This window comes from Streptomyces sp. NBC_01384 (assembly GCF_045040035.1).
In the GTDB taxonomy this organism is placed as follows: Bacteria; Actinomycetota; Actinomycetes; order Streptomycetales; family Streptomycetaceae; genus Streptomyces.
Genome location: NZ_CP109559.1, coordinates 8,244,751 through 8,475,436, shown reverse-complemented (window position 1 = coordinate 8,475,436; position 230,686 = coordinate 8,244,751). Strand labels below are relative to the sequence as shown.

General features: G+C 70.3%; 200 protein-coding genes, 1 tRNA gene and 16 pseudogenes (1 of these 217 cut by a window edge). 88 read left to right on the top strand and 129 right to left on the bottom strand.

Annotation, left to right across the window (positions count from 1 at the left end):
- From OG747_RS38990 to OG747_RS38975, 4 genes are all read right to left on the bottom strand, one after another.
- A protein-coding gene (locus OG747_RS38990) for a helix-turn-helix transcriptional regulator (RefSeq protein WP_405884056.1) crosses the window boundary here: on the bottom strand, positions 1-92 show its 5' portion. It extends 1,057 nt beyond the left edge of the window; only the first 92 of its 1,149 coding nucleotides appear in the window; its start codon is at positions 90-92; its stop codon lies beyond the left edge, outside the window.
- A gap of 41 nt (positions 93-133) precedes the next feature.
- The gene (locus OG747_RS38985; protein ID WP_405884055.1) at positions 134-1,045 is read right to left on the bottom strand and encodes an alpha/beta hydrolase; all 912 of its coding nucleotides are present in this window, start codon (positions 1,043-1,045) and stop codon (positions 134-136) included.
- Positions 1,046-1,120: 75 nt separating this feature from the next.
- Positions 1,121-1,582 carry a cupin domain-containing protein gene (locus tag OG747_RS38980; RefSeq protein ID WP_405885933.1) on the bottom strand — a complete coding sequence of 154 codons (462 nt, stop codon included), beginning with the start codon at positions 1,580-1,582 and terminating at the stop codon, positions 1,121-1,123.
- Between the two features lie 413 nt (positions 1,583-1,995).
- A complete protein-coding gene (locus OG747_RS38975; protein WP_405884054.1) occupies positions 1,996-2,892 on the bottom strand; it encodes a DUF1963 domain-containing protein in 897 nt (298 codons plus the stop codon).
- Between the two features lie 613 nt (positions 2,893-3,505).
- Between OG747_RS38975 and OG747_RS38970 the strand changes: the two genes are divergently transcribed.
- The gene (locus OG747_RS38970) at positions 3,506-4,057 is read left to right on the top strand and encodes a hypothetical protein (protein WP_405884052.1); all 552 of its coding nucleotides are present in this window, start codon (positions 3,506-3,508) and stop codon (positions 4,055-4,057) included.
- Positions 4,058-4,085: 28 nt separating this feature from the next.
- Entirely contained in the window at positions 4,086-4,574 is a 489-nt protein-coding gene (locus tag OG747_RS38965; RefSeq protein WP_405884051.1) for a hypothetical protein, read from the top strand.
- On the opposite strand, the gene OG747_RS38960 is transcribed toward OG747_RS38965, so the two are convergent.
- The 3 genes from OG747_RS38960 to OG747_RS38950 form a co-directional block, all read right to left on the bottom strand.
- Positions 4,487-5,089, bottom strand: a complete 603-nt coding sequence (locus tag OG747_RS38960; protein ID WP_405884050.1) for a transposase — start codon at positions 5,087-5,089, stop codon at positions 4,487-4,489. The genes OG747_RS38965 and OG747_RS38960 overlap by 88 nt on opposite strands.
- A 314-nt stretch (positions 5,090-5,403) precedes the next feature.
- Positions 5,404-6,042: a hypothetical protein gene (locus OG747_RS38955; protein ID WP_405884049.1), complete on the bottom strand. Its 639-nt coding sequence runs from the start codon at positions 6,040-6,042 to the stop codon at positions 5,404-5,406.
- A 20-nt stretch (positions 6,043-6,062) separates the two neighbouring features.
- A complete protein-coding gene (locus tag OG747_RS38950; RefSeq protein WP_405884048.1) occupies positions 6,063-10,982 on the bottom strand; it encodes a polymorphic toxin-type HINT domain-containing protein in 4,920 nt (1,639 codons plus the stop codon).
- A 1,177-nt stretch (positions 10,983-12,159) separates the two neighbouring features.
- On the opposite strand from OG747_RS38950, the pseudogene OG747_RS38945 reads away from it, so the two are divergent.
- Positions 12,160-12,861 (top strand): annotated as a pseudogene (locus OG747_RS38945) (NAD(P)/FAD-dependent oxidoreductase); the annotation flags it as partial.
- 100 nt (positions 12,862-12,961) lie between these two features.
- Here the strand turns inward: OG747_RS38945 and OG747_RS38940 are convergent.
- Together OG747_RS38940 and OG747_RS38935 are read right to left on the bottom strand one after the other, a co-directional pair.
- Positions 12,962-13,684, bottom strand: a complete 723-nt coding sequence (locus tag OG747_RS38940; protein WP_405884046.1) for a hypothetical protein — start codon at positions 13,682-13,684, stop codon at positions 12,962-12,964.
- Complete coding sequence (locus tag OG747_RS38935; protein WP_405884045.1) at positions 13,681-14,103, bottom strand: metallophosphoesterase family protein; 423 nt, start codon at positions 14,101-14,103, stop codon at positions 13,681-13,683. The genes OG747_RS38940 and OG747_RS38935 overlap by 4 nt, the downstream gene beginning before the upstream one ends.
- 369 nt (positions 14,104-14,472) lie before the next feature.
- Between OG747_RS38935 and OG747_RS38930 the strand changes: the two genes are divergently transcribed.
- The gene (locus OG747_RS38930; RefSeq protein ID WP_405884044.1) at positions 14,473-15,681 is read left to right on the top strand and encodes an Ig-like domain-containing protein; all 1,209 of its coding nucleotides are present in this window, start codon (positions 14,473-14,475) and stop codon (positions 15,679-15,681) included.
- 327 nt (positions 15,682-16,008) lie between these two features.
- Here the strand turns inward: OG747_RS38930 and OG747_RS38925 are convergent, their stop codons facing one another.
- Both OG747_RS38925 and OG747_RS38920 read right to left on the bottom strand, forming a co-directional pair.
- Entirely contained in the window at positions 16,009-16,158 is a 150-nt protein-coding gene (locus OG747_RS38925) for an integrase (RefSeq protein WP_405884043.1), read from the bottom strand.
- A gap of 171 nt (positions 16,159-16,329) precedes the next feature.
- A complete protein-coding gene (locus tag OG747_RS38920; protein WP_405884042.1) occupies positions 16,330-16,734 on the bottom strand; it encodes a hypothetical protein in 405 nt (134 codons plus the stop codon).
- A 147-nt stretch (positions 16,735-16,881) separates the two neighbouring features.
- Here OG747_RS38920 and OG747_RS38915 point away from each other — a divergent pair, with 147 nt between their 5' ends.
- Entirely contained in the window at positions 16,882-17,262 is a 381-nt protein-coding gene (locus tag OG747_RS38915; protein WP_405884041.1) for a recombinase family protein, read from the top strand.
- Positions 17,263-17,322: 60 nt separating this feature from the next.
- Here OG747_RS38915 and OG747_RS38910 read toward each other — a convergent pair whose 3' ends face one another.
- The 5 genes from OG747_RS38910 to OG747_RS38890 form a co-directional block, all read right to left on the bottom strand.
- Entirely contained in the window at positions 17,323-17,685 is a 363-nt protein-coding gene (locus tag OG747_RS38910; RefSeq protein ID WP_405884040.1) for a hypothetical protein, read from the bottom strand.
- A 391-nt stretch (positions 17,686-18,076) separates the two neighbouring features.
- Positions 18,077-18,985, bottom strand: coding sequence for a class I SAM-dependent methyltransferase (locus OG747_RS38905; RefSeq protein WP_405884039.1), 909 nt, complete (start codon positions 18,983-18,985; stop codon positions 18,077-18,079).
- Positions 18,986-19,273: 288 nt separating this feature from the next.
- Positions 19,274-20,377 (bottom strand): NAD(P)-dependent alcohol dehydrogenase, encoded by a 1,104-nt coding sequence (locus OG747_RS38900; RefSeq protein ID WP_405884038.1) that lies wholly within the window; start codon positions 20,375-20,377, stop codon positions 19,274-19,276.
- 2 nt (positions 20,378-20,379) lie between these two features.
- The gene (locus OG747_RS38895; RefSeq protein WP_405884037.1) at positions 20,380-21,759 is read right to left on the bottom strand and encodes an aldehyde dehydrogenase family protein; all 1,380 of its coding nucleotides are present in this window, start codon (positions 21,757-21,759) and stop codon (positions 20,380-20,382) included.
- A 31-nt stretch (positions 21,760-21,790) separates the two neighbouring features.
- The gene (locus OG747_RS38890) at positions 21,791-22,546 is read right to left on the bottom strand and encodes a (5-formylfuran-3-yl)methyl phosphate synthase (protein ID WP_405884036.1); all 756 of its coding nucleotides are present in this window, start codon (positions 22,544-22,546) and stop codon (positions 21,791-21,793) included.
- A gap of 207 nt (positions 22,547-22,753) precedes the next feature.
- On the opposite strand from OG747_RS38890, the gene OG747_RS38885 reads away from it, so the two are divergent.
- Both OG747_RS38885 and OG747_RS38880 read left to right on the top strand, forming a co-directional pair.
- Positions 22,754-22,924: a hypothetical protein gene (locus tag OG747_RS38885; RefSeq protein WP_405884035.1), complete on the top strand. Its 171-nt coding sequence runs from the start codon at positions 22,754-22,756 to the stop codon at positions 22,922-22,924.
- Positions 22,925-23,145: 221 nt separating this feature from the next.
- Positions 23,146-23,679, top strand: coding sequence for an EF-hand domain-containing protein (locus OG747_RS38880; protein WP_405884034.1), 534 nt, complete (start codon positions 23,146-23,148; stop codon positions 23,677-23,679).
- 571 nt (positions 23,680-24,250) lie between these two features.
- On the opposite strand, the gene OG747_RS38875 is transcribed toward OG747_RS38880, so the two are convergent.
- The 16 genes and pseudogenes from OG747_RS38875 to OG747_RS38800 all read right to left on the bottom strand — a co-directional run bounded on the left by OG747_RS38875 (position 24,251) and on the right by OG747_RS38800 (position 38,288).
- Positions 24,251-24,760 carry an inclusion body family protein gene (locus OG747_RS38875; protein WP_405884033.1) on the bottom strand — a complete coding sequence of 170 codons (510 nt, stop codon included), beginning with the start codon at positions 24,758-24,760 and terminating at the stop codon, positions 24,251-24,253.
- 76 nt (positions 24,761-24,836) lie between these two features.
- Positions 24,837-25,580 (bottom strand): annotated as a pseudogene (locus OG747_RS38870) (thiamine pyrophosphate-dependent enzyme); the annotation flags it as partial.
- Positions 25,493-26,128 (bottom strand): annotated as a pseudogene (locus tag OG747_RS38865) (PLP-dependent transferase); the annotation flags it as partial. The pseudogenes OG747_RS38870 and OG747_RS38865, both read right to left, overlap by 88 nt.
- Positions 26,125-27,060 carry a hypothetical protein gene (locus OG747_RS38860; RefSeq protein ID WP_405884032.1) on the bottom strand — a complete coding sequence of 312 codons (936 nt, stop codon included), beginning with the start codon at positions 27,058-27,060 and terminating at the stop codon, positions 26,125-26,127. The pseudogene OG747_RS38865 and the gene OG747_RS38860, both read right to left, overlap by 4 nt.
- Entirely contained in the window at positions 27,057-28,160 is a 1,104-nt protein-coding gene (locus OG747_RS38855; protein WP_405884031.1) for an SDR family oxidoreductase, read from the bottom strand. The genes OG747_RS38860 and OG747_RS38855 overlap by 4 nt, the downstream gene beginning before the upstream one ends.
- Positions 28,157-28,603 carry a type II toxin-antitoxin system RatA family toxin gene (locus tag OG747_RS38850; protein WP_405884030.1) on the bottom strand — a complete coding sequence of 149 codons (447 nt, stop codon included), beginning with the start codon at positions 28,601-28,603 and terminating at the stop codon, positions 28,157-28,159. The genes OG747_RS38855 and OG747_RS38850 overlap by 4 nt, the downstream gene beginning before the upstream one ends.
- Positions 28,604-28,664: 61 nt before the next feature.
- Positions 28,665-29,873 (bottom strand): aspartate aminotransferase family protein, encoded by a 1,209-nt coding sequence (locus OG747_RS38845; RefSeq protein ID WP_405884029.1) that lies wholly within the window; start codon positions 29,871-29,873, stop codon positions 28,665-28,667.
- 70 nt (positions 29,874-29,943) lie between these two features.
- Positions 29,944-30,474 (bottom strand): DUF6031 family protein, encoded by a 531-nt coding sequence (locus OG747_RS38840; RefSeq protein WP_405884028.1) that lies wholly within the window; start codon positions 30,472-30,474, stop codon positions 29,944-29,946.
- A gap of 41 nt (positions 30,475-30,515) precedes the next feature.
- Positions 30,516-31,541, bottom strand: coding sequence for a DUF6001 family protein (locus OG747_RS38835; protein WP_405884027.1), 1,026 nt, complete (start codon positions 31,539-31,541; stop codon positions 30,516-30,518).
- 95 nt (positions 31,542-31,636) lie between these two features.
- Positions 31,637-32,599, bottom strand: a complete 963-nt coding sequence (locus OG747_RS38830; RefSeq protein ID WP_405884026.1) for a fatty acid desaturase family protein — start codon at positions 32,597-32,599, stop codon at positions 31,637-31,639.
- A gap of 1 nt (position 32,600) precedes the next feature.
- Entirely contained in the window at positions 32,601-33,143 is a 543-nt protein-coding gene (locus tag OG747_RS38825; protein WP_405884025.1) for a dCTP deaminase domain-containing protein, read from the bottom strand.
- On the bottom strand, positions 33,140-33,691 hold the full coding sequence (locus OG747_RS38820) for a hypothetical protein (protein ID WP_405884024.1): 552 nt from the start codon (positions 33,689-33,691) through the stop codon (positions 33,140-33,142). The genes OG747_RS38825 and OG747_RS38820 overlap by 4 nt, the downstream gene beginning before the upstream one ends.
- The gene (locus OG747_RS38815; RefSeq protein WP_405884023.1) at positions 33,688-34,743 is read right to left on the bottom strand and encodes a hypothetical protein; all 1,056 of its coding nucleotides are present in this window, start codon (positions 34,741-34,743) and stop codon (positions 33,688-33,690) included. Before OG747_RS38815 ends, OG747_RS38820 begins: the two co-directional genes overlap by 4 nt.
- On the bottom strand, positions 34,728-36,416 hold the full coding sequence (locus OG747_RS38810) for an alkaline phosphatase family protein (protein ID WP_405884022.1): 1,689 nt from the start codon (positions 36,414-36,416) through the stop codon (positions 34,728-34,730). The genes OG747_RS38815 and OG747_RS38810 overlap by 16 nt, the downstream gene beginning before the upstream one ends.
- Positions 36,413-37,612 (bottom strand): hypothetical protein, encoded by a 1,200-nt coding sequence (locus OG747_RS38805; protein ID WP_405884021.1) that lies wholly within the window; start codon positions 37,610-37,612, stop codon positions 36,413-36,415. The genes OG747_RS38810 and OG747_RS38805 overlap by 4 nt, the downstream gene beginning before the upstream one ends.
- Complete coding sequence (locus OG747_RS38800) at positions 37,602-38,288, bottom strand: PEP-utilizing enzyme (RefSeq protein ID WP_405884020.1); 687 nt, start codon at positions 38,286-38,288, stop codon at positions 37,602-37,604. Before OG747_RS38800 ends, OG747_RS38805 begins: the two co-directional genes overlap by 11 nt.
- Positions 38,289-38,293: 5 nt before the next feature.
- Here OG747_RS38800 and OG747_RS38795 point away from each other — a divergent pair.
- The 3 genes and pseudogenes from OG747_RS38795 to OG747_RS38785 all read left to right on the top strand — a co-directional run.
- Positions 38,294-39,844, top strand: a pseudogene (locus tag OG747_RS38795) (purine-cytosine permease family protein); the annotation flags it as partial.
- A gap of 157 nt (positions 39,845-40,001) precedes the next feature.
- Positions 40,002-40,388, top strand: a complete 387-nt coding sequence (locus OG747_RS38790) for a phospholipase D-like domain-containing protein (RefSeq protein WP_405884019.1) — start codon at positions 40,002-40,004, stop codon at positions 40,386-40,388.
- A 156-nt stretch (positions 40,389-40,544) separates the two neighbouring features.
- The gene (locus OG747_RS38785; protein WP_405884018.1) at positions 40,545-42,620 is read left to right on the top strand and encodes a SpoIIE family protein phosphatase; all 2,076 of its coding nucleotides are present in this window, start codon (positions 40,545-40,547) and stop codon (positions 42,618-42,620) included.
- Positions 42,621-43,095: 475 nt separating this feature from the next.
- Here the strand turns inward: OG747_RS38785 and OG747_RS38780 are convergent, their stop codons facing one another.
- Positions 43,096-43,764: a TetR/AcrR family transcriptional regulator gene (locus tag OG747_RS38780; RefSeq protein WP_405884017.1), complete on the bottom strand. Its 669-nt coding sequence runs from the start codon at positions 43,762-43,764 to the stop codon at positions 43,096-43,098.
- A gap of 159 nt (positions 43,765-43,923) precedes the next feature.
- On the opposite strand from OG747_RS38780, the gene OG747_RS38775 reads away from it, so the two are divergent.
- From OG747_RS38775 to OG747_RS38745, 7 genes are all read left to right on the top strand, one after another.
- Positions 43,924-44,877, top strand: coding sequence for a fumarylacetoacetate hydrolase family protein (locus tag OG747_RS38775; protein ID WP_405884016.1), 954 nt, complete (start codon positions 43,924-43,926; stop codon positions 44,875-44,877).
- Between the two features lie 92 nt (positions 44,878-44,969).
- Positions 44,970-46,892, top strand: a complete 1,923-nt coding sequence (locus OG747_RS38770; protein WP_405884015.1) for an acyl-CoA synthetase — start codon at positions 44,970-44,972, stop codon at positions 46,890-46,892.
- A 65-nt stretch (positions 46,893-46,957) separates the two neighbouring features.
- The gene (locus OG747_RS38765; protein WP_405884014.1) at positions 46,958-47,308 is read left to right on the top strand and encodes a DoxX family protein; all 351 of its coding nucleotides are present in this window, start codon (positions 46,958-46,960) and stop codon (positions 47,306-47,308) included.
- 129 nt (positions 47,309-47,437) lie between these two features.
- A complete protein-coding gene (locus OG747_RS38760) occupies positions 47,438-47,752 on the top strand; it encodes a hypothetical protein (RefSeq protein WP_405884013.1) in 315 nt (104 codons plus the stop codon).
- 104 nt (positions 47,753-47,856) lie between these two features.
- Positions 47,857-49,623 (top strand): FAD-dependent monooxygenase, encoded by a 1,767-nt coding sequence (locus OG747_RS38755; RefSeq protein WP_405884012.1) that lies wholly within the window; start codon positions 47,857-47,859, stop codon positions 49,621-49,623.
- Between the two features lie 118 nt (positions 49,624-49,741).
- Positions 49,742-50,908: a VOC family protein gene (locus tag OG747_RS38750; protein WP_405884011.1), complete on the top strand. Its 1,167-nt coding sequence runs from the start codon at positions 49,742-49,744 to the stop codon at positions 50,906-50,908.
- Positions 50,905-52,578, top strand: coding sequence for a bifunctional 3-(3-hydroxy-phenyl)propionate/3-hydroxycinnamic acid hydroxylase (locus OG747_RS38745; RefSeq protein WP_405884010.1), 1,674 nt, complete (start codon positions 50,905-50,907; stop codon positions 52,576-52,578). Before OG747_RS38750 ends, OG747_RS38745 begins: the two co-directional genes overlap by 4 nt.
- A gap of 82 nt (positions 52,579-52,660) precedes the next feature.
- Here the strand turns inward: OG747_RS38745 and OG747_RS38740 are convergent, their stop codons facing one another.
- Complete coding sequence (locus OG747_RS38740; protein ID WP_405884009.1) at positions 52,661-53,227, bottom strand: hypothetical protein; 567 nt, start codon at positions 53,225-53,227, stop codon at positions 52,661-52,663.
- A gap of 31 nt (positions 53,228-53,258) precedes the next feature.
- On the opposite strand from OG747_RS38740, the gene OG747_RS38735 reads away from it, so the two are divergent.
- Positions 53,259-53,825, top strand: a complete 567-nt coding sequence (locus OG747_RS38735; RefSeq protein ID WP_405884008.1) for a hypothetical protein — start codon at positions 53,259-53,261, stop codon at positions 53,823-53,825.
- Positions 53,826-53,868: 43 nt separating this feature from the next.
- Here OG747_RS38735 and OG747_RS38730 read toward each other — a convergent pair whose 3' ends face one another.
- Together OG747_RS38730 and OG747_RS38725 are read right to left on the bottom strand one after the other, a co-directional pair.
- Positions 53,869-56,484, bottom strand: coding sequence for a LamG-like jellyroll fold domain-containing protein (locus tag OG747_RS38730; protein ID WP_405884007.1), 2,616 nt, complete (start codon positions 56,482-56,484; stop codon positions 53,869-53,871).
- A 263-nt stretch (positions 56,485-56,747) separates the two neighbouring features.
- Positions 56,748-57,344 carry an SMI1/KNR4 family protein gene (locus tag OG747_RS38725; RefSeq protein ID WP_405884006.1) on the bottom strand — a complete coding sequence of 199 codons (597 nt, stop codon included), beginning with the start codon at positions 57,342-57,344 and terminating at the stop codon, positions 56,748-56,750.
- A gap of 410 nt (positions 57,345-57,754) precedes the next feature.
- Between OG747_RS38725 and OG747_RS38720 the strand changes: the two genes are divergently transcribed.
- Positions 57,755-58,462 (top strand): hypothetical protein, encoded by a 708-nt coding sequence (locus OG747_RS38720; protein ID WP_405884005.1) that lies wholly within the window; start codon positions 57,755-57,757, stop codon positions 58,460-58,462.
- A 415-nt stretch (positions 58,463-58,877) separates the two neighbouring features.
- Complete coding sequence (locus tag OG747_RS38715; RefSeq protein WP_405884004.1) at positions 58,878-60,320, top strand: multicopper oxidase family protein; 1,443 nt, start codon at positions 58,878-58,880, stop codon at positions 60,318-60,320.
- A gap of 21 nt (positions 60,321-60,341) precedes the next feature.
- On the opposite strand, the gene OG747_RS38710 is transcribed toward OG747_RS38715, so the two are convergent.
- The 3 genes from OG747_RS38710 to OG747_RS38700 form a co-directional block, all read right to left on the bottom strand.
- Positions 60,342-60,773 carry a hypothetical protein gene (locus tag OG747_RS38710; protein WP_405884003.1) on the bottom strand — a complete coding sequence of 144 codons (432 nt, stop codon included), beginning with the start codon at positions 60,771-60,773 and terminating at the stop codon, positions 60,342-60,344.
- 383 nt (positions 60,774-61,156) lie between these two features.
- Positions 61,157-61,241: transfer RNA gene (locus tag OG747_RS38705), tRNA-Leu, on the bottom strand.
- 314 nt (positions 61,242-61,555) lie between these two features.
- The gene (locus tag OG747_RS38700; RefSeq protein WP_405884002.1) at positions 61,556-62,035 is read right to left on the bottom strand and encodes a MarR family winged helix-turn-helix transcriptional regulator; all 480 of its coding nucleotides are present in this window, start codon (positions 62,033-62,035) and stop codon (positions 61,556-61,558) included.
- 60 nt (positions 62,036-62,095) lie between these two features.
- Between OG747_RS38700 and OG747_RS38695 the strand changes: the two genes are divergently transcribed.
- Complete coding sequence (locus OG747_RS38695) at positions 62,096-63,106, top strand: LLM class flavin-dependent oxidoreductase (protein WP_405884001.1); 1,011 nt, start codon at positions 62,096-62,098, stop codon at positions 63,104-63,106.
- Here the strand turns inward: OG747_RS38695 and OG747_RS38690 are convergent.
- Positions 63,042-63,722, bottom strand: a pseudogene (locus tag OG747_RS38690) (aldehyde dehydrogenase family protein); the annotation flags it as partial. The gene OG747_RS38695 and the pseudogene OG747_RS38690 overlap by 65 nt on opposite strands.
- Before the next feature lie 456 nt (positions 63,723-64,178).
- On the opposite strand from OG747_RS38690, the gene OG747_RS38685 reads away from it, so the two are divergent.
- A complete protein-coding gene (locus OG747_RS38685) occupies positions 64,179-65,348 on the top strand; it encodes a low temperature requirement protein A (protein ID WP_405884000.1) in 1,170 nt (389 codons plus the stop codon).
- Between the two features lie 45 nt (positions 65,349-65,393).
- On the opposite strand, the gene OG747_RS38680 is transcribed toward OG747_RS38685, so the two are convergent.
- From OG747_RS38680 to OG747_RS38665, 4 genes are all read right to left on the bottom strand, one after another.
- Positions 65,394-66,068, bottom strand: a complete 675-nt coding sequence (locus OG747_RS38680; RefSeq protein ID WP_405883999.1) for a GntR family transcriptional regulator — start codon at positions 66,066-66,068, stop codon at positions 65,394-65,396.
- Between the two features lie 157 nt (positions 66,069-66,225).
- Positions 66,226-67,173 carry a beta-ketoacyl-ACP synthase III gene (locus OG747_RS38675; protein ID WP_405883998.1) on the bottom strand — a complete coding sequence of 316 codons (948 nt, stop codon included), beginning with the start codon at positions 67,171-67,173 and terminating at the stop codon, positions 66,226-66,228.
- A gap of 158 nt (positions 67,174-67,331) precedes the next feature.
- A complete protein-coding gene (locus tag OG747_RS38670) occupies positions 67,332-67,469 on the bottom strand; it encodes a hypothetical protein (protein ID WP_405883997.1) in 138 nt (45 codons plus the stop codon).
- Positions 67,435-68,772: an OFA family MFS transporter gene (locus tag OG747_RS38665; RefSeq protein WP_405883996.1), complete on the bottom strand. Its 1,338-nt coding sequence runs from the start codon at positions 68,770-68,772 to the stop codon at positions 67,435-67,437. Before OG747_RS38665 ends, OG747_RS38670 begins: the two co-directional genes overlap by 35 nt.
- A 283-nt stretch (positions 68,773-69,055) precedes the next feature.
- On the opposite strand from OG747_RS38665, the pseudogene OG747_RS38660 reads away from it, so the two are divergent.
- Both OG747_RS38660 and fdhD read left to right on the top strand, forming a co-directional pair.
- Positions 69,056-69,400: pseudogene (locus tag OG747_RS38660) on the top strand (4Fe-4S binding protein); the annotation flags it as partial.
- Between the two features lie 7 nt (positions 69,401-69,407).
- A complete protein-coding gene (gene fdhD / locus OG747_RS38655; protein ID WP_405883995.1) occupies positions 69,408-70,268 on the top strand; it encodes a formate dehydrogenase accessory sulfurtransferase FdhD in 861 nt (286 codons plus the stop codon).
- 121 nt (positions 70,269-70,389) lie between these two features.
- On the opposite strand, the pseudogene OG747_RS38650 reads toward fdhD, so the two are convergent.
- Positions 70,390-71,263, bottom strand: a pseudogene (locus OG747_RS38650) (LysR family transcriptional regulator).
- A gap of 139 nt (positions 71,264-71,402) precedes the next feature.
- Between OG747_RS38650 and OG747_RS38645 the strand changes: the two are divergent.
- Positions 71,403-72,122 carry an SDR family oxidoreductase gene (locus OG747_RS38645; RefSeq protein ID WP_405883994.1) on the top strand — a complete coding sequence of 240 codons (720 nt, stop codon included), beginning with the start codon at positions 71,403-71,405 and terminating at the stop codon, positions 72,120-72,122.
- Between the two features lie 30 nt (positions 72,123-72,152).
- Here OG747_RS38645 and OG747_RS38640 read toward each other — a convergent pair whose 3' ends face one another.
- Entirely contained in the window at positions 72,153-72,695 is a 543-nt protein-coding gene (locus OG747_RS38640; protein ID WP_405883993.1) for an isochorismatase family protein, read from the bottom strand.
- 220 nt (positions 72,696-72,915) lie between these two features.
- On the opposite strand from OG747_RS38640, the gene OG747_RS38635 reads away from it, so the two are divergent.
- On the top strand, positions 72,916-74,166 hold the full coding sequence (locus OG747_RS38635) for a hypothetical protein (protein WP_405885931.1): 1,251 nt from the start codon (positions 72,916-72,918) through the stop codon (positions 74,164-74,166).
- Here OG747_RS38635 and OG747_RS38630 read toward each other — a convergent pair.
- Positions 74,099-75,166, bottom strand: coding sequence for a bile acid:sodium symporter family protein (locus OG747_RS38630; protein WP_405885929.1), 1,068 nt, complete (start codon positions 75,164-75,166; stop codon positions 74,099-74,101). The two genes, OG747_RS38635 and OG747_RS38630, sit on opposite strands and share 68 nt — an antisense overlap.
- 163 nt (positions 75,167-75,329) lie before the next feature.
- On the opposite strand from OG747_RS38630, the gene OG747_RS38625 reads away from it, so the two are divergent.
- Together OG747_RS38625 and OG747_RS38620 are read left to right on the top strand one after the other, a co-directional pair.
- Positions 75,330-76,211, top strand: a complete 882-nt coding sequence (locus OG747_RS38625) for a LysR substrate-binding domain-containing protein (RefSeq protein WP_405883992.1) — start codon at positions 75,330-75,332, stop codon at positions 76,209-76,211.
- A gap of 34 nt (positions 76,212-76,245) precedes the next feature.
- Positions 76,246-76,779 carry a GNAT family N-acetyltransferase gene (locus OG747_RS38620; RefSeq protein ID WP_405883990.1) on the top strand — a complete coding sequence of 178 codons (534 nt, stop codon included), beginning with the start codon at positions 76,246-76,248 and terminating at the stop codon, positions 76,777-76,779.
- Here OG747_RS38620 and OG747_RS38615 read toward each other — a convergent pair.
- On the bottom strand, positions 76,776-76,994 hold the full coding sequence (locus OG747_RS38615) for a hypothetical protein (RefSeq protein ID WP_405883989.1): 219 nt from the start codon (positions 76,992-76,994) through the stop codon (positions 76,776-76,778). The genes OG747_RS38620 and OG747_RS38615 overlap by 4 nt on opposite strands.
- 566 nt (positions 76,995-77,560) lie before the next feature.
- On the opposite strand from OG747_RS38615, the gene OG747_RS38610 reads away from it, so the two are divergent.
- Positions 77,561-79,387: an AMP-dependent synthetase/ligase gene (locus OG747_RS38610; protein ID WP_405883988.1), complete on the top strand. Its 1,827-nt coding sequence runs from the start codon at positions 77,561-77,563 to the stop codon at positions 79,385-79,387.
- A 24-nt stretch (positions 79,388-79,411) separates the two neighbouring features.
- Here the strand turns inward: OG747_RS38610 and OG747_RS38605 are convergent, their stop codons facing one another.
- From OG747_RS38605 to OG747_RS38575, 7 genes are read right to left on the bottom strand one after another with little or no spacing between them, the layout of a single operon-like run.
- Complete coding sequence (locus OG747_RS38605) at positions 79,412-81,439, bottom strand: PQQ-dependent sugar dehydrogenase (RefSeq protein WP_405883987.1); 2,028 nt, start codon at positions 81,437-81,439, stop codon at positions 79,412-79,414.
- A 12-nt stretch (positions 81,440-81,451) separates the two neighbouring features.
- A complete protein-coding gene (locus tag OG747_RS38600) occupies positions 81,452-86,950 on the bottom strand; it encodes a glycosyl hydrolase family 28 protein (RefSeq protein WP_405883986.1) in 5,499 nt (1,832 codons plus the stop codon).
- A 7-nt stretch (positions 86,951-86,957) separates the two neighbouring features.
- A complete protein-coding gene (locus tag OG747_RS38595) occupies positions 86,958-88,160 on the bottom strand; it encodes a glycoside hydrolase family 105 protein (RefSeq protein WP_405885927.1) in 1,203 nt (400 codons plus the stop codon).
- Entirely contained in the window at positions 88,154-89,239 is a 1,086-nt protein-coding gene (gene pqqE, locus OG747_RS38590; RefSeq protein WP_405883985.1) for a pyrroloquinoline quinone biosynthesis protein PqqE, read from the bottom strand. Before pqqE ends, OG747_RS38595 begins: the two co-directional genes overlap by 7 nt.
- On the bottom strand, positions 89,236-89,490 hold the full coding sequence (pqqD, locus tag OG747_RS38585) for a pyrroloquinoline quinone biosynthesis peptide chaperone PqqD (protein ID WP_405883984.1): 255 nt from the start codon (positions 89,488-89,490) through the stop codon (positions 89,236-89,238). Before pqqD ends, pqqE begins: the two co-directional genes overlap by 4 nt.
- Positions 89,487-90,248 carry a pyrroloquinoline-quinone synthase PqqC gene (gene pqqC, locus OG747_RS38580; protein WP_405883983.1) on the bottom strand — a complete coding sequence of 254 codons (762 nt, stop codon included), beginning with the start codon at positions 90,246-90,248 and terminating at the stop codon, positions 89,487-89,489. The genes pqqD and pqqC overlap by 4 nt, the downstream gene beginning before the upstream one ends.
- Positions 90,249-90,266: 18 nt before the next feature.
- Positions 90,267-90,407, bottom strand: a complete 141-nt coding sequence (locus OG747_RS38575; RefSeq protein WP_405883982.1) for a pyrroloquinoline quinone precursor peptide PqqA — start codon at positions 90,405-90,407, stop codon at positions 90,267-90,269.
- A gap of 324 nt (positions 90,408-90,731) precedes the next feature.
- Here OG747_RS38575 and OG747_RS38570 point away from each other — a divergent pair, with 324 nt between their 5' ends.
- Positions 90,732-91,523, top strand: coding sequence for an aldo/keto reductase (locus tag OG747_RS38570; RefSeq protein ID WP_405885925.1), 792 nt, complete (start codon positions 90,732-90,734; stop codon positions 91,521-91,523).
- Positions 91,524-91,735: 212 nt separating this feature from the next.
- Positions 91,736-92,431: a glycoside hydrolase family 75 protein gene (locus OG747_RS38565; protein ID WP_405883981.1), complete on the top strand. Its 696-nt coding sequence runs from the start codon at positions 91,736-91,738 to the stop codon at positions 92,429-92,431.
- 17 nt (positions 92,432-92,448) lie between these two features.
- On the opposite strand, the gene OG747_RS38560 is transcribed toward OG747_RS38565, so the two are convergent.
- The 11 genes from OG747_RS38560 to OG747_RS38510 form a co-directional block, all read right to left on the bottom strand.
- Positions 92,449-93,150 (bottom strand): SDR family oxidoreductase, encoded by a 702-nt coding sequence (locus tag OG747_RS38560; protein ID WP_405883980.1) that lies wholly within the window; start codon positions 93,148-93,150, stop codon positions 92,449-92,451.
- Between the two features lie 285 nt (positions 93,151-93,435).
- Positions 93,436-94,299, bottom strand: a complete 864-nt coding sequence (locus OG747_RS38555; RefSeq protein WP_405883979.1) for a class I SAM-dependent methyltransferase — start codon at positions 94,297-94,299, stop codon at positions 93,436-93,438.
- 239 nt (positions 94,300-94,538) lie between these two features.
- Positions 94,539-95,351, bottom strand: coding sequence for an enoyl-CoA hydratase/isomerase family protein (locus OG747_RS38550; RefSeq protein WP_405883978.1), 813 nt, complete (start codon positions 95,349-95,351; stop codon positions 94,539-94,541).
- A complete protein-coding gene (locus OG747_RS38545; protein WP_405885924.1) occupies positions 95,348-96,484 on the bottom strand; it encodes a cytochrome P450 in 1,137 nt (378 codons plus the stop codon). The genes OG747_RS38550 and OG747_RS38545 overlap by 4 nt, the downstream gene beginning before the upstream one ends.
- Positions 96,485-96,711: 227 nt before the next feature.
- Positions 96,712-98,019, bottom strand: coding sequence for a cytochrome P450 (locus tag OG747_RS38540; RefSeq protein WP_405885922.1), 1,308 nt, complete (start codon positions 98,017-98,019; stop codon positions 96,712-96,714).
- 115 nt (positions 98,020-98,134) lie between these two features.
- Complete coding sequence (locus tag OG747_RS38535; RefSeq protein ID WP_405883977.1) at positions 98,135-98,731, bottom strand: GTP-binding protein; 597 nt, start codon at positions 98,729-98,731, stop codon at positions 98,135-98,137.
- A complete protein-coding gene (locus OG747_RS38530) occupies positions 98,703-99,080 on the bottom strand; it encodes a DUF742 domain-containing protein (RefSeq protein ID WP_405883976.1) in 378 nt (125 codons plus the stop codon). The genes OG747_RS38535 and OG747_RS38530 overlap by 29 nt, the downstream gene beginning before the upstream one ends.
- Positions 99,077-99,478: a roadblock/LC7 domain-containing protein gene (locus tag OG747_RS38525; RefSeq protein WP_405883974.1), complete on the bottom strand. Its 402-nt coding sequence runs from the start codon at positions 99,476-99,478 to the stop codon at positions 99,077-99,079. The genes OG747_RS38530 and OG747_RS38525 overlap by 4 nt, the downstream gene beginning before the upstream one ends.
- Positions 99,475-100,707, bottom strand: a complete 1,233-nt coding sequence (locus OG747_RS38520) for an ATP-binding protein (protein WP_405883973.1) — start codon at positions 100,705-100,707, stop codon at positions 99,475-99,477. Before OG747_RS38520 ends, OG747_RS38525 begins: the two co-directional genes overlap by 4 nt.
- Positions 100,708-101,081: 374 nt before the next feature.
- Complete coding sequence (locus tag OG747_RS38515; RefSeq protein WP_405883972.1) at positions 101,082-102,800, bottom strand: glycoside hydrolase family 6 protein; 1,719 nt, start codon at positions 102,798-102,800, stop codon at positions 101,082-101,084.
- A gap of 54 nt (positions 102,801-102,854) precedes the next feature.
- Entirely contained in the window at positions 102,855-104,327 is a 1,473-nt protein-coding gene (locus tag OG747_RS38510; RefSeq protein ID WP_405883971.1) for a cellulase family glycosylhydrolase, read from the bottom strand.
- Between the two features lie 257 nt (positions 104,328-104,584).
- On the opposite strand from OG747_RS38510, the gene OG747_RS38505 reads away from it, so the two are divergent.
- The 3 genes from OG747_RS38505 to OG747_RS38495 all read left to right on the top strand — a co-directional run bounded on the left by OG747_RS38505 (position 104,585) and on the right by OG747_RS38495 (position 111,199).
- Complete coding sequence (locus tag OG747_RS38505; RefSeq protein ID WP_405883970.1) at positions 104,585-107,539, top strand: glycoside hydrolase family 48 protein; 2,955 nt, start codon at positions 104,585-104,587, stop codon at positions 107,537-107,539.
- A 237-nt stretch (positions 107,540-107,776) separates the two neighbouring features.
- Positions 107,777-110,437, top strand: coding sequence for a cellulose binding domain-containing protein (locus OG747_RS38500; RefSeq protein WP_405883969.1), 2,661 nt, complete (start codon positions 107,777-107,779; stop codon positions 110,435-110,437).
- A 192-nt stretch (positions 110,438-110,629) separates the two neighbouring features.
- Positions 110,630-111,199, top strand: a complete 570-nt coding sequence (locus OG747_RS38495) for a hypothetical protein (RefSeq protein ID WP_405883968.1) — start codon at positions 110,630-110,632, stop codon at positions 111,197-111,199.
- 67 nt (positions 111,200-111,266) lie between these two features.
- Here the strand turns inward: OG747_RS38495 and OG747_RS38490 are convergent.
- Positions 111,267-112,693 (bottom strand): annotated as a pseudogene (locus OG747_RS38490) (hypothetical protein).
- A gap of 98 nt (positions 112,694-112,791) precedes the next feature.
- Positions 112,792-113,736, bottom strand: coding sequence for a helix-turn-helix transcriptional regulator (locus tag OG747_RS38485; protein WP_405883967.1), 945 nt, complete (start codon positions 113,734-113,736; stop codon positions 112,792-112,794).
- Positions 113,737-113,776: 40 nt separating this feature from the next.
- Between OG747_RS38485 and OG747_RS38480 the strand changes: the two genes are divergently transcribed.
- Together OG747_RS38480 and OG747_RS38475 are read left to right on the top strand one after the other, a co-directional pair.
- Positions 113,777-114,274 (top strand): hypothetical protein, encoded by a 498-nt coding sequence (locus tag OG747_RS38480; RefSeq protein ID WP_405883966.1) that lies wholly within the window; start codon positions 113,777-113,779, stop codon positions 114,272-114,274.
- On the top strand, positions 114,271-114,741 hold the full coding sequence (locus tag OG747_RS38475; RefSeq protein ID WP_405883965.1) for a hypothetical protein: 471 nt from the start codon (positions 114,271-114,273) through the stop codon (positions 114,739-114,741). The genes OG747_RS38480 and OG747_RS38475 overlap by 4 nt, the downstream gene beginning before the upstream one ends.
- Here OG747_RS38475 and OG747_RS38470 read toward each other — a convergent pair.
- Both OG747_RS38470 and OG747_RS38465 read right to left on the bottom strand, forming a co-directional pair.
- Entirely contained in the window at positions 114,710-115,468 is a 759-nt protein-coding gene (locus OG747_RS38470; RefSeq protein ID WP_405883964.1) for a class I SAM-dependent methyltransferase, read from the bottom strand. The genes OG747_RS38475 and OG747_RS38470 overlap by 32 nt on opposite strands.
- Before the next feature lie 5 nt (positions 115,469-115,473).
- Positions 115,474-115,779 (bottom strand): 4a-hydroxytetrahydrobiopterin dehydratase, encoded by a 306-nt coding sequence (locus OG747_RS38465; protein WP_405883963.1) that lies wholly within the window; start codon positions 115,777-115,779, stop codon positions 115,474-115,476.
- A 155-nt stretch (positions 115,780-115,934) separates the two neighbouring features.
- Here OG747_RS38465 and OG747_RS38460 point away from each other — a divergent pair, with 155 nt between their 5' ends.
- Complete coding sequence (locus OG747_RS38460; protein ID WP_405883962.1) at positions 115,935-116,774, top strand: helix-turn-helix domain-containing protein; 840 nt, start codon at positions 115,935-115,937, stop codon at positions 116,772-116,774.
- 54 nt (positions 116,775-116,828) lie between these two features.
- Positions 116,829-117,695: a helix-turn-helix domain-containing protein gene (locus tag OG747_RS38455; RefSeq protein WP_405883961.1), complete on the top strand. Its 867-nt coding sequence runs from the start codon at positions 116,829-116,831 to the stop codon at positions 117,693-117,695.
- A 41-nt stretch (positions 117,696-117,736) separates the two neighbouring features.
- Here OG747_RS38455 and dnaK read toward each other — a convergent pair whose 3' ends face one another.
- From dnaK to OG747_RS38430, 5 genes and pseudogenes are all read right to left on the bottom strand, one after another.
- Positions 117,737-119,614: a molecular chaperone DnaK gene (gene dnaK, locus OG747_RS38450; protein ID WP_405883960.1), complete on the bottom strand. Its 1,878-nt coding sequence runs from the start codon at positions 119,612-119,614 to the stop codon at positions 117,737-117,739.
- A 200-nt stretch (positions 119,615-119,814) separates the two neighbouring features.
- Complete coding sequence (locus OG747_RS38445; protein WP_405883959.1) at positions 119,815-120,240, bottom strand: OsmC family protein; 426 nt, start codon at positions 120,238-120,240, stop codon at positions 119,815-119,817.
- A gap of 107 nt (positions 120,241-120,347) precedes the next feature.
- Positions 120,348-120,530 (bottom strand): annotated as a pseudogene (locus OG747_RS38440) (hypothetical protein); the annotation flags it as partial.
- Positions 120,531-120,766: 236 nt separating this feature from the next.
- Positions 120,767-122,917 (bottom strand): phage holin family protein, encoded by a 2,151-nt coding sequence (locus OG747_RS38435; RefSeq protein ID WP_405883958.1) that lies wholly within the window; start codon positions 122,915-122,917, stop codon positions 120,767-120,769.
- A gap of 140 nt (positions 122,918-123,057) precedes the next feature.
- Positions 123,058-123,531, bottom strand: coding sequence for a hypothetical protein (locus OG747_RS38430; protein WP_405883957.1), 474 nt, complete (start codon positions 123,529-123,531; stop codon positions 123,058-123,060).
- An 84-nt stretch (positions 123,532-123,615) separates the two neighbouring features.
- On the opposite strand from OG747_RS38430, the gene OG747_RS38425 reads away from it, so the two are divergent.
- Together OG747_RS38425 and OG747_RS38420 are read left to right on the top strand one after the other, a co-directional pair.
- Positions 123,616-124,389: an MBL fold metallo-hydrolase gene (locus OG747_RS38425; protein ID WP_405883956.1), complete on the top strand. Its 774-nt coding sequence runs from the start codon at positions 123,616-123,618 to the stop codon at positions 124,387-124,389.
- A 68-nt stretch (positions 124,390-124,457) separates the two neighbouring features.
- Positions 124,458-125,078 carry a DedA family protein gene (locus OG747_RS38420; protein ID WP_405885920.1) on the top strand — a complete coding sequence of 207 codons (621 nt, stop codon included), beginning with the start codon at positions 124,458-124,460 and terminating at the stop codon, positions 125,076-125,078.
- 447 nt (positions 125,079-125,525) lie between these two features.
- Here the strand turns inward: OG747_RS38420 and OG747_RS38415 are convergent, their stop codons facing one another.
- From OG747_RS38415 to OG747_RS38405, 3 genes are all read right to left on the bottom strand, one after another.
- On the bottom strand, positions 125,526-126,773 hold the full coding sequence (locus OG747_RS38415; protein ID WP_405883955.1) for an aminotransferase class I/II-fold pyridoxal phosphate-dependent enzyme: 1,248 nt from the start codon (positions 126,771-126,773) through the stop codon (positions 125,526-125,528).
- A gap of 94 nt (positions 126,774-126,867) precedes the next feature.
- On the bottom strand, positions 126,868-127,887 hold the full coding sequence (locus OG747_RS38410; RefSeq protein WP_405883954.1) for a hypothetical protein: 1,020 nt from the start codon (positions 127,885-127,887) through the stop codon (positions 126,868-126,870).
- Between the two features lie 156 nt (positions 127,888-128,043).
- The gene (locus tag OG747_RS38405; protein WP_405883953.1) at positions 128,044-128,739 is read right to left on the bottom strand and encodes an ANTAR domain-containing response regulator; all 696 of its coding nucleotides are present in this window, start codon (positions 128,737-128,739) and stop codon (positions 128,044-128,046) included.
- Between the two features lie 239 nt (positions 128,740-128,978).
- Here OG747_RS38405 and OG747_RS38400 point away from each other — a divergent pair, with 239 nt between their 5' ends.
- Positions 128,979-130,100, top strand: a complete 1,122-nt coding sequence (locus tag OG747_RS38400) for a PAS domain-containing protein (protein ID WP_405883952.1) — start codon at positions 128,979-128,981, stop codon at positions 130,098-130,100.
- A 102-nt stretch (positions 130,101-130,202) separates the two neighbouring features.
- On the opposite strand, the gene OG747_RS38395 is transcribed toward OG747_RS38400, so the two are convergent.
- Positions 130,203-130,997: an RNA polymerase sigma factor SigF gene (locus OG747_RS38395; protein ID WP_405883951.1), complete on the bottom strand. Its 795-nt coding sequence runs from the start codon at positions 130,995-130,997 to the stop codon at positions 130,203-130,205.
- Between the two features lie 462 nt (positions 130,998-131,459).
- On the opposite strand from OG747_RS38395, the gene OG747_RS38390 reads away from it, so the two are divergent.
- The 3 genes and pseudogenes from OG747_RS38390 to OG747_RS38380 all read left to right on the top strand — a co-directional run bounded on the left by OG747_RS38390 (position 131,460) and on the right by OG747_RS38380 (position 132,765).
- The gene (locus tag OG747_RS38390) at positions 131,460-131,843 is read left to right on the top strand and encodes a DUF2795 domain-containing protein (protein ID WP_405883950.1); all 384 of its coding nucleotides are present in this window, start codon (positions 131,460-131,462) and stop codon (positions 131,841-131,843) included.
- Between the two features lie 167 nt (positions 131,844-132,010).
- Positions 132,011-132,165, top strand: a pseudogene (locus OG747_RS38385) (CBS domain-containing protein); the annotation flags it as partial.
- Positions 132,166-132,222: 57 nt separating this feature from the next.
- Entirely contained in the window at positions 132,223-132,765 is a 543-nt protein-coding gene (locus OG747_RS38380; protein WP_405883949.1) for a type 1 glutamine amidotransferase domain-containing protein, read from the top strand.
- A gap of 149 nt (positions 132,766-132,914) precedes the next feature.
- On the opposite strand, the pseudogene OG747_RS38375 reads toward OG747_RS38380, so the two are convergent.
- Both OG747_RS38375 and OG747_RS38370 read right to left on the bottom strand, forming a co-directional pair.
- Positions 132,915-133,261: pseudogene (locus OG747_RS38375) on the bottom strand (DUF6158 family protein).
- Positions 133,262-133,359: 98 nt separating this feature from the next.
- Positions 133,360-134,979 carry an ATP-binding cassette domain-containing protein gene (locus OG747_RS38370; protein WP_405883948.1) on the bottom strand — a complete coding sequence of 540 codons (1,620 nt, stop codon included), beginning with the start codon at positions 134,977-134,979 and terminating at the stop codon, positions 133,360-133,362.
- 259 nt (positions 134,980-135,238) lie between these two features.
- Between OG747_RS38370 and OG747_RS38365 the strand changes: the two genes are divergently transcribed.
- Positions 135,239-136,060, top strand: coding sequence for a methyltransferase domain-containing protein (locus tag OG747_RS38365; RefSeq protein WP_405883947.1), 822 nt, complete (start codon positions 135,239-135,241; stop codon positions 136,058-136,060).
- A 209-nt stretch (positions 136,061-136,269) separates the two neighbouring features.
- On the opposite strand, the gene OG747_RS38360 is transcribed toward OG747_RS38365, so the two are convergent.
- Positions 136,270-138,153, bottom strand: coding sequence for a transketolase (locus tag OG747_RS38360; RefSeq protein WP_405885918.1), 1,884 nt, complete (start codon positions 138,151-138,153; stop codon positions 136,270-136,272).
- 405 nt (positions 138,154-138,558) lie between these two features.
- Here OG747_RS38360 and OG747_RS38355 point away from each other — a divergent pair, with 405 nt between their 5' ends.
- A complete protein-coding gene (locus tag OG747_RS38355; RefSeq protein ID WP_405883946.1) occupies positions 138,559-138,912 on the top strand; it encodes a VOC family protein in 354 nt (117 codons plus the stop codon).
- 106 nt (positions 138,913-139,018) lie between these two features.
- Here the strand turns inward: OG747_RS38355 and OG747_RS38350 are convergent, their stop codons facing one another.
- From OG747_RS38350 to OG747_RS38315, 8 genes are all read right to left on the bottom strand, one after another.
- A complete protein-coding gene (locus OG747_RS38350) occupies positions 139,019-140,992 on the bottom strand; it encodes a DUF5107 domain-containing protein (RefSeq protein WP_405883945.1) in 1,974 nt (657 codons plus the stop codon).
- A gap of 80 nt (positions 140,993-141,072) precedes the next feature.
- Entirely contained in the window at positions 141,073-141,624 is a 552-nt protein-coding gene (locus tag OG747_RS38345; RefSeq protein ID WP_405883944.1) for a GNAT family N-acetyltransferase, read from the bottom strand.
- Positions 141,625-141,939: 315 nt separating this feature from the next.
- Complete coding sequence (locus OG747_RS38340; protein WP_405883943.1) at positions 141,940-142,866, bottom strand: LD-carboxypeptidase; 927 nt, start codon at positions 142,864-142,866, stop codon at positions 141,940-141,942.
- Positions 142,863-144,899 (bottom strand): prolyl oligopeptidase family serine peptidase, encoded by a 2,037-nt coding sequence (locus tag OG747_RS38335; protein ID WP_405883942.1) that lies wholly within the window; start codon positions 144,897-144,899, stop codon positions 142,863-142,865. The genes OG747_RS38340 and OG747_RS38335 overlap by 4 nt, the downstream gene beginning before the upstream one ends.
- A 9-nt stretch (positions 144,900-144,908) precedes the next feature.
- A complete protein-coding gene (locus tag OG747_RS38330) occupies positions 144,909-146,264 on the bottom strand; it encodes a M20/M25/M40 family metallo-hydrolase (RefSeq protein ID WP_405883941.1) in 1,356 nt (451 codons plus the stop codon).
- Complete coding sequence (locus OG747_RS38325) at positions 146,257-147,093, bottom strand: M55 family metallopeptidase (protein WP_405883940.1); 837 nt, start codon at positions 147,091-147,093, stop codon at positions 146,257-146,259. The genes OG747_RS38330 and OG747_RS38325 overlap by 8 nt, the downstream gene beginning before the upstream one ends.
- Before the next feature lie 465 nt (positions 147,094-147,558).
- Positions 147,559-147,810: a hypothetical protein gene (locus OG747_RS38320; protein ID WP_405883939.1), complete on the bottom strand. Its 252-nt coding sequence runs from the start codon at positions 147,808-147,810 to the stop codon at positions 147,559-147,561.
- Positions 147,811-148,390: 580 nt separating this feature from the next.
- Positions 148,391-148,786, bottom strand: a complete 396-nt coding sequence (locus OG747_RS38315) for a helix-turn-helix domain-containing protein (protein WP_405883938.1) — start codon at positions 148,784-148,786, stop codon at positions 148,391-148,393.
- 230 nt (positions 148,787-149,016) lie between these two features.
- Here OG747_RS38315 and OG747_RS38310 point away from each other — a divergent pair, with 230 nt between their 5' ends.
- The 4 genes from OG747_RS38310 to OG747_RS38295 all read left to right on the top strand — a co-directional run bounded on the left by OG747_RS38310 (position 149,017) and on the right by OG747_RS38295 (position 152,339).
- Positions 149,017-149,232 carry a hypothetical protein gene (locus OG747_RS38310; RefSeq protein ID WP_405883937.1) on the top strand — a complete coding sequence of 72 codons (216 nt, stop codon included), beginning with the start codon at positions 149,017-149,019 and terminating at the stop codon, positions 149,230-149,232.
- Between the two features lie 133 nt (positions 149,233-149,365).
- Positions 149,366-149,584: a hypothetical protein gene (locus OG747_RS38305; RefSeq protein WP_405883936.1), complete on the top strand. Its 219-nt coding sequence runs from the start codon at positions 149,366-149,368 to the stop codon at positions 149,582-149,584.
- Positions 149,585-149,662: 78 nt separating this feature from the next.
- Entirely contained in the window at positions 149,663-151,576 is a 1,914-nt protein-coding gene (locus tag OG747_RS38300; protein ID WP_405883935.1) for a hypothetical protein, read from the top strand.
- Between the two features lie 64 nt (positions 151,577-151,640).
- On the top strand, positions 151,641-152,339 hold the full coding sequence (locus OG747_RS38295) for a hypothetical protein (protein WP_405883934.1): 699 nt from the start codon (positions 151,641-151,643) through the stop codon (positions 152,337-152,339).
- Between the two features lie 65 nt (positions 152,340-152,404).
- Here the strand turns inward: OG747_RS38295 and OG747_RS38290 are convergent, their stop codons facing one another.
- From OG747_RS38290 to OG747_RS38275, 4 genes are all read right to left on the bottom strand, one after another.
- Complete coding sequence (locus tag OG747_RS38290) at positions 152,405-153,133, bottom strand: class I SAM-dependent methyltransferase (RefSeq protein ID WP_405883933.1); 729 nt, start codon at positions 153,131-153,133, stop codon at positions 152,405-152,407.
- Positions 153,134-153,333: 200 nt separating this feature from the next.
- Positions 153,334-155,835 (bottom strand): SpoIIE family protein phosphatase, encoded by a 2,502-nt coding sequence (locus OG747_RS38285; protein WP_405883932.1) that lies wholly within the window; start codon positions 155,833-155,835, stop codon positions 153,334-153,336.
- Between the two features lie 158 nt (positions 155,836-155,993).
- The gene (locus OG747_RS38280) at positions 155,994-158,384 is read right to left on the bottom strand and encodes an MFS transporter (RefSeq protein ID WP_405883931.1); all 2,391 of its coding nucleotides are present in this window, start codon (positions 158,382-158,384) and stop codon (positions 155,994-155,996) included.
- A 184-nt stretch (positions 158,385-158,568) separates the two neighbouring features.
- Positions 158,569-159,012, bottom strand: a complete 444-nt coding sequence (locus tag OG747_RS38275) for an SRPBCC family protein (RefSeq protein ID WP_405883930.1) — start codon at positions 159,010-159,012, stop codon at positions 158,569-158,571.
- A gap of 206 nt (positions 159,013-159,218) precedes the next feature.
- Between OG747_RS38275 and OG747_RS38270 the strand changes: the two genes are divergently transcribed.
- The 4 genes from OG747_RS38270 (at position 159,219) to OG747_RS38255 (ending at position 163,064) form a co-directional block, all read left to right on the top strand.
- Positions 159,219-160,271, top strand: a complete 1,053-nt coding sequence (locus tag OG747_RS38270) for an Rv2578c family radical SAM protein (RefSeq protein ID WP_405883929.1) — start codon at positions 159,219-159,221, stop codon at positions 160,269-160,271.
- A 170-nt stretch (positions 160,272-160,441) separates the two neighbouring features.
- Complete coding sequence (locus OG747_RS38265; RefSeq protein WP_405883928.1) at positions 160,442-162,046, top strand: alpha/beta hydrolase; 1,605 nt, start codon at positions 160,442-160,444, stop codon at positions 162,044-162,046.
- 56 nt (positions 162,047-162,102) lie between these two features.
- A complete protein-coding gene (locus OG747_RS38260) occupies positions 162,103-162,501 on the top strand; it encodes a RidA family protein (protein WP_405883927.1) in 399 nt (132 codons plus the stop codon).
- A gap of 26 nt (positions 162,502-162,527) precedes the next feature.
- Positions 162,528-163,064 (top strand): GNAT family N-acetyltransferase, encoded by a 537-nt coding sequence (locus OG747_RS38255; protein ID WP_405885917.1) that lies wholly within the window; start codon positions 162,528-162,530, stop codon positions 163,062-163,064.
- 140 nt (positions 163,065-163,204) lie between these two features.
- Here OG747_RS38255 and OG747_RS38250 read toward each other — a convergent pair whose 3' ends face one another.
- On the bottom strand, positions 163,205-163,774 hold the full coding sequence (locus tag OG747_RS38250; protein WP_405883926.1) for an adenylosuccinate lyase: 570 nt from the start codon (positions 163,772-163,774) through the stop codon (positions 163,205-163,207).
- Positions 163,775-164,151: 377 nt separating this feature from the next.
- On the opposite strand from OG747_RS38250, the gene OG747_RS38245 reads away from it, so the two are divergent.
- The 9 genes from OG747_RS38245 to pssA all read left to right on the top strand — a co-directional run bounded on the left by OG747_RS38245 (position 164,152) and on the right by pssA (position 175,571).
- The gene (locus OG747_RS38245) at positions 164,152-165,957 is read left to right on the top strand and encodes a 3-hydroxyacyl-CoA dehydrogenase family protein (RefSeq protein ID WP_405883925.1); all 1,806 of its coding nucleotides are present in this window, start codon (positions 164,152-164,154) and stop codon (positions 165,955-165,957) included.
- Between the two features lie 136 nt (positions 165,958-166,093).
- Positions 166,094-166,906, top strand: a complete 813-nt coding sequence (locus OG747_RS38240; RefSeq protein WP_405883924.1) for a TetR family transcriptional regulator — start codon at positions 166,094-166,096, stop codon at positions 166,904-166,906.
- 869 nt (positions 166,907-167,775) lie between these two features.
- Positions 167,776-169,113, top strand: coding sequence for a crotonyl-CoA carboxylase/reductase (gene ccrA / locus OG747_RS38235; RefSeq protein WP_405883923.1), 1,338 nt, complete (start codon positions 167,776-167,778; stop codon positions 169,111-169,113).
- A 10-nt stretch (positions 169,114-169,123) separates the two neighbouring features.
- Positions 169,124-171,151, top strand: coding sequence for a protein meaA (locus OG747_RS38230; protein WP_405883922.1), 2,028 nt, complete (start codon positions 169,124-169,126; stop codon positions 171,149-171,151).
- Complete coding sequence (locus tag OG747_RS38225; protein WP_405883921.1) at positions 171,148-172,167, top strand: HpcH/HpaI aldolase/citrate lyase family protein; 1,020 nt, start codon at positions 171,148-171,150, stop codon at positions 172,165-172,167. Before OG747_RS38230 ends, OG747_RS38225 begins: the two co-directional genes overlap by 4 nt.
- A gap of 5 nt (positions 172,168-172,172) precedes the next feature.
- On the top strand, positions 172,173-172,685 hold the full coding sequence (locus OG747_RS38220) for a MaoC family dehydratase (protein WP_405883920.1): 513 nt from the start codon (positions 172,173-172,175) through the stop codon (positions 172,683-172,685).
- Positions 172,686-172,687: 2 nt separating this feature from the next.
- Positions 172,688-173,893 (top strand): acyl-CoA dehydrogenase family protein, encoded by a 1,206-nt coding sequence (locus tag OG747_RS38215; RefSeq protein WP_405883919.1) that lies wholly within the window; start codon positions 172,688-172,690, stop codon positions 173,891-173,893.
- A 180-nt stretch (positions 173,894-174,073) separates the two neighbouring features.
- Positions 174,074-174,730 carry a phosphatidylserine decarboxylase gene (locus tag OG747_RS38210; RefSeq protein ID WP_405883918.1) on the top strand — a complete coding sequence of 219 codons (657 nt, stop codon included), beginning with the start codon at positions 174,074-174,076 and terminating at the stop codon, positions 174,728-174,730.
- 22 nt (positions 174,731-174,752) lie between these two features.
- On the top strand, positions 174,753-175,571 hold the full coding sequence (gene pssA, locus OG747_RS38205) for a CDP-diacylglycerol--serine O-phosphatidyltransferase (protein ID WP_405885915.1): 819 nt from the start codon (positions 174,753-174,755) through the stop codon (positions 175,569-175,571).
- A gap of 97 nt (positions 175,572-175,668) precedes the next feature.
- On the opposite strand, the gene OG747_RS38200 is transcribed toward pssA, so the two are convergent.
- Entirely contained in the window at positions 175,669-176,787 is a 1,119-nt protein-coding gene (locus OG747_RS38200) for a glycerate kinase (protein ID WP_405885913.1), read from the bottom strand.
- 199 nt (positions 176,788-176,986) lie between these two features.
- Here OG747_RS38200 and OG747_RS38195 point away from each other — a divergent pair, with 199 nt between their 5' ends.
- Together OG747_RS38195 and OG747_RS38190 are read left to right on the top strand one after the other, a co-directional pair.
- On the top strand, positions 176,987-178,120 hold the full coding sequence (locus tag OG747_RS38195; RefSeq protein ID WP_405883917.1) for an ADP-ribosylglycohydrolase family protein: 1,134 nt from the start codon (positions 176,987-176,989) through the stop codon (positions 178,118-178,120).
- 177 nt (positions 178,121-178,297) lie between these two features.
- A pseudogene (locus tag OG747_RS38190) lies at positions 178,298-178,396 on the top strand (transcriptional regulator); the annotation flags it as partial.
- A 283-nt stretch (positions 178,397-178,679) separates the two neighbouring features.
- Here OG747_RS38190 and OG747_RS38185 read toward each other — a convergent pair.
- Entirely contained in the window at positions 178,680-178,889 is a 210-nt protein-coding gene (locus OG747_RS38185) for a DUF397 domain-containing protein (RefSeq protein WP_405883916.1), read from the bottom strand.
- 821 nt (positions 178,890-179,710) lie between these two features.
- On the opposite strand from OG747_RS38185, the gene OG747_RS38180 reads away from it, so the two are divergent.
- From OG747_RS38180 to OG747_RS38150, 7 genes and pseudogenes are all read left to right on the top strand, one after another.
- Positions 179,711-180,928 (top strand): helix-turn-helix transcriptional regulator, encoded by a 1,218-nt coding sequence (locus OG747_RS38180; protein ID WP_405883915.1) that lies wholly within the window; start codon positions 179,711-179,713, stop codon positions 180,926-180,928.
- Positions 180,929-180,947: 19 nt separating this feature from the next.
- Positions 180,948-181,076, top strand: a pseudogene (locus OG747_RS38175) (transposase domain-containing protein); the annotation flags it as partial.
- Between the two features lie 38 nt (positions 181,077-181,114).
- Positions 181,115-181,333: a hypothetical protein gene (locus OG747_RS38170; protein WP_405886116.1), complete on the top strand. Its 219-nt coding sequence runs from the start codon at positions 181,115-181,117 to the stop codon at positions 181,331-181,333.
- A 345-nt stretch (positions 181,334-181,678) separates the two neighbouring features.
- The gene (locus OG747_RS38165) at positions 181,679-182,032 is read left to right on the top strand and encodes a hypothetical protein (protein WP_405883914.1); all 354 of its coding nucleotides are present in this window, start codon (positions 181,679-181,681) and stop codon (positions 182,030-182,032) included.
- The gene (locus OG747_RS38160; protein WP_405883913.1) at positions 182,029-182,469 is read left to right on the top strand and encodes a hypothetical protein; all 441 of its coding nucleotides are present in this window, start codon (positions 182,029-182,031) and stop codon (positions 182,467-182,469) included. The genes OG747_RS38165 and OG747_RS38160 overlap by 4 nt, the downstream gene beginning before the upstream one ends.
- Complete coding sequence (locus tag OG747_RS38155; RefSeq protein ID WP_405885911.1) at positions 182,424-183,380, top strand: hypothetical protein; 957 nt, start codon at positions 182,424-182,426, stop codon at positions 183,378-183,380. Before OG747_RS38160 ends, OG747_RS38155 begins: the two co-directional genes overlap by 46 nt.
- A 16-nt stretch (positions 183,381-183,396) precedes the next feature.
- The gene (locus tag OG747_RS38150) at positions 183,397-184,113 is read left to right on the top strand and encodes a hypothetical protein (protein ID WP_405883912.1); all 717 of its coding nucleotides are present in this window, start codon (positions 183,397-183,399) and stop codon (positions 184,111-184,113) included.
- 117 nt (positions 184,114-184,230) lie between these two features.
- On the opposite strand, the gene OG747_RS38145 is transcribed toward OG747_RS38150, so the two are convergent.
- Positions 184,231-185,073 carry a transposase family protein gene (locus OG747_RS38145; RefSeq protein WP_405883911.1) on the bottom strand — a complete coding sequence of 281 codons (843 nt, stop codon included), beginning with the start codon at positions 185,071-185,073 and terminating at the stop codon, positions 184,231-184,233.
- A 55-nt stretch (positions 185,074-185,128) separates the two neighbouring features.
- A pseudogene (locus OG747_RS38140) lies at positions 185,129-185,649 on the bottom strand (MOSC domain-containing protein).
- A gap of 102 nt (positions 185,650-185,751) precedes the next feature.
- Between OG747_RS38140 and OG747_RS38135 the strand changes: the two are divergent.
- From OG747_RS38135 to OG747_RS38120, 4 genes are all read left to right on the top strand, one after another.
- On the top strand, positions 185,752-187,140 hold the full coding sequence (locus tag OG747_RS38135; RefSeq protein ID WP_331743605.1) for an IS1380 family transposase: 1,389 nt from the start codon (positions 185,752-185,754) through the stop codon (positions 187,138-187,140).
- A 334-nt stretch (positions 187,141-187,474) separates the two neighbouring features.
- Positions 187,475-187,966, top strand: a complete 492-nt coding sequence (locus OG747_RS38130; RefSeq protein WP_405883910.1) for an NUDIX domain-containing protein — start codon at positions 187,475-187,477, stop codon at positions 187,964-187,966.
- 410 nt (positions 187,967-188,376) lie between these two features.
- Positions 188,377-189,162, top strand: coding sequence for an RICIN domain-containing protein (locus OG747_RS38125; RefSeq protein ID WP_405883909.1), 786 nt, complete (start codon positions 188,377-188,379; stop codon positions 189,160-189,162).
- Between the two features lie 69 nt (positions 189,163-189,231).
- Positions 189,232-189,957 carry an SIR2 family NAD-dependent protein deacylase gene (locus OG747_RS38120; protein ID WP_405883908.1) on the top strand — a complete coding sequence of 242 codons (726 nt, stop codon included), beginning with the start codon at positions 189,232-189,234 and terminating at the stop codon, positions 189,955-189,957.
- 53 nt (positions 189,958-190,010) lie between these two features.
- On the opposite strand, the gene OG747_RS38115 is transcribed toward OG747_RS38120, so the two are convergent.
- The 3 genes from OG747_RS38115 to OG747_RS38105 are packed head-to-tail and all read right to left on the bottom strand — an operon-like array spanning position 190,011 to position 194,010.
- On the bottom strand, positions 190,011-190,493 hold the full coding sequence (locus OG747_RS38115; protein WP_405883907.1) for a methylated-DNA--[protein]-cysteine S-methyltransferase: 483 nt from the start codon (positions 190,491-190,493) through the stop codon (positions 190,011-190,013).
- 21 nt (positions 190,494-190,514) lie between these two features.
- A complete protein-coding gene (locus tag OG747_RS38110) occupies positions 190,515-191,996 on the bottom strand; it encodes a DNA-3-methyladenine glycosylase 2 family protein (protein ID WP_405883906.1) in 1,482 nt (493 codons plus the stop codon).
- 55 nt (positions 191,997-192,051) lie between these two features.
- Positions 192,052-194,010, bottom strand: coding sequence for a heavy metal translocating P-type ATPase (locus OG747_RS38105; protein ID WP_405883905.1), 1,959 nt, complete (start codon positions 194,008-194,010; stop codon positions 192,052-192,054).
- A gap of 64 nt (positions 194,011-194,074) precedes the next feature.
- Between OG747_RS38105 and OG747_RS38100 the strand changes: the two genes are divergently transcribed.
- Positions 194,075-194,452 (top strand): ArsR/SmtB family transcription factor, encoded by a 378-nt coding sequence (locus tag OG747_RS38100; protein ID WP_405883904.1) that lies wholly within the window; start codon positions 194,075-194,077, stop codon positions 194,450-194,452.
- A 304-nt stretch (positions 194,453-194,756) separates the two neighbouring features.
- Here OG747_RS38100 and OG747_RS38095 read toward each other — a convergent pair whose 3' ends face one another.
- Positions 194,757-195,698, bottom strand: coding sequence for a M56 family metallopeptidase (locus OG747_RS38095; RefSeq protein WP_405883903.1), 942 nt, complete (start codon positions 195,696-195,698; stop codon positions 194,757-194,759).
- Complete coding sequence (locus OG747_RS38090; protein ID WP_405883902.1) at positions 195,698-196,084, bottom strand: BlaI/MecI/CopY family transcriptional regulator; 387 nt, start codon at positions 196,082-196,084, stop codon at positions 195,698-195,700. The genes OG747_RS38095 and OG747_RS38090 overlap by 1 nt, the downstream gene beginning before the upstream one ends.
- A gap of 116 nt (positions 196,085-196,200) precedes the next feature.
- On the opposite strand from OG747_RS38090, the gene OG747_RS38085 reads away from it, so the two are divergent.
- From OG747_RS38085 to OG747_RS38070, 4 genes are read left to right on the top strand one after another with little or no spacing between them, the layout of a single operon-like run.
- Complete coding sequence (locus tag OG747_RS38085) at positions 196,201-196,926, top strand: DedA family protein (protein WP_405883901.1); 726 nt, start codon at positions 196,201-196,203, stop codon at positions 196,924-196,926.
- On the top strand, positions 196,923-197,528 hold the full coding sequence (locus tag OG747_RS38080; RefSeq protein WP_405883900.1) for a phosphatase PAP2 family protein: 606 nt from the start codon (positions 196,923-196,925) through the stop codon (positions 197,526-197,528). The genes OG747_RS38085 and OG747_RS38080 overlap by 4 nt, the downstream gene beginning before the upstream one ends.
- A 28-nt stretch (positions 197,529-197,556) precedes the next feature.
- Positions 197,557-198,219 (top strand): response regulator transcription factor, encoded by a 663-nt coding sequence (locus OG747_RS38075; RefSeq protein ID WP_405883899.1) that lies wholly within the window; start codon positions 197,557-197,559, stop codon positions 198,217-198,219.
- 24 nt (positions 198,220-198,243) lie between these two features.
- A complete protein-coding gene (locus tag OG747_RS38070) occupies positions 198,244-199,608 on the top strand; it encodes a sensor histidine kinase (RefSeq protein WP_405883898.1) in 1,365 nt (454 codons plus the stop codon).
- 11 nt (positions 199,609-199,619) lie between these two features.
- On the opposite strand, the gene OG747_RS38065 is transcribed toward OG747_RS38070, so the two are convergent.
- The 3 genes from OG747_RS38065 to OG747_RS38055 all read right to left on the bottom strand — a co-directional run bounded on the left by OG747_RS38065 (position 199,620) and on the right by OG747_RS38055 (position 203,049).
- A complete protein-coding gene (locus tag OG747_RS38065; protein ID WP_405883897.1) occupies positions 199,620-200,447 on the bottom strand; it encodes a hypothetical protein in 828 nt (275 codons plus the stop codon).
- 122 nt (positions 200,448-200,569) lie between these two features.
- Positions 200,570-201,514 (bottom strand): YbhN family protein, encoded by a 945-nt coding sequence (locus OG747_RS38060; RefSeq protein WP_405885909.1) that lies wholly within the window; start codon positions 201,512-201,514, stop codon positions 200,570-200,572.
- Positions 201,515-201,543: 29 nt separating this feature from the next.
- A complete protein-coding gene (locus tag OG747_RS38055) occupies positions 201,544-203,049 on the bottom strand; it encodes a hypothetical protein (RefSeq protein ID WP_405883896.1) in 1,506 nt (501 codons plus the stop codon).
- 247 nt (positions 203,050-203,296) lie between these two features.
- Between OG747_RS38055 and OG747_RS38050 the strand changes: the two genes are divergently transcribed.
- Positions 203,297-203,680, top strand: a complete 384-nt coding sequence (locus OG747_RS38050; RefSeq protein ID WP_405883895.1) for a BlaI/MecI/CopY family transcriptional regulator — start codon at positions 203,297-203,299, stop codon at positions 203,678-203,680.
- Entirely contained in the window at positions 203,677-204,573 is an 897-nt protein-coding gene (locus OG747_RS38045) for a M56 family metallopeptidase (protein WP_405883894.1), read from the top strand. The genes OG747_RS38050 and OG747_RS38045 overlap by 4 nt, the downstream gene beginning before the upstream one ends.
- 20 nt (positions 204,574-204,593) lie before the next feature.
- Here the strand turns inward: OG747_RS38045 and OG747_RS38040 are convergent, their stop codons facing one another.
- From OG747_RS38040 to OG747_RS38025, 4 genes and pseudogenes are all read right to left on the bottom strand, one after another.
- Entirely contained in the window at positions 204,594-205,445 is an 852-nt protein-coding gene (locus OG747_RS38040) for a hypothetical protein (RefSeq protein WP_405883893.1), read from the bottom strand.
- A gap of 587 nt (positions 205,446-206,032) precedes the next feature.
- Positions 206,033-206,638, bottom strand: a complete 606-nt coding sequence (locus tag OG747_RS38035; RefSeq protein ID WP_405883892.1) for a GPP34 family phosphoprotein — start codon at positions 206,636-206,638, stop codon at positions 206,033-206,035.
- A 166-nt stretch (positions 206,639-206,804) separates the two neighbouring features.
- Positions 206,805-207,104, bottom strand: a pseudogene (locus tag OG747_RS38030) (MFS transporter); the annotation flags it as partial.
- 47 nt (positions 207,105-207,151) lie between these two features.
- Complete coding sequence (locus OG747_RS38025; protein ID WP_405883891.1) at positions 207,152-207,454, bottom strand: muconolactone Delta-isomerase family protein; 303 nt, start codon at positions 207,452-207,454, stop codon at positions 207,152-207,154.
- A 279-nt stretch (positions 207,455-207,733) separates the two neighbouring features.
- Here OG747_RS38025 and OG747_RS38020 point away from each other — a divergent pair, with 279 nt between their 5' ends.
- The 3 genes from OG747_RS38020 (at position 207,734) to OG747_RS38010 (ending at position 210,172) form a co-directional block, all read left to right on the top strand.
- Positions 207,734-208,657, top strand: coding sequence for a LysR family transcriptional regulator (locus OG747_RS38020; protein WP_405883890.1), 924 nt, complete (start codon positions 207,734-207,736; stop codon positions 208,655-208,657).
- A 389-nt stretch (positions 208,658-209,046) separates the two neighbouring features.
- Positions 209,047-209,760, top strand: a complete 714-nt coding sequence (locus OG747_RS38015) for an SDR family NAD(P)-dependent oxidoreductase (protein WP_405883889.1) — start codon at positions 209,047-209,049, stop codon at positions 209,758-209,760.
- Positions 209,761-209,791: 31 nt separating this feature from the next.
- Positions 209,792-210,172 carry a hypothetical protein gene (locus OG747_RS38010; protein ID WP_405883888.1) on the top strand — a complete coding sequence of 127 codons (381 nt, stop codon included), beginning with the start codon at positions 209,792-209,794 and terminating at the stop codon, positions 210,170-210,172.
- Positions 210,173-210,284: 112 nt separating this feature from the next.
- On the opposite strand, the gene OG747_RS38005 is transcribed toward OG747_RS38010, so the two are convergent.
- The 3 genes from OG747_RS38005 to OG747_RS37995 all read right to left on the bottom strand — a co-directional run bounded on the left by OG747_RS38005 (position 210,285) and on the right by OG747_RS37995 (position 212,822).
- Positions 210,285-210,407 carry a hypothetical protein gene (locus tag OG747_RS38005; RefSeq protein ID WP_405883887.1) on the bottom strand — a complete coding sequence of 41 codons (123 nt, stop codon included), beginning with the start codon at positions 210,405-210,407 and terminating at the stop codon, positions 210,285-210,287.
- A 94-nt stretch (positions 210,408-210,501) separates the two neighbouring features.
- A complete protein-coding gene (locus OG747_RS38000) occupies positions 210,502-211,983 on the bottom strand; it encodes an NADH-ubiquinone oxidoreductase-F iron-sulfur binding region domain-containing protein (protein WP_405883886.1) in 1,482 nt (493 codons plus the stop codon).
- Complete coding sequence (locus OG747_RS37995; RefSeq protein ID WP_405883885.1) at positions 211,980-212,822, bottom strand: hypothetical protein; 843 nt, start codon at positions 212,820-212,822, stop codon at positions 211,980-211,982. Before OG747_RS37995 ends, OG747_RS38000 begins: the two co-directional genes overlap by 4 nt.
- A gap of 435 nt (positions 212,823-213,257) precedes the next feature.
- Here OG747_RS37995 and OG747_RS37990 point away from each other — a divergent pair.
- Both OG747_RS37990 and OG747_RS37985 read left to right on the top strand, forming a co-directional pair.
- A pseudogene (locus tag OG747_RS37990) lies at positions 213,258-213,437 on the top strand (GntR family transcriptional regulator); the annotation flags it as partial.
- Positions 213,438-213,627: 190 nt separating this feature from the next.
- Positions 213,628-214,065, top strand: a complete 438-nt coding sequence (locus OG747_RS37985) for a hypothetical protein (protein ID WP_405883884.1) — start codon at positions 213,628-213,630, stop codon at positions 214,063-214,065.
- A gap of 41 nt (positions 214,066-214,106) precedes the next feature.
- On the opposite strand, the gene OG747_RS37980 is transcribed toward OG747_RS37985, so the two are convergent.
- From OG747_RS37980 to OG747_RS37910, 15 genes are all read right to left on the bottom strand, one after another.
- Positions 214,107-214,745, bottom strand: coding sequence for a hypothetical protein (locus tag OG747_RS37980; RefSeq protein ID WP_405883883.1), 639 nt, complete (start codon positions 214,743-214,745; stop codon positions 214,107-214,109).
- Between the two features lie 154 nt (positions 214,746-214,899).
- Complete coding sequence (locus tag OG747_RS37975; RefSeq protein ID WP_405883882.1) at positions 214,900-215,109, bottom strand: ferredoxin; 210 nt, start codon at positions 215,107-215,109, stop codon at positions 214,900-214,902.
- Positions 215,110-215,114: 5 nt separating this feature from the next.
- Positions 215,115-216,470 carry an NADH-ubiquinone oxidoreductase-F iron-sulfur binding region domain-containing protein gene (locus tag OG747_RS37970; protein ID WP_405883881.1) on the bottom strand — a complete coding sequence of 452 codons (1,356 nt, stop codon included), beginning with the start codon at positions 216,468-216,470 and terminating at the stop codon, positions 215,115-215,117.
- The gene (locus OG747_RS37965) at positions 216,467-217,210 is read right to left on the bottom strand and encodes a ferric reductase-like transmembrane domain-containing protein (RefSeq protein ID WP_405883880.1); all 744 of its coding nucleotides are present in this window, start codon (positions 217,208-217,210) and stop codon (positions 216,467-216,469) included. Before OG747_RS37965 ends, OG747_RS37970 begins: the two co-directional genes overlap by 4 nt.
- Positions 217,207-218,154 carry an FAD:protein FMN transferase gene (locus OG747_RS37960; RefSeq protein ID WP_405883879.1) on the bottom strand — a complete coding sequence of 316 codons (948 nt, stop codon included), beginning with the start codon at positions 218,152-218,154 and terminating at the stop codon, positions 217,207-217,209. The genes OG747_RS37965 and OG747_RS37960 overlap by 4 nt, the downstream gene beginning before the upstream one ends.
- Positions 218,151-218,582: a hypothetical protein gene (locus tag OG747_RS37955; RefSeq protein ID WP_405883878.1), complete on the bottom strand. Its 432-nt coding sequence runs from the start codon at positions 218,580-218,582 to the stop codon at positions 218,151-218,153. Before OG747_RS37955 ends, OG747_RS37960 begins: the two co-directional genes overlap by 4 nt.
- Positions 218,583-218,808: 226 nt before the next feature.
- Complete coding sequence (locus OG747_RS37950; protein ID WP_405883877.1) at positions 218,809-220,206, bottom strand: sensor histidine kinase; 1,398 nt, start codon at positions 220,204-220,206, stop codon at positions 218,809-218,811.
- 6 nt (positions 220,207-220,212) lie between these two features.
- Positions 220,213-220,911 (bottom strand): response regulator transcription factor, encoded by a 699-nt coding sequence (locus tag OG747_RS37945; RefSeq protein ID WP_405883876.1) that lies wholly within the window; start codon positions 220,909-220,911, stop codon positions 220,213-220,215.
- 52 nt (positions 220,912-220,963) lie between these two features.
- Positions 220,964-222,160, bottom strand: a complete 1,197-nt coding sequence (locus OG747_RS37940; protein WP_405883875.1) for a HEAT repeat domain-containing protein — start codon at positions 222,158-222,160, stop codon at positions 220,964-220,966.
- A gap of 167 nt (positions 222,161-222,327) precedes the next feature.
- Entirely contained in the window at positions 222,328-222,837 is a 510-nt protein-coding gene (locus OG747_RS37935) for an O-acetyl-ADP-ribose deacetylase (RefSeq protein ID WP_405883874.1), read from the bottom strand.
- A gap of 76 nt (positions 222,838-222,913) precedes the next feature.
- The gene (locus tag OG747_RS37930; RefSeq protein WP_405883873.1) at positions 222,914-224,386 is read right to left on the bottom strand and encodes a beta-1,6-galactanase; all 1,473 of its coding nucleotides are present in this window, start codon (positions 224,384-224,386) and stop codon (positions 222,914-222,916) included.
- Between the two features lie 135 nt (positions 224,387-224,521).
- Positions 224,522-225,931, bottom strand: coding sequence for a phytoene desaturase family protein (locus OG747_RS37925; protein WP_405883872.1), 1,410 nt, complete (start codon positions 225,929-225,931; stop codon positions 224,522-224,524).
- Between the two features lie 437 nt (positions 225,932-226,368).
- On the bottom strand, positions 226,369-227,214 hold the full coding sequence (locus OG747_RS37920; protein ID WP_405883871.1) for an inositol monophosphatase family protein: 846 nt from the start codon (positions 227,212-227,214) through the stop codon (positions 226,369-226,371).
- Positions 227,215-227,339: 125 nt separating this feature from the next.
- On the bottom strand, positions 227,340-229,187 hold the full coding sequence (locus OG747_RS37915) for a gamma-glutamyltransferase family protein (protein ID WP_405883870.1): 1,848 nt from the start codon (positions 229,185-229,187) through the stop codon (positions 227,340-227,342).
- 179 nt (positions 229,188-229,366) lie between these two features.
- The gene (locus OG747_RS37910) at positions 229,367-230,305 is read right to left on the bottom strand and encodes an EamA family transporter (protein ID WP_405885907.1); all 939 of its coding nucleotides are present in this window, start codon (positions 230,303-230,305) and stop codon (positions 229,367-229,369) included.
- Positions 230,306-230,686 lie beyond the last annotated feature (381 nt).

The window sequence follows — 230,686 nt, the reverse complement described above, 5'->3', positions numbered from 1 at the left end:
TCGGGCACGGCGGCCAGGCCCGCCTCCGACGGCGACACCCGCTCGCGCCAGCCGCGTAACGCGATGCCGAAGCTATTGCCGGTACCTGTCATCGGTAGGAGATGCTACCGGCGGCGGGTACGGGCCGAACCCGTTACGGCAACGGAGCCGCCGACTCGGCCCACCGGGCCGTGGCGAAAGCGGCCGCGGAGTCGAGAGCCTCACTGGCGTCGGTGAGGAACGCCGCGAACGACTGGAAGACGTGCGGTACTTCGGGCCACACCTGAAGCTGGACGGCGACGTCGTGTGCGCCCGCGCGGGCGGCGAGCCGTACGGCGTCGTCCAGCAGGATCTCGTGCGAGCCGACCTGGATGAGCAGCGGGGCCAGACCGGTCAAGTCAGCGAAGACGGGACTGGCCAGCGGCGCGGCGGGATCGGCGGTGCCGAGGTAGTCGCGGGCCCGGGTGCGCAGGCCCTCCGCGGTCAGCGCGGGGTCGACGTCCGCTTTGCCGACCGCGCTGGCACCGGACACGGTCAGATCGGTCCACGGGGAGAACAGCACCGCCGAGGACGGCTGGGGCAGGCCGGCGTCCCGGGCCGCCAGCAGCGTCGCGACGGCCAGTCCGCCGCCCGCGGACTCCCCGACGACGGCGATCCTGGTGCTGGGAACGCCGTCCTTGAGCAGAGCGTGGTAGACAGCCAGGGTGTCGTCGACGGCCGCAGGGAACGGGTGCTCGGGGGCGAGGCGGTAGTCGACGCTCACGGCGCGGGCCCCGGTCCGTCGGGCGACGTCCGCGGCCAGACCCACCGAGTCGGACGCCGAGCCGATGGCGTAGGCGCCGCCGTGGATGTACAGGACGACCAGGGACGGATCGTGGTCCGGCGTACCGACGGTGACGACCGGCACACCGCCGAGTTCCCCCGGTATGAACGTGACGTCGGAGGCCACGGGCACCGCTGCGATCATCTCGTGGAACACGGCGCGCTGTTCGGCGACATCACCGCCGATGTCCAGCGGGGCGTGGCGGAGCAACTCGTCGAGGGCCTGGCGCTGCTCACGGGACATGGGTGATGCCTTTCATGTGTGTTGCCTGTCGCTTGCGTGGCGTCCGGGAACGCAGGGCGGGATGGCGCGGGGAGGTCAGCGCGGCGGTCCGACGATGACCTGGCCGTACCTGTCGGCGGCCTCGGCCATCACCTCACGTGAGATCTCGAAACCGTCAGGCCGTGGGGTGGACAGGTCACGCCCGGCCTGCCGGAACATCCCCTCGATGCCGGCCGGGGTACAGATCATCAGCAGGTCGGCGGTCTCGGAGGTGATGCGGTAGCCGTGGGGCACGTTCCTGGGCAGATAGACGATGCCGCCCTCGGACAGTTCCATCTCCTGGTCGCCGGACCACACCAGCGCAGTCCCCGAGATCAGCAGGAACACCTCGTCCTCTCGGGTGTGCAGGTGATACGGCGGTGCTTCGCCCTTGGCGACGCTGAACCGTCCGACGGTCAGCTGCCCGTCAGTGGCAGCGCTGTCGAGCAGGACGGAGAACACGCCGCCGTCGAGCCATTCGAGTTTCTGCTGCTGCGCGGGCTGCGCGAGATAAGCCATGCTCACCCGGCCAGCATCGCCGTGCCCGTACCGCCGTCGCCAGAGCCCCGGGTGGGAACAGCAGTACCACCCGGGGGCCCTCTCTTCCCGACGTACCCACACAGCCGGGGTGAGGACCTCGCGCCTGGTCTTGCCGAGGAAGCGTTCACGAGTACGGGTTCTGCTGCGTTTCCGCTGAGCCAGAGCTCGAGTACGGACAACAGTTGTTCGGCAGATCGGACAGTGCTCGGGCAGCCGCGTCTGCCGGCCTTTTCCGGGCCTGCCAGGCGTGCACCACGTGCAGCACTACGGCACTCGCGGTTCCCGACGCGCGTTCCCGGATGCCGGGTCCGTACAGTTCCGCGGCCTATGGACGGGCCACCGCCACCCGGTCGTGAGGGGCCTCGGGACCGGCGCGCCGGGAACTAATCGGCTCAGGGATTCCAGAAGAACGAAACGTGCGCGCGGTCGAAGCGGCGCTCGGCCAGGTCCTGCCGCGGGATCACCCAGTGCAGGGTGGATCCCTCCCGCCCGGTGAGACCGATGTCCCACTGAGCGAGCAGCGTCCACTCCTCGGGGGCGGGCAGTTCCACGGCGTCCACGGACTCGTTCGCCCCAGCGGCCCGGTGCCGTCGCGCCCGCTCCGCCTCCCGCGCGGCGTCTGTGACGGGGTCCGTCTCCGTGCACTCGTGGAAGGCGTACCCGCCGATGTGCAGCGGGCCGTCGACGATGATCCCGCCGCACGTGTCCGCCCACGCCTCGGCCAGTTCCCAGGCGCGGGGATGGCCGGGGAGCAAAGCGTCCTCCTGGCCGGGCTCCGGGGACGGGACCAGGAAGTGGTACGGCAGGGAGACGTCGGCCGACAGACGCAGTTCGTCCTGCGGGAACTCCTCGTAGATGCTCAGCATCTCGTCGCCCTCGAACTCGTGCCCCTCCTCGCCGTAGACGCAGGGGTACTTGGTCTTCCGCTCCTCGACGGGCGTCCCGGCAGGGACGTACACGACCTCACCAGTGCTGGCGCTGTAGTACGTCATCTCGGGGAAGCCGAAGAGCAGCAAGTGACCGTCGACCGGCAGCGGAAGGCCCGTCACCTCCTCGGGCAGGGCAGCGCAGTCGAGGGTGGCGAGCAGGGGGTACCAGGGGTCGGGGACATCGGCGGGCAGCATCAGGGGGCCGCCGAACCGGCCGACGACCAGTCCCTCGCCACGCGTGACGAGCGTCCCGGACGGACGGGCGGTGGCGATCCACCGCTCAACGTCCTGGAGTGGTATCCCGCGCCTCAGTGCTTCCTCACGGAACGGCGCGAGCCGACGGAACAGATCAGGAGCCATGGGCGAAAACATATGCCCGGGGTCTGACAGACAGCCGGACTGCGCGGGAACGGGCAGGCCAGGCGGTCCAGTGGGCGACGGGACCACCGACCCGGCATGAGGGCCCGGCCGCGAGCACATGTCAGAGTGCTGTCCGAAGTGCTGAAAACTACTGCCCCGAACCAGGTTCGGCCCCTCTACGGACGGGCGGCGCCGGACTGAACCGGGGCGAAGCGGGGCGAAGCGGGAACCGGCCGAAGCCGTGGGGATCTCGCCGGCCGGTGTGCTGCGGATCTGGCACACCTTCGGCCTGCAGCCGTGGCGGACCGAGACCTTCAAGATCCCCCCGGACCCGTACCTGAGATCGGGGCAGACAAGGCCGACCACCTGACCTGCCCCCTCTGCACGAGAGAGCGGCGATCATACGTAAACTCCGGCCCACCTCAGGGGAATTGTTAATTCCGCTCATGAAAACCCCTTCGTCGAACAATCATCCCATGCGTAACATGGGAACAGATGCCCGTTGGAACCTCGCGAGACATCCCTCTTCATTCCACTTCACTCCACATCCAGCAGATGAGAAGAAATGAGACGGGTCATCAAGACAGGACTGGCGTCAATAGCGGTAGGTGTCATGGGTGCAACGCTGCTCGGAACGGCTCCTGCGCAGGCGGCGACAACGACAGCAACTGGTGGCGGCGCTCACCGCGTCGTAACTCAGGCGATGACGGTCACCGGTTTCAACGTCAAGGTCGCGGCTGCTCACGGCTACGAGATCCGCACCACCCCGAGCGGTGTTCAGTACTCGGTGAAGAAGGGGACGCCTTCCACGGCAACGCCGTCGATCGCTCATCCCAATACCACCATCGGCGGCAACTGCGGCTCTTCGTACATCGACTACAACGCAGTCGGAAACCTCAGCGTCAAGGTCCAGACCGGCTTCAACGTCGACGAGCCGGCCACTTCCTACTGGTGGCTGGTCGTCATGAAGGACAATGGCGGCCAGAGCAGCCATACGTGGTCGGGCGGCCTGCTCCTTCGCACTTCCTGGGGAGTGACCCGCACGTTCGGCGGCATGACCGCCGGGGAGTCCGACGCATACGTCAGCACCGGTAGCTCCGCTATTCTGGTGGACGGTTCGGTATGTACTTCAGGCGGTCCCGAAGACTTCACCTGGATCTACTGAGTCGCGGACCTGAAGCGGAGACTACGCGATGGAATACAGCAACGAGCCGTCAGACGCCCGCTGGCAAAACAAAACGGTCGCGCAGGTGGCGCATTGGTTCAGTGCTCCAGTCGGACTGCTCGACGCACCTACGCTTCCCGGCCCGCGGTACACCGGACACTCCGAACACGAGGGACGCCCCTGTTCGGTCGATATCACCTATGGTCAACAGGGCTATGAGATCCTCGTCAGAACCATGAGGGACGCGCCGGAAGGTGCAAGGATCTACCCAGTTGCCGACCTCGGTGATCTGTTGTCGGACTTCATCCTTGCGACGCAGGACGCCGGTGAAAGCGAACCTGCCGCATCGACTGCCGCAATTCCGGCCGAGATCGTCCTCGACGAAAATACGCTGGAAGGCAGAACACTCGCCTTTGGGGGCTGCCGAGCCTACTCGGTCCATCGCGCACCGATCACGATCATGTGTGTCGCGCGTGAGGGGATTCCGGTCCCGGTACTCACCACGCTCACCGCGTGACACCCATTCGCCCGCCCGGCACAGCACACGCCGCCGGGCGGGCGAGTGACGGGCCCAAGGGCGCGGCCGCGGTCTGCGGGACGACATCGTGTGGGGCTCGTAAAGTCAACACCGTTGCGTTTGGGTTTTGAGTGGCAGGTCAAGCCCTGGTGAATGAAGCAACGGGACGTCCTGACGATGGCCGTCAGGACGTGCTGGATGTGGGTCTTTCCCTGTCCTCGGTGGCGGCAGCGTCGCATGCCATATCCGTGGGCGAACTCGTTGACCGTGCCCTCCACTCCGGAGCGGACCGCGTAGCGGGTCTTCCACTCGGGTGTCTGTTGCTCGGTGCGGACGCGAAGTTGCAGGTCGCGGAGTTCTCGTGGGGGAAAGCCCACGGTGCGGGTGCTTTCGCGGGAGGTGGTGCATTGGGTCCGCGCCGGGCAGGGCTGGCACTGGCTCTTGGTGAACCTGGCCACGATCAGCGAGACCCGGACGCCCGTCACGCGGGTACCAGTCGGCGAAGTCCTCGTCATGCCACAGCCCGTCCAGCCGGTCTCTCACCCATATCGCCGTCGTGCCGCCCGGGTTGCTCGCCCGCGCGACCTGCGCAGTCAGAGGCGGGACCTGCTCACCGGAACGTGGGCGGAGGGACAACGGGCACCTCGACAACTGCATCGGTCATCGGAACTACCCGAGCATGCCCGTTGACCATGCTGCCGCACCGAGAAACTCCAAGATCCCGGACAGCAACCCAGAGCGCTTCGTCGCTCGCCGTGGGGCTGGCAAATCGAAGGCTCCGTGCCGTCAATGACCTTGGAACCGATCTATTTGCGCGTCAGAGTCAAGCTCAGTCCACGCGGTGTTCGTAGCCTTGGACCAGGAGCTCTCCGTACTCGAATTGCTCGCCGAGAGTCACATACCGTTCGTACTGGCCGCGGGGGATGTCCGGACCGTAAGCGGCGAGTGCATGCAGGAAGAAACGGAACGCCAGGTCGGGATCGGCGCGCGCCGCGACCAGTTCCAGCGCGGGCACCACGCCGGGGATATACCTCCTGCGATAGCTCAGTGACTCGACGAGCATCGCGTCCGCGACCAGCCGGATCTCGTCCAGAACGGACCCGGTCAAGTGAAGGTAGGGGTTCGGCGGAGCAGTGACCGGGCTGTCCGGGGCCTTCGAAAGCAGGTGGTCCCGGTACAGCCCGATGACGAGCCGTAGCCAGTCGCGCCCCTCCCGGCCCTCGTCACGAAGGACGTGCTGCTCCTGGGTGCCCAACGTCCAGAGCGCCTCGATCGCCCAGGCGGGCACGTCGGAGTCGGCCAGCCGAAGCGCGTCGATGAGCACGGCCTCGACCTGGTACGTCGGCATGTCGACGGTGTAGGCCATCAGCACGTCGACGTCACTGCCCACCTCCTCCCGCCAGTAGCGATGAAAAGCCCTGGTCACACGGGGAAGCCCGAATTCCATGCCACCGAATCGTTCAGTCATGGATGATTCCTCGGCCGTTTCTATTGGAGTGGGAAGATCGACGTGACGAGCCACTTCCGCTTCCCGACGTGGGCGGAGTCCTTCACCACGCGGACTGTGACTCTGGTGCCGGCGTTGAGCACCCTCACCGTACCGTCGGCCTGCTTCGCGTAGACCTTGCCCAGCGAGGTGACCGGTTTCCCGTTGACGACCAGATTGTCGAGCTTCACCGTGAACTCGCCCGATCGTTCGGGTCCTTTCATGAACTTGGCCATCCATGAGTTCTGCTTCAGCATTGCCTGCCTCAGCGCCTCCTGAGCGGTATCAAGGTCGGTGAACACTCCGTTGACGCCCTTGGACAGGGCCATTGCCTCCGCCTCGGCCTCCGTGACGCCCATGAGGGCGCCGTTTTCACCGTAGGCCCCCTCGGCGACATGGTCACTGATGGTGTGCGCGTCCTCGTGGGCGAGCTCGTCCTTGAGCAGGTTCAGGCAGTTGTGGACGAGGACGTCGGCAGCGGTCGCACCGGTACGGACGTAGAAGGTGTGCGTGCCGTCGACCGTCAGGTCGTACACCGTCCGGGGCGTGCCGTCGGCCGTGCGGACGGCGGTGACGGCCTGCTCGGCTCCGTCGGGGTTCCGCAGCCGGTCGCCGATCCGCAGGTCGGACGCGAACACCCAGCCACGGCCCACCGCGTACACGTAGTGGTGCGGGGTGGTGGTGAGGTGGCCGCCGCCGGTGAGTGCGAGGTCCAGCAGCTGCCCGGTGGGGTGGGCGTAGGTGGCCGTGACCGGCTCCACCTGCGACCGCCCGGTGGTCGGGTCGGTCGTCAGCAGCAGGTCCCCGGTGCGCAGGGCGCCGATGGCCTTGTGCGTACCGTCGGCGAGGAGCACCTGGGTGCCGGCCGGGAAGCTGTTGTCTTCACAGGCCGCGAGGATGTCCTCGGCGAAGTCCACCTCTTCGTGGATGATGTCGACCGCGCCGCTGCCCAGCTTGAGGGCGTCGAGAGCCTTCCAGGCGTCGGCGATGCCGATGCCGGTGTGGAGGGCGATGTCGAGGGCCTTGACGGCCTTCACCACGTCGGCGATCGCGGAGTCGGGGACGAACCAGCTGGCGGCCCAGGCGCAGCCGCTGACGCTGCCGTGGGCGCAGTGGGCGAAGTCGGCGGTGAAGCCGTCCCAGAGCGCCTTGAGGAAGGCGCCGTCCGTCATCTGGAGGATGTCCCAGGTGCTGAGGTGCTTGGTGATCTCCTGGGTGACGCCGTGCTTGGTCCTGCTGTCGAGGAAGACGGTGTCGTCGGCGGGGCAGCCGGCGGCGGTGACGTCCTCGGGTGCGGCCTGGTCGTTGCACAGGTAGAAGTCGATGGTCAGGTCGAAGGTGAACAGGAAGGTCACGTCGCAGCTGGTGGTGCCGGTGCAGGGGGTCTCCGGCTTGGGATCGCCGATCGGGGTGATCTTCTGGGTGGTGAAGACCCGGGCGAGGCCGGTGGCGCCGCCACTGTCGACGGAGGCGGCGGCCTGTTCCTGCTCGGCCTTGGTGGCGGCCTGCTGGGCGGATTCGGCCTGCTTCTCGGCGTCCTTGGCAGCCGCTTCTGCCGCGTCGGCGTCCTTGTCGGCCTGGGCGGCGACCTCGCGGGCGGTGGCCGCGGCGGTCTGGGCGGCGTCGGCCGCGGACTGGGCCGCTGCCGCGTCCGACTCGGCCTGGTTTGCGGAGGCGCGGGCCGTGGTGGCGTCGGCGGCTGCCGCGTCGGCTGCGGCCTGGGCGGCTGCGGCATCGGCGGTGGCCTGGGCGTCGTAGGCGATGGTGCGTGCCTCACTCGCCTTGGCCTCGGCGGCGGCCTTCTCCGCCTTGGCGGCGGAGGCGATCGCCTGCTGGGCGGAGACCTGCGCCCTGGCCGCCTGGGCGGCGGCGTCGGCGGCGGCCACCGCGGCGTTCTTGGCGTCACCCGTGGCGGCATCCGCCAGGGCCTTAGCGTTGTCGGCAGCCTTCTGCGCCTGCTGGGCCTTGGCCTGCGCCAGCGCCTGCTGCTGCTCGGCGATGGTCTTGGAGGCCTGCGCGGTCAGCACGGCGAGACCGGCGGAGGAGTCGCTGTCCACATACGGCGCCCCCAGCTGGACGGCGTCGTTGGCGGGGGCGGCGACCTGCTGGGCGGCCTGGGAGGCGGCGGTGGCCGCCTGGGCGGTGGTGTAGGCGTAGCCGGCGGTGGTCGCCGCGTCGGCCTGGGCCTGCTGGGCGTCGGCGGCGGCCGCGATGGCGTTCTTCTGCCCGGTGGCGGCGTCGGCCTGGGCCTTGGCGGCGTCCTGCTTGGCGGCGGTGGCGTCGGAGGAGGCCTGCCCGGCGGCCTTGATCGCAGTGGCCACGGCGGCCTCGCTGGTAGCCACCGCGGCATCGGCGGTGGCCTTGGCGGCCTTGGCCTCGTTCGCCTGCGCCTGGGCGCGGGAGGCGGCTGCCTCGGCACGGGTGGCCGCTGCGTCGGCCGCCTGGGCTTCGCCAGTGGCCGCGTCGGCGGCGGCCGAGGCCTGGTCGGCGGCAGTGGTGGCGTTGGCCGCGTCCTGGTCCGCTGCGTCCGCTGCGGCGCGGGCGTCCTTGGCGTCGTCGTTGCTCTCCTCCGCGGCGGCGTGGGCGTCGGCGGCGTCGGCCTTGGCCTGGAGGGCGTTCTTGGCCTGCTCGGCGTCCCAGGCCTTCTGCCGGGCGTCGGAGGCCTTGTGGTCGGCGTCCTCGGCGGCCTGCCGCTTGGAGGCCGCGGTGGCCCCGGCGGACTGGGCTGCGGCCAAGGCGTCGGAGGCGGCCTGGCCGGCCTGCTCGGCCGCCGCCCGGTCCTGGGCGGCCTTGGCCTGGTGGGCCGCGGCCTCGTTCTTGGCCTGCGCGGCCTGGGCCTGCTGGGCCTCTGCCGCCAGCCGCTTGGCGTGGGCGACGTCGGCGGCCTGCTTGGCGGTGGCCTCCGCCTGCTGCGCGGTGGCCAGTGCCTTCTGCGCGATCTGGTTCTGCTGCTCGGCGTTCTTCGCCTGCAGCGCAGCGCCGTCAGCGGCAGCCTTGGCCTGCGCGTCCGCCTCCTGCGCCGCCGCCAGACGGAACGCCGCCTTCGAGGCCGCGGCCTCGGTCTGGGCCTGCGCCTGCAGCGTCTTGGAGTCGGCGGCCGAGGCGGTGCTCGCCTGGTAGGCGGTCTGCGTAGCCCCCACGATGGCCTTCAGCGCGGCGGCCGAGGCCATGGTGACCTGGGCTTCTTGCTGCGCGGCCAGCAGCCCCCGGCCACGCGGACTGCCCGCCGCATCGGCGATGGCGTAGGCCTGCTGCTCGGCCGTGGTGGTGTCGGTCGCGGCCTGCTGGCCGATCGCCGACTGCTGCTGCGCTGCCGTCAGCTGAGCCTTGGCGGCGGCCTGCGCCGCCGGAAGCGCCTTCTCCGCCTGGGTGAACTCCGCGGCCTTCGGGTAGTCCGGGCCCTTGTCACCCGTGCCCGTGCCGGAGTTGTCCTGCTGGGCCACGAACTGTTGCGCAACCGCGCCGTTGCACGATGACACCTGTGCGGCCTGGCCCTTGGTCATGGCGGGCATGTTCAGGCACAGCTTGGAGCCCACGTTGTACAGCCGGGTCACGCCCATCGTGGTCACGTACTGCCAGTGCTGGGAGGCCTTGCCATTGCACGTGTACAGCACGACTTTGGTGCCGTTCGTCGGGGTACCGTGCGCGCCGTCCACATCCAGACACTTGACGGTGCCCACGTTCACCCCGTCGGGGTAGTACCGCAGCGGCCCGTCCAGCTGAGTGCCGTCCAGCGGCCGCCACTGCTGTGTGGGGGTGCCGTTGCAGGTGTACGCCTGGATGGTGTTGCCGTCGGTGGTCTTGCCGCCTGCATCGTCCAGGCACAGCGTCGTGGCGCCCTTGAGCTTGAAGGTGATCGGTCCGTCACCGGCCGATCCCGGCCCCCCGGGCAGCCAGTACGCCTGCCACTGCGTGAGCTGGTCGGCCAGCCACGACTGCCCAAGCGCCTCGCCCAACGCCTCCGCGCCCTTGGTCAGCGCCGCGGTCGCCTTGGCGTTGGCCGCCAGGATGGCGTCCCGCTGCTTGGCCTGTGCGGTGATCTCCGCCTGCCACTCCGAGGAAGCGGTCTGGACCTCCTGCCCCAGCACGCTGTTGGGGTCCACCGGGTTGCGGTACTCGCAGGAAGCGAAGCGGGACTTCAGGTCCTCCACCGCCACCCGGTACTCCACCGTCCCCGGATCGGGCGCGGTGCGCGCGAAGCCGCCGTTCTCCAGGAACAGCCGGGTGTCGTCGGCGAACAGCCCGTGCATGAACGTCATGTCGCCCCAGGCGCGCCACTCGTTGTACGCCTGGTCGTAGGAATCGAATGTGGCGTTGGGATAGTCAGAGGGCTTCGTCGGCTCGGTGAACTTCCCATTGCCCAGCGCCGTCGCGGCCTTCGCCGACTCGTCCCCCGCCAGCGGGGTCGGGTCCTTGTAGAAGGTGTCCTGATCGGTCCACCACCGCTGCGCCAGCCACGGCGTCAGGCCCGCGGAATGGAAGAAGTCCGGATCGGGGGCCTGGCCGAAACCAGAGACGGTTGCCGGAGTGGTCAGCCCCGACAGCGGCGCCGCCCAGGTCTTGGCCCGGCCGTCCAGCGTCGCCGTGTAGGCGTCGATGGCGTCCCGGTCGGCCTGGAAGGCCTTCGACAGTGGAGTGTCGTTCCAGTAATCCGCCGCCGCGGCTGCATGCAACGCCGCCGCATCACCGGCCAGACCCGCCGCCGACACCTTCTTCATCCCTGGCCCGCCCAGCCGCAGCACCGTCGACAGCAGGCACTGGTCCTGCCGTAGCTGCTGCGCGGCCGCCGCATCGAAACCCGACGGCGAACCGCCGTCCACCGGACTGGCCGACGCTGCGAGCGCCGGCACCTGCCCGATCCCCAGCACTGCGGACAGCGTCAGCGCAGTCCCGGCCGTCAGTCTGCTTAAGAAGAGTCTCACGCCTGCTCAGTCATCCCCGTTCAGGGCGCAGGCCAACGGTATGACGCATTCGCCCCCGGCCCCCGCACACCAGTCCCATGACAACGGCTTCACATCTTTTTCACACCGAGCCAGTGTGTCAACAGCTTTCTCATCTTCCCCAACGCCGAGGGCCCCGCCCTCATCCGAGAAGGGTGCAGATCGAATGAGGGTGCTGTCGGGGAGTGTCATGAATCAGGCTCTGGCCCGTAATCGGTGGTAACGAAGGGTGACAGTCGTCGGGCGTCGACCGCCTCAGCGGCGTGGGCGCCGGCGACAACGGGCGCCCTGCCATCCGGCGTTACTGGAAGGCGGGACGCCAGTTGGCCAGGGTGAGCAGGCTCGGCTGGTGGTCACCAACTCGGTGCCGTCCCGCACCCATTGAGTGACTCTGACGCGCAAATAGATCGGTTCCAAGGTCATTGACGCCTCGGAGCCTTCGATTTGCCAGCCCCACGGCGAGCGACGAAGCGCTCTGGGTTGCTGTCGGGAATCTTGAGGATGGCAGGCCGTCCGTCTCTACATCCGCACCATGCGCGGCGGCACTGCCGCAGCCGAGCCTCCTCGTCCCATCCCCACACCGCGCAAGATCACCTCATGGATCATGAGGCCACGCGACGGACTCAGCCGTGAGGAACAAGACCAGCTCGACGAGGTGCGCATCGCCTGCCCGGACATCGCCACCGCCTGTGACCAGGCACGCGTCTTCACCGGCCTGGTCCGCGACCGCCGCGGACACCTTCTCGCCGACTGGGTCCGCGAGGCCGAGACCAACGGCCCCGGGCCCGTGCGGGGCTTCACCGGGTTCCTCCGCCAGGACTGGGACGCCGTCCTCGCCGGCATGACGCTCGACTACAGCTCCGGGGTCGTCGAAGGGCAGGTCAACCGTTTAAGACGATCAAGCGGCAGATGTACGGACGGGGGTCCTTCAGACTCCTCCGCACCCGCGTCCTGCTGCGATCGTGACCCTCACGAAATTCCGTCCAGACCCTTGAAAATCCCCGCCCCTGCTCTTCGCCCCAGTTGGTTGCGGGCTCAACCCAGGGGGCGGAACCGTCACCAAGTAGACCGTGTCGCGCATCACATCGACCTCATGTCACGGACGGGGCGGCATCTTCCATCTGGTGGTCGTCAACAGCGAGCGGAGGAAGGCGAAGCAATGAGCGCACAGCACGAAGCCGGCAGGGCGACCACCCACCGTGTTGTGATCCTGGGGGCGGGTTACGCGGGCATGTCCGCGGCTATCCAGCTCGCGGCTCGGGTCAAGCGGCGCGGGGACGTGCAGGTGACCCTGGTGAATGCGCAGGAGCGGTTCACCGAGCGGCTGCGGCTGCACATGACGGCGACCGGGCAGCAGCTCGCCGAGCTGAGTATCCCGGAGCTGCTGGAGGGCACGGGCGCGCGGTTCGTGCGCGGCTGGGTGACGGCGGTGGATGCGGATGCGAAGACGGTGCGGATCGACGACGACCGGGTCCTGCACTACGACACGCTGGTGTACGGGTTGGGCAGCGTGGCCGACACGGCGGCGGTGCCGGGTGTCGAGGACCACGCGTACACCCTGAACAGTGCCCAGGACGCCGGGGTGCTGGCCGAACGGCTGGCGCGGCTCGGCAGCGGCACGGTGGTGGTCGGCGGCAGCGGACTGACCGGCGTCGAGTCGGCGGCGGAGATCGCCGAGCAGCACCCGGAGCTGAACGTCGTGCTGCTGGGCCGGACCGAACCCGATGCGGCCATGAATGCGAAGGCCAAGGGGTATCTGCGGGCCGGGCTCGACCGGCTGGGCGTGGTGGTGCGCAGCGGGGTCGAGGTGGTGAAGGTGCTGCCCGATGCGGTCGAGCCCACCCAGCGCTCGGCGATCGCGTTCATCCGGGGCACGCCCGGAAGGATGGGCACCACCCGGGCGCCGATAGCGCTGAAGACCGCGTCGAAGCCCTCAGTGAAGTAGCCGGCGTTGTCGCGGATCAGGTACCGGATGCCGATGGTGCGCGTGTCGTCCAGGCCCGTGAGGGGTTTCGGGCGCACTGGGTGGCCCACGCGGCGGTGACGTGCCGGGTGACACCGGCGATGTGGACGCGACGGGTGCCGTGCTCGATGAAGAACAGGACGAACAGACGCCGCAGGAAAACCGTGTCCACGTGGAAGACGTCGACGGCGAGGATGCCCGTGGCCTGGGCCTTGAGGAACCGGGTCCAGGAGCGGCTGGTCCGCTGGGGCGCCGGGTCGACCCCGGCGTGCTGCAAGATCTCCCAAACGGTGGAGGCGGCGACCTCCCAGCCCAGGTTCAGCAGTTCGCCATGGATACGGCGATACCCCCATCCGTCGTTTTCGCGGGCCAGGCGCAGCACCAGAGCGCGGAGTGCCTCGGGCTTGGCCGGACGGCCCGGGCCGCGGTGCGGATAGGTCCACTTCTTCGCGACCAGCCTCGCATGCCAGCGCAGCACGGTACGCGGAGTGACCAGCAGCTTCAGCGCTGAACGGTGACGCTTGCTCAGGAGTCGGAGCAGGGCTGCGAACACGGCGCGGTCCCCGCGGGTGAAGGCGGGCTTGAGGCTGCTGCGCTGCAGGACGGCCAGCTGCTGCCGGAGTACAAGTATCTCGACATCCTTGGCCGCGGAGGAGCGGGCCAGCAGGCGCAGCCAGCCGAGCAGGAGGCAGCCGAATCGGTAGGCCAGACGGAACGTCACGATTCCCAAGCGTGCGCCGACGGGCTCACGAGCGCTTTCGATGTGATCACACCGTGACCCTCAAGTCGCAGCTCAGCGTGGGTGACAGGGTTGTCGGCACCCACAGGGTGGGAACGCTCGTAGTGGTGCTCGTGGCCGCACACCACGAGGTCCACGCCGAATCGGTCGAACAGCGGGAGCCACTCCTGCCGGATCGCCAGGTCGGCGCCGTTGAACTGGTCGGCGGTGCTGACGGCGACCTGGTGCACGCACACCACGATCCAGTCCATACCGCGGTCGGCGCGGGCACTGCGCAGCTCCTTCTCCAGCCATGCCTTCTGCGCGCCCTTGGAGTACCCGCGCACGTAACTGCTGCCGGCGTCCTGATGGCATATGTCGTCGCTGACAAGGAAGATGACCTTGACCGAGCCGGCCGTCATCGGCAGTGCCGAGAACGGCGGCGTGCATACCGTTCATGTAGGCGTTGCCGCTGCCCTCGACGGCGGCCTTCAGCTGTACGGGCCGTTGCCTGTGACCGGCACCACGCCCATCGCAGCGTCCCCGCCATGGCCCGCACTGAGCGGCGAAAGCAGATCCACTACGCGGCGATCCGGCCGCCGAGCGGAGCCGCGGCGAAGCTCTCGCGACGCGTGGAATTCGCCACATTCACTCCCTTCAGGACGGATGAATGCATAAAAGTGGTTGTTTAATGCCGGTTGCCAGTCCTCCGGTAACCAGCTCCAGGGATTCAACGACCAGTGGCATGGGAGAAGCGTTTGATCACACTAGGTAAGCGACACACCGGGCTGATGGCTACGGCCGGCGTACTCGGCGGCGTACTCGCACTCACGGCCCTCGGCGGTACCAGCAACGCTGCCACCAGCGGCGACGCCGCCGGGAATCAGCTGAAATCGCATGCGCAGGGAGATCAGGCGGGCACCCAGGACGCTTCCGACGCCCGGATAAAGATCACGCCCGGGCAAGGTGCCTACGGCGTCCGAATCAACAGCCCCGTCAAAGTCACGGTCAGCAACGGCGCGCTCACCAAGGTGACCATGACCGCCGTCGCGACCGGTGCCGAGATTCCGGGCACCCTGTCCGCGGACGGCACGTCCTGGAAGTCGAACGGCCGGCTGGAGCGGGCCGCCAGATACCAGGTCGCCGCAGAGGCCGAGGACGCCAAGGGCCGCTCCGTCACCGGGAACGCCACGATCACCACGGTCTCCCCGGCCAACGACTTCATCGGGCACCTCTCCCCCGAGGACGGCTCGACCGTCGGCGTGGGCATGCCGGTGACGGTCTCCTTCGACAAGGCGATCAGCGACAAGGCCGCCGTGGAGTCGGAGATCCAGGTCAGCTCCAGCAGCGGGCAGCGGATCGTCGGTCACTGGTTCAACGACGACCGCCTGGATTTCCGCCCCGAGAACTACTGGAAGCCCGGCTCCACCGTCACCGTCAAGCTCACCCGCCACGGCATCCAGAGGACGGTCGCGTTCAAGATCGGCCGAAGCCAGATCAGCACGGTCGACGCCAGGACGAAGCAGATGACCGTCGTACGGGACGGCAAGACGATCAGGACCATCCCGATCTCGTCCGGCAGCCCTGAGCACTCGACGTACAACGGTCGGATGGTCATCTCCGAGAAGTTCGGGCAGATCCATATGAACGGTGCGAGTGTCGGCCTCATGAAGAAGGACGGCAAGCCCGCGTACGACATTCAGGACGTACCGCACGCCATGCGTCTGACCGACTCGGGCACGTTCATCCACGGCAACTACTGGGGTGCCGACTCGATCTTCGGCAAGGTCAACACCAGCCACGGCTGCGTGGGCCTGAAGGACGTCAAGGGCGGCGGCGACGGTAGGCAGCCCGCCGCGTGGTTCTTCGACAACTCGATGACCGGTGACGTCGTGATCGTCAAGAACTCCGAGGACAAGACCACGTTGGCCCCGGACAACGGCCTCAGCGACTGGAACATGCCGTGGACCGAGTGGGTCTCGGGCAGCGCGGTCAGCTGACACCGCGTCACTCCACGCATATGAACCTGAATCCCTTCCGCCAGGCGGCGGCCGACCATGTCGGCCGCCGCCTGCGTCGTCAGGGCGCTGGTCGCGATCTGTGACCACCAGCAGACGAAGAATCTTCTGGTGTCGTACTCGCCGAAGAAGCTGGGCTTCTTCTGGGCGCACGAAAAAAGGCGCCTGACCTGGTCTTTCACCCGTCAGGCGCCTTTCCCTCAGCTTGCTCTCGGGCGAGAGCGGCTTGCGTGCTAACTCCCAGTTCCTCCCGCACCTGTACCGCTCCTGACCAGTACTTCCGGACCAGTCACGGACCAAACCCACGCTTCAGCCCTCGGTTGCTTCGCCTTGGCTGACACGCCCCCACTCCTGCATCGACTGCTCGATGAGGCGGTTCGCCTGTTCTCGAACGCCGTCGAGGAACTTGGCGTAGTGACGGAAGAGAACCTCGATGCTTTGGCCGGCGCGGCGGCGCATTGATGGTGCCCCGCTTCGTGGTGTAGCCGATCAAGGTTGAGGTGTGCGCGGGCTTGGTCGCGGGGCGTACCTCCATCGGGGGCTTGCGCTCCCTGCGCATGAGGCGGGCCACCGTGCAACTCTCCGTGGTAAACGGCCAGTTCAACCATGGAGGTGCGCGATGGCCCTGTCTCAGTCTGACCTGATACGCCTGCTGGAGTCACTACGCTCGTCCGACGGAATCGAGCTTGCCATCCATCGAGAAGCGTCGAAGCCGAGCTTCACGCCTGCCGGGTAGCACTCCAGCGTCAGAGCGCGGGCCGCGGTGAAGTGCTGCTTCTCGTCAACCTCCAGGATCTGCTGCTGCCCATTCTCGTAGGTCAGCAGGACGTCCAGGCTCCGCCGCTCACGAGAAGGGGCCTGCTCCGGCAGGACCAGCCCAGTGAGCGCGCCGTAGATCGCCGCGACCGTCTCCCACATGCCGGCGCACTCGATCTGCCCTGGCCGCCGCAACCAGGTCGGACAGCTCTCTGGTTCGATCTCCGCCTTGACCACGTCAGGCAGTAGGCGGGTTATGCCGTCCTGCAACTCCTTCACACCGACTCCCTCTCACCTGATAAATCATCCGAGTATCAGCGACGCGTCTGACACCGACTCACTCTCGTTGGCCCGGCCCCGGCCTTCCAGCGCGGCTGGGCAGCGCCGCCCGCATACGTCCTCCAACTTCCGTGCGAGCGTGGTCGAATGCCGATCGTGGGTCCAGCCCAGCCAGCGGGCTGGCGAGTCCTGCACGTCATCGAGCAGGGCGTCGACACCTCCACCATGGAAGGGCGGGCGATGTTGGGAATGTTGTCCGTGCTCGCCAGACCCCAGCGCGAGCTGATCGTGGCGAACACCAACGACGGGCTCGCCTCCGCGAGAGCCCGCGGCCGGTCCGGGAAAGCCGGCCCAAGCTCACTCCCGACCAGGCCAAGCTCGCCCAGCAGCTCTACGACGCCCGGGAGAAGACCGTCCAGCAGATCGCAGACCTGTTCGGAGTGCCCCGGTCCTCGGCCTACGGACACCTCGACAAGACCAAGAATGTGCCCCGCCACGAAATCGAAGACCCCGCTCACCGAGCCCTGACGGCTACCTTGCGTTTGGGAGCAGAGGGGAGTTCGGAGCCTGTTTTCCTGGTCTCCCCCGTTAGTTAGTGCTGGCGTTGTGCAGGTGTTCACCGAAGAATCCCACGACGATCAGGCCGCTTTGATCCGTGTCATCGAGGTAGTGCAGGTGCGGTGCGGGTGGCGCTCCGTCTCCGATGCGGATGCGTTCCAGCATTGCCGGGTATCCCGACGGGTCGATGTCCTCGGGAACCCGGAGTCTCCTGTCAGCCTTGCCGCGAGGGCTGCTGCTGGCGAACTTCCCCTCGTTCAGAATCACCTTGACTGGTGAGAGCAAGAGGGATGGACGGCTGCCACAGTACGCCCTCAGGTTGGCGAAGTCAGGGCCCGCCCCGCGGCCGCGCGCCCTGATCAGGATCTTGTTCTCGGCGTACGTCTGGATCATTGCGAGGGCGTCTGCAAGGCGCTTTCTCCAGTGGGACGTCCGACATGTGCCTGCGAAGCCTGTTGAAGAACGTGCCCGTATGGCTCGTGCCTGGCGAGGACCCCGGTACGGGTTTCTGGCTGCGGCTGGGGATCTTCCCGCAGTCGAGGACAAGCCGGAGCCAGAAAGAGCTGGGAATCGGCCGGGCTCTGCCCGACTCCCCGGGGCTGTTCGACGCACCTGCGGGATGACCGCATACCGCTTCAAGAACAGCCTCGTCAGCGGGCGGAGGTCTTGCCGGAGTTCTTCGAGCCGTTCCTTTAGCGCTACACCGAGCACCGACGTGTCCGGCCGCCAGTTGGGCATGGGACAGCGACGTGTCGGGTCCGGGCCCGGTCGCCCGGCTGCAGCGTTACGGTCGGGGCTTGTTCGCGAACACCCACCGGTTACCCGCCAGGGCGTCGTTCTGCTCGGGCAGCGGGCCGCGTCCGTGCTGGCGGGTGAAGTCGAAGGGGGTGTGGACCGATGTGGACCAGCCCTTGCTCGCCAGGTCACCTGCGGAGTCGGGCCGCGGCTCCTTGTCGAACAGGTTGAGTAGGTCGATGCCGATTTGTTGTGTCGTCGAGGTGTAGAGCGGGCTGTCGCGGTATTCCAGCAAGTCCTTGTCGAGCTTGACCTCGAACGCCAGAGCGCTCCCTTCCGTGCTCAACCGGTCCACCATGTCAATGAGGTTCGTCTCGGCGACGGTCGGCAGGTAGAACAGCAACCCCTCGGCCAGCCAGACGCTCGGTACGGTCGTGTCGAAGCCGGCGTCGGCGAGTGCTCCGACCCAGTCGGCGCGGAGATCGATCGGGATGGGTACGCGCGCTGCCTTCGGGGTGGCCGACAGTCCGTCGAGCACCTCGTGCTTGAACGCCAGCACTCCTTCCCTGTCGATCTCGAAGATCACGCACCCGGGAGGCCAGTCGAGCCGGAAAGCCCGCGCATCCAACCCCGCCCCGAGCAGCACCACTTGGCGGGCGCTTCCCGTGTGCACCGACCGGAGAAGAAAGTCGTCGAGGACCCTCGTCCGCAGACCGAAGTAACGCGCGAACCGTCCCCACAGGGGGTTCGCGTCCCCGTCCGGGACCTGTTGCATGCGGACCGGCCAGCCGGCGGACGCCGGTGCGGCGCGCACGAAGTGCTCCGCATAGACGTCCCGTGCCAGGGTGTCGTGGCGGTGGGTCTCGATCGCCCGTGCCGCGGCGACCATGAGAGCGGTCACCCCTACACCTCCTTCCACGCCTTCCACGCCGGTGTTGTGATGCGTTGTGCCGACCACGTTTCCTCCGTTGGCGAATTGGGACCACGAACAGCGAGGGATGCGACTGACGGATCGAGGGTGGACGCGCGACAACACCGCTCAGGGCTCCGTGTTTCCGAGGGGTGCCCGATGGCGCACAGACCTGCGGCCACCCGGTTCCTCAGTTGGGCCGGCCCGGCACGGGGCAGGTCGCCGCGCGGGCCGGCCACAGCGAAGCGGAGTCCAGAGGTGTTTCGTCAGGTGGCGGCCAATCAGATGACGGTTGATGAGGGCCGATCGACAGGCAAGGGACGTTGAATGCCTCACTCATCGGTTCCTACCCTCCGGAATCACGACGGGTTTGACCACGCGGCCCGCTTCGCAGTCGCGTTCGGCCTCGTTGATGTCGGCGAGCGGATACGTACGGATCAGCTCGCCGAACGGAAACCGCCCGGCCTGCCACAGCCCGGTCAGCCGCGGAATCAGCAGGCCCGGTACCGCATCCCCCTCGCAGATGTGGGAGATTCTCCTGCCTCGGTCCAGCGCCCCCGGTTCGAGCGACAGCGTGGTGTGGAGCCGTGCCACCAGACCGAGGTGGCCGGTCGGGCGCAGAGCCCGGAGCGCGTCGTTGATCAGCTGGACGGAGGCCGTGGTGTCCAGCGCGTAGTGTGCGCCGCCGTCGGTCAGTCGCCGGATGCGGCCGGGCAGGTCGGGTGTTGCGGCGTGCAGCGGGGTCGCGCCGAATCGTTCGGCGAGGGCCAGCCGTTCGGGGTGCCGGTCGACGGCCAGGGGCACCGCTCCGGAGGCGGTGGCCGCCATCACTGCGGCCAGGCCCACCGCTCCTGCGCCGAAGACCGCGAGGGTGTCGCCCGGCCCGGCGGCGAAGGAGTTGAAGACCGCCCCGGCGCCGGTGAGGAACCCGCAGCCGAGCGGTCCGAGCAGCTCGATGGGCAGCGAGGGGTCGACCCGCACGGCGTTGCGGGCCGGGACCACCGCGTACTCGGCGAACGAGGACTGGCCGAACCACCGGGGAGCCAGTTCGTCCCCGGCCACGTCGGTGAATCGCACGGCGTTCTCCTTGCGCCCGCCAAAGAGGTTGAGCGAGGCGAAGGAGTCGCAGTAGGCGGGGGCAGCGTCCAAGCAGTTCCGGCAGTGGCCGCAGGAGTCGAAGCTCAGTACGACGTGGTCGCCGTTGCTCAGGCCGGTGTGGGGCCCTCCCGTCTCCGCCACGACCCCGGCACCTTCGTGGCCGAGCACCGCCGGCAGCGGTGAGCGGCCCGCCGAGCGCCGGACCGCGAGATCGGTCCGGCACATCCCGCAGCCTGCGATCTTGACCAGGATCTCGCCGTCGGCCGGTCCCGTGTTCAGGAGCACCTCCTCGACGGCGAATCGGCTCTCGTACGAACGCAGTACCGCCGCGTTGAACCTCATCGTCACGCCTCCTGCGGACGGTGCACGACGAACGGTCTGAGGTTGCCGTAGAGCCCCCATGAACCGCCCGCGACACCGACACCGCTCTCCTTGGAGCCCGCGAAAGGCTGGGCGAGGGACAGTTCGGCATGGTGGTTGATCCATGCCGTTCCGCACTCCAGCCGGTCGGCCACCTCCTCGGCCCGGTCGAGGTCGGTCCCCCATACCGAGCCTCCCAGCCCGAAACCGGTGTCGTTGGCCGCCTCGACAGCTTCGTCGACGCTCCCGTACGGCAGCACCGGCAGGACGGGCCCGAACTGCTCCTCCGTCACCACCGGGCTGTCGACCGGGACATCCGCCAAGATCGTCGGGGCGAAGAAGTAGCCCGGCCGGTCCAGCCGGCGGCCCCCGGCCACGGCTCGGGCGCCGTCTGCCAGGGCCTGCGCCGTGTAGTCCTCGACCCGGGCCAGTTGCGCGGCGTTGTTGACCGGTCCCAGTTGCGTTCCCGGGGCGAGGCCGGCTCCGACGACGGCGGTCTTCGCGCGTTGTGCGAGGGCCTCGACCACGGGCGAGTAGAGCCGAGCCGGGGCGTAGACGCGCTTGACCGCCATGCAGACCTGGCCGCAGTTGCGGAACGCCGCCCAGAACAGCCGGTCCGCGATCCGCTCCACATCCACGTCCTCCAGCAGGATGGCCGCGTCGTTGCCGCCCAATTCCAGGGTGACGCGGGCGAGTGAGGCCGCTGCCCCCTGCGCGACGGCCCGTCCGGTGGGAATCGAACCGGTGAAGGTCACGTGGCGGATCCCCGGATGGGATGCGAGGCGGGCGCCGAGGGGTTCGTGACCGGTGACGATCGTCAGTACGTCCTCGGGAAGGGCGGTGGCAATAACGGATCCCAGCAGCCGTGTGGCGAGGGGTGTGTAGGGGGAGGGCTTGAGCACCATCGTGTTGCCTGCGGCGAGCGCGGGCGCGAACTTCGCGGACGCGAGCTGGAGTGGGAAGTTCCACGGGATGATCGCGGCGACGGGCCCGAGCGGGCGCCAGCGGATCTCGCTGCGTACCGGCCGGCCGTCCATGATGGGCTGGGGCTGTGGGGCCAGCTCGGCGAAGTAGCGCAGGCGGGCTGCCGTGCGGGCGATCTCCTTGTACGACTCGGCCAGGGGTTTGCCCTGTTCACGGGTGAGCAAGGGGGCGATGTCCGCCCCGGCCGCCTCCACGGCGTCGGCTGCCTCGAGTAATGCGATGGTGCGGGCGCCGGGGTCGGCCCGCCAGTTGCGCCATGCCTCGTGGGCCCGGCCGACGACGGCGTCCAGCTCGTCCGGCTGCTGGTCGGGAGCCTCGTCGAAGGTCTCGCCGGTTGCCGGATCGAGGACGGCGAAGCGCTTGCCGGGGATCACGGGCACGTGCCGGGCTGATGCGTGGCCATGCCGGCGGTCAGCTCGCGGCGGTTACGGCAGCCGTGTGTTCTCGGGCGTGCCGGTCCATCTCCGCCCGGAAGGCGGCAACCAACTGCGGCTGGATCCTTCCGGTGTTGCGGTCGCCCCTCTCGCAGACCGCCCCGCGCACACCCACGATGTCCGTGCCGATGCGGGTCAGTGCACCGAGGTCTCCCACCTTCACGCTGCCCGCAAGGGCGGCGAGCAGATCGGCTTGGTGGGCCCGCCGCACGAACTCCGCGCAGACCTCAGGCGGAACGTGGTCGAACAGCCGTGTCCCGTCCTTGACCGCGGTGTCGAGCATGGCCGCGTCGGAGCCGGAGCGCAGGGCGATGTCGGGCAGTGCGAGCGGGTTGACACAGCCGACCCGGTGGGCGTCGGCGTAGCCCGAGGCGACGACGAAGGCGTCCGGCCGATATTCCTTCACTGCCCGGACTACCCCTCGCATGACATCGACAGCCTGGTCGGGTGTCGTGCATCCGTAGAGGCCGACCTTGATGTAGGTGGCTCCGGAGACAGCCGCACCAAGCGCCGCCTGGGCCACTGTGCCGGGTTTGTACGGCACGTCTCCCACGGTGGCGGACACCGGCTTGTCCGCCGGGACCGCGTCGCGGATCTCCCTGATGACCCACGGGAAGTTCGCGCCGAGCGAGCCCTCATCCGGCTTCTTGACATCCACGATGTCGAGATGCTCCGCCGCCTTCGCGCAGTCGAGGGCCTCCTCGACGCTGTCTGGGGAGATGAGAAGTAACAACGTGTGCTCCTTCCCCGCATATCCACCTGGCCAGGAGGCAGGGGTGCGGAGTCGCTTGGATTTCTTGCGGTTTGCTCATCATTGAGGGCGGCCCGTGACCACCGGTAGGGCGTGCGAAGACCGAACGGGGTGCTGCCGGTCTACCCAGTGCGCCGTGCGCGCCGGTTCCAACCAGCTCCCGTCCGATCCGCAGAGGGGGCTCGATGTGTGGAGCACAGCGACGGCTGGGTCGCGCACGTGCAGGTGGTCTTCAGCGGCTCGGCCGACGACATGGGCAAGGCCGGGGCCGCCATCGAGGAGGCGTGGGACGGGACGCCGACTGGGCGGCGAAGAGGCCGGTTCATGCCGGATCGGCGCCATCTCCACTCTTTCTGTTGACAAGCCAGCTCTCCCCGGGACACCGGATTCCACAGCCCGCATAGTGACAGCGCGACGGCCATGCGACCGGCCCGCCGCAGATACGGCTTCCCCCGCCCCGCGCGGTGTTTCGCCGCACCTGTCGGCGGCTCACCGGTACGCCGCCGTGCCGTCGCGCACCGTACGGCGCGGCGGGCACGAACGGCCGTCCCATCTCCTGGCCTGACGAAAGGTAAGAGCCCATGCGCAGTGAAGCGGTCAACCGTGTGAAACTCGTTTTCACCCTGTTCGACGCCGACGGCAACGGGGTCCTGGAATCCGACGACTTCAATCTGATGAGCAGCCGGGTTGCCGCGGCCGTGCCCGGATCCGACGAGGCACGGAAGCAGGCCATGCAGGCCGGCTTCACGCGCTACTGGAACACGCTGGCCGGCGAACTCGATACCCATCACGACGGCCAGATCACTTACGACGAGTACCAGGCATGCGTCCTGTCGCCGGAGCGCTTCAGCGGGGCGATCGACGAGTTCGCGGCCGGCTTCGCACGCCTCGGTGACCTGGACGGCAGCGGTACCGTCACACGACCGGTGTTCACCGGCATGCTGAGGGGTGTCGGCTTCGACCTGGCGAACATCCAAGCCCTCTTCGAGGCCCTCAGGCCCGATGATGCCGACCGGATCGGGGTGGATGTCTGGGAAGCCGAGATCAAGAACTTCTACGCCCCTGACAAGGGCGGCATCCCTGCAGACCTGCTGGCACCAACTCCGGCAGCCTGATCCAGCCCGGCCCAGCGGCTCGCTCCGTAGGGGGCGAGCCACCGGGCTCCCGGATCATCACTGCGAGCAGGGAGACCGTGGGGCTGGCCATGCTGAGCCGTCGGGACGTCCAGTCGACGCTGGTCGTGCGGTCCCGCCTGGTCGACGATCGACCAGTTCGAGGTGATCGGGTGCACGGTCACCGGTCGGGCCGTGCACGACTGCGACCAGGTGTTGTACAGAGCGGCGGAAGCGCACTCACAGGCCGCAGTGCGCCCGAGCCGCCCCTTCGGACCGTGGTTCTGCGGCCATGCCCCGGGGTGTCCCCCCGGCCGGGGAGGCACTGGCAGGCGCTGATCAACCCACCGCCGCGAGACCGAAGTCACCAACGACAGCCGCCGTAAGCAGCCGTGTGGTTGGGCGCCGTTCGGGCTGCTGCGGTGATCGAGGCGGCCTGAGAAACGACGGTAACGGCGCCGGGCATGGCCGCCGGGACGAGGCACCGGCGACGGCCCCAGCCCACGGGAGGGCAATACCAGGAAGCCACGACGGGCGGCGGCGGTGACCGCCGCCGCCCGTCACGGCCGGACCGTCAGGAGTCCTCAATGGTGATGAAGGGGTCCCACTGGAAGTACCCCTTCAACTGCCGGTGCCGGTCGAGGATCTGGAAGTAGAAGTGGTACACGACCTTGCCGACGCTCTTCACCGTCGTGCGCCAGTAGTGGTCCTGGTACTTCTGCGTCACGAAATCCGGACGGCCCTCGCTGTCCTCCCGCGGCAGCGGATAGACGCCGTCGACCACCTCGATTTCCGGCGTCCTGATGAGTGTGTGATCGCGGTCGCTGCTCACGTACCTGTACAGCAGCGCCTTGTAGTCGCTGCCCAGCGACACCGTCGTCTCCCGCCACCGGATGGTGTCCCCGGGCTCGGCCCGCAGGTTCAGCTCGGCGCCCGAAGTGCCGACGATGTGGTCGTGCCGCGTCGTCATGTAGATCAGGCTTTGGTCGACGTAGGTCGGCGCGTCGGGGTTCCGTGACGCGTTGGGATTCTGTTCGACGATCGTGGCGGCGTCAAACGCGATCAGTACGTTCAGATCAGCCATTTCTTTCCCCCTGGGGATTCGAGATTTTCTGTTGCGAGATTTTCTGCTGTGAGAGTTTCGGTCACGAGGATGCCGGTCACGAGGTTTTCGGCACCTTGTACGCCATGGCCCGCGGATAGTCGTGCCGGTGCAGCCGGAGCCGGACCAGGAGGGGTCCGGCGTTGACCGGGTCGCGCGGGTCGCCGAGTCGGGCCAGCAGGTCGTCCAGCTCCGCGGGGCGGGCGACGCTGAGGCCGCTCGCCGGGGTGTCCTTGCCGGCGAAGACGGCCGCGAGTCGGTCATAGTGCCAGGGGTGCAGGACGTTGTAGAAGTCCGGCTCGGCGGGGTCCTGTCCGGCGTAGTAGGCCGGGTGCACCAACATCTGCTCGATGCCGTAGAAAGACCCGTTGTCCAGGACGAACACCACCGGGCGCAGCCCGAGCCGGGTGTGCGTGGAGATCTCCTGGCAGGTCTCCTGGAAGGCGCCGTCGCCGACGAACACCATCGGGCGGGCGCCCTCGCGTTCCGGGGCGAGCGCGGCGCCGGTGGCCGCGCCGACCGACCAGCCGATGGACAGCCAGCTGATCTGGGACAGGAAGCCGCCCGCGGACAGGGACAGGTTCATCGAGCCGATGAGGGAGAACGCGGCGTCGGATACGACCGTCCAGTCGTCCGTGGTCTCCTGGCCCAGGAAAGCGTCGACCCGTGGCCGCCGATGTACTTGGTCGCCGAGTAGACGACGACATGGGCGCCGTGCTCCATGGGCCGGCAGAGGTAGGGAAGCATGGTGTTGTCGAGGACCAGGGGGATGCCGAGTTCCTCGGCCTGCGCGGCGACCGCCTCGATCGGGAAGATCCGCAGCCGGGGGTTGGGCAGGGTCTCGCCGAAGAAGCAGCGGGTCCGCTCGTCGCTGGCGGCCTTGAAGTTGTCCGGTTCGGCCGGGCTGACGAACCGTACCTCGATGCCGAACCGCGCGAAGGTGTTGGCGAGGAGGTTCCAGCTGCCTCCGTACAGTTCGTCGGAGCTGACGATGTTGTCGCCGGCCTGGCACAGGTTCAGCAGGGAGAGGGTGATGGCCGCCTGACCGGAGGCGACCGCGAGTCCTGCCGCCGCGCCGTCGACCGCCGCCATCCGCTCTTCGAAGACGTCGCAGGTGGGGTTGTTGAGGCGCGAGTACGCGTGTCCGTCCTGCTGCAGGTCGAAGATGCCGGCCGCGGCGGCGGTGCTGGGCAGTTCGTAGGCGGCGGTCTGGAAGATGGGTGTGACGACGGGCGGGGTGATGCCGAGCCGCCACTCGTGCCCGCCGTGCACGGCGGCGGACTCGGGGGCACTGAACTCCTTTCCGGGCAGCCGGAGTTGGGCCGGGTTCTGCGGGTGCTGCGGGGTCATGGACGTACTCCTTCTGCGGTGTTCTCGGGGGCCGCGGCGGCCCGATCGCGGCTGTTTCCCTGCCGGTGACGTACGGCTGCGGTGAGGGTGGTGGCGCTCAGCACGGCGGCGGTGAGCAGCGTGCCCGCGGGGCCTCGGCGAACCGGCTCCCACGGCAGGTGCGGCACGGCGAGCAGGAGCGCGACGGCCCACCAGACCGCGGCGTCGCGGCCGACGACGAAGTCGAGCGCCGCCCGCGCCGGTGCGCGGCGCTCGCCGGTCGGGGCGGGGGCGGACGCGTTCACAGAACGGGGCACCACGACGAGCGTGCCCGCGAGGACCGCCACGACGACCCGGGGGTCGGCTGCCGCGTCGGTGACGGCGTACGCCCCCACGGCGGTCAGCAGGACGGCGACCGCCGCCTTCGCCGCACGCTCGGGCAGCACGGCCCGAGGACCCCGTCCGGCCAGGGCCGGGGCGGTCGCCACGAGAACCGCGGCGAGCGCCGACGCGGGCCACCAGGCGGGCCGTTCCATGGCCAGACCGAGGCCGCAGGCCACGACCAGTGCTTCGCAGCCGGCCCGTGCCAGGGCCCGGGCCGCCGGTCCGCGCACCGCACCGGCCGAGGCGAGCGCCGCCGACGTCCGCCGGAAGACGGCGGCCTCGTCGCGCAGCGGCACCTCACCGGTCTCCCTGCGCACCGCCCACATCAGCCACTGCAGTCCCGCGGCCAGGACGATCCCGCCGCCCACGGTCTCGGCCCAGGACCCCGGCGAGCCGGCGACGGCCAGGCCGACGGCCGCGGCGACCAGCAGCGCCGCGGTCCCGGCAGCGGCGATCGCGGCATCGGCCCGCCGCACCGAAGCGGCCGCCGCGAGAACGGTCCTGGCCTCCTGGGACTCGACGGCGCACAGCACCACCGCGGCACACAGGACGAAGACGAGGACGGTCATCCTCCGCCCCGGGCGCCGACGGGCGTTCGCGCACGTCGGCCCTGCTGAGCGAACCAGTGCCCGACCACCGCGTCGAGATACTCCTGCCACGGCGGGCACGGCCGCGTGGCGGCGGTGGGGGCGAGCACCCGGTCGTCCTCGAAGTACGGCCGGTACACGCCGATCAGCCGGTCGAGCAGGGCCCGGTCCGGCAGGGCGACCCCCTTCACCTGCCAGGCGTCGAAGGAGCGCCGCAGGAAGTCCCAGCGCCGGAAGGGGACCAACGCGATCGGCTCCAGGGGGCGGCCGCCGGCCCGGGCCCGCAGCCGGTTGAGCGCGCCGACCGCCTCGGTGACGAGCTCGCCGAGGCGCGGGGCCGCCGGGCCCGCTGCCGCGACGACGTCCTGCGGTGTGCCGCCCCGGAGTGTCCGGTGGACCATCCCGGCCAGTTCGGCGGCGACCCAGTCGACCGGCACGATGTCGATCCTGCGGTCCCGTTCGCCCGGCAGCAGGACAGGACTGTGCCGGTCGATCAGAGCGAGCAGCGGATAGATCCCGTGGAACCGGCCGATGGCACCGGTCCGGCTGTGGCCCACGACGAGGCTGCAGGAGAAGACGGACGGGGCCAGGTCGGCGTAGGCGGAACACAGCAGCCGCTGGGCCTCTGCCTTCGTGGATTCGTAGGTGTTGCGGTAGTGCCATCCCTCGGTCGCCGTGTAGGCCGAGGACACGTAGAGGAACCGGGTGCCGGGGCCGAGCCCGCGGGCCAGGTCGGCGACGTTGCGGGTGACGGTCACATTGCCGTGCCGGGCCGCTTCCGGGCTCGCGGTCCAGCTGACGTTGGCGGCAGCGTGCACCACCACCGTGCGGTCCGCCGGGGGCAGTTCGTCGGCGAACCCCGACGTCCGCCCGGCGTCGGCGAGATCGCACACCACGGGCCGCACCAGGGCGCGTACCGGACGGGGCACCTGGGTCATGAAGGCGTCGCGGGAGCGTTCGCCGCTGAAGACTCCGACGACCTCGGCGGCGGGCGGATCGGCCGCGAGGGCCTCGGCGAGACCGCGGCCGACCGCCCCACCGATCCCCGTGACCAGCACGCGCGCAGGGACAGAGGGTGTCACGGGGCGACCACCGCCGGGCGGCGGTCGCGGATCGCGGCGAGCATGCTGCGGGAGTTGGACTCGATGGCCTGGATGCCGATCGGGTCCAGGACGGCGGCGAGCGACGGGATGCCGATGTCGAACTCGATCTCCAGGACGACCCGGACGCCGGACGCCGTCGGCTCCAGCGCCCAGTACCCGCGGAAGACCTCCAGGTCGCCCTCGGTCTGGTCGAAGTCGATGCGCCGCATGGGGGTGAACACGTCGCGCTCGTCCCAGGTGAGTTCACTGCCGTTGAGGAGCACGCGCCAGGAGCTCAGCGCGGTGTCCGCCTCACGTTCGATGAACCGGATACCGAGGACGTCGTCCATGTAGCCGGCGTGCGCCTCGAAGTCGCACATGACGTTCCACACGTGTTCCAGCGAGACGTCGTCGATGTCGACCTCGGTACGGACTACGGGCACGATGCCGCCTTTCTCTGTAGGGCCCACATTTCTGCGGGGAGGGCGCTTCAGCGCGAAGGGATCACGCGGGAATGTCGGCGACCGCCGAGGCCACGGCGTCGAGCCCGCCGTCCAGGTCGTCCTGGCCGATCACCGCGGGGGGATAGACCCGGAGCACCTGGGGCGCATTGAGGCAGAAGCTGAGCAGCACGCCGCGTTCGGCGGCCTTGAGGACGATCTGGCCCGCGATGCCCGGGGTCCTGGCCTCGATGCCGATCATCAGCCCTTCGCCGCGCACGTCACGGATGCGTGGATCGTCGCCCAGCGACTCCGCCAGGCGCTTGCGGGCGTGGGCGCCGAGCCGCCGGGCGTCGTCGACGAACTGTGGTGTGCGGACCAGTTCGACCACGGTGCGTCCCACCCGCCCGGCCAGGGCGCCACCGGCGAACGAGGACGCGAGGACCACCGGGTCGACGGCGCTCTCGCCGATCTTCGCTCCGCGGTACACGACCGCGGCCAGCGGCATCAGCCCGCCGCCCAGGACCTTGCCACTGAGCAGCAGGTCGGGCGGGCAGTCGTCCGCCGACCGCCAGAGCCGGCCGCAGCGGCCGAGGCCGGTCTGGATCTCGTCGAGGACCAGCAGGGTGCCCGTGTCGTGGCAGAGCTGCCGCAGTCCTTGGAGGTAGCCGGGGTCGACAGGGCGGATGCCACCCTCGCCCTGGACCGGTTCCGCGAACACCGCGGCGACCGTGCTGCCCGCGAGCACGCGTCGGACCTCGTCGAGGTCGCCCGGCGTGAGGAAGTGGGCCGGTGCCGCCAGCGGCAGCGGGGAGCGCACCGCGAAGCAGTCGGACAGGTGCAGGGCTCCGGCGGTCTTGCCGTGGTAGGAGCCGCGCAGGGCGGCGAACTCGCCGCGGCCGGTGGCCAGGGCGGCCATCTTCATCGCCATGTCGACCGCTTCGGCGCCGCTGTTGGCGAAGGCCACCCGGTCCAGGCCCGTGGGGGCGGCGCCGATCAGCGCCTCGGCGCACTCGGTGGCCTCGGTGTTGCCGAGGACCTTGCCCGACAGGCCCATCAGTTCCAGCTGCTCGCGGGCGGCGGCGACGATCCGCGGGTGCCGGTGGCCGAGCAGATGGACGCCGAACGAGCCGAAGTCCAGCCAGCGGCGCCCGGCACCGTCCGTGATCCAGGCGCCCTGGGCCTCCGCTTCCGCGGCGAGCAGGCCCGACATCCTCAGCAGCAGTGCCTTGGAGCGGCCGAATGCCGCTCCGTAGCGTTCGACGAATCCCATGGGTGCGCGTCTCTCCTGTTCCGAACTGTCGCAGGCTGTTTCCGGCTGCTTCCAGCCGCTTCCGTCTGTTTCAGGCGTCCTTGAGGAACGGTTCGAGGAACGCGGCGTCGCTTCCGGTGGCCTCGCACAGCCGGGACCAGTCGCGCAGCGCCTGCAGCACCTCGCGCTGTCCGCTCGCCTGCAACGGATCGGGGATCTGCCCGGGGAACTCCTGGCACAGCCGGGCCCACAGCTCGCGTACACCGGTGTCGTCGGAGGCGTCCCCGCCGAACTCCTCGTTCAGTGCGAAGAGTTGGGCCAGTTCGCCGCCGTCGACGCGGCACGCCGCGCTCAGCCCGTACTCGAGGGCGAGGGCGAGCTGGTGGCCCTCACCGCCGGGTTCGGCTCCGGTCAGCCGCATGTCGATCTCAGCGAGCAGTTCGAGGAGGCGGAGCTTGACCACCTGCCGCAGCTGCGGCTGGTCCGCGCCGCCGTCCAGATCCTCCACGTAGGCGCGGCCGTCGACGGACAGCAGCCAGGCCACGGTGGCCCAGGACCGGACGGCCGCTTCGGGGGGAAGGCCCCGTCCGGCACGTACGTCGGGGAAGAAGGCGAGATCCATCGGGCTCCTCAAGGCAGTGGGCCGGGTGCGGTGTCGAACGGTCAGGCGGGCAGCAGGCGCACGGCGCCCACCCGGGCGGCGCGCAGCAGGTCGGCGGGCCGGGCACAGTCCGCCGGCGGCTGCGAGAGGGAGATCTCCCCGGTCGGCAGCGGCTCGGGGCCGAGAAAGCCCGCCGCCGCGCCGAGCACCATGTCGGCGCCGGGCAGGAACCGGCGACGTACCGCGTCGGAGGCCGACTCCACGGCCAGGGAGGGCTTGTGGCCCTCGCCCGCGTCGGCGTAGACCTTGGTCAGCAGCTCGGTGAAGGCGGGGGTCAGCGGCCCCTGTACCTTTCCCGCCAGTGCCTCGGTGACGTGGGTGCGCAGCGCGTCCACGGCCGTCAACAGGGGGTCTTTGCCCGGCAGTTCGGCGCGCAAGCGGGTCCAGCGCAGCAGATACCACTTGCGGTTGGAGTACACGTCACCGTGGTGCGAGAGCACGGCGTCCATGAGGTGGAGCAGGGCGTTCGCCGCGTAGCCGGCACGTCCTCGCTCCTCACCCGCCGCTTCGGCCAGGGCCAGGAAGAAGACCTGCTCGGCCGCGGTGTGCAGGGAGGACCACTTCCATACGCGGGCGAGCTGCGGCAGCCGGTCCTCGTAGGGCAGGGTCCGGTCCAGGGCCACGCCGTTGACGAGCCGTTCCAGGTACTTGCGGCGCAGCTCGTGCCGCTTGTCCCAGGCGCGGTGGCCGAGGACGACCTCACGCGGGGGCGCGGCGGCCAGTTCCGTGAGGTCGGCGAGTGCGCTGTCGACCTCGTCGTCGCAGAAGGAGACGGCTTCGAGGTGGTGGGGGCCCTCGAAGATCTGGGTGGCCATCCGCGCCCCGGACAGGGGTGCGCGCTGGATCCGGATGAAGTCCACGTCGCTGGTCGCGTTGGCAAGGCCGTGGACCGGGGAGCTGGTCACCAGGAAGTGCCGGGCGTCGCCCGTCCTTGCGCGCAGGGTCTGCTCCAGTGCGGCCGCCTGCAGGCCGCGTGTGCGCAGGAAGGCGTCGACGTGGCGCAGGCGCGCCTGTGCTGTGATGCCCATCGGGCTCCTCGGGATCGGTTCGGTGAGGGTGGGTGAGAGTCGGCGTGAGTCAGTGACGGGACGTCAGAAATCGTGTGTACGAGGTGAAGTGCGGCTCATCCCGTGGCGCGGGCGCGCCGTGCCTCCGCGACATGGCTCAGCACGCTGGACCTGCCGAACAGATAGGAGCGGGAGACATGGGCCTTGCGGCGCACCGCCTCGTTCTCCATGAGGCGGCGGTGCAGTTCGCCCAGGCGGTAGCAGGGGACGCTCGGGTAGAGGTGGTGCGCCAGGTGGTAGTTGATCCGGCAGGGCGAGAACAGCAGGCGTTCCAGGGCAGGGGCGAGCACCGTGCGGGTTCCGCCGATGCCGGAGTCCTGGTCGCAGCCGACGTGTTCGGCCATGTCGCGCAGGCGCAGGATCATACTGAGCGCCGTGAGCATCGGCACGATCCACAGCAGCAGGAACGCCGTCCACCATCCGGTGACCACGAGCGCCGTCACGAGCAGGGCGAGGCCGCCGAGGAACAGGTTGCGGCGGGCGGCGCCCATCGCGCGGGCCGCCTCTCGGTCGCCGCGCAGGACCGGCAGCAGGGAGAACTGGTCCAGGGTTCCCACCGTCTTGAGCAGGCCCAGGCCGACCGCGTCCTTGGCGAAGAGCCGGACCCAGTCCCCCGTCGTGTTGTCCAAGGCTGCCGGGTCGAAGTCCGGGTCGCGTTCGGTGTTCAGCCAGCGGTGGTGCTCCAGGTGGTGCCGGCGGTAGAGCGTCGTGCTGATGAAGAGCGGGAACGCCAACAGCACGTCGCTGAGCAGGTCGTTGATCCGCCGGTCGGCGAAGAGCAGGCGGTGCGCGCCGTCGTGCATCAGCACCGCGAGCGCGTGCTGGCGGGTGGCGATGACCACGATCGCGAGCACATACCCGTACCACTGGCCCCACCAGATCGCCCCGGCCGCGGCCGCGCCGATCACGGCCCACTGGCGGGCGATGGCGAGCGTGGCGCGCCAGGGGCTGCGCCAGGACAGCTCACGGACCTGCGCGATGTCGAGGAGCGGCGCGGTGCCGCGCGGCAGCGGGGCCATGTCAGCCGCCCACCGGCGCGAGCGCACCCGCGAAGTCGTCGCTGAGCCGGGAGCCGACGGCCTCGGTCGATCCGGTGTACTTGCCGTCGTAGAGGCGGGGCTCGCCCTGCATCGCCCAGAACGCCAACTTGCCGATGCGCATGCCGGGGTAGAGGCGGACCGGGTTGGCGACGGTGATCTCCAGCGTCCACGGGAAGACCGCGCCGCTGTGGCCGAGCGGCGCCGAGAACTGGATCCAGACGCCGAGGGTGGACACCGACCGGCAGGCGTACAGGGTGGCCGCATACGACGGGCTGCCCATCGCCTCCATGGTGCTGCCCAGGTAGAAGCGGCCGGGTTCCAGGAGGGTCCCGTCGTCGTCCATGGTCAGACGTCTGCTGGCGGGCGCCTCGTGGCTGTCCAGCGTCTCGCGCTCGTAGACCAGGAGTTGGGGTGCGAGGCGGAATCCGTACGAGTTGGGTTCGATCCTGGCCGGGTCGAAGTCGTCGATGCGGATGCTGCCCTCGGCCACGGCGCGGGCGATCTCCGGACCTGTGAGGATCATGTGCTGCTCCTGACGAAGGCGCGGATCGCGGCACGGTAGGCCGCGGCGTCCCCGCTGTTGTCGATGACGGTGTCCGGTGTGATCAGGTCGAGGCCGCGAGTCGAGCCGTCGGCCCGGGTCAGGTCGCCGCGCTCGGCGAGCCGCTTGCGGCGGATCTCCTCGTCGCAGGTGATCCGCAGGATCCGGAAGCCCGCCGCGCGCAGGGCCGGGGCGTCGACGTGCGGGTCGCGCAGATCGTCGTTGAGCACCATGTCGGTGTCGGTGGCGGCCAGCCGGGCGGTGAAGTCGTCGGCCAGGGTGCGCGGGTTGAGCCGTCGCAGATGCCCCGCCAGGTTCTCCATGAGGACTTGGTCCTGCGCTCCTTCGTGCAGCGGGACCCCGGCCGCCGCGTAGACCTGCCGCTGCAGCTCGTACAGGGGGCGGGCGAGCGGCACCCGGGTGCAGGAGAGCCCGTGCTCGCGGGCGTACGCGGCGAGTTCGGCCGCGCAGGTCGACTTGCCGGAGCCGGAGAGTCCGATCACCGCGATCCGCAGCGACACGCCGCTCATGCGCCGGCCGCCGGGGCCACGTCCAGGGCCGCGTCCAGATCCACGTCCAGCGCGCCGGTCAGCCGCAGCACCGACAGGTCCGCGAGAAGCGGGCGCATCGCGGACAGGGTCGCGTAGAACGCCGCGTAGTCGGGGACCAGGTAGTGCTGCCAGCCGAAGAAGGTGGTGTCCACCGAGCGGTCGACGATCCGGTTGAGTTCCATCCAGCGCGCGGAGAGCGCGTCCACGGATTCGACCGCGAAGGGCTCCTGCGGATCCACCCGGGGCAGCAGCAGACCGGCGAGCCGCCGTGGCTCGGGGGTGAACGGCGAGCCGAGCCAGGCCTCGAAGACGTCCACGTCGAGCAGGAGCTTGCGCCGGTCGGGCAGGTTGGCCAGGCCCGGCTCGACGGAGTCGGTCACCCACGTGACCAGCTCCGGGTGTTCCCTGATCGTGCCGGCACCGACGTAGGGGTAGTCCCGCCACGGATGCGCGACGACGGCGCCGTCCTCGATCCGGCAGAACAGCTTGTCGCCCGTGAAGTACTGCCAGCCCGGCCGGCTCAACACCGACAGCAGGGTGGTGGTCTTCCCCGCCCCCTTGGGCCCCGCGATGGCGTACGCCGCCCCGTCCCGGTGCACCCCTGCGGCGTGCAGCACCACGGTGCCGCGGGTCTCTTCCGTGCGGATGATCAAGTCCCGTATGAAGTCGAGGAGTTGACACCAGGATCCGTCGGTGATGCCCACCTCGAACCGCTGGTCATCGGCCGTGTCCACCGGCACGTCGAGGCGGGTCGACCCATTGGCGTAGACGAGGCGCCGGCCGTGCCGGGACAGCAGGGCGTGGAAGGTGAACTCCGGTGCGGTGCTCTGCCGGATCACCACCGGGCGCCCCTCGGGTGGCTGGGCCACCGGGTCGTAGGGGATCACCGACAGGTGGAAGGCGGGTTCCTGGGCGGGCAGGTCCGCCATGGTGTGCCGGAAGAACCTGCCCACCGGCTCGAACGCCTTCTCCGCGTCCGGGTCGATCTCGAAGTGGAGCGTGGTGTCCAGGAAGTTCAGATAGCGGTGCACGCGTTCCTCGGAGTCGTTTCAGGTCGCGGTCGGGTGGCTCGTGCCGTCCGTTCGAGCTGGTGCAGGGCGATGCGGGCGGGCTCGGTGTTGTCCACGGTGCCCAGTTCGGTTCCGGGTTCGAGTCCGGGTCCCGCGGCGGCGAACACCGCGTGGAGGCGGGGGTCCCCGGAGTTCGTCACGTGCCCGCCGGGCTTGGGGGACGGGGCGAGCGCCCGCCCGTCCGGCCGCAGGGTCGCGGCGGGCAGGCAGTCCGGGTCGAACAGGATGTGCCGGACGGTCTCGGGGTCGGCGCCGGGCGAGGTGCGAAATCCGGCGGTGACGGGGCGGCCGCGCCGCGGGTCGGTGAGCGTACGCAGCGCCGCCTCGGCCTTGTCGAGGAGTGCGGCCGCCGCGGCTCGGTGGACGTAACCGCCGGGCAGGTCTTGGTGGTTGACCCAAAGCGAGCCGTTGTTCGCCGGGTGGTAGACCACCGCGGACCGGTGCGGGTCGAGTCCGCCGTCCGCCGCGCGCGCCGCGAGACCGGCCGCGATGAGCGCCTCGTTGGGATGGACCGTCCATGCCGTGCCGGCGATCCCGTGGTCCGCGGTGAGCAGCACCGTGTCGTCGGCGTCCGCGCGCCGCATCACCTCGCCGAGCAGCCGGTCGGCGAGGCCGTAGCCGCGCGCGATCCGCTGCCAGACCTGCCCGGCGACGTCGGGGCGGTGGGCGGCGCTGTGCGGGTCGCACCAGCCGGCCAGATCGTGGCCGAGGTCGTCGGTGGTGGGCAGGTAGACGATGACCAGGTCGGCGCTGTGCCGGCGCAACACCAGGTCCGCCGCCGCGGCGAAGGACGCGTGCACGCGGGCCGTCGAGGAGAGCAGCAGGTCCTCGGCCGTGCCGTCCCCGCCGTCCACCAGGCGGGGCCCCAACTCCCCCGCCCGGTACACGGATCCGAGGCTCTCGCCCGCGAACACCGGGAGCCGCGCGAGCGCGCCGGCCAGGTCCGTGTCCCGGCCACCCGCGCGCAGCCGCCAGGCGCCGGTGCGCAGCAGCAGCCACTCGCCGCCGACGCGGAGGGTGCGCAGCCAGATCCCGCTGTCGTTGCCGAGCCGCAGCGGCCGCCAGCGTGCGTCGCGTGCGTGCAGGGTGACGGACCGGCCGCCGCAGCTCACCTCCGTCAGCTCACGACGGCCCGCTCCATACGGCTCGGCGTCGACGGTGAGCCGGAACGGTCCGACGTCCGCGTGCTGCCGTCGGCCCTCGATCCGTATCAGGGCGTGCCGGTCGTGCCTGCGGCTGTACGCCTCCACGGCCGCGTCCAGGGCGGTATCGGCCTGCCCGTCCGCGGCGAAGGTCCACGGCACGTGCACGGTCGCGGTGCGCAGCCCGGCCCGCGCGGCCGTCTGCCACACCGTCGGTGCGGCGCAGCGCCCCGGTGCGAACGCTGTGTCCGCGGCCCCCACGCCTGCCGCGCCGGGGATCTGGAACCCGGTGACCTGGTGCTGCTGCGGCCAGGTGCCGGTGAAGAGCGTGGCCAGCGACGGTGGCGTCTGGCAGTTGGGGGCGGGCGGCCGGGCCGCGCCCCACAGGCCCCGCGCGCGCAGCCGGGCCGTGTGGGGCAGCGCCCCCTGTGTCACGAGCCGGTCGACGATCCAGTGCGCGGCGCCGTCCCAGACCAGCCAGTAGACCGTCACGGGGCGGGTACGAGGTCCGGTCGGGCGGCGACGACATCCCGCAGGAAGCTGCGCTTGGAGTAGAAGGAGCGCTCCTTGGCCCAGCCGCGGTCCGCGAGATAGCCGTCCAGCCACGCCCCGATGCGTTCCATCTCCTCGGTGACCTCGCCCGCGGGGTGGTCGAGCAGGTTGCGGGAGCGCAGGTACTCCACCTCGCACTGGGAGAGCACCACGTCGGGGGCGTCGAGCAGCGAGCAGTGGTCGAAGAAGATGCCGTAGATGTGTCCGGTCCGCATCGACTCGCACTGGACGTCGTAGCGGATCCGGCGGAACGGCGGCATGGCCCGGCTTTGCAGGCCGAGTGCGTCGGCGAGATGGGCGGCGAACCCCTCCGCGGTGACGTCCACGCCGTGCGTGTGCTCCTCACGGCGGGCGAAGGAGTCCTCGGCGAACCACTTGCGCTTGAGCATGTGCTTGCCGTCGGTCGTGGGGATGAACGACGCGTAGCCGCGGGCGTCCTCGGGGGCGAGGACGTCGAAGAGGTGGTTGTCGTAGGTCCAGATCTGGAACTCCTCCCGGTACTCCGGCCTGCATCCGGGCAGTTCACCCGCGTGCAGGGACCCGAGCACCTCCATCGCCGCCGTCCAGATGTCCGGTGCGGGGTCCAGGGTGTACTTGAACTCCAGCTCGGTACCGGCGTGGTGGTTGCGGAAGTAGAGCAGGTGGTTGCCGAGCTGCAGGTCGAACCGGCGGAAGGACGCCAACACCGGCTCCAGCCAGTAGAGTTGAGTCACCGCCCCGGACCCGACCGGTTCGGCGGTGGTGCGGACGAAGCAGGCGTCATCGGCGTAGCTGCGGATCTGCGCGTAGGCGTGGAATCCGCCGCCGGGCTCTTCGGCCAGGTAGCACAGGGGCACCAGAGCGGGTCCCCCCGCATCGGCGAGCGACCGCAGCGCGGGCCCGGCGAGCCCGCGGGGGAAAAGGTCAGGCCCGCGTACGGTCGTGCGGCCGAGCGGGGTGCCCGCGCTCGTGAGCGCCTGTACGTCGCAGGTGCCGAGGTCCGCCCAGCGCACGACGACCGTGGTGCTGGGCACGGTGATCTCCTGCGGGGGGACCCGTACCAGCAGCAGCGGGTCCTCGGGGTCGCGCGCCGTGGTGCCGTTCAGCAGGTGAACTCCGCCGAGCGCCACCCAGGTTCGTCGTTCTTCAGCGCTCATCAGTGGTGCTCCTTCCGTTCGTGGCCACCGTGACGGTGCCCTCGCCGATGACTGTTTCGCCGCCGTCCGGCAGCTCCCCGAGATCCGCCGCGACCAGGGCCGGCACCCCGGCTTCGCGCAGCAGGATCGCCAGATGGCACAGCACGGAGCCCTCGTCGAAGACGAAGCCCGCGACCGCGCCGATGAGCACCGAGAGCACGGCGTACGGGCGGTGTGCCCGGATCACCGGCGGCTGCGGCATGCTCTGGACCTTCTCCAGCAGGCGGGCGATCTCGGCGTGCTCCGCCACGTCCTTGCTGCGGTCCACGCTCACCGCCGGGCCCACCGACAGGCGGCTCAGCAGTTCGTCGTCAGACAGGGAGAGCAGCGGGCCGCTCGCCGACCCGGCGGAGACGAGCGTGCCGCCGTGGTCTCCGGTCAGCGCGTCGCCTCCCAGCAGGGAGTAGTCCACGAAGTGCGGCTCCCCGTCGGCCAGCACCCACTCGACGGTCACGTCCCCGTAGCGCTCGTGCATGCGCGTGGTGAACGCGGCCAGCGCCGGCAGATGGGGCGCGAGGGCCGGTGGGACCTCGCCACTGGCAGGTGTCCCGTCGAGGCTCATGCTCAGGGCGCGGGCCCCGGCGGTGCCCCGGTTGAGGGCGAGCAGCCCCTCAGGGGTGTGTTCGAGGAGGACCACCGCCCCCCTTCGCGGTGGCCTCCACGGCACTGGGCGGCATCGCCTACCTCGCCGACTACGCGATCGGCGCGTCCATCGCGATGTCGTACGGCTTCACCAACGCGGTGGCCTCGGTGCTGGCCGCGGCGGTCGTCATCTTCCTGACCGGCATCCCGATCGCCCGCGCCTGCGCCGCCAACGGTGTGGACATGGACCTGCTGACCCGCGGCAGCGGGTTCGGCTACTTCGGCTCGACTCTCACCTCGGTGATCTACGCGAGCTTCACCTTCATCTTCTTCGCCACCGAGGGCTCGATCATGGCCCAGGCGTTCCAGCGAGCCCTGCACATCCCTCTGCCGGTCGGATACCTGATCACGACGCTGATCGTCATCCCGATCGTGTTCAAGGGCATGAGCTGGATCTCCAAGATGCAGGTGTGGACCCAGCCGGTGTGGATCGCGGGCCTCGTCCTGCCGTTCCTGATCCTGGCCGTCACCGACCCGTCCGCGTACTCCCGGTTCACCCACTTCGGCGGCGCCCCCGACGGGCCGGGCTCCGGATTCGACCTGTACGGCTTCGGCATGGGCGCGGGTGTGGCCCTGTCGTTGATCGCGCAGATCGGCGAGCAGGCCGACTACCTGCGGTTCATGCCGCAGAAGACCGCCGAGAACAAGCGCCGGTGGAACCTGGCCGTCACCGCCGCGGGCCCCGGCTGGGTGATCATCGGCGCGATCAAGCAACTCGGCGGCGCGCTGCTGGCGTTCGCCGCGCTGAAGACGGTCGGCGCGAGCGCCGCGCTGCAGCCGATCGACCAGATCCTGCACGCCCTGCGTCCGTGGTTCGGCACGGCGGCCCTGCCCCTGGCCGCGTTCTTCGTGATCGTCTCCCAGGTGAAGATCAACTCGACCAACGCCTACTCCGGCTCGCTGTCCTGGTCGAACTTCTTCTCCCGCATCACCCACCGCCACCCGGGCCGGGTCTGGTACATCTTCCTCAACCTCGGCATCTCGCTGGTCCTGATGGAAGCCGACATGTTCAGCGCGCTGGGCACACTCCTCGGCTTCTACTCGAACGTCGCCATCGCCTGGATCGGCGCGGTCGTCGCCGACCTGGTCATCAACAAGCCGCTGGGCCTCAGCCCCAAGTACATCGAGTTCAAGCGCGCCTACCTGCACCCGGTCAACCCGGCCGGCTTCGGCGCGATGCTGGTGGCGTCCGTGGTGTCGCTGGTCGCCTTCTTCGGCGCGTTCGGTGACTACGGCGAGGCGTTCAGCCCGTTCATCGCGCTGGCCCTGGCCATGGCGCTCAGCCCGCTGATCGCGTGGGCGACCAAGGGAAAGTACTACCTCGCCCGCCCCAACCCCGATGCCCACGCGCCCACTTCGGGGACCACCGAGACCCGCACCTGCGCAGTCTGCGAGCTGGACTACGAGATCCCGGACACCGCGGACTGCCCGTTCCACGACGGCACCGTCTGCTCCCTGTGCTGCAGCCTCGACGCCGAGTGCCACGACGCCTGCACGAAGGGCGCGGCCGGCGGCCCGGTCCTGCTCGGCATGCCGGGCACGCGCGGGTGAACCCACGTGCTGTCCAGGGGCCGCTCCCTGGACAGCACAGGGACTGTTCCGCACCGGCGGTTGGCGATCACGTAGGAGACCTTCCCCATGACCTCTGCCGTCCACCCCACCCACGGGGCGCCCTCAACCGGTCCCGGAACCGGTCAAGTTGAAGGAGGTGGAGTCAGCGCTGCGCACGGCGCGGCTGGGACGCCGTCTGGAACGGCTCATCGGGATCACCGCGACCGAGGGCAACGCGGTGGTGCCGCTGCACAACGGCGAAGAGACCTTCCCCGCGATGCTGGACAGCATCGCGGCCGCCCGGCACACGGTCGACGACATCGCCGCGCTCGTCGGCTCGACCAACTTCGACCGGCGCTCGCTCGACCACGACGAGGAAGTCATGCTCGCGGTCCTGGACGAGAAGTTCACCGCGAGGCTCGACCGGCACTTCGCCGCGGACCGCGATGTCAGCGAGAAGATCCTCCCGGACCAATGGGCCGGGCGTCCGGTGTCCCAGCGCCTGCGGGAGAAAGCCGTCGCATCCATCCGCCGCTTCCTGTGATCGAGCGGACGAAACCGAAACCCACTCCCGCCACGCCCTGGCCCGTCTCTGCCCATCCACCAGCTGGATAGATCACGAGACCGCACTGGAGTACCAGGAGCAGACTGATAGTGGAGGTGGGTTGCCGTGGGGCAAAATGAAGCCATCTCGCCCGGCGTGGGTGCTGCAGTACTGGAAGCTCTGTTCCACCAGTCCCCGGCAGGCCTGCTGGTCCTGGACACGGAGCTGCGGATCCTGCGGGTCCACGCTGCCCTGCCGGTCCTGCACGAAGCGCCCCCTGAACAGATCATGGGCCGACACTTCACCGACGTGTATGACCTTTCCGCACCCGGTGAGGTGGAGGCGATGCTGCACAGCGTGCTGGAGAGCGGCGCGCCTGCGCGGGGGCGACTGGTGGGGGTGCGTCCGAAGGACGCGCCGGAGCCGGAATACCTGTTCTCCATCTCGGCATCTCGCCTGGAGGACTCGGCGGGGAGGATCTCGGGGGTGCTGGCGGAGGTACTCGATGTCACCGAATGCGAAAAGGTACGCGCCCGCCTACGCGTCTTCGACTCGGTGCGCGAGCACGTGGGACGGACCCTCGACGTGGTGGCCACCTGCGAGGAACTGGTGCAGGCCGTGGTGCCGGACTTCGCCGACATCGCCGTGGTGGAGGTGGTGGAGGCGGTGGTACGTGGCGAGGACCCTCCGCCGAGCCCTTTGGAACGGGAGGTGCCGCTGCGCCGTGCCGCCTTCGGCCACAGTGGCGGCAAGGAGCAGATTCAGCCACATCCGGTGGGTGACGTGCGCGCTCTGCCGTTCGCGACGCCTTACGCCCAGACGCTGGCCGACCTCAAGCCCCGCCTCGTTGCCCTGGGTCCCGACACGCCCTGGCTCGCAGCCGACCCGCCACGCGCCGAGGCGATCCGCGCCTCCGGTGCCCGCAGCCTTATCACCACACCCCTGACTCTGCGTGGAACCGTGCTGGGACTGATGAGCCTGTACCGCACCTATCAGGCCGGCCTCTACGACAAGGACGATGTCACCCTCGCCCTCGCCCTGGCCGCTCACACCGCGCTGTGCATCGACAACGCCCGCCGTTACACCCGCGAGCACACCATCGCCTTGACAGTCCAGCGCCACCTGCTCCCTCCCGGCACTGCGGCGCACAGCACCATTGAAACCGCGCACATGCACGTGCCGCCCGAGGCGGGCGGAGGTGGCGGGTTCCTCACCTTCTCCCTGCCCGGCGCCCGCACCGCACTGGCGGTCGGCGAAGTCGTCGGCCAGGGCATCCTCGCGGCCACCACCATGGGACAGCTACGGACCGCCATCCGCTGCCTGGCCGCACTCGACCTGGAGCCCGACGAGCTCCTCGCACGCCTCAACGACACCGCCGTAAGCCTGGCCCAGGAACGCGTAACTCTGCCGACCGGCGACCCCCTGCCGCCCACGGGAAGCTGCGTGTACGCGGTCTACGACCCCCTCGCCCAGACCTGCACCATCGCCCGGGCCGGCCATCCCCCACCCGTCATCGCCCATCCCGATGGGAGGATCGAAATCCCTCACCTGCCGAGCGGACCTCCCCTGGGCAGTGCCGAGGGACCACCCTTCGCCCCCACCACGGTCACTGTCGCCGACGGGAGCGTCCTCGCCTTCTACACCGCATCCCTCCTGCACGCCTCCCCGTCCGGTGCCCCAGGCTCCCCGGATACCCTTCAACGGGTGCTGGCCCAGGCTGAGCGGCCACTGCAGGATCTGTGCGATGACGTGCTCTACCGGCTGCCGAGCGACACCTGCCACGGCGACGTCATACTCCTCCTCGCCCGCACCCACGCATTCTCCGCAGACCAGGTCGCCACGTGGCATCTCGACCACCACCCCAAAGATGTCGCCACGGCACGCACCCACACCCAGCACCAGCTCACCCTTTGGGGAGTGGATGAGGAAACCGCCTATACCACCGAAATAATCGTCAGCGAACTGGTCACCAACGCCATCCGCTACGGCACCCCGCCTGTGCAGTTGCAGCTCATCAAGGACCGCACACTCACCTGCGAGGTCCACGACAGCAGTTCCCTCGCGCCGCGGTTGCGCCACGCGAAGACCATCGACGAAGGCGGGCGCGGCTTGTTCATCATCGCCCAACTCGCACAGAACTGGGGCGTCCGCTACTCCCCCGACGGCAAGACCGTCTGGGCCGAGCAGACTCTCCCGCCTTCAACCACGCCCTGCCCCCAACAGCGGTCATAGGTTCGTCACGACACGCATCACTCCGCGCCTGTCCGGAGTTCCGGCCGAGGTTCGCTGTCCCTCTCAACCTCTGCTCTCAGCGCCGTGGACTATCCGTGGACGGGAGCGCGCGACCTGGCGCGGTACAAGGGAGCTGACCTGCTGGAACACTCGGGAGGCAAGCCTCCTGTCGGGTTCGGAAAGTCATCGCTGCAGCTGGCAGGGGTGGGACGATCTCGGTTGGGACCATGTCCGCGTGATCGTCTCACTGGTGTACAAGGTGGCCCGCAAGCTGTTGTCCATCCCCCGGGGTTCTGCTGCGCCGCAACACCGCCAAGGACGCCGAGTTGCTCGTGCTCCGGCATGAGAACGCGGTGCTGCGCCGTCAGATCGACCACCCGGTACGCTACGAGCCCGCGGACCGGCTCCGCCGGGTGACGACCTGGTCGACGACCGGGAGGCCTCGGCGTCATAGGCGGCCGGCGCGACGCCCAGGTCAGGGCGCGGGCAGGGCGGGCAGGGCGGGCAGGGGCCGGATGGCGATCTCCTGTGCTTCGGTGCGCGTCAGGCCGAACATGCACAGTAGGCGGGCGGCCAGTTGATCGGTGACGCGCTCGACATCGAGGTCGGGGCGGGTCTCCAGGAGGTGCAGCACTCCGAGCAGGGCGCCGCCGACCATGGCGACGGCGGTATGGGGGTCGCCGATGTCCAGCCGCCCGCTGTCGGCGGCGGCCTGCAGGTCCCGCATCGCCTGCGGGGCCAAGCCGCTCTCCGAGGTCAGGTACGGCATGCCGGTGCGCACGAGGATCCTGGCCATCTGCGGGTGGGTGCGCTGTAGTCGGCCGGTCAGGCGGACGCTGGCGGAGAAGACCTCCGCCGGGTCCTTCAGGTCTCCTACAACGGAGTCCAGAAGAGCGCCATGTTCCTCCAAGGTGAGAGCGACGGCGGCGTCGAACAGCTCGTCCTTGCTGGTGAAGTGGTTGTAGAAGGAGCCGAAGCCGACGTCCGCCGCCTCGGTGATCTCCTGGATGCTCACGTCGGCCCGCCCCTGCTCGGCGAGAAACCTCTGCGCGGCGGCGACCAGCGCGGCCCGGGTGCGTGCCTTGCGCCTGTCCAGGCGGTTGGGCGCATGGCTGTTGGCCCTGACCTGTCCGTCGGTAGTCATCCCCATACTTTACCCATTTGGATCAATGACGATTCCTTCATCAGTGATTGAAATAACTCTTGACGAGTTTGCCATCTGGACTGATGCTTCCATCACCAGTGACCGGAGATTGCTCGCGGGAGCACTTCGGTCGACGATGTCCAGGACTCGGGAGAGCCGATGAGTATCCAGGTCGTCCGCACCGCAGACGGCTGGTGGGTGGAGAGCGGCACAGGGAGGCTGCACCGCATCGCCACTGATGCGGACACCACCGCCGGCCTGCTCGCCGACCGCTCCGCCGTGCAGGAGGCGGCCGCCCGCGCCGCGGCCGACCCCGACGCCGGGCTTTCCGCTGGAGAAGGGGAGCTGCTGTCGCCCGTCACCACCCCCTGCCGGGTGGTGGCGCAGATGGTCAACTACCGCTCCCACGCAGTGGACTCCGGGTTCGACCCGGACACCGTCCCGCCCGCGTTCTTCCGCAAGGCCTCCGGGTCCGTCAGCGGCCCCTACCAGGACATCGTGCGTCCACAGCACGTGCGGTTCCTGGACTACGAGGTCGAGCTCGGCCTGGTGATGGGGGCGGACCTGCCCGTCGGCACCGAGGTCACCGACTCCACCCTGCCGAAATATGTCGCCGCACTGGTCGTCGCCGACGACGTCAGCGCCCGCGACCTGCAGCTGCCCAAGACCCAGTTCTACGAGTCCAAGTCCTACCCCACCTTCACCCCGCTCGGCCCCCGTCTGCTCCTGGTCGACGCCGACGACCTCGCCCGTCTGGCCGACCTGCGGCTCACGTTGAAGGTCAACGGGGCCACCCGGCAGGACCACACCGCCACGGACATGATCGTCCGGCCCGCGCGCGCCGTCAGCCTGCTGGCCCGCTTCCAGACCCTGAAGGCCGGTGACGTCCTGCTCACCGGAACCCCCGGCGGCACCGCCCTCAAGTCCCCGGGCAAGCTCCTGGCCACGCTTGCCGCCCTGCTGCCCCCGCACAAGCGCTGGCAGAAGTTCTTCGCCCGCCAGCAGCAGAACCCCAACTACCTCAAGGACGGCGACGTCGTCACGGCCCGCATCGCAACCGACGACGGCGTCCTCGACCTCGGAGAGCAGCGCACGGTGGTGCGCGCCCACTGAGACTCCCGGGACCCCCGCCCGGGACCGGCCGGCCCGGCTCCCCGTACTGGGCCGGCCACTCACCCCATCCCTCACCCTGCAAAGGCGCACCGGTGACATTCACACCCACCGACCTGCTGTGGCCCCCCTACGACAGCCCCGCGGACCTGCCTGCCATCGAGGCCGTCCCGCTGCGCGAGCGCGGCCTGCCGGCCACCACCTACGACACCCTGCTGCGCGCCGCCCGCCTGTGGCCCGACCGCCCGGCCCTGACGGTGCTTCCCGATGCCGAGCGCTTCCTGCGCCCCGCCACCGCGACCTTCGCGCAGCTGCGCGACCAGGTGCACCGCACCGCCAATCTCCTGCGGGCCCTTGGCGTCACCCGCCGCGCCGCCGTGGGCCTGCTCGCGCCGAACACCGCCGAGCTGCCCGCCGCCCTGCTGGCCGCGCAGGCCGCGGGGATCGCCACCCCGGTGAATCCGGGTCTGGCGGCCAAGCACGTCGAGCAGTTGCTGCGGCGCGGCGGTGCGAGGGTGCTCATCGCTGCCGGGCCGCAGCTGGACCCGCAGGTGTGGGCCACGGCCCGGGAGGTTGCCTCCGCTCTGCGCCTGGACGCGCTGCTGGCCCTGGCTCCCACCGCGGCCGCCGGCCCCGGCCCGGCCCTGGAACCGGTCGCGGGCGTGCGCGTGGGCTACCTCGCGGAGCTGGCCGCGTCCCATCCCGCCGACCGGCTGGTGGGCATCGAGCCCCCGGCCGCCGGGGACCTGGCGGCCTACTTCCACACCGGTGGCACGACCGGGACCCCCAAGCTCGCCGCGCACACGCACGCCAACGAGGTCGTCGATGCCTGGATGGTGGCCGCGAGCATCCCACTGGACACGGACTCGGTGATGTTCGCGGGGCTGCCGTTGTTCCACGTCAACGCCCTGATCGTCACCCTGCTCGGCCCGCTGCTGCGCGGCCGGCGGGTGGTGTGGGCCGGACCGCTGGGCTACCGCGAGCCCGAGCTGTACGGGGTGTTCTGGAAGCTGGTGGAGCACTACCGCATCGCCGCCATGTCCGGCGTACCCACCGTGTACTCCGTCCTCGCCCGCGTCCCCGTCGACGCGGACATCTCCAGCATGCGGTTCGGCGCCGTCGGCGCCTCCCCGCTGCCGCCGGCCGTACGGGAGGCCTTCGAGGAGCACACCGGCATCCCGCTGTGCGAGGGCTACGGGCTGACCGAGGCGACCTGCGCCTCCGCCCTCGGCCTTCCCGGTCACACCCGGCCTGGCACCATCGGTCGGCGCCTGCCCTACCAGCAGGTCAAGACCGTGCGGATCGACCCGGACACCGGCGAGTGGCACGACCTGCCGCCGGGCGCCACCGGGGTGCTCGCCATCAGCGGCCCCGTGGTCTTCGCCGGCTACGTCACCGAGCACACCGCCCACGGGCCACGTCTGGAGACCGCCGGGAAGATCCGCGACGGCTGGCTGGAGACGGGCGACCTGGCCCGCATCGATGCCGACGGCTTCGTCTGTCTCGCCGGCCGCGCGAAGGACCTGATCATCCGCGGGGGCCACAACATCGACCCCGCCGGGATCGAGGACGCCCTCCTCGCCCACCCCGAGGTCACCGCCGCCGCGGCGGTCGGCCGCCCCGACCCGCACGCCGGCGAGGTGCCCGTCGCCTACGTCACCCTCACTCCCGGCGCCCGCGTGGACCCCGCCGAGCTGCTCGCCTGGGCCACCGAACACGTCCCCGAGCGCGCCGCCGCCCCGCGGGAGGTGCTCGTGGTCGACGCCATCCCGCTCACCGCCGTCGGCAAGCCCTACAAGCTCGGCCTGCGCCTGGACGCCACCCGCCGCGCGGTCCACGCCGAACTGTCCGCCCAAGGCGCGGACTGCGACCCGGAACGGATCGTGTGCCGGCCGCACGACGGCGGTGTCCGCGTCGTGCTGCCCGCCCCTCCCGACGAGGCGCTACGGCGCAGAGTCACCGCAGCCCTCGACCGGTACGTCCTCAACTGGCAGTACGCGCCTCAGCCCGCCACCTGACCTGGGCCGCAGCGACCCGCTTCCCGGTGGCAGCGAGCCATCCCGTCCGCACAGAGAGAACCTCCATGAGTGCCACCACCATCGTCCTGGCCGTCGTCCTCGCCGGGATCTTCCTCCTGTTTGGCGCGGCCAAGCTCGCGGCAGTCCCCGCGATGCGCCAGGCCGCAGCCCACGTCGGCATGACCACCACCCACTACCGTCTGCTGGGGGCTCTGGAGGTGGCGGCAGCGGCCGGGCTGCTGGCCGGCCTGCGGATCACCGCGCTCGGTGCCGCCTCCTCAGCGGGCCTGATCCTGCTCATGACCGGAGCCGTCGTCGTACACCTGCGCAGTGGCGACCCGGCCGCCCGCTGCCTGCCGGCCGCCGTCGTGGGCGCCCTGGCCGCAGCCCATCTCGTCCTTCTGGCCGGCGGCTAGCCGACCGCACACCCAAGGCCGGCGCCGACGTGTCGCGATGACCGCCCAGCCGCCCGCCTGGGACCCAAGGAGCATCACCATGAGCCGCATCGACGTCCGCCAGCATCTGCCGCCCAGCGCCTCCACGCGGTGGCCGAAGTAGCACAGCGTCCACGCTCCCGGCCGCCGCGAAGAACGGCGGTTTCCTCCCGTACGCCGCCCACCGCGTCATCGCCGCCCTGGGCGCCGAGACCGACCGGCCAAGGCTTCGAGGCGATCCTCGAGGACCTGCGCGGCCTCTGGTTCGACACCGCTCTGTCCGGCAGCGCCTCCGCGCTGCCCAGCCTGCCGGCCTTCGCCCACCCCGACCGGGTGCTCTTCGGAACCGACCAGCTCTTCGCACCCGAACTCGCCGTCACTCACTTCACCGGCGAGTACGACCGCCACCCGGCCTCGACACCGTAGGCCACCACGCCATCGACCGGGGAAACGCCCTCGCGCTTTTCCCCCGCCTCTCCTGAGCCGTCCCCACCCACTGGCCGCGAGCCGCGACACCCCACGGAGTACCCATGAACGACATCGACGTCCCCGTCCTCATCGTCGGCGGAGGCGGCGCGGGACTCACCGCCTCCATGCTGCTCAGCCGCATCGGCATCGAATCCCTGCTGGTCACCGCCTGGCCCGGCACCTCCGTCCTGCCCAAGGCCCACGTCCTCAACCAACGCGCCATGGAGGTCATGCGCGACGTCGACGCGGCCGACACCATCTACGCCGCCTCCACCCCGGCCGAGCAGATGTCTCACACCGCCTGGTACGTCGGCCTGGCCGGCGAGGGCGAGGACTGGGGCCGCCGGATCGCCAAGCAGGAGGCCTGGGGGGCCGGCGGCCACTCCCCGGAGTGGCTGGCGGCCAGCCCCGAGCGGCAGGCCAACCTGCCCCAGATCCGCCTGGAGCCGGTCCTGCGCGCCCGCGCCGAGGAACTCGCGCCCGGCAGGGTCCGCTTCCACCACGAGCTGACCGAACTCGCCCAGGACGACGAGGGCGTCACCGCCACCGTCACCGACCGCGACACCGGCGAGACCTACCGGGTGCGGGCCCGTTACCTGCTGGGCTGCGACGGCGGCCGCACCGTCGGCCCCGCCGTGGGCATCGTGCAGGAGGGCGTGCGCAACCTCGCCCGCGTGGTCTCCTTCCACATCTCCGCCGACCTGTCCCAGGTGGCGACCGACCGCGAGGTGCTGATCCGCTGGCTGTGGCTGCCCGGCCTCGGTATCCCCGGCGTTCTCGTGCCTATGGGCCCCGACCACTGGGGACCCGCGTCCGAGGAGTGGGTCTTCCACCTCAACTACGGGCCCGAGGACGGCCGCGCGCTGGACGACGACGCCGTGCTGGCCGACCTGCGCACGGCGCTGGGGGTGACCGAGGAGCAGCTGACAGTCCACATGATCTCCCGCTGGTCCCTGGAAGGAGTGGTCGCCGACCGCTACCGCGCCGGCCGCGTCCTGATCGCCGGCGACGCCGCCCACCGCCACCCGCCCACCGGCGGCCTCGGCCTGACCTCCGCCATACACGACGTCCAGAACCTCACCTGGAAGGTCGCCGCCGTCCTGAACGGCCATGCCGACGACGCCCTGTTGGACACCTACCAGGCCGAGCGGCGCCCAGTGGACGCCACCAACGTCCAGCGCTCGCTGGAGAACGCCATGAACCAGATAGCGATCAACGCCCTCTTCGGCGGCGGGCCGGAGGCCGGCGAGGAGGAGAACTGGCGGCAGGCTCGCCGCCTGTGGAGCGAAGACCCCGCTGACACCGACTTCCGCCGCACCTTCCAGGCCACCGTGGCCGCCCAGTCCATGGAGTTCAACGAACTGGGCATCGAGTTCGGCTACACCTACGACTCCGCGGCGATCGTCCCCGACGGCACTCCCGCACCCGACAACCCCGACCCCATCCGCGTCTACAAGCCCGCCGCCCGCCCCGGACACCCGCTGCCCCACGCCTGGCTGGAGGACCTCGACGGCAATCGCGTGGCCCTGGCCCGCCTGGTCCGCCCCGGCCGCTTCCTGCTGATCGCCGGTGAGGACGGCCAGGCCTGGTGCGAGGCCGCCGAGAAGATCGCCGCCCAGAGCGGGCTGCCGCTGGACGCGATGCGTCTCGGCCACGTCGACGGCGACTACCGCGACCTGCGCTCCACCTGGACCGCCGCTCGAGGGCACACCCCGCAAGGCGCCGTCCTGGTGCGCCCGGACCGCTTCATCGGCTGGCGCGCCCACGGCGCGGCCACCGACCCGCTCGCCGAACTCACCGCCGCACTGGACACCCTGCTCGCACGGTAGGGCCTACCAACCACTCGTGGTGCCGTCCGCCCCACCCCGCCCACGCCGCACTCGCCTCTTGGACCTCGCGACAACCTCGCACCATCGCCGTTACGGAGAGCCACCGATGGGACACGCCATGAACGACCCAACCCCGACCCCCGCCGCCGCCGCCGCCGACGCCGACGCCGACGCCCACCAGGGCCTGCACAGCGAACAGGGCGCCCTGCGCGGGGAACACCCCGGCCGCGCGACCCAGCCCGTCATCAAGGTGGTCGACCTGGCCTGGCTCGAGTTCACCAAGCCCGACCTGGACCGCGCCGAGACCTTCGCCCACGACTTCGGCTTCACCACCGCCGCCCGTACCGATGACGCCGTCTATCTGCGCGGCGCCATGGCCGGCACCCACTGCCTGGTGATCCGCCGCGGCCCCGCCTCCCGGTTCATCGGCCCCGCCTTCCAGGCCGCCGACGCCGCCGACCTCGACCGGCTGGCCCGCGCCACCGGACATGAGGTCCGGCCCCTCACCGAGTACGGCGGCGGCCGCGCCGTGGACCTGCTCGACCCCTCCGGCATCCCGGTCCGCGTCGTACACGGCGTCACCGAGGAGCCCGCACAGCCGCTGCAACAACCCCTCGTCCTCAACACGGGCACCACTACCGCCGCCGCCCGGGTCAACGCCACCCAGCGCCCGCCCCGCAAGCCCGCCCAGGTGCAGCGCCTGGGCCACGTCGTGCTCTCCACCCGGGTCTTCCACCGCGCCCTGGACTGGTACCTCGAGCACCTGGGACTGATCGTCAGCGACTTCCTCTACCTGGACGGGCAGCGCGACCGCGGCCCCACCATGGCCTTCATCCGCTGCGACCGCGGCAGTGAACCGGCCGACCACCACACCCTGGCCATGCACCTGGGCCCCGACACCGGCTACGTCCACTCCGCCTACCAGGTCACCGACCTGGACACGCTGGCCGCCGGCGGCGAGTACCTGCGCGAGCGCGGCTACCGCCGCTCCTGGGGCATCGGCCGACACATCCAGGGCAGCCAGATCTTCGACTACTGGCGCGATCCCGACCGCTTCATGCTGGAGCACTTCACCGACGGCGACATCTTCGACAACACGCTGGAACCCGGTTGGGCCGCCATGTCCGCCTCCGGCCTGGCCCAGTGGGGCCCGCCGGCCACCCGGGACTTCCTCGGCACCACCCCCTCGCCGGGCATGCTCCTCCAGGCGATCTCCGCGCTGCGCGAGGACAACGAAATCGACCGCGCCCGTCTGCTGGGCCTGATGAAAGCCCTGAGCAAGTGACCGCCCCCGCCCCTGAGCACGTGCCCGTCGCGGTGATCGGTGCCGGGCCCACCGGGCTGACCGCCGCGACCCTCCTCGCCCGCCACGGCGTGCCCACCCTGGTCCTGGAGCGCCACCGCGCCCCGTATCCACTGCCGCGCGCCGTCCACCTGGACGACGAGGTGCACCGCATCCTCCAGGCCGTGGGCATCCATGAGACGTTCAGCGAAATCAGCCGCCCCGCCCGCGGTATGCGGCTGCTGGACGGCTCCCACCGGGTGCTGGCCGAGTTCCTGCGCGACAACCCGTGCGGCCCGCACGGCTTTCCCCAGGCCAACATGTTCGACCAGCCCGAACTCGAGCAGCTGCTCCGGGACAACCTCACAAACCACCCCTTGGTGACGCTGCGCGGAGGCATCGAGGTCACCGCCGTGACCCCGCCCCCGCACAGCGGCGCCCCGGTGGAGGTCTCCTTCCGGGACGAGGACACCGGTGGCTCCCACACACTCCTGGCCGACGCGGTCCTGGGATGCGACGGCGCCAACAGCCTGGTCCGCGCCTCCATCGGCTCCCGGATGCAGGACCTCGCCACCGCCCAGCAGTGGCTGGTCGTCGACGTCCGCTGCCACCGGCCGCTGCCCGCCTGGGACGGCGTCCACCAGGTATGCGATCCGCAGCGCGCGGCCACCTACATGCGCGTCGCCGAGGACCGCTACCGCTGGGAGTTCCGCCTGCGCGCCGACGAGCAGCCGGAGGAACTCACCGACCGCAAGCGTCTGCTCGAGCTGATCGCCCCCTGGACGCCGGGCATCTCCGAGGACGAACTGCACGTCCTGCGCACCGCCTTCTACACCTTCCGCGCCCAGGTCGCCGACCACTGGCGCAAGGGCCGCATCTTCCTGCTCGGCGACGCCGCCCACCTCACGCCGCCCTTCATCGGCCAGGGCATGGGCTCGGGTCTGCGTGACGCCCAGAACCTCGCCTGGAAACTCGCCCGTGTCCTCACCGGCCGCGCGAACGAGGCCCTGCTGAACAGCTACCAAGCCGAACGCCACCGCCACGCACGGCAGCTGATCCGCACCGCCGTGGGCGTCGGCGTCCTCATGACCGGGGGTGGAACGGGCACCGCGCTGGCCCGCAATGCCGTCCTGCCCGCCATCGCCCGCCTGCCGGGCGCCGCCGATCTCGTGCTGTCCGTCGTCAGCCCGCCGCTGAAGCCGGGCCCCCTGGTCAGCTCCCGCCGCCGCCTCGGCCACCCGCGCCCCGGGACCCTGTGCCCCCAGCCCCTGGTCCCCGGCACCGACGGCACCCCGCGCCCGCTGGACGACCTGCTCGGCGAGGACTTCGCGCTCCTGGCCACCGCGCCGCTCAGCCCCGCCCTGCACGCGCTGGTGCGAGCGCTGGACGCCCGCGTCGTCCAGTTGCGAAACCCCCGGCGACCGGAGCCCGGCACAGGCGGCGCCGACCTCGGTGCCGAACCGGGCACAACCGCCCTGGTCCACTGGATGGGCACCGCAGGTGCCGTCCTGCTCCGTCCCGACCGGGTCGTCCTCGCCACCGCGGCCCGGCCCCGCCCAGGCAGGACGTGCGGAGACGACCTCGCGGCCGCCGTAACAGCCTGGGCACCCATGCTGTGCAGCCCCGGCCGGGCAGCCGGGGGCACCATAACCGCGGCCACGGAACCACCGTGACGGCGGCTGAGTCCGCATCGCGCAGAGCCCCCGTTCCTACTGGATGCCCGGGCGGCCATGTCGCCTTCGTCATTGGTGTCTTTCAGCTGGCCGCCTTCACCGTGGACGACCAGAGTTCCGTCCCGCCGTCACCGCGCAGTCCGCGTACCGTTGCCGCGTTGATGTAGAGGTTGTCGTCGAGGGTGGCTTCGGCGACCGCGTACTCGGTGCCGCCGCTCTTCATCTCGCCGACCGCCAGATCGGTACGGAGCGCGTTGACCCGCTCGTCGAGCACGGTCCGGGTGCCGTCGGCCAGGTCGTAGCCGGCCAGCTGGTACCACACCCCGTCGCGGTAGTCGGCCTGCTCGATGGCCACGAGCCGATTGCGGGACGGGTCGTGGACCGCCTCCCGCCCGTACATCGTGCCGGCTGTCGGCCAGCGCGGCGTGCCGTCCGCCGTGTCGATGACGAGCGTCCGGCTCGCAGCGGTGGTGGTCGCGGTTTTCCGCACGTACCAGGAGAGGGCTGCCGCGGAGTCGGACTTCGGAGTGACCGAGGCCCACCGGCCGTTGCGCCGGCCCGTGTCGTACAACCAGGTCGCCGCCGGTGTCAGCGCGCCCGTCGTGCAGCGGAGGAACAGGAAGCCGCACTCCACCCCGGGCTCGACCACCCGCGGACCCGTCAACCTGCGCGAAGACATCGTGTGCCAGGCCCTGGACCAGTGGATCGCCCGCGCCTTCGCCCCCGACCGGCTCACCGCCACCATCACAGCACTCACCCACGCCAGCGCCGCCGCAAGCACCGCAGAAACCCACACACCCGAACAGGCCCAAACCCGCCAGGCGATCAAGGACTGCGAACGCCGACTCGCCCGCTACCAAGCAGCCCTCGAAGCCGGAGTCGACCCCACCGTCGTCACCCAATGGATCAACAACGCGCAGAGAGACAAGCAGGCGGCGCGGGAGAAACTCGACGCGCTCCCCGCCGTCACCCGGAAGAAGGAACCCCCACTCGACGCCCAGCAGATCCGCGAGATCACTGAGAGTCTTGGAGACATCGCACAGCACATCCGCACAGCCGACACCGAGAAGAAAGGTCCGCTCTACGAGGCCCTGGGCATCACCATCAGTTACGAAAACGCAACGAGGACCGCGACCGTAAGGTCGAGGCCCTCATCTGCGTATCGTCAGTGGTTGTGGTTGTGTCCGAGGGGCGAGTCGGCCGCTGACGATACGGTCGTGGTGGCGCAAGGCGAGCTGTGTTTCTGAAACCGACGTGCGCCAAGACACAGGGGCGTCGGGCAGTGACCGATCAGAACAGGACGAGTTCCAGTACGGTGACCGAGAGCGGCGGCACGGTGCTGGTGAAGGACGCTGCCGCGCCGGTCACGGTGCTCGTCCTGGGCACCAACGTGTCGGGGTCCGTCAGCGTGTTGGTTGTGGCGCGCGAGGGGCCGGTCAGAACCGTCGCGGTGGCATGCCGCTTGACCCCCTTGGCCAGCCCCTTCAGCTCGACCGGCACTTGCGCCTTCTCCGTCCCGCAGTTGACGACCGCGAGGTAGAGGCGGTTCCCGGAGCGGGTGGCCACGGTGGCGAGGCCGGGCAGCGCACGTGCGGTGGCCGGCAGCACCGTGTCGCCGAGCCTGCTCGTCAGCATGTGCTGCGCCCAGTAGCTGGGCGACACGTAGCTGGTCAGATTGTCGTAGGCGATCAGGTTGGTCGCCCAGACGTTGTCCTTGACATGTGAGAAGAGCGGCGCGTAGCACTCCATGAGGACCTGGTCCGAGTTGCGGATCAGACCGGCCAGCCAAGCGGCGTCGCCGAGCGCCGCGTTGAGGTCGGGTGTGGGGCGGCCCTCCTGCGCGGCCCACTCACCGACGAACACCTTCGTCGAATTGCGCTCCCGGTTGTCGTACTTGTGGGTGGAGGCCTGGGCGGCGGACGGCGCGAGATAGTAGTGCTCGTCGATCAGGTCCGGCGTGCGGCTCGTCACCGACGACGTGGCGATCAGCTTCAGATGCGGGTACTTCTCCTTGATCGCGTCATGGAAGGCCGCGAACCGCTCGTTGTACGACCCCGAGGAGTCGAGCCAGTCCTCGTTGCCGATCTCCACGAACTCCAGCGGGAACGGCTCGGGATGTCCGTCGGCGGCACGTCGTGCGCCCCAGGTGCCGGTGACAGGACCGGTGACGTACTCGATCTCGTCGAGCGCGTCCTGGACGAACGGCTCCAGCGCATCGCCGGTGACGTGTTCGCCCTTGAGCGAGAAGCCGGCGTAGACGGCGAGGACCGGTTGGGCGTGCATGTCCTCGACCCATTCCAGGTATTCGAGGAGTCCGAGGCCGTCCGTGGACCAGTAGCCCCAGGCGTCGTCCATGTGGCCGGGGCGCTCCCAGACCCGACCGATGGTGTTCTTCCAGTTGAACCGTGTGGCAATGGTGTTGCCCTCGACGAAGTTTCCGCCGGGGAAGCGCAGGAACTTCGGCTTCAGAGCGACCAGTTTGTCCATCAGGTCGATGCGCAGGCCGTTGGGCCGGTTGTTGTACGTGGGCGGGAAGAGGGACACGTGCTGAAGCCACAGGGTCTCGCCCGCGGCCTCAGGGTCGGCCGTGGTGACGGTCAGTCTTGCGTCACCGACCACGGGGATGCCGGAACCGGTGCGCAGGGTCAGCTCGAACGGGCGGCCGGGGAAGGCGGTGCCGATGTGGGCCACGTGGGCGGAGGCGTACACCGTCGCGCCGTCCGCCGACTCGATGGCCACCGTGAGCGGGCCGATGCGTCGCGACGCCTTGGCGAACAGCCGGGCGGTGTAAGTGGTTCCGGGCTGCACGGGTATGCCCCAGAAGCCGTCGTTGGCGACGCCGGCTCGGTTTCCAGCGCCGGTGCTGCCGGCCAGCACCACCTTGAGGGAACGGTTGAGCGCGGCGTTGAGCGGGGTGGCGGTGTCGAGGGCGAGGGTCGTCCCGCCGACGGCGGACCAGTGGACGGGCGACGTGTCGCTGGCCATCATCGAGCGGTTCTGCACCAGCTCTGCGTAGATGCCGCCCTCGCCGGAGTGGTTGATGTCCTCGAACATCAGGCCCGGAAGGATCGGCGACACGGCATGCGCGGGGGTGCCGACGTCCACGCTCAGCAGTGGCGTCGTGGTCTCCACCGGGACGCCGGCCAGTGTCGCTATCTGGTCGGAGGTGAGGACGGACGGGAACATCCACACGTCGTCGATCAGGCCGTGCCACTGGTCGACCTGCCCGCCGCCGTAGAGCGCGCGGCCGATGGCGGTGTCGCCGCTGCCGGCCCAGCCCGCGGTGTAGGCGGTTTCACCTTCGAGTACGCCGTTGACGTAGAGGCGAATGACGCCGGCGGTCGGGTCGCTGACGCCGACCAGGTGGGTCCAGGTGTCGGTGGTGGGCGTTGAGGCGGCGGCCGCCACCGCGGCACTCTGCGTGGCGTCCGAGTCGAGCCGGGCGAAGGCGAAGGTGCCGGTGTCGTCGCGCAGCCCCAGATAGAAGGCGCTGACGACCTTGCCGTCGATGCTGACGGCGGTCTGATAGCCGCCGAGTTGAGCGAGGTTGACCCAGGCGCCCACCGAGAATGCCTGGGAGGTGTCGAGGGCCGGCCCGGACGCCGTGGCGTTGCCGCCTGCCTTGAGGCTCAGGCTGTGGGTGCCGGCCTTGCCGGTGTCCCAGCCGGCCGCGCCCTGGAGCGCCGCGGTGCGACCGTTGCCGGAGGAGTCTGCGGCGGAGGTGCCGGAGCCTTCGTCGAAGGTCCAGTGGGCGGCTGCGGCGGGGAGGTCCGCGGCAGTGGCGCTTGGGGCTGTGCCGGTGAGTTCAGCGGCCCCGGCGGGAGCGGCGGCGAAGGTCCCGGCGAGGGAGGCGGCACCCAGGACGGTGAGGACGGTTCTGCGCGGCACTCCGGATTCTGCAGGCATGCGGCTCATTCCTTTGTGATAGACCGTTGCGTTGCGTACCGGCCGGAATAGGGCAGCCCGTCGAAGCCGCCAACCGACCTTGTTCGATATTTCGCACAGTGATCGGTACTTCGAGCAGCAGCGATCTTAAGGTGTCGGCGAGGTCCGTCAATACCCCTCGTACCACTTGCCGAGACACGGGAGCTTGAAGCCGTCGACGTACTTCCCCGCTTCGTCGGCATTGCCGTATCGCTCAGCTGCGACCTGCCGCCTCCGCCGACTCCTCATCGGGCATTGACTTCGCAGCTCACCGGCGGTAGCCCCCACAGCTCCAGCCTGCCGCCGACCAGGTCCGCCATGAACTGGGCCACCCCGCCCTCGTAGTGCCACCATGCGCCGTTGCGCGAGGCAACCGTGACCGTCCACTCCTCCGGCCCCTCCCCACCGGTGCTCCACAGGAAGATGTCACCCTCGTTCGACGTCGACCACGGCAGCAGGCCGCCCGGCGCGGGATACGTGTGCATGGGGACGGTCAGGTCGGCGTACCCGAGCCACTCGTCGATGACTTCAAGCTCCTCGCGTGCGCCCTTCAGCCAGAGATGCTCATGGCCGGGGTCAGGCCCTCCGAAGGCCATGAAATGGCCGAGTTCGAACGTCGGAAACAACTCACAGAGCAGCTTGTAGTCGGCGGGCAAGGCCAGGCCCAACTTCGCTTCCAGCTTTGACCAGTCGAGGTCCACTGGTACCGCGAAGCGGAGTGCGGCAAAGGCCGGCACAGCGCGCTCCAGCTCCGCAACCGCTTCAGCGGCTTCCGTCAGACGGCGGAGCGGCTTCTGCATACCAACGAGATCATCCACGGCATCAGACTGCCAGAGCAGCACCTCGTGCCCCGCAGACTCCCAGAACTCTGGGCCGAGAGGGCCTACGTCCTCGCCTCGAGATGCGGGGTGCGTCTTCTGCCCGGACCAGCGCACGGGCGAGGTCGCTGGTGGGGCATATCCTCTCGCACATGCGCACCACCCCGCCTCGCCCGGTCGATGTCACCGTTCACTTCCCCGAGCTCGCGCCAATGGCTCGCACCGCTGTACGGCTGCACCCTCGGGCCGGTGCCCCGGCGCCGACCGACAGTTCGATCGGCGGTCCGATGCTGTGGCCCGCACGTGAACCGTGGCCCACCTGTCCGGAGCACGGTGGTCCGTGGCAACTCGGCGTTTCACCTGAGGATGTACGGCTGGGGCGCGGCATTCTCGCCGAGGCGTGGCGCCGCCCCAGGGACGAAGGTGCCGAGCTGTTGAGCGTGCAAGAGCGCACAGCAGTGGACCGCGCCAGCAATAACTCGCGGATACCCCTGGACGGCCCGGTCCCGATGGTGCCAGTGGCCCAGCTCTACGCCGCAGACGTACCCGATCTGCCGCGCCCGGACGGCGCTGATCTGCTGCAGCTGCTGTGGTGTCCGTTCGACCACGACGAGGACTACCTGCCCCGGACCGAGCTGCGCTGGAGGACGGCCGCCGACGTCACCGACCCACTCGGCGCCGCCCCGCAGCCGGCGGTGATCGGTAACGACGACTACCTGCCCGAACCATGCCTGCTGCACCCCGAGACGGTCACCGAGTATCCGGCCCCGCACGAGCTGCGCGAGGAACTGGCGGAGCGGATCGAAGCCTGGGAAGACCGGCACGACTTCAACTACCAGTACGACCTCGGCGTTGCCCCAGGCTGCAAGGTCGGCGGCTACGCTCCGTGGAGCTTCTCGGACCCGTTCCCCATGGCCTGCACCGATTGCGGCTCCGGCGTCCGGCCGCTGCTCACCATCGACGGCAGCGAGTGGGACGGCGGCAGCGGGAGCTGGCGACCGGTGGAGGACGCCGGCTACACCGGCCTGCACTCCCTCGGCCCGGCCAACGCCACCCACCTCAACATCGGCCGCAGCTACAGCCTGCAGCTGTACGTTTGCGCGGCTTCCTACGAGCACCCGCACATGCAGAACATGCAGTGACGTCAAGGCCGCGGAACCACAGCGGCCTGGAAGACCGACCGCCGCGAACACCATGCCGTCGAGTACGGGATCAATCGCCTCAAGCGCCATCGTGCCCTGGCCACGAGATACGACAAGCCCGGCCCTGGCCGGACGGGCCCGCTGTCCCCGAAAGAAGCCCTGTACGCCAATCGCATCCCGGGAACGGATCGACGTTCCTGCCTGGCGGCCGGCGGGCGCGCACCTGGCCCCCTGTGTCGCTGGAGTCCGAGGTGCTCGCACATGACTCTCCATGCACGCCGCAGGTAGCTGCTGCGGGGTGGCATCGGGGCGCAGAGCGTCGCTCGAACGGTCCAGCCAGGGCGTGGGGGGCGGCCCCTGGGGGTTTCGTGGTGTTCAACTACGCGAAATCTGGATGTCCATCAGTGGAGGCTTCATGCGATCCCGTTCCACGATGCCTCGCATCACCATGGCGCTGATCCTTGCCTTCGGCGCCCTGACGAGCGGCTGCACCAGCGCCCTGTCCGAGTCGTCGTCAATGACGTCATCGCCGTCGCCCGAGCCCTCGTTCGCTGCGGGTGCTCCTCTCCGGGAACCGGCGCAACTGGTCAGTCACGACGGACTGCTGCGGGCGGACATCGTCGTGGAGAGACGGCGCGTGAACCTCGGCGGCCACGCGTTGTGGGCACTCACCTACAACGGCAGCTACATGCCGCCCACGCTGCGGATCCGGCCGGGGGACAAGATGGAACTGGCCCTGAAGAACACGCTCAACGAGGAGACCAACATGCATGTGCACGGTCTCCATGTGTCACCGAGCAGCGACGCCGACAACATCTTCCTCCACATCCATCCGGGCGAGACGTACCACTACTCCTTCCAGTTCCCCAAGACGCTGCGAGCCGGCACCTACTGGTACCACCCGCACCCCCACCACGCCTCCGCGCCGCAGGTCGCCGGTGGCATGTCGGGCATCCTCATCGTCGACGGCCTGCAGCAGTACCTTCCGGCGAACCTGCGCCACATCACCGAACACGTCATCACTCTCAAGGACTTCCAGACCCAGGGCGATGCGATCAAGACCCAGGGTCTGCACATCGGTGCGCCCACCCATCGCACCGTCAACGGCCAGCTGAACCCGGTCATCCGCATCCGGCCGGGTGAGACCCAGTTGTGGCGGCTGGCCAACATCAGCGCCAACATCTATTACAAGGTCCGCCTGCAGGGCCAGAAGTTCCATGTGATCGCGCACGACGGGACACCCGTCGACCGCATCTGGACGGCCGACTCGCTGCTCCTTGCGGCCGGGGCCCGCTTCGACGTGCTCGTACAGGGTGGTCCGGTCGGCCACACCGAGCTGCAGACACTCCCGTACCAGACCGGACCGGGCGGCAATTCCTTCCCGCAGGCGACCTTGGCCACCCTGGTCTCCGCAGGGCCTTCCGCGCGACCGGCGACGCTGCCCGGCTCGTCCTTCGCGCCGACGGTGGATCTGAGCCACGAAAAGATCGCCGTGCGGCGCACCGTCGTTTTCTCCGAGAACAAGGCCGGCACCAAGTTCTACATCAACGGCAAGCAGTTCGACCCGAACCGGGTGGACCTGCGGGCCAAACTGAACACGGTCGAGGAGTGGACCGTGGTCAACGAAAGCGACGAGGAACACTCCTTCCACGTGCACACCGATCACTTCCAGTTGATGAACATCAACGGCCGTCCGCACCAGGGCCACGGCCTGCAGGACGTCGCGAACGTTTCCGCCCACGGGCGGCTCGTCATCCGGATCCGTTTCAAGGACTACACCGGCAAGACCGTCCTGCACTGCCACATCCTCAACCACGAGGACCAGGGCATGATGGCGGTGCTGGACATCGAGAAGTGACGCGCATGGCCGCGAGCGGGATCAGCCGGCGGCGCCGAGCGCGGCGCTGACGCCGGCGATGACCGCACCGCCGATCGCGATCGAGACGAACGAGCGAAGGAACCCCGTCTTGAAGAAGCGCCAGCGGATCCAGGCCAGGGTCACCAGTTCGAGGGTGATCGTGACCAGTGCCACGGCCAGCGCGAGGCGGTATTGCGGGATGAGGAAGGGCAGGGTGTGCAGCACTCCGCCGAGGAAGGTGCCCGCCCCGGTGATGGCTCCGCGTAGGTAGGGGTTGCCGCGGCCGGTCAGGTCTCCGGTGTCGGACAGGCCTTCGGAGAAGGCCATGCTGACACCGGCGCCGATGGCGGTGGCCAGTCCGGCGAAGAACGCGTAACGCGGCTGCTGAGTGGCGAACGCTACGGCGAAGATCGGGGCCAGTGTAGACAGCGAGCCGTCGATCAGGCCGTTCATTGCGGGTTGTGCCCGCTGCAGGAGGAACGATCGCTTGCATCTCCCCTCCTACTGTGGAGACCGTGACCGGAGGGATAGTTGGGGGTCATGGCATCCAGGAAGAAGAGCCCGATCGACTACGAACGCGAGTACCGGGCCACCCTCGCCGAGGGACTGGCCGCATAGATCGTCTCCACGCTGCGAGGGGATTGACACCTCTCAGCGCCGACCAGATCCGGGAGATCACTGGGAGACTCGGAGACATCGCACAGCGCGTGCAGGCCGTCGACGCAGAGAAGAAGAGCCCGCTTTATGAAGTTTTTGGGATCACGATCAGTTACGAATACGCAGGTAGGGCCGCGACCGTTAGGTCGAGGCCCTCGTCCGCGTATCGCTATAGCGAGTGTCCGAGGGGGGACTTGAACCCCCACGCCCGATAAAGGGCACTAGCACCTCAAGCTAGCGCGTCTGCCATTCCGCCACCCGGACTAGGTGTCTGTCCCCTGACCGGGGGTGTTCCCCGCGGCGACATGGACAACAATACCAAGGTTTCAGAGTGCCTTTCACCTGCATATCCGGGTCGCGGGAGTGGCTGCGCGAGGCCGAACGAGGGGACACCCGGCAACTTACCGCGTGTGACTCGACGACCACCAAGGGTCCGCAGGGGCACGTTTCGGCCCGTCATGGCGGGTCCGCCAGTCGCCGGCCCCGAAAGGCGAATCCGGCGACACACAGGCCGACCTGCAGACCTCCAGAGCGAAGAGCCGAAGAGCCGAAGAGCCGACAAGTCCAGACCTGCACCATCACTCCATGACCTGACGCTCCTCCACCACCAGAATCTGCAGGGCCCGTACGAGCGCGGCCGCCGCCGCCTCGTCCAGTGGCGCGAGGAAGCGGCGCTCCATCGCCCGGCGCGCCCGCTCGGCCCGGTCGAGACAGTCCCGCCCGGCGGCCGTCAGCTCCACGATGTTCTTGCGCCGGTCCTGCGGGCTGCGGCGCCGCTCGACCAGCCCGTGGTCCTCCAGGCCGTCGACGAGGGCCACCATCGTGGTGCGGTCGACCCCGAGCCGTCCGGCCACCTCGACCTGCGACAGCGGGTACTCGGCGGCGAGCACCGCCAGCACCGCGAGTTCGTGCCCGTCGATCCCGAACGGCGCCAGCGCCTCGGCCGACGCCCGCGCCAGTCGCTGCTGAGCGTGCTTGAGCAGATAGCCGAGCCGGGACTCCAGCGGCACGGGAGGTACGGAGGGCGCTGACGCTACAGGAGGTTGCTCATCGGTCATGCGGGAACTGTACCCAAAGCTGATTGTCAGTCACCCTGACGATTGGCTACGCTGATCGACATGACCGATCACCGCGTGCACTTCGGTATCAAGACCACCCCCATGCACGTCTCCTACGAGGACATCCGCCGCGTCTGGCAGGAGGCCGACGCCCTGCCCGAGATCGAGGACGCCTGGCTCTGGGATCATCTGCTTCCGCTGCGGGGGCCCAAGGACGGCCAGGCCCATGAGAGCTGGACCCTGCTCGCCGCCCTGGCCGCCCAGACCGAGCGACTGCGGCTCGGCCTCCTCGTCACCAGCAACCGCATCCGCCCGCCCGCCGTCCTCGGGAAGATCGCCTCGACGGTGGACGTGATCTCCGGCGGGCGGCTCGTCATGGGGATCGGCGTCGGCGGCACCCACCAGCCGCCCGGCGCGGGCGGGATCGCCGACGAGAATCCGGCGATCGCCGAGTACGAGGCGTACGGGCTCCCCCTCGTCCCGCCGGGCGAGGGGATCGCCCGGCTCGGCGAGACGGTCGAGATCCTGCGCCGGATGTGGACGCAGGACGTATTCGACTTCGAGGGGCGCCACTACCGGCTCCGTGGCACGCGGAACGAGCCCAAGCCGGTGCAGAGGCCGGGGCCTCCGCTGTTGATCGGCGGTTGGGGGACGCGACTGCTGCGGCTCATCGCCGAGCGGGCCGACATCTGGAACATCCCCGGGCCGCTGCACCACAGCATCGAGTTCATCGCCGAGCGCGGCCGGGTACTGGACGCCCACTGCGCCGACATCGGGCGGGATCCACGGGAGATCACCCGCTCCGTACAGGTCATCGTCTCCTACGACGACCCCGCCGCCACCCGCGCCACGGTCGCCGACCTCATCGACATCGGCATGAACCATGTCGTACTCGGCCTGCCCCAGCCCTACCCACCGGGTGTCGCCCGCTGGCTGGTGGACGAGATCATCGCAGAAGTACGAAAGAGCAGGCGGCGCCCTGAAGCGGGTACCGCCCACTCCCGCCTCACGGAACGAGCTGGTACTCGGGGAAGTTGCCCGGTAGCCGCTCCCCCGCCGGCCCCTGGGTGACGGCGCGCACGAGCAGCTCGCCACCGACGAAGGCGCCGCGCCAGGAAGCGCCGAGGCCGCCGAAGAGCTCGTCGCGGTCACCGCGGGAGCGGGGCTTGCCGCGGCCGACCTTGAACGCGCGGATCCGCGGCGCCAGTCGTGCGTACGTCGCCTCGTCGTCCGTGGACAGCGTGGCCACCAGCGCACCGTTCGACGCGTTCATCGCGGCCGGCAGCTCCGCCTCGGTGTCGACCAGGACGATGGTGTCGACCGGGCCGAAGGGCTCCGCGTGGTGCAGCGGTGAGGACGGCGGCGGGTTGAGGAGCGTGACCGGTTGGACGTACGCCGCCGTGTCCTGGCCGGGCAGGAAGCGCGCCTCGGCCGGCTTGCCGCGGTGCAGCGGGACGGCGCCACGGTCGATGGCCTCGGCGACCTGGTCGTGCAGCTCCTTCGCCTTCGCCGCGTTGATCACGGGGCCGAAGTCCATTACGGGGTAGGGGTCTTCGGGGTTCTCGACCGCCAGCGGGTGACCGACGCGCAGGGTGCGGACGGCAGGGAGGCAGGCGGTGAGAAACTCGTCGAACAGCGAGCGCTGGACGACGAAGCGCGGGTAGGCGGTGCAGCGCTTCTTCGCGTGCGCCAGCGACTGCCCGGGATCCGTGGCGCTCGGGGCGTTGTCCTGCTGGACCATCGGGTTGCGGTAAGCGGGGTTCGTCGAAGGCGGCGAGGGCCGCGCTGACTTCGGGGAGATGGGGGTGTTCGGCGGGCAGGGCGGCTGAGAGCCGGCCGTGAGATCGAGATCGAGCGGCTCGGACTCGCCCGCCCGCACGGGCCAGGCCTTGGACCCTCAGTACCGGCTCGGAGGACGGTTGTCGCGTGGGCCGCTCCGTGAAGACGTACCCCACATTGCCGCCCGTCATCAGCGCCTACAGCCGGAGGCAGCGACCCCCATACGATCTGCACACCGATCGCCTCAGGGGGGAACACGATGAACACGGCAGTGGACGGGCCGGGCAGCACGGCGGGGGACGGAGCAGGACGCTCGCCAGGGAACGGACCGGGACCTACCGCGGGAGACGGTCCAGGACGCACCGTGGCGGACGCACCAGGCCCCACGGCAGCGGAAGAGCCCGGACGCAGGGTCAGCACCCTGGAGCTCTTCTTCGACCTGGTCTTCGTCTTCACGCTCACCCAGCTCACCGTGATGCTGACCGCCGACCTGTCGTTCGTGACGGCGGGCCGCGTCGCGCTGATCTTCGTCGTGCTGTTCTGGATGTACGGCGCGTACGCGTACCTCACCAACCAGGTGCCGCCCGACCGCCCGTCCCGCCGCATCCTGCTGATGCTGGGGATGGCCGCGTTCCTGGTCTGCGCGCTGGCCATCCCGCGCGCCTTCGACGACGGCGGGGTCGTCTTCGGCCTCGGCTTCCTGGCCGTCGTCCTCGTGCACAGCACGCTCTACACCCGCAGCCACGGCCGGGACGTCATCTGGTACGCGGTGCCGAACTCCCTCGCCGCGCTGTCGGTGACGGCCGCGGGGCTGTTCGACGGGCTCCCCGCGGACGGGCTGTGGCTGCTCGCGCTGGTGCTGCAGTTCGTCACGCCGTTCCTGGCCGAGCACGGTCCGCGCCGCCGGAACGGGCGCGAAGCCGCCTTTCTGCGCGCCCAGTTGGGCGGACTCGACCCGGCGCACTTCGTGGAGCGGCACGGGCTGCTGCTGATCGTCGCGTTCGGCGAGTCCGTCATCGCGATCGGCATCGGCATCGGCAATCTGCCGTTCACGGCCAATGTGTTCGGCGGGGCTTTCCTGGCCCTCGCGCTGGCGAGCGCGCTGTGGTGGACGTACTTCGTGCGCGACGAGGACCACGCGGAGGCCGTGTTCGCCGCGACCCCGCAGGACCGCCGCTGGCGGCTCGCGATGAACGCGTACTACTACGCCTTCCTGCCCATGCTGCTAGGCATCGCCTATCTCGCGGCGGGCGTGAAGAAGTCCCTGGGGCACCTCACGGAGCAGCTGCACACCGGCCCCGCCGTCGCGGTCGCGGGCGGGGTGGCGCTGTTCCTCGCCGGGGACGTGGCGTTCCGCGCGGTCATACGGCTGTCGCCCCTGACCTACCGGGCCGCGACCGTACCGATCGCCCTGGCGACCGCGCTCCTGGGCATCCATCTGGCGGCGCTCGCCGAACTCGTCGCCCTGGTGGCGCTGTTGGTGACCATGCTGGCCGTCGAGGCCCGCCTGGCCGAGCGGGATTCACCCAGGTGACGCAGGTTCACCCAGGTGACGCGGAGTCACCCAGGTGACGCGGGGCTACTTGTCGCGCTCGTGGTACGTCTTGCGCGTGTGCTCCGTGTGCGCGCGCATGACCTGGGTGGCGCGCGGCTCGTCGCGGTCGGCGATCGCCGCGATGAGGTCGCGGTGCTCGATCCAGGACTGCCGGCCGCGCTGTCGGGCGACCGGCGTGTAGTACCAGCGGACCCGGCGGTCGACCTGCGCGGCCAGTTCGGCGAGGACCGTGTTGCCCGCGAGCTCCATGATCTTCGCGTGGAAGCGGGCGTTCATCGCGACCGCGCCGTCCACGTCGTCGGCGGCGACCGCGCGCTCGCCCTCGGCGCACAGTTCCTCGAGCGCGGTGATGCCGGCGGTGCCCGCGTTGGCGGCGGCGAGCCGGGCGGCCTCGGCCTCCAGGAGCGTACGGACCGTGAGGAGCTGGTCCGCCTCCTCCTCCGTCGGCTCGTGCACGAACGCACCCTGGGCGGGCCGCAGATCGACCCACCCCTCCGTGTTCAGCCGCTGCAGCGCCTCGCGCACCGGCTGCCGGGAGACCCCGAGATGCCCGGCGAGCTCGCTCTCGACGAGGTGCTGGCCCGGCTGGAGGGCGCGGGTCGTGATGAGTTCGAGCAGCGCCTCGTAGACGCGGTCGCGCAGCGGACCGGGCCGTTCGAGCTTGGGCACCGCCCCCGGCGGCAGTCCTGTCGACAACATCGCGGTCCCCTCCTGCCGAGCCATCCCGCCACAGTCACCAGAAAGCACGTGGACGTATCAAAAGACAGTATCGATTGTCTTTCGTCTACAGTCTACGGCGCACCATGGCCAGGCCCAGGGAGAGTCGGGCTCGTCACAACCCCGTCGTCCATGCACGTCAGGGGCAGCGGACGACCTGTCCCGCGTACGAGAGGTTCCCGCCGAAGCCGAAGAGGAGCACCGGGTCGCCGGTGCTGATCTCGCCGCGTTCGACGAGCTTCGAGAAGGCGAGCGGGATGCTGGCGGCGGAGGTGTTCCCGGAGTCGACGACATCGCGGGCGACGACGGCGTTCACGGCGCCGATCTTCGCGGCGAGGGGTTCGATGATGCGCAGGTTCGCCTGGTGCAGGACGACCGCGGCGAGATCCTCGGGCGCGAGCCCGGCCCGCTCGCAGGCCTGCCGGGCGATCGCCGGGAGCCGCGTCGTCGCCCAGCGGTAGACGCTCTGCCCCTCCTGCGCGAACCGCGGGGGCGTGCCCTCGATGCGCACGGCGTGCCCCATCTCGGGCACCGATCCCCACAGCACCGGCCCGATGCCGGGCTCGGTACCCGGGGCGGCGGCCTCGACCACCGCGGCCCCCGCCCCGTCCCCGACCAGGACACAGGTCGTACGGTCGCTCCAGTCCGTCACCTCGGACATCTTGTCCGCGCCGATGACCAGGGTCCGGGTGGCCGCACCGGCGCGCACGGCGTGGTCGGCGGTGGCGAGCGCGTGCGTGAAGCCCGCGCAGACCACGTTGACGTCCATGGCGGCCGGGGACGGGATGCCGAGGCGGGCGGCGACCCGGGCGGCCATGTTCGGGGAGCGGTCGATCGCCGTGGAGGTGGCGACAAGGACCAGGTCGATGTCGGCCGAGGTGAGCCCCGCCGACGCGAGCGCCTTGGCGGCGGCGTGCGCGGCCAGCTCGTCGACGGGCTCGTCGGGCCCGGCGATGTGGCGCGTGCGGATGCCCACCCGGCTCTTGATCCACTCGTCACTGGTGTCGACCAGACCCGCCAGGTCCTCATTGGTGAGTACCTTGGCGGGCTGGTAGTGGCCGACGGCCGCGATGCGTGAGCCGTTCATTGGGGGGTCCCCTCGTTGCCTGGGTAGCGGGATCCTCCAGTCTGATCAGTGACTCACGGGTACGACGGCAGGTGTTGCCACAGGAAAGCGGCGTCAGGCTTGTCGGCTTCTGTCAGACCCTTGGACGCCCTGACAACGTCGGCACGCCCGCCCGGGCCTCACCCCGTGAACAGCTGCTTGGCCTTGAGGACGAGCTCGTACAGGCCGTAGCACAGGGGCGCGCCCACCCACAGCCAGGCGAAGGCGATGAGCCCCCGGCGGCTAGGCGGACTGCTGGGGCTGGACGGAGTCGTCATCGGCGGCCTCCCTCGGGGCGGGGATGTGGTGGCGGGCATGGACGGGTCGCACCAGCTCATTGGCGACGAACCCGACGACCAGCAGCCCGATCATGATCAGGAACGAGGTGTCATAGAGCGCCGCGCCGTGCTTGCCCGCCTCCTTCTGCCGGTCCGCGATCCAGTTGACGATCAGCGGACCGAGGACGCCGGCCGTGGACCAGGCCGTGAGCAGCCGGCCGTGGATGGCGCCGACCTGGTAGGTGCCGAAGAGGTCTCTGAGGTAGGCGGGGATGGTCGCGAAGCCGCCGCCGTAGAAGGAGAGGATCACCAGCGCGCAGATGATGAACAGAGGCTTGGAGGAGTCCCCGAACCGCGAGATCAGCAGGTACATGATCGCGCCGACGCCGAGGTAGACACGGTAGATGTTCTTGCGGCCGATCAGGTCGGAGGTGGAGGACCAGCCGATCCGCCCTGCCATGTTCGCGGCCGAAAGCAGCGCCACGAAGCCCGCCGCGGCGGAGACCGACACCGGGGTGGAGGTGTCCGCGAAGAAGTCCGTGATCATCGGGGCGGCCTTCTCCAGGATGCCGATGCCCGCGGTCACGTTCATGCAGAGCACGACCCACAGGCACCAGAACTGCGGGGTGCGCACGGCGCTGTTCGCGGACACCTGCACCCCGTCGAGCGGCCCGGGCGCGGCCTTCACCGGCGGCTTGTCACCGCGCGGCACCCGCACCAGCAACACGCCGAGCGTCATGAAGACGGCGTACGACAGCCCGTGCACGAGGAAGGCGAGCGCGATGCCGGAGGAGTCGGAACCGAAGGACTTCAGCATCTGCGCGGACCACGGCGAGGCGATCAGCGCACCGCCGCCGAAGCCCATGATCGCGATGCCGGTGGCCATGCCGGGCCTGTCCGGGAACCACTTGATCAAGGTCGAGACCGGCGAGATGTAGCCGATGCCGAGACCGATCCCGCCGACGAAGCCGTAGCCGAAGACGATCAGCCAGTACTGCTCGGTGGCGGCGCCGAGCGAGGCGATCAGGAAGCCGGTGGAGAAGCAGACCAGGGCGACGGTCATCGCCCAGCGCGGTCCGTTGCGCTCGACGAGCGTGCCGCCGAACGCGGCGGACAGACCGAGCATGACGATGCCGAGCTGGAACGGGAGCGCGCTCTGGGTGCCGCTGAGGCCGAGCGCGGATTCGAGCGGCGGTTTGAAGACGCTCCAGGCGTAGGCCTGGCCGATGGAGAGGTGGACCGACAGGGCGGCGGGCGGGACGAGCCAGCGGCTCCAGCCGGGGGGTGCGACAGGAGGACTCATGATCCCGGACGATAGGAAGCGGTTGCCCGGTTGTGAAGCCGTTCGACGCCAACTCGACGACGGTATGCGGTGAGCGGTATCCACGGCGCGACGAACGGTCGGACCGGCGCGTCTGGTTCAGGTGCTGCGCGAAGTCTTGCTGCTCCAACTCCATACTGTAGACAATATTTCGTCGACACATTCTGGACAGCGTTCGACAGTTCCTCGGTACCCTCGACCGGGCGCCGCGTGCCGCGCGTACGCGCGGCGGTGACTCCGCCCGGTGAGGCCCGCGAGGACATCGACGGTCTCCGGGCGCGGTTTCGACGCCCGGATCGCCGTCGAGCACGACGCCCCGCTGACCGACTCGGCCTGTGTGTACTGCGGCAACTGCATCGAGGTCTGTCCGACGGGGGCACTGTCGTTCAAGTCGGAGTTCGACATGCGGACGGCGGGTACCTGGGACGAGTCGGCACAGACCGGGACGACCACGGTGTGCGCGTACTGCGGAGTGGGCTGCAACCTCACCCTGCACGTGCAGGACAATGAGATCGTGAAGGTCACCTTCCCGCACGACAACCCGGTGACCCACGGCAATCTTTGCATCAAGGGCCGCTTCGGCTACCAGCACGTACAGAACCGGGGCTGATCAGGACATGGGACGAGTCACGGAACGACGCAAGGTGATCCGCATCCGGGACGGGGCCATCTCCACCCGCCCGGACACGCTCGTCGTCGAGGAACCCCTGGAGATCCGCCTCAACGGGAAGCCGCTCGCGATCACCATGCGGACCCCGGGCGACGACTTCGCGCTCGCGGCGGGCTTCCTCGTCAGCGAGGGGGTACTCGGCAGGGCCGACGAGCTGCAGAACATCGTGTACTGCGCGGGCGCGACGGGTGGGGGAGGCTCCAACACGTACAACGTGGTGGATGTACGGACGGCGCCCGGCGTCGTGATCCCCGACATCACCCTGGAGCGCAACGTCTACACGACCTCGTCCTGCGGCCTGTGCGGCAAGGCCAGCCTGGACTCGGTCCGTACGACCGCGCGCTGGACCATCGACGACGGCGCCGACACTCCCCCGGTCCGGCTGGAGCCCGCACTCCTCGCCGGCCTCCCCGACCGGCTGCGCGCGGCCCAGCGGGTCTTCGACCGGACCGGGGGTCTGCACGCGGCGGCCCTGTTCACGGAGGACGGGGAACTGCTCGACGTACGGGAGGACGTGGGCCGGCACAACGCGGTCGACAAGCTGGTCGGGCGCGCCCTGCAACGCGGCGACCTCCCGCTCTCCCGGACCATCCTGCTGGTGTCGGGGCGGGCCTCCTTCGAGCTGGCGCAGAAGGCGGTCATGGCGGGCATCCCGGTGCTCGCGGCGGTCTCGGCGCCGTCCTCGCTGGCGGTGGACCTGGCCGCCGAGACCGGGCTGACCCTGGTGGGATTCCTGCGCGGCCCGTCCATGAACGTGTACGCGGGCGAGCACCGCATCGCTCTGCGTGCCGCGGCCGCCCAGGGCTGACCGGCTCCCCGCGACACGGCGGCGGGGCCCCGACCGGCGGGGAGCGCCCCCTGCGCCGTAGGGGCCCCGCCTCAACCCGCCACGGCCGGGCTCACGCCTCCTCGGCCCGTGTCTCCTCGGCTCACGCCTCCTCGGCCCGCGCCGGGTCGGCGAGGGGGGCGAGCGGGGCGAAAGCGCTGATCAGGGGCGAGCGCCGGCTCGCCTCCCAGGCGAGCAGCACCTCGTCGCGCTCCGCGTCCGGCACCGGTACGTAGGTGATGTCCGGGCGCGAGTACTGCTCGGCGACGGACTCCGGTACGAGGGTGATGCCGGACCCGCTCGCCACGCACTCGAACTTCTCCTCGATGGTGCGGATCGGCAGCTCGCCGGGACCGGGGTCGGCGTACCTCAGGCGCGGTTCGTCCGCCAGGTCGGCCAGGGCGAGTTCCGGTTTGCCCGCGAGCCGGTGGTCGGCGGGCAGCATCGCCACGCGCGCCTCGCTGAACAGCGGCAGCAGCTTGAGGCCCTGCTCGCGGATCGGGCGGCGTACGTAGGCGAGGTCGACGGTTCCGTCGAGGATCAGCCGCTCCTGGTCGTCCCTCCCCCACTCTCGACTACGCTCGAGCGGGAGGTGCCCCCATGACGCGGCGGGCGTGCACCTCGACGTCCGGGTGGGCGGCGCCGAAGGCGCGCAGGGCGCGGGTCGCGACGACACCGGCCCGGAAGCCGACGACCAGCCGACGCGGTCCGCCGGCGGCCCGGCGCACCCGGCGCCTGGTGGCGTCCGCGGCAGCAAGCAACTGCTGGGCGTCGTCGAGGAGTTGACGCCCGGCCGCAGTCAGTGTCACGCCATGACTGTCGCGTTCGAAGAGCGGTGCGCCCATGTCCTTCTCCAGGGCCCGGATCTGACGGCTCAGGACCGGCTGCGCGATGTGCAGCCTCTCCGCAGCGCGGCCGAAGTGGAGCAGCTCGGCGACCGCCACGAAGTAGCGGACCTTCCTCAGGTCGAGGTCCATGGCCGCCCCTTCCGTCGTCGTCCCGCGTCGCGGTGGCGATGCCTTCAGAGTATCGCCACCGCCGAAAGAGGTCTTGGACGGCGGGCTCCCCTCGGGAGCAGGCTGAAACACGTCAGGCAAGCACGGAAGGAGAACGGACATGAGTCTGCACGGACAGCGGGTCGTGGTCATCGGCGGCACGGCGGGCATCGGGCTCGCGGTCGCGGAGGCCGCCGCACGGGAGGGGGCGGACGTGGTGGTCGCCTCGCGCCGGCGGGCGGCCGTGGACGGCGCGCTGCGGCGGCTGCCGGAGGGAGCCGAGGGGCATGTGCTCGACGTGACGGACGAGGACGGGGTGCGCGGCTTCTTCGGACGGATCGGGGACTTCGACCACCTGGTGTTCACCGCCGGGGAGGCGCTGCTGCTGGAGGAGCTGGCGAGTACGGACATCGACCGGGCCCGGCGCTTCCTGGACACCCGGTTCTGGGGTGCGTACGCGGTGGTCAAGTACGGCGCCCCGTCGATCAGGAAGGGCGGTTCCGTCGTGCTCACCACGGGCACCGCGGGCCGGCGTCCGATGCCGGGCACGACCGTGGCGGCCGGTCTGTGCGGGGCGATGGAGTCCCTCACCCGCGCACTGGCACTGGAGCTGGCGCCGATCCGGGTCAACGTGGTCTCCCCCGGCGTGGTCCGCACCGAACTGTGGCGGGAGCTGCCGGAGGCCGACCGCGAGGGCCTGTTCGCGTCCGCCGCGCGGTCACTGCCGGTCGGGCGGATCGGCGAGCCCGAGGATGTGGCGGAGGCGTACCTGTATCTGATGCGCGGCCGGTTCAGCACCGGTTCGACCGTCGTCGTGGACGGCGGCACGGTACTGGTGTGACCGCGCGCGATCCCCTGCCCCCTCGGCGCCTCAGCCCGCGCTGAAGTGCACCTGCGCGGCGGTCACGACCGTGCCGAGCCGTGGGAAGTCGAGGCGGACGGAAGCCTCGTGTTCGGGCGCGGTGAGGGCGGCCATCGCGTCCTCGGCGAAGACGAGGTCGTAGCCGAGATCGCAGGCGGCGCGGGCGGTGGACTCGACGCCGAGGTTGGTGGCGATCCCGCCGAACACCAAGGTGGAGATGCCCTGTGCGCGCAGCCGCTCGTCCAGGCCGGTGCCCTGGAACCCGCCGATGGTCCGCTTCACGACCTCGAGGTCGCCCTCCGCCGCGAGCCCGGCGACGAGTCCGCTGCCGGGCGGCTGCTCGGGCAGCCCCGGCCGTTCGACCCGGACGAGCACGACGAGCGCCCCCACCTTGCGGAAGGCGGCCGCCAACTCCTCGGCGGTGGCGAGGACTTCGGTGCCCTTGCGGGGTGCCACGGGCAGCCCGACGATGCGCTCCATCAGATCCACGAGCACCAGGGCGGTGCGTGCGGGGTCGAGGGCGAGTCGGGGTTCGGTTTCGGGTGCGGTCATGACGGAACGTTAGCCCGCCCTGGCCGTCCGTACCGGAAATCCGGATCAACAAGCCCGTGAACTGCTCCCGTTCGGCCGCGGAGAGCGGGGAGAGGAGCGTGTCGTTCGCCTCGCGCGCCGGATGGCGAGCCGACCGCCACGCCCTCCCGGGACGCGACCCGGGACACCGTCCTGTATGTCCCCATGGACCAAGTACGCGGCGGTCACTAACGTCCCGTCCGTGCCCGACGACGCACGAGCACGACGACGACGGCGGCAGACCGGGGCCGGCCTCGGCTTCCTGCTCGCCCTGGTCTGCGCGGCCGTGCTGCTCACCGCCCTCCCGGACCACGACAGGGAGAGCGGCGGCACGTGCACGGCGCGTACGCTCCGGTCTTGGAGCGCGGACGGGCGCCTCACGGGCGAGTTCGCGCGGTACGGCGACGACGCGGCCCGCACCGACGACTGGACCGGCGGCGACGGCACCCACTCGGTGCGGCTGCCGGACGGGCGGGTGCTGTGGCTGTTCTCGGACACGTATCTGGGCCAGGTGCACGCCCCGCCGAACCCGGTCGGTGAGTCGTACGTCTGGCGCGACACGAGCGCGCCCCTGGTACGCAACTCGGCCGTCGTGATGTCGCAGGCGGGCCGCCTGGAGACTACCCTGCCCGGGCCCGTGTTCCCGGACCCGGGGCCCCAGCGGTGGCGCTGGCCGGTCGCCGCCCGCGTCGAGCCCCGCTCCCCCGGCTCGACCGAACAGGTCGTACGCGTCCTGCTGTGGACCCGTACGACGGGCCAGGCCCCTTGGATCTACGGTGTGCCCACGTCCACCGAGGTCGCCACGCTCTCGCTGCCCGACCTGCGGCTCGAAGGCATCGCCACGGTCCTGGACCAGAGTTCCGTCGCGGACCCCTCCCGGCGGGTGCTGTTCGGCACCTCGACGGTCGACGCGGGCGCGTGGACGTACGTCTTCGGGGGCGACGACGGCCAGGCCGCCTCCCGCCCGGCCTCGCAGGCGTACGTGGCGCGGGTGCCGCGCGGCCGGCTCGGGGAACCGGCGGCCTGGGAGTACTGGGACGGCGCGCGGTGGGCGGTGCGGGTGCGGCCGAAGCCGGTGCTCGGGGACGGACAGCGCACGGGCGTGGGCAGCGCGTTCACCGTGGTGCGGGACGACGGGACGTACGTCCTGTTCACGATGGCGGCGGGCACCGCGGGCCTGACGACGATCACGTCGTACTGGGCGTGCGCGCCGACGGGTCCCTGGCACGGGCCCACCCGGAGCTTCAGCCCGCCCCTGCCGCAGGGGCAGGTGGCCGCGTACAACCCGCAGGTGCACACGGCGCTGAGCGACGGCGACCGGCTCGTGCTCAGCTATGACGTCAACTGGCTGGACACGACGGGCGGCGTCTCGGCGCAGACGAACCTCAGTCGGAACGTGGCACTGTACCGACCGCGATTCGTGACGCTGAGACTGGCGGGACCGGGGTCGTGACCGCCTCGGGATCGCGGGCCCGGCGCTTGGCGATCACCGCGCACACCATCAGCTGCATCTGGTGGAAGAGCATCAGCGGCAGCACGGCGAGCGAGGCGTGCGCGCCGAACAGCACGCCGGCCATGGGGAGCCCGGAGGCGAGGGACTTCTTCGACCCGGCGAACTGGATCGCGATGCGGTCCTCCCGGTTGAAGCGCAGCGCCTTCCCGCCGTACCAGGTGAGCGCCAGCATCACCGCGAGCAGCACGGCCTCGACGAGCAGCAGCACGGCCAGCCGCACCGGGCTCACCTGGTGCCATATGCCCTGCACCATGCCCTCGCTGAACGCCGCGTAGACGACGAGGAGGATCGAGCCGCGGTCGACGTACCCGAGGACCTTCTTGTGGCGCGTGATGAAGCCGCCCTCCCGTCGCCCACCACCGCCCTGCACGACGCGCTGCGCGCGGCCCTTTTTGACTCCGCACCAACGCAGCAGTTGCCCGGCCATGAACGGCACCAGCAGCTGGAGCACGATCTTGACCAGCGAGTCCGTGGAGAAGCCGCCGCCGCTGTTGCCCAGCAGCGCCGCCGCGAGCAGCGGGGTGACGACGATGCCCACGAGCGAGGAGAAGGAACCGGCGCAGATCGCGGCGGGCACATTGCCGCGCGCCATGGAGGTGAAGGCGATCGACGACTGGATGGTCGACGGGACGAGCGTGAGGAAGAGCAGGCCGGTGTAGAGGTTGTGCGTCAGGAACACCGGTTCGAGTCCGCGGGCGGCGAGGCCGAGCAGCGGAAAGACGACGAAGGTGCAGGCCAGGACCGTGACGTGGAGTCGCCAGTGCTTGAGCCCCTCGACCGCCTCACGGGTGGAGAGACGGGCCCCGTAGAGGAAGAAGAGGAAGGCGATCGCGGCCGTGGACGCGCCCGACGCGATGTCGGCGCCCGTGCCCCGCGCCGGGAACAGGGCCGCGAGGCCCACCGTCCCGAGCAACAGCAGGATGTATGGGTCGATCGGCATCCAGCTCGGCCACTGCAGGCGTTTCACGGCGCTCCACTGCTCAGACGTAGTAGGGGGCGGTCCCGGGTCGGGTCGTGCCCTCTCCATCGTCCTCTGCCGGACGGCGATCGGGAATCCGTCATACCGTTCTGACTGTCATCACGATTCACGATAACCTGTAAGGGTGTACGACCCCTCCCAGCTGCGTACCTTCCTGGCGGTCGCCCAGACCCTGAGCTTCACGCAGGCCGCCCGGCGGCTCGGACTGCGCCAGTCCACCGTCAGCCAGCACGTACGCCGTCTTGAGGATGCCACCGGACGGCAGCTGTTCTCGCGGGACACCCACTCCGTGGAATTGACGGAGGACGGCGAGGCGATGCTCGGCTTCGCGCGACGCATCCTGGAGGTGCACGAGCAGGCGACGGCGTTCTTCACGGGCACGCGACTGCGCGGCCGGCTGCGCTTCGGCGCGTCCGAGGACTTCGTGCTGACCCGGCTCCCGGAGATCCTGGAGGGCTTCCGGTACGACCATCCCGAGGTGGACCTGGAGCTGACGGTCGAGCTGTCCGGCACGCTGCACGAGCAGCTCGCGGCGGGCAAGCTCGACCTGGTGCTGGCGAAGCGGCGGCCCGAGGACCCGCGCGGCGAGCTGGTCTGGCACGACCACCTGGTGTGGATCGGCGCGGAACGGCTGCGCCTGGACCCCGACCGCCCGGTCCCCCTGATCGTCTACCCGCCGCCCGGCATCACCCGCGCCCTGGCCCTGGAAGCCCTGGAACGCCAGGGCCGCCCATGGCGCATCGCCTGCACCAGCGGCAGCCTGAACGCCCTCGTCGCGGCGGCCCGCGCGGGCCTCGGCGTCATGGCCCACTCACGCGGTCTCGTCCCGCCCGGGCTGGTCCGCGTCCCCGACCGGGCGGGGCTGCCGGAGCTGGGCGAGGTCGACTTCGTCCTGGTGCACGGGCGACGGCGGACGTCGGCACAGGGGGCCGCCGACGCGCTGGCGGCGGCGATCCTGGGCAGCGGGGACCGGTTGCACCGGAGACAGCCGGGGGTGGTGCGGTGAGAGGCAGAAGGAAGTAAAAGGGCAAGATGGGGCCATGAGTGAGATCCACACCCCCCGTCTTCTCCTGCGCCGCTGGCTGGACGACGACCTCGTCCCCCTGTCCGAGATCCACGCCGATCCGGAGGTGATGCGGTGGATCGGCGACGGGACGCCGCGCTCCTTGGAGGAGACCGCCGAGGACATCGAGGCCTGGGAGGAGGAGTGGGACGAGGAGGGCTTCGGGATCTTCGCCGTCGAGCTGCTCGGATCCGGGGAGCTGGCCGGAGTGGTCGGCCTGTACCTCGCGGACTCTCCGCCCGCGGTCGCGAACCAGGTGGCGATCAGCTGGCGGCTCGGGCGGGCGTTCTGGGGGCAGGGGTACGCGTCGGAGGCGGCCCACGCCACGCTTGAGTTCGCCCTCCAGGACCGCGGTCTCGACCGGGTCGTCGCCGTGTGCCGGACGGGCGACACCGCGTCCACGAACGTCCTGGACAAACTCGGCATGCGGGCGGAGGGCACGGCACAGGACCCGGATACGGGGAACGACCTGCGGGTGTACGGGATCGATCTCACGGAGTTCCAGGCCTAGCGGGGCGGCCTCGTACAGGTGAGCTGCTTGTAGGTGAGCTGCTTGACCCTGCGCAGGAACGGCGTCGTCTCGACGTACTGCGCCCCTTCGAGGGTGCCGAGGCGGCCGCTCAGGTAGGCGTACAGACCGGCCGTGCCGCGCGCGACGGCGGTCACGACGATGTTCGACGACCCCGCCGTCGCGGAGGCGAAGACGATCTCGACACCCTGTCCCACGACGCGGCCCACACGCCGGCCGGCGGCGGCGCCGGGGCACTGCGCGGCAGCGGCACCCTCTCCGAACACACCCTGCGGGCCGCGTTCGCCTCGGGGCTCGACGCGGCGGCGGTGGCGGCGGGAGTGACGGGGATGATCGCCGGTGCGCTGGTACTGGTGTTGGTGCGGATGCCGCGCGCTGTGACGGACGCGGCCGGGACGCCGGCGGAGCGGGCGGCGGCGCCCCGCGCATGACACCGGTGAGGGCCCTGTCATGACACCGGCGGGGCCGGTTCCGGAGCCACCGGGACCGGCTCCGCCGGTAGCCGCGAGGTGTGAAAGCGGAGCCTGTGTGTCCGGTATTCGGCACGCCGTGCCCCGTTGTCGGGTCGTACAGATTCCGTGGAGATTACGGGACCGAAACCTACGGAACCGTAAGGGATTCTGTCCGGCCCTTCCCCATGTGCGGGCATTTTCTCGGCTGACCTGTGCATATGCCGCGCCCTCCCCGCTCCGGCACCCCTCCCGCCCGGCGCCCCGGTGGGGTAGCTTTCACGGCGCTGTGCGGAGCGCCACTAGGAGCGGGATTGCGCGAGTTCACCAACCCTCCGTTGGCGTCGGCGCCGCCGGTGGGCGGCCTGGCCGACGTCGTGTTCGACTATGCCCAGGAAGACCCGCTGCGCATCGCCCTCGGCCGCAAGGACGAGCAGGGACAGTGGCGCGATGTGACCTCCGCCGGGTTCCGGGACGAGGTTCTCGCCCTCGCCAAGGGACTGCTGGCCCAGGGGATCCGGTTCGGGGACCGGGTCGCGATCATGTGCCCCACGCGCTACGAGTGGACGCTCTTCGACTACGCATTGTGGACGATCGGCGCACAGGTCGTGCCCGTCTATCCGACCTCCTCCGCCGAGCAGGTCTTCTGGATGCTGCACGACGCGCAGGTGTCGGCGGTCATGGTGGAGCACGAGGACCACGCGATGACGATCGCCACGGTCGTCGACCGGCTGCCGCAGCTGCACAAGCTGTGGCAGCTGGACGTGGGCGCCGTGCAGGAGCTGTACGAGGCGGGGGCGCACCTCGACGACGAGGTGGTGCACCGGCACCGGCGCGCGGTCACGCCGGAGTCGATCGCGACGATCATCTACACCTCGGGCACCACGGGGCGCCCCAAGGGCTGTGTCATCTCCCACGCGAACTTCATGTTCGAGGCGGACACCGTCATCGAGCGCTGGGAGCCGGTCTTCCACTCCAAGCGCGGCGACGAGGCGGCCACGCTGCTGTTCCTGCCGCTCGCCCACGTCTTCGGACGGATGGTGCAGGTCGCCGCGTTCCGCGGAAAGGTCAAGTTCGGGCATCAGCCGCAGCTCAACGCGGCGGCGCTGCTGCCGGACCTGGCCGCGTTCAGGCCGACGTTCTTCCTCGCGGTGCCGTACATCTTCGAGAAGGTCTTCAACGCCGCCCGCCGCAAGGCCGAGAAGGAGGGCAAGGCGGGCCCCTTCGAGAAGGCCGTCGAGGTCGCCGTGCGCTACGCGGACGCCGTCGAGGAGAAGGCCTGGGGCATCGGACCCGGCCCTTCGGCGAGCCTGCGGATGCAGCACCAGTTCTTCGACAAGGTCGTCTACTCCAAGGTCCGGGGCGCGATGGGCGGCCGGGTGAAGCACGCGATGTCGGGCGGTTCGGCGATGGACCGGCGGCTCGGGCTGTTCTTCGCGGGCGCCGGTGTCTTCATCTATGAGGGGTACGGGCTCACGGAGTCCACGGCGGCCGCGACCGCCAATCCGCCCGAGCGCACCCGGTTCGGCACCGTCGGGCAGGCGATCCCCGGAACCACCGTGCACATCGCGGACGACGGCGAGATCTGGCTGAGCGGCGACAACGTCTTCCAGGGCTACCTGAACGACCCCAAGGCCACCGACGCCACCCTCCACGACGGCTGGCTCGCCACCGGGGACCTGGGCTCCCTCGACGAGGACGGCTATCTCACCATCACCGGGCGCAAGAAGGAGATCCTGGTGACCTCCGGCGGCAAGAGCGTCTCGCCGGGCGTCCTGGAGGAGCGTGTGCGCGACCATCCGCTGGTCGCCCAGTGCATCGTGGTCGGCAACGACCGGCCGTACATCGCGGCGCTCGTCACCCTCGACTCCGAGGCCGTCGAACACTGGCTCCAGATGCAGGGCAAGGCGCTGCTGTCTCCGGCCGATCTGGTGCGCGACCCGGACCTGGAGACCGAGGTGCGGCGTGCGGTGGTCGCCGCGAACACCCTGGTCTCACAGGCCGAGTCGATCCGTACGTTTCGGATACTGGCGCACCAGTTCACCGAGGAGCACGGGTTGCTGACGCCTTCGCTGAAGTTGAAGCGGAAGGCGATTGAGAAGGCGTATGCGACGGAGGTGGAGGCGCTGTATCGGACGTGAGCCCGGTACAACGCCTCGGCCGGGCTAGCTGATGCTCACCTTGAAGATCTTGTCCGAGCCGTCCGCCGCTCCTCCGTTGTTGTCGCAGTTGGTGGTGGAGAGCCAGAGCTGGTCGGCGCCGGGCACCTTGGTGACCGTGCGCAGCCGGCCGTAGGCGCCGACGTAGTACGCCGTCGGCGTGCCGACGTTCTCCGTGTCGCCGGTGATGGGGATGCGCCACAGGCGTTCGCCGCGCAGGGACGCCATGTAGACGACGTTGCGGACGATCGCGATGCCGCTGGGGGACGCCTCGGAGACGTTCCAGGTCGCCTTCGGGTTGGTCATCCCGGAGACGCTGCAGGCGCCCTCGCAGGTCGGCCAGCCGTAGTTGGCGCCCGGCTTGATGAGGTTGAGTTCGTCCTTGGAGCTGTTGCCGAACTCGGCCTCCCACAGGCGGCCGTTGCGGTCGAAGGCGAGGCCCTGCGGGTTGCGGTGACCGTAGCTGTAGACGTAGTTGCCGAACGGGTTGCCGGGAGCGGCCTTTCCGTCCGTCGTCATCCGCAGGATCTTGCCGTTCAACGAGGTCTTGTCCTGGGCCAGTTCGGGCGTCTGGGCCTCGCCGGTGGAGACGTACAGATAACCGTCGGGGCCGAAGGCGAGGCGTCCGCCGTTGTGGTAGCGGTTCTTCTTGATGCCCTGGAGGAGGATCGTGTAGTTGGTGAGGGAGCTGCCGTCGTAGGTCATGCGGACGACGCGGTTGCCCTCGGATGCCGTGTGCATGAAGTATACGTAGTGGTTGGTGGCCCACTTCGGGTCGACGGCCACGCCCAGCAGTCCGCCCTCGCCGTTCGTGGTGACGGCGTTCGGCACGGTTCCGACCTGGGTCTTCGTGCCGTCCTTGGTGACCTTCCAGACGCGGAAGTCGTCCCGCTCGGTGACCAGCGCCGTCTGCCCGTCGGGCATCCAGTACGTGCCCCACGGGATCGTCCAGCCGCCGGAGACGGTGCCGATGGACGAGGGCACCCCGCCGTCGGTGGCGCACGCCTTCGTCGTGAAGGTGACCGTGTTGCTCTGCGGGGACACATTGCCGGCCGCGTCACGCGCCACCACGTTCAGGGTGTACGGGCTGTTGCAGGCGAGCCCGGTGAGCGTGGTCGACGTACCGGTGACGCTCTTGTAGACCGTCGTGTCGCTGCGCACGTCGTAGCCGACGACCGCCTTGTCGTCGGTCGAGGCGCCCCAGCTCAGGTCGGCGCTGGTGGCCGTGACGTTCGACGAGGTGAGCGTGCCGGGTTTGGTCGGCGGGGTGGTGTCGGAGCTGGGCTGGGTCGTGCAGTCGACGACCGGGCTGGCCTGCGAGGCGTTGCCGGCCGCGTCGCGTGCGATGACGGTGAGGTTGTAGGTGGTGTTCGGACTCAGACCGGTGAGCGCCTTGGACGTCGCGTCGCCCGCCGCCTCGCTGAGCTTGTTGCCGTGCTCGTAGAGGTCGTACGCGGCCACGCCCACGTTGTCCGTGGAGGCGCCCCAGGAGAGGGTGAGGGCGTCCTCGCCGATGGCCGAGCAGCTCGGCCGGCCGGGTCGCGACGGGGCCTGGGTGTCCGCTGCCGCGCCCACGCTGACGCGGTCGAGGTTGGGACCGCCGTTCGCCGTGGTGGCGGTCGCGCGGATCTTGTTGGAGCCCGCGTCGAGCTGGACGTTCACGCTCTTCGTCGCCCAGGTGTTCCAGTCGGTGGTGGCCGGGAAGGAGACGCCGGAGGCGACGACCGTGCCGTTGACCGAAAGATCCATCGGGCGGTCGACGCTCGTCCCGTTGGCGTAGCGCAGGGCGAGCGAGGACGTGCCGGCCGTGGCCGCGCTCACCGTGAACTCCACGTACGAGCCGGTGATGTTGGTGTAGTCGACGAAGCCGGTGCCCGTGTAGCCGGTGTGGTTGGTGACGACGGCGCCCTGCGAGATCGTGGCGTCCTCGGCCTGGTAGTCGGTGGCCGCCTGCGCCGTCGTGCCGGTGAGTGCGACAAGCGGCACGGCCAGGACGAGGGAGAGGCACCAGGGCAGTGCTCTGTTGGGTTTCATGGGTTCGTCCCCTCAGCCCGTGTACTGGGCGAAGACCTTGAGGTAGTCGTACGGCTGCTGCGACACGCCGCTGCAGGAGTCCCCGTCGGAGCCGGATCCGCAGGCCCGGTCGCGGTTCACGGACCAGTAGGTGAGGCGCCCGATGTGGTGCTGCTGGGCGTAGGCGAGCATGGTCTTGAAGTCTGCTACGCGGACCAGTTCGCCGGAGTCGTCGGTCTTGCCGTTCATCGACGACAGGCCGATGTGCGCGTACGCCGTCGCGTCGCTGTATCCGTACGCCGCCTTGACCCGCGCCTTGAGCCCCTCCATGGCCTGGGCGGTGAGCGTGCCCATATTGCTGGTGCCGCCGCCGAAGTCGAACGGCATGATGCACCAGATGTCGTTCGCCAGGCCCGAGGTGGCACCGCGCTTGATCATGTCGGCACCGGTGGAGTCCGGGCCGCTGGTCGTCGTGCCGAAGGTGATGATGGTCTTGAGGCCGGAGTTGCCGGCCTTCACGATCTTCAGCGCGTCGATCACGCGTTGCCGGACGGTGGCATTGCTCCACTCGGTGTTCTCGATGTCGATGTCGATGACCTTGAGGCCGTAGGCGTTGATGACCTTCTGGTACGCGCCCGCGAGAGCCGAGGCGCTGGAGCACTTCTCGCCGAGTTTGGCGCCGCTCCAGCCGCCGATGGAGACGACGACGTCACCGCCGGCCGCGCGGATCGCGTTGATCCTCGACTGGTCGTTGCCGCCGGTCAGCGGGCGCGAGCCGTCCCACTTCGGGTTGCAGGAGCCGTCGGAGAGGATGAAGGCGAGCGTGAACCACTTGACCCCGGTCGCCGACATCACGGAGGTCGGGTTCTGCGGGTTGCCCCAGCCGAGGTACTCATAGGGCGCCACCGCCATGCCGGGTGAGGCCGCGGCGGCCTTGAGAGCGGCACTCACCGGCTTCACCCGGATCAGCCGTGTCTCGCCCGGGCGCAGGGTCGCGCTGTACGAGTCCGCGATCGTGCCCTTGTGGGATCCCGACCACAGGTCCGTGACGTCGCCGGAGCCGGTGAAGCCGACCTGCGACCAGTTCACGCTGACCGTGGAGTCGCCGGACGTACCGGTGTTGAAGAGCGCGACGACAAACTGCCCGTCGCTCTCCTTCTTGCTCCAGACCTGCTTGACGCCGCTGCTCACGATCCGCTTCGCCGCGACACCGTCCTGGTCGACGCCGATGAGGCGGTCGTTGGTCAGCATCGGTGTGTCGACGGAGTCGAGGTTCGTCAGGTCCGTGCCGAGCAGCAGCTGTGCGCCCGCCATCGCCCACAGGGTGAAGTGCGAACGGCGCTGGTCGGCGGTGAGGCCTGCCTGGTCGCCGTTGCCGATCTCCAGCGAGTCCAGGTCGTTCCAGCCGCCCGGTCCCGCGTACGCCTGCCAGTTGGCGGCCGAGGTGAAGCGGGCGGAGACGTGCGACCAGTCGGTCAGCGGATAGCCACTGCCGTTCGCGCCGGACCCGCAGTAGCACTCGACGTCGCCCTGGGTGCGCCAGCTGTTCGCCAGGGACTTCCAGGTGGAGGCATCGGCGATGGGCAGGTTGTTGGAGAGGGCGAAGGTGATGGGCCGGCCGGTGGCGCGCAGGGCCTTGTCCCAGGCCTGGACGTCGGGGATGTCCGCGCTGCCCACCCCGTCGATCTTCAGGTAGTCGACTCCCCAGGAGGCGAACTGCTTGGCCCACGAGTTCACGAACTCCTGCGCGCCCGGCTTCCCGTAGTCGATGTAGTACATGTTCTTGCAGTTGTAGTTCTTCTCGGTCTTCGAGGTGTCCGCGATGTCGGCAGCGTGGTACGAGGTCCCCTCGATCGGCGTGTTCTTGGTGACCGCGTTCTTCGCGATGCCCGGCGTGACGTAGAAGCCGAACTTCAGTCCCTTGGAGTGGATGTAGTCGGCCAACGCCTTGATTCCGGCGGGGAATTTGGCCGTGTCGACGGTCCAGCGCCCGTAGGAGTCGACGACGAATCCGTTCGCGTCGCACTTCTGCCAGAAGTCGTCGAGATTGACGTACACGAAGCCGTGGTCCTTGAGCCCGCTCGCGACGAGCGCGTCGGCCTGTGCCTTGATCTTCGCCTCGGTCGGCCGGCGGCGCACGAAGCTCCAGCTGCTCCAGCCCATGGCGGGGCGGAGGGACTGGCCGTTGTCCGAGTACGTCCCGACGGTGGCCGCAGGGGTGGCGTACGACGTGCCGATCCAGGCCTCGTCGATCCGCAGCCGCTTGTAGCGGGTGGTGTCGGTGGACGCGGCCCAGGTGGTGTCGACTTCGAGGCGTACGTAACGGGCGTTGGCGGCGGTCAGGTCGATTCCCTGGATGCCGCGCCGGCTGGGGAGCTGACCGGTCTTGACGACGCTGCCCCAGGTGGACCCGTCGTTGCTGAGGAACACCTTGTAGTCCTTGATGCGCGCGGACTGCTCGGTGCCGGAACGCGCGTAGGCGACGGAGTCCTCTCGCTGGTTGAGGCCGATGTACTGGACCTTCTTCGCGCCGCCGAGGTCGAAGGTGAGGTTGACGGGCAGGGTCTTGTCGCTGTCCCAGTAGGTGAGGTAGTTGCCGTCGCCCGCGGCCGCCGCGCCGTGACCGCTCGCCGAGGCGCTCGCGGACAGGGTGACTCCGGACGCGATGCCCTGCCGGCCGGCCGTGGTGACCTTGAAGACGGTGTCGTACGGGTCCCAGTTCGCCAGGCCGCCCAGAGTGAGCACCCCGCCCGACTGCGACCACGAAACGGCCGCTCCCGTACGGAGGTTGGTGACGGAGGCGATGCGGTAGCCGTTGTCTCGAATGCGCAGCGTGCTGGTGGTGGGCGGGGTCAGCACATGGATGTAGTGGAGGTTGGGGTCGGTCTTGCTGACCGTGGTCACCCCGTGGGCCCCGTCGTTCCAGAAGCCGGGCTTGAGGCCGCCGTACATATAGCCGCCGCCCTCGGTCCCGCGCAATGACTGCCAGATGGGGCCGAGGTAGGAGTCGGCAAAGTTGTTGAAGGCCTCCTGGTTCGATGGGAACGTGCCGTTGACCTGGGCGGTCTCGGCCATCAGGGCCTTCACGGACGAGCCCGCGTTGGTGATCAGCCGGCCGAGGGTGAGCATCTTGTCGACGGACGGGTTGGAGCCGTCGTACCACCACGCCCCGCTGGAGGGCAGCTTGAAGTCGGCCTCGGTGAGGCGGGGTTGGGCCGTGTACACGGCCTGGGGGTAGTCGTAGGACGGGGTCATGCCCGTCTTCTGCTCATTGCTGATCATGTCCATGATCGGCGTGTCTTCGTTGTTGTTGCTGAGGGTGTAGTTCGGGCGCTTCTGCTGGATCTGCGCGTAGAGGTTGTGGCTCTCCCAGTACGCGTTGTCGTTGTCGATCCAGAAGCCGCCGAGGTCCGGGTAGCGGTCCATGACCTCGAAGAAGTTGTCGTAGCTGAAGCGGCCGAAGCCGTCACGGGTGGTGAGGTCGACGTCGGTGCCCTTGTAGGCGGAGTACGCGGCCGAGTCGAGCCACTCGTGCCCGCCCTCGTCGTGCCACTGGGGGTCGTCGGTCATGTAGAGGATGACCTTGAGCCCCTTGGCCTTGGCTGCCGTGATCAGCTCGCCGAGGAAGTCCCGCTTGGTGGAGCAGCTGCCGGGGATCTTCGACGGCCAGGGGCGGGCGTAGCCGAGGCGGCTGTGGAAGGTGGCGAGGACGAGGTACTGGGTGTGCAGCTTCTGCGCCTCGTTCACCCAGTAGTCGGGGCTCCAGCCGCTGCTGGTGACGTCGTTCTCCCAAGCGGTACAGCTGGTGTGGGCGGGGGCGGTGCGTTCGCCCCAGTGCAGGAAGAGTCCGCCGACGGAGCCGCGCAGGAAGTCCTGACGGGGATTCTCCAGGTCGAGCGGCTTGGCGCCCGCGCCGCTTGTCTGCCGCGCGTTTACGGCGCTCATCGGCTTCGCGGCCGCGCTCTTCACCACCGCGCTCTTCGTCGCCGTACCGCAGTTCTCACTGGAGCCGCTGTTGGAGACCCGCAGCGCGCCGCCCGAGGTGTTGTGACTGTCCGCCAGGCAGTACCCGCTGACGTTCTGCAAGCCCACGTCGTGCGGGGAGTCGCTCCCCCGCTGGGCCGTGAACCGGGTGAACCTGATCCCGCTCGCCGCATTCGCGATGACCGCCGGGCGACCGTCGTCCGCCGCGTACTTCACCGAGCTGTCCGTGAAGGTGACGTTGTCGGCGTTGTGGAGGTACCAGCCGTAAGCGGGACGCGTGCCGATGGCCTTCGGGTTGTAGTCATTGGGGTCGTTGCCGGGCACGGCGGTGGACATGGTGCCGTTGCCGCCGGGGACGGTGATGTTGACGTCGGTGAAGGTGACCCCGTTGATCCGGTGCCCGCTCTCACCCCACAGCGTCGGGCTGAAGGACGGACTCACCCCGGTCGCCGTGATGTTGTCGTACGTGACGTTGCTGATCGAGCCGACGCCCGGGCTGTTTCCGCAGCGTTTACGGGTGCCGATCTTCTGCATGATCGGCGAGTGGACGCCTGTCATGGTGATGTCGCGGTAGTGGACGTCGGAGATCTTCGCGCCGTCCATGGAGACCATGCCGAGCCCGGACTTGTCGGAGCCCTCGATGCGGATCTTGGCGAACTGGTAGTCCGAGAAGTCGCCGCAGGTCTCGGAGCCGAACATCAGCGCGTTGCAGCACACCGCCGACAGATACGAGTCGCTCACGTGCACATGGCCGTTGGGGAGCTTGGCGCCGAGCGCGTAGTCGCTCTTGAAGACGAGGGCGTCGTCGTTGGCCTTGATGGTGGCGTTGGTGACGGTGACGTCGGTGGTGCTGATGATGTTCCAGCCGTCGCGGTCGCTCGCGGTGTCGATGGTCAGGTGGTCCGAGGTGACGTTCGTACAGCCGTTGATGAGGGCGGCGAAGTGTCCGCCGCGCCGCAGGGTGAGGCCGTCGCCGAGGCTCAGGCCGTTGCAGCGGGTCAGGGAGAGGATCTTGTCGGCCTCGCCGGACTTCGGGTTGCCGGTGATGAGATTGCCGAGGCCGTCGATGACGCCCTCGCCGACGAAGCCGATGTTCGTCAGCCGGTCGCCGTAGATCATCGCGTTGTGGAAGTGGCTGTGCCCGTAGTCCTGGTAGGCGTCGTTGGGGTTGGCCTCGGGCGGGTCGTACGTGTCCGCGCTGGAGCCCTGGATCGTCGCGCCCTTGTCTACCTGGAGGGTGACCTCGCTCTTCATACGGATGGTGTTCTTGGACTTGTACTGGCCGGCGGGGAAGCGGACGGTGCCGCCGCCCGCCGCGGCCGCCGCGGTGATCGCCTTGTTGATGGCGGGGGTGTCGTTGGTGGAGCCGTCGCCCTTGGCTCCGTAGTCGTGGACGTCGAAGACGGCGGCGCGGGGTGCGGTGGTGGACGTGGGTGCGGTGGCGGTTCGGGGGGCCGCGAGGGCCTCGGGGTGGGTCAGGCCGAGTACGACGGCGAAGGCGAAGAAGACGCTCGCCGCGCCGAGCAGGGTCCTTCTGGTGGTGCTCATGGCTGACTCACCTCGTCCTGAGTGGGTGGGCTGTGAGCTGTTCGTTCATGATCAGAAAGGCGCCGAGGCCGTGGAAGTCGTTCGTGGCCCGGTCGCGGGCGATGTAGTACGCGTAGTCGCCGACATTGGTGCCGATGGAGATGTCGGTGAGGTTGGTCCGGCCGTCGGAGCCGACCGACATCCTGGCGAGGACGCCCTCGTAGCCGCGCTGTGCGACGGACGCGTAGTGCGGATCGAGGTAGCCCCGCTGGGCGCCGCGCGAGAGGGCGTAGGTGAACATGCTGGAGCAGGACGTCTCGGTCCAGTTGTCGCTGCGGCTGCCCTTGTCGATCACCTGGAACCAGCGTCCGGTGGCCGGGTCCTGGTACTTCTCCAGGCCCGCGGCCAATCTCCGGAAGATGCCGACCAGTTGGGGCCGTCGCGGATGGTTGACCGGGATCGCGTCGAGCACGTTGACGATCGCCATCGCGTACCAGCCGACCGCCCGGCACCAGTGCTCCGGGGCGAGACCGGTCCCCGGATCGGCCCAGCTCGCGGTCTTCGACTCGTCGTAGGCGTGCTTCAACAGGCCGCTGGTGACCTGCAGATGATTGCCGTAGACGTAGAGCTGCTTGGCCGCCTCGTCGTTCGCGTAGGCCGCGTCCCCGAACTCCTTGCCGTACTCGACGAGGAACGGGTTCACCATGTAGACGCCGTCCGACCAGAGTTGGTGGGCGCGGCTGCTGGTGTCGGCGTGCCAGAAGCCGCCGTCGGAGGTGCGCGGGTAGGTGTTCAGACGGTCGCGGATCTTCTGGGCCGCCTTGCGGTAGCGGTCCTGGCCCGTCTCGTGGTGCAGGATCGTCAGCAGTCGCCCCGCCTGCATGCTGTCGAGGCTGTTGAAGCTCTGGCCGATCGAGCCGTCGCTCGCCACGAAGCGGTCGACATAGCTCTTGATGTACGCGAGATAGCGGGCGTCGTGCGTGCGCTGGTACGTGAGGTACTGGCCGTAGAGGTACAGCCCGACCGGGTACGACCAGCCGCCGATCGTGCTCGGGGTGTAGCGGGCCATGGTCGAGTCGACCAGGGCGACGGACCAGTCCGTAGCGGCGGCGGGTCTTCCGACGGGCGGGCGGGACGGGGGTGTCGGGGGCGCGGTGGCGGCCACCGTGGTCAGCCCTGCGGTGGTGAGCACGCCCGCCATCAGCGCTGCCCGCAGTCGTCGTCTCATGATCCTCCCTCTCGGTAGGCAAAGGCGGAGTTCGCGCGCGGGGCCTCGTCGACGAGCGCGCGGACGAGGTGGTGGTCGGGTGCGTGGCGGCAGGCCGGGTCGGTGCGGGAGGCGTCGCCGGTGAGCTCGTACGCCTGACAGCGGCAGCCGCCGAAGTCGGTCGTGCGCAGCGCGCAGCCGCGACAGGGGTCCGGCATCCACTTCTCGCCCCGGTAGACGTTGAAGGCCCGCGACTCGCGCCAGATCCAGTCGAGCCGGTGCTCGCGCACGTTCGGCGCGTCGAGGCCGGGGAGCGCGGCGGCGGACGGGCAGGGCAGCACGGTGCCGTCCGGGGCCACGGTGAGGGAGACCGCGCCCCAGCCGCCCATACAGGGTTTCGCGGTGCCGTCGAGCAGGTCGGGGGCGACCCAGACCAACTCCAGGGCCCCGGCCAGTTGTTCACGTCGGCGTCGCACCGTGGCGCGGGCCCGGTCGACCTGGTCCCGGGTCGGCAACAGGGCGGTGCGGTTGCGCGCCGCCCAGCCGTAGAACTGCGTGTGGGCGAGCTCGATCCGGTCGGCGCCCCAGGTGAGGGCGAGGGTGATCAGGTCGTCGACGGCGTCGATGTCGGCGCGGTGCAGCACGACGTTCAGGCCGAGCGGAAGTCCGGCCGCCCGCACCAGCCGGGCGGCGCGTTCCTTGGCCTTGAACGCCCGGGCGCCCGCGATGAGTTCGGCGACGGCGGGGTCGGTGTGCTGCACGGAGAGCTGGACGCTGCGCAGGCCCGCGTCCACCAGCTCAGCGAGCCGTCGCTCGTGCAGGCCCACGCCGCTCGTGACGAGCTGGGTGTAGAGGCCCGCGGTGTCGGCGGCAGCGACGATCCGGGCGAGATCGCGCCTGAGGAGGGGTTCGCCGCCGGACAGGTGGGTCTGGACAACGCCCAGGTCAGCGGCTTGACGTAACACGTCGGTCCATTGTTCGACGGTCAGCTCTCTTGACCGACTGATCAGTTTGACGGGGTTGGAGCAATACGCGCAGCGCAGCGGGCAGCCGTGGGTGAGTTCGGCCAGCAGAGCCCAGGGGGGATCGACGGTCACGGTCATCGGAGCCAGCCCTCCTCGCGCAACGCCGAGAGGAACGGGGGGACTTCGTCGGCCACCGGCGCACCGGGGAAGCGTTCACCGAGCGCGGCGACGATCTCGTCCACCTCGCGGTTGCCGTCGCAGAGCCGCAGGACGCTGCCGGCGGTGCCGCGCAGGACGACGACGCGCTCGGGCAGGAGCAGCAGGTCGAGCCCGCGGACGTGGTCGTACCGGAGCACCACCGGGCGGGACAGCGCGGGGCGCCACGTCATGATGCTCCGTCCCGATCCACGGCGTCCAACAACGCCCACAGCACCTCGCACTTGAACGCGAGCGCGGCTACCGCCCGTTCCTGCTGCTCCCGGGTGCGCGCCCAGGTCAGGACGAGGGCGAGCGCCTCTTCGCCGTCCCGGCCGCCCTGCCCGACGCGGTCCCGGAAGTACGCGAGCCCCTCGGCCTCGATCCAGGGGTAGTGGCGTTCGAAGGCGGCGATCCTCGTCCGCATCAGCCCGGGTGCCGACAGCTCCGTGAGGGAGGCCGCGACCGCGTCGAGGGCCGGGCGCAGCCGGCAGAAGTTGACGTAACCCTCGACCGCGAGCCGTACGCCGGGCAGCACCCGGGAGGTGTCCCACAGCAGCGACCGGTCGAGGCCGGCGGCCTCCCCGAGCCGCAGCCAGCGTTCGATGCCTCCCCCAAGGTCTCGGCTTCGCTCGACCAGGGAGGCACCCCCGTCGCCGGGGACCGTGCCGTCGTGGTCCTGGATCCTGCGGAGCCAGACCCGGCGCAGCGCGGGCTCGTCGAACTTGGCGAGGATCAGGGCGTCCTTGACGGGGATGTGGCGTTGGTAGTGGAAGCGGTTGGCGATCCAGCGGCGCAGCTCACCGGGTGTCAACTCGCCTTGGTGCATGCGGAGGTTGAAGGGATGCCGATCGTGGTAGCGCTCTTCGGCGACGGCGCGCAGCCGCTCGGTGAACTCGGCGGTTCTCCAAGGGGCCGCGGCACCGTCGTCGAGCACGGGTGTCGGAGTCACGGTTCGACCACCAGGTCGCTAGCGCTCGCCGAGGGCGTAGGCGGTGACCTCCAGGGCGGTCTCCACGACCAGATACCCGGGGGCCTCCCAGACCCTTTCCTCCGATGTTTCCCGAATCACCTGTTCCGTACGGCGACCTTCGAGAGCGTTCTCGTTCATGTGCGCGTACCCGCTTTCCTGATGGGTGGGGGGTATGGGACCCAGACAGGTGCTGGTGTTCACATGCATGCACCGAGTTCATGAGACCGTTCGGTGACGCCCTACAGAGTGGTCGGATGACGGGACTCGGTCAATGGTCCGGACCGGTAAGGTCGGATGCATTTCCGGCCAATCTCCGGCTCTCCCCAAGAATCCACAGGGAATCCGCCGGTCAGGAATGCAGGGCGGTCGGTGATCGTTGACGATAGGAGTACCACCCGACGACTGAAGGATCGAGAGCTCGTGAGCAAGGTCCCCCCGATCATCCTGAACAACGGCGTCGAGATGCCGCAGCTGGGCTTCGGTGTCTGGCAGGTCCCGGACGACGAGGCGGAGCAGGCCGTCGCCACGGCGCTGGAGACCGGATACCGCAGCATCGACACCGCGGCGATCTACGGCAACGAGGAGGGCACCGGCAAGGCCATCGCCGCCTCCGGCATCCCCCGCGAGGACCTCTTCGTCACCACCAAGCTCTGGAACAGCGACCAGGGGTACGACGCGACGCTCCGCGCATTCGACACCTCCCTGGAGAAGCTCGGCCTGGAGTACGTGGATCTGTATCTGATCCACTGGCCGCTGCCGTCCCGGGGCAAGTACATCGACACGTACAAGGCGTTCGAGAAGATCTACGCGGAAGGCCGCGCCAAGGCCATCGGCACCTCCAACTTCCTCCCGGAGTACCTGGAGAAGCTGCTCGAGGCGACGTCCGTCATCCCGGCCGTCAACCAGATCGAGCTGCACCCGCACCTGCAGCAGCGCGCGGCGCGCGAGTACCACGCTGAGCAGGGCATCGCCACCGAGGCCTGGTCGCCGCTCGGCTCGGGCAAGGGCCTGCTGGAGGTCCCGGCGATCGTCGCCATCGCCCAGAAGCACAACCGCACTCCGGCCCAGATCGTGCTGCGCTGGCACATCCAGCTCGGCAACATCGTGATCCCCAAGTCCGTGACCCCGTCCCGGATCAAGGAGAACATCGAGGTCTTCGACTTCTCGCTCGACACCGAGGACATCGCGGCGATCAGCGCGCTGAACGAGGACCGTCGCCTGGGTCCCGACCCGGCGACATTCGAGATCGGCTGACCCTCCCCGCCCCACCCCACCTCGAACCGCCCGCCGGCCCGGATGCGCACCGCGCATCCGGGCCGGCGGCGTTGTCAGCTCCCGTCGCGACCACCTGATTCGACTCCTGGACCGGACCAACTCCGCTGCAGGGCTTGACGCGGTCATGCAAGCAGGGCCACCTTGTACGGCAACCCGGTAAGGAAACTTTCCTAACAGAAGGGTCCCCCACAGTGCGCTCTCGAACACTGACCCTCGCGGCCGTCGCCGGTGCCGCACTCCTCGCCACCGCCGCGCTCCCGGCCAACGCGTCGAGCACCGCCACACCCCGTTCCGCTCAGGAGGGTTCGGTCAGCGCGGCCGCCCTGCTCGCCAAGGTGACGTCCTGTTCGCAGATATCGAACGGCAAGTACAAGACCGACGACGAGACCTCGGCCACCATCCCCGTCTGCGGCAAGAACGGCGCGGTGTTCTGGAAGGCCGACATGGACATCGACTGCGACGGTCAGGTCACCAGCAAGTGCAACGGCGACGCCGACCCGTGGTTCCAGGACGACACGGCGTTCCACCAGTCCGACGGAAAGCCGCTGCGCGCCGAGTCACTGCCGTATGTGGTCGTGCCCAGCACCAGCAGCATCTGGAAGTACACGAGCTACGGCATCAAGGGCGGCGGCGTCGTCGCTGTGATCTACAACAACAAGGTCGAGTACGCGGTGGTCGGTGACACCGGTCCCACGAAGATCATCGGTGAGGCGTCGTACGCCACCGCCAAGGCCCTCGGCATCGACCCCGACCCCGCCACGGGTGGGGCCGACTCCGGGGTGACGTACATCCTGTTCAAGAACTCCCAGGTGTCGCCGATCGAGAGTCACAGTGCGGCGGTGTCGCTCGGGGACTCGTTGGCGCAGCAGTTCCTGCAGAACAACTGAGGCTTCGGCGGGCGACGTCAGTTGGGCTGGCCGATCGGGCGTACCACCACGGTGTTCACATCGACGCCCGACGGCTGTCCGATCGCCCAGACGATCGACTCGGCGAGCTGGTCCGCCGTCAGCAGATGGCCGGGTGGCAGGTTCCCGTTGCTGTCCCAGAACGGGGTCTCCACCCGGCCGGGCGAGATCAGGGTCACCCCGACGCCGAACTCGGTCACCTCGCGCCGCGCGTTCTCGGCGAGGCCGGTCACGGCCCACTTGGTGGCCCCGTAGAGGTTGCCGGGAGTGTGGACATGGCCCGCCACACTCCCGACCAGCACGATCCGGCCCCGCGTCTCCTTCAGGGCGTCGATCGAAGCCCTGATCAGCAGCGCGGGCCCGAGCACATTGGTCAGCACCATCTCGGACCAGCCGGCCGGGTCGCCGCCGGCGACGGTGTCGTGCGTGGCGAAGCCGGCGTTGGCGACGACGGTGTCGAGGCGCCCGAACTCCTTGAGCGTCACGTCGACCGCCGCCCGCACCTGGTCGTACTCGGCCGCGTTCCCGACGACCGTCAACAGGTCTTCGGGGCTGCCGAGTTCCTCGGCGAAGGCGCGCAGCCGCTCCTCGCCCCGCCCGGTGACGGTGACCCGGTGGCCGCCGTCGAGCAGCCGCCGGGCGACCGCGGCACCGATTCCGCTTCCGCCGCCGGTGATGAGTGCGACAGGCGAGTCGGTCATGAATACCCCCCATATGTATGCGTTGAACAGCGGGAGTACATCACTTTGAGCGCTCTCGAAGTCAAGGCACGACGCCGTCCGCCCTGTGGTGATGCGCAACTCCCCTCCACCCGGGGTGAATCCGGCCGTGAGGGCGGGTCCGGCACCGGCCGACGGGATCGCCCCGGACAACCACCTTGTACGGCAACCAGGTTCCGGCGCAGGTCATCCGCGCTTCGTTGCTCACCGCGGCCCATATCGTCGCCGTACGCGATTCCGCGGGGCAGCCGCTCGACGCGGCCGGGACTACTCCGGCTTCACGCCGACGTGAACCGTGAGCGCCGTCAGCAGAAAAACGTCCGGGCGGTGGTGCACGCTCGCCTTGTCGTCCGGGTCGAGGAGCCGGTCGAGGGCGGCGAGGTCGTCCGGGTCGAGGCCCTCGGCGAGGGAGTCCCGGCGGCGGGCGAGTGAGGCGACGACGAAGGCGCGGGTCTCCTCCGACACCGGGGCGGGGTGGTCGACGAGGAAGGTGCGGGTCGCGGTGTGGCGCAGGCCCGCGGCGGTCAGCAGGGCGGGCCAGTCCTCCGTCTCGGCCACCGCTCCGGGCAGTTCGGCCCGCATCCGGGCGAACCATTCGTCATGGATCGCGTCGATACGGGACTGCAGGCCGGGCCGGCCGATGCCGATGTCGCGCGGGAAGTAGCGCGTGGGCAGGCCGCCCTCCAGGAGGGCGAGGGTGCCGCCGGGCGCGAGGGCGCGCGCGAATCCGGTGAGCGCGGCGCCCTGGTCGCCCACGTGGTGCAGCGACCTGCTGGCCCACAGCAGGTCGGCCGGATACTCCATGTCGTCGAGCCCATCGGCGAGTTCGGCCTGCAGCGTGCCGAAGCGGTCGGTGATGCCGAGCCGTTCGGCGCGGGCCCGGGCCCGCTCCAGCAGGGGTTCCGCGCCGTCCACGGCGATGACCCGCGCTCCGGGGAAGGTATCCGCGAGAAGGCACGAGATGACGCCGGGGCCGCTGCCCGCGTCCACGATCAGCCCGGGCTCGGGCTGCTGCTGTCGCAGCCAGACCGCCGCCTCGGCGTACAGCGGGGTGAACAGTTCGGCCTCCTGCTCCAGCATGGGGAGCATCTGGGCGAAGTCCATCTGTGCGTGGTCGTGGTGGTGCGCCATGGTCGCGAGCCTCTCGTTCGGGATACGGACAGCGTGCTCCGCCACTCCCTGAAACGACCACTCGTATTGCGTAAACAGCAAATCTGGCGGCGGGATATTCGCGGGCGCCCGCACCGACCGGTCACTGAGCGGAATTTCGGGGCATCCGCCAGTGACCGGCCACGCTCGTTGTCATGCTGTGTGTCACCGTCGCGCTGTGTGTCGCTTTCGTGCCCTTATATCGCTTTCGCCCCTTCGCCTCAGAGCAGATGGCCGATAGGTCGCTCCTGTTGGGTTCTTGAATAGTGATCCTCGGCGAGTACGGATGCCATCAGTTCGGAGTCGAAGACGGATGCGTCGGCGAGACGAGCCGGTGCCGTGTACGCGTTGAGCAGCATCTTGGTGACTCTCAGCGCTGCGGCCGGGCGACGGAGGATGGGTTTGGCCCAGCCGGTCACGGCCGCGTCGAGGTCGTGTTCCCGTACGACGCTCTGCAGGATGGACAGGGTCAGTGCTTCACCGGCGGTGAAGGCCCGGCTGGTGAGGATGAGTTCGCGGACACGAGCGGCGCCGACCTCATTCAGGAGACGAGGCAGCAGACCGCCCCAAGCGGTGGGCAGGCCGAGCGCGAGCTCGGGCAGCCGGAAGGTCGCGGTGTCGGCACCGACGCGCAGGTCGCAGGCGAGGGCGAGGGCGAGACCCGCGCCGATGACTCTGCCCTGGACTTTGGCGATGGTGACGGCGGGGTTGCCGGTGAGCGCCTCGCAGACGCGGCGGGCCTTGGTGCCCGAGGTCCGGATTCCGCTCCCGGTGGGGTCGTCGGCAAGGAGTTCGGTGAACTCGTTGCGGTCTCCGCCGAGGCAGAAGTCGTCGCCGGCCCCGGAAAGCACGACGACTCGGATCGCGGGGTCCTGGTGGTCGAGAACGCTCAGCAGATCGTCCAGCATCCGCTCGGTGACGGCGTTGCCCTGGTCGGGCGTGTTCAACTCGATGTACAGAACCGGTCCCTGCCGGCTGGTCCGGAGGGTCGTCCCCACCAGGTTCGTCCGGACGGTCGGCAGCGGGGCAGTCATGTGGTCACTTTCAGGGAGGTCACGCGCCGGAAGACCATCCGGGGCGCGTAGACGGGTGCGGAGCCGAGCTGGAGGGTCGGGAATCGTTTCAGCAGTTGGGTGAGCAGGATGTGGGCCTCGAGCCGGGCGAGGGCCGCGCCGAGACAGTAGTGGGCACCGCCCCCGAAGGTCAGGTGCGTGCCGCTGCGCAGGACGTCGAAGGTGGCCGGGTCCGGGTTGCGGCGGGGGTCGTGGTTGGCAGCACCGTAGAGGACATGGACCATCGAGTCCTTGGCGATGGGCACCCCCGCCAGAACCGTGTCGTTCGCGGCGACGCGGGAGTTGAGATGGATGGGCGGGTCGTAGCGCAGCGCCTCGTCGATGGCGTCGCCGACGTGCTCGGGGTGTTCGCGCAGCCATGCCCACCGTGCCGGGTCATCAAGCAGAAGCCATAAGGCGCTTGAGAGGAGGGTCGCCGTCGTTTCCAGAGAGGCGATGGTGATGAACATGGTGAGCGAATAAAGGATCTGGTCCGCCTCGGCCCGGTTGCCGGGCAGCTGTTCGTCCCAGTGCCGGATCCATTCGGAGAGGACGTCGTTGCCGGGCTGCGCGCGGCGTAAGCGGATCAGGTCGGTGAAGAAGCTTCTGAGCTGGATGGTTGCCTCGGCCGAGATCGCCAGCTCGCGCTTGGTGGGCAGCAGTTCCTGCGCGTGGACCTGCCGGTGGGTGATGTCCAGGATGTGCGCGTAGTGCTGAGCGGGGATGTCCAGCCAGTGGCCGATCGTGCTGATCGGCAGCTGCTCGCTGACGATGGACACGAAGTCGGCCTCAGGGTGGGTGCGCAGTTGCTCCTCCAGGTTGTCGAGGAGTCGTACGACGTGTTCTTCGACCTGGGGCCGCATGTCCTCGATCGTGGAGCGGTCGAAGAGGTTGCCGAGGCTGCGGCGCTGGCAGGTGTGGACGGGGGCGTTGAGCCGGGAGAGCGTCGTGCTCATTTCCTGGGTGGCCGGAGCCTGCCAGCGTCCGGGGTCCGGCTGCCGGTCCTGCCAGGCGAAGTCGGGCACGAGCCAGTCCCTGCCGCGCAGGACCTGGCTGCATGCTTCGAATCCGGTGACGAAGTAGCCGCCCCAGGGGGCGGGTACGACGTCGCCCATGGCGCGCAGTTCCGCGTAAAGGGGAAAGGGGTCGCTTTGCCCTTCGGGGGAACGCAGGCGCCGAAGGACAGAGATGACGGCTCGACGGTTGCCGGGTATGCCGCCTATGTCGCCAACAGCGGTCACGCGGAGCTCCTTTGGCTGGGCGTTTCCGTTACCGGCGGAACCTACCCCTCCTCTCCCCCACCGCATGCGCCGCTGTGTGTTGCTCCTGTCACATGCGGTACTCAGAGGCGGAAGACATCGAGGAAGGAACTCCAGAAGCCCTTCTTGGCTTTCGAATCGGGCCGGAGGGACGGGGCGGCCGGCACCTGAGCCGGGGCAGCCGTCGGGGTCTGGGCCGCTGCCGTGGTGCGCAGTGCCGCGGCGACCCGGGTGGCAGCAGTGGGGCTGAACTGTACGGGCAGGGAGATCAGGGCCCGGTGGAAGGGCCCCGGACGCCACTGCAGACTCTGCTCAGGAAGCGCGAGGGTCAGGTCGGGCAGAGCGTTGAGGATCTTCTCGATGGCGGTGATGGCGATCACCTGGGCCGGGGATTTGGCCGGGCAGGCGTGAGGGCCCGCTCCCCACCCGAGATGGGCGCCCTTGCTGCGGACCTGACGCGCCTCGGAGAGGTCGGGGTCGCTGTTGGCGCCGGCGAAGCTGATGACGACCGGGGTGTTGGCCTCGACGGGGATACCACCGAGATCGATGTCCTGAAGAGGGAAGTGGGTGGCGTAGTTCGCGATCGGCGGGTTGTGCCACAGGACATGGTCCAGGGCTTCTTCGATCAGCATGCCGGACCCGCGGGCCGAGGAATCCTCCGACAGCAGCAGAAGCAGGGCATTGCCGATGAGGTTGCGCTCGGGCTCCACGCCTGCGCCCATCAGCATGACGAGCTGGTCCTTGAGCTCCTCGTCGGTCAGACCGGCGGGGTGCTGGATGAGCCAGGAGGTCACGTCGTCACCGGGCTGGCGGCGCTTGAGCGCCACCAGTTCCATGAGGCAGGCCGTGAGCTCCTCGTTGGCGCGCAGGGCGTCCTCGCCGTCGAAGATCGCGGACATCGAGCTGGTGAGGCGGTCACCGATGCCGGCGGGGCAGCCGAAGAGCTTGTTGAACAGCAGCAGCGGCAGCAGCTTGGCGTAGTCGGACAGGAGGTCGGCGCGCCCGCGCTCGCTGAACTGGTCGATGAGGTAGTCGGCGATCTGCCGCACATCGCGGGCGAGGCGGCTGATGTCGATGCGGTCGAGGCTCTCGGTCACGGCCTTGCGGAGCCTCAGATGCACGGCGCCGTCGGTGAACAGACAGTTGGGCCGGTACGCCATCATCGGCAGTACGGGGTTGTCGAGCGCGATGCGGCCTGCGTTGAGGTCTTTCCAGCGGCGGGAGTCGCGGGCGAACAGCGTGGGGTTCTGCAGGATGCGCAGAGCCGTCTCGTGCTGGACGACGAGGGTGGCCTCCACGCCGGGAGCGAGCTCGACCGGGGCCGCCGGCCCCTGGGCCCGCAACCGGTCGTATACGCGGTCCGGTTCGTTGGCGAAGTCCTGGCCGTGCATCGGGCATCTCGCGGGGGCGCCTGGTATGGCGGCCGCGTGCTGAAAGTCCATGAAGTGTTCCTTTGTGTGCCCGGTGTCTTGCGGCCCGGGCCGCGGGGTGAACCGGGGGCCTGAGTCAGGCCGCCCGGGTGAGCAGATGCTGGACGAGCGCGATCAGAGCCGTCATGGACGACTCCTGGTCCCGTGCGTCGCAGAAGACAACAGGGGTGTCGGGGAGCAGGTCGAGTGCCTCGCGGATCTCGTCCTCCGCGTGCTGCCCTTGCGGGTCGAACGTGTTGACCGCGATGGCGTACTCCAGGCCGTACTGCTCGACCAGGTCGATGACCGGGAACGTCTCCAGCAGCCGGGAGGGGTCGACCAGGAGCAGTGCGCCGAGCGCTCCGCGGGCCATGTCCTCCCACACCTGCATGAAGCGCTGCTGACCGGGCGTGCCGAAGAGGTACAGCACCACCTCGTCGCCCAACGTCAGGCGGCCGAAGTCCAGGGCGACAGTCGTTGTCACCTTGTCCGGCACGCCCCGCAGGTCGTCCACATGGGCGGACGCCTGGGTCATCTTCTCCTCGGTGCGCAGCGGGGCGATCTCCGAGAGCGAGCCGACGAACGTTGTCTTGCCCACAGCGAAGTGCCCCACGACGAGGATCTTCACGGTGGTGGTGACCGTGTCCGAGACGTAGATGGTCGTCTCAGACGACGCGGAGGGCTGTGAGTCCATGGAGCACCTTTTCGAGGGTCTTTCTGTCGACGGCCTGGGCCCGTGGTGGTGCAGCGCGGCGAAGCAGGTGTTCTTGCTCGAATAAGTCGGTCAGCAGCAGTCGGGCCACGCCCGCGGGGAGCGCCAGGTGGGCGGCGACTTCGGCCACGGCCAAGTAGCCTCCGGCGCACAGGTCCCAGATGGCCCGCACTTCGGGGCTGGCGCCCCGCGGCAGTTCCCGGTCGGGCGCCAGGGTCACCAGGGTGTGCAGGGACAGGTCGCCCTCGGAAGGCAGGCGACGGCCGCCGGTGATGACGTAGGAACGGACGAAGTCGCTGCTGACCGCTTCTTCTTCGCTGGGTGTCGTCATGCGTCGCTGCCGGCGTTCTGGCGCGGAGGCGTGGTCATCGCCTTGCCGAGCGCGTTCACCTGCTGCTGCATACGGAACGACATCGCTTCCATGTCCACGTCCAGCGCCGCGGAGACAGCCATATAGGCACCGGCTCCCGCGGCGATCAGGAAGATCCAGCCACCGTCGTACTCGACGAGGGTCTGCTTCCAGATTCCGTGCCCGGCGGCGACGAACCCGGCGGCAGCCCGGCTGAGGGACTGCATCGAACTCATCGCGGCCGCATTGGTCTCCGCGTCGTCCCGGCCGATGTCACTGGAGCGTTCCAGCAGCAGGCCGTCGGCCGAGACAAGGATCGCGTGGCGGGCGCCCGGTACCTGCAGCACATCGTTGAGCACCCACGACAGATCGGCATTCACTGGTTTCTGGATCCTTCCATGGTGGTCGTGTCGCGCCCGAGCTGCGTTCCGCGCTGGAAGGCTCCGAGACGCGAGGCCGTCACCTCACCGCTCGTCTCCGACTCCGGCCCCGGCTCCGGGGCGGGCATCTCGGGGTCCGGCACGACCGACACCGCGCCGATGCGACGGCGCTTGGGCAGACCACCCGACGTGGTGCCGATCGAGCGCACCGTCACCGGGGCGGAGACCGGGGTGTCACGCTGCGGCTCCCGCTGCGCGGAGGCTGCATCCCGGGCATCCCGGGTGTTGCCTTGTGCCGCGCTCCCGGGGAGCGGCTCGGGGGTCTGGTCGGTCAACAGGCTCTCAGGCAGAAGAATCACCGCACGCACGCCGCCGTAGGGGGACACGGAATCGACCGAGACCTTGAAGCCATAGCGGTTGGCAAGCACCCCGGATACGGCGAAGCCGAACCTTGGCGGATTACCGAGGCTCGTGATGTCAACCGGACCCTGCGCGGACAGCAGAGCGGTGGCACGATCCTTCTCCTCCTGGCTCATGCCCACGCCGGCGTCGTCGACGATCAGGCAGACACCGGTCGGAACGGCCTGGATGTTGATCTCGACGGGTGTGCCCGGCGCGGAGGAGTTGGTGGCGTTGGCCAGAAGCTCGGCGAGAACGACCGCCACCGGTTCCACAGCCTTGCTGGTGACCGAGGCGTTCACCTGGGTGTGGATGCTCACGCGGTCGAAGTGCTTGATCCGGCCCTGGGCGCTGCGGGCCACGTCGTACACCGAGGCAACGGCGGTGCGCCGCCCCAGCCAACCACCGCACAGCACCGCGACGCCCTGGGCGCGACGGTTGAACTGGCTGTTGGTGTGGTCGACCAGCATCAACGCGGCGAGGACCGGCTGGTCGTCGCCGTACTCCTGTTGCGCCTTGTTGATGACGACCTGCTGTTCGTCGGCAAGGACCTGGAGGGTTTGCATGGCGGACTTGAGGACCGCCTTGGTGTCCTCCTCGGCGTCCCTCCGTACCTGTGCCAGGGCATCCGTGTGCTGGGTGGTGAGCGATGTGTACTCAGTGCGGAGCCGGGCGAGTGCTCCTTGCTCCCTTTCGAGGCCGCTGCGCAGGTCGGTCTTCTCCCTGCGGAGCGCCATGTTGGTTCTCCGGGCTCGGATCACTGCGGAGATCGCAGCGACGAGCACTGCCAGCAGGATCCACAGAAGTGGGTCCTGAATGAATGACGTCATGAGACTCTCTTCAAGTCGCCTCGCGACAGGAGTGGAGCGTTGCAGTCCGCAAGGCCCGACCGAGATCGCGAGCCCCGCTGAGCGGTGGACCTTACCGGCGGACCAACAGTCACTCCTTCGCGATGAGGCCCTACAGACTGCCCCCGTGTGCGCATGTGACGCACCGTCAGCCTACTGAACGTACGATGATCGTATCAGCGGCGAGGGGGTCAACAGCCCTTCCGGGACCACGAATTGGAGACCTTCACAGAGATTTCGCGACGGCGGCGTACGAGCGGGAGCGGGCGGACGGCGGCTGCTCGGCGGTGGAATCAGCGATCCGCCGGGGGTTGGCCCAGGTGGCCCGCCCCCGGCGGATCATCAGATCAGGCGCCCTACAGCGGCGGATACGCGTTCGTCATCAGCTGCTGGAACTGCGCCGAGAACCAGTGCCCCGACAGCGGGGCGTTCGGCAGCGCGCCGGACATATTGTTGTTGTTCCGGGCATTTCCCGTGTATGTCGGATCGCACATCCGGTCGAAGCCCTTGCCCTCGTCGTTGGCGATCGCCGAGCTGGAGCCGTCGGACTCGCCGGGGGGCTTCATCCACACATAGGCGTCGATCCCGGCAGCCGGGGCGGCCTGCGGGCGCTCGCCGAGACCGGCACCGGCCTGGTTGCACCAGTTCCCGACGTGGATCCGGCGGTCGTAGCGCCCGCCGTCGACGTACGTGTCCACGCTGGTCGTCGCGCCGGGACCGGTGGGCCGTGCCGTGCCGCCCCAGCCGTTCCTGGAGGTGTCGATCAGCATGCCGATGCCGGAGTTGAAGCCGACCGACACAAGCTGGTTGCGGAAGGCCTGGGCGAAGGACAGCTCGTCGACGTAGCGGTTCCAGTCGACCCACTTGGACTGGCGGACGGAGGTGCCGTTCACCGAGTCGTTGATGGAGAAGTTGTTCTCCTTCAGGGCGCTGTAGTTCGCCGTGTTGGTGATGAAGCCCTGTACGTCGTCGACCGTGGCGCCCTCGCTGGTGGCCGCCTGCTTGAACAGGGTGGCCGCCGGGCCGAAGTTGTCGTCCCAGCCGAGCCAGCCGTGGTGGCCGGCGTCGAGGTAGTTGTAGACGTTCGGGATCGCGCCGAGCTTGGCGAGCGCGTAGCCCACACCCTTCACGTAGTTGCCGTTGGCGAGCATGGTGTCGCACTGCGGGGTGGCGGTGGCCCGGCTGCCGGTGTTGGTGACGAGGTTCGGCAGGGAGTCGATCTCGATCGTGGTGACGATCCGCAGCGAGGCGTACTTGCTGTCCGCGAGGATCGCCGCGATCGGGTCGATGAACTGCGTCTTGTACTTGTCGATCTCCGTCGGGCCGAGCTCACCGTTGGAGGCGAGGGCCGCGCAGTCACGGCCGGGCAGGTCGTAGACGACCAGCTGGACGACCTCTTGGCCGCTGCCCTTCTGGGCGAGCGCCGCGTCGAGGTGGGCGCGCAGCCCCATGCTGCCGCTCGCCCCGTTGATCGCGGCGATCCGGTCGAGCCAGACGCCGGTGGGCTGGTTGGAGACCCGGCTGCCGCCGGTCTCGGCCGCGGCCTTCGCGGACCACTCGGGGTTCACGTACACCTTGGCGCCCGCGTACGGGTTGTCGACTCTCCCGGACGGGTCGCTGCCTCCTCCCCCGCCGCCTCCGCCGCTGCTTCCGTCATCGACGTTGCAGGTCACCCCGTCGAGGGTGAAGGTGGTGGGCAGGGCGTTGGTGCCGCTGTAGGAGGCGTTGAAGCCGAAGCTGACCGAGCCGCCGGTGGCCAGCGTCCCGTTGTAGGTCTCGTTGGCCGCGGTGACGGCCGTGCCGCTCTGGCTGATCTTCGCGTTCCAGCCCGAGGTGACCTGCTGGTTCCCGGCGTACGACCACTTCACCGCCCAAGAGGTCTTGGCGGCACTGTTGTTCGTGACGGTGACGGCGGCGGTGAAGCCGGTGTCCCACTGGTTCTGCACCTTGTAGTCGACGGTGCAGGGGATGGCGGCGATGCCGGCGGGGGCCGCGGGGACGGCCGCGACGGCGGTGCCAGAGGCACCGGCGAGCAGGATCAGCGCCCCTAAGAGTGCCGTTTTGGTACGACTCATGAGTGCGGGTTCCCATCTCTTCTTGTGCGGGTGTCCGTTGACTTCTTGTGCCGGTTATCCGTTGAGGGCGCGCAGATGATCACGCAGCCCGACTCCGTACGACGTGGGAGTGCCGTCGTAGTTGGAGATCAGGGAGGGACCGGAGGAGCAGTCCCAGGTGTTCCAGGTCCAGCCGAGGTAGGAGAGCCCCCGGTCGTCGAACCACTTCATCGCGGTGTCGATGAAGCCGTGGGAGCAGGTGTTCTCGCCGATCTCCCCCGCCACGAGCGGGACTTGGGCGGCCACCGGGGCGAGCGTCGAGTTCCAGCAGCTCTCACTGGCGCAGGTGTTGAAGTTGTAGGTGTGGAAGGCCGCGACGAGGTTGCCCGTCGGGTCGCTGGGCTTGTACGTCAGCCACTGGCTCAGGTCGTTGGAGTACGCGAGCCCGCCGGCCAGGATCAGGTTCTTGGCGCCGGTGCCGCGCACCGCGTCGACCAGGTCCTGCATCCCGGCGACCTCGTATCCGATGCCCGGGCAGGCGCCGCCGTCCTTCCAGCAGGCCCACGCCTGGGCGGTGGTGGAGGTCGCGCGGTCCGGGTAGGGCTCGTTGAACAGGTCGAAGGCGACGGCCTGGTCGTCCTTGAAGGCACCGGCGACCGAGGCCCAGAAAGCCGGGCTGTACTGCGCGTCCGGCATCGGCTTCTGGCAGGTGGCGTGCACGTCGGAGCAGCCCGCCGAGTTTCCGGTGTACTGCCCGTAGTTCCAGTGCAGTTCGACGAGCGGCGTCATGCCGTGCGTCTCGACCTTGGCCACCAAGTCCTTCACGGCGGCTATGTAGTTGGCGCCCGCGTACTCCGGCTTGATGTTGGACAGGCCGAGCCAGCACTCCTCATTGAGCGGGATGCGGACCGTGTTGGCCTTCCAGTCGGCGATCGCCTGCACCGACGCGTCGTCGACCGGGCCGTCGAAGATGCCGTAGCCCTGGACGCACATGAACTCGCCGCCGGAGCGGTTGACGCCGAGCAGCCGGCGGGTCTTGCCGTCGGCGTCGACGAGCTTGTTGCCCGAGACGTGCAGCCTGGGCGCCGTACCGGTCGTGGGCGGCGGCTGCGTCGGGGTCGGCGACGGCTCGGCGTCCACGTTGCACATCGTCCCGTTGAGCTTGAACGACGTCGGTACGGCGTTGCTCCCCGACCACGAGGCGAGGAACCCGGCACTGACACTGGCGCCCGAGCCCAGCGAACCGTTCCAGCTCTCGTTCGACGCGGTCACGGTCGCAGCGGACTGGGACCACTTGGCGTTCCATCCCTGGCTGACCTTCTGACCGCCGGCGAAGTCGAAAGTGAGACTCCAACTGCTGAGCGCGGCCATGTTGTTGGTGATTTTCACGGCGCCCTGGAAGCCGCTGTCCCACTGGCTCGTGACCGTGTAGTCCACCGTGCACGCGGGTGCGGCTCCTGAAGCCGTGACGACCGGCGCGATCGCGGTGCCCACGAGGGCGACCGCGGCGCCGACCACTAAAAGAGCTGAACGCGGAGGGTGTCGCATGAGCGACTCCTTGCAGCTCGGGCGCGTCGTGACGGACGCGTCGACTGATGGAATCGCTCCCACTGGTGCGGACGAAGTTAGCGCCATGTGTCGGTAAAGGACAGAGGCGTCGCACTGTTGATCAATCGAACAATTTCGACTCTTCAAGCACCTTGACCCCTTCGACCCCCCTCCTCAAGATGGGAGCGCTCCCACTGGTTCACAGCTTGTTGCTGCTCCGCCCCCACCTTCTCCGAGCCGCAAGGAGGAACCAGCACATGCACCCCAGTTCCAGAAGGAGACGCCGCGCACCTTTGTCCGGATCGCCTCCGGGGCGCCCCCGGCTGTGGACCGCCGTGGTGGCGGCCCTCGCGCTTCCGCTGGCGACGCTCACCACTCTCACGACCGGCTCAACTGCCGCCCATGCGGCCGGAGTTCAGTGCAGTGTCGACTACAAGACCAACGACTGGGGCTCCGGCTTCACCGCGGACCTGACCCTCACCAACCGGGGCACGGACCCGATCGACGGCTGGACCCTGACGTACGACTACACGGGCAACCAGACGCTGACCAACGGCTGGAACGGCACCTGGTCGCAGTCCGGCAGGACGGTCACCGCGAAGAACGCCTCCTGGAACGGGACGATCGCCGCCGGGGCCGCGGTCTCCGCCGGCGCGCAGTTCACCTACAGCGGCACCAACACGGCGCCCGCCTCCTTCGCCATCAACGGCACCACCTGCACCGGCGCCCATCAGCCGCCGGTCACCGTGCTGACCAGCCCGGCCGCGGGCGCGGTCTACACACAGGGCGACGCGATCCCGCTGGCCGCGACCGCGGCGGCCGCCGACAACGCGACGATCAGCAAGGTCGAGTTCTACGACGACACGACCCTGCTGGGCACGGACACCAGCTCCCCGTACACACTGTCGACCACCAGCTTGACCGTGGGCAGTCATTCGCTGGCGGCCAAGGCGTACGACAGCCTGGGCGCGTCCGCGACGTCCACACCGGTCGGCATCACGGTCGCCTCGGGTCCCGCCGTGGTGGCCTCGCCGACCCAACTCGGCGTGCAGCAGGGGAAGACGGGCACGTTCGCCGTTCAACTTTCGAAACTGCCGACCGCGAACGTGACGGTGACGGCCGCCCGTACGGACGGCAATACGGGCCTGTCCGTCACCGGCGGCTCCTCGCTCACCTTCACCCCGTCCAACTGGAACACGGCGCAGAACGTGACCATCACCGCCGACGCCTCCGGCACCGGCGCCGCGACCTTCACGGCCTCGGCGACCGGGTACACCAAGGCGACGGTCACGGTGACGGAACTGGCTGCGGCGAAGGCGTACGACGCCCGTTTCCTGGACCTCTACGGCAAGATCACCAACCCTGCGAACGGCTACTTCTCTCCCGAGGGCATCCCCTACCACTCGGTGGAGACGCTGATCGTCGAGGCGCCGGACCAGGGCCATGAGACGACATCGGAGGCGTACAGCTATCTGATCTGGCTGCAGGCGATGTACGGAAAGGTCACCGGCGACTGGTCCAAGTTCAACGCCGCGTGGACGACCATGGAGACGTACATGATCCCCACGCACGCCGACCAGCCGACCAACTCCTTCTACAACGCCTCGAAGCCCGCGACCTACGCGCCGGAGCTGGACACTCCGAACGAGTACCCGGCGAAGCTCGACACCGGTGTCTCCGTCGGCTCGGACCCGATCGCGAGCGAGCTGAAGAGCGCGTACGGCACGGACGACGTGTACGGCATGCACTGGCTGCAGGACGTGGACAACGTCTACGGCTACGGCAACGAGCCCGGCAAGTGCGAGAGCGGACCGACCGCAACCGGTCCCTCCTACATCAACACCTTCCAGCGCGGTGCGCAGGAGTCGGTGTGGGAGACGGTGCCACAGCCGACCTGCGACGCCTTCAAGTACGGCTCGACCAACGGGTACCTGGACCTCTTCACCGGGGACTCCTCGTACGCCAAGCAGTGGAAGTACACCGACGCGCCGGACGCCGACGCGCGCGCCGTGCAGGCCGCGTACTGGGCCGACGTGTGGGCCAAGGCGCAGGGCAAGGGCAGTGATGTGTCCACGACGGTCGGCAAGGCGGCGAAGATGGGCGACTATCTGCGCTACGCCATGTACGACAAGTACTTCAAGAAGATCGGCAACTGCGTCGGACCGTCGACCTGCGCGGCCGGCACCGGCAAGGACGCCTCGCACTACCTGCTCTCCTGGTACTACGCCTGGGGCGGCGCCACCGACACCTCGGCCGGCTGGGCCTGGCGCATCGGCTCCAGCCATGTCCACGGCGGCTACCAGAACCCCCTGGCCGCGTACGCGCTCAGCTCGTACGCGGACCTGAAGCCCAAGTCGTCCACCGGGGCGGCGGATTGGGGCACCTCCCTCACCCGGCAGCTGGAGTTCTACCGCTGGCTGCAGTCCAACGAGGGCGCCATCGCGGGCGGCGCGACCAACAGCTGGGCGGGCCGTTACGCGACCCCGCCGGCCGGGACGCCGACCTTCTACGGCATGTACTACGACCAGCAGCCGGTGTACCACGACCCGCCGTCCAACCAGTGGTTCGGCTTCCAGGCCTGGTCCATGGAGCGGGTCGCCGAGTACTACCAGCAGACGGGGAACGCGAGCGCGAAGGCGATCCTCGACAAGTGGGTCTCCTGGGCGCTGTCCAAGACCACGATCAACCCGGACGGCACCTACCAGATCCCCTCCACGCTCCAGTGGTCCGGCGCGCCCGACACCTGGAACGCCTCAAGTCCCGGCGCCAACAGCGGACTTCACGTGACCGTCGCCGATTACACCAACGACGTCGGTGTGGCGGCCGCGTACGCCAAGACCCTGTCGTACTACGCCGCCAAGTCCGGCAACGCCCAGGCGAAGACGACGGCGAAGGCCCTCCTCGACGGCATGTGGAACAACTACCAGGACAGCCTGGGCATCGCCGTCCCGGAGACCCGCGCCGACTACAACCGCTTCGACGACACGGTCTACGTCCCGAGCGGCTGGAGCGGCAAGATGCCGAACGGCGACACGATCAACTCCTCCTCGACCTTCACCTCGCTCCGGTCCTTCTACAAGAACGACCCGAACTTTTCGAAGATCGAGGCCTATCTGGCGGGCGGAGCCGCGCCCTCCTTCACGTACCACCGGTTCTGGGCCCAGGCGGACATCGCCCTGGCCATGGGCTCGTACGCGGAGCTTCTCGAATAGCCCCCGCCAAGCGCTCCGCGGGATGGGCGGTACTTGAGCTGCGGGCCCGTTGTGGCTGGTCGCGCAGTTCCCCGCGCCCCTGAAGGGGCACGGTAGCTCGCCGCGCTCCACCGGAACCGCTTGAAAGCTCCGCGTGCGCGGTCTCGTCACCTGACGACGAGGCCACCTGGCCGGGCGGCCCCCACCCGCACTGGGGGCCGCCCGGTCGTCATGCCCTCCTTCAGAGAGGACCCCACCATGCGAAGAACCCGCATCCTCACGGCCGTGCTGGCACTGGCCGCCGGCCTGCTGGCGGGCAGTCCGTCCGCCCTCGCCGCGAGCACCCCGACAACGACGCTCGCCGCCGACACGTACACCTGGAAGAACGCCCGGATCGACGGCGGCGGCTTCGTCCCCGGCATCGTCTTCAACCGCTCCGAGAAGAACCTCGCCTACGCCCGCACCGACATCGGCGGCGCCTACCGCTGGCAGGAGTCCACGAAGACCTGGACCCCGCTCACGGACTCGATCGGCTGGGACCAGTGGGGACACGCCGGCGTGGTCAGCCTCGCGTCCGACTCCGTCGACCCGAACAAGGTGTACGCGGCGGTCGGCACGTACACGAACAGCTGGGACCCCGGCAACGGCGCCGTGCTGCGCTCCGCCGACCGGGGCGCGAGCTGGCAGAAGACCGACCTGCCCTTCAAGCTGGGCGGGAACATGCCCGGCCGGGGCATGGGTGAGCGCCTGGCGATCGACCCCGACAAGAACAGCGTGCTGTACCTCGGCGCACCGAGCGGCAAGGGCCTGTGGCGGTCCACGGACTCGGGCGTCACCTGGTCACAGGTCACCAACTTCCCGAACGTCGGCAACTACGTGCAGGACGCGACCGACACCAGCGGCTACGCCTCCGACAACCAGGGCATCGTCTGGGTCACCTTCGACGAGTCGACGGGGACGTCCGGGAGCGCGACGCAGACGGTCTACGTCGGAGTCGCCGACAAGGACAACGCGGTCTACCGTTCCATCGACGGGGGCGCGTCCTGGTCCCGGCTCGCCGGGCAGCCCACCGGCTACCTCGCCCACAAGGGCGTCCTCGACGCCACGAACGGCTATCTCTACCTCGCCTACAGCGACAAGGGCGGCCCGTACGACGGCGGCAAGGGCCAGCTGTGGCGGTACGCGACCAAGACCGGGACGTGGACGAACATCAGCCCGGTCGCGGAGGCCGACACCTACTACGGCTTCAGCGGACTGACCGTCGACCGGCAGCATCCCGGCACGGTGATGACAACGGCGTACAGCTCCTGGTGGCCGGACACGCAGATCTTCCGCTCCACGGACAGCGGCGGCACCTGGACGAAGGCCTGGGACTACACCTCGTACCCGAACCGCTCGAACCGCTACACGATGGACGTGTCGTCCGTCCCCTGGCTGACCTTCGGCGCAAACCCCTCACCGCCCGAACAGACCCCCAAGCTGGGCTGGATGACCGAGGGACTGGAGATCGACCCGTTCAACTCCGCCCGGATGATGTACGGAACAGGCGCGACGATCTACGGCACCGAGAACCTCACCAACTGGGACAGCGGAAGCCAGTTCACGATTCTGCCGATGATCCAGGGCCTGGAGGAGACGGCGGTCAACGACCTCGCCTCTCCCCCGTCCGGAGCATCTCTTCTCAGCGCGCTCGGTGACATCGGCGGCTTCCGGCACACGGACCTCACCAAGGTCCCGTCGATGATGTACACCTCGCCCACCTTCACCACGACGACGAGCCTGGACTACGCCGAGACCAACCCGAACACGGTGGTGCGGGTCGGCAACCTCGACTCGGGTCCGCATGTCGCCTTCTCCACGGACAACGGCGCCAACTGGTTCGCGGGCACCGACCCTTCGGGCGTGAGCGGCGGCGGCACGGTCGCGGCGGCGTCCGACGGCAGCCGCTTCGTGTGGAGCCCGGCGGGCACCGGCGTGCAGTACACGAGCGGATTCGGTACGTCGTGGTCGGCGGCCGGCGGTATCCCCTCCGGCGCGATCGTCGAGTCGGACCGGGTCGACCCGAAGACCTTCTACGGCTTCAAGTCGGGGAAGTTCTACGTGAGCTCGGACGGCGGCGCCACCTTCACCGCCTCCGCCGCCACCGGTCTGCCGAGCGGTGACAGCGTGCGCTTCAAGGCGCTGCCCGGCACGAAGGGCGATGTGTGGCTGGCGGGCGGCGCGAGTGACGGCGCGTACGGGCTGTGGCACTCGACGGACGGCGGTGCGAGCTTCACCAAGCTGTCGAACGTCGACCAGGCCGACACCATCGGCTTCGGCAAGGCGGCGACCGGCGCCTCGTACCAGACGCTCTACACCAGCGCGAAGATCGGCGGGGTGCGCGGCATCTTCCGCTCGACGGACAAGGGCGCGAGCTGGACCCGCATCAACGACGACGCCCATCAGTGGGGTTGGACCGGCGGCGCCATCACCGGTGACCCGCGGATCTACGGGCGCGTGTACGTCGCGACCAACGGCCGCGGGATCGTCTACGGCGACAGCTCGGACACCGGGGGTGGGGGCGGGGGCGGCGGTACGGATCCGACGCCCCCGCCGACGGGCGCCTGCGCCGCGACGTACAAGATCACCAACCAGTGGTCGGGCGGCTTCCAGGCGGACGTGGCGCTCACGAACACCGGTGCCGCCGCCTGGAGCGGCTGGCAGCTCGGCTGGACCTTCCCGGACGGCCAGACGATCACACAGTCCTGGAACGCCGACTCCACACAGTCGGGCACCGACGCCACGGCGAAGAACGTCGGCTGGAACGCCAACGTGGCGGCCGGTTCGTCGGTGAGCTTCGGCTTCACCGGCAGCTGGACCGGGGCGAACACGAAACCGACGTCCTTCAAGCTGGGCGATCAGACCTGCGCGGCGAGCTGACCTCCCCCCGCTCCCCCTCAGGGGCGCGTACCCATGGGCACGCGCCCCTCGCGATGTACACGAAGGTCCGGTTCAGCGGCATTTACCCCGCCCACCATGATCACAACTTCATCACCACCCCCACCCCCCACTCACACTTTCTTCACACCTCCTTATACGGTCACCCCACCTCGAAACATCCCTGGGGGGACTATGTCGTACAACCAGCCTCCGCCACCGCCCGGATACGGCCCGCCGCCTGTGCCGCCCACGCCTGCCCCGCAGCCGGCCAGGCCGCGGTGGGCACGGAAGCGCTACGTGCTCGGCGCGATCGGTTTCGCCTTCTGTCTCGGCATCGGCGCCGGCGGAAGCGACAGCGGCGGCGACAGCACCAGTCAGGCCAGCCACACCACGAAGGCCGCGGCCGGCACGGTGCGGCCCACTCCCACCGTCACCGTCACCGCGACGGCCACCGCGAAGCCGAAGCCGGCGCCGACGGTCACCGCGACGAAGACGGTCAAGGTCAAGGTGACCGTCACGGCGAAAGCCGCCTCGGGCAGTGGCTCCAGCAGCAGCGGTGGTGGTGGTGGTGGTGGTGGTGGTGGTGGTGGTGGCAGCGGGGACAGCGTCGGCACCTGCTCGATCACCTCCAACTCCGGTAACTGCTATTCGGCGGGCCAGTACTGCCGGAACAGCGACCACGGCGCCAGTACGACCACCGCGGGCGGCAGCAGGATCACGTGCGTGTACCGCTCCAACGCGTGGCGCTGGTCCTACAGCTGACAGCGAAGCCGCGCCTGCGAACGGCCCACCCGCACTTCGGCTTGTTCCGGGACGGGATCTGCCCTGTTCAGGGGGTGTAGACCGTGGGGCGCGGCGCCGTCGGCATCCCGTCGCCGATGAAGAAGCTCGGGTGCGGGGGCTGGTTGTAGGCGGTGTTCTGCCAGGCCAGGGCCGTGCGGTACTGGGTGTCGTGGAGGAGGGTGGTGATCCTCGTGGTCGTCTCGTACGGGGTGGAGTAGATCCTGAGGGCCGTGTTGTCGGTCGTCGGCCAGACGGCCTCCTCACGCCAGTCGCCGAGGATGTCGCCGGACAGTGACGGGGTCGCCTTGGTGCTGTTGTCGGAGTGAACGCCCGCCCCGGTCAGCAGGCGGGTGTCGGACGAGGTGCCGTACTTGTCGATGTGGGTGTCGTCGAGGAGTTCGCGGACGGGGTCGCCGTCCCACCAGGACAGGAAGTTGATGCTGCCCGGCTTGCGGGCCGCCACCACCGTGCCCTGCGGGTTGCGGACGCCGTCGGCGTGCGAGGACCAGGACTCGGCGCCCGCGCTGCCCGCCCAGATGTCACCGGAATCGCCTCGGCCGTTGTCGCCGTTGGCCGCCGTGGACCAGAGGATCGCGCCCGTCTTGGCGTCCGCCATCCAGGACGCCGGTTTCGAGGAGTCCTCGTCGACCTTGAACTCCTCCAGGCCGGGGCGGGAAGGGTCGAGGTCGCCGACGTGCATGGCGTCCCCGTGCCCGTTCTTGGTGTCCACAGGCCGTTGCCGTTGTCGTCCACGGCCATCGAGCCGTACACGATCTCGTCCTTGCCGTCCCCGTCGTAGTCGTACACCTGGAACTGCGTGTAGTGCGCGCCCGAGCGGATGTTCCTGCCCAGGTCGATGCGCCACAGGCGGGTGCCGTCGAGCTTGACGCCGTCGATGACGGTGTTGCCGGTGTAGCCGGACTGGGAGTTGTCCTTGGCGTTGGTGGGCTGCCACTTGAGGACGAAGTCGAGCCGGCCGTCCCCGTCGAGGTCGCCGACGGAGGCGTCGTTGGCCTCGTAGGTGTAGGCGATTCCGTCGGGAGTGGTGCCGCCCGCGGGCGGGGTGATGGGCACGTCCTTGTATCCGGTGCGGAACTGGACGGCGTGGACGGAGTCGGCCTGCTCGACGCCGTCCACGATCGCGCGGACCGTGTAGTCGGTCTGGGCGGGCGCGCCCGAGTGGAAGTAGTTCGTGGAGCCGGTGATCGGCGTCGAGTTGACCAACATACCGGCCCGGTAGACGTTGAACGACACGTCGTTCGGGTCGGTGCCGAGCCAGCGCCAGCTGACCAGGTTGCCGCTGTCGGTATGGACACTGACGACGCCCCGGTCGAGGGACTCCACCTGACGGGCCGTGGCCGCATGGGCCGTTCCGGTGCCGAGGGCGGTGAGCCCGGCGGCGATCAGGGCGGCCGTGGCCACCAGGGCCGAGCCGATGGCGCGTCTGCGGTGCCGCCTGTGCGGGTGCTGCACGATGGTTGCCTCCTGGGAGGACAGACTGCTTCTGTTCCATCAGTTGCCGCCGCGCGCAAGGAAGTTGTTGCCTCTCGGCAAGCATTCGCAAGCGCTCTCTACGCGTACAGGCGGGCCAGTGCCGCCACCGTGCGCGCGATACGGTCCCGGAGCTCGGCGGGCTCCAGCACCTCGATCGCCGCGCCCAGGCGCAGGAACTCGTCGTGAGCCTGGTCGACGGACTCGATGGGGACGATGGCCCGGGTCCAACCGTCCAGTTCCGTATGGCCGTTGGACTCCATGGCCTGGGCCGCCGGGCCGGTGAGAAGAGTTCCCGGTGCCACCCGTATCACGGCCTCGGCGCGGTGCAGACGGTCGTGGAAGTCCCGTTGGTACGCCGCCCAGTACACGGCCAGGTCGAACGTCTCCGGTCGGCTGAACTCCTCACCAGGGGTGGTGAGTTCGAGGATCTGGTCGACGCGGAACGTGCGCGGTCCGGGGCCCGCGACGACATACCAGCGGCCCGCCTTCAGAACCAGACCGTACGGCTCCAGGCGGCGCCGCACATCGGTGGGCTCGCGCCAGCGGCGGTACAGGACGTGCAGCACCCGGGCGTTCCAGACGGCGTCGGCGACGGCGGGGAGGTACGGGGTGTCGTCGGCGTCCGCGTACCAGCCGGGGGCGTCCAGGTGGAAGCGGCCGCTGATCCGGTCGGCGTGCTCGCGCAGCTCGCGCGGGAGGGCGGCGCGCACCTTCAGCTGCGCGGCGGCCAGGACCGGGCCTAGGCCCAGCTCGGCGGCGGGGCCGGGGACACCGGCGAGGAAAAGGGCCTCGGCCTCCCCCTCCGTGAAGCCGGTGAGACGGGTGCGGTAGCCGTCGAGGAGGCGGTAGCCGCCGGCGTGCCCCGCGTCGCCGTACAGCGGGACGCCCGCCGCGCTCAGTGCCTCGACGTCCCGGTAGACCGTGCGCACCGAGACGTCGAGCTCCTGGGCGAGGTCGGCGGCGGTCATCCGGCCGCGGGTCTGGAGCAACAGGAGGATCGAGACAAGTCGGCTGGACTTCACTGACACAGGATGTCAGTGAAGGCGGCCTAGCGTGCCGGTCATGGCTTCCAGGACCTTCCCGAGTTTCAGGGAGAAACTGCTGACCGTGCCGCCGCCCATCGAGGTGGCGGGGCGGCGGATCAAGCGCTACCACGTCACCGCGGACCCGGCGGGTATCGCGCCCGACGTCGAGGAGGCGGCGTACGCGATGCTGCCGAAGCTGTTGCCGGAGCCCGACGGCACGCCGCCCGCGACCTTCGTCGTACTGCACCGGGGCGGCGACGACGGCGCCTACCTCAACGCGTACAGCTGGGTGTGGGACAACGTCCTGCACTTCCGGGGCGCGTCGGCGGGCCAGCCGGCCCTGGGCTGCCCGGACCGGGACCCGACGCATTTCATCACACCCGACCTCCCCTGGATCGGCTGCGTCTGGGAGCTGCCGCCGATCCTGCACGAACGCGACGCCTGGGTGCGGCATCTGCTCGCGCCCGAAGTCCCCGACCTCGACGCCTACCTTGCCGACTCCCTCCCCGAGGGCACGACTGGAGACCGCTCATGAGCAGCCCGCACGACTTCGACTTCTTCCACGGCGAGTGGGACGTCCACAACAGGCGTCTGACCGACTTCCTCGACGCCGGCAGCGGCTGGGAGGAGTTCCCGGCCACGCACCGCTGCTGGAGCCTGTTCGACGGGGCCGCCAACATCGACGAGATGGCGGTGCCGAGTCAGGGGTGGAAGGGCCTCACCCTGCGCCTCTTCGACCCCACGGCGCGGGTGTGGTCGCTGAACTGGTCGTCGAGCCGCAGCGGAAAGCTGTTCCCGCCGGTGGTGGGGCGGTTCGGGCCCGACGGGCGCGGAGAGTTCCACGGCGACGACACCCACGACGGGAAGGACGTGCGGGTGCGGTTCCTGTGGTCGGGAGTCTCCGCGAACACGGCCCGCTGGGAGCAGGCCTTCTCCGTGGACGGGGAGAAGACATGGGTGACCAACTGGGTCATGGAGTTCGCGCGGCGGGGATCTTCCTGAACGCGCGGAGGGTGAACTGCGGGTCGGGGCGCGGGGTTTCCTGATCGGGCAGCGCTTCGAGCAGCGTGGTGAAGCGCTCGGTCAGCGGGTCGTCGGGGGCGAGGCTGGTGAACCAGCCTCGGCGCAGGTCCGCCACGGTGCTGCGCGGGCTGCGGCCCTGGCCGTGGCCCTGGAAGCGGGCCTGCCCGGCCGGGGTGAGGCCGTGCTCGACGGCGTACGCCTCGACGCGCTCGGCGCGGTCCTGGGCGGGGCGGCGCGGGCGCGGGGCGAGTACGGCGTCGATGTCGCTGCCCACGTCGTGCGCGGCGGCCTTGTCGACGGTGGTGACGTACACCCCGCCCGGTCGCAGTATCCGCGTGCACTCGGCGACGATGGCGCGGACGTCCTCGGCGCCGTCGACCAGATGGAGCAGCCAGACGGTGGTGACGGCGTCGAACGAGGCGTCGGGGAAGGGCAGTCGGCGGCTGTCGGCGCGGATCACCGCGCCCGGGAGCCGTGCCGCCGCCATCCGGGCCATGCCCTGCGCGGCGTCCGCGCCCGTCACCCGGAGTGTCGGGCGGGCTGCGGCGAGGCGGCGCGTGACGATTCCGGTGCCGCAGGCGATGTCGAGCAGGGCCTGTATGTCGTCGGGAACGAGTCCGAGTACGGCGTCCGCGGCAGCGGCCGCTCTGGGCTCACCGCCCCTGCTGGCGTCGTATGCGTCGGCTTCCTTGTCGTAGTCCAGCATGTGGATCAGTGTGCGCCATGTCCCGGAGCGAGTGCCTCCACCCTGCGGGCGAGCTTGAGGTCGAGCTCGGTGACGGCGCCGCCGACGCTGTGGGTGTTCACGGTGAGGGAGATCGTGTTGTAGCCGAGGGTGAGGTCGGAGTGGTGGTCGAGCTCCTCCTGTACCTGGGCGATGTGTACGACCATCGCGGTCGCGGCGAAGTGGGAGGGGAGGCGATAGGAGCGGGCGAGGTGGTCGCCGTCCAGCGACCAGCCGGGCAGCTCCGCGAGCCGCTCCTCGATCTCCTTCTGCGACAGCGGTTCGACGGGCATGACCTCGCTCCTTTCGTACGACGGGGGTGCCGCGTGGGCTGTTCTTCACCCTGCCACAGTCCCCGGACCCAGGCCCTTCGGCACCACCGGAGCTTTTCGCGGCAGACGCCCGTTCCCCGGTCGTTGACGTACGACTCCTCGGCTACGGTCGGCGTATGACCATTGTCGCGACCGGTCCCACCAGTCCCCCAACCGCCCCTGTCGGCAAGGGTGTCGGCCCGCTGCTGCGCGGCTGGCGGGAACAGCGTCGGGTCAGCCAGCTGGAGCTGGCACTGCGGGCCGACTCCTCGGCCCGGCACATCAGCTTCATCGAGACCGGGCGTTCCCGGCCGAGCGAGGAGATGGTGCTGCGGCTGGCCGAACACCTCGACGTCCCGGTACGGGAACGCAACGCGCTGCTCCTGGCCGCCGGCTACGCGCCCCACTACCCGGAGACCCCCCTCGACGACCCTTCGATGGACGCCCTGCGCCAGGGCGTGGAGCGGCTGATCCAGGGCTACGAGCCCTACCCGGCGCTGGTGGTCGACGCCACGTACACCGTGCTCGCCGCCAATCGGGGCATCACCATGCTTCTGGAGGACGTTCCCGAGTCGCTGCTCACGCCGCCGCTGAACGCGATGCGGCTGACCCTCCACCCGCAGGGCCTGGCACCTCGGATCCGCAACCACCGCGAGTGGCGCGCCCACCTGCTCGCGCAGATGGAACGGCAGATCGCCCTGGCCCGCTCCGAGCCGCTGCGCGCACTGTACGAGGAGGTGGCGGGCTACCCGGTTCCGGAACAGGGACAGGGACAGGGACAGGGAGAAGGCGTCGAGCCTGTCCCTTATTTCGCGCTGCCCCTGCAGATCGAGCACGGCGGGCGCGTGCTGTCCTTCATCTCCTCCATCTCCACCTTCAACACCCCCATGGACGTCACGGTCGCCGAGCTGGCCATCGAGACCTTTCTTCCCGCGGACCCGGCGACGGTCAAATACCTTCAGTCACAGGTGTCTTGACGGCGCGTCGCCGATCCGTTTGAGTGGTGGCTTCGGCGCTTGGGGAGGCGTGGCGTGAGCGAGCGGCGGGCTGCGCCCACCGTGGGGCAAGTGGTGCTCGGACGGCGGCTGCAGGAATTGCGGGAGGCCACCGGGCTGAAGCGGGAAGAGGCCGCGCGTGTGCTGCGCGTCGCCCCCGCGACCGTACGGCGGATGGAGATGGCCGAGGTCGCCCTCAAGATCCCGTACCTCCAGGTGCTGCTGACGACGTACGGCGTGGCCGACCACGAGGTCGCCGCCTTCGTCGCGCTCGCCGAGGAGGCGAACCAGCCGGGCTGGTGGCAGCGGTTCCACGATGTACTGCCGGACTGGTTCAGCATGCACGTCAGCCTGGAGGGCGCCGCCCGTCTGATCCGGTCGTACGAGCCGCACTTCGTGCCCGGGCTGCTGCAGACCGAGGAGTACGCGCGCGCCGTGCTGGAGGCCGGGACCGTCGGGCAGACGGGGCCCGAGGCCATCGAGCGGCACGTGACGCTGCGCATGACCCGGCAGAAGCTGCTGCTCGGGCGCGAGCACCGGCCGCACCTCTGGGTGATCATGGACGAGACCGTGCTGCGCCGCCCGGTGAGCATGCGCGGCGAGGTCATGCGGGACCAGATCGACCGGCTGCTGCGGGAGATGGAGAGCGACGACATCTCCGTCCAGGTCGCCGAGTACGCGAGCGGCCCGCACCCGGGGACGTACACCTCCTTCGCCCTGTTCCGCTTCGCCGAGCCGGAACTGCCCGACATGGTCTACAGCGAGTACCTGACCGGTGCCCTCTACCTCGACTCGCGCCGCGAGGTGGCCATGCACCTGGAGGTCCTGGACCACATGTCGGCGCAGGCCGCCTCCGTGCCCCGTACCAAGGAGATCCTGCGGGAGATACGGGACTCCTACTGAGGTCTCCTACCGAGGTCTCCTGCGCCGTGCTCTGAGGGTTCCTACGCCGCGCCGCCCCTCGCCTCCCCGTCCTCGTCCACGATCTCGGCGTCCACCACGCCCTCCTCCTCGGCCGCGGCGTGCTCGGCGGCCGGTTCCTCCCGGGGTGTCTGCCCGGGTGTCTGCTGGGCCTGGGCGTACATGGCCTGGCCCATCTTCTGGCTCACCGAGGCCAGTTTCTCGACGCCGGTGCGCAGGGTCGTGGTGTCGGTGGCGGAGTCCTCCAGGAGGCGCTTGAGGTCGGCGACGGCGGACTCGACCTCCGGTTTCGTCTCGGCCGGGACGCGCTCGTCGTTCTCGCGGAGGAACTTCTCGGTCTGGTAGACGAGTTGTTCGGCCTGGTTGCGGGTCTCGGCGGCCTCGCGGCGCGCGCGGTCCTCCTCGGCGTACTGCTCGGCCTCGCGCATCATGCGGTCGATGTCGTTCTTGGGAAGCGCGGAGCCGCCGGTGACGGTCATCTTCTGCTCGCGGCCGGTGGCGAGGTCCTTCGCGGAGACGTGCATGATCCCGTTGGCGTCGATGTCGAAGGCGACCTCGATCTGCGGCACCCCGCGCGGCGCGGGCGGCAGCCCGGTGAGGTCGAAGACGCCGAGCTTCTTGTTGTACGCGGCGATCTCACGCTCGCCCTGGTAGACCTGGATGCCGACCGACGGCTGGTTGTCGGTGGCCGTGGTGAAGATCTCCGAACGGCGGGTCGGGATCGTGGTGTTGCGCTCGATCAGCTTGGTCATGATGCCGCCCTTGGTCTCGATGCCGAGGGACAGCGGGGTGACGTCGAGGAGCAGGACGTCCTTCACGTCCCCCCGGATGACGCCCGCCTGAAGGGCCGCTCCGAGTGCCACGACCTCGTCGGGGTTGACGCCCTTGTGCGGGTCCTTTCCGGTGAGTTCCCTGACCAGCTCCGTGACGGCGGGCATACGGGTCGAGCCGCCGACGAGGATGACGTGGTCGATCGCGGCGACCTTGACGCCCGCGTCCTTGACCGCCTGGTGGAAGGGGGTCTTGCAGCGGTCGAGGAGGTCGGCGGTCAGCTCCTGGAACTGGGCGCGGGTGAGTTTCTCCTCGAGGTGCAGGGGGCCGTCGGCGGTGGCGGTGATGTAGGGCAGGTTGACGATGGTCTCGGAGGCGCTGGACAGTTCGATCTTGGCCTTCTCGGCGCCCTCTCGCAGCCGTTGCTGCGCCATCTTGTCGCGGCCGAGGTCGATGCCGTGCGAGGCCTTGAAGCGCCCGGCGAGGTGTTCGACGATCCGTTGGTCCCAGTCGTCGCCGCCGAGGTGGGTGTCGCCGTTGGTGGCCTTGACCTCGATGACGCCGTCGCCGATCTCCAGGAGCGAGACGTCGAAGGTGCCGCCGCCGAGGTCGAAGACCAGGACGGTCTGCTCCTCGCCCCGGTCGAGGCCGTAGGCGAGGGCGGCGGCCGTCGGCTCGTTGATGATCCGCAGTACCTTCAGGCCCGCGATCTCGCCGGCCTCCTTGGTGGCCTGGCGCTGGGCGTCATCGAAATAGGCGGGCACGGTGATCACGGCGTCCGTGACGTCCTCGCCGAGGTAGGCCTCCGCGTCCCGCTTCAGCTTCTGCAGGACGCGCGCCGACAGCTCCTGGGCGCGGTAGCGGGTGCCGTCGACGGAGCCCTGCTCCGGGAAGCGCCAGCTCGCGTCACCCATGTGGCGCTTGACCGAGCGCGCGGTCCGCTCCACGTTCGTCACGGCCTGGCGTTTGGCGACCTCGCCGACGAGCACCTCGCCGTTCTTGGCGAAGGCCACCACGGAGGGGGTGGTGCGCGCGCCCTCCGCGTTGGTGACGACGGTGGGGTCGCCGCCTTCGAGGAGGGCCACCACCGAGTTCGTCGTACCGAGGTCGATCCCGACCGCACGTGCCATGTCCGTCCCCTTCCGCCAGGGCGCTGCCCACCTTCAAGCACAAAACTTGGGTGCGTACTTGTCAATGGGGCGGGCTTGTCAATGGGGCGGGCTTGTCTATGTGACGGCCTTGTGTATGGGACGGGCGTGCCGGGGCGGCCCGGACATGACAGCGCCGCGGGCCCTGCGCGGGGACCGCGGCGCCGCTCCGCTGCCGGGCGTCAGGCCAGCTTGGCCGACAGGGTGATCGTCGTGCCGGTCAGCGCGGCGCTGACCGGGCAGTTCTTCTTCGCGTCCTCGGCCGCTGCGACGAAGCCGTCGTTGTCGAGGCCCGGCACCGTGCCCTCGACGGTCAGGTGGATGCCGGTGATGCCCTCGCCCGGCTGGAAGGTGACGTCGGCGTTGGTGACGAGCTTGGTGGGCGGGGTGCCCGCGCCCGCGAGGGCGTGCGACAGCGCCATGGAGAAGCAGCTGGAGTGGGCCGCGGCGATCAGCTCCTCGGGGCTGGTCTTGCCGTTGGCGTCCTGCGCCCGCGACGCCCACGTCACCGGCTGCTGGCCGATGCCGGAGGAGTCGAAGGTGACGACGCCGTTGCCCTCGAGCAGGTTGCCTTCCCACACGGTGTGTGCGGTGCGCGTGGTTGCCACGATGAATCCCTTCGATGAGGTCCCGTTTTCGGGTCCGTACGCCTCATCCGATCACACCCGCGCGCGACTCACGCAGAATGACAGCTCTTCGCCGCCGCGAAGGCAGTTCAGCGCACCCGGAAGACCGGTCCGCGCGCCGTGAACGGAAGCCGCGCACCCTGCGGAATCAGATACGCGTGCTCGCGCCGCACCCGCAGTACGTCGCACCAGCCGTCCGTGATGACCAGCACCGGCGCGCCCGGCGGGAAGTCGTCCGCGCGGTGCAGCAGGTCGACGCCGGGCTGTGGGGCAGCGATCCCAGGGTGTGCCCGACCCGAAAGAGCCGGGCACAGTCCAGACGCCGGCACCGCGTCACCGCCAGTGACGCCGCACACGGGCTCCACCCAAGGATCGGCCCGGACTCGTCCGCGCTCGCCATCGCTTCCACCCCTCGGGGCCACGCGACAACCCAGGATCCTCAAGAGTTCCAGAGACGCTCCGCCGACCGCAGCCCCTTTCCCGGCGCCCGCACCCGTGGACCAGCCGCTCAGGCGGCGCGCTCGTCCGAGCGTGCCGCCAGCGGCACCTGAGGCCCGTCGCACTCGCGCAGCCACCGCCGCAGTATGTGGTGCACCTGTTCGGCGCCCACGAGATCCGTGTCGTCCTCGACCGGTAGGGACAGGGCCACTGGTGACAGCAGGAAGGGCCGTGCCTGGGCGCCGCCGAGTCCGCCGTGCGAGCCGATCTGCTCCTCGAAGGCGAGGACTTCGCCCTCCTTCGGGTCGTACCAGGAGTTGACCATGATGTCGGCGACGTGCGGGAAGGAGTGGGAGCGGCGTATGGCGTCCGCGGCGCCGGGGCCGAAGCCGGCGAGCGGGCCCGGGTGTGCGTCGTCGAGCTTGTCGACCGGCACCTCCGCGCCGTTCGCGCCCAGCACGAGTCCGCCGTACTTCTCGCTGCGGACGAGCACGAAGCCGACGCCGGGGTGGTTGGCGAGGGTGGACAGCAGCGCGGGGTGGCGGCGGTCGATCTCCTCTCGGCTCATCCGGTGCGGAACGTCAGGGAAGGAGACCAGGCCGAGGTTGCCGGAGGCCAGCACGATGGGCTCGGAGCGGCGCGAGGGGCCGTGCCGCTCGCCGCGCTCCTCGACGGGCCTGCGCAGCGCGGCCCGCACCGCCGCCCGCGCCTCGTTGCCGCTGTGGGTGCTCCCCCCGTGCTCAATGCCTGGGGGTACCCCAAGTGCCTTGCGCGGCGCGGGCAGTTCGCAGCCGGCCCGGACCAGATTGCCGAGGCTGAGGCCGTAGCGGGTCAGGAAGGTCTCACCGGGGCTCTGGCCGTGGTCCGACAGGACGACGATCCGGTACTGCCTCGGGGCGTGCTCGGCGACCTTGGCGATCAGGGCCAGGGACCGGTCGAGGCGCTCCAGGACCTTCTCGGCGTCCCGGCTGCGCGGCCCGGAGTGGTGCGCCACCTCGTCGTACGCCACCAGGTCCGCGTAGACCGCGTTGCGTCCGGCGAGCATGTCGCCGATCACCGCGGCGACGACGACGTCCCGCTCGACGACGGTCGCGAAGGCACGGACCAAGGGGTACAGTCCGCCGCGCTTGACCCGTGGCCGGCGCTTCTTCAGCCGGGCCGAGGTCGACTGGCCGATCTCCCGGAGAACCTCGGCGACGAAGGACATGGCCGTACGGACGGCGTTGGCGGGGTCGCTGAAGTACGCGAAGTAGCCCGAGCGGGAGCGGTTCTCCCTGCCCCTTCTCGCGGCCATGGACAGCACGAGGGCCAACTGGTCGGCGCCGCCGCTGAAGAGGTTGCCGCGGCTGGCGCCGTCGACGGTGAGAAGTCCCCCGTCCCCGGTGTACTCGATGGCCCGGCGCTGGAGTTCGGCGGCGCTGGAGGGCCGGTTGCACACCATGACCTCGTGCGTTTCCTTCTCGTACCAGCGGAAGGCCGGGACGTCGTGGTTGCTGCCGTGCAGGATGCCGAGCTGGCTGGCGCCGGTCTGGCTGGACCAGTCGGTGCGCCAGGGGGTGAGCCGGTGAGTGGGGAGGCCGCTCCTCGTGGTGTTGCCGGTCTTGGTGGGGCTGCCGCTGTTGGTGGGGTTGCCGAGCCACTGCGCGACGGTGGGCATGAGCCCCTTGCCGACCGCCTCCTCCAGCACCTCGTGGCCCACGCCGTCGAGCTGGAGGAAGACGGCGCCGGGGGTCGAGGGCCCGGCCTGTCCGTCGGCGCGTCTGCGGCGCCGGTCGGCGAGCCGGTAGAGCCTGCGCCGGTAGGCGTCGTCGTCCCGGACGGCGAGGGCACCCCCGGTGGCCGAGGCGACCGCGGACATCACGGCGGCGACGACCACGGCGGTCTCGGGCGCCGCCTCTCCCTGCCCGGAGGGGTTGATGCGCAGGGCGATCAGCAGCAAGGACCCGTTCAGGAAGAAGACGAGCAGACCGAGCACGAGGGCGGGCACCAGAAGCAGCGCCCGTACAAGGAGCGGCCACACGAGCGACGACAGCAGACCGAAGACGGCGGCGCCGACCCCTGCGGTGACGGCGATCTGCGTGGCGCTGTCACCGTTGTCGGACTTCAGCTGGAAGTCGGGCAGCACACCGGCGAGGACGAGCATCGTGATGGTGGACACGGCCCACACCGCGATGCTCCGCCACACTCCGCTGAGGACCCGCCGCCAACGCCCGCCACCCACGCCCTGTCCACCTCACGTCCCGGCCCCCCCGGTGTGCGAGGCCTGCTCCCACCCTGTCACAACGGGCGGCAGCCCCGGGTGTCCCCGTGTTCTCGATCAGATTCCGCGGTAATCACCGTTCAAGCGGCGGGCATCACCGTTCAACGGCCGTCGTAACCCGCGGTCGGCATCGACAGGCGGCGGTGCACCCGGGCCTTCATCTGGGCGTCGTACGACGGTTCCGCGCACCCGACCGTCTCGATCCGTACGCCGCGGCGGGCGCACTCGGCGGCGAACTCGTCGACGGAGGCGAGGGCGCGCTCCAGGACGCGGCGGCTCGGCGCGACGAACAGGTCGACCAGGCCGGCCTCGACATCGGCCCACAGGGTGCGGTGGTCGGGGCGCAGACCGCGGACGAGGAGCTCGCGGGTGACGACGTACCCGCGCTCGGCGGCCCAGCGGGCGCACATCGCGTACTGGCTGCGGGAGTCGACGAGGAAGGGGTCCGCGTCGAGCTCCTCCAGGGGCGTCAGGCTCGCGATGGCCGTGACGCGGACCGATGGGGCTCCCGCCTGTTCGAGCGAAGCCGAGAACGTGGCGGACGGCACGGCGGAGGCGCTGCGTGCGTTTCCCATGGCGTCCCCCTCACCTCCGGGTTTCGCCGCCGACCCTACTCCTGCACGTAGGCTCGGGGGGAGTCGCGCGAAGGAGGCAAAGAAGTGCCGGTGGAGATCACCTGGTGGGGGCACGCCACTTGCACGCTGGAGGACTCCGGTACGCGCGTCCTCACTGATCCGCTCTTCGCGCGCCGGCTCGCGCATCTGCGGCGCAGGCGCGGGGCGCCGCCCCCTCCCGAGGCGGTTGTCGCGGACGTGGCGCTGGTCTCGCATCTGCACGCCGACCATCTGCATCTGCCCTCGCTGCAGCGGCTCGCGCCGGGCACGCTGCTGCTGGTGCCCAAGGGGGCGTCGCGTGTGCTGCCCGCGCTGCGCAGGCTGGCGCATCTGCGGCTCGTCGAGGTGGCGCCCGGGGACCGGACGCGCGTCGGTGACCTGGTGGTACGTACGGTGTCGGCACGGCACGACGGGCGGCGGCTGCCGGTCGGACCGCACCGCTCGCCCGCGCTGGGCTTCGTGGTCGAGGGCGAGGCGCGGACGTATTTCGCCGGGGACACCGGGCTGTTCGAGTCGATGGCCGAGGAGGTCGGACCGGTCGACGTGGCGCTACTGCCGGTCGGCGGCTGGGGGCCGTTCCTCGGGGAGGGGCACCTGGACGCGGGGCGGGCCGCCGAGGCGCTGGCCCAGCTGATGCCGGGGAGCGCGGTACCGGTGCACTACGGCACGTACTGGCCGATCGGGATGGACGGCGTGCGCCCCCATGAATTCCATGCGCCGGGTGATGAGTTCGTGCGCCTTGCCGCCGAGCGTGCGCCCCAGGTGGCGGTGCACCGGCTCGAGCACGGTGAGAGCGTACGCCCGGAGGTCGTGCGGTGACGCCCCTGACCGCCGCGGGCGCGACCCCGGCGATATTCCTGACCGCCAAGAGCACCGCCCCGGCGGTGTTGCTGTCCGCCACGGGCGCGGCCGTGTCGCCGGAGACCACACAGCAGGCGATCGGCTATCCATCGCTGTTCGTACTGGTGCTGATCGGCGCACTGGTGCCGGTGGTACCGACGGGGGCACTGGTCAGTTCGGCGGCCGTGGTGGCCTTTCACCAGACGGCGCCGTTCGCGCTGCTGCTGGTCTTCGTGGTGGCCTCGCTCGCCGCGTTCCTCGGCGACGTGGCGCTCTACTGGCTCGGCCGGCGTGGCATGGGGTCCAAGAACGGCTCGCGCTGGCTGGAGGCGATCCGCGTGCGCGCCCCGGAGGACCGGCTCGCCCAGGCCCAGGAGAAGCTGAACGACCACGGCGTCACCGTCCTCGTCCTGTCCCGCCTGGTCCCGGCGGGCCGCATCCCGGTGATGCTCGCCTGCCTGCTGGCGAAGGTGCCCCTGCGTACTTTCGCCCGCGGCGACATCCCCGCCTGCCTGGCCTGGGCGGCCACCTATCAGGTCATCGGCATCCTCGGCGGCTCCCTCTTCGACGAGCCGTGGGAAGGGGTGGTGGCGGCGGTACTCCTGACGGTGGCGATCAGCCTGACACCGGGAGTGTGGCGCAGGGCACGCAGAACGGCGCCGCGTTAGAAGCGCGGGTGACTGCGCCCCCATAGGGGTGCTGGACTGTGACATTGTGCGGCTCCGCCGCGCGGGCGCGAGCAACCACAGACCCCCGCAGCCACCCCACCGCCCCGACACCGCACTCACCCCAGAACCCGAGAACCCCCCACCGCCAGATCCCACAGATCCCCCCGCACCAAGCCCGCCCGCTCCCAAGCGACCTTCACCCGGGTCAACGGCTCCAACACCGGCTCCGCAGACAGCGCGAACGTCCCCCAGTGCCGAGCGGACGGGGCTCGACGAGAGGGCGAAGAGGAACGACCGATGAGCAATGCCCCACCGTCGGGGCCGTGAAGGAAGCCGGCTCATCGGCGTCCCGCGTGGTCGTAGACGTAGACGTGGACGTGGCCGTGGACTGGGTCGTGGAAGCGGACGTAGACGGGCTCGTGCTCGTGGTCGACTGGGACTGCTGCGTCATCGAGGAGGCTCCCTTCGCTGAGCGTCGTCACGGAGATCGTCGAACGCCGACCCCAACAGGGTCAACGCGCGTTGAACCTGTGGCAGTTCCAGCGGTGAGGGTGAACCGAGGCATTCCGCCCGCTCCTGGTCGGTGGCGCCGAGCAGCGGTCCCGTACCCAGCCGGACCCGCAGCGCCCCGAGGTCGTCCCCGAAACGGTGGCCGCCCGGCGCGGGCATGCCGAGCCGGACGGTCAGGAAGTCCTCCAGTTCCTGTGCGTCCCCGACGCCGAGCGCGGTCAGCGCGGAGCGCAACGGGCCGAGATCCACGTAGAGATGTCTCCCCGCCTGCGGCGGCCGTGCGAGGGCACCCGAACCGACCACCGCGCGGTGCGCGGCGAGAGCCACGCGCGCGTGCAGGCGTACGGCGGCCGTCAGGCGCTCGGTGACCGCGTCCGGCTCGCCGAGCGCGTACGCGGCCGCCGCGGCGACCGGCACGGCGACCCGGGCGCCGAGCACGGTGAGCACGTCGAGGACGCGGGCGCGCAGCCGCAGACCCCCGTCGGTCTCCGGGAAGCGGGCCACGGCGGCCGGCCAGCCCTGCGGCAGAAAGGCGCCCGCGAGGTCCGTGAGGACGGTGACCTCGCCGGGGAGCATCTCGGCCGGGCTGAGCAGCACGGTGTCGTGCGGTCGGTGCAGGGTGTCGCGCCAGGTCTCGTCGCTGACCACGTGCAGCCCCTCGCCCACCGCGGCCTCCACGGTCTCGTGCACCACCTCGGGCGGCGCGACGGTGGCGGTGGGGTCGTCGGCGACGGAGAGCACGAGCAGCCGTGGGTCGCCGCCTTCGGCACGGACTCGGCGGACGGTCTCCAGGAGGGCGTACGGGTCCGGGAGGCCGCCGCACTCCGCGGGCGTCGCCACGTGGAACACGGACCGGCCGAGCAGGCGGACCTGCGGTGCCCACCAGGCGGCACACGGGCGCGGTACCAGGACGTCGCCGCCGAGTGCGCCGGTCAGCGCGAGAAGCAGGGCGGGGGCACCGGGGGCGGCGGCCACCCGTTCACGGTCGGCGGCCAGGCCACGGCGGGTCCAGTAGTCGCAGGCGGCGTCGAGGAGCGCGGGGCCGCCGCCGGAGAGCTCCGTGTCGGCGCGGTCGGCGGCGTCGGCGAGCACGGCGCGCAGTTCCGGCAGCACCGGGAGGCCCTGATCGGGGAGCGGCGGGCCGTAGCGGACCGGACCGTGCCCCTCCGGAACCGTCCGCCGCATCCGTGCCTCCGCGCAGTCCGTGATGCCGTGCCCTGTCGTTACCCACGCTCCCGCCCCGCCATGGGCGCCCGATCGGGTCGCGCCCGTCCCAGCGTCAGCCGCCGGGAGAGGAGCCCTTGTGGCGCAGCCGGTGGACGGCCGCGCCCAGTGCGCCCGCGATCAGGACGCCTCCGGCGGCCAGGGCCGGGACGGAATCGGTGAAGGTGCCACCCTCACCGGCTTGCACCCCGCGCCCGACACCGGCGGGGGGCTCCATGGTGTCGCGAGCCGCGCCGGTGTCACGACCGGTGTCGCCCTCCGCGTCACGCCCGGTGCCGCTCCCCGTGTCACGCCCGGTGCCGCTCCCCGTGTCACGCCCGGTGCCGCTCCCCGTGTCACGCCCGGTGCCGCTCCCCGTGTCACGCCCGGTGCCGCTCCCCGTGTCACGCCCGGTGCCGCTCCCCGTGTCACGACCCGTTCCGCTCCCCGTGTCACGGCCCGTGTCACGACCAATGCCACCCCCCGTGTCACGACCCGTGTCGCCCCCTGCGTCACGCCCCGTACCACCCTCCGCGTCAGGACCCGTGCCGGTGCCGCGGGCCACGGTGTACGAGGCCTTCCACGGCCGCTCCCGGTCGCCCGGCGCGACGGGACACACGCCGTCGACACCCCACTTGCCGTCGCGGCCCCCGGTGTCGGATCCGCCGTCGAAGTGCTCACCGGTCCCACCGACTCCGCCAGTCCCACCGAGCCCATCCACCCCGCTCTTCCCGCCGAGCCCACCCACCCCGCCAATTCCCCCGTTCCCGCTGCCCCCGCCGTTCCCGCCGTTCCCGCCGGACGGGATACGGGCCGTACCGCGGTAGGAGGCGGCGCCCGTCGCGTTCCCGTCGTTGCCGGGGACGCGGCGCAGTTGGACCTTGCCCTCCTCGAAGCCCTGCGAGTGGGCGTCGATGGACTCGGGCGGGGCGCCACCGATCGCGTCACAGGTGACGGAGACGGTGACGAGCCCTCCGGGTGCCACGGAGAGCGGGGCGACCTCCGCGCCCGGATCCGCGGACGCGGCCGAGGCGGCCGCGCCCAGGGCGGCACAGGCCAGGGCGGTGGCGGACAGGGCACGGGCGGTACGGCGCATGGGTCGGGCTCCTTCAGAAAGGCACTGTCTGAAGGGGGCACGGCCGTCGCGCCCCCCGGCCCATCACAGCCCGCCCGGCCGCCGGGCGCGCGCGGCCGGACACCATTCGCGCGACACGGACGCCCGAGCGGGTGACACCGTGGGCGCCCCGGCCGGTCAGTTCGACAGGGAGACCAGTTCCCGCTCCAGGCCGCGTCCGCGCTTGTCCACGACGGCCGAGGCGACGTCGGACAGCTTGCGCTGGGTCCCCTGCGAGATGCGGCGCAGTACGCCGAACGCCGCGTCCGCGTCGCAGCCCAGGACGTGCATGACGATCCCGCACGCCTGGTCGACGACAGGGCGGGTGCGCAGCGCGGCGCCGAGCTGGTCGAGCTCGGTGAGCGCGGCGCGGTAGGAGCGGTCGCGGACCAGGCAGGTCACGGCGAGGTCGCCGAGCGCGCGGGCGGGGCCGTGCGGGGCGTCCTCCAAGGCCCCTGGCCGGAAACTGTAGAGGCTGAGGGTCACGGTCAGCCCGGAGCGCCGGAAGGGGATCGTGACCGTGGAGCGCACCCCCGAGTCGAGGGCCATGGCGCGATACGCCGGCCAGCGCTCCTCGCGCAGCAGGTCCGCCGAGTCGACGGGCTCGCCGCGTTCCAGGGCGGCGGGGATCGGACCGTCACCGGAGCGGAGCTGGACCGAGACCAGCCCGGCGAGGTCGGGGTGGGTCACCGCGGCGGGCCGTTCCGGACCGCCCTCGGAGACCATGCAACTGGCGCCGCAGCAGTCGGTGGTGCAGCGGGCGGCCTGCTCGGCGAGCTCCGACAGCCGCCTTCCCGGAAGCGTGAATTCCGGCGATTCCGTTCCCAGGCGCACGAGTTGACCCCGTGGAGCAAGTGGACCTGGTTGGCGGAGTCGTTCGCGTTGACCAACTTGACGACGTTGGCCGCGTTGGCCGTATTGGCCGTATTGATCGTGTTGACCGTGTCGACCCGTGTCCGGCATGGTTCGCGCCTCCTCTCTCCGCGCCTTCCCGCTCACCTGCGCGGAAAACGGGTTCCGCGGTTTGCGCCCCCACAGCACCCGGAACCCACCCTTCGGGTTACGTTCATCGCATGGCGCAGACGGACGAATTCGGTGAAGAACTCGCGGATTTCGTGCGCCGCGTGGCGGAGCTCAAGGCGGCGCGTTCGGTACCGGCCGACGACCTGCCGACCGTGCTCGACGCGGCGATCTTCGAACTCGACCATGTGGCCGACCAGTTGTGGCCCCGGTACGAGCGTCTGTCCTCGGACGGTCCGGCCGGTGTCGCCTCGGTCGACCGCCAGGAGCAGCAGCTGCTCAAGGCGCTCTTCCAGCGGGTGCCGGTGCCCGTCGCGCTGGTGGACCGCGAGACGGTGGTGCGCAGGCTGAACTTCGCGGCGACCTCCTTCACCGGCCTGCGGGCCGGCTATGCGACGGGCCGGCCGCTGACCGGGTTCCTCGCGCACGCCGACCGTGCCGCGTTCCGTTCACAGGCGGCGGCGGTGGCGCGCGGCGAGGGCGACCGCAGTCTCACCGTGCACCTCCAGCAGCAGCCCTCGGTGCCGGTGCGCGCGACGCTCGCCGCGCTGCGGCCCAGCGGTGAACCCCGGACCGCCGTCCTCGTCGTCCTGCAGCCCGCGGGCAACCGGGTGCCGTCGGACGAGAGCGTGCCGGGCCCGGTGCCGAGTCTCACCGAGACGACCCGGCACGCGACGCTGATGGATCTGGTGGACGCCATGACCACGGCGCTGCTCAGTGGCCCCGCCGGGGATCCGCCCGCGGTGCTGGAACGGGCGGCGGGGGTACTGCACGGGCGGTTCGCGGACTGGGTGGTGGCCGACGCGGGGGCGCCGCGGCTGTCGCGTACGACGGTGCTCGCCCCCTCCGACTGCGCCGCGGGGGCGACGGCCGTGGCCGCCCAGGATCCCGCCGGGTGCCCGCTCGTCGTCGAGGCGGCACGCGGCGGATCCACGGCGCTGCAGGTACGCCCCGAGGACCCGGACGCCTTCGGCCGTGACACCTCGGGCGCCCCCGTTCTCGTACGCGCGAATGTGACATCACTGCTGTGCGTGCCCCTGACCACCGCGCCCGGCGCCGTGCGGGGCGTACTGACCCTGTTCCGCAGCGGCGCCCGCCTGGCGTTCTCCATGGCGGAGGCGCAGGCGATGGACATGATGTCCCGTCACATAGCCCTGGCGATGGGGACTTCGTGAGGTGCGCCCCGTAAGGGCGCGGGGAACCGCGCGAGCAACCGCGGACAACCCGCGCCCTCCCCACACTCTCCGGCACCCTCCCCCTGATGAAACGGCGGGCGCCTACGCCGCGTCCCGCAGCACCTGCTCGCGCAGCCGATGGCAGCACCGGCTGATCAACCGCGACACGTGCATCTGGGAGATCCCGAGCTCATCGGCGATCCGGCTCTGTGTCATGTCGGCGAAGAACCGCATGTAGAGGATGGTGCGTTCACGCTCGGGCAGTGCCCGCAGCCGGGGTTTGACGGCCTCGCGGTCGATGACGACGTCGAGGGCCGGGTCGGGTGAGCCGAGGGCGTCACCGAGCGAGTAGCCGTCCTCGCTGCCCAGGATCTCGGCGTCGAGGGAGAGCGCGGTGAAGGTCTCCAGGGCCTCCAGGCCGGTCCGGACGTCCTCCTCGCTCATCCGGGCGTGCTCGGCGATCTCGGCGACGGTGGGCCTGCGGCCCGGGAGGGTACCCGACAGTTCCTGGCCGGCGGACCGGACGCGGTTGCGCAGATCCTGGACGCGGCGCGGCACGTGCAGGGTCCACATGTGGTCGCGGAAGTGCCGTTTGATCTCTCCGGTCACGGTCGGCACGGCATAGCTCTCGAAGGCGTTGCCGAGTTCGGGGTCGTACCGGTCGACGGCCTTGACCAGGCCGAGTGCCGCGACCTGGCGCAGATCCTCGAAGCTCTCGCCGCGGCTGCGGAACCGGCCCGCGAGCCGGTCGGCCATCGGCAGCCAGGCCTCGACGATCTCCTCGCGGAGCGTGTCGCGCTGCCGGCCCGGGGGAAGCGCGGCGAGCCTGCGGAATGCCTCCGCGGTGTCGGGGGCGTCGTCGTGCGGGTGGTGCTTCGCGCTCACTTGATGTCGCATGGTGCGTCGCAACTCCCTTGAAAGTGCCTTGGGTTGGACGGTCACCGTGGGAGCGCACAGGTGCGCCGAACGGGCACACCCGTGGCGAGGGCTTCCCGCTCCCACGGACGTGCCTCCTGTCCGAAGCACTGGAATCCGCCTGCCCCGGCCTTCGCCCGGCAAACACCTCACGTTCTTGCTGCCGGCCCCGGAGACTCGCGTGGGGCATGTCCTGACCGCCGCCGGTTCGACGACCTCACCCGGACACCGCGATGGCGGGCGCGGGCCAGTGCGGTCGCATGGCAGCCCAGCGCTCCGCCCCGCAGGCCTGACACTTTGACACTCTGACACGCTGACATCCTCACGGTGCGTGAGGGTACGATCGCGTACCGCGGCGCAGGCGTCCGGGTCGAGCCGAATCGGAAGTGTCGACTCCAGGTGTACGGGTACGAGATCACTACCCCCGAACATCTGGAGGGAGTCATGCAGCGAGGCAGCGATCGGCTGAGCGTCCACCGGGACGAAGAGATGAAACACGAACTGCGGGAACTGCTCAGGTCGGGGCACCCCACCCGGACCGAGGAGTGGCAGGACCCGGAGCCGACTGCCGACGACGACCCGGAGATCGTGCGTGGCCCCGTGTCACCGAACCGCGCACCCTCCTCCATCGAGACGGTGCGCCTGGAACTGGCACGGTTCCTGGTCCGTACCACGTTCCCGGCGGGTCCCCGCGACCTGGCCGACGTCCTGCGCGACCAGCACGCGCCCGACCCGGTTGTCGCCTCCGTGGAGCGGCTTCCGCACAAGGCGCGCTACGCCACGGTGCACGAGCTGGCCGAATCGGTGGTACACGCCGCAGGGCGGTGAGGTCGTACGGTACGCGCCGCAGGGCCGTGAGCAGGCCGGAGAAACCGCTGGAGAACCGCTGGAGAAGGCAGGGGCCCCGGCCCAGGGGTAGTGCGGGCGTCGTCACGTCGACGCACCCGCCCCTCCCCCGGCCGGGGGACCGCGGAACCCAGGACGGCCCATCAGCCATGGCAGTTTTCGTCAGGGAGGTGATGACGCCGGGCGTGGTCGCGGTCCGTCCGGACGCCTCGCTTGCGGAAGCCGCACGCTGATGCGCGCCCAGAACATCGGCGATGTCCTGGTAGCCGGCGACCACCAGCTCATGGGCGTCCTCACCGACCGCGTGGCGCCGTATGAGGGCCGAGATGGTGTGGGGGCCGGGAAAGGAGAGTGAGGAGTTATGCGTATCGCGTTTCTGATGGCGCCCGAGGGCGTCGAGCAGATCGAACTGACCGACCCCTGGCAGGCGGTGCGGAAAGCCGGCGGCGAGCCCGTCCTCGTGTCCACCAGGCCCGGCCGGATCCAGGCCTACCACCACCTCGACAAGGCGGACACGTTCCCCGTCGACGAGGTCGTCGCCGATGGGTCGGCCGAGTCCTTCGACGGACTCGTCCTGCCGGGCGGCGTCGCCAACCCGGACGCGCTGCGTCTGGACGAACGGGCCGTGTCGTACGTCCGCGGCTTCTTCGAGCGCGGCCGTCCGGTCGCCGCGATCTGTCACGCCCCCTGGATACTCGTCGAGGCGAACGTGGTCTCGGACCGCGTCCTCACCTCCTGGCCGAGTCTGCGCACCGACATCCGCAACGCGGGCGGCACCTGGGTCGACGAGCAGGTGCACGTCTGCGAGCAGGGGCGCAGCACGCTGGTCACCAGCCGCAAGCCGGCCGATCTCAAGGCGTTCGACAAGGCGTTCCTGGAGGCGTTCGCCCGGCAGACCGCGTGACGCGACACGGTGAACGGTGAACCGTGGACGGCGGACGGCGGATAGGGCCGTCGGGACCGGGCTCGCGGGATGCGGCAACCGGCGCGAACGGTTCACCTGCGACAACAGGGTCACTCACTCACAGGGTCGCTCACTCACAACGGGGACACTCACTCATTCATGCATTCCGCCGCGGGGCCCCGCTCTCGGGCTCCCTCGCGCGTCCGGCCCCCGGCGACCGGACGGCGTGGATGACGACGCAGGTACTCGCCCTCCAGCTGCGCCATGCGCGTGTTGTGCGTCCGCAGGGCGTCGTTCGAACCGTAGAGCAGCGTGTCGTGGCGGGTGCGGTGGATCGTCTCCAGCTCCTTCATCAGCTGCTGGTCGTCCAGCCGGTCCGGGTCGACTCCGGTCATGGTGTACCCCGCTCGTCGTGGCCCCGGCGCGGTCCCGGTGCTCGCCGGGCAGGCGCTGCCGCGAGTGGCGCCCGAGTGGCGTCCGGGAGGGGGCCGTGGATCTCGCCGTCCTCCCTCCACTCTACGAACTTCCGGGCCCCCGGTCCTCCGGGAAGCGCCCGGACAGCCGGTCTCCCGGTCACACCTCGCCCACCGAGCCCTACCGGGCCCGCTCCACGCGCCGCTCGTCCCACACCGGCTCCGCCGTCTCCCGGAGCCGGCCGTCGGAGCCGAAGACCAGATAACGGTCGAAGGAGCGGGCGAACCAGCGGTCGTGGGTGACCGCGAGCACCGTCCCCTCGTACGCCTCCAGGCCCTCCTGGAGGGCCTCTGCCGACTCCAGGTCGAGGTTGTCGGTCGGCTCGTCCAGCAGCAGGGCCGTGGAGCCCTCCAGCTCCAGGAGCAGGATCTGGAAGCGTGCCTGCTGGCCGCCGGAGAGCTTCTCGAAGCGCTGCTCGGCCTGGGCGGTCAGCTCGTAGCGGCGCAGCCTGGACATGGCGGCGCCGCGGTCCTGGGAGTGCTCGGTCCACAGGATGTCGAGGAGCGCACGGCCCTGGAGCTCCGGGTGGGCGTGCGTCTGGGCGAAGTGTCCGGGAACGACGCGCGCACCGAGCTTCCACTCGCCCGTGTGGGCGACGGTGTCGCCGGCGAGCAGACGCAGGAAGTGCGACTTGCCGGAGCCGTTGGAACCGAGCACGGCGACCCGCTCGCCGTAGAAGACCTCCAGGTCGAACGGCTTCATCAGTCCGGTGAGCTCAAGCCCCTTGACGGTGATGGCCCGTACGCCCGTACGCCCGCCGTGCAGCCGCATCGTGATGTCCTGCTCGCGCGGCGGCTCCGGAGGCGGTCCGGCCTCCTCGAACTTCCGCAGCCGGGTCTGCGCCGCCGCGTACCGGGACGCCAGCTCATGGCTGATGGACGCCGCCTGCCGCAGATTCAGCACCAGCTTCTTCAGCTGGGCGTGCTTCTCGTCCCACCGCCGACGCAGCTCCTCGAACCGGGCGAATCGCTCCCGCCGCGCCTCGTGATAGGTCGCGAAGCCGCCGCCGTGCACCCAGGCGTCGGCGCCGGTGGGGCTGGGCTCGACGCTGACGATCTTCTCGGCGGCACGGGCGAGGAGCTCCCGGTCGTGCGACACGAAGAGAACGGTCTTGCGGGTCTCCTTGAGCCGCTCCTCCAGCCAGCGCTTCCCGGGTACGTCGAGATAGTTGTCCGGCTCGTCGAGAAGCAGTACCTCGTCGGTGCCGCGCAGCAGCGCCTCGAGCACGAGCCGCTTCTGCTCTCCGCCGGAGAGCGTCCGCACCAGCCGCCACTGCGCCTTCTCGTACGGGACGCCGAGCGCGGCCATCGTGCACATGTCCCAGAGCGTCTCGGACTCGTATCCGCGTACCTCGGCCCAGTCGGAGAGCGCCTGCGCGTAGCGGAGCTGGGCAGCTTCGTCATCGACGGCCATCATGTCGTGCTCAGCCGCGTCGACCGCCTTGGCGACTTCCTGTATACGGGGCGACGCCACGGACACCAGCAGCTCTCGTACGGTCGTGTCATCCCGCACGGACCCCACGAACTGTCGCATCACGCCCAGCCCGCCGCCCACGGTGACGGTCCCTCCGTGCGGCTTCAGCTCCCCCGAGATCAGCCGCAGCAGCGTGGTCTTACCGGCCCCGTTGGGCCCCACCAGCGCGACGACGGCCCCTTCCCCCACCCGAAACGACACATCGCCGAGCAGCGCCCTCCCATCGGGAAGGTAGTACTCAAGATGCGCGGCTTCGAGGTGTCCCATGGGGAGGCATTCTCCGGCCAGGCAGGACCGACGAGCAAACTCATATTCGGAGGGAGCCCTCCCCATTCCCCGAGGCTCCGCCCCCAGCCCCCCGGTGCCGGCCTGAACGACCCCGCCCTCGAACGCCGGACGACCCGCTCACTCATCCCCGCCTCCGCCACCATGTCGTCCATATAGCAAGACAAGGGGTCTCAGTATGCGACATGCAGGCGTACGGTGGCGATGCGTAACCGACGAGAAGAAGCGAAGGGGATCGGTCATGTCGAAGTCGCAGGAGACCGCCGTCTACACGCACGGCCACCACGAGTCCGTACTGCGCTCGCACACCTGGCGCACCGCCGCCAACTCGGCGGCCTACCTGCTCGACTCGCTGAAGCCCCACATGAAGATCCTGGACATCGGCTGCGGCCCGGGCACCATCACCGCCGACCTGGCCGAACTGGTCCCCGACGGTCACGTCACCGCCGTCGACCACGCGCCCGGAATTCTGGACCAGGCCCGGGCCGTGGCCACGGAACGCGGCCTGGACAACGTCGAGTTCGGGGTCGCGGACGTCCACGCACTGGAGTTCCCGGACAACACCTTCTGCGTGGTCCACGCCCACCAGGTACTGCAGCACGTGGGCGACCCGGTGCAGGCGCTGCGCGAGATGTACCGCGTCACCAGGCCGGGCGGCTTCATCGCCGTCCGGGATGCGGACTACTCGGCGATGACCTGGTACCCCGAGGTGCCGGGCATGACCGACTGGCAGGACCTGTATGTGCGCGTCGCCCGCGCCAACGGAGGCGAGCCGGCCGCCGGCCGCCGTCTCAAGTCGTGGGCACTGGCGGCCGGGATCAAGGACATCACGGCGACGTCGAGCACCTGGACCTTCGCCACCGAGGACGAGCGGGAGTGGTGGGGCGGACTGTGGGCCGACCGCACGCTGGCCTCGGCGTACGCGGACCGCGCCATCGAGGGCGGCCACGCGACGACCGCGCACCTGCACGCCGTATCGGAGGCGTGGCGGGAATGGGCACGGCAGGAAGACGGCTGGTTCTCTGTACTGAACGCGGAAATTCTCTGCCGAAAGGAAGCGTGACCGGCCCGCTTCGGGAAACCCGGACGGCAGGAGGTTCCACGCCGGAGCAGCCCGAGGACCTGATTCAGGTCTTCGGGCCTTTGAGCCTTCGGGCCTTCGGGCCTTCGGGCCTTCGGGCCGCGATCCGTGCCGTCACCCTTCAATTCGCGCACCATTCAACTCACGCAAGAGCAATAGGCGCGCAAACAGGGAGGGGACACGTGCGCGCGTCAGCGCACGACCGCCGTCTCCACCAGCCGCCGCGCCGCCGCCGCGATCGACTCGGCGTCGATGCCCGCGGCGTGCAACTGCTCGGCGGGGGTCGCCGAGCCCGGCATCGTACGGACGGCGAGGCGCACCAGGCGTGGCACCGGGCGGCCGTCGAGGAAGGCGTCGAGGACCGCGTCGCCGATGCCGCCCTCCGCGCGGTGGTCCTCCACGGTGACGAGGCAGCCGGTGTGCTCGGCGGCCTCGCGCAGGGTGCGGCGGTCGACGGGCTTGACCGAGTAGAGGTCGATGACCCGGACCTGGATGCCCTCGCGGTCGAGCGACGCGGCGGCGGCCAGCGCCTCGTGGACCGTGACGCCGGCGGCGACGAGCGTCAGCCGGTCCGCGTCACCGGCGCGCAGCACCTTGCTGCCGCCGATCGGGAACTCCTCGGTGGGGCTGTAGATCACCGGGGTGTCCCCGCGCGAGGTGCGCAGATAGCGGATGCCCTCGCAGTCCGCCATCGCGGCGACGAGCTTGGCCGTCTGGTTGGCGTCGCACGGGTACAGCACGGTCGAGCCGTACGTCGCCCGGAACATCGCCAGATCCTCCAGACCCATCTGCGAGGGACCGTCCTGGCCGATCGAGACGCCCGCGTGCGAGCCGACGAGGTTGATGCCGGAGCCGCTGATCGCGGCCATCCGGACGAAGTCGTGGGCGCGCGTGAGGAACGCCGCGAACGTGGAGGCGTACGGCACCCAGTCGCGCGCGGCCATGCCGACCGCGGTCGCGACGAGTTGCTGCTCGGCGATGTAGCACTCGAAGAAGCGGTCGGGGTGCTCCTTGGCGAAGAACTCCGCGCGGGTCGAGTCGCTCACCTCGCCGTCCAGGGCGACGACGTCACCGCGGGCGGTGCCGAGCGCGGCGAGCGCCTGCCCGTAGGCGTCGCGGGTGGCGACCTTGTCCCCGGTGTCGTAGCGGGGCAGTTCGAGGTGGCCGGAGCGGACGGCGTGCAACATCCTCGCCGGGGGCGCCTGTTGGACCTCGACGTGATGGTCGCGCACTCCGCCGAGCTCGGCGATCGCCTCCTCGGCGTCCGGCAGCGGCTTGCCGTGCAGGCCCTCGCGGTCCTGGACGGATGCGACGCCCTTGCCCTTGAGGGTGCGGGCGATGATCGCGGTCGGCTGTCCAGCGGTGGACCCGGCCTCGGCGTACGCGCGGTCGATGGCGTCGACGTCGTGCCCGTCGATCTCCACGGTGTGCCAGCCGAAGGCCTGGAACCGGCGCCCGTACGCGTCCAGGTCGTGCCCGTGCCGGGTCGGCCCGCGCTGCCCCAGCCGGTTGACGTCGATGATCGCGACGAGGTTGTCGAGGTGCTCGTAACCGGCGTGCTCGGCGGCCTCCCACACGGACCCCTCGGCGAGTTCGCTGTCGCCGCACAGCACCCACACCCGGTATCCGGTGTGGTCGAGCCGTTTGCCGGCCAGTGCGATGCCGACGCCGACGGGCAGCCCCTGCCCGAGCGAGCCGGTGGCCGTCTCGACCCACGGCAGCCGCCGGGGTGTCGGGTGCCCTTCGAGCCGGCTGCCGAGCTTGCGGAAGGTGAGCAGCTCGGGCTCGCTGATGGCCCCGGCCGCCTTGTACGCGGCGTACAGGAGCGGTGAGGCGTGGCCCTTGGAGAGGACGAAGCGGTCGTTGCCGGGATGCTGGGGGCGCTCGAAGTCGTACCGCAGGTGCTTGGCCAGCAGGACCGCCATCAGGTCGGCCGCGGACATCGAGGACGTGGGGTGCCCGGAGCCGGCGGCGGCGGACGCGCGCACGCTGTCGACGCGCAACTGCTGTGCGAGGTCGCTGAGTTGACGGCTACTCATGGCTTTCGTCGGGTTCATGGGATTCATGGCGTTCATGGTGTTCACGACTCTCCTTCCGGACGGCTCTCGGTCGTGCCGAGGGCACCGGCCACCCGCGCCGGTTCCGGCGGGGCGGATACAGAAAGTAGTCGGTCGGATGGAGCAGGGTGATGTCGGCGATATCGGCGAAGTCGGCCTGGTGCCGGGTCGGCCGCGTCGGCGTGCGGGCCGGCCGGTACTCGGCGAAGCCGGCACCGACGATCACGATGCGGGATCGACTCACGGTTCGCCTCCGGCGATGTCGCTCGTACCTCGTGCCTCGTACTCATACTCGTCCTCGTACGTCCCACGGGGTACTCGTACGTTGCAGGGGCTTTCCGCGTCCCCCTGGTCGGCGCGTCCAAACCCGAAGCCCGTCCGAAACGATCTCCTCTCCGGCCGGCCCCAACTAGGCTCGTCCGCATGGAGATTCTGGGAGCCACGTTGCGGATCTGCGTCGACGACCTGGAGGCTTCGGTCCCCTTCTACGAAAGATTGGCGGGCGGGCAGGCCCTGCGGTTCGAGCGCGGTGGTGTGTCGGTGGCAGCGGTGGGCTGTTTCCTGCTGATGAGCGGACCCGAGGCCGAACTGGAGGTCCTGCGGAAGGTCGCCGCGACCATCGCCGTCAAGGACGTCGAGGACACCCATCGGGTGCTCAGCGAGCTGGGCGCGCGCATTCTGGCCGGGCCGGTGGGCACACCGGCCGGCCGCAACCTGATCGCCATGCATCCGGATGGCGTGGTGTACGAGTACGTGGACCGCGGACCCTCGCACTAGCCGCCCGGTCCCTCACCCCCGCCGTCCCTCGCCGTCCCTCGCCGTCCCAGCCAGGTGGTTCGTCTGCGGAGCGCACGGCAGGAGCGGCGGGGGCGGGGGAAACCCCTCACTCGACCGGCGGTCGCATGCGGAAGTCGTAGCGGGCCGGCAGCGGCTCGTCCGTCAGACGGGACCACAGGTCGCCGATCGCCTCCGCGCCCTCCCGCAGGTCGGCCACCTCGAAACCCTCGTCGAAGACGGCCCGCGCGCCGTCCCGGTCCCCTTCGGCCAGCAGCAGCTCCGCCTCGATCAGGCGGAATCGGCCGCGCGAGCGCGTAACGGGCCGCAACCGCTCCCACACACCCCGCGCCTCCCCCGTACGCCGTACCGCGAGCAGCGCGCCGAGGGCCTCCCGCCCGAGCGCGGCGGTGGCCGCGGTCCAGGCCGCGCCGTCGTCACGCCGCTCCTGACAGAGATCGTCGAAGGCCTCGGCGTACCGGTCGGCGGCCCGCTCCCGGTTGCCGGCCTCCTGGTCCGCGACGGCCAGACAGCGCAGCAACGGCCAGAGCGACGGGGCGAGTTCGAGGGCGCGCTCCCAGCTGCGTACGGCCTGCGCCAGGTCCCCGGCGTGCCACTGGGCCACGCCGAGGTGGTATTCGGTGAGCGGCCTGGCGGGCGCGGTCTCCAGCATGTCCCGCCAGTGCGGGGCGACCAGGGTCTCACCGGGCGGCCCGGCCCGCCGCGGCTCGGGAAAGGCACCGGTCCGCAGCAACTCCGCCCATGGCGCCTGCGCCTCACCGAGCGTGGACTCCTCGAACGGTGTCCCCGGCACCTTGCAGGAGGCGCGCAGCACTTCGAGCGCACCCCAGCCGGACCCGACGGCCAGTACCTCGCCGGGCTCGGCATCGGCCTGCGGCAACCACGCCTCGTACGCCGCGTCGACGTCGGCGCGCGGCAGGGCGCCCTCCAGCCGGTCTTCCACCTCCGCCCGTGCCACCGCCCAGTCCGGACCGTGCACCGCGCCCGCATCCGTCGCCAGCGGCCCGTACGCCTCCAGCCAGGACACCTCGCTCTCCGCCTCCAGCCGCACATGTTCCAGCTGGGTGCGGGCGAGCCCGGCCTGGATCTCGCAGTAGCCGCCGGTGCCGGGCTCGGTGAGCCATTCCTGCCAGCGCCGGCCGCCGGCACCGGAGCCCCAGACGAACAGCTTGCGCCCGCGCAGCGGGTCGGTGGAGGTCTGCACGAGCCCGGCGCCCGCCTCGTCGAGCGCGGCGATCCAGCGGCGCTGCCCCTCGGGCACCTCGTAGAAGTAGTCGGCGGGGAAGGCACTGCGCGGGGGGTACGTGCGGTCCGCCCCCTCGTACTCCGGTACCGGCACCCGGCGCAGCCGTCGCTCGTACCCGAAGTGCCAGGCCTCGTCCGCCGGGGCCAGCACCCTGCGTTCCTCGGGGACGGCGATGTTGGACCACCAGTACACGGGCGCGGGTTTCTCATGCGGATTGCGGACGCGGACGCCGACGTAGAGGAAGTCGGAGCCCTCCGGCAGCCACAGATCGACCTGGAAGGGCAGATCGCGCAGCCGTTCCCACTCCCACAGGCGGAGCATCTCGCCGCCGTCGGGGGCGGGGACGCGGGCCGCGTGCAGGGGTGCGCAGGACAGGGTGGTGTGGCCCGTCGCGCCGATGTTCCACTCGATGCCGCCGGAGAACCAGGCTCCGTTGAGGGCGAAGCAGGCGGGCTGCAGCACCGGGTTGCGGTAGAGGAGTTCGGCTTGCGAGGGCTTGTGGAACAGCGAGACCACCCGGCCTCCGTAACCCGGCAGCACCACCGTCCGCAGCCGGTCGTTCTCGATCACGATCGTGTCGATCCCGCGCGGCTCGCGCCGTCTGTCGTACCCGTCCCGGATGCGCTCCGGCAGGATGCTCCGCAGCGGCTCGTAGCCGATCTGCCGGGCCAGGTCGCGCGGCAGATCGGCGCGATCGCGATCGTCGACGCGGTGCGTCTCGTCGAGCGGCCGCAGGGGTGGCAGCGGGTTGTTCGGGCCCAACTCCGCTACCGGCAGGGTCAGTACGTCACGTCGGATCGTCGTCACGATGACCATGGAACAGGGACATCGGCCACCTGACCAGGGTCTCCGCTCGTCAGGATCCGGTCAGGATTCCGCAAAGGCGGCCACGACGATCAGCCGGAAGCGAGCATCTCCGAGGTGATCGCCCACCGCTCGTGGTCGCGCCACGCCCCGTCGATGTGGATGAAGTCCGGCGAGAACCCCTCCAGCCGGAAACCGCACCGCCGGGCGAGCGCGATGGAGGCCGCGTTCCCGGGCTGGACGTTGATCTCCAGCCGGTGCAGTCCCATCCGTCCGAAGGCGTACCGGATCACGAGCCCGAGCCCCTCGGCCATGAGTCCGCGTCCCGCGGCGTGTGCGAAGGCGCCGTACCCGAGGGCCCCGCTCAGGAAGCCGCCCTCGACGATGTTGTTGATGTTGATGAAGCCCGCGATGGCCCCGCCATCCCGCTCGCAGACCAGGAACCCGGCCTTCGTCCGGTCCTCGATGAGCCGCCCCGCGTACGCGGCGTAGGCGTCGGCGCTGCCGGGCGGGAAGAGCCAGGGCTGGTGCAGCGCCTTGCTCTCCCGGGCCCGGGCGGTGAACTCGGCGGCGTCGTCGTACGTGAAGTGCCGTATGCCCACGCGGGGGCCCTCGGCGAGATAGGCGGAGGCGTTCTCAGGCATCCCGACACAGTACGCGACGCTCTCGTGCCCTGGTGCTGCCGGCAGGAGCCGTCAACCCGCGTGGCACGTCCCTCCGGACGCTGGTCGACCCAGCCCGCACAGCTGTAGGCCGAGGAGGGTGCCCGACGTCGCCCGGGCGCCGGGCGTGCGCGTGACAGTCCGCCACAGGTTCGTTACGGATCGCCGATCCGACTGGAGAGCCTTCGGAGCTCTTCGGACTCATGCCTCCAGCATGGATCGCCGGGCGGCGGCTCGCTCGGCGAAAGGCTCCTCGGGGTGACTCAGCCGACTCGGCCCCTCCGTCCCCTTGGGCCGCTAGGCCAACGCGGGCTCCTCCAACGTCAAGGTCCCCGCGTCCGCGTCGAGCTCGGCCCGCACTCCGAAGGGGATCGTCAGCGCGCCCTCACCGTGCCCGAATCCGAACTCCTCGACGATCGGCACCCCGAGCCCGCCGAGCCGGTCGATGAGCAGCGCCCGTACGCGCTCGTACGGCGAGCAGCGCGCCCAGGAGCCGAGCAGAATCCCGGTGACCCCGTCCAGCCAGCCGGCCCGCAGGAGCTGGGTGAGCACACGGTCCAGGCGGTACGTCTCCTCGCCCACGTCCTCCAGGCAGAGCAGACCTCCCCGCGCGGAGCGCCGGGCGTGCGGGGTGCCCAGGTCGGCGGCGAGCATGCTCAGGCAGCCGCCGAGCAGCACTCCCCCGGCCCGCCCGGGCACGAGAGGTGCCGCGCCGCCGGACGCGATCACCCGTACCGTCTCCGGTTCGAAGAGCGTCGCCCGCAGGTGCTCCTGTGCCCGCGCGTTCTTGATGAAGTCGACGGCGGCGACCATCGGTCCGTGCAGGGTCGCGAGCCCTGCGCGGGCCGCGAACGCCTCGTGCAGCGCCGTGATGTCGCTGAAGCCGAGGAACACCTTGGGCCCGGCGGCCCGCATCGCGTCCCAGTCGAGGAGGTCGACCATGCGCTGGGCGCCGTAGCCGCCGCGGGCGCACAGCACCGCGGCCACGTCCGGGTCGCACCAGGCGGCCTGGAAGTCGGCGGCCCGGTCGGCGTCGGTGCCCGCGAGATAGGGGAACTCGGGGTGCCGGTCCAGGACATGCGGGGCCACGACGGGGTCGAGATCCCAGCCGCGCAGGATGTCGATTCCCGCCGCCAGCCGCTCCTCGACCACGGGACCGCTGGGCGCGACGACGGCGACGCGGGCCCCGGGGGCGAGACGGACGGGACGGGTCAGGGTTTTCACGGGGTGGGCTCCACGATCGGTGGGACGGACCGCGTCGGTACCCCGACGGGCTGTACTTGAGCGGTGAGTTCCAGGGCGGGGATGCCGGGCGGATTCAGCCCGAAGACCTGGGCGTACAGGGAGAGTTCGGACTCCAGGGTCCGCACCATGGTGTCAACACGTCGGAACCCGTGTCCCTCGCCCTCGAAGGTGATGTAGGCGTGTGGCACGCGTCGCTCGGTCAGGTGGGCCAGCCTGGCGAGGAACCGTTCGCACTGCGCGGGCGGGCAGATGACGTCGTCCAGGCCCTGGAGGAGCAGGAAGGGCGCGGTGATGCGGTCGGCGTGCTCGGCGGGCGAGCGTTCCACGTACCGGCCCGGCACCTCGGCGAGCGGCCCGATCAGCGTCTCGAGGTACTGCGACTCGAAGTCGTGGGTCTCCCCCGAGCCCCATTCGCTGAGATCGAGGACCGGATAGAGGATCGTGCCGCAGGCGTAGACGTCGGTACCGGTCAGGGAGGCGGCGGCGGTCCAGCCGCCCGCGCTGCCGCCGCGGATGGCGAGCCGGCGCCGGTCGGCGGTGCCCTCCTCCGCGAGGGCGAGCGCGACGGCCGCGCAGTCCTCGACGTCGACGACGCCCCACTGCTCGCGCAGCCGGTTGCGGTACTCCCGCCCGTGTCCCGCCGATCCCCCGTAGTTGACCTCGGCGACTCCGATGCCGCGCGAGGTGAAGTAGGCGATCTCCAGGTCGAGGACGAGGGTCGCCCGGCCGGTGGGTCCGCCGTGCGCCCACACGACATAGGGCGGCAGTTCGTCGCCGGGTGCGACGTGGTCGGGGTGGTGCGGCGGGTAGATGTGGGCGTGGACCTCGCGCCCGGCGGGGCCGGTGAAGGTGCGGATCTGCGGCTCCGGGTAGTGCGCGGGGTCCACCGGGTCGGCGTGGGCGGCGCCGATCACCCGGGCGCGGCCGGTGCGGGCGTCCAGTTCGACGACCTCGTACGCGCTGCGGGGGCTGGCCGCGACGCCCACGATCCGGCTGCCGTGGGCGCCGAGCGTCGGGGTGAACTCGGTCCAGGGGCCGGCCGCGTCGACGACCTCGCCGGTCTCCGGGTCCAGGATGCCGAGCGCGGTGGCGCCCCGGCCGTGCACGACGGCGACGAGCCCGCTCTCCAGCGGCGCGAACCAGCGGTAGCCGATCTTCCACAGCGGCCCGCCGAACTCCTCCTCCCGGGGGCAGACGGGCGCCTCCTTCCCGAACCGGTACAGGTTCCACCAGCCGGTGCGGTCGCTGGCGTACAGCAGGGTGCCGTCGAAGGCCCAGTCCGCCTGGGCGATCGACTCCTCCGGTCCGCCCGCGACGGGCCGCGCGCCGCGCAGGGTGCCGTCCTCGGCGACGTCCGCGAGGATGAGTTCGGTGCCGTCCCACGGCATCCGCGGGTGGTCCCAGGCGAGCCAGGCCGCCCGCCCGCCGTCGGGCGAGAGCCGGGGGCCGGTGACGAACCGGTGGCTCCCGTCGGTGAGTTCGCGCACCGCGTCGCGGTCCTGCGCCGCCGACCCGTCGAGCGGCACCGCGGCGACGATCCGTCGTACGTCGGTGGGCCCGTCCCCGGTGAACTCCTCCAGCACGCACCACACCTCGCCCCGTTCGGGGTGCAACTGCGGGTCAACCCAGCGCAGTCCACCGCCCACGGGGGACACGGGGGTCAACGGGCGCGGCTCACCGGCCGCGGCACCGGACTCGTAGGCGTAGAGCCGCTGGTCGGCGAAGTTCACGAACACCACGAACGGCCCTTCCGGGCGCATCTCGCCGGCCCATGGCTGTCCGCCGTACTCGATGACCCGGCTGCGTACGTTCCAGGGGGCCGGCAGCACCGACTCCTCCGTACCGTCGGCCCGTCGCCGTACGAGCGCGCGCCGTCCGCCCTCCGTGGGCCGGGGTTCGGTCCACCACGCCTCGTCGCCGACGAAGCCCACGAACTCGGGATGCCCGTCGTGCGCGGCGGCGAGTGCCGCGTCGATGGGCGAGGGCCACGATCCGTACTCCAAGGTCCGCATCCCTTCTCCCTACCCCTGGGTCGTGCGCAGAAAGCGGTCGAGGACGCGAACACCGAAGTGCAGTGCCTCGACCGGGACACGTTCGTCGACGCCGTGGAAGAGTGCCTGGTAGTCGAAGCCCTCGGGGAGCTTCAGCGGGGTGAAGCCGTAGCCGGTGATCCCGAGCCGCGAGAACTGCTTGGCGTCCGTGCCGCCCGACATGCAGTACGGCACCACGTGCCCCTCGGGCGCGAACTCCTCGACGGCGGCGCGCATATGGGCATACGTCGCCGAGTCCACCGGCGCCTGGAGGGCCACCTCGCGGTGGTGGAACTCCCACTCCACGTCAGGGCCGGTCAGCAGATCCAGGGTCGTACGGAACTCCTCCTCGCCGCCGGGCAGATAGCGGCCGTCGACGTACGCGACGGCCTCCCCCGGAATCACGTTGATCTTGTAACCGGCGCTGAGCATGGTCGGGTTGGCGCTGCCCCGCACGGTCGCTTCGACGAGCGCGGCGGCGGGGCCCAGCTTGTCGAGCAGCCCGTCCACGTCGTCCAGGTCCGCGTCGATGCCGTACAGCGCGGCGAGTTCGGTGAGGGCGGCGCGGACGGTCGGAGTGAGCCGCAGGGGCCACTCGTGAGCGCCGATCCGCGTGATCGCGGCGGCCAGGCGGGTCACCGCGTTGGCCCGGTTCACCTTGGAGCCGTGGCCCGCCCGCCCGCGCGCGGTGAGCTTGAGCCAGCCGGTGCCGCGCTCCCCCGCCGCGATCGGGTAGAGCTCCCGGCCGCCGCCGTCGTGGAAGGTGAACGCCCCGGACTCGCTGATGCCCTCGCTGCAGCCCTCGAACAGCTCCGGATGGTGGTCGGCGAGGAACCCGGACCCGTCCTCGGCGCTGGCCTCCTCGTCGGCCGTGAACGCGATCACGAGGTCGCGCCGGGGCCGGACGCCGAGGCGCGCCCACAGCCGTACGACCGTGAGGATCATCGCGTCCATGTTCTTCATGTCGATCGCGCCACGCCCCCACACGACCCCGTCGCGGATCTCCCCGGAGAACGGGTGCACGCTCCAGTCCTCGGCCTGCGCGGGCACCACGTCGAGATGACCGTGGACGAGCAGCGCGTCGGCGGACGGGTCGGTGCCTTCGAGGCGGGCGACGACGTTCGTACGGCCCTTGGTGCGCTCCAGCAGCATGGGCTCGAGGCCCGCCTCCGCCAGCCGCGCGGCGGCGTACTCGGCGGCGGGGCGCTCCTGGCAGTCGCCGCCGCCCCGGTTGGTGGTGTCGATGCGGATGAGGTCCGAGGTGAACCGCACGACCTCGTCCAACGCCCGCTCGTCCACATTCCGATCTTCCACGGCCTGATCTTCCACAGCCTGCCGGTCAGCCATACTGTTCCTCCACCGCGGCCGAGACGATCGTGGTGACCGCCTTGAAGGTGCGAATCCCCTCGTACATGGTGTCGCTGGTGTACGCCACCTTCCGCTCCCCGATGCGCCGCACGCCCGGCACCACGGTGGCCGCCATCGACAGGTGCTCGGCGTCGAATTCGAGCGCCACGGTGAACGGGCCGCCGCCCACCAGCGGTTCCTGACGTACCGCCAGGGAGGCGGCTTCCTTGGCCGCGGCACGGATGTCGGCGGCGGTCCTGGCCGGCGTACGGCATACCGCCGCGTACCGCGACACATGGTCCTTGACGGCGACCTTGAGTGCCTCCGGCGCGTAGCCGAGCGCGTCCTCGCAGGTCAGGTCGTCGCCGGTGACGAGCACGACGGGCACCCCGAACTCGGCGACGACATGCGAGTTGAGCAGGCCCTCGCTGGCCCGTACGTCGTTCACCCACACCCCGGTGATGGAGTTGGCGAGGTAGGTGTGCGCGAGGACGCCCTCCGTGCCGGCGCCCGTGTGGTAGCCGACGAACGCGATCCCGTCGATGTCTCCGTGCTGCACGCCCTCCACCATGGACAGCGACTTGTGCCGTCCGGTGAGCATCTCGGCCCGCTCGTCGAGCCGTTCCAGCAGCAGGTTCCGCATGGACCAGTGGGCCTCGTTGATCAGCACCTCGTCGGCGCCGCCGTCGAAGAAACCGAGGACGGCGGCGTTGACGTCCGAGGTGAACATCGACCGGCACCGCTCCCACTGCGGTGTCCCCGGCAACACGTCGGCCGGCCAGGTCACCCCGGTGGCGCCCTCCATGTCGGCGCTGATGAGGATCTTCACGGTGCACCCTCCCCGCACGGGTCAGCGGCTGTCTCCATGCCGTGTCACGTTACGTCATGTGCCCGCATCCTCGCAGGTAGGAGGCGCGGGACATGGTGAGACACCGCGCGAAGGAACTCATGATGACGCGTCCACGCAGGCGGATCACGACCCTCGCGGCGACAGCCGCACTGTTTACCGGCAGGCGTACGCCTGGGCCGACGCCGTTCCCGCCTGCGCGGCCGGACCGGCTCCGAACAGCGCCACGGCCGCCGCGACGGCGGCGACCGGCTTGCGCAGGTGGATCATCGAGGTTCCTCTCGCTGACGCCGGGGACGGATCTCGCCGCCCGGCCGGCACGACCGAGGGGTGGGCCGGGGCGCTCGTATGCGCTTCGTGGCGTCCTGCTCGCCGACCGCCTGGTCGACGACGGTTTCCCCTCCCGGCGCGCCCAGGCGCCGGCTCAAAGGGCGAGCACGGCCCGGATCAGTCCTCGAAAACGGTCAGTACGACCCCGTCGAGCTCGATGCGGCGCGGGGTGCCGCCCTCGCCGCGCACCAGGGCGTCCAGGCAGCGCCGGAAGAGCGTCAGCTCCTCCTCGTTGAGGACGGCCGCCGCGAGGTCGAGGAGTTCGGTGAGCGCGCCCTCGGTCAGTATGTCGGGCAGCTCGCCGGAGAGCAGGACGACGGACTCACCGGTACTGCCCCGGACCACCGCGGTGGTGGGTCCTCCGTGCACGAACAGCACAAATCCCCCTGGGTTACACAGGGGTCGTGCGGCTCACGTGCCCCGAGCAGAATGAGAGACTAGCTGCGGATCTTGCCGGTTTCGGCGGTTCTGGATTCTTTTACCGGGACTGCTGAGAAGCGGAACCGGAGCACACGGACGGGCGTCTTCGCCGTACGGCTCTTGACCGGGCCAAAACCCGCCCCACCCACCGCCGACACACCAACCGCCCGGACCGAACCGAGGCCAACACCCCTCGCCGACGGGTCCGGCATCCGGCGGAGAGCCGTGGGACACCGGCGGCGAGCGAGTCCACCCGGGCACGCGTTGCCGCACCGGCCCCGGTCGGCCGACTTCGAGTCGGCCACGTAGACGCGGGTGCGGGCGTCCTTCGCGGCGCGGAGCGCCACGGCGCCCACGGCGGGCGTCGCGCGCCCGGCGGGGACGGCCGCCGCCCGCCGATGCCGAGCAGATCCCCTGCGGGGTCCGCCGCCCCGTCGTTCCCCGACGGCGGATGCCGAGCCGGCCGCGCGGACACGACATCCGCAAGCCCTCCACAACGACAGGCGACCCGGCGACCCGACCGTTCGAGTCAGTCGCGCCGGGCGTCGCGGCCCAGCAAGGACTCGACGAGCGCGGCGACATGGCGGCGGTCGTCGGCGGACAGTTGCTGGACGCTGGCGATGAGCAGGTCGACCTCGGGGTCGGGCGCCGCGCCGGGCTCACCGGCGGCGGAGGTCGAGTCGGCCGCGTACACATGGATGCCGCAGGCCTCCGCGGCGGCCCGGCGCACGGTGTCCAACGGGAGTCCGAGCCCCTTGGCCAGCCCTTCCAGCGTGCTGGGCTGCGGCATGCGGACCACTCGGTCGGCCGTGGCCAGGTGATGGACCGTGGAGCGCGGAATGCCGCCTCGGCGTGCCACCTCGCCGTAGGACCAGCGCTCACGGTCCAGGCGATCTCTGATGATCTGCTGCAGTGCGTTGGCCACCGATGGTCACTTCCTGCTCGCCGCCGGACGGAACTCTTCCAAGCGGGATCGATTCTACGGGGGGCTTCGCGCCTGCCCCAGAAGTCTTTCCCCGAACCGCTTGCGCGGCGGGCTCCAGGGCTACTACTGTCCAATCTCGTTGGACAGCACGTCCGACAAGATTGGACAGAGCCTGGGGGGAACCTGCCTCTGTTCGATCGGAAATGTCTATCCCTGAGGGGGAATTGATCATGATGGACAACCGTGAACTCGACACCGAGTCCGCCGAGCTGCTGCCGGGCCGCGAGGCCCTCGGCCGGCTGAAGTTCAGCTTCGGCCGCACCGTCAACGTGACCAAGCACGTCGCCAACATCAGCGCCCACAACGAGTCGGCCGCCCTCAACGACCACTCCAGCTGGTCGGACGCGGCCTCCAGCGCCGCGCAGGCCATCAACGTCACGCAGTAACCGGCTTCGGATGCGCACCGCTTCCGCACCACCGGATGCCCGCCCGCATCCGTGTCACCGGACGCACCCACGCATCCGTCCCCGTGCCACCACCACAACGACATCAACGAACCACGTCCCGAAAGGACATCCCATGAGCATGGACATGAACGAGCTGCAGTCCGAGTCCGCCGAGCTGCTCCCCGGCCGTGAGGCCCTCGGCCGGCTGAAGTTCAGCTTCGGCCGCACCGTCAACGTGACCAAGCACGTCGCCAACATCAGCGCCCACAACGAGTCGGCCGCCGTCAACGACCACTCCAGCTGGTCGGTGGCCGAGTCCAGCGCCAACCAGGCGATCAACGTCACGCAGTAACACCCGCCGCACAACGGCAGTTCGGCGGACCGCGCCCGGGGGCGGGCGCGGTCCGCCCTTGGGGGGGAAGGACCACACATGACGGCACTGGGGGACGGGCCCGCGTTGCTGTACGACACCGGGTCGCCGGTGCCGGGACCGGGGGGAATTCCGGTCACCTACGAGCAGTTCGCCACCGGGAGCCTGCCGGTGGTCGGCGTCGGCGTCGAGGCACTGCCGGTGCCCCGGCTGAGCTCCGGGCTCAAACTGCACGGGGAGTACCAAGGGTCGGGCTTCACCGAGCCGAAGTACATCGCACGCCGCGGAGACGGCCAGGTCGTGCAGCTGTCGCGACTGCTGTACCTGGTCGCCTCCGCGATCGACGGCGTCCACGACATCGAGACCATCTCGCACCGGGTCAGCGCCCGTTACGGCCGCGAGCTCAGCGCCGACAACGTGCGCTACCTGGTCGAGGAGAAACTCGATCCGCTGGGTGTCACGGTGCCGGAGGGCAAGGAGGAGGACGAGGTCTCCGCGCCGCGCTCGGACCTGCTCCTTGCCCTCAAAGGGCACCGGATCATGTTCAACGAGCGCAGGGCGGACCGGATCGCCCGCTCCCTGGCCTGGCTGCACCGCCCCGCGGTGGTCGTGCTGACACTGGCGGCGGCCGTGGCCATGGACGTCTGGCTGTTCGGCTTCTTCGGCGCGGTGGAACCCGTGCTGCAGGTGCTCGACCAGCCGGTACTGATGCTCGTCGTGTTCGCGCTCACCGTGGCCTCGCTGGTCTTCCACGAGTTCGGCCACGCCTCGGCGTGCAGATACGGGGGCGCGCGGCCGGGGTGCATCGGCTGCGGGCTCTTCCTCATCTGGCCGTCCATGTACACAGACGTGACGGACATCTACCGGATCGGCCGGGCCGGACGGCTCCGTACCGACCTGGGCGGGGTGTACTTCAACGTCGTGTTCATGCTCGCAATGGCGGGCGCGTACTTCGCCACCGGGCAGCAGTTCTTCCTCGCCACGGTCTATCTCGGGCACTTCGAGATCCTGGAACAGCTGATGCCGGCCGTCCGGCTGGACGGCTACTACATCCTGGGCGACCTGGCGGGGGTCCCGGACCTCTACGGCAAGATCAAACCGATTCTGCTGAGCACGATGCCGGGGCGGCGCGGCAAGGCGGCCCGTGCCGAGGTCGTCGGCCTCAAGAAGTCGTCCCGCACCATCATCACCACCTGGGTGCTGACGATGGTGCCGCTGCTGGTGGGCGAGCTCGGGTACGCGCTGTGGAACCTGCCGCGGATCGTCGCGACGATGGTCCGCTCGCTCACCGACCAGCTCGTGGGTACCGGGGACGCCTTCGCGGGCGGTCAGATCGCCGCGGCGCTGATGGGCGTGGTCGGCTGCTTCATGCTGCTGTGCCCGATGGTCGGCGTGGTCTATCTGTCGGTCAAACTGGGCGGCCGGGTCTTCCGCGCCGCCAAGGGCTCGACGGCGGACAAGCCCCGGCTGCGGGTGGCGCTGTGCGGACTGGCCCTGGTCGGTCTGGGCACGCTGAGCTACGCGTGGGTGTCGGGTGTGACGCCCGAGCCACTGCCGAAGCGGCCGCCGATCGCGCCGATCCTCCAGCCCGGTGTGTCCACGGCCGAGCCGCCCGCCCGGCCCGCGACCTCCCCCGGCCCGCACACGTCCCCGTCCGACACCTCCGCGGCCCGGCCGTCGAACGCCGCGTCCCCCGGTGCCTCGGCCGCCGCCCCGCCGAGCGCGTCGGCCTCGCCCAGCGCGGACGCCACGGCCTCGACGTCACCCGGCGCCGCCCCGTCCAAGAAGCCGACCACGCCCGCCGGCGGCCCGGGTACGACGGGTTCCGCCTCGGCCGGCCCGCTCGCCGGTCCGTCCGCCCCGCCCAGCCCGTCACCGTCCGCCTCACCGTCCACGCCGGCGCCCTCGACGGACCCGCCGGCCCCGACCGACTCCGTCAGCGCGAGCGGCGCGCCGAGCCCGGCCACCCCGTGACCGCCCTCGGCGATCACCGCACCGTGGCCGTCGTCCCGCTGAACCCATACCGCAGGAGACCCATGTGAGTACCCAAGTGAACACGCATCGAAAGCCCCACCCCATCGGACGGACCCTCTCCCGACGAGCCATGCGCATCGGCCTGTTCGCGGCCGGCGCGGCCGGTATCGCCGCCGCAGTCCCGGCCCAGGCCGCCACCGCCGCGGCGGGCGCGGTGGCCCACAACGCCGTCGCGGAGGACCACACCTTCAGTCACGCCGACCGGGCGCATCCGACCCAGGTCAAGGACTCCTTCAGCGTGCGTCAGCTCGGCACGGTGAACGCCGTGGGGGTGCACAACCAGGCCAACGCCGTCTCCGTGGGCTGCTCGGTGGACGCGCACTGCCGTTCGGTGGCGCTGTCCTTCCAGATCGTCACCCTCGCGGGCGAGCACACGCATCTGAACGCGGTGAACCTCAGCGACGCGGCCAACTCGCACTGCAACGGCTGCCAGACGCTCGCCGGCGCCTACCAGTTCGTCGTCTCCACCGCCAGTCCGTTCACGCTGGACGGCGCCACACAGACCAGGCTCGCCGACATCCACCGCAGGCTGGACGAACTGACCCGGTCCAACATCCCGGCCGCCGACCTCAAGACGAAGGTCGACTCACTGGCCGCCGAGGTCACCGGCGTCCTGCACGACGCCGTGGCGAACGCGCCCAAGGCCCCGGACCAGCCCGCCGTCGCGGTGCACCGCCACCTGGACGGCTGGCCCGGCCGCTGACAACGGCCACCGTGAGGGGTACGGCGTCACCGACCGGCCGGTGACGCCGTACCCGTGTTCCGGCTTCACCCAGCGGTACGCCCTGCCACCAGCCACTTCGACGGCAGCTCGATCCGCACGCCGTCGGCCGTGTACTCGGTGGTGACGAGCGGGAGTTCGCCGCTCGCGAGGACGGTCAGGCCTGCCGCGCCGAGGTAGTCGGGGACAGCGTCGTCGGAGACCTCGCCGGGTGCGATGCCGTGCCGGAAGATGGGGGCCAGCTTGGGCGGCGGTCCGTCGGAACCCTGGGCGAGCCCCATCAGAACGGGACGGGCCGCCTCGGAGAGTTCGACGAGAAAGGCCCGGCCGCGCTCCCCCACCAGGGTGGCGAGACCGTCCACCAGTGGCTGGCGGTCGTCCGGTTCGCACTGGTGGAGCACGCCCCGCATATAGACGTTGGCGTCGCCGAGCTCCGCGTGCAGGGTCTGCGCCTCGCTCTTCTCGGCCGCGTCGAGCAGCCGGTACATCGCCTGGGCCGCCGGATCGGCGAGGCGGGCGTGTTCGAGCGCGGCGGCCGAGAGGTCGGCGCCGACGACATGCGGGAAGCGGTCGGCCAGGAAGCGGGTCTGGGTACCGTTGCCACAGCCCAGGTCCACGATGGGCAGGTCGTGCGCCGCCACGTACGGCTCGAAGAGGGCGAGATGGATGCCCGCGGTCAGTGCGGGGTCCGCGTCCCAGAAGACGGCTCCCTGCTCCTCGGGGGCCTCGCGCCAGAAGCCCTCCCAGGCCTCCCTGTACCGACTTGTCACGCTCATGCCCGCTCCCCAGGTCGCCGTCGCAGCCCGCCGAGGATGGCGGGCGAGATCGGTTTATCGCGCCCGGCGTGCGGCGACAAGCACGGGGCGCATTTCCTGCACGGTTCGTTTCGACGCGTGTACGCCGATACGCGCCCCGTGCGCCCCCGTGAGCTCGCAAGCGCGTCCGCGTGTCACCGCCGCGGAAGCCGCTCGCAGTGTCAGCGCCTCGGCAGGGTCAGCTCGAACCACACGGTCTTGCCGGCGCTCGTGCGGCTCGTGCCCCACTCGCGGGCCAGCGTGCTGACGACGCGCAGCCCTCGGCCGAACTCCTCGCCGGGGCCCGCGCTCAGCAGCGTGGGCAGGGTGTGGTCGTCGTCGGCGACCTCGCACAGCAGGCTGTCGCCGCGCACAAGCCGCAGCTCGATCTGGCGGCCGTGCGCGTGCCGTACGGCATTCGTCACCAGCTCGCTGACCATCGACTCGGCGGGGTCGGCGAGCCGGGCCAGGCCCCAGTCGTGGAGCTGTTCGCGGACCACGGCGCGGGCCCGGCCCACCTCGACCGGGTCGAGAGAGAGCCGCCACTCGGCGACGTCCTCGGGTTCGATGCCGTTGAGCCGGGCCATCAGCAGCGCCACGTCGTCCTTGCGGCCGCCGCGGGTGTTGAGGGCGCGGATGATCGTGTCGCAGGCGTCGTCCATGGACGCGGCCGGGTGGGCGGCGGACTCGCAGAGGGTGGCGAGGCCGACGCCGATGTCCTCGCCACGCACCTCGACCAGGCCGTCGGTGCACATCACGAGCCGGTCGCCGGGCGCCACACGCACGCGTACCGCCTCGAAGGGCACGCCGCCGACCCCGATGGGCGCGCCGGTGGGCAGGTCGAGCAGCTCGCTGTGGCCGTCCTCGGCGCGGACCAGGACGGGCGGGATGTGGCCCGCGTTGGCGATCTGCAGCTCACCGGCGATGGGGTCGTAGACCGCGTACAGACAGGTCGCGAGGTAGTGCTCGCCGAGCCGCTGGGCCAGGTCGTCGAGGTTGCGCAGGAGTTGGGCGGGCGGCAGGTCGAGCGCGGCCATCGTCTGCACCGCCGTACGCAACTGGCCCATCATCGCGGCCGAGTTGAGGCCGTGGCCCATCACGTCGCCGACGACGAGGGCGGTACGGGAGCCGGGCAGCTTCACCGAGTCGAACCAGTCGCCGCCGACGCGTCCCAGCAGGGTGCCGGGCAGATAGCGGGTCGCGATGTCGCAGCCGGCCATGCGGGGCGCAATGTGCGGCAGCATGCTGTCCTGGAGGGTCTCGGCGACACTCTCCTGGTAGGTGTACATGCGCGCGTTGTCGAGGACGAGGCCCGCGCGGGCCGCGAGTTCGGCGCCGGTGACCCGGTCCATGTCGTTGAACTCGACGCGCTCCGGGTGGCGCAGCAGGATCATGAACCCGAGGACCACATTGCGGGCCTTCAGGGGGACGACCAGCATGGAGCGGTGGGTGATGAGCGGCCTGATGTCGCGCTTCTCGAACTGCGCGGCGATCATGTGGCCCATCTGCTCGCTGATGCGCGGCACGAGGACGGGCTCACCGGTGGTCATGCACTGGAAGAACGGGGTGTGCGCGGGGAACGGCATGGCCTCGCCGACCGGCACGACGTCGTCCCAGCGCCCCGGCTCGTCGGTGTGCTCGACGGCGACCCGGTGCCACATGGTGGTCGTGTCGGGCACGCCGTCGGGGAAGCCCTCACCGGCGACGACCTGTTCGCGCAGATAGGTGCCCGCCACGTCCGTGAAGCGCGGCACCACGGCCCGGCTGACCTCAAGGATGGTCTGTGCCAGGTCGAGGGAGGTGCCGATGCGCCCACTGACCTCGTTGAGGAACTCCAGGCGCTCGCGCACGGCGACGTATTCGAGGTCCTCGCCCTCCTCGTTCTGGAGCTCCTGCGGCAGGGGCTCACCGGAGGCCACCGCGCGCTCCGCGCGCTCCCGGCGCGCCTTGCGCTCCGCGCGCCGGGGCACGCCCCAGTCGGGGGTGACCGGCACCCGGTCGTTCTGGCTGAACTCCAGCACGGGATAGCCCAGTTCGAGGACCTGGGAGACGATGCGGGCGCCTTCGCCGACGCTCATGCTGGGCAGGATCTCGGGCAGTCCCCGGGCCAGTTCCTCGGCGCCGGGGAAGTCGGTGTGCAGCGCGAAGCCGGGCGCGATGCGCTCGACGACCACCTCGTCGTCCTCGTGGCGCATCGCGTCCGCGTCGGCGGCGAGCACGAGCAAACGCTCCTGTCCGGGACCGACCAGCGGATACGCCCACCACAGCACGTCGACGCGGTCGCGGCCCAGGTCGGGCACGGTGAGGCGGGCGCGCCCGGCGGCCGGGTAGGAGAGCCGTCCGTCGAGCGAGGACTCCAGTCCTGGGCCGAGTCCGTCGTACGCCGCGTACGCCCCGTAGGGCGCCGCCGTCTCGTTCTCCTCGGGGAGTGCGCCGGAGACAGGAAGCAGATCGACGGCGAGGCTGCCCACCGCGCCCTCCTTGGGCACGCCGAACAGCCGTCGGGCACCGGTGCTCCAGTGCGACACCAGACCGTCGCGGTCGACGACGACCACGGCCAGCGGGATGCGCCCGGCGTCGGTGTGCTCCACCGCGCCGTTCCCAGCTCCGCGGCTGAGAGGTGCGCCCACTTCGGTGCCACGCGCGGTGCCACTTTCTGTGCCACTTCCTGTGCCACTTTCCATGGCCGAGGCCCTTTCTCCCCACGGCTCCGCAAGATCTGTGCCGCCTCCACTACCGTACGGCTGCGGCCCGCCGCGATGTGCGGCAATACGGGAATTGACCTTTCCCGGGGGCGGCTCCGGCGCACCACCCGCCTCCGCGGAGGTTCCTGCGGCGGCGGTCAGTCTTCGTGGCCGAGCTGCAGATCCCGCTCCGTGCGCCCCCCACCGGCCACTTGCAGCACGGTGGCCACCGGCGGATAGCCCGCGGCGATCACGGTGTACTCGCCGGAGGAGAGGTCGACGAACCGGAACGTGCCGTCGGCGCCGGTGGTGAGCGTGTCCACCACGTTGCCCGCGGCGTCCAGGAGCGTCACGCGCGCGTCTTCGACGGGCCGTCCGCCGCCGGCCCGCACGGTGCCCCGGAGCACGGCGCCGCCCGCGAGTTCGACGTCCTGGCGGGTCTCGCGCGCGGCCTGCACGCTGACGGGCAGGGCGGCCGGGCGGAAGGCGGGCGCGCTGGCGGCGAGGGTGTACTCGCCCGCCACCAACTCCGTGATGACATAGCCCCCTTCACGCCCGCTGCGGGTGGTGGCCACGACTTCCCCGTGCACGTTGGTGAGGGTGACGATGGCGTCGCGCACGGGGGTGCCGTCCGCGGTCAGTACGCTCCCGGCGAGGCGTCCTGCGCCGCCGAGGACGACGTCCAGTTCCACGGGGCGCTCGCCGATCGTCACCGAGACGGCCTGTGGCTGGTGGCCGCCGGCCGCGGCGATCAGGATGTACGACCCCGATCCGGGCGTGGAGAGCGCGTACCGCCCGTCCTCGCCGCTGGCGCCCCGCCCGATCTGCTGTCCGGATACGTCGATGAGGGTGAGCGCGGCGCGTGGCACGACGGTCCCGTCGGGGTGCTGCACGGTGCCGCAGACGGGGATGCCGGCGGCGTTCGACGAACGGGCCTGCGGGATCGAGGCGTTCACCTGTGCGGTCTCCGGGTCGGCGGCGGGGGCGTTGTAGGACACCAACGGTTTCTCCTTGAGGAAACAGGCGATGAGCAGGCCTAGGGCGAGCACCGGCACGAGGTGGAGGAAGATCCGGGGCATGGCGTCCGCGTAGGCCCCGATGTAGTCGTCGCGCAGGGCGGCGGGCAGCGTGTGGACGAGCTGCGGGGTGATGGACGTGGAGTCCGGCAGGCCGGTGCCCGCGCGCGCGGGGAGGCGTTCGGCGAGGGCGTCCGAGAGCCGGTGGGCGAACAGCGTGCCGAAGATCGCGGCGCCGACGCTGCCGCCGATCTGCCGGAAGTAGTTGTTGGCGCTGGTCGCGGTGCCGAGGTCGGCCGGGCGCACGGAGTTCTGCACGGCGAGGACCAGGACCGGCATCACCATGCCGATGCCGGCGCCGAGGACGGCCATCCAGACGCTGTACTGCGCGCGGGGTGTGTCGACCTGGAGGCGGGAGAGCAGCCACATGCCGAGGACCGACAGGGCGCTGCCGAGGACCGGGTAGATCTTGTAGTGCCCGGTGCGGGTGATGAGCTGTCCGCAGACGACGGAGGCGCCGACGATGCCGCCCATCATGGGGAGCATCAGGAGTCCGGACTCGGTGGCGCTGGCCCCGTCGACCATCTGCAGGAAGGTCGGCAGATAGCTGGCGGCGCCGAAGAGGGCGACGCCGATGACGAGACCCACCAGGGCGGTGATGTTGAAGACACCGTCCTTGAACAGCCGCAAGGGGATGAGGGGTTCGGCGGCGAAGCGCTCGGCGACGAAGAAGAGGACGGTCGCGGCGAGCGCGCCCGCGCCGAGCCCCAGGATGACCCGTGAACCCCAGGCGTACTCGGTGCCGCCCCAGCTGGTCAGCAGGACCAGACAGGTCGACGCGGCGGCGAGCAGCAGCACACCGAGCACGTCGACGCGCCCCCGCACGGTGGGCTTCGGCAGTTTCAGGACGGCGGTGACGACGGCCAGGGTGACCAGGCCGAAGGGCACGTTGATGTAGAAACACCACCTCCAGGAAAGGTGGTCGGTGAAATAGCCCCCCAGGAGGGGCCCGGCGACCGAGGCGAGGCCGAAAGCGGCGCCGATCAGGCCCATGAAGCGGCCGCGTTCGCGGGGCGGCACGATGTCCGCGATGATCGCCTGTACGCCGATCATGAGGCCGCCCGCGCCGACGCCCTGGATCGCCCGGAAGGCGATCAGCTGGTCCATGGTCTGCGCCCGCCCGGCGAGCGCCGAGCCGACCACGAAGACGACGATCGCGAACTGGAAGACACCCTTGCGGCCGAAGAGGTCGCCGAGCTTGCCGTAGACCGGGAGTCCGACGGTGGAGGTGAGCAGGTAGGCGGTGATCGCCCAGGACATCCTGTCCAGGCCGTGCAGCTCACCGACGATCTTCGGGAGCGCGGTGGCCACGATCATCTGCTCCAGGGCGGCGAGCAGCAGCGCGAGCATGAGCCCGAAGAAGACCAACCGCACCTGGCGCGGGCTCAGCCGGGCGGTTCCGGGTGCCGTCGGAGGGGAGTGCTGCGGGGGCGCGGCAGCCGGTTCGTCCTTCACCAGAGTGATCCCGCCCACGTACCGCTCCCCTCGTCGCGCCCACTGCACAATTGCCGCTTATCGCGACAACTGCGAGTAAGCGCGACGAGTTACGGCGTACCGCAGCGTCGCGGGCAGATCCACTCGAAACGGTGAGGGTGACAACGGGCCCTGGAGAGTTGCCTCTTGGGCCGAGCGGCGCTCAAAGAAGCGTGCGTCCGGGCTACTTCTCCGTCTCGGCGGCGAGCTTGTCGAGCACGAGGCCGTAGATCCGGCCGAGGCCCTTGGGCGCGAAGGTCCTCTCGAAGAAGCCGCCGATGCCGCCGGCGCCGTTCCAGACGGTGGTGACGACCGCGCGGGACTTGCCCTCGCCGGCCGGGGTGACCCGCCAGGTGGTGACCATGGAGGAGTTGCGGTCCTTCTCGACGAGCTCGCCGTCGGTGGGCTCGGTGACCTCGAGCAGACAGTCGCGGACGCGCTTGCTGGTGGCCTGGAGCTTCCAGTGGACGAGGGTGCCCTCGCCGTCGCCGCCCTCGCGCACCTCGTACTCGCTGAAGTGCTCGGGCAGCAGCTTCGCGCGGGTGCCGCTGTAGTCGGCCAGGGCGTCGAACACCGCCTCCGCGTCCGCCGCGATGACCCGCTCCGTCGTGGCCTCGACCTGCGCCATTGCACTTCCTCCAGCACTTGGTGTCTCGGGGTGTGCGGCAAGCCAACCACCAGGCGGCCCGACCCCCCAAATCGGGGTCCCCATGGGGCACGGAAAGGGTCCCCGTCCAGGCGTGGAAGGGATGCTCCGACGTGCGCGGAAAACCGGGTCGCACGATCAAGGGAACATGTGTTCTATTCTCTGCCCAGTGCTATCGAGGAGGCGTCATGCGCTGGGAGAACCTCACAGTGGACCCCGCCGGGGACCGCGCCCGGAACGCCACGCTGTTCGGCGCGGACGCGGTGACCACCCGTACGTTCGACAGCCCCGAGTTCCGTGGCATCACCTTCCACGAGATCCGGGCCCGCTCGATCGTGAACCGGGTGCCGGGGGCCTCCCGCATGCCCTTCGAGTGGACGGTCAATCCCTATCGAGGGTGCACGCACGCGTGCGTCTACTGTTTCGCCCGCAAGACCCACAGTTATCTGGACCTCGACACGGGACTCGACTTCGACTCCCAGATCGTGGTGAAGGTCAACGCGCCGGAGCTGCTGCGCCGTCAGCTCGGCTCACGCCGCTGGCACGGCGAGCACATCGCGATAGGCACCAACGTCGACTGCTACCAGCGGGCCGAAGGCCGCTACCGGCTGATGCCGGGCATCATCGCGGCCCTGCGCGACCACGCGAACCCCTTCTCGATCCTGACGAAGGGCACGCTGATCCTGCGCGACCTCGACCTCCTCAAGCAGGCCTCCGAGGTCACCGACGTCGGGATCTCGGTCTCCGTGGGCTTCACCGACACCAACCTGTGGCGCACCGTCGAACCGGGCACGCCGGCACCCGAACGCCGCCTGGACGTCGTCCGCACGCTGACGGACCACGGCATCGGCTGCGGGGTCCTGATGGCCCCCGTGATCCCCTTCCTTGGCGACAGCCCGGCCCAACTGCGCGCCACCGTACGGGCGATCGCCGCCTCCGGAGCCACCTCGGTGACCCCGCTCGTGCTACATCTGCGGCCCGGCGCCCGGGAGTGGTTCATGGCCTGGCTGGAGCACCACCACCCCTATCTCGTACGGCGTTACGAGCGGCTGTACGCGGAGGGCGCGTACGCCCCGAAGTGGTACCAGCGCCGGATCACCCGTCAGGTTCACGAGCTGGCCCAGGAGTACGGCATCGGTCCCACGCGCGCGGGGATGCCGCGCAGGATCATCGCGCCCTCCGAGTCCGCCGAGCCGGTGGCGCCCGCCACGCCGGAGCCGACCCAGCTCACCCTGCTCTGACCACGGCGAACGACCGTTGCCCGGCCCGTTCCTGACGGCATCCGGGCGCATCACGCGGCTCAATTGGGTCAAGACTTTCCAGAACGAGTTCTTCCGGGGCCCCTGTCCGGGACGATGCGGCGAAGGCCGTGGCGTGCACGGCTCAAAATCCTCCGTCCTTGGGAGGCTCTGTGAAGAAACGCGCAGCTGCTCTGTGCGGGGCGGCCGCCGTGCTGGCCGGGATGATCACATCGATCCCCGCCGACGCGAGCGCCGGTTCCGCGACCGCACCGCGCACCACCCTCACCACCGCGAAACCCACCTGGAAGAAGTGCGGGACCAGCAAGTATCCGACGCTCCAATGCGCGTCCCTGACGGTGCCGCTGGACCACACCAAGCCCCACGGCCGGCAGATCACCCTCGCCCTCTCACGCGTCCCGCACACCGCGAAGACCTACCAGGGGCCGCTGCTGGTGAACCCGGGCGGCCCCGGCGCCAGCGGGCTCTCGCTGGCCGGATTCGTCGCATCCTCGCTGCCGAAGGCAGTGGCGGCGCAGTACGACGTCATCGGCTTCGACCCGCGCGGTGTCGGCGCCAGCAAGCCCGCCCTTGACTGCAAGCCCGGGTCCTTCAACCCGGTGCGCCCGGACTCCGTGCCCAGCACCCCCGCGATCGAGAAGGCCAACCTCGACCGCGCCAAGGCCTTCGCGAAGGCGTGCGGCAAGAAGTACGCCGACCTGCTGCCGTACATCGACACGGTGAGCGCGGTCCGGGACATGGACTCGATCCGCGCCGCGCTCGGCGCCAAGAAGATCAACTACTTCGGTTACTCGTACGGCACCTACCTGGGCGCCGTGTACGCGAAGCTCTACCCGCAGCGCGTACGCCGTCTGGTGCTCGACTCCATCGTCGACCCCAGTGGTGTCTGGTACGAGGACAACATCGGCCAGGACTACACCTTCAACGACCGCCACCAGGCGTTCCTGGCATGGGTCGCCAAGCACGACGCGACCTACAAGCTCGGCACGGACCCGGCCAAGGTCGAGGCCAAGTGGTACGCCATGCGCAGGGCGCTCGCCAAGAACCCCGCGGGCAAGAAGGTGGGCGCCTCCGAACTGGAGGACACCTTCATTCCCGGCGGCTACTACAACGGCTACTGGCCCTCCCTCGCCGAGGCGTTCGCGGCCTACGTGAACGGCAAGAACACGGCCCCGCTCGTCGCGGCCTACGAGAACCTCGGCGCCATCAACGCCTCCGGCGACAACGGTTACAGCATCTACACCGCGGTGCAGTGCCGTGACGCGTCCTGGCCGCGCGACTGGAACCAGTGGCGCAAGGACAACTGGGCGGTGTACGGCAAGGCGCCGTTCATGGCCTGGAACAACGCCTGGTACAACGCGCCGTGCGCGTTCTGGCCGACGAAGACGCTGCGGCCGGTGAACATCGCCAACAAGGCGCTGCCGCCGACGCTGCTCTTCCAGGCCACGAACGACGCGGCCACTCCCTACCAGGGCGGCGTGACGGTCCACCACCTACTGCGCGGCTCCAGCCTGGTGGTCGAGCAGGGGGGCGGGAACCACGGCATCACGCTGAGCGGGAACGCCTGTCTGGACAAGTACCTGGCGGCGTACCTCACCAACGGCAAGGTGCCGCACGGCAGCGGCGTGGCCGACGCGGTGTGCAAGAAGCTGCCGGACCCGGAGCCGAAGAACACGAAGGCTGCGTTGTCCACCGCCTCGGGCGGTGCGTCCTCGGCTGGCGCGACGCTGCACGGGCTGCTCGGCCACCGCGACTGAGCACGCCCTGACGGCCCGTCGGGGGCGTTGTCAGACCCATGGTCCACCATGGACGCATGAGTGAGCTGACCCGCATTCCCGCCCCCGACGGGGTCGCCCCCGCCGCCGCGTACTCGCATGTCGTCCTCGGTACGGGCCGCTTCGTTGCGGTCTCGGGGCAGCTCGCCCTGGACGAGGACGGCAGGCTCGTCGGCGCGGGCGACGCGGCGGCGCAGGCCCGTCAGGTGTTCGAGAACCTGCGCCGCTGTCTGGCCGCCGCCGGGGCGACCTTCGACGACGTCGTCAAACTCACCTTCTTTGTCACGGACATGGCCCATATGCCGGCCGTCCGCGCGGCCCGCGACGCCCACATACCCGCGGACCGCCTCCCGGCCGCGTCGGCGGTCCAGGTCGCCGCGCTGGTCCGCCCCGAGTTCCTGATGGAGATCGAGGCGTACGCGGTGGTGGGCGAGTGAGCGCAGCTCCGGTCCGGATCCGGGAGATGGTCCGCTCGGACTGCGAGCGGGTGGCCGAGATCCGCATCCGCGGATGGCAGACCGCCTACCCGGGGCTGATGCCCCAGTCGTACCTGGACACACTCAGCGTGACCGAGGACGCGGCCCGGCGGCGCGAGCGCTTCGGGCGCGGCGGCGGCGCGGTCGTGAACCTGGTCGCCGAGCGGGACGGCAAGGTGATCGGCTGGGCCTGCCACGGCCCGTACCGGGACGACGAAGCCCGCGGCGAGGACGTCGGGTCTGCCGAGTTGTACGCGATCTACGTCGATCCCGAGCGGGTCGGGGCCGGGGTGGGCCGCGCACTTCTCACGGAATCGATCGCCCGCTGCACCGCCGCGGGGCACGCGCGGATGCTGCTGTGGGTCCTCAAGGGAAACACCGGGGCACGCCGGTTCTACGCACAGGCCGGGTTCGGTCCCGACGGTGGCGAGGAGCCGTTCGAGGTGGACGGTGTCGCCGTGCCCGAGGTCCGGTACGCCCGCACCCTCACGCGCCCCGGCGCCGGCACCGGGGCGCTCCGGTAGCGCGGGAACTCTTTGCGGTTCCGACCGTTCCCGTGCGGACGTCTCGGACTACGCTCGAAGGGCTCGGTCCGGAGCGCGACGGCACGGTGAGCACGGTCGACGAGGCGCTGCGGGAGGCGGCCCGTCGACCGCCCGCCGTGTCACCTGGGCAGCCGGGCCAGCGCCTGCACCGCCGCCTCGGCGAGAGCCGGATGCGCGAGCGCGTCGTTCAGGACGGGTCTCGCGCGTGCGTCGCCCAGCGCGCCCAGCCCCTCCACACAGGCGAGGGCGACTCTGCGGTACGGGTCGTGCGGGCGCAGTCGGCGCCGCAGTGTGGTGATCAGCGCCGGTACGGCCTCGGGAGCGCGCAGCTCGACCAGCAGCCGTACCGGACGGAGCGCGTAGGCGACGCGCAGTTCGTTGGTGGCGAGCGCGGCCGCCGCGCGGGCCGTGCGCGGATCACCGAGCCGGGCGAGCGCGTACGCCGCGGACGCACAGCGCTGCGGGTCGCGGTGGTTCAGCAGCAGGACGAGCGCCTCGAAGGCCCGCCGGTCCCCGGCGAGCCCGAGCCGGAAGGCGACCAGCTCCCGCGCCCACAAAGGCTGTCCGGGCGCGGTCAGCGCGACCGCCAGCACATCGTGATCCCCGGTCGCCACGAGTCGCTCGTACGTCGGCGACGCCCCCGCCTCGTTCCGTAAACGCTCCGTGAGTGATCGCAACTCTTCGTCCATGGCGCCGAGCCTAGGCGCGGCTCCCGTGACCGCGGGACGTACATCACAAACTCGGGGGCTGGCGCGCTCGTTACTCGCGGGTTAAGCTCAGACGAGCGAGTTACCCACTCGTGTCTTGCTTGCGGTGGCCTGGTGACGCAGCCACCGTGAGAGCAGTCGGTTCGGTACTTCAGGTACCGCAGTACGACACGGCTCCGGGACAGGGCCGGTCGGCTTCACCGTTCATCGGGCACGCCCTTGCGGGCACCCCCGTTTCGCACGGCACCGGGCGTGTGCGCTGGTCAGCCCGGAAACACCCGCACCCTCCGCACTCCGTGCGCCCCCTCGGCGTACCTGCGTGCGCTCCTCAGTCGTCACCCTCTCCCTGGAGTTCCGCGATGGCCACTCCCCTGTCCGACACCCCTCTGTCCCCGCTCAAGACCGTCGCCGTCATCGGCCTCGGCACGATGGGCACCGGCATCGCCGAGGTCCTCGTCCGGGCCGGCCGCGAGGTCATCGGCATCGACATCAGCGAGGCCGCGGCCGCCCAGGCCGTCACCGCCCTCGAAGCCTCCACCGCCCGCGCCGTGCAGCGCGAGCGCCTCACCGAGCAGGAGCGCGCCGACGCCCTGGCCCGCTTCCGCACCTTCACCGACCTCGCGGCCGCCGCCGACGCCGACCTGGTCATCGAGGTGACCCCGGAGTCGTACGACATCAAGCAGCAGGTCTTCCGCGCGCTGGACGGCATCGTGCGCCCGGACACCATCCTGGCCACCGGCACCAACGCTCTCTCGGTGACGCGCCTGGCCGCCGACTCGGCCCGCCCCGAGCGCGTCCTCGGCCTGCACTTCTTCAACCCGGCGCCCGCGATGAAGCTGGTCGAGGTCGTCTCCTCGGTGCTGACCGCGCCGACGGCCGTCTCGGCGGTCACCAACCTCGCGCTCGACCTCGGCAAGGAGCCCGTCGCGGTCGGCGACCGCCCCGGTTTCGTCGCCGACGGGCTGCTGTTCGGCTACCTCAACCAGGCCGCCGCGATGTACGAGGCCAAGTACGCCTCCCGCGAGGACATCGACGCCGCGATGAAGCTCGGCTGCGGCCTGCCCATGGGCCCGCTCGCGCTGCTCGACCTGATCGGCGTCGACACGGCGCGTACCGTCCTGGAGGCCATGTACGCGGAGTCCCGCGACCGGCTGCACGCCCCCGCGCCCATCCTCAAGCAGCTCAGCGAGGCGGGCCTGACCGGCCGCAAGTCGGGGCGCGGCTTCTACTCGTACGAGGCTCCCGGCAGCGCCACGGTCGTGCGGGACGCGCTGACTCCCCTGTCCGGTGGGTCCGAGGCCCCTGGCCGTACGATCCGCTCCGTCGGCGTCGCGGGCTCCGGGACCATGGCGTCCGGCATCGCCGAGGTCTTCGCGAAGGCCGGGTACGAGGTCGTCCTCGCCGCCCGCACCGAGGAGAAGGCGCAGGTCGCGAAGGCCAGGATCGGCAAGTCTCTCGCGCGGTCGGTCGACAGGGGCCGGATGACCGCCGAGGCCGCCGCGAGCACCCTGGACCTCATCACCCCGGCAGGCTCGTACGACGCCTTCGCCGAGGTCGATCTCGCCCTGGAGGCGGTCGCCGAGGACCTGGAGGTCAAGCAGCAGCTGTTCACGGTGTTCGACAAGGTCTGCAAGCCCGGCGCGATCCTCGCCACCACCACCTCCTCGCTGCCCGTCGTCGCCTGCGCCCGCGCCACCTCGCGCCCGCAGGACGTGATCGGCATGCACTTCTTCAACCCGGCCCCGGCGATGAAGCTCGTCGAGGTGGTCCGGACCGTCCTGACCGCGGACGACGTGCACGCCACGGTCCGTGAGCTCTGCGGGAAGATCCGCAAGCACCCGGTGGACTGCGGAGACCGCGCCGGTTTCATCGTGAACGCGCTGCTCTTCCCGTACCTGAACAACGCGATCAAGATGGTCCAGGAGCACTACGCCTCCCTCGACGACATCGACGCCGCGATGAAGCTGGGCGGCGGATATCCCATGGGCCCCTTCGAGCTCCTGGACGTGGTCGGGCTGGACGTCTCCCTCGCCATCGAGAAGGTGCTGCACCGCGAGTTCCGCGACCCCGGTCTCGCCCCGGCGCCGCTCCTGGAGCACCTGGTGGCCGCGGGCTGCCTCGGCCGCAAGACGGGCCGCGGCTTCCGCGAATATGCCCGCCGCTGAGCGTCCCGGCGACCGGCTGCGCGACACCGCCGATTGGGGCGGACTGCTCGACCCGGCCTCAGGCCCCCCGCCCGTCGAGGGCGGGGGGTTCCCCGGACATGCGCGTTCTCCTGCGCACATGCAGTACGTTCGGGTCATGTCCCAGCCCGCCAAGTCCTCACGTACACCGGCCACGCCCGACGCGCCGGAGAGCGCCGCGGGCAGTCGCGCCGCCGCCCAACGGCTCAAGATGCGCCGAGAGCTGGCGGCCGCGGCCATGGAACTGTTCGCGACCAAGGGGTACGAGGCGACCACCGTCGACGAGATCGCGGCCCGGGCCGGGGTGGCCCGCCGCACGTTCTTCCGCCACTTCCGCTCCAAGGAAGAGGCGATCTTCCCCGACCACGACGACACCTTGATCCGCGCCGAGGCGGTCCTCAACGCGGCACCGGCGCACGAGCACCCGCTCGACACCGTGTGCCGTGGCATCAAGGAAGTCATGAAGATGTACGCGGCCCAGCCCGAGATCTCCGTCTCGCGCTACAAGCTGACCCGCGAGGTACCGACGCTGCGCGAGGCCGAGATCGCCTCCGTGGCCCGGTACGAGCGCCTGTTCACGCGCTACCTTCTGGGCCACTTCGACGAGCACGCCCACGACGACGACGCGAACGACGATCCGCTGCTCGCGGAGGTCGCCGCGTCCGCCGTGGTCACGGCCCACAACCATGTCCTACGGCGCTGGCTGCGCGCCGGGGGCCAGGGCGACGTCGAGGCGCAGCTGGACCACGCCTTCTCCATCGTCCGCAAGACGTTCGGGACGGGGATCGGGGCCGGGCGGGATGCCACGCCCAGGTCGGCGCCGACGTCCGCCTTCACGGAGGGGGACGTGCTGGTGACCGTGGCCCGGGTCGACGCGCCGCTGGACCAGGTGATGCGGACGATCGAGCAGGCGCTGCGGGAACGGTCGTAGGTCGTAGGTCCTTCCGTCGCAGAACCGCGGCTCTTCCGCCTGTCCTCAAGCGCCGGACGGACTGCTCCGGAGGCGCCGCTCCCCCGGACAGCAGCCGGGAGCGCTTCGCGCCGGGGCCCCCGGAGAGCTGTACCGGGACCCCGGAGCCCTGCCCGGGCTCGACGGCGCCCCGGCGAGGGCCGGAGCTCCGCCCAGGGTTACCCGCACCCTGGTGACAGCCCCGGCCCCGACCAGGCTCACCCGCGCCGCGCCTGGGGCCCGTCCCGCTCGGACGTGCCGCCCCGGTGTCGAGATCCACCGCCCGTGGCGCCGGCATCCGGTGCCCCGACCCGGACGCGGGCGCCCCCGCGCCCGAGTGCCGCCCCCTGCGCATCCCAGCGTCGACGCTCGCGCATCCCGACCGATACCGACACCCGGCGGCCACCGTTCCCGCCCCACCACCCGCCGTCCGGGCCCCTCACACCACCCCGCCACACCCCCTCTGAGCAGCGCATTTTGATCGATCATCGAGCGATCTGATCGATCATCGCTCACGTGTTACGTAAAGATTTCACCTGAGCGCAACTTATGGCACTGCGTGCCTTGCGAGGTGACACGGCGTGCCATACGTTGATGTTGTCCGGGCGGCCGGCGTGCAGAGACCTTTCGTACGTCGGCTGTCCCCGCAAGCCTCCCCGGGCTCCGCCCGGGGGTACCCCCAGGCGAGCGCGCCCGGACGCCTGCGTCACAGGCAACCTTTTGCGCCGACCCGGCGCTGCCACCGCACCACCACCTCCGCCGAACCGACGGCACACCCCTCACTCCCAGCAACAGCACCGACGTAACCCTCAGCGTCTTCCCTCAGGACGCTCATCGCCGGAGGCAACACCGTGAAGGACATCCTGGACGCGATTCAGTCGCAGACGGCCACGTCTGCCGACTTCGCCGCTCTGCCGCTCCCCGAGTCGTACCGCGCGATCACCGTGCACAAGGACGAGACGGAGATGTTCGCCGGGCTCACCACCCGTGACAAGGACCCCCGCAAGTCGATCCACCTGGACGACGTGCCGGTGCCGGAGCTCGGCCCGGGCGAGGCCCTGGTGGCCGTCATGGCCTCCTCCGTCAACTACAACTCGGTCTGGACCTCGATCTTCGAGCCGCTGCCGACCTTCGGTTTCCTGGAGCGCTACGGCAAGCTCAGCGAGCTCACCAAGCGCCACGACCTGCCGTACCACATCATCGGTTCCGACCTCGCGGGCGTCGTCCTGCGCACCGGCCCGGGCGTCAACGCCTGGAAGCCCGGTGACGAGGTCGTCGCGCACTGCCTGTCCGTCGAACTGGAGTCGAGCGACGGACACAACGACACCATGCTCGACCCCGAGCAGCGCATCTGGGGCTTCGAGACGAACTTCGGCGGCCTCGCCGAGATCGCTCTCGTGAAGTCCAACCAGCTGATGCCCAAGCCCGACCACCTGAGCTGGGAAGAGGCCGCCGCGCCCGGGCTCGTGAACTCCACGGCGTACCGGCAGCTGGTGTCGAGGAACGGCGCCGGCATGAAGCAGGGTGACAACATCCTCATCTGGGGCGCGAGCGGCGGCCTCGGCTCGTACGCCACGCAGTTCGCGCTCGCCGGTGGCGCCAACCCCATCTGTGTCGTCAGCAGCGAGCAGAAGGCGGACATCTGCCGGAAGATGGGCGCCGAGGCGATCATCGACCGTAACGCCGAGGGCTACAAGTTCTGGAAGGACGAGCACAACCAGGACCCGAAGGAGTGGAAGCGGTTCGGCAAGCGCATTCGCGAGCTGACCGGCGGCGAGGACGTCGACATCGTCTTCGAGCACCCGGGCCGTGAGACCTTCGGCGCCTCGGTCTACGTCACCCGCAAGGGCGGCACCATCGTCACCTGCGCCTCGACCTCGGGCTACAACCACGAGTACGACAACCGCTACCTGTGGATGTCCCTGAAGCGCATCATCGGCTCGCACTTCGCCAACTACCGCGAGGCCTGGGAGGCCAACCGGCTGGTCGCCAAGGGCAAGATCCACCCGACGCTCTCCAAGGTGTACTCCCTGGAGGAGACCGGGCAGGCTGCGTACGACGTGCACCGCAACCTTCACCAGGGCAAGGTCGGCGTGCTCGCGCTGGCGCCCCGCGAGGGCCTGGGCGTGCGCGACGAGGAGAAGCGCGCCCAGCACATCGACGCCATCAACCGCTTCCGGAACATCTGAGGACCCGTACATGACTGAGCGCCAGAAGGACCGGCCGTGGCTCATGCGCACGTACGCCGGTCACTCCACCGCCGAGGCGTCCAACGAGTTGTACCGGCGCAACCTCGCCAAGGGGCAGACGGGTCTCTCCGTGGCCTTCGACCTGCCGACGCAGACCGGGTACGACCCCGACCACATCCTCGCCCGCGGCGAGGTCGGCCGGGTCGGGGTGCCGGTCTCGCACCTCGGTGACATGCGCCGGCTGTTCCAGGACATCCCTCTGGAGCAGATGAACACCTCGATGACCATCAACGCCACCGCCATGTGGCTGCTGGCGCTCTATCAGGTCGTCGCCGAGGAGCAGTGCGCCGACATCACCAAGCTCCAGGGGACGACCCAGAACGACATCGTGAAGGAGTACCTCTCGCGGGGGACGCATGTCTTCCCGCCGGGGCCCTCGCTCCGTCTGACGACGGACATGATCGCCTACACGGTCTCCCACATGCCCAAGTGGAACCCGATCAACATCTGCTCGTACCACCTCCAGGAGGCGGGGGCGACCCCCGTCCAGGAGATCGCGTACGCGATGTCGACGGCCATCGCCGTGCTGGACGCCGTCCGCGACTCGGGGCAGGTGCCCGCCGAGAAGTTCGGTGATGTCGTCGCCCGTATCTCCTTCTTCGTGAACGCGGGTGTCCGGTTCATCGAGGAGATGTGCAAGATGCGGGCCTTCGGACGGATCTGGGACGAGATCACGCGCGAGCGGTACGGCATCCAGGACCCCAAGCAGCGCCGCTTCCGGTACGGCGTCCAGGTCAACTCCCTCGGTCTGACCGAGGCGCAGCCGGAGAACAACGTCCAGCGAATCGTCCTCGAGATGCTCGCCGTGACGCTGTCGAAGGACGCACGCGCGCGTGCCGTGCAGCTGCCCGCCTGGAACGAGGCACTGGGGCTGCCCCGCCCCTGGGACCAGCAGTGGTCGCTGCGCATCCAGCAGGTGCTGGCGCACGAGAGCGACCTGCTGGAGTACGAGGACATCTTCGAGGGTTCGCACGTCATCGAGGCGAAGGTCGCCCAGCTGGTCGAGGAGTCGCTCGCGGAGATCGACCGGATCGACGAGATGGGCGGGGCGATGGCCGCCGTCGAGTCGGGCTATCTGAAGTCACAGCTCGTCTCCTCGCACGCCGAGCGCCGGGCCCGGATCGAGGGCGGCACCGAGAAGATCGTCGGCGTCAACATCTTCCAGTCGACCGAGCCGAACCCGCTCACCGCCGACCTGGACGCGGCGATCCAGACGGTCGACCCGGCGGTCGAGGCCCGTGTCGTCGCCGCGCTCCAGCAGTGGCGCGACACGCGCTACCAGCCGCCGTTCAACCACCCGCGCCCCTGCAAGGCGCTGGAGCGGCTGAAGGAGGCCGCCAAGGGCACGGACAACCTCATGGAGGCCACCCTGGAGTGCGCCCGCGCCGGAGTCACGACCGGCGAGTGGTCCGAAGCCCTGCGCGAGGTGTTCGGCGAGTTCCGCGCCCCCACCGGAGTCTCGTCCGCGCCCGTCGCGGTCACCGCCGAGGAGGGCACCGCACTGGCGCTGGTGCGCCGCAAGGTCGAGCAGACCGCCCGCGACCTCGGCGTCGGCAAGCTCCGCTTCCTGGTGGGCAAGCCGGGCCTGGACGGGCACTCCAACGGCGCCGAGCAGATCGCCGTGCGGGCCCGCGACGCCGGGTTCGAGGTGGTCTACCAGGGCATCCGGCTCACCCCCGAGCAGATCGTGGACGCGGCCGTCGCCGAGGACGTGCACGGCGTCGGCCTTTCCATCCTGTCCGGTTCGCACGCCCAGTTGGTGCCGGACGTGCTGGAGCGGCTGCGCGAGGCCGGCGCGGCCGACATCCCGGTGATCGCCGGCGGGATCATCCCGAACGCCGACGCCGAACAGCTGCGGGCCGCGGGAGTGGCCGCGGTCTTCACACCGAAGGACTTCGACATCACCGGAATCATCGGCCGTATCGTCGACGAGATCCGCAAAGCGAACAAGCTCGACCCCCTGGAGGTCCCCGCATGACCGCCCGCCCGTCGCCCACCGCCACCCTTTCAACGAGCGGCTCCGCCGCGCACCTCCCTACTGTCAACCGCCTTCGCCCGCGGCGTTCCTGCCTGGCCGTGCCCGGCTCGAACCCCCGCTTCCTGGAGAAGGCCCAGGGCCTCCCCGCGGACCAGGTCTTCCTGGACCTGGAGGACGCCTGCGCCCCGCTGGCCAAGCCCGAGGCGCGGCACACCATCGTGAAGTTCCTCAACGAGGGCGACTGGACCGGCAAGACGCGGGTCGTGCGCGTGAACGACTGGACGACGCACTGGACGTACCGCGATGTCGTCACGGTCGTCGAGGGGGCCGGGCAGAACCTCGACTGCATCATGCTGCCGAAGGTCCAGGACGCCCAGCAGGTCGTCGCCCTCGACCTCCTGCTGACCCAGATCGAGAAGACGATGGGCTTCGAGGTCGGCAAGATCGGCATCGAGGCGCAGATCGAGAACGCCAAGGGGCTCGTCAACGTCGACGAGATCGCCGGGGCCTCACCGCGTGTAGAGACCATCATCTTCGGCCCGGCCGACTTCATGGCCTCCATCAACATGAAGTCGCTGGTGGTGGGCGAGCAGCCGCCGGGCTACCCTGCGGACGCGTACCACTACATCCTGATGCGCATCCTGATGGCGGCCCGCATGCACGACCTCCAGGCGATCGACGGCCCCTACCTGCAGATCCGCAACCAGGAGGGCTACCGCGAGGTCGCCCGGCGCGCCGCCGCCCTCGGCTTCGACGGCAAGTGGGTGCTGCACCCGGACCAGGTCGCCGCGGCCAACGAGATCTTCTCGCCCTCTCAGGAGGACTTCGACCACGCCGAGCTGATTCTCGACGCGTACGAGTACTACACGTCCGAGGCGGGCGGCAAGAAGGGCTCCGCGATGCTCGGCGACGAGATGATCGACGAGGCCAGCCGCAAGATGGCGCTGGTCATCTCGGGCAAGGGCCGGGCGGCCGGCATGCAGCGCACGTCGAAGTTCGAAGCCCCGGAGGCCTGAGCACCATGCAGTTCGGACGCACGTACGAAGAGTTCGAGGTCGGCGCGGTCTACAAGCACTGGCCCGGAAAGACGGTCACCGAGTACGACGACCACCTCTTCTGTCTCCTCACCATGAACCACCACCCCCTCCACATGGACTCGAACTATGCGGAGAAGACGACGGACTTCGGCAAGAACGTCGTCGTGGGCAACTACATCTACTCGCTGCTGCTCGGCATGTCCGTCCCGGACGTCTCGGGCAAGGCGATCGCCAACCTGGAGATCGAGTCGCTGAAGCACGTGGCGCCGACCTTCCACGGCGACACGATCTACGGCGAGACCACGGTCCTCGACAAGACGCCCTCCAAGTCCAAGTCGGACCGCGGAATCGTCTACGTCGAGACCAAGGGTTACAAGCAGGACGGCACCCTGGTCTGCGTGTTCCGCCGCAAGGTGATGGTCCCCACCGAGACGTACATCAAGGAGCGCGGCGGCGAGCAGCCCGGCCGCCCCGAACTGAAGCAGCAGGAGAAGTAGCCATGGCGCGACTCGCCCAGACCGCCGGTCTCACCGACGTCCAGCAGGAGATCCTCTCCACCGTCCGCGACTTCGTGGACAAGGAGATCATCCCGGTCGCGACCGAGCTGGAGCACCGCGACGAGTACCCCCAGCAGATCGTCGACGGCCTCAAGGAACTGGGTCTGTTCGGCCTGATGATCCCCGAGGAGTACGGGGGCCTGGGCGAGTCCCTCCTCACCTACGCGCTCTGCGTCGAGGAGATCGCCCGCGGCTGGATGTCGGTGTCGGGCATCATCAACACGCACTTCATCGTGGCGTACATGCTCAAGCAGCACGGCACGCAGGAACAGAAGGACCACTTCCTGCCCCGGATGGCGCTGGGCGAGGTGCGCGGCGCGTTCTCGATGTCGGAGCCGGGGCTCGGCTCGGACGTCTCCGCGATCACCTCGAAGGCGGTCAGGGACGGCGACGAGTACGTCCTGACCGGTCAGAAGATGTGGCTGACGAACGGCGGCTCGTCGAACCTGGTGGCCGTGCTCGTACGAAGTGACGAAGGACACCCCGAGGGGACCGCGCCCCACAAGTCGATGACGACCTTCCTGGTCGAGAAGGAGCCCGGCTTCGGAGAGGTCCGCCCCGGCCTCACCATCCCCGGGAAGATCGACAAGATGGGCTACAAGGGCGTCGACACGACCGAGCTCATCATGGACGGACTCCGCGTTCCGGCCAATCGGGTACTCGGCGGGACGACGGGCCGAGGGTTTTACCAAATGATGGACGGAGTCGAGGTCGGCCGCGTCAACGTAGCGGCGCGTGGCTGCGGCGTCGCACAGCGCGCATTCGAGCTGGGTGTCTCCTATGCCCAGCAGCGTCACACTTTCGGCAAGCCGATCGCCCAGCACCAGGCCATCCAGTTCAAGCTGGCGGAGATGGCTACCAAGGTCGAAGCCGCCCATGCAATGATGGTGAACGCCGCACGCAAAAAGGACTCCGGGGAACGAAACGACCTCGAAGCAGGGATGGCGAAGTACCTCGCCTCCGAATACTGCAAGGAAGTGGTCGAGGACGCTTTCCGGATCCACGGTGGCTACGGCTTCTCAAAGGAATACGAGATCGAGCGCCTCTACCGTGAGGCGCCGATGCTGCTGATCGGCGAAGGCACCGCCGAAATCCAGAAAATGATCATCGGCCGCCGACTGCTCGAAGAGTATCGACTCCAGGGTTAACCGGGGCTAGATGTCATGATTCGGGGTGTTTTCTTCGAGAAGAAGATCACACCCCGTCAGCACTCTTCGGCCGCCGACTCGGTTTCTTGGCTTGCCCAGTTGCGGCCCGCGACCGGTACGATCCCGGGAAAGCCGCCGTCCCCCGTTACAGCGCGGCATCATCCGCTACGAAGGTCATCCATGCCCCACAGCCAAACCTCTGCACCTCGCGACAGCCTGGTCGGCGTACGCCTTGCGCGCGGAGCATCGCCGTGGCTTCTCCCGACCGTTGCCACCGCAGCACTCAGCCTGGTCAAGGCGCGCCGCTCCGGCGCCGCCAAGGCCGTGGCCGTACCCGCCACCGCCCTCGCGGCGGGCATGCTGTGGTTCTTCCGCGACCCCGAGCGCGAGATCGCCCCGGGCCGGGTCATCTCGCCCGCCGACGGTGTGGTGCAGAGCATCATGCCGTGGAAGGACGGACGCACCCGCGTCGCGATCTTCATGAGCCCGCTCAATGTCCACGTCAACCGCGCACCGCTCTCCGGCACGGTGACCTCGGTCGAGCACATCCCCGGTGGGTTCGTTCCGGCGTTCAACAAGGAGAGCGAGAACAACGAACGCGTGGTCTGGCACTTCGACACCGAGCTCGGTGACATCGAGATGATCCAGATCGCCGGCGCGGTCGCCCGTCGTATCGTTCCTTATGTCCCGCAGGGTACGAAGGTCGAGCAGGGCGACCGGATCGGCCTCATCCGCTTCGGCTCGCGTGTCGACATCTACCTCCCCGAGGGTGTCGAGGTCGATGTGGAGGTCGGTCAGAAGACCGTGGCTGGGGTGACTCGAATTGACCGTGATTGATCCTGAGACACAGGCCGGCTGGGTGCCGGAGGCCGACGAGGTGGACGACGACGAGGAGATGCCCCTCTCTCTCCGCCTCTCAATAGCGGACACCCTCACCCTCGGCAACGCCACGTGCGGCTTCATGGCGGTGTACTTCACCACCACGGGCATTCTGATCCCGCACCTCACCGGCAGCCAGGAGTCGGGCATGGCGCGTCACAGCGCCGCCACGGCCGTCATCCTGATGCTCTGCGCCGCGGTCTTCGACCTCTTCGACGGCCTGGTGGCGAGAAAGCTGCGCTCTTCTCCGATGGGCGCGGAGCTGGACAACCTGTCGGACCTGATCAGCTTCGGTCTGGCGCCCGCGTACTTCGTCCTCGTCTACGGCATGGTCGCGGACGACGCGCACCAGAGAGTGGCGGCGCTCGGCGCGATCGTCGTCCTGCTCGCGGTGGTGCTGAGACTGGCCCGCTTCTCCTGCGTCACGGTGAAGGACGGCACGTTCCAGGGCATGCCGTCGCCGTTCGGAGCACTGACGGTGGTCTCGATCGTGCTCCTGGAGCTCCCCTTCACGGCGACGCTGATGGCGATCCTCGGCACGGCCTGGCTGATGGTGAGCCGGGTGGAGTACCCGAAGCCGCGGGGGCGCCTCGCGGGGGCGATGCTCGCCTGGATCGTCCTGTCCATGGGCCTCCTGGCGGCGTGGGCCTTCGACGCCCCCAGCGGGCAGCTCCTCCTCCAGACCGGCTGCGCGCTGCAGCTCGTCATGGGTGCGGTGATTCCGCTGTTCGCGACGGCTCGCCGGGTGAACAACTTCCGCGACAACCGGCGCGAGGCGCGGGCGGCGCAACTGCCGTAGCGGTTGCTTGTACGTGACTGAAGGGCCCCGAACCGGGTGATCGGTTCGGGGTCCTTCGTTCGTACCAACCGGGGCGGGGTGAAGACGTGGACCGGGGTCAGGTCAGGAAATCGTGGGCGATGTTCTGCGCCACCGTCTCCAGAATCGGCCCCGCGTCGGAGATGCACTTCACGATGTCGGGCTCGACCTCCGTGAGGGGGTACGCACGGCGGAAGCCGGCCTTACCGAGCGCCTCCGGCCGGAGGGCGAGGCGGCCGCAGACCGCGACGACCTCCTTGCCCGCGGCACGGGCGGCCGCAGCCACCCCCGCCGGAGCCTTGCCGTGCAATGTCTGTTCGTCGAGAGACCCCTCGCCGGTGATCACCAGGGTGGCTCGGTCCAGCGCGGGCGCGAAGCCGAGGACGTCGAGCATCACCTCGATACCGGGCCGGAAGCGGGCGCCCAGGACCAGCGCACCGTAGCCGATACCGCCCGCGGCCCCCGCCCCCGGCGCCTGCGCGTACTCCGCCGCCCTGGACCCGATCGACTTCTCCAGGACCGAGGCGAAGTGGGCGAGGGCCGCGTCCAGGATCTCCACGTCGTCGGGGCTCGCCCCCTTCTGGGGGCCGTACACGGCGGGCGCGCCCTTCGGCCCGGTCAGCGGGTTGTCCACGTCGCTGGCGAGGACGAAGTCGACGGAGCCGAGGCGGGGGTCGAGGCCCGACAGGTCCACGGCCGCGAGGTCGCTCAGAGCCGCACCACCAGGAGCCACCGGCTCCCCCTCCGCGTCCAGGAACCGCGCCCCGAGCGCGGACAGCATTCCCGCCCCACCGTCCGTCGTCGCGCTCCCGCCCACCCCGAACACGATCGTCCGGGCCCCTGCGTCCAACGCGGCCCGCAGCAGTTCCCCGGACCCATACGTGGACGACGTGAGCGGCGCGAACACCCCGGCGGGCAGCCGCTGCAACCCGCTCGCCTCAGCCATCTCCACCACCGCGGTGTCGCCCCGCAGCGCGAAGGCGGCGGTGAGCTCGTCGCCCAGCGGGCCGGCGACCCGCACCTCCCGCCGTTCGAACCCGGCCGCGACCGCCGCGTCCACCGTCCCGTCGCCGCCGTCGGCCACGGGCAGCGCCTCGACCTCGACGGCGGGCGCGACCCGGCGCAACCCGGCCGTCACGCGCTCCGCGACCTGCACGGCGGTCAGCGACCCCTTGAACTTGTCCGCGGCGATCAGCACACGCGGAACACGCTCAGTGCCCGCACGCGTCGTCTTCACAGCAGAGTCCGCCACTTTGGATTCCCCTTGCTTTCCGGCCTTGCACACGTCAAGGCAGTCGCGCCGCTGCGACCTTAACCGGAGGACGCCCCCGCAGTCATGCCCCGACCGAACCCCGGAACACCGCGCGGCCACGCCCGGAATTGGGTAAACCGGAACTATGACCACTGTGGGCACTGAGCTCGCGGACCGCGTCCTCGGAGGCTGGCTGGGCCGTATCGCGGGCAACATGCTCGGCAAGCCGGTCGAGCAGGGCGACCACTGGACGCGCGACCGCATCGACCGCTATCTGCGACAGGCCGCTGCCCTGCCGCTCACCGACTACCTTCCCGAGCCCGCTGCCGACGGCGACGAGTTCCAGTTGCGGCCCGAGTGGCGCAGTTGTGTGCGGGGCCGGATTCACGGCAGCTGCCGTGACGACGACGTCGACTACGCGATCCTGGGGCTGGACCTGCTGGAGACACACGGCTTCGGTTTCACCACCGAGCAGGTCGGCAACCTGTGGCTGCTGCGGCTGCCGTATCTGCAGACGTTCACCGCGGAGCGGGCCACCTACCGCAACCTCGCCAATGGCATCAAACCGCCGCTGACAGCGACGTACGACAATCCCTACCAGGAGTGGATCGGCGCCCTGATCCGCGCCGATGTCTACGGCTGGACCAGCCCGGGGGCGCCACTGCGGGCGGCCTCCCTCGCCCGTCGGGACGCCGTGCTGTCCCACACCGGCAATGGCGTGTACGGGGCGATGTGGGCGGCTGCGCTCGTCTCGGCCGCGTTCACCGCCCCCACGGTCCGCCGCGCGCTGGACATGGCGCTGACCGTCATTCCCGCGAGCAGCCGCCTCGCCCGCACCGTACGCCGGGTGCTCACGCTCCACGAGACCCGGATGACCTGGGAGGACACGCTCACCACGGTGTCCGAGGAGACCGCCGGGCTCGGCTGGATCCACACGGTCCCGAACGCCGCCGTCCTCACGGCCGGGCTTCTGTACGGCGACGGCGACTTCACCCGGACCATCACGCTGACCGTCCGCGGCGGCCTGGACACCGACTCGAACGGCGCGACGGCCGGCTCGGTGGCGGGGGTCCTGTGCGGGGCGGCGGCCATTCCCGCGCAGTGGAAGGACCCGCTGGAGGACACCGTACGCAGCGCGGTGTTCGGCTTCGACGGCGTACGGATCAGTGAACTGGCCGCGCGCACGGTCGCGTTGATCGAGGGGGAGGCCGAGGCCCGAGCCGAGGCCGTGACCGAGTCCGAAGCCGGGGCCAGCTCACGGGAGCCGGGGACTTCGTGAACGCGTCCGCCATGATCCCCATCGCCCGCAGCACCAGCCGGTCACGCAGGCCCGTAGACAGGAACCGCAGCAGCGCGAGGGCGCGTCCGTCACGGCCCGTCGTGTAGAGGGCGTCGGGCGGCGGGCGGTGAGGGCGCGTACGACGGCGGTCACCGCGGGGGCGACCGGGCCGAGCGGCTGGCGGGCCACCGTACCCCCGGGCTGCGCCGCGAGGAGGTCTCCCTGCTCTCCGGTGTGAGTCTGACCTGGCACACCTGGCCCGAACGGTACACCCCTTGGGATACACGGGGGTTGGAGTCCGCCTGAGCAGCGAGAAGCCCCGGCCAGCACACGGGGGAACGTGCCGACCGGGGCAGATTCTTGGGGCTCAGCGGCGTAGGTCCCTGTACTCGTCCAGCTTGCGGAGTGCCGAGATCAACGGGGGCCGGTGGCCGGAGCACGTCCGTTCACGGGGCAGCGTCCAGACATGCCAGCACGACAGGCACCACAGCACCCCGGAGTGTTCCGGGTCGGGCTCTGCGCTGCTGCCGCACTGCGGGCACTGCCCCATGAGGACTCCCTACGCCGTGACGTCGAATTCGCCCAGCTTGGCACCGGTCAGGAAGTCGGTCCACTCAACGGTTGTGAACTCGACCGTCTGACCGGTCATGGAGTTGCGGACTGCCACCTTGCCGGGGACGTTCGTTGCCACCTCGACACAGCGCGGGTCGTTGTTGTTGTACGTGCACGCGTCGGAGGTGCGGAACTCGAACTCGGGGAGTGCCTTCATGTGCCTATCCCTTCGCCGTGCTGCTGCGGGGAATCGGTCCCCGTGCCGCCTTGCGACCCGCCCCGGTAGGCGCTCGACCTGTCCAAGGGTTCGTAGCGGACTCATCCACCGGGGCGGGAGTCTCTATTCGTTGCGGGTCACGCGCGCGTGGTCGGTGGCTACACGGCGGAACAGGTCATGTTCGGGGTTCCGGCCAGTGTGGCGAAGGCACCAGTCCTGAGCGTCACCCTGTACGGCATGAGGGCCGGAGTCCTCACCACAGTCCGGTGTCACGCAGAAGGCTTCGAACGCCCGCCCGCCCTCTTCCACGTGCCGAATGGTGTGGTCCACGTACCGAAGGACAGCGCGCGTCACGCTGCCGCCTCAATCCCGCGAAGCGTGGCGTACAACTCCGCCTGTTCCCGTACGGCTTCGTGAAGCTGAACCCACGTCTCAGCGTCAACCGTCTGCAACACTTCGCGTGCCGCTTCGCCGTGCGCCTGGTGCAGCGCGTGAGTGTCCCACGGGGCCGTGGCGTACCAATGTGAGTTGTTCTTGCTGTCCGGCGTTGAGCAGAAGGAAGCCCACCCCTTCGGCAGGGCCGTAACGACCGTAATCTCGTCTGCCGCTTGCCCCTGCTTGCTGGCAGGCCCGTCAAGTCTGCCGACACGGGGCTGTTCGCTGATCCTCTGCGGCGTACTCTCTGCCATGACTGCTCGCTCCGTTCGAGTGGTCCATGCCCCCGGGCCGGTAGCACGGTTGCGGGGGTCCTTGCTGGTCTCTTGACCCTTCCGCTTCAGCGAGCAAGGGCATAGCGGCCTACTGTCGGCCAGAATGGAGACATGACCAGCGCTGTCGGGGCCAACATCAAGCGTTTCCGCGAAGAGCGGGGATGGAGTCAGGCACGGCTAGCGCGTGAGGTCTGCCGGACAGCGGACGTGATCGGCGAACCAGTCGGGCGGCAAGAGGTCAGCCGCTGGGAGACAGGTAAACGCACGCCCCGTGAATGGCTGCCGTTTCTCGCTGCCGCCCTAGGCGTGACCGTGGACGCCCTCAAAGCCGCCCAGAAGCCCGCTGAACCCCCTTTGCCGACCCTTGCCGACTTCCTGCCCGAAGGGGACCCGCTAAGCCCGCTGGAATCCCGTACAGGGCGACGCGTCGGAATGGGCACCGTGGACGATTTACAACAGCGGGTACATGGGCTCAGGCTTGCTGATGACGTGCTTGCAGGGGGAGACCTAATCCGCCCCGCGCTCAGGGACTTAAGACGTGCTGTGAAGCTCTACCGGGAGAGTACGCACGCCAGCGAAGTAGGGCGGCAACTTCTCAGGCAGATTGGCGAGTTGGCCCAAATCGCCGGATGGATTGCCAGCGATGCCGGGCAGCACGAAGAGGCAGAGCGTATCTACCGGCTAGGGATCAGTGCAGCGAGGCAGGCTGAGGACCACACCCTTGCCGGGAACATTGCCGGGTCACTTGGCTACCAACTCAGCAACACAGGGCGGGAAGTCGAAGGGCTGACGCTGGCGCAAGCCGCCCTGAATGACGCTGGCAGCGACGCACCCCCGAAAGCTCGTGCGCTGTATCTGGACCGGGTGGCATGGGCCCACACGAAAGCCGGGGGTATCGAGCACGGGCAACAGGCAATGCACGCACTGGGGGAAGCCGGGCAGGCGCTCGGCGAAGACACCCCCGGGACGGAATCACCCGCCTACCTCTATTGGGTGGATGCCGGGGAACTCCGGGTCATGGAATCCCGGGTCTACACAGAGCTTCACCGGCCCTTGCGGGCTGTGCCCTTGCTCCGGGAAGTCCTCAGCGGCTATGACGCCACACACACCCGGGAAATGGCTCTGTACATGTCTTGGCTGGCCGTGGCGCTGGCAGATGCCAACGAACCAGAAGAGGCGGCAGCAGCCGCCGAACGGGTCATCAACATTTCCGCTGACGTGGCGTCAGAACGGACAGTGGAACGGGTACGGGTCATCCTGAGCCGCTTGCAGGAATACGCGGACGTGCCAGAAGTCGCAGCACTCCTTACTGAGCACCAGGCAACATAAGGAACTGACGCACCCTCAGATGGCACAGGAGGAAGCAGTGCAGGCCGCGGTGGATGAGGCCGGGGCGCGGGAGGAGCGGACGCGCTCGCTGCCGTCGAAGCTGATGATGTACCTCGCGATGGCGTTGCGGCTGGAGCCAGGCAAGGGGTATGTGCGCACGCTGCGGGGCTTGTTGGATGGTCTGCGGTGGTCGCGGGGTGGCTGGGACGGCTACCGGGTGCCCGGCGCTCGGGCAAACCCGAAGGCGTACGCCAGGAGTTGCGGGCCCTGCTCTGCGCCTACCAGGCCCTGCGCACGCTGATCACGAAGACGGCCGTAATCGCGGGCGTCGAACCGGCCCGCATCAGCTTCCCACCCGTCCTGGACGCCGTCAAAAGCTCCGTCCGGACGGCTTTTTTCCCCTGAGCTCCTCGCGAAGGCCCTGCGCTTCCTCATAGCCGACCTCCCCGACATGCTGATCCGCGACCGCCCCACACGCACCGCACCCCGCACCACGAAGCGCCCTCACCTGAGTTACCGATCCCGCAGCTCAACCGACCCCGGCACCCGCCGAGTCACCCGCACCATCGTGCTCCGCCAGCTGACACCCGACCCGACCTAACTCATGGCCATTGGACCATGGCCCGTGAGAGAGCTCAATGCCCCGAAAAGATCTTTTGCTTTGCTTTTGCTTTGCTCACAGTAGCGAATGACACGGCTCGACTAGGGTCGTACGGCCAGGCGGCCGACGGAGGGGGCTGACACGAAGTCATGGGTGACAACGGCGAGATACTCGACATCAAGATCGCCGACATCAAGAGGACCGCGCCCCACTTCAGCGATCAGAGCATTGCCCTCGCACACGCACTCACCAAGTTGAAGCACGGTCTTTCCGCGGTCGGCGCCCCCTGGGGAGACGACAACCAGGGCGAAGCCTTTCACAAGGCGTACGGCCCTCTCGTCAAGCGGATCGAGCACTCGACCCAGATCCTCGCCGACGGCCTGGCCAGCATCCACGAGGCCATGACGGACATGGCCGACGGGCACATCGACAACGAAGAGCTGGTCCGTGCGATGTTCAGCCGGATCCACGTCGCGCACGACACCAAGGGCGACGGCAAGTGAGCGTTGCGGACAAGGCCCGAAAGATAGTCCAGGACGTCACGGGCATGTGGTGGCCCGCCGCGGACGTGGGCGGGCTGCGGGACGCCGCGAAGGCGTGGCGGGACTTCGCCGATGACGTCGACAATGTCACCGTCGCCGCCAACAAGGCCGCCGGCACCCTGATCGAGCACAACAAGGGCGAGGCCATCTCCGCCTTCGACGACCCGTTCTGGCGGCGTTACTACTACCAGGGCCACGGCTGGCTGAAGGACCTGGCCGACGGCGCCCGGGCTATGGCAAGGCGCTGGACGCCTACGCCGATGCCGTGCACGGCGCGAAGAAGAAGCTCGAACACGAACTGGAGATCGTCGGCGCCACGATCGTCGCGGGCACGGCGCTGGCCTTCGTCACCGTGGGCCTGTCCGAGGGCGCCGCTGCGGCGGGCGTGGCGGCCGTGACCGAATTCGCCAGCACCCTGGGCGTCGCGGTGACCACTGAGGTCGCCACGATCGCGGGCACCACCCTTGGCATCGCCGCCTTCGCCGGCATCGAGTCCGTCACCGTCGACCTCGCCGTCACCCAGCCCGTCGCCATCACCCTCGGCGAGAGCAAGGGCTTGAGCCTGGACGAGGCCAGCGACGCCGCGCTCTACGGCATGGCGTTCGGCGGAATGTTCGGCGCCGGGGCCGGCACCGTCAGGGCGGCGACGGAGGCCGGGGGTCTCAGCAGCCTCTTCGACGGCCTGACCCTGGCCAGTGCCCGGACGGCCGTACCCAGCGAACTCGGTGACGTCGTCACGGAGACGCCGAAGCTGATCCGCCAGGATGACGATTTCACCGCAACGCACAATCCCTTCGGCCTGAAGAAGTCGCGCTTCGACCCGGATCTCGGGATCGTCCCCGCCGACCCGGATGGTGAGATCACCCCGCTCCAGCACGTGCTCGGCGGCAAGAACAAAGCCGCCAAGGAGTCGAGCCAGTACACCTCCTTCGCCCCCGAGGACGGAACCGGGAAGGTCTACGGCAAGGAAGAGATACGTGTCGACTACCAGCGCCTTCAAAAGGACATCGACGCGGGCAAGGTGCACGGCGTCGAGATCCTTTCCCCGGAACAAATCCAGGGCTCAATCGGCGACGAGATCAACAAGGTCGCTGGGCGTGACGTCGACGTACCCACCACCCTCCGTTCCGACCAGCCGGACAAGGTCCAGGAATACGTCGACAGCCTCGGCCTGAGCAAGGGAAAGTCCCGTAAGGTCATGGACCGGTTCATGGCCCTGCTCAACACCCGCCGGGACGGCGAGTGGCTGATCAACGGGGTCGTTCCCAAGGAGTACGTCACGGGCCCGTTCCCCACGTCGGGATCGTAGGAAGAAGAACACGAACATGGCAGAGTCCCCGGAGCGCTGGCTGCCGAGCCCTGAGATGCGCGCGCTGCTGTTCACCGACTTCGACGGCGAACCCGCCGACCCGGACGACGTGATCGCCGACGCGCTAGACGGCGGATATGCCGAACGCACCCCCGCGCTGATCGCAGTTCTCCAGGACGGCAGCGCCGACCCGGCTGAGCGTCTCCTGGCCTGTGCCGCGCTGACGAGCTGGGCCGACTCGGCCGGCTACGAGGCTGTCATCGCGGCCGCCGCCGCGCCGGACGACGTGGTGTGGCGGGGGCAGTCGTACGACCGCTTCTTCAGCCAAGACGACACTTTTGGGCAGTTGGCGGACGCGGTCGGCGCCAGCCGGGACATGGTCGATGAGCGGGGTACCGCCCAGCAGCGCATCGAAGCCGCCCGCGCCCTCATCGCCATCGCTGACCTGGTGCAGTTCGACCGGCATCTCGGGCCTCTGTTGGAGTCCAATGTCATCGACGCGTGCCAGGACGAGATCCGCGCCACCGTTGACCGCGGCATCCAGCGCCTTGCAGCCGATGATCGCATCCCCTTCGACCTCGGCCTCCAGCTCGCCTTGCTCACTGTCGCCATGCGCCGCTTCGACGAGCCGGCGGCCGCCACCGCGATGCGCCGCCTCGTCGCCGCGAACCCCGGTGACCGTGCCCGCCGCGAACTTGCCGAAGCTACCGGAAGTTCGCTGTGGTTGATGTAGGACAGGGAGCAATGGCCATGAGTTAGCACCCCCGAAGGGTGCCTGAACTGCATGAACGGCGCTCCGTTGAGCATCAGTGTCGCTCTAACTCATGGCCATTGCCCCAGGGGGTAGGGATCAGAACGGCGGAACGTCATCAGCCCAGCGCCGGTATTCGCGCTCTGCCGCTTCCTGCTGTGAACGCTGTTCGACACAGAAGAAGCCGCCTGGTTCGCGCTTACGGGCCGACCCGCGATTGAGGTTGGGCCGTGTTGGCTTGGCGTTTCGGCTGGTGGGTATTTCAGCAGGCCATGGTGCGGAAGAGGACGAGTTCGGTGCTCGGCTTGTGCAAGGTGGCCCGCTTGGCCGCGCGGTCAGAGACCAGTCCGGCGATGGCCCGGTGGGTCTCGCCGTACTCTTCCCTGCGCCTGGTGTACCGCTGGAGTGGGCGCCACTGCCGGTGCTCCGCGTTGGCGTGTTCTGCCTGCGCTTGCCGGAGACGAAGGCCCGGCGCCCGGGACAGTGCGCCTTCGGGCGGCGGACCTGGGTCTCGGTGCCGTCAATCCGCAATGTGATGTTCTCAGCCGCTGCATAGGCGAACACGTCCGCCAGGGTCCGCAGCCGAATACCAGGCCGGTCAGGCACCGCGAAGCCGCGCTCGGCCAGCAGCGGGCGGATCTCGCTGATCGCGCGGCCGATGGTGGAGGAGTCCACCTCGTAGATCACAGCCAGTGCCTCGTGAGACAGGCCGGTTCGCGGGTGGACAGAGGTCGCAAAGACACGGTCGGTGAAGACCAGTTCGTACTTCGGCCCGGCCCCGGCCTGCCGTCGGCGAGCGCTCCGGCGCCGTTCGCGCCGAACGGACTCACAACGCGCCTCCCAGCGTGGCGCGAGTTCTTCGATCAACTCGCCGAGATGCTGACGCGAGAGGCCGCAGAAGGCAGGATGCGACATGGCCGCGCGGGCCTGCTTGATGTTCACAGCACAAGAACCCGCGCGGCCGATGCAGTGTCACAGCCCGCCCAATGGAGAGACGTCAGACCCGCTCCAGGGGCCGGTGCGGCCCGCTGGGAAGCTCCGCTTTGATCGTGTCGCCCGGGCGCACCGCGCCGCCCTTCTTCACGATGCTCATGATTCCGGCCTTGCCTACGATGTTCCCGGCCTCATCGCGGCCAACAACCTGCTTCAGCAGCCCGTCCCGGAAGTTGTCGATCTGCAGGCAGGGATTGCGCAGGCCGGTCACCTCCAGCACTGCATCGTCGCCGATGCGCAGCAGCGTGCCGACCGGCAGGCCGAGCAGATCGATGCCACGGGTGGTGATGTTCTCGCCGAGGTCACCGGGCACCACCTTGAATCCCTCTGCACCGACCTCGGCGAAGAGCTCTCATGGATGAGGTGGACCTGGCGCAGGTTCGGCTGGGTGGGGTCCTGCGCGACGCGTGAGCGGTGCTTGACCGTCACGCCGGCATGTACGTCACCCTCCACACCGAGCCCGGCGAGCAGCGTGACGCTGTCCCGGTTCGGCTTGGTGAATGAGCCCGGATCCACCGGCTTGATGCCTGTGGATAGTTCTTCCGGAAACGAAGAAGTGCCCTGTGACCTGCGATGATGGGGTTTCTCTAGGACCACATCAGGCACGATCGACAAGGCACTTCCGAGATGCAATCCTCCCATGCCGCGGCGGCGGTCTCTTCCACGTTCGATGATCCGAACCTGGTCGCGTACGGCGGGCTGGAGCCGGTGGTGCGGCTGGCCGAACGGTGCGGTCTGCCCGCGCTGGCCGGGGAGCACATCAGGCTGCCGGTCTCGAAGGACGGCACCGGCGCCTTCCCCGCCGCGAAGCTGATGTCGCTGGTGGGCGGTATGGCCGCGGGCGCCGACAGCATCGAGGACATGGACCGGCTGCGGCACGGCGCGATGGGCCGCCTGTTCTCCGGAGTGCGGGCCCCGTCCACGCTGGGGTCGTTCCTGCGCTCCTTCACCCACGGGCATGTGAAGCAACTGCATGCCGTGGCCCGCCGGTTGTTGCCCGAACTGGCCCGTCACACCCCGTTGCTGCCCGGCGCGGACCAGGTGGCCTACGTGGACATCGACGACACCATCCGACGCACCTACGGTTACGCCAAACAGGGCGCCGGCTACGGATACAGCAAGGTCAAGGGCCTGAACGCACTGCTCGGCATCGTCTCCACACCCCTGGCCGCCCCCGTGATCGCCGCCACCAGGCTGCGTAAAGGGCCCTCGAACTCCGCGCGCGGGGCGGCAGCGTTCGTGGCCGAGACCATCCGCACCGCCCGCGCCTGCGGCGCGAGCGGCCTGCTGGTGATGCGGGCGGACTCCGCGTTCTACGGCGCCGACGTCATCAACACCTGCCGGGCGCTGGGCGCGCGCTTCTCCGTCACCGTGCGGATGAACGCCTCCGTCAAGGCCGCCATCGCCCACATCGACGAGACCGCCTGGACGCCGATCAAGTACCCCAAGGCTGTCTGGGACGAGGAGGGCCAGTGCTGGATCTCCGACGCCGAGATCGCCGAGGTCCCCTACACCGCGTTCACTTCCAAGCCGAAGAAGCAGCAGGTCACCGCCCGTCTGATCGTGCGCCGCGTCAAGCGCCTGAACCCTGACGCCGTCCCCGCCGGGCAGGGCACCCTCTTCGACACCTGGCGCCACCACGCCGCGTTCACCGACTCCCCGCTCGCCTTGAAGGACGCCGAGCGTGATCACCGCCGGCACGCTGTCGTCGAGCAGGTGATCGCCGATGTCAAGAACAGCGCCTTCGCCCACGCACCGTCCGGTCATTTCCAGGCCAATGCCGCATGGCTCGCCCTGGCGGCCCTGGCACACAACCTGACCCGCGCCGCCGGCGCCCTGGCCGGAACATTCCATGCCAGAGCAACCACCGCCACCATCCGTGACCACCTGATCAACGTGCCCGCCCGCCTGGCCCGATCCGCCCGCCGCCTCACCCTGCACCTGCCCGAACGCTGGCCCTGGAGCGAGGACTTCACCCAGCTCTTCAACACGGTGCATGCACCGCCAGTCCTCTGACTCCCTGACCGACCCGCCCGAAAGGGCCCGAGACCTGTGGAAAAAGTGGAAGAGCTGGGCAGACCAGCGGCCACCCCATGCCCGAATCCGCAACTCAGCCCCGACACGGCCTGCGCGACCCCGAAACGATCAACCGGGAATCAAGCCGGTGGATCCGGGATGAGTACTCGCCGTTGCTACTGACTGCCGTCACTATCCCGCTCATCCTCGGAGCCCCCTCCTCAGTGACAATGATCAGCCACGACCCTAACTCTCGGGCCTCAAGGCGCAGCAGCCACGGTTCAATCGCGGGTGAGGCCGTTAGCCAATCAGAGGCGCTCGTTACCCTTCATGAATGACCACTGAAGACTTCGCCGCGTACATCGCGGGCCTGCCCCGTGTCCTCGCCGGTGCCGCCGCCCTCTTCCGCGACGGCGACGGCCGGGTCCTGCTCGTCGAGCCGAACTACCGCGAGGGCTGGGCCCTGCCCGGCGGCACCGTCGAGTCGGACGACGGCGAGACCCCGCGCCAGGGCGCCCGCCGCGAGACCGCCGAGGAGATCGGCCTCGACATCGAGCTCGGCCGGCTGCTCGCGGTCGACTGGGTGCGCGGGACGGCACGGCCGCCGCTGGTGGCCTACCTGTACGACGGCGGGGTCCTCGGCGAGCGGGAACTCAAGGCGATCCGCCTGCAGGAGGAGGAACTGCTGTCGTGGCGGCTGGTCCCCCGGGAGGAGCTCGCCGAATACCTGCCGGGCGCGCTCGGCCGCCGCGTGCTCACCGCACTCGACGTACTGGCAGACGGCGCGGGCACAGCTGAACTGGAAAACGGCCACCGCGTGGGCTGACCGCCCGCCCCAACCACAGCCGCCCCACGGCGGGCTGGGTCCTCGAACCCGGCAGCATCCGAGGTCTGCGCTCACGCTGCCGCGGCATGGTCACGGTGCCACGGGACGGCCATCTCGCCATGGGCAGCACCGTCGAACTCTCCTGGTTCACCCCCGACGCCTAAAAGGCGTACCTCCGCCTCGCCGCCCTTCTGCTGGGCCGCCACGCACGTCTCCACTCACGGCGAAGTTCTGGCCTACGAAAGATCACCGTGTATACGGATGTCAGGCCCGATCGGCCTGTTCTTCGGCGTAGCCGAAACTACGACCATTCCCATGGAACTCGGCGTCGCCGCCGCATAGTCCTGCTCGTAGTCGAAGGACAGTGTTGAAGGACAGTTCGGCCTCGGCCTATCAGCCAAGGAGTGCGCGTGGACAGGACCACAACGATAGCCATCCTCATTGGGGCATCCCTCCTCATACTGGCTGTCGTTTACGGAATACTGCTGGCGAACGGGGCGGATACGGCGACAACTCTCACCGTCCTGGGCTTTACCGCAGCCATCCTCGGAATCATCGCCACGTACCTTTCCGCCGACCTCCCGGAAGGCAAAAGAACCCCGGTCACGGATTCCACCACGCGAGGGGACACGGGATCGAGGAGTCCCGATACGCCGAAGGAAAGCCCCTCCGCGGACGATCCGTCCTCACCTCCGCCTTCGCGCTCGTCCTCGTCCTCACCTCCGCCTCCTCCACCTTCTTCGTCGTCCTCTTCTCCTCCTCCCTCCACCACCGATGCCGCGAACAGCGGCGGGAAGTCGCATGACAACAACACGACCGCCGAATCCCACATCCGTGCCACCAAGGGTCTTTACAAAGGCTTGTGCATGGCCGCACAAGGAGGCACTGTCGTCACGGCATTCTGCGCCGATGACAAGACGCAGCTGTGGAAAGCCGACAGTGGCGGCGAAATCGTCAACGACAATGGGCTCTGCATGACTCCGGCCGGTCTCAACGGCGGCAAGACCATGCTGGTGCAGACCTGCGAACAGAACACATTCCAGCAATGGAGTTTCCACGACGGTCGCATGTGGTCGGGAATGCTCTGCCTCACCGTTCGCGGGCCGTACGACACCCCCGGGGCGACGATCCAGACCTGGGACACGGCGCAAGTGCCCGAACCCGCGGACGAGATGTACTGGAAACTCTCGGCGTAGGTCTCCCGCCGTCCAGGAGCATCCGATATCCGTTCGACCCCGGCCGGGGCGCGCCCTACGCTCGACACCATGAGCAAGCCACTCGTCGCCCTTCTCAGTGGCGCAGGTATCTCCACCGACTCCGGTATCCCCGACTATCGCGGGCCGAACGGGCTGTGGCGGCGGGATCCGGAGGCCGAGAAGCTGGTGACGTACGAGTACTACATGGGCGATCCGGAGATCCGGCGGCGCTCGTGGCAGATGCGGCGGAAGAACCGGACGCTCAGGGCGGAGCCGAACGCGGCGCACCGGGCGGTGGTCGAGTTGGAACGGTCCGGGGTGCCGGTCCGGGTGATCACGCAGAACGTGGACGGGCTGCACCAGCTCGCCGGGATGCCGGCCCGGAAGGTGGTGGAGCTGCACGGCACCGCGCGTGCCGTCGTGTGCACCAAGTGTCACACGAGGACGCCGATGGAGGACGCGCTCGCGCGGGTCGAGGCCGGTGAGGATGACCCGCCGTGCCTGGAGTGCGGTGGGATCCTCAAGTCGGCGACCGTGATGTTCGGCGAGAGACTCGACCCCGTCGTCCTCGGTGAGGCCGTCGCCATCACCAAGGCCTGCCAGGTGTTCATCGCGGTCGGCAGCAGTCTGCAGGTGCAGCCCGCCGCCGGGCTCGCGGGTGTCGCCGCCGACCACGGGGCACGGCTGATCATCGTCAACGCCGAGCCGACGCCGTACGACGACCGGGCCGAGGAGGTCGTACGGGAGCCGATCGGGACGGCGCTGCCGAAGCTCCTGCGCACGCTGGGCGAATAGGCGAATAGGCGAATGAGCGAATAGGCAACTGGGGCGACTGGACGACTGGGCCGCTAAAAGAGAGCTGAACCGCTCTCGAAGTCCAGCAGGCGCTTCTTGCGGTCCAGACCGCCGCCGTATCCGGTGAGACCGCCGTTCGCGCCGACCACGCGGTGGCAGGGGACGATGATCCCGATGGGGTTCTTGCCGTTGGCGAGGCCCACCGCGCGGGAGGCGCCCCTCTTGCCCAGGGCTTCGGCCAGTTCGCCGTACGAGCGGGTCTCGCCGTAGGGGATCAGGCGCAGTTGCTCCCAGACGCTGCGCTGGAAAGGGGTCCCGGACATCCGCAGTTCGAGTGTGAACTCCTTCAACTGGCCCTCGAAATAGGCATCCAGCTGGTCGGCGACCTCACCGAAGGGTGTGTCGTCGCGTTCGCCGAAGGTCTCCTCGGGCGGGCGGTGGCGCTGGCCGACCATGTAGAGGCCGCACAGGACGTCGTCGTCGGCGACGAGGGTGAGCGGGCCGTACGGGCTGTCAATGACCGTGTGCTGTTTCACAGTTCGCACCTTCGAAGTCGCTTATACGGGAAGGAAGTTGATCGGGTGGCTGTCCGTCGCCCACAGGTACTGGACCGCGTACGCCCGCCACGGGCGCCACGCCGCCGCGCGTGCCGTCAGGGCCGCCGGGGTCGACGGCAGGCCCAGCCCCTCGGCCGCTCGGCGGATTCCCAGGTCGGTGGGGAGGAAGGCGTCGGGGTCGCCGAGGGCACGCATGCCGATGACGTCGACCGTCCAGGGGCCGAAGCCGGGAAGGGCGAGAAGCCGGGCGCGAGCCTGTGCCCAGTCGCTCTCCACACCCAAGTGGAGGCTGCCGTCGGCCAGTTGGCGCACAAGGGTGGTGAAGGTGGTGCGGCGGGTGTTCGGCATCGCGAGCGACGACGGGTCCAGTGCGGCCAGGGACTCCGGGGACGGAAAGAGGTGGGTGAGGCCGCCCTCCGGGTCCTCGATCGGGTTGCCGTGTGCCGTGACCAGGCGCGCGGCATGGGTGCGGGCGGCGGCCGTGGAGACCTGCTGGCCGAGCACGGCCCGTACGGCGAACTCGGCCTCGTCGACCGTGCGCGGCACCCGGCGGCCCGGCGCCTTCTCCACGAGGGGCGCCAGCACCGGATCCGTACGCAGCTGGTCGTCGACAGCGACCGGGTCGGCGTCCAGATCGAGCATGCGGCGGCAGCGGCTGATGGCGACGGGCAGGTCGCGCAGGTCGCTGAGGGTGAGGCGGCAGGCGATGTGGTCGACGTGCGGGGTCAGCCCGACGATCCCGTGACCGTAGGGCAGGCGCAGGGTGCGCCGGTACGCGCCGTCGCGCCACTCCTCGACACCGGGTACGGCGGTGGCGGCGAGGTGGCCGAAGAGGTTGTCGGGGTTGAGCGGGGCGCGGAAGGGGAGCCGGAGGCTCAGGACGCCCGGGGTGGCCGGGGCGCGCTTCTTCGGCACCCGGTCGCGCAGCTCGCTCGGGGCGAGGGCGAAGACCTCGCGCACGGTGTCGTTGAAGGTGCGGATGGAGGAGAACCCGGCGGCGAAGGCGATCTCCGCCATCGGCAGCGGGGTGGTCTCGATGAGCAGCCGCGCGGTCTGGGCGCGCTGGGCCCGGGCGAGCGCGAGCGGTCCCGCGCCCAGCTCGGCCAGCAGCTGGCGCTCGACCTGGCGGGTGCTGTAGCCTAGTCGGCCCGCGAGGCCCGGGACGCCCTCGCGGTCCACGACTCCGTCGCCGATCAGGCGCATCGCGCGGGCGACCAGGTCGGCGCGCTGGTTCCATTCGGGCGAGCCGGGGCTGGTGTCCGGGCGGCAGCGCTTGCAGGCCCGGAAACCGGCCTGCTGGCAGGCCGCCGCGCTCGGGTAGAACGTCATGTTCTCGGGCTTCGGCGGCACCGCGGGACAGCTGTGCCGGCAGTAGATCCGGGTGGTCAGGACCGCGGTGAAGAACCATCCGTCGAAGCGAGCGTCCTTGGACCGGACGGCGCGTACACAGCGCTCGGTGTCGGTGTGCATCCCATTCCGCATGCCTCAAGGATCGGGCACGCGCGAGGGCGGGGCTGGCGAGAATCCGACGTCAACCTCACAGCGATCGAGGTCGGCCTCCTTCCGGCCGACGCCATGCGGACTCCCGCAGCAGCCGCAGCCCGTTCAGCCCGACCAGCACGGTCGAGCCCTCGTGACCCGCGACGCCGAGCGGCAGCGGAAGGTGGCCGAGCAGGTCCCACAGGACGAGGACCGTGATGAACGTACCCGCCACGACGAGATTCTGGATGACCAGGCGGCGGGCGGCACGGGACAGCCGTACGACCGCGGGGATCGCCGCCAGCTCGTCGCGGACGACGACGGCGTCCGCCGTCTCCAGTGCGAGGTCGGAGCCCGCCCGGCCCATCGCGACCCCCGAATGGGCGGCGGCCAGCGCGGGCGCGTCGTTGACGCCGTCGCCGACGAACAGGACCTTGCGGCCGACGCGTTGGAGATCCCGTACGGCCGCGACCTTGTCCTCGGGCAGCAGGGACGCGCGTACGTCGGTGATACCGGTGGCGGTGGCCACCCGGGCGGCGGCGCGCGGGTTGTCGCCGGTGAGGAGGACGGGTGAGGTTCCGGTCAGCGTCGCGAGCGCGGCAACCGTCTCGGCGGCATCCGGGCGCAGCCGGTCGGTCAGGACGAGGGTACCGACGGGGACGCCGTCGCGTTCCACGAGGACGACCGTGCCACCGTCGGCATAGGTGTCGGTCCCGGCGTCCAGGTCCGGGCGGCCGACCGTGACGACCCGGCCGTCGACCGTGGCGGTGACGCCGTGTCCCGGCTTCGCCGTGAAGTCGGCGGCGGGGGCGAGGGGCAGGTCGCGGGCGCGTGCGGCGGCGACGATCGCCCGGGCGAGCGGGTGTTCGCTGGGGTGCTCGGCGGCGGCCGCCGTCGCGAGCAGGCCGTTCTCGTCCAGGCCCCCTCCCCGCGCCGGACGTACGGCCGTCACCTCGGGCGCGCCTTCCGTCAGCGTGCCGGTCTTGTCGAGGGCGGCCGTGTCGATCTCGCCGAGGCGTTCCATGGCGAGTGCCGACTTGACCAGGACACCGTGCCGTCCGGCGGTGGCGATGGCGGACAGCAGTGGGGGCATGGTGGCGAGGACGACCGCGCACGGCGAGGCGACGATCATGAAGGTCATCGCCCGCAGCAGCGCGCCGGTGAGGTCCGCGCCGAGGGCGAGCGGCACGGCGAAGACGGCGAGCGTGGCGGCCACCACGCCCACCGCGTACCGCTGCTCGACCTTCTCGATGAACAGCTGCGTCGGCGCCTTGGTGCGCGAGGCCTCCTCGACGAGGGTGACGATCCGGGCGATCACCGAGTCGGCGGGGTCACGCTCGACGCGGACGCGCAGGGCGCCGGTGCCGTTGAGGGTGCCCGCGAAGACCTCGTCGCCCGGGGTCTTCAGGACCGGCAGCGGTTCACCGGTGATGGTCGCCTGGTCGGCCTCACTGGTGCCTTCGAGGACCAGGCCGTCGGCGCCGATCCGCTCCCCCGGACGGATCAGCAGGATGTCTCCGACGGAGAGATCGGAGGTCGGCACGGTCTCCTCGGTGCCGCCGTCGGCGGTCACCCGCGTCGCCGTCGCGGGCGCGAGGTCGAGCAGACCGCGTACGGAGTCGGCGGTGCGGGCGGTGGCCAGGGCCTCCAGGGCGCCGGAGGTGGCGAAGATGACGATCAGCAGGGCGCCGTCCAGGACCTGTCCGATCGCGGCCGCGCCGAGGGCCGCGACGATCATCAGCAGGTCGACGTCGAGGGTCTTCTCGCGCAGCGCCCGCAGCCCCTCCAGCGCCGGTTCCCAGCCACCGGCGACATACGCGATCGCGTAGAGCGGGCCCTGGGCCCACCCCGGTGCGCCGGCGAAGTACAGGGGCAGCGCGAGCAGGAAGGCGACGGTCGCGAGGAGCGCCCAGCGGGCCTCCGGCAGTGCGAGGACGCGGGTGCGTCGGCGCAGGGCCGTCGGGGCGGGTGCGTCGAGGGAGAGGGCGGGCGGCGAGTCAAGAGTGGAGGACACCATGGCACCCTACAGGAACACATGAAGACTCATTCATGCCTTCATATGTGATGAGTAAGATACGCGCATGGGTCATGGAGCCGTCACCACCGCGCAGGACGCCACCGCGCAGAACGCCACCGCGCGCGTACGTCTGGACGCGGCCAACGTCGCGAAGGTGGCCACCACGCTCCAGGCCCTGTCCACCCCCTCACGGCTGCTGATCCTCGCGCGACTGCGCGAAGGGCCGCTTCCGGCAACGGAGTTGGCCGCCGAGGTGGGCATGGAACAGTCCGCCTGCTCGCACCAGCTGCGGCTGCTGCGCAACCTGGGACTGGTCGTCGGCGAGCGCCGCGGCCGGTCGGTGGTCTACGCACTGCACGACCACCATGTCGCCGAACTCCTCGACCAGGCGGTCTACCACGTGGAGCATCTGCGGCTCGGCCTCAGCGACGCGGCCGAGTAGCCGCCGATGTCCCGGACGGCACCCGCGCCTCAGATGTGGCCGCTGTACGCCGCCGGGTTCACCACCGCCTTCGGGGCACACGGCATCGCGGCGAACCTCGGCGCTGCTGGGCGGTGTGCTGGTGTGGGCGGGCGGGCTGCGGCTGCTGTTCGCGGTGCTCACGGCGCTGGGCGCGCTGGTCGCCGTATGGGCCGTGGCCGCGGTCCCGCACGTGCCACCGCCGCCCCGCGCCCGGCAGACCGTGCTCGACCTGGCGCGGCGCCGCCACCCGCGCCGGGGGACGCGGAACGCTGACCGGAAACGGTCAGCGGGACTCCTCGCCCTGGGCGACCTCCACCTCGTGGTGGAAGGTGAGGACGCCGGTCGCCGCCGCGGAGGCCGAGACGGTCGCGCAGGCGGCGAGGAGGAAGGCGATCCAGGAGGCCGCGCGGGGGCGGTGCCCGGGGGTCGCCAGGAGGGCGGCGACCCGCTGGGGTACGGGGCCGGTGGTCGCCGCGGGGGCGAAGTCGGGGCGGGTGGAGCGGGCGGAGGTGGTGGCGAGAGCGGCGCGGGCGATGGCGCGCGCGGTCAGCCGCCGGTCCCCCACGACCGTGGCGGCGGCCTCGTCCGCGGCGCGTTCGACGGCGAGCGCGATGGCCTCGCGGACCGGGCGCAGCCCGGGGTGGCAGTGCGCCGCGAGTTCGGCGGCGACGAGGAAGCGGTGGTGGCCGCCCGCGTTGTGCGCCCGCTCGTGGGCGAAGAGCACCTCGCGTTCGTCGGGGCCGAGGCTGCGGAGCATCGCGGTGGTGACGACGATGCGGTGCGGTCGGCCCGGCAGCGCGTACGCGTCCGGGTGCGGCGATTCGATCACGCACAGGTCGCCCGCGGTGGGGCGGCGGTCGGCCTGGGTGCGGGCGATGCGGAAGGCGCGCAGCTGCCGCAGGGCCGAACGTACGAGGGTGGCGGCGCCGACGGTCAACAGGCCGGTGGCAGCTGCCGCCAGGGGCAGGATGACCAGGTCGGACGGGGTGCGCAGCGGGTGGACGAGGTCATCGAGGCCCGCGAGGAGCGGCAGTTTGAGCAGGCCGGTGAGGACCAGCGCACCGAGCGCGGCGACGGAGGCGCCCGCCAGCACGAGGACCGCGAGGGTCAGCGCCCACAGTGCCGCGACCGGCGCGAGGCGGTCGAGACAGCGACGGGCCACCGCCGGTACCGCAAAGGGCATCAGGAGCGGGACGAACAGCGGAATGAGCAGCAGCGCGGTCATTACTCACCCGACTCTAGTTGATCACCCGATTCCAGCAGGTCACGCAGGAGGCGTTCGTCGTCGGGGCTGAGCTGGGCGACGAACCGGGCCAGCGCCGTCTCACGGTCCTCGTCCCGGTCGAGCTCGGTGTGCATGCGGCGCGCGGTGAGACCGTGCGGGTCCTGGACGGGGAAGTACGCGAAGCCGCGGCCCTGGCGCTCCCGGCCGACGATCCCCTTCTCGTGCAGCCGGGACAGGATCGTCGTCACCGTCGTACGGGCCAGTCCCGAGCCGAGCTCCGTCTGCACCCGCCCGGGTGTGAGGGGTGCGTCGGCGGCCCACAGGGCGGCCATGACGGAAGCCTCGAGCTCACCCGCCGGTCGGCGTTCGTCCTTCGCGCTGGTCATGGGAACGATCCTCACCCCGGTATCGTCTACAGTTCAATAGACCGTCTACAGGATTGTAGTCACTCGGGTGCCGTCACGACTGCGCCCGCCCGTCCAGTATGAGAGGGCTCCCGGCGATGGCCGCACCTTTGTTCGCAGCGTCACAGCTCGGATCACAGCTCGGTTCGCATATCGGGACCTCTCTCGCGTCGGATCTCGCGGTGAACGTCCTCAGCGCCCAGTCCCTGCTCGCCGCCTTCGGTGTGCTCGGCGTCGGCGTGGTGATGTTCGCGGAGACGGGGTTGCTGATCGGTTTCTTCCTGCCCGGTGACTCGCTGCTGTTCACGGCGGGCCTGCTGTGCACCGGGTCCGGCCAGGGCGGTCTGAAGCTCTCCCTGGGGCCGCTCCTGGTCTGCGCCGCCGTGGGCGCGCTGGCCGGCTCCCAGTGCGGTTACCTGATCGGGCGCAAGGCGGGCGGCGCCCTGCTCGCCCGCAGCCGCTCCCCCCGGCTGCATGACGGCGCCAAGCGCGCCGAGGAGCTGTTGGAGCGGTACGGATACGCGAAGGCGATCGTGCTGGCCCGCTTCGTCCCCGTGGTGCGCACGGTACTGAACCCGATGGCGGGCGCCCTCCAGGTGCCCGCCCGCACATTCACCGTGTGGCAGGCCGTCGGCGGTCTCGTCTGGAGCCTGGGCCTCACCCTCGCGGGCTACGCACTGGGCTCGTCGATTCCGAACGTCGACCGGTACCTGCTCCCGATCATCGCCGTGATCGTCGTGGTGTCGCTGATCCCGCTGGCCGCGGAGCTCCGCCGCTCTCGCAAGGCAGCGACCGCGACCGCAGAGAAGGGTGCCGAGGGATGATCCTGGCGTTCAACGGGTCGTCGATCGACGGCTCCGCCTACACCTACGTGGTGGACCTCGCTCATGACTCCCCCTCGTGGCTGGACAGCCTGGTGTCCGCCTGGTCGACGTACGGGCTCGGGCTGTTCGCGGTCCTCATGGTCGTGGGCTGGTGGCAGGCACGGCGGATCGGCGCCCAGGCGGCCATGGTCGCACTCGCGGTACCGGTGATCGTGGTCGTGGCGTACGGGGTGAACTCCGTGTTCAAGATGATCGTCCGCGAGGACCGCCCCTGTCAGAGCCTGCACGTGAAGACGCTGGAGGCGTGTCCGGCGCCCGGCGACTGGTCGTTCCCCAGCAATCACACGGTCATAGCCGCCGCGGCCGCCGTGGCCCTGCTCCACGTCTCCCGTCGCCTCGGCACCATCGCCCTGCTCGCCGCCTGCCTGATGGCCGTCTCCCGGGTCTGGGTCGGCGCGCACTATCCGCACGACGTGGTGGCCGGTGTCCTGGTCGGCACCCTGATCGCGATGCTGCTGACGACGCTCCTGCGCAAGTTCTGCGACCCGCTGGCGGGCCGCCTGACGGGCTCGCGGCTGCGGCCGCTGCTGGTCTCCGCGTAGACCGCACGAAAGCAGCCGAAGGAGGACCATGCGGCACACCATCCTGGTCGTCGAGGACGATCACGCCCTGCGTGACGTCCTGCTGCGCGGGCTGCGCGACGAGGGCTTCGACACCGTGGCCGCCCCGGACGGGGCGACCGCGCTGCGGCTGGCCGGGGACGACGTCGACGCGGCCGTGCTGGACGTCGGGCTGCCCGACGCGGACGGGCGGGACGTGTGCCAGGCGATCAGAGCCAATGGTTTTCTCTCGCCCGTCATCTTCCTGACGGCTCATCACCACCTCACGGACCGGCTGGCGGGCTTCTCGGCCGGCGGCGACGACTATCTGCCCAAGCCGTTCCACCTGACGGAACTGGCCGCCCGCCTGCGGGCGACGCTCAAGCGCAGCGGCCCGCCCGCGGCCGGCACGGCCGGGGACCTGATCCTGGACCCGGTCGGACACAGCCTCACCGTCCAGGGCACCCGGGTCGACCTCACCCCGACGGAGTTCCGGCTGCTGGCGGCGCTGATGGCGGGCTCCGGGGACATCGTGCGCAGGCGTGAGCTGATCAGGGCCGGGTGGCCGGAGGGCGCCCAGGTCAGCGACAACACGCTGGACCAGTACCTGACCCGGCTGCGCCGCAAGCTCCGGGACAGTGGCAGCACACTGACCATCACGACCGCGCGTGGCATCGGCCATCGCCTGTCATGAAGGCACCGTCATGAAGGCACCGTCATGAGGGCGTTCGCCTCCCGCTGGTGGCCGCGTACCCTGCGCGGCCGGCTCTCCCTGGTCGCGCTCACCACGGCGACGATCCTGATGGTGATCCTCACGGTCGCGTTCAACACGGTCGTACGACGTCACCTCCAGCACCAGGCGGACGACGAGCTGCGTACACGGGCCGCCGCCGTCGCCGCGACCGTCGTCACCAGCGGCTCCCGGGTGCAGGTCCTGGAGACCCCCGGAGAGGAGCTCCTCGACACGAACGTGTGGATCTACTCGGGCGACCGGCTGCTCGAAAAGCCCTCGTCCGCCACCGCCACCAGCCCGCTGACCCGCGCCGCCGACCGGCTGGCGGCGCGCGGCGGCCGGCACTGCGTCACCGCCCACGGTCACGACGAGGTCCGGCTGTGCTCACGGCCGGTGCCCGGCGACAAGGGCGCCGCCGCCGTCGTCACCGCGCTGGACCTCTCCCCCTACCGCAGCTCGGCCGACACGATGCTCTTCGCGTCCCTCGCCCTCGACGCCGCCATGCTGGCCTGTACCTACGCGCTGACGCGGCTGGCGGTGGGGCGCGCGCTGCGTCCCGTGCGCACGATGACGCAGCACGCCACACAGTGGAGCGCGATAGCCTCCCAGGAGCGCTTCGGCGCCGTGGCGCGCCCCACCGAGCTGGCCCAACTGGGTGGTTCGCTGGACGCTCTCCTCGACCGCATCCGCGCGCTGCTGCGGCATGAGCAGCAGCTCACCCGGGAGCTGTCGCACGAGCTGCGCAACCCGCTCGCCCGGATCATCGCCGAGCTCGACTGGTGGGGGGCCCGCCCCCGCTCCGCCGCCGACACCCGGGCCACGCACGCGGCCATCGCCGACGCGGCGCAGTCCATGCGCACGATCTGCGACACCCTGCTCGACGACGCTCGCGACGGCGCGGCCACCGCGCCCGGCACGGCCGATGTCCTGCCCGTCCTGCGGCGCCTGGTGGAGCGTCTCGGCCCCGCGCAGAAGGACGTGGAGGTCGTCGTCACCGCCCAGGACGCGCGGTTGTCGGCCGGGGTGCCGGACGCCCTCCTGGAGCGCATCGTCAGCCCTCTGCTCGACAACGCGCTGCGGCACGCGCGCACCCGGGTCGAGATCCTGGCCCGCGCGCAGCCCGGCGGCGTACGCGTCGAGGTCAGGGACGACGGTTCCGGCGTACCGGAGTCGTTCGCGACGCAGCTCTTCCACCCGGGGCGGCGCGCCGATCCCGGGGACGGACACGGCGGAGCGGGCCTGGGGCTGCCGCTGGCGCGACGCCTGGCCCGCTCCGCCGGAGGGGAGGTGGACCACGACGGGCGGCACACCTCCGGCGCGACGTTCGTGATCACGCTTCCCGCAGGTTGAGCACGTCATCCTTACGGGAGGCTGAGCTGCCGCTCGGACTCGGTGACGTCCTTGCGGGTCATCGCCAGGTACACCACCAGAGCGAGGATGACCGCGAGGAACAGCACGCTGGTGACCGTGGTGCCCAAGCCCAGGCCGCCGTCGCCGGTCGGCTGCGAGAGGTAGTCGCCCATCGAGGCACCCAGCGGGCGGGTCAGGATGTACGCGATCCAGAAGCTGAGCACGGCGTTCAGGCCGAGCGCGAAGTGCGCGACCGCCACCGCGGCGATGGCGAGGCCGAACAGGACCGCGGACACCCAGTATCCGAGGGCCATCTTCTCCGCGACGAGGTCACCGGCCGCGGTGCCCAGCGCGAAGGTGAACAGCACAGCCAGCCAGTAGTAGACCTCGCGGGACACCGTGTCGATGCTGTGGATGGACAGCGTCCCCTCGCGGCGGTACCAGATGGCGAAGACGACGGCGAGGGCGACGGCGAACACGGTGGTACAGGTCGTCAGCGACACGCCCAGATTGTCGGTGAGGTTGTCGCTGATCAGCGTGCCGACGACGCTGATCAGGGCCACGGCGAACCAGTAGACGCCGGGCCGGTAGGCCTTCGTGCGGAACTGGACGACGAGGACGACGGCCAGCAGCGCGCTCATCAGCAGCGACACGCCGGTCAGGCCCATGCCCAGGTTCTCGTTCAGGAAGTCCGCCGCGGTCTCGCCGACGGTGGTGCACAGAATCTTGATGATCCAGAAGTACGCGGTGACTTCGGGAACCTTGTTCCAGCGCAGGCGGGGGCCGGAGGCCGCCTGGCTGCGAACATAAGCCCCGGACGTCTCAGAAGTCTCAGTCATGAGGCCCGACGCTGCCAGCGGGACCCTGAATACATCCTGACTGCTTGTCCTGCTGTTTCGCGGGGTCCTCCGGGGCTCCGGGACGACGGGCGACGGGCGCGGTCCTCAGCTTCCCCTTGGGTTCACAGCACTTGGCGGCGCGCCAGCACCGCAAGCGCCGCCAGCCCCGGCACCAGCGGCAGCCACACCGTCAGCAGCCGGTAGCCGAGGACCACCGACGCCGCCGCACTGCCCGGTGCCCCCGCCATGGTGAGGGCCAACACCAGCGCGGCGTCCAGGGAACCGATTCCGCCGGGCGTGGGCAGCAGCACGGCGGCGCTGCTCGCTGCGAGGTAGGCCAGCGCCACCTGGGCCGGTGGCAGCGGCAGGTCGAGGGCCTGGGCGACCGCGACGACCACGGAGGCGTGGAGCGAGGCGAAGGCCAGCGAGCCGCCCCACAACGCGGCCGCGCGCGCCGGGACTTCGTGCACGGCGCGGACGTCCGCCAGTACGGCCCGCAGCGCGCGACGCAGCGGGCCCCGCAGGAGCACCACGGCGGTGCCCACCACGGCGACCGCGATCGCGACGACCGTCGCGGAGATGTGCGGAAGCCGGAGCAGACCAGGACAGACCAGCGCGAGCACGGCGATCAGGCAGCCGCGCGAGACGGCCCCCGCGGTGGCCTTCACCCCGAGCGCGGTCGCCGACCGGACGACCGACAGCCCGCACCGGGTCAGGAAGCGCAGGTTGACCGCGCCCGCGCCGAGGCCCGCGGGCAGCACGTGGTTGGCGGCGGAGGCCGCGAACTGCACGGCCACCAGCCGCCCGGCGGGCAACGGCCGGGTGACCGCCCCTTGCTGGGCGAGCGCCGAACACCCCCAGGTCGCCACGGTGGCCGCGGCCGCCACCAGCAGCCAGCCGCGGTCGGCGACGGCCAGCCGTCTCGCGCCGGTCACGATCACCGGCCAGTGGCGCCGCGCGATGTACACGGCGCACACCACCATGGCGAGTGTCACCGCGGCCTGCAGGGAGACCCGCCTGCTCGCGGTCGTTGTCGGGACACCGGTCGTTGTCGGGACACCGGTCATCGTCGGGGCGCCGGGCGGCGCAAGGGGGGTCATGCCGTTCGGCCTCCCTGGACGGCGGGGGCGACGTACACCATCAGACGGCCGACGCGATGCGCCGGCCACGTGCGAGCGTACGCGGGCGGCTTGCCTCCCGGCGTGGTCAGCACGCCGACCGGGATCCGCTGCCCGGCCCGCACGATGGCGCCGGTGGTGGTGTTGGCGTTGTGGCCGCTGGTGTCGACGGAGGAGCATCCGGCGTAGAAGGCGACCGGGACGCCGTCGTAGCCGGTCAGCATGCAGGGCGGCCGCACACCCAGCCTGTGCAGCTCCGTCGCGGCGTCGGCCCAGTCCTGGTGGGAGACGGTGGTGCTGTGCACGGTGTGCTCCAGCACGACGAACTGCACCGCGAGATGCCCGGCGAGGCCGACCGCCAGCAGAGTGACGGCCACCGGCCGCCAGGCCCGGCTCGGCGCGGTCACCAGGTGGACGAGGGCGTCGGCGACCGGGATGGACAGCAGGATGTAGACGGGCAGCAGGAAGCGCGGCGCGGCGTATCCGATCATGAACAGGTACGGGATGCCGGCCGTGGCGGCGCAGGCCAGGAGCAGCAGGGTGGTCACCCCGCGCCGGGCCTTGACGGCGATGACCGCTCCGAGGGCGGCGACCACGGGCAGCGCGAACCACCACAGCATCACCGGCGGGGCCGGCATCGCTCCGGTGCAGGGACGGCAGAGAACGCGCCCGCCCAGGCTGCGCATCTGGTCGCCGATGGCGATGTTCCAGCCCAGGCCGCCCTGGATCTCGGAGCCGTCGGAGAGCCGCTGGGCCAGGCCGCCGTAGCTCACGTAAGCCTCGATGACCCACTCGCCGGCGCCGGCCACCAGGCCGGCGACGAGCGCGACCAGCAGTCTCGGGCGCCGCCAGCGGCGTACGCTCACGACGAGGACGAGCAGCGGCAGGCTCACATAGACCGCGTCGGTGGGCCGCATCCACGCCATCAGCGCGGCGCTCAGGCCCACGCCCCACAGCGCCGCCCGGTCGAAGCGGTCGGCCTGGGCGCGCAGAAAGCAGCCGACGCAGGCCAGCGCGCCGATCGCGACCCAGTAGTTGGGCATGGCCTGCGGGCCGTAGAAGAGGGTCACCCAGAGGGTGGCGAACAGGGCGCCCGCCGAGGCCAGCACCCGTATGGGGAACAGTCCGCGCCAGACGCGCAGCGCCAGGAAGAGGCCGAGTCCGGACAGCACCGCCAGATAGACCCTCAGCAGCGCCGTGGACGACGACCACGAGGCGATCGGCGCCACCAGCAGCGGGACCCCGCGGGCGCGCGGCGCGCTGAAGAAGGCGGCGGGGGCGTGCGAGCTGACCTGGCTGACGTAGACGGTCTCGTCCCAGCCGAGGCCCATGCCCGGTCGCACGAGGATCAGTTGGGCCACCGTGAAGGCGCCCGCGACCACGGCCAGCCACTGCTGACCGTGCGGGCGTCTGAAGGTGCGCCGCGTCGACGGCGGGCTGCGGCGAGCGGCGCCGACGAGCGGAAGGTTCAAAGTCTTGGCCATCGTCCACCCTTCGCCCTACATTCTGTAGGGTTCGCCCTACATTCTGTAGGGTTCCTCACCCTACAAGACGTAGGGTGAAGGAGGGAGTTGCGCAAAACACCGTCAAATTACCGTGAATTGAGTGAGGGTGCAGCCCGGGATGCGCCCCTGCGCGCCACCCGGGGCGGCGCACGCTCGCGCGGGCGGGAGGGCGCCCCCGTACGCCCTCACCACCCCCCGCACCCCTACACGCTGTAAGGTGGCGATCATGGCTGGCACAGGCCCCCACGGCAGGGCGGAACGGCGCAGCGCCGGCGAGTTGGAGAGCGAAGTCCTCGCCACCCTCTGGGCCACCGACGAGGCCCTCACCCCCGCCGACATCCAGGGCGAGATCGGCGGCAATCTCGCCTACAACACCGTCCACACCATCCTCAAACGCCTGTACGACAAGGGTCTGGTCCTGCGGGACGTCAACGGCCGGCGTGGCGCGTACCGGCCCGCCAAGAACGCCGCCGAGCTGACCGCCGAGGCCATGCACGAGGCGCTGGACCGCGGCCCCGATCCGATCGCGGCCCTCCAGCAGTTCGTCACCGGACTGAGCCCCCAGGAGGAAGAGGCCCTGCGGGACCTCCTCGGGGGGAGCGGGATGTGAGGATCGACGTCTACCTCCCCCTCTTCCTGCCGCTGCTGCTGACGGCGGTCGCACCGCAGGTGGGTCTCAGGGTCTCCCCGGCGTTGGCCGCCCGCGTCCTCACCATCGCCGCCGTACTGACCGCGACGGCCTCCACCTGGGCGCTGCTGCTGCTCGCCGCCACCCTGGTCAACGAGGCGCCGCACGTGGCGACGGAAGCAGGCGAGGACGGCCGGCGGCTGCCCGACCCGGTCCCGGTGGCGATCGCCGTCGCCGCGATCACGCTCCTGTGGCTGATCGCCTTCCGGCTCGTCCGCGCCCTGCGTGCCCACTACGCCACCCGCCGCGTCCTGCAGCGGATGTGCGAGGGGCACCCGCCCGACAGCGAGCTCATCGTCGCCGCGTCCTCGACGCCCCGGGCCTTCGCGATCCCCGGTACGCCGGGCCGGATTCTGGTCACGGCCGCCATGCTCGGCGCGCTGGATCCGGCGGAGCGGCGCGTCCTGCTGGCCCATGAGCGCGCCCATCTCGCCCACCGCCACTCGGCGCTGTCGACCGCGGTGACCCTGGCCGCCGCGGCCAACCCGGTACTCGCGCCGGTGCGCACCACCGTCACCTTCCTGGTGGAACGCTGGGCCGACGAGGAAGCCGCGCGGAGAGTCGGGGACCGCCGTACCACCGCCCGCGCCCTGGCCCGGGCCGCGCTCGTCGCGCAGCGGGCCCGGCCGGGCTGCGCCCTGAGCTTCTCCGAACACGCGGTCATCCGACGGATCGCCGCCCTGCAGACGGCCCCGCCGCCGAACCTGTGGCCCATCGGCGTGGCCGTCCTCGTCCTCGGCGCCCTGCCCGCGCTCGGCGCGCTGGACGCCACCGGCGATCTGCTTCGCCTGCTCGGCGAGAGCCTGCCGGGCTAGCACCCGGCAGGCCGCAGATCTCAGGCGGCGAGCGTCTTGCGCTCCTGCAGGTGGGCGTAGCCCATGAGGCCGAGGAGCACCGCGAGCAGCACGGCCGACGAGCCCACCGTTCCGAGGTCGAGACCGCCCTTGGCGGTGGGCTTGGTGAGGAAGTCGCCGGCCGTCGCGCCGAGCGGGCGGGTGAGCACGAACGCGATCCAGAACAGCAGCACGTTAGGCACGACGGGTACGCGCATCAGCGCGACAAGGACCGCGAGCAGCCCGGAGACGAGCAGCGCGCCACCCGCGTAACCGAGCCCGGAGCTGTCCGACAGGAAGTCGCCCATCGAGGTGCCGAGGGTGTTCGACACGAGGATCGCCGCCCAGAAGAGGGCCTCGGCCCGGAAGGTCACGATGTCGCGGATGACGAACGTCATCCCGCTGACCTTCCAGACGGCAAAGATCACGACCAGCATTGAGATCAGGATCGCGGCACCCGCGGGATACCCGAGTCCCAGCCCCTGCGGTCCCCAGCCCAGCGAAGTGGCCCCGTTGGAGAGGTACTTGGCGCTGGCGTCACGGTTCATGAAGTCGGACATCGTGGTGCCCGCCATGCTGGTGGACAGGATCACGGTCCAGTAGAAGAAGGGGTTGTAGCGTCGCGACCTGAGCTGCACGACCAGCGTGACCACGAAGACCAGGAACAGCAGGACGGTGGTGAGGAAGTAGCCCAGCTTGAGGGTCTGCGCGAAGAGGTCGCCCGCTGTCTCGCCGAGCGTCGTCGCGGCGATCTTCATGACCCAGAACGCCAGGGTCACTTCCGGCAGCTTCTTCATCACGGAGGTGCCGGGGTCGGCGACCCCGACATCGGCGATGAGTTCTGTCCTATCCAATTTTTTTCTCCTGGGGGGGTGCATCGACGTCCCCCCAGTGGCCACGGCCGAGGGAGGGCGCGTGTCCAATGGCTCAGTGTCGCGCACGCCTGAGCACCATGTTGATCAACCTGGCAGTCGCAACCTGAACACATCCTGAACGCGTGATCACGTGTCCAGGAGCTCCCACTACCAGGCGGCGCGTGGTTCAGGACGGCGGCCGGGTCAGGGATGCCAGGGCATGGACGTGAGTGGCGCGGGCGGCGCGGGCGGTCACGGGCAGTCGGGTGAAGAGCTCGCGGGCCCTGCGGGAGGCCGTGGCCGGCGCCTGATGCCTGCTGGAATGCCGCAGTTGGAATGCCGTTCAGAAAACGTCGACGTCGACCACGGCTTCGGCGAAGGCTTCGGGGGCTTCCTGCGGCACGTTCGGGCTTTTCACCGCCGGTGCCCGCCGACACCGAGGTCGCCGAGGTCACCGGAGGCGTCGGCAGTGTGGCTCCGGTTGTCCCTACGGTGAGAATCCCGGAAAATGTGCGCCTGTCGATGACGTTCACCTTTCTTGATTTCGGGCTTTCTCTAGATTTCTCGTCTTCTCTTGTTTTCGGCCTTCACTGGCCTCGCCAGATGTTGTCGAAAGCCGCCTGCTCGATGCTGCGCCGCTGCCGTACGGCGTCCAGTTCCGTGACCGCGTGGTGGACGGCGGCCAGCACGGTCACGACCGCGTCGTCGACGAGGTCCGCCACTTCTTCGGTCGGTTCGTCGTGGATGCCCACCGCGGCCGCGAGGACGGCGAGGACGGGCTCGCCCGACGTCCGGCGGTCGGTCGCACGGTGACGAGCCGGTGAGTCGGCCCACTCCGCTCGGCCGGTCCCGAGCGGGTTCCAGCGGTGGCGCCGCCGGGTGACCTGTCCTTCCGACTCCAACTCCGCGTGATAGGCCTCGGACAGACCGCGGCCCCGGCGCCACAGCCAGTCCTCGACGGACTCGTACGGCGCCTGCCGGACGAGCGACGACACCGCCCCGTCCAACAGACGGTCGCCCAAGGTCCACTCCGCGCCGGGCACGATGTGGTCACCCTCCAGGGTGAGGGCCTGGGCGTCGATGAGGTCCACCAGTTCGGCTCCCGCGAGGGCCAGCGAGAGGTCACCCTGCTCGACGGCACGGCCGGGCTCGGCGTCCAGGGCGGTGATCAACAGATCCTGTGCTGTGGTCATGACCGGCTCCACGTCAGAGGCATCGATGGCGGCCCGGGTCCGGGGCGATTTCCGCCGGTGCGGACCGGCGTACCTGGGCGGACGGTCGTACAGGCGCCGTCCGACGTACCGGAGCGGCCCGTCGTACCGGAGCGGCCCGTCGTACCGGAGCGGCCCGTCGTACCGGAGCGGCCCGTCGTCCCGGGGCGGCCTGTGGCACTTCCACCATGTGGTGCGGGAAGCCGATGCGCAGCACGGCGGCGGCCACAGCCGCCGCGAGAACCACGACGGCGGCCAGGATCAGGGCCTGCCGGTAGCCGTGGCGGAGCAGGGGCGCGACGACCAGGGGGCCGAGGATCTGGCCGACGGAGTATCCGGCGGTCAGGAGCGCGACGGAGCGCGGGAACCGCAGGTGGGCCGCTGCGGAAAGGGTGACCGTGCTGACGCCGATCAAGGTCGCGCCGAACAGGACCGCGGAGGGCACGGCTCACCGCCGCGGGCACTGCGCGGTGGGGGGAACGGGGGGGTGTGCCGTCACTGCGTGGTGACGGTCCGGCCGGGGTCGTTGGGGTGGGACTCGAGCGCGGTGACGGTGAGGGTCATCCAGGGGCGCAGCGGCAGCGTGCCGAGGACCTTCTCGTGCAGCTCGGCCTCGTCGGTGGCCCGCCAGATGCCGATGCTGCGCAGCTCACCGACCGGGCGCCACAGCCGCGCGAGGTTTTCGGTGGCGGCCAGTTCCCGGGCGCGGACGGCTTCGGCGGCGCGCCGCCGGTCGACCTCGTCCTGGCTGGTGCCCTCGGGGACGGTGGTGGTGATCTCGACCAGGAACTCTCGCATGGTCCTGCTCCGCTCGGTGGGGACGTCCGGCGAGGACCGGAACGCCGCGGGTGGTGACGGTGGCGCGTGGGATGAAGGGGCCCGGTCGCCGCGGGCGGGCCGGACGGTGGCCGACGTACCGGAAGCCGGTCGGCTCAATCCGTCTGCCGAGGGCCGCCGAGGGTCGCTGCGGCCATCCGCCGTCGGGCTTCCATACCCTTGATCCTCCGCCCGCCTGCGGGGACGGCGCCACGACCGGCTTCCTCCCTGCTGGGAGGCGGGGCCTTGTAGCGACGTAGCATGACGACCGTGGAGTTGCGCCAACTGCGGTACTTCGTCGCCGTCGCCGAGGAACTGAACTTCGGCCGGGCCGCCGAGCGGCTGCTGATCGCGGGCCCTTCCCTGTCACAGCAGATCAAGGCACTCGAACGCGACCTTGGGGTACAGCTGTTCGATCGCGACCGCCGCTCGGTGTCCCTCACCCCCGCCGGTTCGGCCCTGCTCCCCCACACCCGCGCCCTGCTCGAACGGGCCGACGACCTCCAGCGGCGCGCCGGCCGGCTGTCCGGATCGGAGCCGGTACGGCTGGGCTACGTCAACTGGCTCCCGGCGGACCTGACCGCCCGCACCGCGACGGTGGCGCAACTCCACATCGACGCGTGGGTCGCGCCCTCGCACACCCAGGCCGCCCGGGTCGCCGCCGGCGGCCTGGACCTCGCGGTGTGCTGGGTGCGGACCGAGGACCTTGAACAACGTGGCCTGCACGCCCGGCTCATAGGCGCCGACCGGCTCTACGCCGTTGCCACCGGTGACGACACGAGCGACGTGGCCGCCCGGGACACCGCCGTGCTCCTCGACGGCGACACCACTTCCTGGTCGTCATGGAACGTCTACGCCGAACTACTGGCCGAGGACACCGGGGCCCGCGCGGTCCGCATCTCCGACGGCGGCATCACCGGACCCGCGTTCTTCGACCACGTTCGCCGCAGCCCCCGCCCGGTCGTCAACTCCCCCAAGGGCCAGACCACCCCCCTGCCACCCGACCTGGTCCGGCGCCCGGTCGTCGCACCGAAGATCTACTGGACCTGGTCGGTGGTCTGGCGCGCGGACGAGGACCGCCCCGCCGTCCTCGCCGTCATCGACGCCCTCTGCGACGGCGTGAGCGACCTGGGAATCCACGCCCAGGACACCTGGCTGCCCGCCGGGGACCCGCACCGGCGCTAGGGCCTGTCCGGCGGATCAGGTCGCAGGAAACGGGCGGTGCCTCATCGACGCTGGCGAGCGGGGCTTGGTGCGTCCAGCTGCAAGGCGGAGGAGGGCGACGACGCGGAGCGTCGGCAACCGACGACAACGCCGCAGATGGGCGTGCCAAGCCCCGCGTCTGCGGCATGATCCGCCGGACAGGCCCTAGGCGCCGTCCGGCGCCGACCCGCCGACCTGGGCTGGGAGGCTGCGCCTACCAGCAGGGAGGAACCCGGTCCTGAGCGGGGCCCTGTTGACCTTTGACTCTTCTCGTCGAGCCGCTTACGGTCCTAATAGTCGACCGGTCGGCTAGTAGAACGGTCGAAGAACCCACCACCCATCAGCACCACCTCACCCCGGAGAAGATCATCATGAGCTCTCAGGACCAGAAGGTCGCAGTCATCACCGGCGCCTCGCAGGGCATCGGCGCCGGTCTCGTCGAGGCCTATCGCAAGCTCGGCTACGCCGTCGTCGCCACCTCGCGCACCATCGCACCCTCCCACGACGCGGGCGTCCTGACCGTCCAGGGCGACATCGCCGACCCCGCCACCGCCGAACGCGTCATCGCCGCCGGCGTCGAGCAGTTCGGCCGTATCGACACCCTGGTCAACAACGCGGGCGTCTTCGTCGCCAAGCCCTTCACCGACTACACCCCGGACGACTACGCCACCATGATCGGTGTGAACCTCGCCGGCTTCTTCCGCATCACCCAGCTGGCCATCGAGCACATGCTCGCCCAGGGCGGCGGCCATATCGTCAACGTCACCACCAGCCTGGTCGACAACGCCGACTCCCGCGTCCCCTCCGTACTCGCCTCGTTGACCAAGGGCGGCCTGCAGTCCGCCACCAAGTCCCTCGCCATCGAGTACGCCACGCGCGGCATCCGCACCAACGCCGTCGCACCGGGCACCATCAAGACGCCCATGCACCCCGAGGAGACCCACGCCTCACTCGACGCCCTGCATCCGGTCGGCCGGATGGGCGAGCAGAGCGACATCGTCGACGCCGTGATCTACCTGGAGAACGCGCCGTTCGTCACCGGCGAGATCCTCCACGTCGACGGCGGCATGAGCGCCGGCCACTGAAGGAACACGACGAAACGAGGGGAGAACCCCGATGAACAAGACGAACAGCACGACGGACAGTGAAGCCATCCTGCGCGGCGTCCTCGACCGCTGGAAGGCCGCCGTCGACGCGCACGAACCGGAGGAGGTCGCCGCCCGGTTCACCGAAGACGCGATCTTCCAAGGACTGCACCCCTACAGCGTCGGAAGACCGGGCGTCGCGGCCTACTACGACTCCCAGCCCCTCGGCCTGACGGCCGCGTACCGGATTCTCGAAACCAGACGCCCTGCCGACGATCTCGTACTCGGTTACCTGGACGTCGATTTCTCCTTCACCGACCGGCCCACCATCGGCGTCAACCTCAGTGTTCTGGTGCGGCGGGTGGAGGAGGACTGGTGCATCAGCCACTATCAGGTCTCCCGGCTCGACTAGACCGCATGTAGTCCCTCCCGAGACCTTGACGGTGTATCCGTCGGGGCCGTCGGGAACCTATGGATACGGTTGTTCGCAGCCACCGCCGCACGAAGCCGAACCATGCCTTTCGTCAGCGGGCTTGCCTGGCGAACGCCTCGAATGCCCGGTCGTCGAAGAGGACGGACGTGACCTCCTCGACCGCCGTCTCCGTTGCCCGTACCGTCTCCACGGCGATCCGGGCGGCGTCGTCCATCGGCCACCCGTAGATGCCGGCGGAGACGGCCGGAAACGCCAGTGCTCGCCACAGCGCTGGCGCCAGCAGCCGCGAGGGGGCCTCACGGGAGGAGTCACACGCGATGCTGGAGACGCACTGCCAGGGCCGGGCACTGGTTGACGGCGCGGCGGGCGCCGTGCTCCTGCCAGGGGGCGACCGGGATGGTGGTGGAGGTGGGATAGCCGTGCGGTCCGAGGCGAATGAGGTCGGGGGCCAGCACGGCGCAGAGACCGTGGCCGGTGCAGCGGGACCAGTCCACCTCCAGCCGGGCGCCCTTCGCAGGCGGGAGGGGCAGTGCGCCGCGCACGGGACGGCCGCAGCCGGGGCCGGACAGGTGGGCGGCGACGTCCTCGGAGAAGACCTCCAGCGCGGTGAGCAGGAAGCGGGCCGTGCCGTCCGGGTGCGAGCAGGCGCCACCGTCCCGGGCAGTGACAAGGGCACGCCGGACGTCCTCCAGCACCGCGGGCTCGGCAGTACCGTCGGCCAGCACGGCCAGGGCCTCGGCGGCCTCGGGCAGGCCGCGCTTGCACGGTCCGCACTGGCCGGCGGACTCGGCCGCCAGCCAGGCCGCGACCTGGGCGATCTCGCCGAGCGGGCAGGTGTCGTCGGGGAGCGTGACGATCGCGCCCGCGCCAAGGGTTCCGCCGAGTCCGGCGAGCCCGGCGCGGGAGAGCGGCGCGTCGATGGCGTCCGACGGGTGCAGCCAGGCGCCGTGGTAGCCGCCCACCAGCACGCCGGCGCCCGGCTGGAGGCCGCAGGCGTCCAGTACCGGGCCCAGCCGGGTGCCGGTCGGAACCTCGACCACCAGCGGGTCGGCGCCCGGCCGGTTGACGGTGAGCAGGACCGTGCCGGGTTCGGCGGCGGTGCCGACGGCGGCGTAGGCGTCGGGTCCGAGCCGGGCCGCGACGGCGAGTTGGGCCCAGGTCTCGGCGTTGGAGAGCAGCGTCGGACGGCGACGCACCCCGCCCGTTCCCCCTTCGGCCGCGCGGGCCTTCAGCGGCGCCGGTGCCACCGGCAGACCGTTGATGCCACGGATCAGGGCCCCGGATTCGCCGGAGACGAAGCGTTCGGGCAGGCATATGGTGCGGGCCGGGCAGGGAAGTTCGCGCTCGGCGAGGGCGGCCGGGACCGATATCTCGCCGGGGCTGCCCGCGGCGACGCCGATCACGATCTCCTCGGCGCCGAACGCGGCCGCGGCCAGGCAGGCGCCGTCCAGTACCAGATGCGGCGCGCGGCCAAGCAGCATCTTGTCCTTGGCGCTGGCCGGTTCGCCCTCCGCGCCGTTCACCACGATGACCGGCGGCGCGCCGGTGCGGTCGGCGGTGGCGAGCGTGGCCCGGGCCTTGCGGGCGAACGGGAAGCCGGCGCCGCCGCGGCCGGACAGGTCGACGGCTTCGGCCAGGGCGAGCAGACCGTCCCGGCCCGGTTGGAGGAGCGGCGGGTGGACACGGGTATGGGCGGCGAGATCCAGGCGCTGGTGGCGGTCCAGGCCGGCGGTCAGCCGGGCCGAATCCAGCCGGCGCACCTCGGGCAGCTTCAGCGGGGCGTGCTTCACTCGCTGCCTCCCGGCTGGGCCAGGTAGAGCGGCCGGGGCCCTGGTCTCGCGGCGTGCTTGGGCTGTCTGGGCAGGCCGGCACTCTGTGCGGACCGGCGAGCCGTCGTCGGTGGCGCGGGCCGGGCGGCCCAGGCGATCGGGCGGGCGCCGGTGCTGGGCCGGGCGGACCGCGTGGACAGGGCGGCCAGCGCGGCCGGGCGGACAGCAGCGGGCCGGTACGCCTTGGCGCCGCGACGACGCCGGCTCAGGGTCCGGCGGCGGCCCAGGCAGGAAAGGGCACGGACCAACAGCGCGAGCGCCACCAGGGCCGCGCACAGGCCGTAGCCCCAGAGCACCCACGCGTGCGCCTTGCGCCCCGCCGTCAGCCCGTGCGCCAGTGAGATCGGCCAGCAGACGTACGCCATCGAGTGCAGCACCCGCCACAGCCAGGGGCGGCGGCTGCCGGCGAACCGACCGCGGAGCACGCCGGTAGCCGTGATCAGGACGAGCAGGTCGGCGGCGATGGTGCCCAGGCTCACCGCGAGAGCGGCGCCGCCGGTGAAGGGGACCACCGCGGTCTGCGCAGCGGCGTGCCGCTCGACGACCTTGACCGCGATGTGGGTGACCAGGAAGCCGAGCGCCGCGACGGCGCTCGCCCGGTGCACCGACTGCATGGCCACCCGCAGTCGGGGAGTCAGCACCAGCCGGTCGGTGGCGGCGAGTCCGCAGGTCACCACGGCAGTCAGTGAGAGCAGGGTGAAGACGCCGGCGAAGTCGTCCAGGAAGGCCATCATCCGGCCGGCCGCTCCGGCCGACGCGGCGCCGACCGCAGGATCGGCGAGCAGAGCAACGCTGGACATGGGGCACGTCCTTCCTTGTGCTCGGGTCACGCAGCCAGGCCGTGGCGGGGCCGGATCGGGATTCCGAATGCCCACGCCGGGGAAGCGCACCGCCGGGAGTGTGGCACCGGCGGCACTGCACGACACGGCCCATCGTTAGCCCGTACCCCACCCAGCGACAACCGCCCTGCTACGACCCACGACCGTAGCGAGGCTCGGCGTCCGTGCCGGTTTCTCGGGCGCCGGTGGGAGTTGTGGTCCACGACCGTGCGTAGTAGTTGCCGAGAGCGTCGTGACCAGGCTCACCCGCGCGCGAGCCATGGGCGGTGTCAAGATCCTGGGCCAGGTGATTGCCTGGCCAGGAGTCTGGCAATCACGGAGAGTGCGGTACCCACGGAGATCGGAAGGGCGGACGCCGAGACACCGGCGGGCCGGGAGAGTCGGTGCTGGCCGGCTGCGGCGGTGAAGAGCTCGGCGGACATCGCGGCGCGGCTCGGCATCACCGAGGGCTACCTGTGCGCCCGGACGACGTACGAGTTCCTGGCCGACGGCAGACCGGTGCAGCTTTCGACGAGCTGGGAGCCTTACGACATCACCGCCGGCGTTTTGTTGGCGACCCATACGTTGCCGGACGGGTCGATGACCACGCCGGTGAGGGAATGAAACGCCTTGTTCGTCCAGCCCGCCACCGCCAGAAGTCGCGGCGTACATGACAGATTTTGGCCTTGCCGCACCAACCCCCGCTCGGGACGATGTGCCCGCACGCGGCACCGCCTGGACCACAGCGTTCTGTACCCAATCCCCCCACGAAGGAAGGACGTCGACCATGGCGATTCGCACCGAAGTCGGCGCGTCCCGGGCCATCGAGCCCAGCCGCCAGGACGAGCCTGCGAGACGCGCGGTAACGGCACTCGGCCTCCTGGGCATCGCCCTGATCCACTTGCTCGATCTGCCCGGCAAACTCAAGGAGACCCCCTACCTCGGAGCCGCGTACATCCTGCTCATCGTCGCCGGCGTGGCGGTCGCCGAGTATCTGATGCGGCGTCATGACCGCCGGGCCTGGCTGGCCGCGACCGTGCTCGCCGCCGCCGTACTCCTCGGTTACGTGGTCAACCGGAGCGTCGGTCTCCCGGGGGCCATGGACGACATCGGCAACTGGCTGGAACCGCTGGGGCTGGCTTCCATGTTCGTCGAAGCGGTCGTGGTGGTGCTGGGGCTGTCGGGCCTCGTGGACTCGATGGCGCGCGGGTCCGCCGACGTCTGAGCACTTACCTGGCGCGATGTCAGTTCGTCGGCGCGGCGGCGCTATCTGCTCCAGCCGGAGACCAGGTGAACACCGGCGAGCGCGACAACCAGTCCCGCGCCGAGCGCCACCGCCAGAAGTGACCAGCGTCCGGCGCGCCACGGGGCGACGATCCCGTGGCGCGCCGGACGGCGGCGCAGGTCGGCACCGATGAGGCGCGGCAAACGCCACACGTAGGCGAGGACATGCACGGCCGTCACGGCGACCCAGCAGATGAAGCCGGCTTTGTGCAGCAGGAGCACAGGAACGGGACCGGTGTCGCGTCCGAGCAGGGCCAGGGCCACTCCCGTACCGAGGACAGCGACGCTCGTGGCGACGACCAGCGGGCCGAGCAGGCGCAGCAGCGGTGCGGGCGGCCCCTTGCGGCGGTACGCGGGCGATCCCGTGTAGTAACGGTAGAACCGGTAGCCAGTCGATCCGATCTTCAGGCAGACCGGGCCGGTCAGCAGCAGCCCGATGAAGAAGTGCAGGGTGAGGAGTTGCCCGAGGAAGAGGATGGTGACGCCCTCGATGGCGAAGAGGACCATCAGGACCGCACCGGTCGCAGCGGTCAGCCGCTCATTGCCCTCCGGGCCGCCGGACGACGCGCCCGGCTGCTCGAACGATGCGTCCACCGGTGTCCTGCCGACGATCACGGTCACTCGTCCGTCCTCCTGATGATCAGGCCCCGCCCAGCCCGGATGACAGTGCTGTCCTGCCCCCCTCCCGCGCGTGCGCCGGAGCGGGAGAAGTATGTCTGACGTGGGGTTAAGAACTCGTTCACGTCCGCTGGGCCGGCTGCCGGTCCGGGGCACGCTAGGGTGCCCGGTCCAGGCGCAGTGCCAGTGCCGGGCACGCGGCCACCGCGCGCCGCGCGTGCCCGAGGGCTACACCCGTAAGAGGGGCCGATCCCACTATCGGGTAGCCCCACTCGTCCAACTCCACCAATTCCGGGAGCAGTTCCGCGCACAGGCCGTAGCCGTCGCACGCGATGCGATCGATTCCGATGGCGCGTGTACCGGCCATGCCGATCACCTCCATTCCCGCTCGTCGGGTGCCGACGTGTCCGGAACCGGCAGTACGGGCTCGTGCCCGGCCGCGGCACACGGGCCGAGGCTCAGGTGGTGCCCTACGTCGTCGGCGAAGACGCGAAGGGCGGTCGCCGCGAAGCGTGACGCACCGTCGGGGTGCCGGCATGCGCCGCGCCCGGCGAGCAGTCCCGCACGGCCCTCCAGACGCTGCATCAACTCCGGGGTGGGACGGCCCCAGGCGAGGTCCCCGAAGTCCGCGGCGACGGCCGGCAGCCCGAGCCGACACGGTCCGCACTGCCGTGCGCTCTGCTCCGCGAGGTAGCCGAGCACCCTGGCCGCCTCGGCCAGACCGCAGGCGCGTGCGGGAAGCGCCACGATCACTCCGGCACCGGGTCCCGCGCCGAGGGATGCCAGGTCCTGTTTGGCGAACGGGACGCGCAGCGCCTGCTCCACCGGCAGCCAACTGCCGAAGAAGCCGCCCAACAGAACGGATCCGAGCGGTTCCGCAGGTCCCCCGGCGGCGTACAGTGCCTCGCCGAGCGGTCGGCCCATCGGCACTTCGTAGACGCCCGGCGTGCGCAGCGCACCGGAGAGAGTCACCAGCGTGGTGCCCGCGGCGTCGGGGCGCCCGGCGCCGCGGAACCAGCCCGGACCGTACCGTGCGATCAGCGCGAGGTGAGCGAGAGTCTCGACGTTGTCGATCAGGGTGGGGCGTCGGCCGACCCCTTTCTCGAAGGGGCGCGGCGGGGTCGCCAGTGGGCGGGCGTCACCCCCGTTCAGCCATCGCACCAGCGATGTCTCCTCGCTGGAGACGTAGTGGTGGGGCAGTTCGTGCACCAGGACCGGTACCGGGTCGAGGCCCAGCCTCTGGCGTTCCTCGACGGCGTCGCGCAGGGCGCGTGCCTGGTCCTGCCTGGTGCGCGGCAGGCACAGGTGCACCGCGTCGGCGCCCACCGCGGCGGCGGCCATTACGGCGCCGTCCAGCACCAGGTGCGGGGCGAGATCCAGCAGGGTTTCGTCCTTGCGGCTGGCCGGTTCGCTCTCCATGCCGTTGGCGACCACCACGGCAGTGCCCCGGCCGGCGGCGACGGTGCGCAGCTTGCGGCCGGTAGGGAAGGCGGCGCCGCCCCTGCCGGTCAGTCCCGCGTCCTCCACAGCGCGCACCAGCCGGCCGGCCGTGTCAGCGGTACGCGGAAAGGGCGGCGGGCCGTACCGGCGGAGGTGCTCGTTCAGGTCGGCGGGGCCGCCGGTGGCGTACCAGCCGTGCAGCAGCCGGGAGCCGTACGGGCCCAGCATGCCGTCACGCCCGTCACCGGCCGGCCGGGTTGTCCGTCCGTCGGTCATCGCGTCGGTCATTCGGACCCTCCCTCGTCATCGGTCGGTGCGGGCGTCGAGTGGACGGTGCTCGTGCTCGTGCTCGTGGCTGTGGTCCCTCCCGCGCGGTGTGCCCAACCGGGTTGCATTGGCCCGGAATTCATGAATGCGGCCAGCACCACGGGCACCGCCGCGGCGGTGGCTCCCGCCCACAGCCGTACCCTGACCCGGCCCGGGCCCGCCCGGTACAGCCGCCACCAGACGGCGGCGACGACCAGGGCGACGCATGCGGCATACAGGGCGAGTTGCAGCGTGAGCCGGGTGTCGGTGCCGGTCCCTGCCGCGTGGAAGAGCGCCACCGGCCAGGCCGCATAGGCCAGCCAGTGCACGGTCTTCCACCGCCGCTGCCCCATGCGCAGCCGTACCGCGCTGGTGGCCGCGACCGCGAGCAGCAGGTCGAACGCGACCGTGCCGAGCCCCAGCCAGAGCGGCCGGTACGAGGCGGCGAACGGCACCACCGCCACCAGCCAGCCCAGGTGGACGAAGGTGTCGAGGATCGCGGTGACGATGTGCAGGGCCAGGAAGACCAGGGTCAGCACCGACAGGTTGCGGTGCAGCGCGCTCACCTCGAAGCGGGCGAGCCGCCGCGGTGTGTACCGGCCGCCCACGGCGACGCCGAGCGCGACGGTCGCGGTGAGCAGCACCAGGGCGACGGTGCCGCCGGCCCGGGTCGCGAACCACAGCGGGCTGGGGCCGGCGGCGAGGGGTACGAGTCCGGTCACCGGGTGCCTCCCACGCTGTCCTCGGGCCAGCCGCAGACCCGCTCGACGGTTCCGTCCACGCGTACCAGCCGCGCGGGCAGTCCCGCCCGGCGCAGGCGGCCGAGGGCGCGTTCGCCGAGGACGACGGCCTCGGTGCTGGCGGTGTTGGCTGCCACGCAGCTGACGGCGGCGACACTGACGGTCTGCCAGACCGGGGTGGGAATGTCGCCGGTGGCGGGATCGACGATGTGGTGCAGTCGCCGTCCCCCGCGGCGCCAGGTCCGCACCGTGGTGCCGGAGGTGGCGAGTCCACCCTCGGTGATGCCGACCGTGGGCCGGGCCGCGGTGTCGGGTGCCGCGTGGTCGTCGGCGATGGCGATCCGCCAGCCTCCCGGCGGTGCCTGGCCTGCGACGGAGAGGTCTCCGCCGAGGTTGACCAGGACGCCGCAGCCCGCCGCCTGAGCGGCGCGGTGGGCGGCCCGGTCGGCGGCAAGGGCCTTGGCGGTCGCGCCGAGGTCGAGTGCGATGCCCGGGGGCAGCCGCAGTCGCCGGGTGGGCCGGTCCCATGCCACCGCCCGCCATCCCGCGGACGGTCCGGCGAGGCGTGCGGGGCCCAGGTCCTGCGGTCGCAGTGCGGCGAATGTGACGTCGTAGCCGAGCGCGGTCACGGCGGTTGCGACGGTGGGGTCCACGACGCCCGCGGTCACCTCTGCCGCGTGCAGCGCCACGTCCAGTGCCTCGGCGAACAACGTACTCACATGGCAGGGGGCACCCGCCGCAGCGTTGGCACGCGACAGTTCCGAGTCGGGCCGGAACCGGCTGCACGCCGCGTCGATGGCGGCGAGTTCGGCGTCGAGGACCCGCCGTGCCGCGTCCATCGCGCCGGGGTCGGCGACGAGCAGCGAGGCCGTGGTACCCAGGGCGGGGAAGGAGACCGACGCCGGACCTGTGGCGGCAGCGGTCATGACGCACCGGACGTGGTGTGCGACGGCTGCGGAGTCGGGGTCGGCGGCTTCGTCGCGGTGGGTGCTGGGGCTGCCGGATGTGTGGCGGGGGGCGCGGCGGGAGTCGTCCGGTGCTTCGGGACGGTCGTGTGCGGTGCCGTGCGGGAGGGCGGGGCGGCGGTCCTGGGCGGGGCCGCCGAGTGCGACGCGGTCCGCGGGACCGCGGGCGTGCTCGACGTGGCCGCGGGCGCGAGGGTGGACGGTTGCCAGGTGTTCCCAGGGGCGGGTGAAGACTTCCCGGGCAGGGCGTGGGCGTATCCGGTGGCGAGCGCCACGGAGCCGGCCGCTGCCGCGGCGGCCACCCAGCGGGTGGTGCTTCCGACCCGGCGAAGGCCGCGGTCACGGCGCCGGGCCGCGCCGGCCGACGTGGGCTGGTCGGGGTGGGACATGGTTCCTCCTCGGCCGTCGGTGTGCCGTCGTGAAGCGTTCGCCACCCCACGGCCACACCTGCGGGCATCCGTCCACCAGCCTGCGCAGACATCTGTCGGGATCCGGTTCAGGAATCCTTCAGAACCCGCAAAGATCAGCGAAGACACTGTTCAGGAGGGTGAGATGCGATCTGTCGGACGGGGCGGCGGCTGCCTGCGGGGCGCCCGGCACGTCCCCGGGAGAAACTCAGGCGCCACTCGTCCGCGTATCGCCCGAGCCGGGCTCGCCGGTGCGGTCGCGTCCGCGGCGGGAGGCGGGTAGCGACAGGGCCACCGTCAGCCCGCCACCGGGCGAATCCAGCAGCTCGGCGGTTCCGCCGTTGGCGGTGACCAGCCGGTGGACGATCGCCAGGCCCAGCCCCGTTCCGCTCGCCTCGGGGTTGCCGAACCTGCGGAACGCGCTCTCCCGCGCGGCCTGGACCATCCCGGGGCCGTTGTCGACGACCCGCAGCTGAACCGCTCCATCCTGCCGCTTGCCGATGATCCGCACCTGGCCGCCCTCCTGGACGGCGTCGAGGGCGTTGGCGATCAGGTTGTCGAGCACCTGCTCCAGATCGCCCTCACCGAGGAAGGCCGTGAGCCCGGGGCGGCAGTCGGCGGTGAGCCGGACCCGGCCCGCGTGGGCGACGGGCTCCCAGGCGGCGACCCGTTCGGCCACGAGGCGGTCCACCCCGACCGGCACCGGGCGCGGCATCGCATGCTCGGCGCGGGCCACCGCCAGCAGTCCGTCCACCAGCCGGGACAGGCGGGCGATCTCGCCCTGCGCATCGGCCAGCTCGGCCGCAGTGTCCCCTTCGGCGTCGGCGGCGAGCAGGTCGAGTCGAAGCCGGAGCGCCGCGAGCGGGGTGCGCAGCTGGTGGGACACATCGGCGACCACAGCACGGTGACCGTGCACCAGGGCCTCGGTGCGCCCGGCCATCGTGTTGAACGTCGCCGCGAGCCGGCGCACCTCCTGCGGCCCTGCCTCGACCGGCGCCCGCGCGTCCAGTGCCCCCTCGCCCAGCCGCTGTGCCGCCTGGTCCAGCACGCGGAGCGGACGGCCGACCCAGCGGGCCAGGAGGACCGACATCAGCACGGCGGCGCCGAGGCCGCTGACGCCGATCAGCGCGAGCCAGCCCCACATCGCCAGGATCCGGTCGTGCAGCGGATCGACGGACCGGCTCAGGACGGCGACGCCGACGGGGTCCGAGGCGTCGCCGATCGGTACGGCGGTGGTCAGCCACTGATCGTCCTGGCGCACCAGGGTGTCGGGACGGGCGATCACAGAGGAGACCAGCCCCGCGGAATCGTCCCCGGCCACGTCGGAACACGCGGTCGACATCAGCACATGTCCCGCGCTGTCGTAGACGGTCGCACAGTCGCCTCTCGCGTGGGCCTCCTCGACAAGGCTCCGCGCCGCTGCGTCCGGCTTGCGGTCGGACAGGTACTCCTCGGCGGCGGAGGCGATCGACCTCGTCCTGGCCGCCGCTTCGTCCCGGAACGAGGTTTGCTCACGCTGGGTCATGATCAGCCCGAGCGGCACCACCGCCAGCACCAGAACCGCGGTGATCAGGGCGAGGACGCTGAGTGCGATACGGCGGGTCACGGCGCTTCAGCCGACTTCACCGAGGCGGAAACCGCGCCCGTAGACCGTCTCGACCAGTCCGGGCACGCCCAGCTTGCGGCGCAGCGCGGCCATGTGCACGTCCAGCACCTTCGTGGGCCCGTACCAGTGGGCGTCCCAGGCGCGTTCCAGGATCTCCTGCCGCGTCACGACCCGGCCGGGATCGGCGGCGAGGCATTGGAGGATGTCGAATTCCTTGGGGGTGAGCGCGATTTCCGCCCCGCCTACCGTCACCTTGCGGGTGCGCGGATCGACGACGAGCGGGCCGTGGGTCAGCAGCTCGGGCCCGGACGGGCGGATGCGGCGCAGTACGGCCCTGATCCGCGCCAGCAACTCCGCCAGGCCGAAGGGTTTGACCAGGTAGTCGTCGGCGCCTTCATCGAGGGCGGCGACCCGGTCGCCCTCCTCGCCGCGGGCGGTCACCACGATGATCGCCACATCCGACTGGCGGCGGCGCAGCACGCGGCAGACCTCGATGCCGTCCACGTCCGGCAGGCCGAGGTCGAGCAGGACCACGTCGGGTGCGGGAACGTGGGTGAGCGCACCGCGTCCGGTGCCAACGCTGGTCGCCCGGTACCCGGCTCGGTCCAGGCCACGCACCAGCGACCGGGCGAGCCCCGGGTCGTCCTCGACGACCAGCACGGTGTGCGCGTCGGGATCCGCCCGATGGCCGTTTTCCTCTTCCACGGCACCCAGCGTAGGACGACGGGGACCACTCTCCGGACCGAGGGAGGGCCGGCTACGTGGGACGGACGGAGGGAGAGGCACGCGGGACGAAGGGCGAGGACGCGGGGCGCGCGGGGGACGGTACGCGCAGGGCCGCCGCCGTGTCCGCCCGGCTTTGCCACATCTGAAGCTTCCCTGAACGGCTTTCCGACGCGACGCGACGCACGCTGATGACATGGCGTCCGCGAGCCGGACGATCGCCTCGCGGCACCGCCTTCGTCCGAAAGAGGTCAGCCCATGCCCATGCCTGTACCCGGACCCGCGGCGGACCCAGACCCGGTGCGGCGACGCGAACGCGGACTCCGGCGAGTAGGCACCACGACCCGCCGGACCGCCACCGCCGCGACGGCCGCAACCCTTCTGCTCGGAGCCGGCTACGCCCATGCGCTGCCGGGCACCTCCCACCCGGCGTCCGGCGCGGCCCAGCACTCCACCGACCACCCTCGGCCTCCGGCCAACGCCCCGGCCTCCACCACACAGCCGGCACAGACGACGACCGGAGCGTCCTGATGCCTGATCCCACCGTCAGTGGCGGGGGAACCTCACCTCGGTATTCGGGAGACCGCTCGTCGAGAACCGTGACGAAGGCCGAGGCAACGAGGGCGACGGCGCGGTCGTCGTCGTGGGCCAGTTGGCGCAGGACGTCCTGCACGGTGGTCCCCGACAGCTCGACCAGCGCCTGGGTCAGACGTATCCGCGTCGCGGAGTCCGCGGCGGGTGCGGCGAGTTCGTCGACCAGTGCGGTCATGATCCGGTCCGCGCACCCGGGGTCCTGGCACAGCGTTCCCAGGACCTCCGCCGCTTCGACGTCGTTGGAACCCTCGACCACCATGCCGACGAGTGTCGGCACGGCCCCGGTCACACCACGCCTGCCCAACGCCAGAGCAGCCTGCCTGCGCACCGTCGTGTCCGGGTCCCCGAGCGCGTCCGCAAGCACCGCGGTCGCACCCGGGGCCTCGGACATCTCGGCGATCGCCGGCACCGCGCGTCGCCGGATGTCGACGTCCTCCGACTGCACGCCGGCGGCCAGTGCCGCCACGCCGTCGCCGCCCGATCGGGCGAGCGCCCAGCGCAGGGCGCCCGCGACGTTGGGGTCGGACTCGGCCAGGACCGCCCCGGCCAGCAGCTCGGCGGGAACCGACACACCCTCCGGCCGGGCCAGGACGGCCTGCTGCCTGCGCGCGGCACTGGTGGAGTTGAGCCCCTGCATGAGCTCGACGATGCGCAGGACGTCCTGCCAGCCGGTGGGCGCCGACGCATCGACAGCGCGGAGCCGCTCCAGCAGCTCCTGTTCCCCGCTCCGCCAGAATCAGCGTCGAGCGAGCGTCAAGACGTTTCCCCGACCGCCTCTCACGAAGTCCCCGAACCGTGGTTCCGTCAGCGAAGCTGCGCGGCGAACACCTCGTACGCCCGCTCGTCGAAGAGGACGAACCGGACCTCCTCGACCGCCGTGTCCGTGGCCCGCACCGTCTCCACCGCGATGCGGGCGGCGTCGTCCATCGGCCACCCGTAGATGCCGGCGGAGACGGCAGGGAACGCGACCGTGCGGGCGCCGAGCTCATCGGCAACCCGCAGCGACTCCCGGTAACAGGAGGCCAGCAACTCCGACCGGTCCTCCTCGTGGGTGAATCGTGGGCCCACGGTGTGGATCACCCAGCGCGCGTCCAGCTCGCCCGCCGTGGTGGCGACCGCCTGGCCGGTGGGCAGGCCCTTGCCGTAGTGCGAGGCGCGGAGCTTGCGGCAGTCGGCGAGGATGGCGGGGCCACCGCGCCGGTGGATGGCCCCGTCCACGCCTCCCCCGCCGAGCAGCGACGAGTTCGCCGCATTGACGATCGCGTCGACGCTCTGCCGGGTGATGTCTCCCTCGACCAGGGTGATGGCGGTCATGGCGGCCTCGGTCTCCTCGTACGCGGTCTTCGATCTTCACCGCATTGTGCCCCGGCCGCCGTGTCGGCACCGCCCGTTAAATCACCACTCCGTCGATCTCGAAGGTCTGTACGGACGCGGCGGAGAAGGGCACCTTCAGCGTCTTGCCGCTCAGATAGGTGTCCGAGTGGGCGGTATAGAGGTCGCCGCCGCCGGAGGTGAGGGTGTTCCAGCGTCGTACGAGCCCGCCAGTGCCCCCGGTGACCTGGCTGAACTTGGACAGGTCGAAGGTGAGGTTCTGCGCGGCGCCGGAGTTGACGGCCACGATGACCAGGCGCTTCGCGCTCGCGTCGTACGCCGCTGCCGCGTACCCGACACCGGTGTCGATGATGGTCATGCCGGAGCGGATGTGCCGGCTGAACTGGGCCATCACGTAGTACTTGGTCTGGACCGTGGTCGGCTGGAGGGTGCTCGCGTCATAGGCGATCATCGCCCAGCCGGTGCTGGGGTCCATCACCTGCCAGTAGACCCAGGCGGTCGGGTGCAGCCAGCGGAAGTCCAGGCAGAGGTTGCTCGCCAGGGTGAGACCAGTGGCGTCGGAGTCGCCGGTCTCGGAGTTCCACAGCCGCTTGCCCGCCGTGGTGACGACGTCGGTGTAGAGGAGGTCGCGGCGGCCTCCCGAGCCCTGGTAGCCGTGCACGTTGACACGGTTGACCTGCGCCTTCGTGGTCGAGCTGAAGGAGTTCCAGGTGGTGCGGGCCAGGTCGTAGTTCGTCTCGTCGGACGCGGAGATCAGGGTGCCGGTCAGCCCGCGCTTGTCGAGCTCGCTGCGCACATACGGGAGGACGGCCGCCTGGACAGTGGCGTCCATGTGGCAGCCCTCCTGGGTGCCCGTCGCCGTCCACCAGCTGGAGGAGGGCTCGTTGAAGGCGTCGACGGAGCTGAACATCACGCCCCAGTTGTTCTTCGCGTACAGCGCGACCGCGGCCAGATGGGAGGCGTGCTGACGGTAGTTCCAGGACTGGAGGTTGTTGCCGCCGTCGGCCGCGCCGGACGGGTTGTGGTTGAGGCACATCCACCACATCGGCGAGTTGGCGAACAGCTCGCTGACGGCGCCGCGTTGGGTCGCCTTGACCAGGGCCGCCCGCTGGTTGGCGTCGGACGTCCAGTCCCAGGCGGAGGAGGTGGGGTCCTCGTTGTTCCAGTCCTGCCAGTACCCCTCGATCTGCTTGAACGCGGGAATGTTGGCGGAGGCGACCATGCTCGCGCCGCTCACGGTGTTCCAGCTCGACGCGCCCAGGTTGTAACGGGCGATGTTCAGGCCGAGGCCCGGCAGCGTCTTGCCGCCGTACGCGACGGACTTGGTGGTGAAGAAGATGTCGGCGAAGTCGTCCCGCGCGCCGAATACATTGGCCCACCAGGCGAGGGAGGTACCCCAGCCCTCCCAACTACCGTACGTCGTACCGGGGTTGACCCCGATGGTCGCGTCGGCCCGAGCGGTGCCCGTCGCCAGCGCGCTACCGAGCAGCGCACCGCCGGCGGCGGTCAGCACCGTTCTGCGCTTGATCATGTGGAGTGTCTCCTGTCGCGGTCATGCCACGGCCCCATTGCATGATCGGGCGGGCGCAGGACGTTGTCGAGAGGCATGACAGCGCTTTCTCCCTGGGGCGGGAGATACGGGGGTGACGGCCCTGCGTGCCCGGGTTCAGGACTGCCGCAGCCGCCGCCACACCGCCTTCGCCGCGTTGTGCCCCGACATCCCGTGCACACCGGGGCCCGGCGGGGTGGCCGAGGAGCAGATGAAGACGGCCGGGTGCGGGGTGCTGTACGGGAACAGGGAGAGCTTGGGACGCAGCAGGAGCCGCAGGCCGGAGGCGGCGCCGCAGGCGATGTCGCCGCCCACGTAGTTGGCGTTGCGCGCGGCGAGTTCGCGCGGGCCGGCGCTCGCGCGGGCCAGCACTCGGTCGCGGAAGCCGGGCGCGAACCGCTCCAGCTGCCGCTCGATAGCGTCCGTCAGATCCCCCGTCCAGCCGTTCGGAACGTGTCCGTACGCCCAGAAGACCTGCTTGCCCTCGGGTGCCCGGGAAGGGTCGACGACACTGGGCTGCACCGTGATCAGGAAGGGGACATCGGGCGCCCGGCCCTCGCGCGAGGCCGCACGCAGGGCGGTGCCGATCTCGGCGCGGCTCGCACCCACCTGCACGGTTGTGGCGGTGCGTGCTTCCTTGGCCGTCCAGGGGACGGGTCCGTCCAGGGCGTAGTCGATCTTGAAGGCGGCCGCCCCGTACCGGTAGTCCTCGTAGTACCGCCCGAAGCCCGCGATCCGGGACAGTGCGGTGGGCGAGGTGTCGAAGACGTAGGCGCGGGCGGGCGGCAGGTCATCGAGGCGCTTGACCTCGTAGTCGGTGTGGACGGTGCCGCCGAGGTCCCTGAGGTACGCGGTGAGCGCGTCGGAGATGGACTGGGAGCCGCCGCGGGCGACAGGCCAGCCGCGGGCGTGCGCGGCCAGCGCGAAGACCAGGCCGACCGCGCTGGTGGCGATGCCGTCGAGCGGGGCGATGACGTGTGCGACGAGCCCGGCGAACAGTGCCTGGGCCCGCTCGTCGCGGAAGCGCCGCATCAGCCAGGTGGAGGGCGGCAGCCCGGCCAGGCCGAAGCGGGCCAGGGTGACCGGGTCGCGGGGCAGCGCGGTCAGGGGCAGGGACATGAAGTCGCGGGCCAGCGTGTCCCACTTGGGGAGGAAGGGGGCGACCAACCGGCGGTACGCCCCGGCGTCGCGCGGGCCGAACGAGGCCGCGGTCTCGGCCACGGAGCGCGCCAGCACCGCCGCCGTGCCGTCGGGGAACGGGTGCGCCATGGGCAGCTCGGCGTGCAGCCACTCCAGGCCGTACCGCTCCAGGGGCATCGCTCGGAAGGCGGGCGAATTGATGCCGAGCGGGTGGGCCGCGGAACAGGGGTCGTGCCGGAAGCCGGGCAGGGTCAGCTCCTCGGTGCGGGCGCCGCCGCCCACGGTGTCCCGCGCCTCGAACACCGCTACGGAGAAGCCGCGGCGGGCCAGCTCCACCGCGGCCGTCAGTCCGTTCGGCCCCGCACCCACCACGACCGCATCGAGCATCGACGGCACCTTCGGACTCCTTTGTCAGCCGACGGCCACTGGACTTCAGGATATGCCGGAGGACTGACAGCCTTGGCGGCGCGGGGGGTTGGGAACGGCGAGCCGCGCGGCGGGCGGGGTCTCTCCTGAAGAGGCACCGGTGGTCGGCAGCAACGGGCTCCTGAGCCCGTCGGAACCGGCAGGGTCCCGCCGCTGCCGGAGCCCGGTGGCTCTGCCCACTGTCGGCATCGGCATCGGCATCGGCATCGGCAGGCTCCTGCCGCCGTCGGCAGCGGCAAGCTCGACGGCCGTCGGTACCGGCAAGTCGTACGGCCGCCGCAGGCACCGGCGGGCTCGCACGGCCGCCGCAGGCACCATCAGGCCCGCACGGCCGCCGAGGACACCGGCGGGCGTACGGCCGCAGGCACCGTACGTCAGGCTCGTGCGGCCCGGAACCGTCAGACCCCTGCGGTCAGCAGTCCCAGCACCCGGCGGGCCGTGGCCTCGTCCCGGGCCGCCGTGAACGGCAGTGCGTTGCCTCCGGTGATGCGGAACGGCTCGCCCGTGAGGGTCAGGTGGGTGCCGCCCGCCTCCTCGACCAGGAGCAGGCCCGCCGCGTGGTCCCAAGCCGCTTCCCAGGAGAACACAGTGCTGTCCAACTCGCCGCGGGCGACGGCCAGATACTCCAGGCCGGCCGAACCGCAGGCGCGCGGCCGGACGCCCTTGGTACGCAGGCCGAGGAGGGCGCGCTTCTGCTCGTCCGTGGTGTAGTCGGGGTGGGAGGTGGCTATCTCGAGGTCGCGGCCGGGCGCGGGCGAACCCGAGCGCAGCGGCTCACCGTCCAGGCGGGCACCTCGGCCACGGACGGCGACGGCCAGCTGGTCACGGGCCGGTGCGTAGGTCCAGGAGGCGTGGAGGACGCCGCCCAGCGTGAGCGCGACAAGCGTGCAGAAACCGGTGTCGCCGTGGACGAACTGACGGGTGCCGTCGACCGGGTCGACGATCCAGACCGGGGCCTCGCCCTTGATCGCCTCGTACGTCGCCGGGTTGGCGTGCACCGCCTCCTCGCCGACCACGACCGAGCCGGGCAGCAACTTGGCGAGCGCCTCCGTGAGGTACTCCTCGGCCTTGCGGTCGGCGTCCGTGACCAGGTCGTGCGGCCCGCTCTTCTCGTCGATCTCATGCGCGGCGAGCTGCCTGAAGCGCGGCATGATCTCGGCGGCGGCCGCCTGCCGGACCGCTTCTTCGACGTCGGAGGTGCGGTGGGCGAGAAACTCGTCGATGGTTTCGATGTCTACGATCATGGCTCCATGACAGCACGCCCCACTGACAATCCCCACCGGCCCGGTGCACTCCGGGTGGAATCGCCGTGAATTCCCGGGGTGCGAAGGTCGGCACCCCGCCGCGTACCCCCCGCGTCCCGGGCGAATCACCGTCCCACCGCGTACCCCTGCATCCCCCGCGCGTTCGCCGCCGCCGACAGCACACCGGTCGCCGGGTCCCGGGCGACCGCGCACAGCCGGCCCTCCGACCAGGCCTCGCCGATCCGGACGTCGTGGCCGCGGCGGCGCAGTTCCGCGACGACCGCCTCGTCCGTACGGGACTCGACGGTGAGGCTGCCGGGGCGCATGCCGCGCGGGTGGAACGAACCGGGGAAGCTGTCGTTGTGCCAGTTCGGGGCGTCGATCGCGCCCTGGAGGTCGAGCCCGCCGCGTACCTCGGCGCGCAGCGCCACGGCGAGGAAGAAGTGGGTCTGCCACTGATCCTGCTGGTCACCGCCCGGGGTGCCGAACGCCATGACCGGCACGCCGTCGCGCAGCGCCAGCGAGGGCGTCAGGGTCGTGCGCGGACGGCGGCCGGGCGTGAGGGAGTTGGGCAGCCCCTCCTCCAGCCAGGCCATCTGCAACCGGGTGCCGAGCGGGAAGCCCAGCTCGGGGACGACCGGGTTGGACTGCAGCCAGCCGCCGCTGGGGGTGGCCGCGACCATGTTGCCCCAACGGTCGACGACGTCCAGGTGGCAGGTGTCGCCCCGGGTGCCGCCGTCCCCTGCCACTTCGGGCTCCCCTGCCGCTCGGGGCGCCTCGGGGTCTCCCGCCGCCCCGGCGACGGTGGGTTCGCCCGCGCCCGGTACCGCCAGGGCGTCGAAGCCCGGTTCCCCGGCGGCCACGCCGCGCGCGTGCTCGCTCATCGTCGGGGCGCGCCCTCCGGGGCTCCCTGGACGCAGCTCGTAGGAAGCGTCGTAGCCGATGAGAGCACGCCGCGACGCGTTGTACCCGTCCGACAACAGCTCGTCGAGCGGAACCTCGGCCGCGTCCCCGTACCAGGCCTCCCGGTCCGCCATGGCGAGCTTGCAGCCCTCGACGAGCAGGTGGACGTACTCGGCGGAGCCGTACCGCGGCAGCTGAGGCGGAAGCAGGGCGAGCTGCTGCAGGAGGACCGGGCCCTGGCTCCAGGGACCCGCCTTGCACAGGGTCCAGCCGCGCCAGCCGTACGTCGCCGGGGCCTCGTAGTGCGCGGACCAGGAGGCCAGGTCGGTGGCCGTCAGGGTGCCGGCGTGGCGCTTGCCGCTCGTGTCCATGGTGGGCCGCCGGGCCTGTCGCACCAGGGCCTCGGCTATGAACCCGGAGCGCCAGACCCGCCGCGCGGCCTCGATCCGCGCCACGCGGCCGGTCTCCCCGGAGACCTCGGCGAGCAGCCGGCGCCAGGTCGCGGCGAGGGCGGGGTTGCGCAGCAGTTCGCCAGGGCGCGGGGCCTTCCCGCCGGGCAGATACACCTCGGCCGACGAAGTCCACTCCGTCTCGAAGAGCTCACGCACCGACTCCACGGTCTCGCCGACGCGCTCCACGGGCGGGTGCCCGTCCTCGGCGTACCCGATGGCGTACTTCAGGACGTCGGCCAGGGACTTCGTGCCGTGGTCGCGCAGGAGCAGCATCCACGCGTCGAAGGCGCCGGGCACGGCCGCGGCGAGCGGCCCGGTACCGGGTACGAGATCCAAACCGAGTCCCCTGTAGTGGGCGATCGTCGCCCCGGCGGGCGCGACGCCCTGCCCGCACAGCACGCGCACCTCGCCGCCCGCCGGGGCGAGAATGATCGGGACCTCACCGGCGGGTCCGTTGAGGTGCGGTTCGACGACGTGCAGGACGAAGCCCGCGGCGACGGCGGCGTCGTACGCGTTGCCGCCGTCCTCCAGGACGGCCATCGCCGACTGCGAGGCGAGCCAGTGTGTCGAGGACACCATGCCGAAGGTGCCCTGGAGGGTGGGGCGGGTCGTGAACATATGGCCTCTCACCTGGCTGTTTCCGCGCATCAGCAGGCCCCGTCAGTCCTCAGGATGCTCCCTTGGGAGAATCCGGGGAGTTGGGGCCCGACTCCGGTCCGCCTGAGCAGCCAGCAGGTTATCGATCGGTTGCCGTCCCACTCCAGTGCCCTGCCGACCCGCGGCGAGGGGCGTTGGGGTCACCCGGTTTCCGGGTCAGCATCAATGGTGCGGCCGGCGACGTCTGGGCGGGCGCCGCGTGTGGCGCCCGCCGATGCGGCCACCACGCACAGCACCGCGATCCACTGCGACCAGTGCAGCGACTCCTGGAGCACGATGAGGCCGATGAGGGCCGCCATCGCTGGTTCGAGGCTCATCAGGATGCCGAACACGCGCGGTGGGATCTTGCGCAGTGCTTCCAGATCCAGCGAGTACGGGATCACCGACGACAACAGTGCCACGCCGAGCCCCGCAACCAGGACCCACGGCTGAATCAGCGCCGTTCCTCTGTCGGCCACGCCGAATGGCACAGCCACCAGTGCCGCGACGGCCATTCCCAGAGCCAGACCATTGCCTTCCGTGGTGTGGCGGCCCAGCGCCGCGCCGACCAGGATGTACAGGCCCCAGCACGTTCCTGCGGCGAGGGCGAACAGGAAACCGACAAGGTTGAGGTCGCCGCGTCCCTCCACCAGCAGGACCACACCGCCTGCCGCGAGCACGGCCCAGAAGGCGTCCAGCCATCGCCTCGACCCGGCCAGGGCCACCGCCAGCGGCCCGAGGAACTCGATGGTTACCGCGATCCCCAGCGGGATCCGGGCCAGCGCCAGGTAGAAGCACAGGTTCATCGAGCCGAGAATCACGCCGTAGCTGAGCACTACTGTCCACGTGCGACGATTCATGCGCAGTGACGGCCGCCACAACAGCATCAGCACCGCCGCCGCGAAGAACAGTCGCAACGCGACTGTCCCGAAGCTGCCCACTGCGCTGAACAGGTGCTTGGCCAATGCCGAGCCCACCTGAACGCTGACGACGCCGAGCAGTACCAGTGCCGGTGGCGGGATCGCGCCGAAGGTAGGTCCGGCCGACGCGGTCAGGGACGATCGGCGGGACGGGCCGCGTTCAGTCCTGTCGACGTTCATGGTGGCCACGCGTGGATTATCGACGATCGGGCGCCGCGCGTCACGCGATTAAAGTGCCTCCGACGGGGCGGGAACAAGAACCTGGACGATCCTCATTCTCGCTGGTCAGAGCTGGTCAGAGGCACTTTCTGCTGAGCTGACCACCTGTCGGACAGCCCGCCTCGTGAAAGCCCGGGGCGAGCCCGGAATGAGGATCAGGGTGGCCCGTGCGGAAGGGTCCGGCGCTGCGCAGCGACCTGTTCACGGTGACGCATGAGCTCGATCTCGGCCAAGCGGAGTTTTTCGCGGGCGTCGAGATGGTCCGCCGATTCACCGGCCAGTCTGGTGCGCCGCAACATCGCGTCCTCCTGGGGTGGCGATTCCCCCCGTTCCCCCCCGGCC

Coding starts and splice junctions, on each gene's coding strand:
- OG747_RS38985 (WP_405884055.1), bottom strand. CDS start 1,045: ATGTCCCGTGAGCAGCGCCAGGCCCTCGACGAGTTGCTCCGCCACGCC.
- OG747_RS38980 (WP_405885933.1), bottom strand. CDS start 1,582: ATGGCTTATCTCGCGCAGCCCGCGCAGCAGCAGAAACTCGAATGGCTC.
- OG747_RS38975 (WP_405884054.1), bottom strand. CDS start 2,892: ATGGCTCCTGATCTGTTCCGTCGGCTCGCGCCGTTCCGTGAGGAAGCA.
- OG747_RS38970 (WP_405884052.1), top strand. CDS start 3,506: ATGGGTGCAACGCTGCTCGGAACGGCTCCTGCGCAGGCGGCGACAACG.
- OG747_RS38965 (WP_405884051.1), top strand. CDS start 4,086: ATGGAATACAGCAACGAGCCGTCAGACGCCCGCTGGCAAAACAAAACG.
- OG747_RS38960 (WP_405884050.1), bottom strand. CDS start 5,089: ATGACGAGGACTTCGCCGACTGGTACCCGCGTGACGGGCGTCCGGGTC.
- OG747_RS38955 (WP_405884049.1), bottom strand. CDS start 6,042: ATGACTGAACGATTCGGTGGCATGGAATTCGGGCTTCCCCGTGTGACC.
- OG747_RS38935 (WP_405884045.1), bottom strand. CDS start 14,103: ATGACGGCCGGCTCGGTCAAGGTCATCTTCCTTGTCAGCGACGACATA.
- OG747_RS38930 (WP_405884044.1), top strand. CDS start 14,473: ATGGCTACGGCCGGCGTACTCGGCGGCGTACTCGCACTCACGGCCCTC.
- OG747_RS38925 (WP_405884043.1), bottom strand. CDS start 16,158: ATGCGCCGCCGCGCCGGCCAAAGCATCGAGGTTCTCTTCCGTCACTAC.
- OG747_RS38915 (WP_405884041.1), top strand. CDS start 16,882: ATGCCGATCGTGGGTCCAGCCCAGCCAGCGGGCTGGCGAGTCCTGCAC.
- OG747_RS38910 (WP_405884040.1), bottom strand. CDS start 17,685: ATGATCCAGACGTACGCCGAGAACAAGATCCTGATCAGGGCGCGCGGC.
- OG747_RS38900 (WP_405884038.1), bottom strand. CDS start 20,377: ATGAGGTTCAACGCGGCGGTACTGCGTTCGTACGAGAGCCGATTCGCC.
- OG747_RS38880 (WP_405884034.1), top strand. CDS start 23,146: ATGCGCAGTGAAGCGGTCAACCGTGTGAAACTCGTTTTCACCCTGTTC.
- OG747_RS38875 (WP_405884033.1), bottom strand. CDS start 24,760: ATGGCTGATCTGAACGTACTGATCGCGTTTGACGCCGCCACGATCGTC.
- OG747_RS38860 (WP_405884032.1), bottom strand. CDS start 27,060: ATGACCGTCCTCGTCTTCGTCCTGTGTGCCGCGGTGGTGCTGTGCGCC.
- OG747_RS38845 (WP_405884029.1), bottom strand. CDS start 29,873: ATGGGATTCGTCGAACGCTACGGAGCGGCATTCGGCCGCTCCAAGGCA.
- OG747_RS38840 (WP_405884028.1), bottom strand. CDS start 30,474: ATGGATCTCGCCTTCTTCCCCGACGTACGTGCCGGACGGGGCCTTCCC.
- OG747_RS38835 (WP_405884027.1), bottom strand. CDS start 31,541: ATGGGCATCACAGCACAGGCGCGCCTGCGCCACGTCGACGCCTTCCTG.
- OG747_RS38830 (WP_405884026.1), bottom strand. CDS start 32,599: ATGGCCCCGCTGCCGCGCGGCACCGCGCCGCTCCTCGACATCGCGCAG.
- OG747_RS38825 (WP_405884025.1), bottom strand. CDS start 33,143: ATGATCCTCACAGGTCCGGAGATCGCCCGCGCCGTGGCCGAGGGCAGC.
- OG747_RS38820 (WP_405884024.1), bottom strand. CDS start 33,691: ATGAGCGGCGTGTCGCTGCGGATCGCGGTGATCGGACTCTCCGGCTCC.
- OG747_RS38805 (WP_405884021.1), bottom strand. CDS start 37,612: ATGAGCGCTGAAGAACGACGAACCTGGGTGGCGCTCGGCGGAGTTCAC.
- OG747_RS38780 (WP_405884017.1), bottom strand. CDS start 43,764: ATGACTACCGACGGACAGGTCAGGGCCAACAGCCATGCGCCCAACCGC.
- OG747_RS38775 (WP_405884016.1), top strand. CDS start 43,924: ATGAGTATCCAGGTCGTCCGCACCGCAGACGGCTGGTGGGTGGAGAGC.
- OG747_RS38765 (WP_405884014.1), top strand. CDS start 46,958: ATGAGTGCCACCACCATCGTCCTGGCCGTCGTCCTCGCCGGGATCTTC.
- OG747_RS38755 (WP_405884012.1), top strand. CDS start 47,857: ATGAACGACATCGACGTCCCCGTCCTCATCGTCGGCGGAGGCGGCGCG.
- OG747_RS38750 (WP_405884011.1), top strand. CDS start 49,742: ATGAACGACCCAACCCCGACCCCCGCCGCCGCCGCCGCCGACGCCGAC.
- OG747_RS38730 (WP_405884007.1), bottom strand. CDS start 56,484: ATGCCTGCAGAATCCGGAGTGCCGCGCAGAACCGTCCTCACCGTCCTG.
- OG747_RS38715 (WP_405884004.1), top strand. CDS start 58,878: ATGCGATCCCGTTCCACGATGCCTCGCATCACCATGGCGCTGATCCTT.
- OG747_RS38710 (WP_405884003.1), bottom strand. CDS start 60,773: ATGAACGGCCTGATCGACGGCTCGCTGTCTACACTGGCCCCGATCTTC.
- OG747_RS38700 (WP_405884002.1), bottom strand. CDS start 62,035: ATGACCGATGAGCAACCTCCTGTAGCGTCAGCGCCCTCCGTACCTCCC.
- OG747_RS38695 (WP_405884001.1), top strand. CDS start 62,096: ATGACCGATCACCGCGTGCACTTCGGTATCAAGACCACCCCCATGCAC.
- OG747_RS38680 (WP_405883999.1), bottom strand. CDS start 66,068: ATGTTGTCGACAGGACTGCCGCCGGGGGCGGTGCCCAAGCTCGAACGG.
- OG747_RS38675 (WP_405883998.1), bottom strand. CDS start 67,173: ATGAACGGCTCACGCATCGCGGCCGTCGGCCACTACCAGCCCGCCAAG.
- OG747_RS38670 (WP_405883997.1), bottom strand. CDS start 67,469: ATGACGACTCCGTCCAGCCCCAGCAGTCCGCCTAGCCGCCGGGGGCTC.
- OG747_RS38665 (WP_405883996.1), bottom strand. CDS start 68,772: ATGAGTCCTCCTGTCGCACCCCCCGGCTGGAGCCGCTGGCTCGTCCCG.
- fdhD (WP_405883995.1), top strand. CDS start 69,408: ATGGGACGAGTCACGGAACGACGCAAGGTGATCCGCATCCGGGACGGG.
- OG747_RS38645 (WP_405883994.1), top strand. CDS start 71,403: ATGAGTCTGCACGGACAGCGGGTCGTGGTCATCGGCGGCACGGCGGGC.
- OG747_RS38640 (WP_405883993.1), bottom strand. CDS start 72,695: ATGACCGCACCCGAAACCGAACCCCGACTCGCCCTCGACCCCGCACGC.
- OG747_RS38630 (WP_405885929.1), bottom strand. CDS start 75,166: ATGCCGATCGACCCATACATCCTGCTGTTGCTCGGGACGGTGGGCCTC.
- OG747_RS38620 (WP_405883990.1), top strand. CDS start 76,246: ATGAGTGAGATCCACACCCCCCGTCTTCTCCTGCGCCGCTGGCTGGAC.
- OG747_RS38605 (WP_405883987.1), bottom strand. CDS start 81,439: ATGAAACCCAACAGAGCACTGCCCTGGTGCCTCTCCCTCGTCCTGGCC.
- OG747_RS38600 (WP_405883986.1), bottom strand. CDS start 86,950: ATGAGCACCACCAGAAGGACCCTGCTCGGCGCGGCGAGCGTCTTCTTC.
- pqqE (WP_405883985.1), bottom strand. CDS start 89,239: ATGACCGTGACCGTCGATCCCCCCTGGGCTCTGCTGGCCGAACTCACC.
- pqqD (WP_405883984.1), bottom strand. CDS start 89,490: ATGACGTGGCGCCCCGCGCTGTCCCGCCCGGTGGTGCTCCGGTACGAC.
- OG747_RS38575 (WP_405883982.1), bottom strand. CDS start 90,407: ATGAACGAGAACGCTCTCGAAGGTCGCCGTACGGAACAGGTGATTCGG.
- OG747_RS38570 (WP_405885925.1), top strand. CDS start 90,732: ATGCCGCAGCTGGGCTTCGGTGTCTGGCAGGTCCCGGACGACGAGGCG.
- OG747_RS38560 (WP_405883980.1), bottom strand. CDS start 93,150: ATGACCGACTCGCCTGTCGCACTCATCACCGGCGGCGGAAGCGGAATC.
- OG747_RS38555 (WP_405883979.1), bottom strand. CDS start 94,299: ATGGCGCACCACCACGACCACGCACAGATGGACTTCGCCCAGATGCTC.
- OG747_RS38550 (WP_405883978.1), bottom strand. CDS start 95,351: ATGACTGCCCCGCTGCCGACCGTCCGGACGAACCTGGTGGGGACGACC.
- OG747_RS38545 (WP_405885924.1), bottom strand. CDS start 96,484: ATGGGCGACGTCGTACCCGCCCCCTGGGGCGGCTACTTCGTCACCGGA.
- OG747_RS38540 (WP_405885922.1), bottom strand. CDS start 98,019: ATGCACGGCCAGGACTTCGCCAACGAACCGGACCGCGTATACGACCGG.
- OG747_RS38535 (WP_405883977.1), bottom strand. CDS start 98,731: ATGGACTCACAGCCCTCCGCGTCGTCTGAGACGACCATCTACGTCTCG.
- OG747_RS38530 (WP_405883976.1), bottom strand. CDS start 99,080: ATGACGACACCCAGCGAAGAAGAAGCGGTCAGCAGCGACTTCGTCCGT.
- OG747_RS38520 (WP_405883973.1), bottom strand. CDS start 100,707: ATGACGTCATTCATTCAGGACCCACTTCTGTGGATCCTGCTGGCAGTG.
- OG747_RS38515 (WP_405883972.1), bottom strand. CDS start 102,800: ATGAGTCGTACCAAAACGGCACTCTTAGGGGCGCTGATCCTGCTCGCC.
- OG747_RS38510 (WP_405883971.1), bottom strand. CDS start 104,327: ATGCGACACCCTCCGCGTTCAGCTCTTTTAGTGGTCGGCGCCGCGGTC.
- OG747_RS38505 (WP_405883970.1), top strand. CDS start 104,585: ATGCACCCCAGTTCCAGAAGGAGACGCCGCGCACCTTTGTCCGGATCG.
- OG747_RS38500 (WP_405883969.1), top strand. CDS start 107,777: ATGCGAAGAACCCGCATCCTCACGGCCGTGCTGGCACTGGCCGCCGGC.
- OG747_RS38495 (WP_405883968.1), top strand. CDS start 110,630: ATGTCGTACAACCAGCCTCCGCCACCGCCCGGATACGGCCCGCCGCCT.
- OG747_RS38480 (WP_405883966.1), top strand. CDS start 113,777: ATGGCTTCCAGGACCTTCCCGAGTTTCAGGGAGAAACTGCTGACCGTG.
- OG747_RS38475 (WP_405883965.1), top strand. CDS start 114,271: ATGAGCAGCCCGCACGACTTCGACTTCTTCCACGGCGAGTGGGACGTC.
- OG747_RS38470 (WP_405883964.1), bottom strand. CDS start 115,468: ATGCTGGACTACGACAAGGAAGCCGACGCATACGACGCCAGCAGGGGC.
- OG747_RS38465 (WP_405883963.1), bottom strand. CDS start 115,779: ATGCCCGTCGAACCGCTGTCGCAGAAGGAGATCGAGGAGCGGCTCGCG.
- OG747_RS38460 (WP_405883962.1), top strand. CDS start 115,935: ATGACCATTGTCGCGACCGGTCCCACCAGTCCCCCAACCGCCCCTGTC.
- dnaK (WP_405883960.1), bottom strand. CDS start 119,614: ATGGCACGTGCGGTCGGGATCGACCTCGGTACGACGAACTCGGTGGTG.
- OG747_RS38430 (WP_405883957.1), bottom strand. CDS start 123,531: ATGGGAAACGCACGCAGCGCCTCCGCCGTGCCGTCCGCCACGTTCTCG.
- OG747_RS38415 (WP_405883955.1), bottom strand. CDS start 126,773: ATGCGGCGGACGGTTCCGGAGGGGCACGGTCCGGTCCGCTACGGCCCG.
- OG747_RS38410 (WP_405883954.1), bottom strand. CDS start 127,887: ATGCGCCGTACCGCCCGTGCCCTGTCCGCCACCGCCCTGGCCTGTGCC.
- OG747_RS38400 (WP_405883952.1), top strand. CDS start 128,979: ATGGCGCAGACGGACGAATTCGGTGAAGAACTCGCGGATTTCGTGCGC.
- OG747_RS38395 (WP_405883951.1), bottom strand. CDS start 130,997: ATGCGACATCAAGTGAGCGCGAAGCACCACCCGCACGACGACGCCCCC.
- OG747_RS38390 (WP_405883950.1), top strand. CDS start 131,460: ATGCAGCGAGGCAGCGATCGGCTGAGCGTCCACCGGGACGAAGAGATG.
- OG747_RS38380 (WP_405883949.1), top strand. CDS start 132,223: ATGCGTATCGCGTTTCTGATGGCGCCCGAGGGCGTCGAGCAGATCGAA.
- OG747_RS38370 (WP_405883948.1), bottom strand. CDS start 134,979: ATGGGACACCTCGAAGCCGCGCATCTTGAGTACTACCTTCCCGATGGG.
- OG747_RS38365 (WP_405883947.1), top strand. CDS start 135,239: ATGTCGAAGTCGCAGGAGACCGCCGTCTACACGCACGGCCACCACGAG.
- OG747_RS38360 (WP_405885918.1), bottom strand. CDS start 138,153: ATGAACGCCATGAATCCCATGAACCCGACGAAAGCCATGAGTAGCCGT.
- OG747_RS38355 (WP_405883946.1), top strand. CDS start 138,559: ATGGAGATTCTGGGAGCCACGTTGCGGATCTGCGTCGACGACCTGGAG.
- OG747_RS38350 (WP_405883945.1), bottom strand. CDS start 140,992: ATGGTCATCGTGACGACGATCCGACGTGACGTACTGACCCTGCCGGTA.
- OG747_RS38345 (WP_405883944.1), bottom strand. CDS start 141,624: ATGCCTGAGAACGCCTCCGCCTATCTCGCCGAGGGCCCCCGCGTGGGC.
- OG747_RS38335 (WP_405883942.1), bottom strand. CDS start 144,899: ATGCGGACCTTGGAGTACGGATCGTGGCCCTCGCCCATCGACGCGGCA.
- OG747_RS38330 (WP_405883941.1), bottom strand. CDS start 146,264: ATGGCTGACCGGCAGGCTGTGGAAGATCAGGCCGTGGAAGATCGGAAT.
- OG747_RS38310 (WP_405883937.1), top strand. CDS start 149,017: ATGATGGACAACCGTGAACTCGACACCGAGTCCGCCGAGCTGCTGCCG.
- OG747_RS38305 (WP_405883936.1), top strand. CDS start 149,366: ATGAGCATGGACATGAACGAGCTGCAGTCCGAGTCCGCCGAGCTGCTC.
- OG747_RS38300 (WP_405883935.1), top strand. CDS start 149,663: ATGACGGCACTGGGGGACGGGCCCGCGTTGCTGTACGACACCGGGTCG.
- OG747_RS38290 (WP_405883933.1), bottom strand. CDS start 153,133: ATGAGCGTGACAAGTCGGTACAGGGAGGCCTGGGAGGGCTTCTGGCGC.
- OG747_RS38285 (WP_405883932.1), bottom strand. CDS start 155,835: ATGGAAAGTGGCACAGGAAGTGGCACAGAAAGTGGCACCGCGCGTGGC.
- OG747_RS38275 (WP_405883930.1), bottom strand. CDS start 159,012: ATGGCGCAGGTCGAGGCCACGACGGAGCGGGTCATCGCGGCGGACGCG.
- OG747_RS38270 (WP_405883929.1), top strand. CDS start 159,219: ATGCGCTGGGAGAACCTCACAGTGGACCCCGCCGGGGACCGCGCCCGG.
- OG747_RS38260 (WP_405883927.1), top strand. CDS start 162,103: ATGAGTGAGCTGACCCGCATTCCCGCCCCCGACGGGGTCGCCCCCGCC.
- OG747_RS38255 (WP_405885917.1), top strand. CDS start 162,528: ATGGTCCGCTCGGACTGCGAGCGGGTGGCCGAGATCCGCATCCGCGGA.
- OG747_RS38250 (WP_405883926.1), bottom strand. CDS start 163,774: ATGGACGAAGAGTTGCGATCACTCACGGAGCGTTTACGGAACGAGGCG.
- OG747_RS38245 (WP_405883925.1), top strand. CDS start 164,152: ATGGCCACTCCCCTGTCCGACACCCCTCTGTCCCCGCTCAAGACCGTC.
- OG747_RS38240 (WP_405883924.1), top strand. CDS start 166,094: ATGTCCCAGCCCGCCAAGTCCTCACGTACACCGGCCACGCCCGACGCG.
- OG747_RS38230 (WP_405883922.1), top strand. CDS start 169,124: ATGACTGAGCGCCAGAAGGACCGGCCGTGGCTCATGCGCACGTACGCC.
- OG747_RS38225 (WP_405883921.1), top strand. CDS start 171,148: ATGACCGCCCGCCCGTCGCCCACCGCCACCCTTTCAACGAGCGGCTCC.
- OG747_RS38220 (WP_405883920.1), top strand. CDS start 172,173: ATGCAGTTCGGACGCACGTACGAAGAGTTCGAGGTCGGCGCGGTCTAC.
- OG747_RS38215 (WP_405883919.1), top strand. CDS start 172,688: ATGGCGCGACTCGCCCAGACCGCCGGTCTCACCGACGTCCAGCAGGAG.
- OG747_RS38210 (WP_405883918.1), top strand. CDS start 174,074: ATGCCCCACAGCCAAACCTCTGCACCTCGCGACAGCCTGGTCGGCGTA.
- OG747_RS38195 (WP_405883917.1), top strand. CDS start 176,987: ATGACCACTGTGGGCACTGAGCTCGCGGACCGCGTCCTCGGAGGCTGG.
- OG747_RS38185 (WP_405883916.1), bottom strand. CDS start 178,889: ATGAAGGCACTCCCCGAGTTCGAGTTCCGCACCTCCGACGCGTGCACG.
- OG747_RS38180 (WP_405883915.1), top strand. CDS start 179,711: ATGACCAGCGCTGTCGGGGCCAACATCAAGCGTTTCCGCGAAGAGCGG.
- OG747_RS38165 (WP_405883914.1), top strand. CDS start 181,679: ATGGGTGACAACGGCGAGATACTCGACATCAAGATCGCCGACATCAAG.
- OG747_RS38150 (WP_405883912.1), top strand. CDS start 183,397: ATGGCAGAGTCCCCGGAGCGCTGGCTGCCGAGCCCTGAGATGCGCGCG.
- OG747_RS38135 (WP_331743605.1), top strand. CDS start 185,752: ATGCAATCCTCCCATGCCGCGGCGGCGGTCTCTTCCACGTTCGATGAT.
- OG747_RS38130 (WP_405883910.1), top strand. CDS start 187,475: ATGACCACTGAAGACTTCGCCGCGTACATCGCGGGCCTGCCCCGTGTC.
- OG747_RS38120 (WP_405883908.1), top strand. CDS start 189,232: ATGAGCAAGCCACTCGTCGCCCTTCTCAGTGGCGCAGGTATCTCCACC.
- OG747_RS38110 (WP_405883906.1), bottom strand. CDS start 191,996: ATGCGGAATGGGATGCACACCGACACCGAGCGCTGTGTACGCGCCGTC.
- OG747_RS38105 (WP_405883905.1), bottom strand. CDS start 194,010: ATGGTGTCCTCCACTCTTGACTCGCCGCCCGCCCTCTCCCTCGACGCA.
- OG747_RS38100 (WP_405883904.1), top strand. CDS start 194,075: ATGGGTCATGGAGCCGTCACCACCGCGCAGGACGCCACCGCGCAGAAC.
- OG747_RS38095 (WP_405883903.1), bottom strand. CDS start 195,698: ATGACCGCGCTGCTGCTCATTCCGCTGTTCGTCCCGCTCCTGATGCCC.
- OG747_RS38090 (WP_405883902.1), bottom strand. CDS start 196,084: ATGACCAGCGCGAAGGACGAACGCCGACCGGCGGGTGAGCTCGAGGCT.
- OG747_RS38085 (WP_405883901.1), top strand. CDS start 196,201: ATGGCCGCACCTTTGTTCGCAGCGTCACAGCTCGGATCACAGCTCGGT.
- OG747_RS38080 (WP_405883900.1), top strand. CDS start 196,923: ATGATCCTGGCGTTCAACGGGTCGTCGATCGACGGCTCCGCCTACACC.
- OG747_RS38075 (WP_405883899.1), top strand. CDS start 197,557: ATGCGGCACACCATCCTGGTCGTCGAGGACGATCACGCCCTGCGTGAC.
- OG747_RS38070 (WP_405883898.1), top strand. CDS start 198,244: ATGAGGGCGTTCGCCTCCCGCTGGTGGCCGCGTACCCTGCGCGGCCGG.
- OG747_RS38065 (WP_405883897.1), bottom strand. CDS start 200,447: ATGACTGAGACTTCTGAGACGTCCGGGGCTTATGTTCGCAGCCAGGCG.
- OG747_RS38060 (WP_405885909.1), bottom strand. CDS start 201,514: ATGACCGGTGTCCCGACAACGACCGGTGTCCCGACAACGACCGCGAGC.
- OG747_RS38055 (WP_405883896.1), bottom strand. CDS start 203,049: ATGGCCAAGACTTTGAACCTTCCGCTCGTCGGCGCCGCTCGCCGCAGC.
- OG747_RS38050 (WP_405883895.1), top strand. CDS start 203,297: ATGGCTGGCACAGGCCCCCACGGCAGGGCGGAACGGCGCAGCGCCGGC.
- OG747_RS38035 (WP_405883892.1), bottom strand. CDS start 206,638: ATGACCACAGCACAGGATCTGTTGATCACCGCCCTGGACGCCGAGCCC.
- OG747_RS38025 (WP_405883891.1), bottom strand. CDS start 207,454: ATGCGAGAGTTCCTGGTCGAGATCACCACCACCGTCCCCGAGGGCACC.
- OG747_RS38020 (WP_405883890.1), top strand. CDS start 207,734: ATGACGACCGTGGAGTTGCGCCAACTGCGGTACTTCGTCGCCGTCGCC.
- OG747_RS38015 (WP_405883889.1), top strand. CDS start 209,047: ATGAGCTCTCAGGACCAGAAGGTCGCAGTCATCACCGGCGCCTCGCAG.
- OG747_RS38010 (WP_405883888.1), top strand. CDS start 209,792: ATGAACAAGACGAACAGCACGACGGACAGTGAAGCCATCCTGCGCGGC.
- OG747_RS38005 (WP_405883887.1), bottom strand. CDS start 210,407: ATGGACGACGCCGCCCGGATCGCCGTGGAGACGGTACGGGCAACGGAG.
- OG747_RS37995 (WP_405883885.1), bottom strand. CDS start 212,822: ATGTCCAGCGTTGCTCTGCTCGCCGATCCTGCGGTCGGCGCCGCGTCG.
- OG747_RS37985 (WP_405883884.1), top strand. CDS start 213,628: ATGGCGATTCGCACCGAAGTCGGCGCGTCCCGGGCCATCGAGCCCAGC.
- OG747_RS37975 (WP_405883882.1), bottom strand. CDS start 215,109: ATGGCCGGTACACGCGCCATCGGAATCGATCGCATCGCGTGCGACGGC.
- OG747_RS37970 (WP_405883881.1), bottom strand. CDS start 216,470: ATGACCGACGCGATGACCGACGGACGGACAACCCGGCCGGCCGGTGAC.
- OG747_RS37960 (WP_405883879.1), bottom strand. CDS start 218,154: ATGACCGCTGCCGCCACAGGTCCGGCGTCGGTCTCCTTCCCCGCCCTG.
- OG747_RS37955 (WP_405883878.1), bottom strand. CDS start 218,582: ATGTCCCACCCCGACCAGCCCACGTCGGCCGGCGCGGCCCGGCGCCGT.
- OG747_RS37940 (WP_405883875.1), bottom strand. CDS start 222,160: ATGCAGGGGCTCAACTCCACCAGTGCCGCGCGCAGGCAGCAGGCCGTC.
- OG747_RS37935 (WP_405883874.1), bottom strand. CDS start 222,837: ATGACCGCCATCACCCTGGTCGAGGGAGACATCACCCGGCAGAGCGTC.
- OG747_RS37930 (WP_405883873.1), bottom strand. CDS start 224,386: ATGATCAAGCGCAGAACGGTGCTGACCGCCGCCGGCGGTGCGCTGCTC.
- OG747_RS37925 (WP_405883872.1), bottom strand. CDS start 225,931: ATGCTCGATGCGGTCGTGGTGGGTGCGGGGCCGAACGGACTGACGGCC.
- OG747_RS37920 (WP_405883871.1), bottom strand. CDS start 227,214: ATGATCGTAGACATCGAAACCATCGACGAGTTTCTCGCCCACCGCACC.
- OG747_RS37915 (WP_405883870.1), bottom strand. CDS start 229,187: ATGTTCACGACCCGCCCCACCCTCCAGGGCACCTTCGGCATGGTGTCC.
- OG747_RS37910 (WP_405885907.1), bottom strand. CDS start 230,305: ATGAACGTCGACAGGACTGAACGCGGCCCGTCCCGCCGATCGTCCCTG.